The sequence below is a fragment of the Bradyrhizobium sp. HKCCYLRH2047 genome, assembly GCF_051168175.1.
GTDB lineage: Bacteria > Pseudomonadota > Alphaproteobacteria > Rhizobiales > Xanthobacteraceae > Bradyrhizobium.
This window is the reverse complement of record NZ_JBNPUM010000013.1, coordinates 1-169,973: the sequence shown is the minus strand read 5'-3', so window position 1 is coordinate 169,973 and position 169,973 is coordinate 1. Positions and strand designations below refer to the sequence as shown.

Genomic DNA, 169,973 nt, shown 5'->3' with positions numbered 1-169,973 from the left:
GCTCAAGACCGCAGAAGAATCCACGCCATGCACCATGTCCAGTCTGTCTGAACCGGACAGCCGTGGGTCAAGCCCGGCCATCCACGTCGTCCGGCATGCTGAGAACGACGTGGATGCCCGGGACGGAGCCCGGGCATGACGATGTGGAGACGGTTTCGCGACACACTCAGAGTGGCCATATGCGATAGCCCTGCGCTTGCGGGGGAGGGCTGGGGTGGGGGCGCCACAGCGGCAGTCTTTCCAGAGCATCCCCCGCCCGCATCGCATCTGACGATGCGATGCGACCTCCCCCGCAAGCGGGGGAGGCGCAGACCGACCACGTCGCTAAAGATTTCGGCAAACCATTGCACTCGACCGGTGCGCTACTTCCCGGCACCCGCCTTATGGGGGAGGCTCAGTCATTGGCGCCCGCGGTAATGTTCGCCGTGCCGTCAGCTCACCGCCACCGCTCACGCATCCGCGCGCCGAGATCGATGCGCGGCCCCTGGCTCGCCACCGCCGCGCCCCTCTGCACCCGCGGCCAGCTGGTACGCTCGAACAGCGGCACCAGCGCTTCGGGAATGAACCGCGTGCGGGAGGCATAGACATGACGATCGCCGCGCACCGGCTGGCCGTGGACGAAGAAGCGCTGCGGCACCAGCAGATGCAGATCGTCCTTGGCGCGGGTCATTGCGACATAGAGCAGCCGGCGTTCCTCCTCCAATTCGGCGCTGGAGCCGGCGCCGAGATCGGATGGCATGCAGCCGTCGACGACGTTGAGGACGTGTACGGAATTCCACTCCATCCCCTTGGCGGAATGGATGGTGGAGAGGATCAGATAGTCCTCGTCGAGCAGGGGCACGCCGGCCTGATCGGAGGTGGCGTCGGGCGGGTCGAGCGTCAGCTCGGTGAGGAAGCGCTCGCGCGAGGGATAGCCGCTCGCGATCTGCTCGAGCTGCAGCAAATCGGCGGTGCGGACCTCGGCGTCGTCGTGGACGCGCTCGAGATGCGGCTGATACCAGTGCCTGACGCGCTCGATATCTCCAGGCCATTGCGAGACGCGCAACTGCTCCAGCGTGCGCACGAACGCGGTCCAGTCCTCGCCGGCGCGCGCCGGCGTTGGCTGCTCGCACAGCCGCGCGATCGGGTCGGCGCTTTCACTCACGGCATCAAGCAGGCGCTGCGCCGACGCCGGGCCGATGCCCGGGATCAGATGCAGCACGCGGAAGCCGGCGATGCGGTCGCGTGGGTTGGCAACGAAGCGCAGGCAGGCCAGCACGTCTTTCACGTGAGCGGCATCGAGGAACTTCAGCCCGCCGAACTTCACGAACGGGATGTTGCGGCGCGTGAGCTCGAACTCCAGGGGACCGCTGTGCGACGACGTGCGGAACAGCACGGCCTGCTGTTTCAGCACGATGCCTTCCTCGCGCTTCGCCAGCACCTGCTCGACGATGTAGCGCGCCTGGTCGGTCTCGTCGCCGACGGTCACGAGCTGCGGCTTGCGCGAGCTCGTGCGGTCGGTCCACAGATTCTTGGTAAAGCGCTCGCGCGCCAGCCCGATCACGCCATTGGCCGCCGTGAGGATCGGCTGGGTCGAGCGGTAGTTGCGGTCGAGCGTGACGATGTCGGCGCGCGGGCTGAACTGATCGGGAAAGTCCAGGATGTTGCGCACCGTGGCGGCGCGGAAGGCGTAGATCGACTGCGCATCGTCGCCGACCACGGTGAGGCCCGCCCCAGTCGGCTTCAAGCCGAGCAGGATCTGCGACTGCAGCCGGTTCGTGTCCTGATATTCGTCGACCAGCACGTGATCGAATCGATCGCCGATCTCCCGCGCGATCGTGTCGTCCGCCATCATCTGCGCCCAGTACAGCAGCAGATCGTCGTAGTCGAGCACGGCATTGGCCTGCTTGGCCTCGACGTAAGCGGCGAACAGGCCCTTCAGCTCGCCGGCCCATTCCGCGCACCACGGAAAATGCCGCACCAGCGCTTCCTCCAGCGGCATGTCGGCGTTGACGCAACGCGAGTAGATCGCAAGGCAAGTGCCTTTGGTCGGGAAGCGCCGCTGCGTGTTGGACAGGCCGCGCTCATGCCGCACCAAATTCATCAGGTCGGCGGAATCCTCGCGATCATGGATCGTGAACACAGGGTCGAGGCCGACGCGCTCGGCGTAGTCGCGCAGCATCCGCGCGCCGAGGCCATGAAACGTGCCGGCCCAGGTCAGGCCCGCGGTAACGGCCTCGGCCTGGCCGCCCAGCACCTTGCGGGCGATGCGCTCGACCCTGCGGCTCATTTCGCTCGCCGCGCGGCGCGAGAACGTCATCAGCAGGATGCGGCGCGGATCGGCGCCATTGACGAGCAGATGCGCGACGCGATGCGCGAGCGTGTTGGTCTTGCCCGAGCCCGCGCCGGCAATGATCAGCAGCGGCGGGCCCGGCACGGCGCAGGCACCGCCATGCTCGACGGCGCGGCGCTGCTCCGGATTGAGATCGTCGAGATATGTCGCAGCCGTGGCCTGCACGAATCGTCCCTCAGCCTGCAAGAATCAGTGATTTGCGCCGCATGTGCAACGCGATGGCCCGGTCGCGGCAGCGTTTTACATGATTCGCAACCGGTCTTTTTTGCCACGGTTGCCCACAGAGCGTCCGCCAGCCGCTTGCGCTGGCGCGCGTGCACTCCTATCCAATCAGCCCCGTCACGAATCTCGGAAGAACACCGTGTCGAATTTTGCCTCCATCATTGCCGCTGAGCTCGCCGTCAGGGATGCCCAGGTCCAGGCCGCGATCGACCTGCTCGACGGCGGCGCGACCGTGCCGTTCATCGCGCGCTACCGCAAGGAGGCGACCGGCATGCTGGACGACACGCAGTTGCGCACCTTGGAGGAACGGCTGCGATATCTGCGCGAGATGGATGCACGGCGCACCGCGATCATCGAGAGCATCAAGTCGCAGGGCAAGATGACGCCGGAGATCGAGCTGGCGCTCGCGACCGCCGACACCAAGGCCCGGCTCGAGGACATCTATCTGCCGTTCAAGGAGAAGCGCCGCACCAAGGCGCAGATCGCGAAGGAAGCCGGGCTCGAGCCGCTTGCCGACATGCTGATCGGCGATCCCATGAAGAATCCGGAAGACGAAGCGAAGGCATTCATCAAGAAGGACGGCGACAATCCGGTCAAGGACGTCAAGGCCGCGCTCGACGGCGCCCGCGCGATCCTGGTCGAACGCTTCGCCGAGCATGCCGACCTCGTCGGCTCGCTGCGCGAGGAGATGTGGACTCGCGGCGCTGTGAAATCGTCCGTGCGGCACGGCAAGAAGACCGAGGGCGCCAAGTTCGCCGACTACTTCGATTTCGCCGAGCCCTTCACCAAGCTGCCGTCGCACCGCATCCTGGCGATGCTGCGCGGCGAGAAGGAAGAGGTGCTGCAGCTCGATTTCGGCGATGGGGAGCCGGAGGATTCGAAGGATCCGTCGCTGTACGAGAACCGCATCGCGGTGACGTTCGGCATCTCGCGCCAGGGCCGCCCCGCCGATCAGTTCCTGTCGGACTCCGTGCGCTGGGCCTGGCGCACCCGCATCAAGACCTCGCTGGCGCTCGATATCCGCATGCGTCTTTGGCAGGAGGCGGAGAAGGAGGCGGTGCGCGTGTTCGCGGCGAACCTGCGCGATCTGCTGCTCGCCGCCCCCGCCGGCGGCCGCGCCACGCTCGGGCTCGATCCCGGCTTCCGCACCGGCGTCAAGGTCGCGGTCATCGACCGCACCGGCAAGTTCGTCGATCACGCCACGATCTATCCGCACGAGCCGCAGCGGCAGTGGAACGAGAGCATGCTGACGTTGGCGCAGCTCTGCATCAAGCATCGCATCGATCTCGTCGCCATCGGCAACGGCACCGCGTCGCGCGAGACGGAGAAGCTGGTCAACGATTTGATGAAGCTGAAGCCGGATCTCAAGCTGACCAAGGCGATCGTGTCGGAAGCCGGCGCGTCGGTCTATTCGGCCTCGGAGTTCGCCGCCAAGGAATTCCCCAATCTCGACGTCTCGATCCGCGGCGCGGTCTCGATCGCGCGCCGCCTGCAGGATCCGCTCGGCGAACTCGTCAAGGTGCCGCCGGCCTCGATCGGCGTCGGCCAGTATCAGCACGATCTCAACCAGTATGAGCTGGCCCGCGCGCTCGATGCCACCGTCGAGGACTGCGTGAACGCCGTCGGCGTCGATCTCAACACCGCCTCGGCGCCGCTGCTGGCGCGGGTGTCGGGCATCGGCGAGAGCCTGGCGCAGAACATCGTCGCGCATCGCGATGCCAACGGTCCGTTCCCGACCCGCGACAAGCTTAAGGAGGTGCCGCGGTTGGGTCCGAAGGCGTTCGAGCAGTGCGCCGGCTTTTTGCGCATCCGCGACGGTGACAACCCGCTCGATGCCTCCGGCGTGCACCCGGAATCCTATCCGGTCGTGAAGAAGATCCTGGAGACGACAAAGAGCGACATCAAGGTGCTGATCGGCGACACCAAGACCTTGAAGACGCTCAATCCGGCGAAGTTCGCCGACGAGCGCTTCGGCGTGCCGACGGTCACCGACATCATCAAGGAGCTGGAGAAGCCGGGCCGCGATCCGCGTCCGGAGTTCAAGACCGCGACCTTCCAGGAGGGCGTCGAGAAGATCACCCATCTCAAGCCGGGCATGATCCTGGAGGCGACCATCACCAACGTCGCGGCTTTCGGCGCCTTTGCCGATATCGGCGTGCACCAGGACGGCCTGATCCACATCTCGGCGATGTCCGAGAAGCGCATCAACGATCCGCGCGAGGTGGTGAAGCCGGGGCAGGTCGTGAAGGTCAAGGTGCTCGACGTCGACGTGCCGCGCAACCGCATCTCGCTGACGCTTCGGCTGTCCGATCCGCTGCCGGCCAAGGGCGAGAAGCGGACCAGCGCACGGCCGCCTGCGGGGCGCATGACCACGCGTGAGGAGAAGCCGTCCGGCGGCGGCGCGTTCGCCGCGGCGATGGCCAAGGCCGCGGAGCGGCGCAAGGGCGCCTGAGGCGGATGGTGACGAGGCGCCGCGGAGGACAAGTCCCTTCCGTGGCGTCGTGCCTGCGGCGCCATGGCATTCGGCGTCGGGTCGTTGCCGTCTTCCCCATCTCCGCGGCTGCGCTTACCTTGGTCGGCGGGCTGTGAGTGGGGACCGCGCATGACGAACCGAACCGTGATCATTGCAGGCGCGACCGGGCTGGTGGGACGGGAACTGCTTCGCGGTCTGCTTGCCGACCCGACCGTGGGTCATGTGCACGTCGTCGGCCGCCGCGCGCCCCCTGACGTTTCACCCAAGCTGACGGCCCATGTCGTGGATTTCACCGCGCTGCCGTCCCTGCCGCCGGCCGACGAGCTCTATCTGGCTCTGGGGACCACGATCAAGGTGGCCGGGAGCCAGGCCGCCTTCCGCGCCATCGATCACGACGCCAACCTCGCCGTCGCCAAGGCCGCGCTCGCGAGCGGCACCAGGCGGGTTGGTCTGGTCAGCGCGATGGGGGCCGACAGCAGGTCGCGCGTCTTCTACAGTCGCGTGAAGGGTGAGCTCGAGGATGAGCTCACCGCGCTGCCCTTCGAGGGGCTGGTGATCGCGCGGCCCTCGCTGCTGGTCGGCGCGCGGACGGAGCTGGGACAGCCGAGCCGGCCGGGCGAGGAATGGGGCAACAGGCTGAACAACATCATCGGCTTCCTGATCCCGGCGAACTACAAGCCCATCGCCGCGGCGGACGTCGCCAACGCGCTGCTCATGGCTGTTCCTACAGTTGCCGGCAAGCGAGTGATGCTGTCAGGGGCCATGCGCCGATGATCGAGCCTGCCGCTCTTGCGTAGCGGCCTGGTCTCGCCATTTATGAAAAATCGAATTCGATTGGTGGGTTCGGCGATCTCCGTAGTTATACGGCTCATCGCCTGCGACTGTCGGGGTCTTAACATCTTAACCATATCTGGCTGTTAGTTGTGCATCGAGGAAAAACGAGCCCGGTGTTTCATGCGCAGACAGCTGCTTGAATTTTGTTTCTTGGCATTGGTGGGAACCCTGCTCGGATCCCAAGCGGCGACGGCGTCTCCGCGAATGGTGTCGCTGGTCTTCAACTCGCAGGTTCAGAATCCGCAGCAGGTCGGGTCGGACGAATTTCGCGTGAAGCTGCAGGCGCTGGCCGGCAAGCGGCTCATCATCGATGAGCGTGCGGGCAACGCATTCGGCAGCGAGGCGGCGGTGCTGGCTGCAACCCGGAGCGGCGCGGTGGACGTGGCCGTGGTGTCCGGCGGCATCGCCAGCGCGGTGGTGCCCGAGCTCGGCGTCTTCGACATCCCGTTCCTGTTTCGTGACACCGCGCATGCCAAGGCGGTTGCGCAAGGGCCTGTCGCCGCCGCGATCGGCGCCAAGTTCGCCGACAAGGGACTGGTGCTGCTGGCGCTCGGCAAGCAGGGCTTTCGCAATCTCACCAACTCAAAGCGTCCGGTCCGTACCGTCGATGACGTCAAGGGCCTCAAGATCCGCGTCATCCCCAATCCGGTCTACCAGATGACCTTCAAGGCGCTGGGCGCCGACGTGATGCCGATGGATTTCCCACTGGTCTATGCCGCGCTCAAGGACGGCCGGCTCGACGGTCAGGAAAATCCGGTCGCCACCATCGCGGCCAATCGCTTCGACGAGGTGCAGAAATATCTGACGCTCACCGGGCATTTCTTCGCGCCGATCGCTTTCGTCGCCAACCGCGCGATGTTCGACCATCTCGATGCGGCGGACCGTGATGCGCTGGTTGCCGCCGCCAAGGCGGCTGCGGAGGTCACCTGGCAGGCCCAGCTCGATGCGCAGAAGCTCGATGAGTTGCGCAAGGCCGGCATGGAGGTGATCGAGACGTTCGACCGCAAGACCTTCGTCGACGCGGTCAAGCCGCTCGATGCCGACTTCGAGAAGCGCTTCGGCAAGGAGCTGCTCGCCACCATCAGGTCCACTCCGTGAAACAGCCGGGCAAATCGATGAAACTGTCTTCTCTGATGTCTTGGATCGGTGTCCGCCCGCGAATCTTCGGCGGCTTCGCCCTAATCCTGAGCTTCCTGGTGTTGCTCGGCGTTTTCGCCATGATCCAGGTCGGGCGCATCGGCGGCACCGTGGATGAGCTCGTCACCAGCGCGGCCGGGGACGCCGGCATGTCGCAGGTGCGGGCCGCGCTGCTCGGTGCCAACGGCGCGGTCGAGAGATTCATCCGCACTTGGAACGTCGGTGACAAGGATGCGGCCAGCAAGGCGATCGACGCCGTCGGCGGTCTCGCCGATCAGGTCGAGAAGCAGTCCGGCCGTCTGAAGGTGCTGGCTGACGGCGTGGGACCGGTGCGAAGCGCGCTGGCCGCCTATCGCGCATCGTTCGTTGCCGCGGCCGAGGCCGTGGACCGGCTGCGCGCGGCGACCACCAAGACCGACGCATTGGGCGCCGTTGCCGGCATCAACATCGGCGGCATCCAGGTGGCCCTCGCCAATCGCGCTGGCAGCGAGCCGCTGATGAATCCGTTGCGTCTGGCCAGCGTCGTCGACGCGGTTCGCATCGCGGTGATGCGCTATACCAACACGTTGTCGAATGGCGATGCCGACGATGCCAGGCTCACCTTCGTCTATGCGAAGCTCGCGATTGCCGATACGGAAGCCGAGATCGCGGGTGTCGATGATGCCAAGCTGAAGGCGCTGGTTGCTGCGCTGAAAGAGGCTCTGACGGCCGATGCCGCTGCGCTCGAGGAGGTGATCAAGGTGGCCGCGGACCTGCGCGCCAAGCAGGCGGAACTCGCCAAGGCGAGCGCCTCGATCGATACCCAGGTCAGCCAGATCAACCGGCAGCTTGGGACCGCGCGTGCAGAGCAGGCCGCGAGGACCGGCGTCGCGGTCGAAGATACCAAGCAGACCGTCGTCGTGACGGCAGCCGCAGCGGTGATATTCGGAGCGGTGCTGGCCTGGCTGATCGGCGCCAGCGTGTCGGCGCCGATCCGCGGCATGACCGACCGCATGCAGTCGCTGGCGGCCGGCGAATTGGATCAGCCGATTCCCGGTGGTGAACAGCGCGACGAGATCGGCCGGATGGCGCGCGCCGTGGAGATTTTCCGTGACAATGCGCTTGCTGTCCGCCGCATGGAGCAGGAGGCCGCGGCACAGCGTGAAGCTGCGGAGGCCGAGCGCGCCCGCATGATGTCCGATCTGGCTGGCCGGTTCGAGCAGGGCATGCAGGGTGTCATCACCGGCGTCGGCGGGCGTGCGACCGAGATGGGCGAGAGCGCCAGCGAGCTGGCACGCGTCGCCGAACGCGGCCGCGGCCTGGCGGAAGCGGTCGCCAGCCGGGCCGAGCAGGCGTCCGTCAATGTGCAGACCGTGGCCTCGGCGACCCAGGAGCTCGCGGCCTCGATCAGGGAGATATCCTCCCAGGTGCAGCGCTCGGTCACGGTGTCGACCCGGGCGACGCACGAGACCCAGCGGACGTCCGAACTGATCGACGGGCTGTCCAGCGCGGCGGAGAGGATCGGCACCATCGTGCAACTGATTCAGGCGATCGCGAGCCAGACCAACCTGCTGGCGCTCAACGCCACCATCGAGGCGGCGCGTGCCGGCGAGGCCGGCCGCGGCTTTGCGATCGTCGCGAGCGAGGTGAAGAATTTGGCGTCGCAGACCGCGCAGGCGACGGAGCAGATCTCGAGCCAGATTGCGACCATCCAGAGCGCGACGCAGGAGACGGTCGGCGCGATCGCCCAGTTCGGAACGACGGTGCGGGAGATCGCCGAGATCTCCAATGCCATCGCCGCCGCGGTGGAGCAGCAGGGGGCCGCAACCAGCGAGATCGCCCGCAACGTCGAACAGGCGGCCAGCGGCACGGCGGCGGTGACGCAGGAGATCGGCGACGTGCGCAACGTGGCCGGGCAGACCGATGCCGGCGCTGAAGCTGCGCTGGCGGCGGCCGCCGCGCTGCAGCAGCAGGCCGCTTCGCTGAGGAGCAATGTCGCCGACTTCCTGCAGACGATCCGGACCGCGGCCTGAGCCGCAAAGCCGGTGGTCACTGGAGTTGACGCAGGGGACGCCGGCTCGCACTCTGGGGCATGACCGAGCACCAGCCGCGCTCCCTTGCGCTTCCCGTCGACGGCGCGGGCGTCGTGTCCGCGCTGTTCATGGCCCCGCCTCGGCCGCGCGCCTGTTTCGTGTTCGCCCACGGCGCGGGCGCCGGCATGAGCCACGTCTTCATGAGCCAGACCGCCGCAAGCCTTGCCGCACGCGGCATCGCGACGCTGCGCTTTCAGTTTCCCTACATGGAGAAGGGAAGCAAGCGCCCTGATCCGCCCGTGCTCGCCCACGCCGCGGTGCGGGCGGCCGTGGCGGAGGCCGCGCGGCTCTGTCCGGGGCTGCCGCTCGTCGCGGGCGGCAAGTCGTTCGGGGCGCGCATGACGTCGCAGGCGCAGAGTGCAGCGCCGCTGCCGGGCGTGGCCGGGCTCGCCTTTCTCGGCTTTCCACTTCACCCCGCCGGCAAGCCCTCCATTGCGCGCGCCGATCATCTCGACGCGATCGAGGTCCCGATGCTGTTCCTGCAGGGGACGCGCGACAAGCTTGCGGAGATGGAGCTGCTCGCGCCCGTCGTGAGGCGGCTGGGACCGCGCGCGACCTTGCATTGGCTCGATCAGGCCGACCACGCCTTCCACGTGCCTGCGCGCTCCGGCCGGAATGATCAGGCCGTCATGGACGAATTGACGGGGGCATTTGCGGTGTGGCTTCAGGCGCTCGAAGCCCGTGCCGGCTGACGCCCCGCAGCGGCCGTTTCTGAAAAAGTGATATGAGAACAAAAATAGAACTTCCATGTCGTCAGAGGTTGAGGCATAGTCGTACTCAAGGGCATGGGAGGGGAGTCCGATGAAGTCAGCGGTGTTGGCAGTGTCGGTGTGTGCGCTCGGCGTGCTGATGCAATCTGCAACTCCATCGTTCGCCGATGCCCGGTTGACCGCCATGGTGACCGTGAAGGGAACTTGCCAGAAGCTCATCGTCGCTGGAAAGGATCGCAGCTCGGAATGCAAGGGCGCGCTGCTCAATACCGACTATGACGATCAGCGCACCGGCTTCTACTTCACCTTGCTCGACGGCAGCATCGTCACGTTCTCGAATCGTGGCGATCTGCAGGAGCAACCTGGCCCCGACAAGTTCGTCACACCGGTCGACATGATGATCTTTGGCCAAAGTCGGACGGCGATCAACAGGGTGATGGCCAAGGGGCAGTGCCGCCACGGCAATCCATTCAAGGGACCCGACCTGATCGAATGCGCGGCCGACAGCGAGATCGGCCGCTTTGAAGGGCTGTTTCTGTCCAATGGCGAGAAGCCGGTGATGCAGACGTTCTGAGGCCGTCACCCTGTGCACAAGCAGGATGAACCAGCGGGAGGCTTCGTCGCGACGTCGCCCATCGTCATTCGGCCACCGTGTGGTACTCGCGGCAAAGGACCGGACCGCCGACTGCAAGGGTGCCTTGCTCAATACGCGCTACAGTGATGGACGAGCCGGCTTCTATTTCGTGATGCTCGACGGAGGGATGATGACCGTCTCGAGCCCCGGCGATGTCGAACAACGGCAGCCCGCGAACGCGCGCGCCTATCCCGTCGATATGATCATCTTCAAGGTGGATGGTGACATCCGCAAGCTCACGGCCAAGGGGATGTGCCGCGCGAAAAATATGGCCGGCGCTCTGTCGGGCTTGACCTGTCGGGCGGGCAGTGAAGCTGGGCGGTTCGAAGATGGGTTTTCCGCTGAGACCAAGGCAGTCGAGACCACGCCAACCGAGTCCAAGGCAGCCGGCACCAAGGCGGCTGGGAGCAAGATGCCCGGCCTCTGAGGCTGCGATCCCCTGAAAATTTGGCGCGACATCAGGCTCGAAATATTGCAACAAGTCGGCGTCATCGTTGGGCCGGGTGTGCGGGTCGCCAGATCTTGGAGAGTGTGATGTTCCGATGCGTTGGCTTCGTCCTGGGGCTGCTCTGGAGCCTCGTAGCAATCGGCACTGCGCTGGCCGACGACGCCAAGCTCCGGATCGGCGTTCTCCGGCTATCCTCGTCCGCGCCGGTGTTCATCGCGCTGGACAAAGGCTACTTCCGCGAAGCCGGCCTCGATGTCGAGCTGAAGTTTTTCGATGCAGCGCAACCGATCGCCGTGGCGACGGCCACCGGCGACGTCGATGTCGGGGTGACCGCCTTCACCGCGGGATTGTATAACCTCGCAGGCAAGGGCGCTTTGAAGATCATCGCCGGCATGAGCCGCGACCGCCCGGGCTTTCCGCTGATCGGCTACTTTGCCAGCAACAAGGCCTATGAGGCAGGTCTCAGGACGCCGAAGGACATTGCCGGCAAGCGCGTGGCGATGACCCAGGTCGGGTCGAGCTTTCACTACTCGGTGGGGCTGCTGGCCGACAAATACGGCTTCAAGCTCGCCGACGTGAAGATCGTGCCGCTTCAGTCGATGTCCAACATGTCGGCCGCGATCAAGGGCGAGACCGTCGACGCGGCGCTGATGCCGGTTTCCGTCGCGCGCAAGCTGATGGAGGAGGGTGCCGTCAAGCATCTCGGCTGGGTCGGCGACGAGACGCCGTGGCAGGTCTCCGGCGTGTTCGCGGGGCCGAAGACACTGGCCAACTCCGCCCTGGTCGGCAAGTTGCTCGCATCGCTTCAGCGCGCCGAGCGCGAATATCATGATGTCGTGCTCGCCTCGGTCAAGGACGGTACTGCCGCCATCGACGACAAGACCAGGCCGTTGCTGGAGATCATCGGCAAATACACCAACCTGCCGGTCGAGCAGGTGGTGGGCAATTGCGCCTATATCGATCCCGACGGCAAGCTCGACGTGAAGAACATCGACAGCCAGATCAAATGGCTTCAGGCGCAGGGTTTCGCAGACCAGGGCTATGATGCGGCTGCGATCATCGCCAAAGACCTCGTGAAGCCGGATTGATGAGGGCAGGCGCGGTGCGGACCTGCAGCGGGATCATCTGACATGGACCTGATCGCCGAGGCCATCAGCCACCGTTTCGACGCGCTCGAAGTGCTCGATGGCGTGTCGTTCACGGTGGGAGCCGGCGAGGTGGTGGCCATCGTTGGACCGTCCGGCTGCGGCAAGAGCACGCTGCTGTCGATCCTCGGCGGGTTGTTGCAGCCGAGCAAGGGGCAGGCGCTGCTGCGCGGAGCCCCGCCGCCCGGCAGCCTCAATCCCTTGACGTTCGTGTTCCAGGACTTCGCGCTGCTGCCGTGGGCGAGCGTCGCCGATAACGTCGCGTTTCCGCTCCTCCATACATCGCTGTCGACGCAGCAGCGCGCCGCCGCCGTCGACGATGCGTTGCAGCGGACCGGGCTGGCCGACTTCCGGACCGTCTATCCCAAGCAGTTGTCGGGCGGCATGCGCCAGCGGGTCGGCATTGCCCGGGCGCTGGCGGTCCGCCCGGCGATCCTGCTGATGGATGAGCCGTTGTCGGCGCTGGACTCGCAGACCCGCGAACTCTTGATGGAGGATTTCGTCGATCTGCTCGCGGACGGCACCATGGGGGCGATCTATGTCACGCATAATCTCGAGGAGGCGGTGCGGCTCGCCGATCGCATCGTCGTGCTGTCGCGCCGTCCTGGCCGCATCCGGAGGGTCGTCAGCGTCCCGGCGACGCGGCGCAGCCGCGGTGATGCCGGAGTGCGCGCGCAACTGCTGGACCTGCAGAACGAGCTCTGGGGGCTGATCCGGAGCGAGGCGATCGATGCCGAGCGCGAGGTCCAGAATGCTTGAACGGTCCCCGGCCGAACCGCCCGAGGTCGCCGGCAAGCAGGGCAAGAAGGTGCCGTTCCGCGGCGGCGGCTTCACGCCGGCCGCAAGCCGCTGGGCCGGCTGGCTGGCGCTCGCGGCGGTTCTCGGCCTGTGGCAACTGGTCGGCAGCCTCGGGCTGGTCAATCCCCTGTTCCTGCCGGCGCCGCTGACGATCCTGGGCGCGCTGTATCGATTGGCCGAAAGCGGCGCGCTCTGGCAGCATGTCTCGGCGTCGTTCGTGCGCATCGTATCCGGCTGGGCGCTCGGCACCGCCACAGGCATCGTCGTCGGCTTCGCGATCGGCCTCTGGCGCATCGCGCGCAGCATCGGCATCACGTTCGTCTCTGCGCTGTTTCCGATTCCGAAGATCGCCGTGCTGCCGCTGCTGATTCTCTGGCTCGGCATCGGCGAGGAGCCGAAGATCGCGACGATCGCGCTGGGCGTGTTCTTCTCGACCACGATCTCGGTCTATAGCGGCGTCGATGCGGTGCCGCGCAATTTGATCCGCATGGCGCAGAGCTTCGACGTGCCGTTCCCGACCATCGTCCGCCGCGTGATCTGGCCCGGGGCGCTGCCATCGATCCTCGCCGGTTTCCGCATCACCGCGTCGGTGGCGCTGATGCTGGTGGTTTCGGCGGAGATGATCGGCGCCGAGACCGGCATCGGCACTTTCGTGCTGCAGGCCGGCAATCTGATGCAGACCGATCAGCTGATGGCGGGGATCCTGATCCTGTCGCTGTTCGGTCTCGCCGTCGGCCGGTTGATCAGCATGCTCGAAGCGCGGCTGCTGCGCTGGCGGTGACGGACCGGCGTCACGCGTTGCCGCGATCCTCGCGGAACAGGTCGAGCTTCTGCTGCACCGGGCGATCCGAGAACGAGAACAGCACCGCATCCTCGTCCGGCTCGTGGCTGACCCATTGCCAGCTCGGAACGACGAACAGATCGCGCGGGCCCCATTCGAAGGTCTGGTCGCCGATGCGGCTGCGGCCCTTGCCCTCGATCGCGGTGAACACGGTCGCGTCGGTCGAGCGATAGCGCGCGGTCTTGAAGCCCTTCGGCAGCAGCTGGATGAAGGTGCCGATCGTCGGCATCGCGAAATCGCCGGTCTCGGGATTTGAGAATTTCAGCTTCAGCCCGTGGCAGGCATCCCATTCCTCGCTGCGCTTCGCGTTCTCCAGCGCCTCGCGCGTATAGACGTAGGGATAGTTGAAGATCGGTGATGTCCTGGATCTGCGCTTGGCGTCGACAGGCAGGAGGTTATGTCCGTAGCGCGCGAAGCTGTCGCCCGCGGGGCGCGCGACCTTCTGCTGGTCCTCCTGCGCGCCCTGCGCGAACGATGCGTCGAGAAACTGCACCAGCGGAATGTCGAGGCCGTCCAGCCAGAACATCGGCTCGGTGGTCTCATTGCCGTGATCGTGCCAGGTCATCGACGGGGTGATGATGAAGTCGCCCGGCTCCATCAGGGTGCGCTCGCCCTCGACGGTCGTGAAGGCGCCCTTGCCTTCCAGCACGAAGCGCAATGCGGACTGGCTGTGCCGATGGGCGGGGGCGACGTCGCCCGGGATCACCATCTGAACGCCGGCATAGAGCGAGGTGGTGATCTTGGATTGCCCGCGCAACCCGGGATTCTCCAGGATGAGCACGCGCCGCTCGGCCTCCTTCGCCGTGATCAGCCGCCCGGCCTCGATCATATAGTCGCGGATCGCCGCGAACTGCCACAGATGCGGGCGACAGGCGCTCTTCGGCTCGGGCGTGATGAGATCGCTCATCACCGTCCACAGCGCCGTCATGTTTTCGCCGTCGATCTTCTTGTAGAACGCCTCGCGCTCTGGTGTCGAAACCGCGGCCATGCGTCCCTCCCATGATCAGATGTCGTTCTTAATTGACAGTATACTGCCAATTTGATTACCGTCAAATACAACCAGAGCCATCGCATCGGGAGGACTGCCATGATGAAGCTGCACGGCTATTTCCGCAGCAGCGCATCCTATCGAGTCAGGATCGCGCTCAACCTCAAGGGTCTCACGGCCGAGCATCTGCCGCATCACCTCCGCAAGGGCGAGCAGCGCGCGCCCGCCTATCTCGCGCTCAACCCGCAGGGGTTGGTCCCCGCGCTCGAGGACGACAGCGGCGTCGCGTTGATCCAGTCGCTTGCGATCATCGAATGGCTCGACGAGACCCATCCTGAGCCACCGCTGCTGCCGAAGGATCCGTTGCGGCGCGCCCAGGTCCGCGCCTTCGCGCAGGTGCTCGCCTGCGACACCCATCCGGTGCAGAACCTGAAGGTGCTGGCGCGGCTCCGGGAGCTCGGCCTGCCCGAGGACAAGGTCACGGCCTGGGCCGGCTGGGCCAATCGCGAGGGGCTCGCTGCCTGCGAAGCGCTGATCAAGCATGAGCCCGGACTATTCTGCTTCGGTGCCGCGCCGACCCTGGCGGATCTGTGTCTCGTGCCGCAGCTCGGCAATGCACGCCGCTTCGGCGTCGATGTCGCAGCGTTCCCGCGCCTGCTGCAGGCCGAAGCCGCGGCGAAGGCGCTGCCGGCCTTCGCCGATGCTGCTCCGGAGCGTCAGCCCGATGCCGAGTAGGCCGCCCGACATCACGATGGACGCAGTCTACACCAAGCCGGGCTATCTGTTCCGGCGGATGCAGCAGATTGCGGTGTCGATCTTCGTCGAGGAGTGTCGGGAGTTCGACCTGACGCCGGTGCAATACGCAGCGCTGGTCGCGATCCAGACGCACCCGGGCATCGATGCCACCCGGTTGTCGGCGGTGATCGCCTTCGACCGTTCGACGCTCGGCAGCGTGATCGAGCGGTTGGAGAGCAAGGGCCATATCGAGCGCAAACCGTCGGCCGAGGACAAGCGCGTCAAGCTCCTTTACCTGACCAGAACGGGTGGCGCACTGCTCCGTGCGATCATGCCGGCGGTTGATCGCGCCCAGGCCCGCATGCTGGCGCCGCTGAAGGCCGCGGATCGCAAGATGCTGATGGCCCTGCTGGCGCAACTCGTCGATCTCAACAACGGGGTCTCGCGGGTGCCGCTGCGCGCCGAGGATGCACTGGAGCATCTTGGCAAGGCCGGCTGATCGCGGAGTTCCGCGGCTCTCGGGCGGACGGCGTCGATTCACAGCCGCATCACCGCCTGGCGATCGATCTTGCCCGTGCCCGTCTTCGGCAACTCGTCGAGGAACACGATCTCGCGCGGATATTTGTAAGGCAGCAGCTTCGTTTTCACGTAATCCTGCAGCGCCTTGACGGTTGCGGGCTCGTCCCTGGATCTGCCGTTGGTGACCACCACGGCCTTCAGGCTCATGCGACGATCCGGCAACTCGTGCGCAAACACGGCGCACTCCCGGATATCGGGATGCTCGGCGAGGCAGAGCTCGACTTCGAGCGGATAGACCCATTGTCCGGAGATCTTGACCAGATCGTCGGCGCGGCCGCGGAAGAAATGGAAGCCGTCGGCATCACGCACGAAGCGGTCGCCGGTGTAGATCCAGCCGCCATCGCGGATCGTCTCCGCGGTCTTGTCCGGACGGTTCCAGTAGAGCGGCGTGTTCGAGTCGCCGCGTACCCAGAGAATGCCCTCTTCGCCGGTGACGACCTCGCGTCCTTCGCCGTCGCGCAGCGCGATCTCGTAGCCGGGGACGCGCAGGCCCGCGGCGCCGAGCTTCTTGCGGTCCTCGCGGTTCGAGAGATAGACGTGCAGCACCTCGGTCGAGCCGAGGCCTTCGACGATCTCCAGGCCGGTCAGGCTCTTCCAGCCGTTGAAGACCTCGGCCGAGAGCACCTCGGCCGCGGAGACCGCGAGCCGCAGTGACGAGAAGTCCGCCTCCTTCGCACCCTCGGCCTTGGTGAGCGCGGTGTAGAGCGTCGGCAGGCCGAAGAACACGGTGGGACGGAAGCGGCTGATCGCATCGAAGATGGCGGCGGGTTTCGGCTGGCCGGGCAGCAGCAGCGTCGTCGCTCCGGCCGAGAATGGAAAGGTGATCGTGTTGCCGAAACCGTAGGCGAAAAAGATCTTGGGCACCGAGAAGCAGATGTCGTCCGACGTCAGCCGCAGCACGTTGCGCGCGAACGCCTGCTCGCTATAGGCCATGTCGTGCTGCAGATGGACGATGCCCTTGGGGCGACCGGTGGAGCCGGAAGAGTACATCCAGAACGCCATCTCGTCGCGGTGGGTGTCGGCCTCCGCCAGCTCATCGGTGAAGTCGGGCAGCCAGGCATCGGCCGCGACCGTCGTCGCGACGGCGGTGGCCGGCGCCTCGCCATTGACGACGATCAGCGTGCGCAGCGCGGTCTCGGCGCAGGCCTGGGCGTCGAACCGTGCGGCAAACTCGGCGTCGGCGACCGCGACCTTGGCGCCGGAATCAGCCAGATAGAATTGCAGCAGATCCGGCGGCGTCAGCGTGTTGATCAGCAGCGGCACGAAGCCGGCGCGGACTGCGCCGAAGAACGCGGCCGGATAGGCTGGTGTATCGTCGAGGAACAGCAGGACACGGTCACCGCGGCTGAGTCCGAGCGCGGTGAAGCCGTTGCCCCAACGGCAGGCGTCGGCACACAGCTCGGCATAGCTGCGCTGGCCGGCGGGACCGATCAGCGCAGCCTTGTCGGCGTTGCCTCTGGCGAGATTGTCGAACAGCACACGGCTGGCATTGTAGCGGGCTGGAATCGCGAAGCCGATCTCGCGCGCGCCGGCGCTGTCGCGCGGAACCTTGTCGGCGATCTCGTTCGTCATCCGTGCGCTCCCGTGCGCCGAGCTGCCTCGTAGCGGGCCATGAATTGCGGGGCCATCGCCCGCAGCCTGGAATCATCGATGCGCCCGGACCGGGTGATATAGCTGTAGGCGAAATCCAACAGGCCGAGCGTCATGTGGGCCGGGAAGGATTCATACCAGTCGCTACTGGTCCGGGCCGCCGTCACCAGCTTCTTCACGATTGGCTGCCGCTCGGCCTGATAGCGGGCGAGGCCGTCGGAGAGACTCCTCTCGGCATCGAGCGCCTTGGCGAGCGCGATCGCGTCCTCGATCGCCAGCCGCGTCCCGGAGCCGATCGAGAAGTGCGCGGTATGCAGCGCGTCGCCGATCAGCACCATGTTCCGGTGCCACCAGTGCTCGTTCCAGACCCAGGGGAAATTGCGCCATACCGATCGGTTGGAGACCAGCGCGTGACCATCGAGCGTGGCGGCAAACACCTGCTCGCAGACGCGCCGGGATTCATCGACCGACATCTCGGCGAAGCCATAAGCGTGCCAGGTGGCGCGATCGCATTCCACCAGGAACGTGCTCATGTCCGGCGCATAGCGATAATGGTGCGCGTTGAAGCTGCCGTGGTCGGTCGCGACGAAGGTCTGCGACAGCGTCGCGAATGTCTTCGACGTGCCGTACCAGGCGAACTTGTTGCTGGAGTAGGACACGGAGAAGCCGAAATCGCCTTCGAAGCTGCGGCGGACCAGCGAGTTCAGCCCGTCGGCCGCGACGATGAGGTCGTAGCCTGCGAGCTGGTCGAGCGACTGGACGGTCGTGCCGTAGCGGGCGACGACGCCGACGCTCTCCGCGCGGGCCTGCAGCAGCTTCAATAGCTCGAGCCGGCCGATCGCGGAAAAGCCGACGCCGTCGATCTCGACGGTCTCGCCGCGCAGATTGAGCGTGATGTTGCGCCAGCTCTCCATGCGCGGCGCGATCGCGTCCACGGTGTCGGGATCGTCGGCGCGCAGGAATTCAAGCGCCTGGTCGGAGAACACGACGCCAAAGCCCCAGGTCGCTCCAGCCGGATTCTGCTCGAACAGATCGACCACGGCGGCGGGGTGCCGCTTCTTCCAGAGATAGGCGAAATACAGCCCGCCAGGGCCGCCGCCGAGCACGGCGATGCGCAAGGACGTCCTCCATATTGACAGTATACTGTTTATTTTGGACCGGAGACTAATCCCTCATCCTGATCGAGGCCAGAGAAATCTTATTGCTGGAGATCGGGCCGCCGGCCGCGCGTCATTTCGGTGGGCCTCTGCCGAAGATGGTGTCGAGCGCGGCGAAATAAGTGCTCTCGACCAGCTCCGGCGCATGCCGGCCGAGCGCCTCCATCTTCACGCCCGAATTGATTTCGAGCACCTGCCAGCGTCCATCGGCCAGCACGAGGTCGACCGATGCGTAGCGGATGCCGATGACGCGCGCCGCCGCGGTGGCGAGCGCAGCACAGAGGTCCCGTTGCGCGCCGGGTTCGAGCAGCTCGGGTTGAGCCCCGAATTCGAGATTGTGGCGCCAGCTCAGCAGGCGCTGCTCGCCACGCGGCACGACGGCGCGCAGCGCAGACGCGTCGAATTCCGCGTCGAGGCGCCGCAGGAGTTGCGCGTGTCCCGCGGCCGGAGTGGCCGCCAGCGCGAGGTCGCGGAGCGACTTGACGCCATCGCCCATCACGATGGGGCGCTGCTTGCGATAGACGATCATGGCTGCGTCATCGAGCTGCACGACCCGGACTTCGTCGATGATGTCCATGAGCGGCGCGATCGCGACGTTCGCGTCGGTCTCGAAGATGCCGTTCACTGCGCGCAGCAGGTCATCCTTCGCCGTGACGCGGACCACCGACCGCCCCGAGGTGCCCTCGTTGGGCTTGACCACCAGCCCGCGCGGATGCGTTTCGAGCAGCGCCAGCACGGCCTCGGCCGTCTGGCCGGACTGGCCGCCAAGGACCGGCGCCAGAAAGAATGCGTGTGGAACCGCGGCAATCCCGTCGGCTCTCAGCAGCGCCGAGGTCGCCGCCTTGTCACAGGCCAGCCTGTGCGCCACCGCACTGTTCAGGCCGAGATCATAGCCGAAGATCAGGTGACGCCGGGTGGCATCCTCGAGCACCAGCAACCAGCCGTCCTCCCGCACGTCGAGCGCGATGCCTCGTTCGGCGCAATAGCGGGTGATGGCGGCGAGCTGGGTCTGCGGATGGTTAATCATTGCTCAAGGATTGGGCCGGAGGTGCGGAATTAAAGTGCTGGAAAATCGGAATCTCGGCAAGTAAATTACCCATATCGTTTGTGTACGAATGAACGGCCGATCGAGGCGATTCCGGGCATCAGCCGGCATGCATTTGATCGTGATCAATGGTGCGTCCACGCGGGTTGATTATTCGCTGTTTTCACGTACATCAGGCGCCGAAATCGCTGGATCTATAGGGTTTTTGCGGTCCTGCCTCCGTCACGACTTGTTTCTTCCAACTTCAGCCCACGTGAAAAAACAAACGACATGAGCGCGTTCTATAAAGAGAAAGTTCTTTCCGTTCACCACTGGACGGACACCCTGTTCTCCTTCCGAGCCACCCGCGATGCGGGCTTCCGCTTCCAGAATGGTCAGTTCGCGATGATCGGCCTTGAGGTCGAGGGCCGCCCGCTGCTGCGCGCCTACAGCATGGCGAGCGCCAATCACGAGGAGGAACTCGAGTTCTTCAGCATCAAGGTGCAGGACGGTCCGCTGACCTCCCGGCTGCAGAAGATCAAGGAAGGCGACACCATCCTGGTCGGCCGCAAGGCGACCGGGACGCTGATCCCCGACAACCTGCTGCCCGGCAGCCGGCTGCTGCTGCTGTCGACCGGCACCGGCCTTGCCCCGTTCGCCAGCCTGATCAAGGATCCCGACGTCTACGAGCGTTTCGAGAGCATCGTGCTGGTCCACGGCTGCCGCCAGGTCGCCGAGCTCGCCTATGGCGAGAGCGTCGTCGCCAAGCTGCGCGAGGACGAGCTGTTCGGAGAGCTGCTCGACGGCAAGCTGCAGTATTATCCGACCGTCACCCGCGAGCCGTTCCGCAACCGCGGCCGCATCACCGACCTGATCTCGTCGCAGCAGCTGTTCAACGATATCGGCCAGCATGAGCTCGATATCGCCAAGGACCGCATCATGATGTGCGGCAGCCCGGCGATGCTGGAGGAGCTCAAGACCATGTTCGAATCCCGCGGCTTCCTCGAAGGCAGCGGCAACGAACCCGGCCATTTCGTGATCGAGAAAGCGTTCGTCGAGCGCTGAGCCGCCAAGCTTCCGACTTTGACACTTTCGAAAGAGCGCCTCGACGCAATCGGGGCGCTCTTTTCGTTGGCAATATCCTCCTTGCGCGTTTCGAAGCGGCCGTGCGATTTTCGGCAGCAAGACCGGACCTGCAGACGTCCGGCGCGACACAGGGAGGGGACTTGGATTGCCCGAGCGGCGGCCATCCCCGATACAATGAGGGGTACGGCCATGGATTCCATCGTTCGCAGACAGACGCTCGGTGACCTCCTGCGGCGGAGCGCGGCGCGCACGCCAGGCAAGACGGCGGTGATCTGCGGCGATACGCGTTGGACCTACGCCGAGTTCAACGCCATCGTCGACCGCCTCGCGGCCGGCCTCGCCGCGCGCGGCGTCGGCAAGGGCGAGCGGGTCGCCATCCTCGCGCGCAACTCTCATGCCTTTGCCGCCCTGCGCTTCGCGCTGGCGCGGCTCGGCGCTGTCCTGGTGCCGATCAATTTCATGCTCAAGCCGGAGGAGGTCGCCTACATCCTCAAGCATGCGGGCGCGCGGCTGCTCGCGACCGACAGCGGCTTTGCCGGCGTGGCACGTGCTGCCAAGGCGCTGGTGCCGGCGGTCGAGCAATTGATCTGGCTGCCGTCGGAAGGTTCGAGCGAGCGGCAGGCCGACATGATCGATTTTGCCGAGCTCGCGGCCTCGACGGCGACGGTGCCTGCCGTCGAGATCGCCGGAGGCGACGTCGCGCAGATCGTCTACACTTCCGGCACGGAGTCGCTGCCGAAGGGCGCGATGCTGACCCATGACGCCGTCATTTGGCAGTATGTCAGCTGTATCGTCGATGCCGGCATTTCCGCCGACGATGTCACCCTCCACGCGCTGCCGCTGTATCACTGCGCGCAGCTCGACGTGTTCTTCGGGCCGTCGATCTATGTCGGCGCCACCAACATCATCACCGCGTTTCCGACGCCGGACAATCTGCTGCCGCTGATCGCGAAATATCGCATCACCTCGTTCTTCGCGCCGCCGACGGTGTGGATCTCGATTCTGCGCTCGCCGCTGTTCGAGACCACCGACTTGTCCACTTTGCGCAAGGGCTATTACGGCGCCTCGATCATGCCGGTCGAGGTGCTGCGCGAGCTGGCGCAGCGGCTGCCGAAGGTGCGTCTGTGGAACCTGTATGGCCAGACCGAGATCGCGCCGCTGGCGACGATGCTCGGACCCGACGATCAATTGCGCAAGCCGGGCAGTTGCGGCCGCGCCGTGCTCAACGTCGAGACCCGGATCGTCGATGACGACATGAATGATGTCGCCCCGGGCGAGGTCGGCGAGGTCGTACACCGCTCGCCGCATCTGATGCTCGGCTACTTCCATGACGACGAGCGCACTGCCGCCGCCTTCCACGGCGACTGGTTTCATTCCGGCGATCTCGCGACCATCGACGACGAAGGCTACATCACCATCGTCGACCGCAAGAAGGACATGATCAAGACCGGCGGTGAGAACGTCGCCAGCCGCGAGGTCGAGGAGGCGCTGTATCTGATTCCGGAAGTGTCGGAGGTCGCCGTCGTCGGCCTGCCGCATCCACGCTGGGTCGAGGCGGTCGTGGCGATGGTCGTGGTCAAGTCCGGCTGCGAGCTGACCGAGGAGGTGGTGCTCAAGCAGGCCTCGGCACGGCTCGCCACCTTCAAGACGCCGAAACGGATCGTGTTTGTCGATGCGCTGCCCAAGAATCCCAGCGGCAAGCTCTTGAAGCGTCAGTTGCGCGAGGCGCATTCGGGGCTGTTTGCGGAGGGGTAAGCAGCTGCCTTTGGCGATCGCGTGTCTCGGCGGGGAGGCGCCGAGGCCGCTACGGCGCTGCGGACCGATCTCGCAGTGCCGCAGCCGATAGCCTAGGGCTATCGACGTTGTGATATCATCGATGGCCGATTGCGCGCGCTTGTGTAACGATTGCTTCGCGATATCAGTACTATCGTGACACCGGATCTTCCACGAGCTGCCCCGAGGCCTCCCATGGATACGCTGCTGCTCCCGTTTTCGCCGCGCTTCATCGTGCTGACGATCTGCGCCACGGCGACCGCCCTGCTGCTGATCCTCGGTATCTACGACCGCAAGATCTTCGATCTCGTCCTGATCCCGCTGCTGATCTTCGGTGCGCTCACCCTGCTCGGCATCCGCGATCTCGTGCAGAAGAGCCACGCAGTGCTGCGCAATTATCCGATCTCGGCGCATATGCGGTTCTTGCTCGAAGAGATCCGGCCCGAGATGCGGCAGTATTTCTTCGAGAGCGAAAAGGACGGCATGCCGTTCTCGCGCGACACCCGCGCGGTGGTCTATCAGCGCGCCAAGATGGAGCTCGACAAGCGCCCGTTCGGCACCCAGGAGGACGTCTACCGCGAGGGCTACGAATGGATGCACCATTCGATCGCGCCCAAGCCGCATGCGGAGGAGAAGTTCCGCATCACCATTGGTGGTCCGGATTGCACCAAGCCGTATTCGGCCTCGGTGTTCAACATCTCCGCCATGAGCTTCGGCGCGCTGAGCCCGAATGCGGTGCGTGCCCTCAATGGCGGGGCGAAGAAGGGCGGCTTCGCCCACGACACCGGCGAAGGTGGCTTCAGTCCCTATCACGCCGAAATGGGCGGCGACATCATCTGGGAGATCGGCTCCGGCTATTTCGGCTGCCGGCGTCATGATGGCACGTTCGATCCCGAGGCGTTCACGCGGGTCGCGAGCCACGACCAGATCAAGATGGTGGAGCTCAAGATCAGCCAGGGCGCCAAGCCCGGCCATGGCGGGGTGCTGCCGGCCGCCAAGGTGTCCGAGGAGATCTCGAAGATCCGCGGCGTCTCGATGGGCGAGGATTGCATCTCGCCGCCGGCGCATCGCGCGTTCTCGACGCCCATCGGCATGATGCAGTTCATCAGCGAGATGCGGCGACTGTCGGGCGGCAAGCCGGCCGGCTTCAAGCTGTGCATCGGCCACCCCTGGGAATTCCTCGCGATCTGCAAGGCCATGCTGGAGACCGGCATCTATCCCGACTTCATCGTGGTCGACGGCAATGAAGGCGGCACCGGTGCCGCGCCGCTCGAGTTCATGGACCATCTGGGCATGCCGATGCGCGAGGGCGTCAGCTTCGTGCACAATGCGCTGGTCGGCCTTGGCATCCGCGACCGCATCAAGATCGGCGCCTCCGGCAAAATCGCCACCGCGTTCGACATGGCGCGCGCGATGTCGATCGGCGCCGACTGGTGCAACGCGGCGCGCGGCTTCATGTTCTCGCTCGGCTGCATCCAGTCCTTGAGCTGCCATACCGACAGATGCCCGACCGGTGTCGCCACCCAGGATCCGACGCGCGCTCGCGCGCTGGTCGTCCCGCACAAGCTCGACCGCGTCTACAACTATCATCACGCGACCCTGCATGCGCTGGCCGAGCTGCTCGCCGCCGCCGGTCTCGAACATCCGCAGGACCTGCGGCCGATCCACTTCTCACAGCGGACGTCGACCACTGAGGTGTCCTCGTTTGCCAAGCTGTATCCGGCGCTGCGTCCTGGCGAGCTGCTCGACGGCACCCAGGACGTCCGCTTCCGCGACGCCTGGGCGATGGCGCGAGCCGATACGTTCGCGGCGGTGCAGTAAAACGCCTTGCGTGATTGTTTTTGGGAACCTTCCGGCTCCAATTCCATCTAAGCCACGCGTGCTCAGCTTGGATGATCGACAATGCCTTGGACCACAGCGACCACAGTCTCCGCGGCGACGAGCGGCGAGGATGACCTGATCCGACGGGCAAAAGCCCGGGACGAGACCGCCATCCGGGCCATCCTCCAGGCCAACAACCGTCGCCTGTTCCGGATCGCCCGCGGCATCCTGTGCAATGACAGTGAGGCGGAGGACGTCGTGCAGGAGACCTATGTCCGGGCGCTCACCCATCTCGACGAGTTTCGCGGCCAGTCCAGCCTGTCGACCTGGTTGGTCCGCATCGCAATGAACGAGGCGATGGGACGCCTGCGCGGACAACGGCCCGCACTGCAACTGGATGTGCAGCACCAAGACAGGCCAGGGGCCGAGGTGATCCAATTTCCCGCCACGTCGAGCGATCCGGAGAAGTCTGTGGCGCAGCGCCAGATCCAGGCCGTCGTCGAACGGGCGATCGATGACCTGTCCGAGCCGTTTCGCCTGGTGTTCATCGCCCGCGTGATCGAGGAGATGAGCATCGACGAGACGGCGGACTTGCTCGGATTGAAGCCCGAGACCGTGAAGACGCGCTTGCATCGCGCCCGCGGCATGTTGCGCGAGAACGTCGAAAAGGAGATCGGTCCCGTCCTTCTGGACGCGTTTCCCTTCGCCGGCCCGCGTTGCGAGCGGCTGACCGACGCCGTGCTCGATCGTCTTCGACGTCCGGCGTGAAGATTCCCGGGAACGTCGGCTCCCGCTTTTCATCCAATCCCTGTGCAGCCATTCACCCGCCGGCCACGAGGTCCGGCGCCACAGGAGATGAGAACCATGTTCAAGCATATCGGCACGATCGCCGTCGCGCTCTGCGTCACGAGCAGCGCCGCCCTGTCGCAGGGCGCCAAGCTCAGCGATCCGCAGATCGCGCATATCGCCTACACAGCCGGCGAAATCGACATCAAGGCGGCGAAGCAGGCCTTGGACAAATCCGGGAGCAAGGAAGTCAAGGAGTTCGCCCAAGGCATGGTGCGTGACCACGAGGCGGTCAACAAGCAGGCCCTCGCCCTCGTCAAGAAGTTGAAAGTCACGCCTGAGGATAACGACACCAGCCGCGCACTGTCGAAGCAGGCGAGCGAGAAGCTCGACGAGCTCGGCAAGCTCAAGGGCGCGGCCTTCGACAAGGCCTATATCGCCAACGAGGTCGCCTACCACAAGACGGTGAACGGCGCGCTGGAGACGCAGCTCATTCCGTCCGCAACCAACGCCGAGCTGAAGGAGTTGCTGCAGACCGGCCTGAAGCTGTTCCAGGGCCACGAGCAGCACGCCGAGCATGTCGCGGCGGATCTGAAGTAGGACGATCCGATGCTGTCGGGACGCATCACTCTCGTGAGCATGGTTGTGCTCGCCGCCGTGAGCGTTCCGGCGCGCGCGGCCACGATCCGGATCGTGGTGGACAAGCTCGAATTCTCGCCGGCCGCGGCTTCGGCCAAGGTCGGCGACACCGTCGAATGGGTCAACACGGATGCGCTGGCTCATACGGCGACGGCGCGGGATGGCGCATTCGATGTCATTTTGCCGCCGAGCAAGACGGTGAGCTCGGTCCTCAAGAAGGCGGGCACGGTCGACTACTACTGCCGCTTTCACCCCAACATGAAGGCGACCCTGACCATCGCGCCGTGACGCCGCTGGCCTCAGTGCGGGTTTTCCAGGCTGAAGGTTTCCGACTGCTCGTCGTAGGCGAACAGCTCGGCATAGCGGCCCCATGACACGATGGTGTGCAGCGTCTCGTCGGCATAGTGCTCGGACATGTAGTCTTCGAGCTCGATGCGGAAGCGCGCCGCCGGGGCGGCATGCGACGGGCGGTCGTCGAGCACCCGGCGGATCAGCCCCATCAGCGGCACGTTCTCCATCAGATGCTGTGCGAACAGCTTCTTGCGCTCGTCGGTCTCTTGATGCGCGAACCGCCGTCCGGCCTCGGTCAGGGTCAGATCGCCTTCGCTGAGCTGGGCGAAGCGCAGGAGCTGCAGCGCCTCGGCCAAGGGAAAGATCTCGTCGACCTCGAGCTGCAGATGGCCCGCCAGCACCGGCAGGTCGGCATGCCCATTATAAGGTTCGCCGGCGAGCGTCTCGATCAGGCCCGAGATCGAGTTCGACGACACGTGGCTGAGCACCATGCCGACGCCGGCGCTGGCGGTGCTCGGCAGCTTCGGCTCGGGCCGCTGCGTCATGCGGGCATAGAGACTGTCGACGAGCTGGCGGAACGCCGGATCGAGCCGGTTGCGCGGATGCGGCAGGTCGACCTTGAACTCGGCGGCGACGCGGCCGGGATTGGACGAGAACACCAGGATGCGGTCGCACATCAGCACCGCTTCCTCGATGTTGTGCGTCACCATCAGCACCGACTTGATCGGCAGCCGCCCGTCGGTCCAGAGATCGACGAGGTCGGTACGAAGTGTCTCGGCGGTCAGCACGTCCAGGGCCGAAAACGGCTCGTCCATCAGCAGCAGGTCGGGATGCACCACCAGCGCGCGGGCGAAGCCGACGCGCTGGCGCATGCCGCCGGAGAGCTCCTTTGGAAAAGCGGATTCGAAACCGTCGAGACCGATCAGGTCGATCGCGGCCAGCGCGCGCTTGCGCCGCTCGGCGCTGTCGACACCGAGCGCCTCGAGGCCGAGCTCGACGTTCTGCAGCACGGTCAGCCAGGGAAACAGTGCGAACGACTGGAACACCATGGCGACACCAACGGGCGGGCCGGCGATGATCTCGCCGCGGCAGCGCGCTTCGCCCGAGGATGGCGACACCAGGCCGGCGATGATCCGCAGAAGCGTCGACTTGCCGGAGCCGGAGCGTCCGAGCAGGCCGACGATCTCGCCGGCGCGGATCGTGAGGTCAACCTTCTCCAGCACGACGAGATCCTCGCCGCTGCCCTTGGGAAACAGCCGGCTGACGCTCTTGATCTCGATCAGCGATGAGTCCTTGACCTGGTCGCGCATGACAATTCTCCCGGTCAGCCGAGCCGCAGCCGGCGTTCGCCGAAGGCATAGAGCGGCCGCCACAGCAGCCGGTTGAACAGAGTGACGAGAATGCACATCACGGCAATGCCGAGCACGACGCGCGGAAAGTCGCCGTGCTCGGTGGCCGCAGCGATGTAGGCGCCGAGCCCGCTTGCGGTGAGATGGGTATCACCCCAGCTCGCGACCTCGGCGACGATCGCCGCGTTCCACGAGCCGCCGGAGGCGGTAATGGCGCCGGTGATGTAATAGGGGAAGATTCCGGGCAGCACGACCTTGAACCACCAGCGCCAGCCGGTGAGATGCAGGCTCGCGGCGGCCTCGCGCAGGTCGGTCGGGAAGGCGCTGGCCCCGGCGATGACGTTGAACAGGATGTACCACTGCGTGCCCAGGATCATCAGCGGGCTCAACCAGACATTGGCGTCGAGGCGAAAGCGCACGATGAGCACGACGAACACCGGGAAGGCGAGGTTGGCCGGGAAGGCGGCGAGGAATTGCGCCAGCGGCTGGATGCGCTCGGCGAGCTTCGGCCGCAGCCCGATCCAGACGCCGACGGGCACCCACATCAGCGACGCCAGCGCGATCAGCACCGCGACGCGGATCAGCGTGATCAGGCCGTAGCCGATCGCGGTGAGGACGTCGGTGAGCGCCAGCGTCGCCGAGAGATAGAGATAGGTCTTCCAGCCGGCATAGACGCAGCCGAGGATGACCACGGCAAGCCAGAGACCGTCGACCATCTGCGACGGCGGCGCGTGGCGCACGGGGCCGCTCCAGGCTTTCGGCCAGTTGATCCGCAGGTTCGAGAAGGTGCGGTTGAGCGCAGCGAACGGCATCGACAGCGAGCGCAGGGCGCGGGTGCGCCGGAACAGATCGAGCATCCAGGAGGTGGGCGGATTGCCGGAGGCGGTCTGCTCGAAGCGGAATTTGTCGGCCCAGGCCACGATCGGGCGGAACAGCAGCTGGTCATAGGCGGTGATGACGAGCAGCATGGTCAGCAGCGCGGCGCCGATCGCCGCCAGATCCTTCTGCTGAATGGCGAGCGCGACATAGGAGCCGATGCCGGGCAGGGTGACGGTGGTGTTGCCGACCGTGATCGCCTCCGACGCCACGACGAAGAACCAGCCGCCGGACATCGACATCATCGCATTCCAGATCAGGCCGGGCATCGCATAGGGCACGTCGAGCCGCCAGAAGCGCTGCCAGCCGGAGAGGTGGAAGCTGCGCGTCGCCTCCTCCAGGTCCTTCGGCACGTTGCGCATCGATTGGTACATGCTGAAGGTCATGTTCCAGGCCTGGCTGGTGAAGATCGCGAACACGCAGGCGAGCTCGGCGCCCAGCACCTGGCCCGGAAACAGGTTCATGAAGAACACGACGGTGAAGGTCAGGAAGCCGAGGATCGGTACCGACTGCAGGATGTCGAGCAGCGGGATCAGCACGATCTCGGCGCGCCGGCTCTTGGCCGCGAGCGCCGCATAGACGAAGGTGAAGACGAGCGAGCACGCGATGGCGAGCAGCATGCGCAAGGTGGTGCGCAGCGCGTAGAGCGGCAGGTTGGACGGATCGAGCGAGACAGGGGCGGTGTCGAGCGCGGACAAGGGCTGGGTGGTCTGCTCGCCGCCATAGACGATCAGCACCATCGCGCCGACCACGATGATCAGCGCGACGACGTCCCAGATATTGGGGCGCACGGTTTCGCGCAGCACGGTCGTCCTGATGTCCCGGAGCAGCATCGGCATGTCTCGTCTGGTCGGCCGCAACCATCGGCGGAGGCTGCGGACGTGGCCGTGTCATGGCTTGAGGGCTGGTCGGCCGGACAGTGCCGGCCGAATCCGCACCCTAAGTGCCCTGTGTGATGGTTTGATATCAAGCGGAGCGGTCGGGATCCGGCCTCTCGGTCCGGCCTATCAAAGGATACGCAGGCAGCCTCTTCACGTTCCCGCGACGAGGCTAGTCGAACGCAGATGCGGCTTGGCTTGGGGCTCCATCGGTACGGAGACGCCGGGTCACATCTGTCGCGCCGACGACGGTCAGCGCCTCCCCCGCTTGCGGGGGAGGTCGCATCGCATCGTCAGGTGCGATGCGGGTAGGGAATGCTCCGGGAGCGACTGCCGCTGTGGCGCCCCCACCCCAACCCTCCCCCGCAAGCGGGAGAGGGAGCGCACTGGTCGGGCCGCAGCAGTGGGGCTCAATCACCCCACGTTCGGCTCGCCGCCGTCCGGCGCGAGCCTCGTCGCCAGGATCTTGTCGATGCGGCGGCCGTCGAGGTCGATGATCTCGAAGCGCCAGCCTTGCAGCTCGAAGCTCTGGCCGACCTCGGGCACGCTGCCGAAGTGCTGCAGCACGAGGCCTGCGACGGTGTGATAGCCGCGATGCGGCGGCACCTCGATCGCCAGCACGTCGGCGAACTCGTCGAGTTGCATCCAGCCGGAGACCAGCAGCGAGCCGTCGTCACGGCGGACGCAGGCCGGCTCGGGCGGGCCCTCCTCGGAGGAGAACGCGCCAACGATCGACTCCAGGATATCCGCCGCGGTCACCACGCCTTCGAACGCGCCGTATTCGTCGTGCACCAGCCCCATATGCACGGGCGCCACCTTCAGGATGGCGATCACGTCGCGCGCATCGACGGTGGACGGAATGATCGGCACCTCGCGCACCAGGCTGCGCAGGTCCGGCGTCTCATCGCGCAGATACGCCGCCAGCAGGTCCTTGGCCTGCAGCACGCCGATCGGACGGTCGCGCTCGCCGTCCGACACCGGCAGGCGCGAATGCGGGCTCTTGGCGAGCAGTTCGCGAATGGCCTTGGGGTCGTCGTTGAGGTCGACGACGTCGACCTCGGGCCGCGGCGTCATGATGGCGCCGACCGGACGGTCGCCGAGCCGCATCACGCCGGCGATCATCTCCTTCTCGCCTGGCTCGAGCACGCCGGCGGTCTCGGCCTCGCGCACCAGATGATGGATCTCTTCCTCCGACACTTTCTCCTCGGCCTCGCCGGAGCGGCCGAGCAGCGTCAGGATCAGCTTGCCGGAAAGGTCGAGCAGCACCACCAGCGGCAGCGACACCTTGGCGAGCAACTGCATGGCCGGCGCGACGCGGACGGCGATCGCCTCGGGATCACGCAGCGCGAGCTGTTTCGGCACCAACTCGCCGACGATCAGCGTGGCATAGGTGATAATGGTGACGACGAGGCCGACGCCGACGATGTCGGCGACGGAAGCCGACAGGCCGAGCTCCAGCAGCGACTGCGTCAGGCGCTGGCCGAGCGTGGCGCCGGAGAATGCGCCGGAGAGCACCCCGACCAGGGTGATGCCGATTTGCACCGTCGAGAGGAACCGGCCGGGATCGGACGCCAGCGCGAGCGCCCGACGGGCGCCGGAAACGCCCTTTTCCGCCAGCAGCGCCAGCCGCGCGGGACGCGACGACACGATCGCGAGTTCGGACATGGATAACAGTCCGTTGACGACGATGAGGACGACGATGATGGCGAGTTCGACGGAGAGCATTTCGACCTTGTCTGGCGCCCGGAGGGGCAGGATGGGGACAGGTCCTAGCATATGGGGACGGCAAGCGCCCAATGCCGGTGTGCGGAGGTGGCGTGCATGGGAGGGCTGAAAGTGGGAGGCTGGTTCGCTTGAGGCACGGGCAGCTCCTGAACCTCCGGTGTGGTCCCGGCGAACGCCGGGACCCATACCGCGCGATCTATCGAAGGCACTCGGAACGGCGACGAATTGCCGCCACCACGGGCGCTGACGATCAGGCAGGACAACTGCCAGCGAGGTCCCTCGATGGCGTCCGCGGTATGGGTCCCGGCGTTCGCCGGGACGACACCTTTTGTGGAGCGCCAGTTTCGGCTCTCACTGGCGTCAGGCCGCAGGGCGCAACGCCTGCGCGACCGCTCCTCAGAAATCCCCGTGCAAGCGCCCCGAGAAGATCGACACCGGGCCGCGGTCGGCGTTGTAGGCGGGGTTGTTGACGAACTGGTAGTCGGCGGTGAAGGTCAGGTATTTGTTGATGGAATAGGCGTAGTAGGCCTCGATGATGCTCTCGCGCCGGTAGTTCAGCGCGCCGTCGCCGATCAAGGGGCCGAGGCCGCCGGCGGCGAGGAAGGCGCGGTGGTCGCGCGACAGGCCGTTGGTCACGCCGGCGAGGCCGATCGTGTCGTCGGGACGGCCCCAGCGGGTGCCCTTGATCGAAGTGCCCAGCGACAGGCTGTTGTCGATGTCGGTGAACGCCATGATCTCGGTCTTGCCGTTGTTCCAGCTCCAGCGCCCGAACAGGCCGACATCGTCCGTCAACGCCTGGTCGAAGCTGACGACATAGCCGTATTTGCTGCGGCCGCGCCGCGTCTGGCTGATGTCGAGATTGAGCGCAGCATCGTCGAGCGTCTCGCGATAGCTGCCGGAGAACACGCTGTTGAACCAGCCAATGGTGCGTAGGTGACCTGGCTGCGAGAACAACTGGTAGCGCGTTTCCAATTCGACGACGTAGCTGCCGCGGCGGAAGACGTTCATGTCGAAATTGTTCGAGTTCGATACGGCGTCCATGAGGAAATAACCGGTGCGCAGCGCCCAGCTCTTCTGGTTGAGCTCGGCTGTCGCGCCGTAGGTCAGTCCGAGCTTGTCGGCGGCGTAGTCGAAGGCGCCGGGCGCCCACACCGACCAGTTCATGAAGTCCTTGCGCGCATCCTTGGCGTAGGCGTTGCCGTCGAACACGTCGAGCACGGGGAATTTGCCAATCTGAAACGTCAGACGCGAGATGTCCTGCTTGCCGGAGAGCTGCAACTGGCCGCTGCCGAGCTGCTCCTGCTCGCCGCCGAAGCCGAAGGTCTGGCGCAGGAACAGGCGCGAGGTGTTGTAATGCGGATAGGGGAAGTCCGACTTCTGCGCCTCGCCGTTGGAGAAGCCGGCAAGGCCGACGGTGTTGCTGAGGCCGAAGCCCTGCAGCAGCTCGGGATTGTAGTAGACCTCGCCGCCGTCCCACAGCCGCGCATTGATGAACAGGCTGTTGCTCCAGGTCTCCTGGAACTGGCGCGCGGGTGTCAGGCTGTTGGCGCCGGTGTAGGCGGCGCGGAATGCGGGATAGCCCTGGCCGATCACGGTCGCCTGGCCGTGGATCTCCCAGCGTTCGGATTCGGGATCGGACGGATCGCTCTTGAGCTTGAGCTCGGGACCGCCGGCGAAGTCGAGCTTGCGGTTGAGCCCGACCCGCAGGGTCTGGAAGTCGAGCTGCGAATTGTAGCTGGCGCCGTTGGAAAAGCGGACGCCACCGTTCTCGAAATGGCTGTAGAGATATTCGAGGCGCCAGCTCCAATGCGGCGCAAAGCTGCGTTCGATGCCGGCGCCGGCGGCCCAGCCGAGCCGCGTCGTCAGCAGCTTCTCGGTGTCGCCGGCTGCGTTGGTGTTGATGAAGCGGCCGCCGGTCCAGGCCAGGCCGCCGGTGGCATAGACCAGCCAGTCGCCCCCGATGTAGCCGACGCGGCCGCGAGCGGTGGCGACATAGTCCCAGAGCTCCGAGACGTTCGAGCCGGGCGTGCCCAGCATCGCGACGGTGTGGTTGGAGGTGAGATAGTTCGGAAAGCTGAAATCGCCCTCGAGCCCGAGCAGCAGGCCGGAGCGGGTGACCCAATTGTAGCCGGCCTGTACGCCGCCGGTGAGGCCGCTGAACGGGCTGCCGGCGTTGGCCGTCCCGCTCGGGTCGGTCAGGGTCGCCCGGGCATGGTCACGGGTATAGCCGGCATGGACGCCGACATAGAGGCCGGTCCAGTCGAACACCGTCTGTGCCATCCGGGCCTTGACCGGCAGGTCGGCGGCAGCGGCGGAGGCGGTGAGCGAAGCGATCATGGCGCCGGCCGCGATCATCTCCCTGGTGCAGTTCGAACGGATCATGGCGGCAGATTCCCAAGGCGAGGCACACGACGACACAGGCAACGTCACAACTGATTGCCCGCGCACAGTCACGAGAAGATTACGGAGTCGACGATGTTCGATCGGAAGTGTGGACGGTACGCGGCAATTTGTGGATGATTTATGTTGCGATTAATTCGCAACAGCAAGCGCAGGGCTGGTTCATTCGGTTTCTGATTGCGGGTGTGGCGCCTGCGCAACAAAAAACCCGCCCGGGGCGGCCGGGCGGGTTGTCGAGATCGCGGATCGGGGCAGGTGGAAGCCCGGCCGTGGCGGATGGGTGAGGCGGGCCTTGGCCGTGATTGGGCGGGGCGAGGCGAACGCCCAGCATCAATAGCCGCAGGCCCTGACGCGGCCGACATACTGGCCGTAGACGTTGTACTGCGGCACCCAGCGGCAGTACCGATAGCCACCGCCGTAATAGTAGCCGTCGTTGCTGGCGGCGATGGCGCTGCCGACGACGGCGGCTCCGACGAGGCCGGCACCGACGCCCCAGCCCCAGTGATGATGGTGGAAGCCGTTGGCCGCAGCGGGCGTCGACGTCGCCGCGATGCTGCCGGTGACGGCGAGCGCGGTCAGTGCGAGGGCGGCAATCTTGGTCTTGATCGACATGGTCGAAGGCTCCTGTTTGCTATTGGGGCGGCCGGCGTCGGCCGCTTGCCAAATTGGACGGAGCCTTTTCGAAACCGGTTCGAATCGCCGGATGAGGTGCCCGGCGCCCTGAAAATTCGTTCGTTGATACAGGGGCTTGGCCTCGGTTCAGCAGCCCGGCAACGGGCCGCGGCGAAGCGTGTTCACGTCGAAGTTATCGACGTCCTCCAGCAGCGCGCAGAACGCCCGCGCGCCGTGGTCCAGCACGCGCTCGCCCTTCTCCGCCGACGCCTGCGTGGCATCGCCGACCGCACCGCTCGCATTCAGGTCCTGCGTCTGCCAGGCCATCGGCGCCGGCCGCTGCGTCGAGAGCACCTTGCAGGTGGTTTCCATTTCAGCGCCGCGCGAGGGGAAAGCGGCGATGGCATCGGTGCGCACCAGCGTGGGATGGCAGGCCAGCATGATCGAGGTCTCGACGGCGCCGCCGTGGATGCCGTGCCGCAGCTCATCGGCCGAGAACAACCCATCGGGCGCACCGAAGCGCGACCATGACGTCGTCACCACCAGCATGCGGTGATCAGCGCGCAGATCCTGCGCGACCAGGGTCATCGCAGCGCTGTTGCCGCCATGGCTGGTGACGATCACGAGCTTCCTGAGTCCAGCGCGCGCGACGCTGTCGCCGAGAGCACGCCAGCTCCGCAGCGCGACCTCCGTCGGCACGGTCAGCGTGCCCGGATAGTCGATATGCTCGGTCGAGATCCCCACGGGCTGCACCGGCAGCACCGTCACCGGCAGCGCCGGCGGCAGCAGCGCGCGGACGCGCGCGAGATAAGCCTCGGCAATGTAGACGTCAGTGCCGAGAGGCAGGTGCGGCCCATGCTGCTCGGTGGCGGCGAGCGGCAGCACCGCGATCCAGCGCGCGGTCTCGGGCGTTCCCGAGTCGGGCGCTCCAAAATCCGGCCAGTGCAGCTCGGTCCAGTCGCGGGGCGGCACGGTCATCGCGCGGGCCATTTCCTTCGTCCGTCGGGCAGGGTAGTTATCACCGATTGATCTTAGCATGTTCAGCCAGAAAGAACCGGGGAGACCAGACATGGCGCAGGCGCTTCTGTCGCGAACGTTAATGGCGGCATCGCTGGTCGTAGCCGGACTGATGTCGGCGGCTCAGGCCCAGATGCTGGACAAGGTCTCGTTCGGCACCAACTGGGTTGCCGAGGCCGAGCATGGCGGCTTCTTCCAGGCGGTCGCCGACGGCACCTACAAGCGCTACGGACTGGACGTGACGATCGTGCCGGGCGGTCCGAACGAGAACAACCGCATGCTGCTGATCTCCGGCAAGATCGAGTTCTTCATGGCCGCAAATACGCTGATGTCGTTCGACGCCGTCGCCAACAACGTGCCGGTGGTGTCGATCGCGGCGATGTTCCAGAAGGATCCGCAGGTGTTCCTGACCCATCCGGAGTCCAGGATCACCAAGCTCGAGGAGCTGAAGCCGCTGACCCTGTTCGTCTCCAAGGAAGGCATCTCCAGCTACTATCAATGGCTGAAATCGGAATACGGCTTCTCCGAGAAGAATGTCCGCCCCTACACGTTCAATCCGCAGCCCTTCATCGCTACGCCGCAGAGCGCAATGCAGGGGTATGTCACCTCGGAGCCGTTCGCGGTCGAGCGCGCCGCCGGCTTCAAGCCCGGCGTGATCCTGCTCGCGGACAACGGCTTCAACACCTATTCGACCCTGATCGAGACGCGGCGCGACCTCATCGAGAGCAAGCCGGACCTGGTGCAGCGTTTCGTCGATGCTTCGATCATCGGCTGGTACAATTACATCTACGGCGACAATTCCGCGGGCAACGCGCTGATCAAGAAGATGAACCCGGAGATGACCGATGATCTCCTTGCCTATTCGGTCGCCAAGATGAAGGAGTACGGCATCGTCGATTCCGGCGACAGCGTGGAGAAGGGCATCGGCGCCATGACGGACGAGCGCGTCGCCAGCTTCTTCGACAAGATGGTGCGGGCCGGCGTCGTCAAGTCGACGATCGACTATCGCAAGTCGTATACGCTGCGTTTCGTCAACAAGGGCGTCGGCATCGATCTCCGGCCGAAGAAGTAGGACGCTCGAGCGGCGCTTTTCAGCAAATGAGCTCACCCCCTTCGTCCGAGCGCGCCGTTGCGACCGCGGTATGCCTGCGCGGCGTCACCAAGGTGTACGAGTCCGGCGTCGCCGCGCTGGGGCCGATCGATCTGACCATCGCCAAAGGCGAATTCGTCTCGCTGCTCGGCCCCTCCGGCTGTGGCAAGTCGACGGCGCTGCGCCTGATTGCGGGTCTGGTGGCGCCAAGCGCCGGGACGGTGGATGTCGCCGCCTCGTCAGAGGCGCATCCCGGCGATCGCGTCGGCTTCGTGTTCCAGGAGCCGACCCTGATGCCCTGGACCAGCGTGCGCGACAATGTCGGCCTGCCGTTGAAGCTTGCGCGGGTGCCGGCGAGCCAGGCGCGTCCAAGGATCGATGCGGCGCTCGAGCAGGTCGGTCTCGCTGATTTTGCCGACGCCTTTCCGCGCGAACTATCCGGCGGCATGAAGATGCGCGCCTCGCTGGCGCGCGCGCTCGTCACGCACCCCGGCATCCTGCTGATGGACGAGCCGTTCGCTGCCCTCGACGAGATCACGCGCTTCCGCCTCAACAATGATCTGCTGGAGCTGTGGCGCAGGCTGAACATGACGGTCGTGTTCGTCACCCATTCGGTGTTCGAGTCGGTCTATCTGTCGCAGCGCGTGCTGGTGATGACGGCGCGACCCGGCCGGCTCAGTGCCGAGATCAGGATCGACGCTGACCAGCGCGATGATGCGTTCCGTGCCTCGCCGGCTTATGCCGATGATTGCCGCCGGGTCTCTGACGCGCTCGCACCGGCCTATACCGGAGTGCATGCGCTGTGAGCATGCAGGGTCGAGAATCGTCCCTCTCGGGCGCGCGGCTTGCGAGCCTCGCCTTTCCCGCGATCGTGTTCGTCGCTGCGATGACGGCGTGGGAGCTGGTTGTGCGCCTCAACGGCATCCAGCCCTATGTGTTGCCCGGGCCGCTGCTGGTGCTGAAGACGCTTGTCGCCGATTGGGACATTCTCGCGCAATCGCTGCTGACGACCCTGATCACGACATTCGAAGGCTTCATCGCCGCAGCGCTCGGCGGCATCGCGCTGGCGCTGTTGTTCAACCAGTCGAAATGGCTGGAATGGGCGTTGTTTCCCTATGCCGTCGTGCTGCAGGTGACACCGGTCATCGCGATTGCGCCGATGCTCCTGATCTATCTGCCGCAGCAGACGGCGGTGGTCGTGTGCGCCTGGATCGTCGGCTTCTTCCCGGTGCTGTCCAACACCGCGCTTGGCCTCAACTCGGTCGATCGCAATCTCGCCGGGCTGTTCCAGCTCTATGGCGCCTCGCGCTGGCAGACCTTGCGCTATCTGAAGCTGCCGGCGGCGCTGCCTTACATTCTCGGCGGCCTGCGCATCGCCGGCGGCCTGTCGCTGATCGGCGCGGTCGTCGCCGAGATCGCGGCGGGCAGCGCTGGTGCCGGATCCGGTCTCGCCTATCGCATCGCGGAATCCGGCTATCGTCTCAACATACCCCGCATGTTCGCAGCGCTGGTGCTGCTGTCGGTCGCCGGGATTGTCATTTATGGCTTGCTGGCGCTAGTTTCGCACCTCGTTTTACGGCGCTGGCATGAGAGCGCGCTTGGAAAGGACAACTGATGGCGGCGACTTCGTCTGACAAGATCGATGTTCTGGTCTATGGGCCGCTGCGGCCGATCCTGGAAAAAGGATTCCCGGACAGCTTCAACGTGCACCATGCGACGACGCAGGCCGATCTCGAAGCGCTGCCGGCGGACGTGAAGGGCCGGATCCGCGGCATCGCCGTGACCTTCCACACCGTGAAGACCGACGCCGCCGTGATGGCGATGCTGCCGAAGCTCGAGATGATCGCAAGCTTCGGCGTCGGCTACGACCACATCGCAGCCGCGCACGCCGGACAGCACGGCATCATCGTCACCAACACACCGGACGTGCTGACCGAGGAGGTCGCCGACGTGGCGCTCGGGCTCCTGATCGCGACGTGCCGCGAATTCATCAAGGCCGATCGCTTCGTTCGTTCGGGGGAGTGGAGCGAGAAGCCCTATCCGCTCAGCGTCGGCTCGCTGCGCGACCGCACCGTTGGCATGGTCGGCATGGGCCGCATCGGCCAGGCGATCGCGCGCCGGCTCGAAGCGTCGCTCGTCCCCGTCGTCTATCACTCGCGCAACCCGGCGGCGGGCGTCGCCAACAAACACTATCCCGACCTGCTCGCGATGGCCAAGGACGTCGACACGCTGGTCGTCATCGTGCCTGGCGGTGCCGGCACCAACAAAATCGTCAACGCCGAGGTGCTGAAGGCACTCGGACCGCGCGGCGTCGTCGTCAACGTCGCCCGCGGCTCGGTCATCGACGAGCAGGCTCTGGTCGAAGCGCTGAAGTCCGGCACGATTCTCGCCGCCGGCCTCGACGTGTTCGAGAAGGAGCCAGCGGTGCCGGACGCGCTCAAGGCGATGGACAATGTCGTGCTGCTGCCACACATCGGCTCGGCTGCCATCGTAACCCGCAACGCAATGGATCAGCTGGTGGTCGACAACCTCAAGGTCTGGTTTGCCGGCAAGCCGCCGCTGACGCCCGTTCCGGAAACGCCGGTGAAAGGTCGCCGATGAAACGTCTGCTCCCATTGCTGATCGCGCTGCTGTCGGTGGCGGGCGTCCCTGTCGTCGCACAAGACGCCGCCAGCCTGAAGAAGGCGATGATCGGGCAGTGGGAGCTCGCGACCACCGAGCGCAGCAAGACCTGCGTCGTGACCCTGAAGCCGGACGTCGCGCCGCGCGGGCAGAAGCTCGAGCTGGAGCCGAGCTGCGCCACGGCGCTGCCCTTCACCAAGGACATCGCCGGCTGGAACGTGAAGGGCCTCGACATCGTCAGCCTCCAGGCCGCCAATGGCGAGGCGGTGATCGATTTCACCGAGGTCGAGGCCGGCATCTTCGAAGGCCTGCGTCAGGGCGAGGGCGTCTACATCCTGCAGAACCTGGCGGCGGCGCGGTCGCTGGCGAAATCCATGGACCAGATGATCGGCGACTGGGCCATGGTCCGCGGCAACGGCGCCACGATCTGCAGCCTGGTGCTGACCAACAACGACGCCGGCAATGATAATTTCCAGGTGTTCGTGAAGCCGAAATGCGATCCCGCCGTCGCGGCGTTCGCACCGAGCCAATGGCGGCTCGAGCATGGCCAGATGATGCTGATGTCGGACCGTGGCGAGACCTGGCGGTTCGAAGCGGACGACAATGCGCAGTGGCGGCTCGTGCCCGACAGCGCCAATCCGCTGATCATGCTCAGGCAGTAGACGACACGCGCGCTGCTGAGCGTCCCTGCCCCGCGGCAGTCAGGCCTCGTCCGGCATCGGACTTGGTTAACGATTGGTTGCGTGCCTGTTCCACCAATCGGAACTTGTTGTTTACGCATCTTGCGTCTGATGGTTGCGCTTCATCGAGGGAGCCCGCCATGCGTGAGCTATTGCGCCGGTTCAACAGGTCGCTGCCGTCGTTCAGCCTGAACGACAAGATCTCGGCGGCTGCGGCCGCATTCGCCGTCCTGGTGATGCTGTCCACTTTGGGCGCGCTGTCGGCGCTGCGCGAGCAGCGCCTGTTCTACGACCGACTCGAAGCGCTTGCCGCGGCGTCCCGCAACACCGAGCGGACCAACGCGCTGATCTACGCAGTCGTGATGGAATCGCGCGGCATCTACATGTCGGCGGACCGCACCGTCGCGCGGCGCTATGCCGATGCGCAGCTCGTGAAGCTGGCGCAGCTGAGCAAGGTGGTGGAGGAGTGGGAAGCCCAGGTCGCCGACGGTGACGCCGCGCTGTTCGCCCCATTCAAGAAGCGGATCGAACAATTCGTCGCATTCCGCACCGAGATGGCGCGGCAGACGATTTCGGTCGGATCGTCCGCGGCGCGCGAGCTCGGCGACAATGACGAGAATCGCGCGGTGCGCACCGCGCTCAACGAGGACCTCGAGAAATTGTCGCGGCTCTATGCCGACCGCACCCGCGAGCTCGGCGAGACGGCCGATGCGCGCGGCATGGCCGCGTTCTATCTGGGGGCGCTCGGAGCGGTGATCATCACGCTGATCGCGGCCGCGGCGCTGGCGCTGCGCCGGGGCGTGCTGATGCCGCTGCTCGACATCGCCCGCGTCACCGACCGCATCGCCGCCGGCCGCATCAAGCTCAAGATTCCGCACGCGCGGCGCCATGACGAGATCGGACGGGTCGCGCAGGCCGTCGCGACCTATCAGGACGGTGCATTCCGCCTGCATGAGCTCGAGCAGCACGAGGTCGAGATCGAGCGCCAGTACACCGACATCCTGCGCCAGCACGAGCAGCTCGAGCAGGGCGCGATCAGCAGCCAGCAGCGGCTCGATGCGGCGGTCGCCAACATGGCCCAGGGCCTGATCATGCTCGACAGCTTCGGCTACGTGCTGATGGTCAACGACCAGTTCCGCAGGCTATACAACGTTCCAGCTTCGATCGCAAAACCCGGTGCACATGTGCGCGAGATCCTCGCGCATCGCGCCAAGGTCGGTCTGCTGCGGGAGAAGCCGTCGGAATATCTCGCCGCGCTCCGCGAGCGCATGAAGGAGCGCCGGGCCGAGATCTTCGAGGTCGAGCTCGCCGACGGCCGCATCATCCGCATCTCGGAACGCCCTGTGGATGGCGGCGGCTGGATCGCCACGCACGAGGACTTCACCGCGCAGCGCCGGGCCGAGCGCAAGCTCGCGCGCGCCGAATACTTCCTCGCCGCACTGCTCGAGAACATCCCGCAGGCGGTGCTGGCCAAGGAGGCGCAGTCGCTGCGTTACATGTTCGTCAATCGCGCCGCCGAGCGTCTGTTCGGCGTGCCACGCACGGACATCATCGGCCGCACGCCGGCCGAGCTGTTCTCCCCGCCGACCGGCGCGATCCTCGAGGAAGCCGCCCGCGAACAGCTCGCAGGGCGCGGCGACGATGAGCCGCGAGCCCATAGCATTCTCACGCCCGGAAACGGTCCGCGCGACATCGTCGTGCGCCGGCTGCCAGTCTCGATCGGTGAGGGCGAGCCGAAATATCTGCTCAGCATCATCGAGGACCGCACGCAGGATCAGCGCGCGGCAGCATGATGCGTCACTGGCAACGTCCGGGATTCCCCCGCCTTGACGTCGCCTTGATCTGCATCAAGAACGGCCTCGCCGGGTGGAATAGCGTGCCCGAAACGGAGACCTGTTCATGATCCGACGTCTGGGGATTCCTTTCGCCACCCGCCTTGGCGCTGCCGCGCTGCTCATGCTTTCGGTCGCAGCGCCGCTGCATCAAGCTGCCGCGCAGGACGCGCTGGGTGGCGCCATCCTCGGCGGCGCCGGCGGCGCGATTCTGGGCGGCGCGATCGGCGGCGGCCGTGGTGCTGCGATCGGCGCGGTGATCGGGGCCGGCACCGGAGCTGCCATCGCGGCCGACGGCGAGCGCCGTCGTGGCGGTTATTATTCCTATCGCAACGGCTGCTATCTGCAACGCGGCGACGGCTCCTGGGTTCGCGCGCATCCGCGCTACTGCTACTAAGCCTTATCCGTCGGCCGAATTGGCCGCTTGGCCGCGCGATGAACGCGCGGCCGGCGACTTGGTTGCGCGCTCCAGCACCTGGATGACGCGCGGATCCTCGCAATGCGCGACGTTGAAGCGCATCATCGTCGCGGCGGATTGCGCCGCGCTGAAGACGTCGCCGGGCGCGAGCACCACGTGTTCGTCGAGCGCGGCCTGGGCCACCTCGATCGCCGTACGGCCGTCCGGCAACCTGCACCACAGATGAAAGCCGCCGCGTGGCATCAGCCATGGAGCGATGCCGATGCGCTGCAGCCGTGCCGCCACGCGCGGTCGCGCTCGCGCAAGCCGTGCGCGCAGCTCCTCGACGTGCTTGCGGTAGCTGCCGCTGGTCAGCACCTGGGTCAACGTCTCCGCGGCGAATTGTCCGGGACCGCCGAAGCCGGTCGCGATCTGCAGGTCGATCAGCGGTTCGATCCAGTCCGCGCGCGCCGCGATGTAGCCGCAGCGCACCGAGGCCGACAGCGTCTTGGAGAAGCTGCCGACCAGGATCACCCGCGCAAGCCCGTCGAGCGCGGCGAGCCGCGGTGACGGCGCGGGTTCGAAATCGCCGTAGATGTCGTCCTCGACGATGATGGTGTCATGCGCTGACGCGGCGTTGAGCAGCCGATGCGCCGTCTGCAGCGACAGCGTCGCCCCGGTCGGATTGTGCAGACCGGAATTGGTGATGTAGAGCCGCGGGCGCTCGGCCGCGAGCACTGCCTCGAACCGGGCGATGTCGGGGCCGCCCGGCGTCATCGGCACGCTGACGATCCGCGCCTGATGCGCGCGCAGCAGGGCGAGGAAGTTGAAGTAGCAGGGATCGTCGACCAGCACGGCGTCGCCGGGACGCAGCAGCATGCGGCAGATCAGGTCGATCGCCTGCGTGCCGGACGAGGTCAGCACCAGTTGCTCGCTGAACGCGTCGATGCCGATAGTGGCAAGGCGGCCCTGCAGCAGCCGCCGTAGCGCCGCCGATCCGCGCGCCGCGCCGTAGTCGCTCAGCACCGGCCCGCCGCCGCGCGCCAGCGCGCGGACCGCGCGCCGCAGCGCGTCCTGTGGCATCCACTCGGCCGGCAGCCAGCCGCAGCCGGGCGTCAGCGTTCCCGGCCCGGCGTCGAGCGACTGCCGCGACACCCAGAACGGGTCGACCCCGCGCGGACGGCGCGGCTCGCGATCGCCGAGGGCCAGCGGCGGCAGCGCCGTATCGGCGACATAGAAGCCGGAGCCGCGCCGGGCGCGGATCACGCCTTCCGCGGCAAGTCGGTCATAGGCCTCGACGACCGTGGCTGGCGAGACCCCCATCGCCGCGGCGAAGGCGCGGATCGAGGGCAGACGCTGGCCGGCGCTGAGCGCGCGCGTCGCCAAGCGCTGCCGGATCGCATCGACCACGGCGATGGTCCGCGTGCCGCCCCGGCGGGAATCGCGCGTCACTTCTCCCAAGTGTGTCGCCCTTTGCACCAATACAGATTGTGGAAATTGTATCGGTCTGTCGCTGCCGCAACAAGCCTGGTCGGGCTATGGGATCTGCGAGGAGGAGCCGTGCATGAAGGGATCGATCGAAGGCTGGGGGAACGGCATCGTCGGCATGACGATCTTCAGCGGCTCGCTGCCGGCGACGCGGGCGGCACTGGAGGGTTTTTCGCCGCTGTTCCTGACCGGCGCACGCGCGACGCTCGCGGCCGTGCTGGCCGCGCTTTGTCTCATGCTGCTGCGTCAGCCGCTCCCCGGCCGGCGCGATCTGGTGTCGCTGGCAGTCGTGTCGCTCGGTGTCGTCATCGGCTTTCCGCTGCTCACCGCTCTGGCGCTCCAGCACATCACCTCGGCCCATGCGATCGTGTTCGTTGGTCTGCTGCCGTTGTCGACCGCCTTGTTCGGCGTGCTGCGCGGCGGCGAGCGGCCGCGGCCGTTGTTCTGGCTGTTCGCTGCGCTCGGGGCTGCGGCGGTCTCGGGCTTCGCCCTGTCGCAGGATGGCGTCGCGTCGCCGATCGGCGATCTCGCGATGATCGCCGCGATCATCGTCTGCGGCCTGGGCTATGCCGAGGGCGCCATGCTCACGCGCCGGCTCGGCGGCTGGCAGGTGATCTCGTGGGCGCTGCTGCTGTCCGCGCCGCTGATGCTGCTGATGGCGGTGCTGACGCTGCCCGCCGCATCCCGTGACATCACGGCCGCGGCGTGGCTGGGCCTCGCCTATGTCTCCGTCTTCAGCATGTTCGTCGGCTTCGCCTTCTGGTACCGCGGGCTCGCCCGTGGCGGCACTGCGACGGTGGGCCAACTGCAACTGCTGCAGCCCTTCCTTGGCCTCGGTTTCGCGAGCCTGCTGCTGCATGAGCCGGTGTCGGCAACGATGATTGCCGCAGCCGGAATCGTCGTCGTCTGCGTGGCGATGGCGCGCCGCTGGGCGTAAGCCGTCGGCGGCTATTTGCGATGATAGAGTCCGGTGAAGCTGACGCCGGCGCCGCCGCAATCATTGTTGTCCTCGACCAGCAGAAGCGCGCCGATTCGCTGCAGGCGCACGCGGCACTCGTCGCCGGCATTCGGCCGCTCGAACGGCGTGCTGCCGTCGTCGACAAAGGCAATGAGGCCGCCCTTCGGCTCTGCCGTGGCGCCGAGCGATCCATTGCGCAACTCGCGCCCGGCCGGCAGCACCTGATCGCCTTCGATCCGGAGCCGGTTGCCGGCCTCTTTCCTGATCGTCAGCCCCCCTCCAGGGTGCTCCCAGCTTCCGGTCCAGTCGGCCGTCGCCGGCGCGGCCATCGGCTCGACGGCGGTGAGGGCCGCGCGCGGCAACCAGCCGGTGGTCCAGATCTGTGCCTTCGCATGCGGCTGCTGGTAGCTGACGCAGACGAAAGCGCCGCGGGTCCTGCCGACCAGCACGAGGTCGTCGCGGACGAGGTAAGCCTTCTTCCGGCAGGCGTCGGTCGCAGCGGGACAGCTGGCGGCCTTGAAGTCGTCGTCATAGGGGCTCTTGACGAAGTTCACCCGCGGCTGGCCGCTCACTTTGGCCACGACGAGCGGCCGCGCATCATCCCAGCCGACGCCATTGCAATTGGCGGGATCGTTGGCGTCGTAGGCGGCGGCCGCCGTGAGGGGCAGGACGCCCAGGATCAGTCCGATGAAGGCCGCGCGCATCCGTCGTTCCTCTCCACGCTTCGCCAGCATTAGCCGGCGCGGGAAGACGGCCGGTTCAAACCGGCCCGACGTTTCGTCTATCCCGCTCGTCTATCCCGCGGCGATCTTGGCGGCTTCGCTCGCCGCGCGCTGCATGCTGTTCGACATCTCGGTCGTCACCGTGCTCTGCTCCTCGACGGCTGCCGCCGTCGAGGTCACATACTCGCTCACATTGTGAATGGCCTGCTTGATCTCGCCGAGCGCCAGCACCACCTCGCCCGAGATGTTGTTGAGACCTTCGATCTCCTGCCCGATCTTGTCGGTGGCGTGCTTGGCCTGATTGGCGAGGCTCTTCACCTCGGAGGCCACGACGGCGAAGCCGCGTCCGGCCTCGCCGGCGCGGGCGGATTCGATCGTCGCGTTCAGTGCCAGCAGATTGATCTGCCCGGTGATGTTGTCGATCATCTCGACGATGCCGCTCATCGCTTGCGTCGCGGCGGAGAGATGCTGCGCCTGGGTGTCCGCCGCCCCGACGCGATCGACTGCGCCCATCGCGGTTTCCCGCGACTTGGTCATGGCCTCGGAGATCTCGCGCACGGAGGCGTTGAGCTCCTCGGCGCCGGCCGCAACCGATTCCATCATGCCGCGCACGCGCTCGTTGCCCATTCGCACCAGAACCTGCTTCGTGACGTCGGTCGCGTATTTGACGACCTTGAACGGCCTGCCGTTCAGATCGAGGATCGGATTGTACGACGCCTGGATGTAGACCTCCCTGCCGCCCTTTCCGATCCGCTTGTATTCGCCGGCCTGATATTCGCCTCGGTTGAGCTTGGCCCAGAAGTCGCGATAGCCGGCGCCGTCGCGCTCGATTGGCTCGACGAACATGCTGTGGTGCTTGCCGCTGATTTCGCCGAGTGCATAGCCGAGCGCGGCCAGGAAATTGTCGTTCGCCGTGATCACCGTGCCGTCCATGTTGAACTCGATCACCGCCTGCGACTTTCCGATCGCCGCAATCTGGCCGGCCAGATCGGCGGTCTTCAGCTTCGCGGCCGTGACGTCGGTCGCGAACTTGACCACCGCGAACGGCTTGCCCCGCTCGTCGAGGATCGGATTGTAGGACGCGAGAATCCGGACCTCCTTGCCGTTCTTGCCGAGCCGCTTGTACTCGGCCGCCTGGTATTCGCCGCGATTGAGCTTGGCCCAGAAGTCGCGATAGGCCGCGCTGTCGCGCTCGGCGGGCTCGACGAACATGCTGTGGTGCTTGCCCTGGATTTCCCGCAACTCATAACCCATGACCTTCAGGAAGTTTTCGTTGGCCGTGGTGACCGTGCCGTCCATGTTGAACTCGATCACGGCCTGAGAGAAGTCGAGCGCGGCGATCTTGCCACTGTCCTTGAGGTGGGCGATCTTCTTGGCCGTGATGTCGATGGCGATCTTGACGATCTTGCAGGGCTTGCCCTTGGCGTCGAGAACCGGATTGTACGAGGCTTCGATCCAAACCTCGCGGCCGCCCTTGCCGATCCGCTTGAATTCCGCAGCCTGGAAGTCTCCCTTGTTCAACGCGGCCCAGAACGCGCGATAGTCCGCGCTCTCGCGCTGATCCGCGGGCACGAACATCGAATGATGCTTGCCCTGAATCTCCTCGAGACGGTAGCCAAGTGCGTCGAGAAAGTTCTTGTTCGCCGTTCGGATAGTGCCGTCCATGTCGAATTCGATCATGGCTTGGGAGCGGCTGATGGCAGCGAGTTGAGCCTCTGCGCCTCCAGCGGTCTTGCGAGCGAACATCGAGCGGAGTCCTTCCAGATGGGAGCGAATTCGATGATGGTATTTGCGGGTTGTTAGCTGTACGCATCTACCGGCGGCAGAGAAGGGGACGGCTCGAACGAACGACCTGCCGTCGAACCTTCCGGCACACTGAACTAATTCAGCCGACAGCATCTCGGCTCTTAGCAGGGGAGATTCGCGTCGTTCGCGAGCCAGCTAACATCGACGAAAGTGGCGAAATCTTCTTAAGATTTGCGCTTCGGCGTTTAACGAATGTTATGCACTTGTGCTCGGGATCGTTCCTGATTTAATGCTGCCGTGATGCGCACAGAGAAGCGCCCCTGATGGGGAGACAGGACATCGGACCGCCGACGAGATGTGCCTCTTGTCCTGCCAGCGACAAGGGATTTTGCGGAGCTATCTTTGCGTCGTGCGGCGATCGAGCGGCTTTCAAGGAGCTGGATCAACGCTTCTTCACGGTCGCGGCCGGCCATCCCGTAGGAACCGACTCGGACATCATCGTCCTCTGCAGTGGATGGGCGTTCCGCTATCTGCCGTTCAGCGACGGCAGGCGGCAGATCGTGAAGTTCCTGTTCACGGGAGATTTTGCGTCCGTCCGGATGATCTTCTCGAACGTGCCGTCGCGCGCGGATTTTTCCGTCAAGTCGCTCTCGGATGTCCAAGTTTGCGCTTTCCACGCCGGCGCCTTGCGCAGGAAGTGCCTGACTGATCCCTCCCTGGTGGCGCTCGGGTTCGAGCTGCTCTTGCAGGAGAGGTCGGACGCGTATGAGCTCGCGAGCGTTCTGGGACAGCGCCCCGCCGAAGGCCGGATCGCCTTTCTCATTCTCAGCCTGATGAGACGGGCTAACGCGGGCCGGCTCGATCAATCTCGAAGATATTCGCTGCCGCTGCGCCAGCAGCACATCGCCGACACGGTCGGCCTTACCACCGTTCACGTCAGCCGCATCCTGGCGCAGTTTCGCGATCGTGGCATGCTGACGATCAGCGAGGGCAGCATCATCGTGCACGACCTGCCGGCGCTCGAGGACGCGGGTGCGCTGACATAGCCTGAGCCGCCTTCGCCGTACGAGGCATCGCAAATGCCGCTCGGAGCTGCGCCGCCGTCGGGCAGGAGGTCATCGCATCCGCGTAGCCTTCACATCACCCCGATGCTCTTCAGGCTGGTGTGGCCGTTCTTGCCGACGATGATGTGGTCGTGAACCGTGATTCCCAGCGGCTTGGCGATCTCCACGATCGTCTTGGTCATCCGGATGTCGGCCTGTGACGGCGTCGGATCGCCCGAGGGATGGTTGTGCACCAGGATGATCGCGGTGGCCGACAATTCGAGCGCCCGCTTGATCACCTCGCGTGGATAGACCGGCGTATGATCGACGGTGCCGGTCTGCTGCACCTCGTCGGCGATCAGCTGATTGCGCTTGTCGAGAAACAACAGCCTGAACTGCTCCTTGTCGGCGAACGCCATGCTGGTGCGGCAATAGGTGATGACGTCCTGCCAGGACGCCAGCGCGTGCTTCTGCCGCACCTCGCCCCTGGCGATGCGGTGCGCGGCGGCGGCGATCAGCTTGAGCTGGGTGATCGAGGCGTCGCCGACGCCGTCGATCTCGCGCAGCCGCGGCTCCGGCGCGTGGATCACCTCGGCGAACGATCCGAACGTCTTCAGCAGCGCCTTCGCCAGCGGCTTGACGTCGCGCCGCGGCAGCGCGGCGAACAGCACCATCTCCAGCAGCTCGTAGTCGTTGAGCGCGTCGGGGCCGGCGCTGTGAAAGCGCTCGCGCAGCCGCTGCCGGTGGCCGTGATAGTGCGGCGTGTCCGGCGGCGTATCGTTGGGAGGAGGGGCTTTCTCGGGCATCGGCGTCAGCATGCCGTGATGCCGCATTTTTGCAACCTCGAAGTGCTCGCGCGCCATGGGGCGCGCCTTGCTAGGCCGCGCGTCCCGTCAGCACGACGGCGAGGCCGACGATGAGCGAAAACGCTGTGGGATAGAAGGTGAGCGCAAAGCCGAAGGCGCGGCCCGCCGCGCCCCAGGCATAGCCGAGCCAGAACAGCAGCCGCCCGAGGCCGAACAGGATCACGAGCGTGAGCAGCAGCGGCGCGGGATGAGGCAGCGTCGCCGCCAGGCCGAGATGCACCGTGACCGCGAGCGCGGCCTGCTCCAGCGTGTTCTGCAGGATCGCATTTCCCCTGCGGACCGCATCGCTCGCGACCGTGGTCGCGCTGCCGGCGATGTCCTGGGCCGAGAAGAAGCGCAGCCGGGCGACATTGCCGATCGCGGCGAGCAGCCAGACGATCACGAACAGATCGAGCCGCAGCGCGATGGCGAGGCGCTCTGCGGCGGGCTCCGCAGGGCCGTCGCCTCGCCACAGCGCGACGCCGATGGCCGCGATCGCGATCAGCGCGGCTGCGGCCATGCCGGCGGCGACCTGGGTCTGCTCGCGATGGAATGCTGCATCCTCGGCCATCGCGATCGAGTCCTCCTGGGGCACCGGACGACGTCCATTTTGCCAGTCCGGCGATCCTGCTTACAATGGCAGACCGCGGAGGAAGGCTTCGATGCTGGCGAGGACGGGCCTCTGGTCGCCGGCGAACATCCAATGGTCGGCGCCGTCGAGCTCGACGAAACGTGCGTGGCGGATCTGGCCGGCGAGATGCCGCCCGGCCCCGACGACCACTGCGCGATCGTGGCGACGGTGCAGCACCAGGGTCGGTGCGGATATCCGTGCGAGCAGGTGGCGCACGTCCATATCGCTGAAGGCTTCGAGCAGGCCCTTGATGGCGCCGGGGCTGGATGCTGCGCGAAGCAGTCCGGCCCACCAGGCGCGCGCCTGGGGATCGCCGGCCAGGCTCGGCGCGAACGTCTCGATGCCGGCCGGTCCGCCCCATCCGGCCACGAGCTGCCGCAGCCAGATGCCGTACTGGCCGGCCTGCAGCGCATGCGGATAGTCGGCCGCAGCGCTGCCCTTGGCGAGCGAGGCGAACAGGATCAGCCCGGCGACACGTTCGGGATGGTCGGCCGCGAAGGTGATGCAGGCCGGTCCGCCTTCGGAGGCGCCGAGCAGCACCGTGCGCCGGCTGCCGGCGGCGTCGAGCACGGTCGCGATGTCGCGCGCGGTCGCCTCGACGCTCGGGCTGAAACCGACCCGGTCGGAGAGCCCGATGCCGCGGCGGTCGAACAGGATCAGACGGCCGATTCTGGCGAGCGCGGACAGCAAGGCCCGGCAGCGCGGCTCCTCCCAGATCCGTTCGACATGCGAGACGAAGCCGGGCAGCAGCAGAATGTCCAGCGGACCGGCGCCGTAGGTCTGATAGGCGAGATGAACGCCGTCGCCGAGGACATAGCGCGTCGGCGGCGCGCTTTCGCCGTGGGCCGCGACGCCCTGCGCCAGCAGCGCCAGCGTCTCCGCCTCGGGGGGCACGCCGAGCTCGTCGCGCAGCCGCTGTGTCAGGGCGCCGAGATGGCGCTCGGCGGCGGCGCGGTCGCCGGCCAGCAGCAGGCTGCGGATCAGGGCGCGGCCATAGACCTCGCTGAGCGGATCGAACGCGACGAGGCGTGCGGCATGGACCGTGGCGGCGCCATGATCACCGGCCGCGCTTCGGTCCTGCACCACGCGCTCCAGCGCCTGGACTGCCCGGCCGCGCAGGGCTTCACGCCGGAAGAACGCCCATTCCTCGAACTGCGGACAGTCGCCGGGCGTGAAGCCGTCCAGGAAGTCGCCGGAATAGAGGCGGCAGGCCAGCTCGAATTCGCCGCGGTCGCAGGCCGTTTCGAACAACCCCGAGTCGACCTCCAGCTCGACCGCGGCGGCCCATCGAACCGTCGCGCGATCGATGGTGAGGCAGCCGTCGCCGAGCGTGAGCTGGAGCCGGTGCAGCAGGCGGCGCAGCCTTGCGCGCGCCACCTCTTCCGAACTCTCGGGCCAGAGCATCGTCGCCAGCACGTCCCGCGCGACGGGGCCTTTGGCTTCCGCCAGATAGACCAGCAGGGCGAGGCCCTTGCGCAGCGCCAGCGGGCATGGCTGACCGTCGCGATGCAGCTCGGGGAAGCCAAATGTCCGGACGCGGAACTGAACCATCGGGATGCGACCTGCATGGCTGCGTCCAGGGGACGCTCGGGGGACGGTCGATTGGTAAGGGCTCAGGCTCGCACGAGACGTGACCGATCCCAGGATCGGGCGTCTCGATCACGGCCATGCCGTCCTCGATGCAACAAGGAAACATTCATGTCCGGACGCCTCCTCATCATGCTCTACGCCATCACGAGCTATGCCGTCTTTCTTGGGTCGTTCGTATGGGCGGTCGGTTTCGTCGGCAATTACAACTATCTCACGGCCAAGTCGATCGACGTCGGCGTGTCCAGCGCCGTGACCGAGGCCGTCGTCGTCGACGTGCTACTGCTCGCGCTGTTCGCGATCCAGCACAGCGTGATGGCGCGGCCGGCCTTCAAGCGCGCATTGACGCGCATCATTCCGGCGGCCGCCGAGCGCAGCACCTATGTGCTGCTGTCCAGCCTGATCCTGCTGCTGCTGTTCTGGCAATGGCGTCCGATCCCGAATCCGGTCTGGCACGTCGAGGGTGCCGCCGCGGGCGTGCTGACCGGCCTCCACTGGCTCGGCTGGATCATCGCGCTGTCCTCGACCTACATGATCGATCATTTCGACCTGTTCGGCCTGCGCCAGGCCGTGCTCGCCCTCCGCGGCAGCGCCGGGACAGCGCAGCCTTTCAGAACGCCGCTGCTGTATCGGCTGGTGCGCCACCCGCTGATGCTGGGCTTCCTGCTCGCCTTCTGGGCCACGCCGGAGATGTCGGTCGGCCACCTGCTATTCGCCGCCCTCAGCACGGCCTACATCCTGGTCGGGCTGCAGCTCGAGGAGCGCGATCTGGTCGCCCAGTTCGGTGACACCTACCAGCGCTATCGCCGGCAGGTGCCGATGCTGCTGCCGCGGCTGATCGGCGGCCGGCGGACCGCGGAGACCGAGACGGAGGCGCACGGCGCGCAGTAGCCGGCGCGGGCTCGACGTCGCCAGGGCCTCGTCGAGCGCGCTCGCCTTTGATTGCGGACTTGCTCGATGCAGCGCCCACGCAGACGTGAATTGGAGCGGGGGACCTCAGCACCTATGTCGGGCTTGAATGCTGCGATGCAAAATCGCAGATCGACAGCCTCCGTTCTCATCGGGCCCTATGGCCTGCCGTTCCTCCCCGAGAGAGATCCACGTTGACCACCATCACGTCCGATTCCGGCGACTCGCTGTCGGCTTGGATCACGCTGCTATTGGCCTTTTCCTGCGGGCTGATCGTCGCCAACATCTATTACGCGCAGCCGCTGATCGGGCCGATCAGCGCCGACCTCGGGCTGCGGCCGCAGCTCGCGGGACTGCTGGTGACGATGAGCCAGATCGGCTACGGCGCGGGTCTGTTGTTCGTGGTGCCGCTCGGCGACCTCATCGAGAACCGCAAGCTCGTCATCACGACCATCATCGTCGGCGCGGCCGCGCTCGGCTGTGCGGCGCTGGCGACGAGCCCGTCGACGTTCCTGCTCTCGGCGCTGCTGATCGGCTTCGGCTCGGTCGCGGTGCAGATCCTGATCCCCTATGCCGGCCACATGGCGCCGGAGGCGATCCGCGGCCGCACCGTCGGCAACGTCACCACCGGCCTGATGCTCGGCATCATGCTGGCGCGGCCGCTGGCGAGCTTCGTCGCGGCGCATGCCTCCTGGCACGTCATCTATGCGGCCTCGGCGCTCGCCATGCTGATCCTGGCCGTCGTGCTGCGCCTCGCGCTGCCGCCGCGCGAGCCGCAGGCGCGGCTGAGCTACGGCCAGCTGCTCGGCTCGATGGTCGAGCTCTATCGCGGCACGCCGGCACTGCGCCGCCGCGCGCTGTACCAGGCCGCGCTGTTCGGCGGCTTCAGCGTGTTCTGGACCACGTCCCCGCTGCTGCTGGCCGGGCCCGATTTCCGGATGTCGCAGACCGGCATCGCACTGTTCGCGCTGGCCGGCGTCGCCGGCGCGATCATGGCGCCGGTCGCGGGCCGCATCGCCGACCGCGGCTGGACCCGGCCGGCGACGATCGCCTCGATGCTGATGTGCGCGCTCGGCTTCGCGCTGACATTGGCGGCACCGCTCGGAACCCATTGGTCGCTGGCGACTTTGGTGATCGCCGCCATCGCGATCGACTGCGGCGCGCAGCTCAGCCTGATCCTCGGCTATCGCGTGCTGTTCGTGCTCGGCGCCGGCCAGCGCAGCCGGCTGAACGGGCTCTATATGACCACCTTCTTCGTCGCCGGCGCCGCCGGCTCCGGTCTCGGTGCCTGGGCATACGCCTATGGCGGCTGGACAGCCGCCGCCGCGCTCGGCACGGCGCTGCCGCTCGCCGCTTTGGCCTATCAGTTCACCGAGCCGAAATGATCAGAACGGGCTGCGCTTGAGCCCGGGCACCAGCGCCGCGAGCCGGTCCTTGATCCATGGCGCCGGCGGCAGCTTTCCGGTGGGCATCTCGACCGCGGCGGCCGGGTTGCGGCTCACGGCGAGCGTCAGGGTCGCGAGATAATGGTCGCGCTCCTCCTTCACCGCGCAATGCGCGCGGTGTTCGGGATCGGCTTCGGTCGCGACGCGGTCATTGGCATTGATGACGAGCCTCTGCTTTGGCCGTCCGGTATAGTCGGGCACGTTGGTGTAGATGAACTCGTTCAGCGCCTCGGGAAAGAACGTCTGTCCGGTCAGCACCGTGGTCTCGTCGACAAACACCCTGAAGTGGATGTGGGTGGCGCGGCCGGCATACCAGCCGGGATAAATCGTCCTGAAGCCGGCCCAGCCGGCGGCATCGGCCATCTGGGTGCCGCGCAGATACGTCTTGCCGCTCTGGTCGAGCTTGTGGGTGTCGCTCTGGCCGGGATAGCCCGAATAGATCCCGCGGGCGTCGCAGTGCCAGATGTCGACGCGCGCGCCTGGTACCGGCGCGCAGGTGCCGGCCTCGATGACGCGAAGGCGCAGCCTGAGCGGCACGCCCGGCCGGTCCTCGGCGATCTCGGCACGCACCAGCTTGGGATCGAGATAATAGGGACCGGATTCCGACTGCGGCGTCAGGAAGCAGGCCTCGTCGGCATTCGCCGACGCGGGAGCCGTCTCCGACGCTGCGCGGGCCGGCGGCGTCAGCAGCGCTGCGCCCGCCGAGAGCAGGCCGAGAACGCCACGGCGTGTTGCGTTGGTCAGAGCAGCCTCCCGCGGTCGCATGCGATGGAAGCGGCAGTCGATCAGCCCGGCATGGCAACAATCGGACGCCCGGTGACCATTGGGCCAGGCAGCCCGCTCACACCTGCGTCAGCGGCTTCTCGCCATGGCGCTCCGAGAGCGTGAATATCTCGACGCCGTCATTGGTGACGCCGACCGAGTGCTCGAACTGTGCCGACAGCGAGCGGTCGCGCGTGACGGCGGTCCAGCCGTCGGACAGGATCTTCACATGCGGCTTGCCGAGATTGATCATCGGCTCGATGGTGAAGAACATGCCGGGCTTGAGCAGCACGCCCTCGCCGGGACGGCCGACATGGATGATGTTCGGCTCGTCGTGGAACAGCCGGCCGAGGCCGTGGCCGCAGAAGTCGCGCACCACGCTCATGCCCTGCGGCTCGACGAAGCTCTGGATCGCATGGCCGATATCGCCGGTGGTGGCGCCGGGCTTCACCGCGGCGATGCCGCGCATCATCGATTCGTAGGTCACCTCGATCAGCCGCTCGGCCTTGCGCGCGATCGGCCCGATCGCATACATGCGGCTCGAATCGCCGTACCAGCCGTCGACGATGAAGGTGACGTCGACATTGATGATGTCGCCTTCCTTCAGCGGCCGGTCGTTCGGCATGCCGTGGCAGACCACGTGGTTGATCGACGTGCAGGTCGAGTAGCGATAGCCCCGATACATCAGCGTCGCCGGATAGGCGCCATGGCTGAAGGCGAAGTCACGGACGAAATCGTCGATTCGCGAGGTCGGCACGCCCGGCTTGACGATGTCGGTGAGCGCATCGAGGCACTTCGACACCAGCGCGCCGGCCTTGCGCATGCCGGCAAAGCCGCTCGGGCCGTGCAGCTTGATCTGGCCGTTCTTGCGCGCAGCGGCGTCGGTCGCTTCGATATAGTTCATGGGCCTGTTTCGTTCTCGAACATGTCGCGGGGTGATCGTCTAATTTAATGATCGTGCCGCCCGGTGCAAGCCGGGTCTGTACGGTTGAATCTGCCGCCCTAGCCGGTCGGCACCTCGAGCGTGGTCTCGACCGGCAGCGCGCCGCCGCGAACGCGAAGCTCTCGCACCGGATACGGCACCCTGATGCCCTCGCGCTTGAAGGCCTCCCACAGCGCCAGCATCACCTCGCTCTTGACGCTGTCCATGTAGCTGGGATCGGCGATCCATGTGGTCAGCGAGAACTTCATGCCGGCCTCGGTGAACTCGGTCAGCAGGCAGTTCGGCGCCTTCGATTTCAAGGTGCGCGGCGTCTCGGCCGCGATCTCGGTGGCGAGTTTGCAGACGACGCGGGGATCGGCGTCGTAGTTGGTGCCGAAATTGACCTTCACCAGCGTGTTCTTGTCGGTGTAGGTCCAGTTGGTCACCTTCTGGGTGACAAGATCCTCGTTCGGGATCAGGAACTCGCGGCCGTCGCCGGCGGCGACAGAGATGTAGCGCGTGTTCATCGCGCTGATGCGCCCCGAGCTGTCGCCGATGGTGACGAGATCGCCCGGCTTCACCGATTTGTCAGCCAGCAGGATGATGCCCGCGACGAAATTGGCGACGATGCGCTGCAGGCCGAGGCCGATACCGACACCGGCGGCGCCGGAGAAGATCGCGAGCGCCGACAGGTTGATGCCGACCGCACTGATCGCAATCGCAACGCCGAGGATCATCAGGCCCATGCGGACCATCTTGATCAGGAGCACCTGGATCGACGGTGTCAGGTCGGTCGAACGCGTGATACGGCTCTCGACGAAATTGCTGGCGACGTTGGTCAGCCACAGCACCGCGAGCAGCAGCACGCCGAGCTTGATCACCAGCAGCGGCGTCAACCTGAGGCCGCCGAGCACGACCGAGATGGAATCGAGCGCGTCGACCACATTGTCGAGCTGGCCGATGATGCTGAGCGCCGCGACCAGCCAGGCCGAGATCGACACGATCTGCACGATGAAGGTGCTGCGGATCACCGAAGTGATCAGCCGGATCACCAGCCAGGCCAGCGCCAGCTTGAGCGCGACGGCGAGCAGGTAGCTGCGGCTCGGCCAGGTCCACAGCAACATGCCGGTGCGGGCGATCCGCATCAGGATCACGAACACGACCGTGGTGACGCTCTCCAGCAGCACCCGCAGCAGCTGCCGCAGCGGGCCCGGCCAGCCCATCGCCAGCGAGGTCATGTCGATGCGAGCGCGCACGGCAGCGCTGGCGGCAAAGGCGATGCCGGCGCCGCTCAGCACCAGCCCGAGCTGAAGATAGAACCACGGCGAAGTGACCTCGGCGCCGATCGAGCGGCCAACGGTCTGCAGGAATTCGAGAACGTCTTTCAGGTCGAGGTCCATCAGCGGGGTCTCGGAGGGGAACAGGGGCGCGGGTTGGCCGGATCAGCGGGATTTAGTTCGTTTTCGTCACGGGCGATTGCCGCGAAATATACCCCGAACGCGGGCAAGGATGGAAAAATGGGCATATCGCCGCGATAAGAGCAAATCCGGTTGGCGTGCAAGTGTGGCGACGATAAGGATGTAAAACTCGGATTCATCAACGTTTTTTCATGACATCCCTCGACGCCGTCAGCATTGCAATCCTCCTCGGTGCGGTCCTCGTCATGGCCGGCATCCTGTCGAGCCTGCTGGCGCTGCGCTTTGGCGCACCGCTGCTGCTGGTGTTCCTGGTGATCGGCATGCTGGCGGGCGATTCCGGCCCTGGTCATATCGAGTTTCAGGACGTTCGTACCACCTATCTGGTGGGATCCGTCGCGCTGGCGCTGATCCTGTTCGACGGCGGCCTGCGCACGCGTTTCCAGAGCATCCGCACCGTGCTGGCGCCCTCGATGGTGCTTGCGACCGTCGGCGTGCTGATGACCGCCTTCATCACCGCACCGGTGGCGAAATATGCCCTCGACCTCGGCTGGACCGAGGCGACGCTGGTCGGCGCCGTCATCGCCTCAACGGATGCGGCGGCCGTGTTCCTGCTGGTCCACGCCCAGGGCCTGCGGCTGCGCCCGCGCGTCGGCGCCACGCTGGAGGCGGAGTCCGGCAGCAACGATCCGTTCGCCGTGTTCCTCACCCTGATGCTGGTCGAGCTGATCTCGGTCGGTCACGGCAGTATCGGACATTTCGTGTTCGAGCTGGTCCGCGAGGCCGTGCTCGGCACGCTGTTCGGCATCGTCGGCGGCCGCCTCGTCGTCATCGGCCTCAACCGGGTCTCGCTGCCGCAGGGCCTGCACGCGCCGTTCGTGACCACCGCTGCGCTGGTCATCTTCGGCATGGCGCAGATCGCGCACGGCTCCGGCTTCCTCGCGGTCTATCTCGCCGGCCTGATCGTCGGCAACCGGCCGACGCGGGCGCACAACTCTGTCGTCACCTTCCTCGATGCCGCGACCTGGCTTGCCCAGATCGTGATGTTCGTGCTGCTCGGGCTGCTGGTGTCGCCGCAGCGGCTGCTCGACAGCCTGCTGCCGGCGATTGCCGTCGCGCTGATGCTGATGCTGGTGGCGCGACCCGTCGCGGTGTTTCTCTGCCTCTATCCGTTCCGGTTCAACTGGCGGGAGAAGGCGTTCATCGCCTGGACCGGCCTGCGCGGCGCGGTCGCGATCTTCCTGGCCTCGATCCCGCTGCTGGTCGGCCTGTCCAACGCCTATCTTTATTTCGACGTCGCGTTCGTGGTGGTGATCATCTCGCTGCTGGCGCAGGGCTGGACGCTCGGCATTGCCGCGCGCAAGCTGCACGTGGCGCTGCCGCGCACCGATCGCGGCCCGCGCCGCATCGAGCTCGATCTGCCCGGCCAGCTCGAGCAGCAATTGGTCGGCTATTCGATCCGCTCCAAGAGCCTGTACTTCCGCCGCGGCCTGATCCCGTCCTGGTCGAAGCCGACCCTGGTGATCCGCAACCAGCAGATCCTGTCGCCGCCCGAGGCCGAGCCGATCGCGCCGGGTGACTACCTCTATCTGCTGGCGCCGCCGGAAAAGGCCGAGTCGCTCGACCGCTTCTTCGTCGACATGCCGCCGTCGGCGGCGCCCGACCCGCATCTGCTCGGCGACTTCATGGTCTCGGCCGAGCATACGCTCGACGAGGTCGCCGGCATCTATGGCGTCAAGCTCGGCGAGGGCGAGGACAAGCTGACGCTGGCCGACTATTTCGACATCCACCTCGACAACGCGCCGAAGGAAGGCGCGACCGTGGCGCTCGACACCATCGTGCTGGTCGCCCGCTCGATCTCCGGCGGCCGCGTCAACGTGGTCGGCCTGCGCCTGCCGGAGGACGAAGAAGAGGTGCCGGTGCTGACGCGCAAAGAGCGGATGAAGCGCAGACTGGCCGAAGTCTGGTCGTCGGTTGCGGGAGTGTGAGCGTCACTCTGCCGCGGGCAGGACCGCGATCGAAATCGCATTGTCCGGCGCGCCGCTGACCTGCAACACCAGGGGATGCGGTCCCAGCTCGTACTTCAGGGTCTTGCGGATGCCGTCGCAATCGGTGGCGCCGCTGAAGCCGGCGGGTTTGAGGATCTTGCCGTCCTGCACGACGTCGATCCAGGCCGCGGCCGACAGGCTGATCGTGTACACGCCGGCCTTGGGCGCTGCGGTGATCCGCGTGAGGCCGGCGAAGGTGCCGTCCTTGGGCGCGCGTTCCGGTGGCATCGCCAGCCTGGCCTCGGCCGTCGGACGCAGCTCCAGCACCATACCGGTGGCCGGGATGGCGGCGATCTCGGCGCCCGATACCAGCTTCTCGCGGTTGGCCGCGGTCAGAGCGGCACGCTCGCGCGCGATGTCCCATTTGAATTTGTCGCAGCCGCTCGGTTCGGCGGCAACCGCAGCCGAGCTCGCGGCCAGCGTGAGGAGGAAGGCAGTCGTGGCGGGACGGATCAGGATCATGACGGACTCGCGACTGTTGCGCCGCGCAGCGGCGCGCGGCATTTCGATACCGCGATAACAGGAGGTGGAGGGACCGTCATCCCCTTCGATCGTCGCGCTCACGGCGCGAACGATGTCATCCTAAAGCAATCCAGCCTTACTGCGATTCAGCCTTACTGCGATTCCTGCGCCGCGTCAGCCGTCGCTGAATCAATTCTTGGCGTCCGGCGCATGCAGCACCGCTCGGCAGCCAGGCGGCAGTTGCGCCATCGTAATCGGTTGCGGCGGCTTGGGTGGCTCTTTCGGCGGCAGCGGATGCAGCACCGCGTCCGAGAACCAATAGTCGAGGTCGCCGCAGCCATCGCCGCCCTCCTGGTTGGTCTGGCCGTGGCAGTCCGGGTTGCCCGGCGGGCACACCATGCGGATGTGGAAGTGATAGTCGTGGCCCCACCACGGCCGCACCTTGGTGAGCCAGCTGCGGTCGCCCCTGGCGTCCCGGCACAGCGCCTTCTTGATCGCGGCGTTGACGAAGATGCGCTGCACCGACGGCTCCTGGGCGGCGGCCCGGATCACGGCGAGGTGGCCCTTCGTGAACACGCGCGGATCGACATCGAGGCGATCGGGCCGAACCATCATGACCGCCGACATCTCCTCGCGCTCGTTGCGCGACAGCCTGTGGTCGGGCATCGGCGTCAGCCAGATGTCGGCGTCGAGCCCGATCTGATGGCTGGCATGGCCGCTCAGCGCCGGACCGCCGCGCGGCTGGCCGATATCGCCGACCAGGATGCCGGGCCAGCCAGCATCCTTGTGCGCGCGGGTCGCCAGCCGCTTCAGCAGCGCGATCAGGTTGGGATGGCCGAAATTGCGGTTGCGCGACAGCCGCATCACCTGCCAGCCCTCGCCATTGATCGGCATTCGCTCGGCGCCGGCGATGCAGCCGCGATTGTAGGTTCCAATCACCTTGGTCGGTTGCGCCGACGGCAGGATCCTGCGAGCGAACAGCTCCTTGGCCGGCGTATTCGGATCGTCCGGATGCGCCAATGGCGGCAGGGCCTTTGGCTCGACGCTGCCCTTGTCCTGGGCATGGGCCGGGGTCGCCGCGGCAATGACGGCCGAACTGATGATGGCGACCAGAATCAGGCGGACATGCATGAAGCCAGTGTAGCGTTTGCCGACCGGCCGAGTTGCCCAATTCTACGTCAACAGCAGGTCATTCAAGCTATTTTAACCTGGCTCTAACCCTGCTGCCGGATTGGCGGAACTGGCTGAACTCGGTTCAATTGCGTGAGTTCGTTCGGTAAATGAACAATAAGCGCAAGGCCACTGCACGGTATGCGGGTCTTTTCTGGCCGGTGGCAACCGACGTCACATATCGCTGGTTGTACCGCAGCCCTTGGTTGATCCTCGGCGCAAGGCTCAACTCTCCAAATACGCGAGTGCATCTCCCTATTCCCGTAACCAATGGCTGTCGTGTTCTGCATCAAGATACCATTTTTTCAGAAACGTGGCTGAAAACTGCCTTTTGAGAAGGAGAGTGAGGCACGCGATGCGGCCCGTTCGGCCACCCACGGCAAAAAAGCGCAATCGCGTGCCAAGCGCCCGCGATGCAGTTCACCCGGTCAAGCCAAGCCCCAAATTGCGGCGGCACAACCTGCGCAAGCTTGGCCCTGGCGATGGGAGCAAGTGCGCCGAAATGGCGATGGCGGAGGCGAAGAAGGCGCATGATCGGCTGATCGAAGCGATCGACCTTCTTCCCGAGGGGATCGTGTTCCTCGACGCCGACGGCCGTTACATCCTCTGGAACAAGAAATACGCCGAAATCTACAACCGCAGCTCGGACCTGTTCGAATCCGGCGCCCGGCTGCAGGACACGATCCGGATCGGCGTCGCCCGCGGCGACTATCCGGAAGCCGCCGGCCGCGAGGAGGCGTGGATCGCCGAACGGCTCGAAAAGCTGTTTCATCCGAGCGGCCGCCACGAGCAGAAGCTGTCGGACGGCCGCACCATCCTGATCGAGGAGCGTCTGACCGGCGATGGCGGCATCGTTGGCCTGCGCGTCGACATTACCGAATTGAAGCAGCGCGAGGAGTCGTTCCGCCTGCTGTTCGACGGCAATCCAGTGCCGATGATCGTCTGCGCGACCGATGACGGGCGCGTGCTCGGCGTCAACGAAGCGGCGGCCCAGCATTACGGCTATAGTCGTAGCGCCTTCGAGCGGCTCAGCATCCGCAGCCTGCAGGCCTATGACAGCGAGCCGCCCTGGGCCGGCGAGCAGTCCAGCGAGGAGCAGGCGGCGCGCACCTGGAAGCATGTCCGCGCCGATGGCGCCCTGATCGATCTCGCGATCTATTCACGCCATCTCGTCCACAACGCCCAGCCCGCGGTGCTGCTGGCGCTGATGGACATCACCGAGCGCAAGCGCGCCGAGGCGCGGCTCGCCTTCCTGGCCCAGCACGACGCGCTGACCGGCCTGCCGAGCCGCAACCTGCTGCGCCAGAAGATCGATGACAAGCTCGCCCAGATGCGGCGCGGCTCCGAGAAGATCGCCGTGCTGGTGCTCGGCCTCGATAGTTTCAAGTCGATCAACGACACCCTCGGCCACGCGGTCGGCGACCGGCTGTTGCGCGGGGTCGGCAAGCGGCTGCGCTCGGTCCTGCGCCAGGAGGACATCGTCGCGCGGCTGAACTCCGACGAGTTCGCGGTGGTGCAGGGCGGGCAGGCGCGGCCGGAGGATGCGGCCCAGCTCTGCCGCCGGCTGCTGGAGGCGATCGCCGATCCCTATCTCATCGACGGCAGCTCGGTGACGATCGGCGCCACGATCGGGATCGCCATGGCGCCGAACGACGGCGACGACGCCGAGAAGCTGCTCAAGAATGCCGACATGGCGCTGTCGCGCGCCAAGAACGAGACGCGCGGCACCTTCAGCTATTTCGAACCCGGCATGGATGCGCGGGCGCAGAGCCGGCGCAAGATCGAATCCGAGCTGCGCGACGCCATCCAGCGCGACGTGCTACAGCCGCATTATCAGCCCCTGATCGACCTCTCGACCGGACGCATCACCGGCTTCGAGGCGCTGGCGCGCTGGCCGCATCCCGAGCGCGGCATGATCCCGCCGTCGGAGTTCATCCCGGTCGCCGAGGAGACCGGCCTGATCTCGGCGCTCGGCCGCGCGATGTTGCGCCAGGCCTGCAACGACGCGGCGAAATGGCCGGACGACGTCCGTGTCGCCGTGAACATGTCGCCGCTGCAGTTCCGCGTCGGCAACGTGCTGTCGCTGGTGATGGACGTGCTCAAGCAGTCGGGCCTGCCGGCGAGCCGGCTCGAGCTCGAGATCACCGAGACGCTGGTGCTGGAGAAGAGCGGCCAGGTGCTGGCCACCCTGCATGCGTTGCGCGCGCTGGGCGTCCGCATTTCGATGGACGATTTCGGCACCGGCTATTCCAGCCTGAGCTATCTGCGCAGCTTTCCGTTCGACAAGATCAAGGTCGATCAGTCCTTCATCCGCGGTCTCGCCGCCAATCGCGAGGCGCAGGCGATCGTCCGCTCGATCGTCAGCCTCGGCAAGGGGCTCGGCGTGACGATCACGGCCGAGGGTGTCGAGACGGAGGCGGAGCTGCGCTGTCTGCGCGCCGAGGGCTGCCATGAAGGGCAGGGCTATCTGTTCAGCCGGCCCCGGCCCGATGCCGACATCGTCCGGCTGTTGCAGGCGCAGCGGGATGCCATGGACGGCGCCTCACCCGGCAACGCGCTGGTGGCTTGAGCGCGCGACGCCCGCCGCTGTTGGACGCGCCTCGAAGCGCCGCCGATAAGCCGCGGGTGATGTTCCGACGATGCGCCGGAAAGCGACGCGAAAGGTTTCGAGCGACCGGTAGCCGCACTGCGCGGAGATGTCCGCCAGGGAGAGCGTCGCATTCTCCAGCAGCTCTCGCGCCCGCGTCATGCGCTCCTGCTGCAGCCAGGCCGCAGGGCTCGCGCCCGTGCTGTCCCTGAACGACCGCAGCAAGGTCCGCTCGCTCATTCCGGCGCGTTTGGCCATCGCGCTGATCGCGATCGGCTGCGCCAGTCGCGCGCGTGCCCAATCCATGACGTCGCCGATCGTCCGTCCCGGGCGGATCTGGACCGGTGCGACGACGTACTGCGCCTGCCCGCCGTCCCGGTGCGGCGGCATCACCAGGCGCCGGGCAACGCTGTTCGCAACCTTGCTGCCGAAGTCACGCCGGACCAGATGCAGGCAGGCGTCGATGCCCGCCGCACTGCCGGCCGAGGTGACGACATTGCCCTCGTCGACGTAGAGCGTGTCCTCCTCGACGCGAATATTCGGATAGAGCCGCTTGAGGTCGGGGATGTGCCGCCAATGCGTGGTGGCGCGCCTGCCGTCGAGCAGCCCTGCCGCCGCCAGAACGAACACGCCCGAGCAGATCGACAGGCACCGCGCCCCGCGCGCCGCCGCCTGCGCGATGGCGCGCAGCAGGCGCTCCGGCGGCCGCTCATTGCGATCGCGCCACCCCGGCACGATGATCGTGCTGGCATCCTTCAGGCGCACAAGCGGCGCGCCGGCCTCCACCACGATGCCGCCGATGGCGCGTGACCTTCGTCCCTCGGCCGAAACCACCTTGAACCGGTACCACGGGAAATCGAACTCCGGTCGTGGCAGCCCGAAGACTTCGACCGCGATGCCGAACTCGAACGTGCACAGCCCGTCATAGGCGATGACGGCGACGAGGCCGGGATCGTGCGGAGGGCTGCTGGCTGCGGCTGACGGCATTGGCGGAAACTTACCGGACTTTGTCCGATCCGTCACTTGGGTCGCCCGGCGCAGCGCGCGAGATTGGAGCTCGCGCAACGTCGCAGGAGAGAGACGATGACGACCCATGTCACCGAGGTGCCCGCAGCCCCGTCAGCCCAGGCGCTCGCCCATTTCGAGGCGATGCTCTCATTCGAGACCGATTGCTGGGACGTGCACGAGAGTCTGCATGCAACAGCTCCGGACTTCATCCTGGTGGATGTCAGGGGCCCGGCCTCGTTTGCCAGGGGGCATATCGCCGGCGCCATCAATATCCCGCACCGGACCATGACCGCGGAGCGGATGGCCGAGTACGCGAAGGACAGGCTGTTCGTGGTCTACTGCGCCGGCCCGCACTGCAACGGCGCCAACCGCGCCGCGATCCGGCTTGCGCGGCTCGGGCTTCCCGTGAAGATGATGATCGGCGGCATCACCGGCTGGCTGGACGAGGGCTTTGCGCTCACGACCGGCGATCGAACTTGAGCACCCGGTTCTTACGCCATCCTCCGTCTCGTCCCGGCGAACGCCGGGATCCATACCGCGGGAACTATCGAGGGACGGGGGCTGGCAGTTGTCTGCCTCACGCCAGCCGGTGGCTATGGATCCCGGCTCAAGGGGCCGGGACGACACCGGTTTTCGGAGGCGCAGCGTCGGCAACTATCACTACGCCGCCTTGCGCAAGCCCGCGAGGAAGGTGTCGACGCTCTTGAACAGGTCGTTCGCACGCTTGCCGAGGTCGCGCGTGGCGACCATGACGTGATCGGCGAGCTGGCGTGACTGCTCGGCGGCGTCGCTGGCGCCGACGACGTTCTGCGACACCTCGTTGGTGCCGGACGCCGCCTGCTGGACGCTGCGCGCGATCTCGCGCGTCGCCGAGCTCTGCTGCTCGACGGCGGCGGCGATGGTCGCGGCAATGCCGCTGATCTCCTGGATCGTGCCGCTGATGCCACCGATGGCGGTGACGCAGTCGGACGTCGCGGCCTGGATCGAGGTGACCTGGCCGGCGATCTCCTCGGTCGCCTTGGCGGTCTGGCCCGCCAGCTCCTTGACCTCGGCAGCGACGACCGCGAAGCCGCGGCCCGCCTCGCCGGCGCGCGCCGCCTCGATGGTGGCGTTGAGCGCGAGCAGGTTGGTCTGGCTCGCGATCGCGTCGATCAGGCGCAGCACGTCGCCGATCCGCTCGGCGGCGGCGGCGAGGCTCTCGACCATCGCGGTGGTCTGCCGCGCCTTGACGACCGCGGCATCGGCCACCTTGCTGGAATGCGCGACCTGGCGGCCGATCTCGGTCACCGAGGAGGCGAGCTCCTCCGAGGCCGCGGCGACGGTCGATACGCCGCTCGAGGCTTCCTCGGACGCCGCCGCGGCGGCCGCCGTGCGTTGCGAGGTGCCGTTGACGCTGATCGTGATCTCGTGGACGACGCGCTCCATGTCCGCCGTCGCCTTGGCGACCGAGGACACCACGCCCTTGACGTCGGCCTCGAACCGGTCGGCCATCTGTCGCTGTAGCGCCTGCTTCTCCTGCTCGGCGCGGTGTTGCGTCGCCTCCTGCGACTCGCGCAGGCTGGCCGTCTCGATCATGTTGCGGCGGAACACGTCGACCGCCTGCGCCATCGTGCCGAGCTCATCCTTGCGCTGGCCGCCGGGGATCGCGACCTCGGTGTCGCCGCTCGACAGCCGGTGCATGACGGCAGTGATCGCGACCAGCGGACGCGAGATGCCGCGGGCGACGAACAGCGCGACGATGACGGCGAGCAGCAGGATCACGACCGTGCCGATGATCAGCTGCTGCTGCGCGCTGGCGGCGGCGGCCTCGTAAGCCGTGGTGTCCTTGATCAGCTCGAGCACGGCGATCGGGTCGCCGGCGTAGTTCCTGATCTGGCCGGCATAGACGGCCGCGGGCTTGCCGGCCAGGGTGGCATCGCGCAGCAGCGCCGTGCCCTTGAACACTGCGAGCACCTCGTCCGGGGTGGCGACGGTCTCGTCGCCGAACGTCGAGGACAGCCGCTTCGGCTGGCCGTCGTTGATCCAGTAGACGGCGAGATCGATGCCGAAGCGCTGCTTGGCGCGCTCGACGAATTCCTTGCCGAAGGCGGCACCGACGTCCACGGTCGCGATCACCTTGCCGTCGCGCACGATCGGGGTCATGCCGAAGATGCCGAGCGACAGCCGGCTCTGCTCGACGCCGGCGATCAGGCGGCCGGTCTGGTTGGCCTGCACCACCGTGATGCGGCGCTTCGAGGTGTCGTCGCCGAACACCTTCGGCTCATGCACGCGATAGAAATTGGTGGCTGGCGGCGCCCACACGTTCACCAGCGGGATGCCTTGCGCCTTCAGCGACGTCATGGCGCCGCCGAGCAGGGCGCCGAGCGCGTCGCGGTCACCCTTGAGGTAGGCGTCGGCGATCGGCGGCAGCGCCGCCAGGGTGGAGCTGACCGCCAGCGCGGCGCGGCCTTCATAGTCGATGCCGGCCGACACGCTGTCGAACTGCAGCTTGAGCTGCTGCTCCAGCGCCAGCCGGGTCAGCGCGCGCTGCTGGATGACGGAGAAGGTGCCGAGCACGGCACAGGCGATGGCGACGGTGAGCGACAGCGCGATGATCAGGCGGGCGGAGATCGACCGGAGACGGGACATTCGGGGCATTCCTTGCTTTGCAGCAAGGGTCCCAGAATACCATTAAGGAACAGATACCGTAGTTGCACGGGAGCGCTGGTTCCGCTTTGGAATCCGGTTTTTCTTCAGCCTATGGTGCTGATGAAACCAGGACAGGGGGCGGACCCGCGCCTCAGCTATCCACCTTGAGCGCGGCGATGAAGGCTTCCTGCGGGATGTCGACCTTGCCGAACTGCCGCATCTTCTTCTTGCCTTCCTTCTGCTTCTCCAGAAGCTTTCTTTTGCGGGTGATGTCGCCGCCGTAGCACTTGGCGGTGACGTCCTTGCGCAGCGCGCGCACGGTCTCGCGCGCGATCACCTTGCCGCCGATCGCCGCCTGGATCGGGATCTGGAACATGTGCGGCGGGATCAGGTCCTTCATCTTCTCGACCATGGCGCGTCCCCGGCCTTCGGCGCGGGTCCGGTGCACCAGCATCGACAGCGCATCGACCGGCTCGTTGTTGACGAGGATCTGCATCTTGACGAGGTCGGCCGGCTTGTAGTCGGTCAAATGATAGTCGAACGAGGCGTAGCCCTTGGAGACCGATTTCAGCCGGTCGTAGAAGTCGAACACGACCTCGTTCAGCGGCAGGTCGTATTTGACCATCGCACGGGCGCCCACGTAGGTGAGCTCCTTCTGATTGCCGCGGCGGTCCTGGCACAGCTTCAGCACGCTGCCGAGATATTCGTCCGGGGTCAGGATCGTGGCCTCGATCCAGGGCTCCTGGATCTCGGCGATCTTGACCACGTCGGGCATGTCCACGGGGTTGTGGATCTCGATCTCCTCGCCGTCGGTCAGCTTCATCTTGTAGATGACGGAGGGCGCGGTCGCGATCAGGTTGAGATCGAACTCGCGCGACAGCCGCTCCTGGATGATCTCGAGGTGCAACAGGCCAAGGAAGCCGCAGCGGAAGCCGAAGCCGAGCGCGGCGGATGTCTCCATCTCGAACGAGAAGCTGGCGTCGTTGAGCCGTAGCTTGCCCATCGCTGCGCGAAGCGTCTCGAAATCGTCGGCGTCGACCGGGAACAGGCCGCAGAATACGACCGGGATGGCCGGCTTGAAGCCCGGCAGCATCTCCGAGACCGGCTTGCGGTCGTCGGTGATGGTGTCGCCGACACGGGTGTCGGCCACCTCCTTGATCGCGGCGGTGATGAAGCCAATCTCGCCGGGCCCAAGCTCATCGACCTGCTGCATCTTTGGCGTGAAGAAGCCGACGCGCTCGACGTCATAGGCGGCCCCGGTGCCCATCATCCGGACGCGCTGGCCCTTTTTCATGACGCCGTCGACGATGCGCACGAGAACGACGACGCCGAGATAGACGTCGTACCAGCTGTCGACCAAGAGCGCCTTCAGGGTCGCCTCGCGGTCGCCCTTGGGCGGCGGCAGGCGGGTGACGATCGCCTCCAGCACATCGGGAATGCCGAGGCCGGTCTTGGCGGAGATCATCACCGCGTCGGAGGCGTCGATGCCGATCACGTCCTCGATCTGCTGCTTGATCTTCTCGGGCTCGGCGGCCGGCAGGTCGATCTTGTTGAGGACCGGAACGATCTCGTGGTTGTTGTCGAGCGCCTGGTAGACATTGGCGAGCGTCTGCGCCTCGACGCCCTGGCTGGCGTCGACCACCAGCAGCGAGCCTTCGCAGGCGGCGAGCGACCGCGACACCTCGTAGGCGAAGTCGACGTGGCCGGGCGTGTCCATCAGGTTGAAGATGTAGTCCTTGCCGTCCTTGGCGCGGTACTGCAGGCGCACGGTCTGCGCCTTGATGGTGATGCCGCGCTCGCGCTCGATATCCATCGAATCGAGCACCTGTTCCTTGCCCGCCATCTCGCGGTCCGACAGGCCGCCCGTCATCTGGATCAGGCGGTCGGCGAGCGTGGACTTTCCATGGTCGATATGGGCGACGATGGAGAAGTTGCGGATGTTGGGAATGGGGACGGTCGTCATGGGTCGCGCAGATAGCATCCCGAGCCCCCAACCAGCAACCATATTGCTGAATTTCCAGGGCCTTTCTTCACGCCAAGCTGATTCCCCGTGGCCCGAAAACAGGCTACCGAGGGCGGATGTCGAGTACCTCTCTTCCGCCTCTCGCGGCGCGCATGCGCGGCCGTCTCGGACCGCGGCGAATCTCCGCCTGGCTGGTGGCGCGCGCCACGGCGCCTGCAACGTCGGCCTGGGTGGTCATCGCCTTCGTGGTCGTCCATGCCGTGCTGTGGACCGCGATCCTGACCAATCTGAAGGCGGCGCAGGACGTCCACATGGACGTTGCCGAGGCCTATGCCTGGGGCAGCCGCTTCCTGTTCGGTTACGGCAAGCATCCGCCACTGTCGGGCTGGATCGCCGGGCTGTGGTTCGCGGTGTTTCCGGTCAAGGACTGGGCGACCTATGCGCTGGCGATGGCCGTGAACGGCAGCGGCCTCGTCATCGTCTGGCTCGCCAGCCTCAAGGTGGTCGACCGCCGCCGCGCCTTCTTCGTCATGGTGATGGTCGCGCTGTACCCGATCTTCAATTTCAAGGGCTTCAAGTACAACGCCGACCTGGTGCAGCTGCTGACCCTGCCGCTGCTGGTGCTGGCCTATCTCAACGCGTTCGAAAAGCGCAGCGCCGCCTCCGGCCTGTGGCTCGGCCTCGCCGGCGCGGCGGCGCTGATGACCAAATATTGGGTGCTGACCATGATCGGCGCCATCGGCCTTGCCGCGCTGCTGCACCCGGAACGGCTGCGCTTCCTGGCGTCGCCCGCGCCGTGGGTCGCGATCGTCGCCATGCTGGTGGCGATGATCCCGCATCTGGTGTGGCTGTGGCGGGTCGATTTCGTCGCCATCACCTATGCCGGGGATGTCTATACGCTGTCGGACCGCGGCCGGGCCGCCGAGCTCGTGCTCGGCTATGTCGGCCACAATCTGGCGCTGCTGGCTTTGCCGTTGGCGCTGGCGGCGCTGGTGATGGCCTGGCCGCCGCGCTTCGCCTTCCGCAACTGGCGCGGCGGTCCCAATCCCGGCGTGAATGTGAGCCAGGCGATCAATGTCTGGCTGGTGCAGGCGATCGTTGCCGTCGGGCCGCCGCTCGGCGGCCTCGCTTTCACGATCTACATGAAGACCGATTGGGGCATCTCGCTGTTCTTCCTGGTGCCGCTGGCGCTGGTCGCGATTCCCGCGCTGCGGCTGCGATCGGTCATGCTGCCGCGGCTGGCCGCCGTCTGGCTGGTGCTGTCCCTGCTCACGCTGATCGCCTCGCCCTGGATTGCCCGGCGCGAGATGGCTGCCAATCCGAACGGCGCCACCGGCTACGGCGCCCGCTCGGAGCTGGCGCGGGAGCTGACCAAGGCCTGGCACGCCCGATTCGGGACGCCGTGGCCGCTGGTGGCCGGCTTTTCCGAGATGAACACGCCGATGACCTTCTACAGCCCGGACCACCCGCGGCCGTTCACCGTGCCCTACACGGCGGAGGAGACCTGGAGTTCCGGCCTGAGCACGCTGGAAGACCTCGAGCGCGAGGGGTTCATCGGCATCTGCGACACCACCGACAACCGGATCGCGGCCTGCGAGGCCTGGATGGCCAAGGAGGCACCCCAGGCCGAGCCCCTGGTCATGACCACGCAGCGCTTCTTCCACGGCCAGGCGGGCCCTGCAATCGTTTGGAAGGTGTATATTCAGGGACCGGGCAGGTAACCCAGAGGACGTCATTCCGGGGCGCGCGAAGCGCGAACCCGGAATGACGATCCTAGGTGGTCACACGCCTTCTTCGTGGAACTTGTCGTTCACCAGGTCGGTGATCGCCTGCAGCGCGGCTTCGGCCTCAGGGCCGGTGGCGGAAACCAGGATCTTGGTTCCCGGCGCCGCCGCCAGCATCATCAGGCCCATGATCGAGCGGCCGCCGACGGTCTCGCCGCCGCGCGTCACCCAGACCTCGGCCTGGAACTTCTCGACCATCTGCACGAATTTCGCCGAGGCCCGCGCATGCAGGCCGCGCTTGTTGGTGATCAGCAGCTCTCGCGAGAGGGCCCCGGCAGGGACGGCCGGACCGGCGACGTTGTCCTGCGGAGCATCCTCGTCGCTCATTTGCCGGCGAGCACGCGGCTGGCGATGGTGACGTATTTGCGCCCCGCCTCCTGCGCCATCGCGATGGCGTCGGGCAGCGAGCGCTCCTCGCGCACCTTGGCGAGCTTGACCAGCATGGGCAGGTTGATGCCCGCGAGCACCTCGACCTTGGGCCGGCTCATGCAGGAAATCGCAAGGTTCGACGGCGTGCCGCCGAACATGTCGGTGAGGATGGCGACGCCGTCGCCGGTGTCGACGCGGTTCACGGCTTCGATGATGTCGCTGCGACAGAGATCGGAATCATCGTCGGCGCCAATCGTGACCGCTTCGATTTGTTTTTGAGGACCCATGACGTGTTCCAGCGCCGCCCTGAACTCGTCGGCGAGGCGCCCATGGGTCACCAGTACCAGGCCAATCATCGGATACTCCTCGCGGGCGCCTTGGGTGCACCGCACGAACGCGCCACTTTGACCATCCGGAGCCCCCGCGCAAGAGGGCATATTCGCGAGTCTCCCGGATTCTGGCATACAGAATGGGAGGGGGCGGCGGTCTCATCGGTCGCGATAGTGGGGCTGATATGGTTACCAATTTGCTCCACACAATCGGCCGAAAGATTACCGGAACATGAAAGTCTGGGTGGTAATAAGTGCCGCCACAACCATCGGGAAGGGTGAAAAGCCGGGCCCGACGGGTATCCGTGGCAATTCGATACCGGTGAGGTGAACCCGAAGCGATTCGGCGTTCGGCAGGCGGGCAGCGTCCTCAGCCATCAGGTCAACCACAAGCCCAAGTTTCGCCTCCGACACATGGTCGCAGGCGCGGATTCCGAGGCCGCGGATCTCGATCAGCCCGGCCAGGGCGGGCGCGGGGCTCACCCACATTTCCCCGCCGCGTGTGGCGAGATGAACACGGTCGTCGCCCACCAGAACCGTTGCCGGCAGCTGTCCTGCGCGTCCGGCGAGGATCAGATCGAAGGCGAGTCGGGATTTGCCGGAACCGGAGGGACCCCGGATCAGGACGGCCTGCTCCCCCACCTGGACGGCAGATGCATGGATGCTGGCCGTTTCGTTCGTCACGACGCCGGCAGCCGGACGATGAAGCGGGCCCCGGCCGAGGTCGGATGTCCGTCGGCATCGACAGGGCCGGGCCGGTTCTCGGCCCAGATCCGCCCGCCATGGGCGTCGATGATCTGCTTGGAGATCGACAGGCCCAGGCCGGAATTCTGGCCGAAGCCCTGGTGCGGCCGGTCCGTATAGAACCGCTCGAAGATGCGCTGCAGGGCGTCCTCGCGAATGCCGGGACCGTCATCATCGACGGTGATCTCGATCTCCGAGCGCACGCGCCGGCAGGTGATGCGCACCTTGCCGCCGGCGGCGGAGAACGATTGTGCATTCGACAGAAGGTTGGAGATCACTTGGCCGAGCCGCGAATCATGACCGGGCACCGAGAACGTGTCGTTGGCGCCGCGGCCCTCGAAGCGGACCTCGACGGTGACGTCGGTGCCGAGCTTGGTCTCGTTGGCGACCGAGGTCAGCGTGTTCAGCAGCCGGCGCAGATCGACCAGCGTCATGTCCTGGCGCTGCAGCTCCGCATCGAGCCGGCTGGCGTCGGAAATGTCGGAGATCAGCCGGTCGAGCCGCTTCACGTCGTGCTCGATGACGGCGAGCAGGCGGGCGCGGCTGTTGTCGTTGCGGGCCAGCGGCAGGGTCTCGACCGCCGAGCGCAGCGAGGTCAGCGGGTTCTTGAGCTCGTGGGCGACGTCGGCGGCGAACATCTCGATCGCCTCGATGCGGTTGTAGAGCGCGTCCGTCATGTCGCGCAGCGCGCCGGAGAGATGGCCGATCTCGTCGCGGCGGCGGGTGAAGTCCGGGATCTCGACGCGGGTCTTGATGCGGCGGCGGACCCGCTCGGCGCTGTCGGCGAGCCGGCGCACCGGACCGGCGATCGTGCTGGCGAGCAAGAGCGACAGCACGATCATGACCGCGGAGGCAACGCCGCCGACCTTCAGAATGGCAAGACGTTCGGCGGTGACCATCTGGTCGATGTCGTCGCCCTGCGTCGACAGCATCAGGGCGCCGTGGATGGTGCGCGAGCGCTGCACCGATACCGCGACCGAGACGATCACTTCGCCGCGCGAGTTGACCCTGACCATGCTGCGCTTCTGGCCCTTGAGCGCGTCGGCGACTTCCTCGTAGCCGTTGCCGTTCTCGGGGCCGTATTCGCGGTACAGCGGCAGGTCGCCGCGATTGAGCCAGGTGCGCACCGAGATCAGCGCGCGCTCGACGAAGCCGGGCTTCTCGCTCGACGGCGGCGGCAGGTCGAAGCGCAGGACGTTCTCGAGGTTGCGGCTGTCGAGCAGAAGGCCGCCATTCGGATCGTAGATGCGCGCCCGCGTCTTGGTCGGAGAGATCAGCGTGCGTAGCACCGGCGCGACGCGTTCCGGATTGATCGGGAAGTCGAGCGGCGAATATTCGTCCGGCGCGCCGTAGCTCTCGCCGGGCTTGAGATCGAGCAGGCGCTCGGGATCGATGGTGATGGTGTTGGTCTGCACCGTTGCCGAGGCGGCGATGGCGCCGGCGATGATCTCGGCCTGCACCAGCAGGCTCTGCGCGCGCGCGTCGATCAGGCCGGCGCGGAACTGCGACAGATACAGAATGCTTGCAACCAGTGCGAGCAGACCGGCGATGTTCAGCGAGACGATGCGGCGGGTGAGGCTCGAGAACGACAGCGCGAACAGGAACTGTCCGGCGCGGCGCAGCCAGCTCAGCGGACGCTGCCAGCCGGAGACCTTCGGGGTCTCTTCCGCCGCGTCGGACGCGATCGTTGCCGCGGCGTCGTGGCCATTCACGGCTGGGTCAAGCTGCGTGCGATCGAGCAATGTGAGTGCTCCGATTCCGAATTTCGTAGGGAGTGTGCGGCGAATTCCCGTGAGAACTCGACTTGCCGCACCCGAATTCGCCGCAACAATGGCCCCGTTCCGGCAGCTGCGCTCGGACAAACGCGCAGGAGGCGTAGCCTATCCAATCGAGACCGCGACGTCAGCGCGCAATTTCGCATGACGTCGCGCAAGGCAATGCTTTCAGGTCCCTGCTTCAGGGACTTGGCGTCAGGTTTCCTTGAAGCGGTAGCCGACGCCGTAGAGGGTCTCGATCATCTCGAACTCCTCGTCGACCATCTTGAACTTCTTGCGCAGCCGCTTGATGTGGCTGTCGATGGTGCGGTCGTCGACATAGACCTGGTCGTCATAGGCCGCGTCCATCAGCGCATTGCGGCTCTTGACCACGCCCGGACGCTGCGCCAGCGCCTGCAGGATCAGGAACTCGGTGACGGTCAGCGTGACCGGCTCGTTCTTCCAGGTGCAGGTGTGACGCTCCGGATCCATGCGCAGCAGGCCGCGATCGAGCGCCTTGGCGTCGTTCTCCTTCGGCAGCGCCGTCGGATCCTTCGGCTGCGAGCGGCGCAGCACGGCCTTGACGCGCTCCACCAGCAGGCGCTGCGAGAACGGTTTGCGGATGAAGTCGTCCGCGCCCATCTTCAGGCCGAACAGCTCGTCGATCTCCTCGTCCTTGGAGGTGAGGAAGATCACCGGCAGGTCGGACTTCTGGCGCAGCCGGCGCAGGGTCTCCATGCCGTCCATGCGCGGCATCTTGATGTCGAGGATGGCGAGATCAGGCTGGCTGGTCCGAAAACCGTCGAGCGCCGACGCACCATCGGTATAGGTCATGATCCGATAACCCTCGGCCTCGAGCGCGATGGAGACGGATGTCAGAATGTTGCGGTCGTCATCGACCAAGGCGATTGTGGGCATGAGCCTGCTTTCAGAGTCTGGTTACGCCGAGACTTCGAGAATCAAGATAAGGGCCGCGTATTTGGGCTTCGAACATGGTCAACGAGCAATGCAAGCTGGGCTGAAGTGTGACCGAGTTCCACAAATACCATGGCAAAGTCTTGTGCCGTGCCCAGGTTTGTGGCCCGTTTAGCCGAAAAAAGGCCTTCATTGCAACTGGATGGACGAGGGAAAGACGATGTCTGCGAGCTTTAACCCTAACCGCGTCACGCATTCCCTGCTGCGCCGAAGCCGGCAGGGCGCCCTTGCGACCTTGATGGTTGGTTCTGGCGATCCCTACTGCTCCCTCGTCAACGTCGCCACCGCGTCCGATGGTGCTCCGATCATCCTGATTTCGCGATTAGCTGTGCACACCAGAAATCTACTTGCCGATTCGCGCGTGTCGCTGATGCTCGATGAACGCGCGCCGGGCGATCCGCTCGAGGGATCTCGCATCATGCTGTCGGGCAAGGCCGAGCAGGCCGCCGACGACAATCGCGAGGTGCTGCGCCGTCGGTATCTCAATGCGCATCCGTCCGCTGCGGACTATGCTGAATTCGCCGACTTCTCGTTCTTCGTGATTCGTCCGTCAGGCGCGCATCTCGTCGCCGGATTCGGCCGCATCGTCGATCTCAAGCCGGAGCAGTTTCTCACGGATATATCCGTTGCTGACGAACTGATTCTGGCAGAGCAGGGCGCCGTCGATCACATGAACGAAGATCACCGCGAGGCGCTCGCCCTCTACGCGACGAAGCTGCTCGGCGCCGAAGCAGCGGAGTGGCGGTGTAGCGGCTGTGACCCGGAGGGATTGGATCTGATGGCCGACGGCAGGACGCTGCGGCTCGAGTTTCCCGAGCGCGTGACCACGCCCGGGGCGTTGCGCAAGATGCTGGTGCGGCTTGCTGACGAGGCCCGCGCGAAGTGAGGTGTAGTTCGAGCCCACTTTGATGACTGTGCTCATCTCCCGTGACGGAAGACGGCGAAGTTCACGCATGAAGGCAGCTTGTGGTGAATCTCGATGTGCGCGCTCCATGTCCTGCAGAGGGGTGAGCGTCGCGCAAACTTCGTGGCGTGGGCGCGAGTGAGCTCGTTGACGTCGCGGCCGGGAGAATCGGACGATGTGATCCCGCAGGCGCGAGGCCATCGTGAAGGGAAGCTGGCTGATCGGGTGTGGCGACGACACGGCCGATCACCGGCACATTCCGTCGGCTCGGGCGGCCTCCCTTGATCGGTTTCCGCGAGGCGCTGCGACAGCCGCTGCCGGATGCTCGGTCGTCGCTTGGTCTTCGTTTGCCTGCGCGAATCCGTCGATTCGAGCGTCGTTCATCGTTCCTTGTGAAACCCAACCGCGCTGATATATCTGTTGCGTTGCAGCATCTCAGCGCAGCGCGGGTGGCTGCTGCTGGAATGTGCATGACGCGGCAAAAGATGAGCTACGTGCATCACGAATTGCCAATAACCAATTAGGCCGGATCGTCTTGGCAAGACCAGCGTTGATCAGTATTAGGTCGGCGACCGCGCTTCGATAAGGCGATGTAACGGCAACGGTCACCGCGCAACGCGCGCGACTGCGCGCAACAGATGCGGGCTCTCAGGAGGGATCTTCGTGCAAGAGACGGGTATTCGCAACGGCGCCTTCGGTGCCGACAAGTTCGGCTTAAAGAACCTCAAGCAGGTGCACTGGAATCTCGGCGCTCCCCAGCTCTATCAGTATTCGCTGGCGGCGGGCGAGGCGGTGCTGTCGGCCGACGGGGCGCTTTGCGCGGATACTGGCGAGTTCACCGGTCGCAGCCCGAAGGACAAGTTCACGGTGCGCGACGCCTCCACCGAAAAAATGTGGTGGGCGGGCAACCAGGCGATCACGCCCGAGCAGTTCGAGGCGCTGCATCAGGATTTCATCAAGCACGCCGAAGGCAAGACCCTGTTCGCGCAGGATCTCTATGGCGGCGCCGACCCCACCTTCCGCATCAAGACGCGCGTTTTCACCGAGCTCGCCTGGCACTCGCTTTTCATCCGCACGCTTCTGATCCGCCCCGAAAAGATCGAGCTCGACACCTTCGTGCCGGAGCTCACGATCATCGATATGCCGAGCTTCCGCGCCGACCCGAAACGTCACGGCGTGCGCTCGCAGAACGTCGTCGCGATCGATTTCGCCCGCAAGATCGTCCTGATCGGCGGGTCTTATTATGCCGGCGAGATGAAGAAGAGCGTGTTCACGACGCTCAACTACTATCTGCCCGCGCGCGGCGTGATGCCGATGCACTGCTCGGCCAATGTCGGGCCGAAGGGCGACACCGCGATCTTCTTCGGCCTGTCCGGCACCGGCAAGACCACGCTGTCGGCCGATCCGAACCGCACCCTGATCGGCGACGACGAGCACGGCTGGGGCCCGTCCGGCGTGTTCAACTTCGAGGGCGGCTGCTACGCCAAGTGCATCAAGCTGTCGAAGGAAGCCGAGCCGCAGATCTTCGCGGCCTCGACCCGTTTCGGCGCCGTGCTCGAGAACGTGGTGCTCGACGAGGACACCCGCGTTGCCGATTTCGACGACGGCTCCAAGACCGAGAACACCCGCTCCGCCTATCCGCTCGACTTCATTCCGAACGCTTCGCGCACGGGCCGCGCGCCGCATCCGAAGAACGTCGTGATGCTCGCCGCCGACGCCTTCGGCGTGCTGCCGCCGATCGCAAAGCTCTCGCCGGCGCAGGCGATGTATCACTTCCTGTCCGGCTACACCGCCAAGGTCGCCGGCACCGAGCGCGGCCTCGGCAACGAGCCGCAGCCGGAATTCTCGACCTGCTTCGGCTCGCCGTTCCTGCCGCTCGATCCGTCGGTCTACGGCAACATGCTGCGGCAGCTGATCGCCGAGCACAATGTCGACTGCTGGCTGGTCAACACCGGCTGGACCGGCGGCAAGTACGGCACGGGCTCGCGCATGCCCATCAAGGTGACGCGTGCGCTGCTGACGGCGGCGCTCGACGGCTCCTTGCGCAACGTCGAGTTCCGCACCGACAAATATTTCGGCTTCGCGGTGCCGACCGCGCTGCCGGGCGTGCCGAGCGAGATTCTCGACCCGGTCAACACCTGGAAGGACAAGGCCGAGTTCGACAAGACCGCGCGCGCGCTGGTCGGCATGTTCCAGAAGAATTTTGCCAAGTTCGAAGCCCAGGTTGACGCCGACGTCCGCGCTGCGGCGCCGGATCTGAAGCTGGCGGCGGAGTAGGGCTGCAAATGCGAATGGGCCAGCCGCATTGCGGCTGGCTCTTACTATTTTCCCGCTCCCTCTGCTGATGCACGAGAGGGGCGAACTCAAGCCCCATCCACCGCCGTCGTCCCGGCGAACGCCGGGACCCATAACCACAGGGCGGTGTGATGCGGCATGCTGGCCGCTCCAGCCTTCGCCAAATTGCCGACGGTGGTTATGGGTCCCGGCTCAAGGCCGGGACGACACCGTTCATTTGGCCGGCGTCCAGGCTCACGCCTTGAAATACGCGATCTGCGTCGTCGTCGCGAGCAGCCGGCCGGACGGCGACCACAGCTCGCCATGCTGGTCCTGGTAGCTCCTGTTGAACACCTTGGCGTCTGCGGTCGCGAGCACATGCGTGATGTCCTCGGCGGCCAGTTCCTCGCGGCTGACGTGGAAGTAGGTGGTCAGCGACACCGTGCCGAACGGAATCAACTCGCCGCGGACGTGGAACGCGCGGCCGAAGAAGGCGTCCGACATCGACAGCAGCGACAGGCAATCCAGCTTGCGCGGCTTGCGGTCGGAGATCCACAGCCGCGAATAGGCGCTGCGCGGTTCGTCTGAACGGTTGCCGAAGTCCGGCCGTCCCTCCACGAAACGGAAGTCGTATTGTTTGGTCCAGGACATTCCCGCATCAGGATAGCGCCTGACCTGATCGAACGGCGGCGCGTCGGGCTTGACGGCCGGCTGGTGCGACCACGATGGCCGGCGCTCGGCGAAGACAGCGGTCGCCAGCGTGGCCGCGTCGGCATCGCCCTGGCTCAGCTCGACGCACCAATGCTGCGACGACCGGTTGGCCTTCACCAGCCGGACGTCGAGATCGAACGGCCCTTCCGCGATCGGCGCGCAGTAGTTGACCGTCAGCGCCAGCGGATCGCCGGCGATTTGCGGATGCTGGATCAAGGCGCGCAGCACGGTCGCCGCCGTGACGCCGCCAAACGGGCCGACGAAAGCCCAGTAATCCGGGCTGGTCCTTCCCTGCCAGCGGCTGTCGCCGGCGGTGACGCGGGTGGCGTCGTCGAACAGGTGAGCTGGCGGTTCGGTCATGCATTCCTCCCGACGGTCATCGTATGATGGCCGTCAGGTGAAACGCAATGGAACGCCTCTGCAATGACGTCATGGGTCATTGCTGAAGGCGAGGGGAAGGGCCCGTCACGCCCGCTGCGCGTGCACCGGTGCCATCACCGGGCCGACCGGCACGTTCCAGATGTCGTCGGCATATTCGCGGATGGTGCGGTCGGAGGAGAACCACGCCATGCGCGCGACGTTGAGGATCGAGGCGCGGGTCCAGGCCGGCACGGTCTGCCAGCGTGCATCGATGCCGCGCTGGGCCTCGTAGTAGGAATCGAAATCGGCCGAGACCATGTAGTGGTCGAGATGGCGCAGCGCATGTGCGATGGGCTCGAACCGGCCGGGCTCGTCCGGCGAGAACGCGCCGGTCGCGATCGCATCGATCGCGCGCGCCAGCCGCGGTGACCGGTGGATCACGTCGGTCGCGTCCAGCCCCTGCTTGCGGCGGAGCATGACCTCGTCGGCCTCCATGCCGAAGATCGCGATGTTGTCGGCGCCGACATTGTCACGGATCTCGATATTGGCGCCGTCCAGCGTGCCGATGGTAAGCGCGCCGTTCAGCGCCAGCTTCATGTTGCCGGTGCCGGAGGCCTCCATGCCGGCGGTCGAGATCTGCTCGGAGAGATCCGCCGCGGGAATGATCGCTTCGGCCAGGCTGACATTGTAGTCCGCCATGAACACGACCTTCAGCTTGCCGCCGATCGCGGGATCGTTGTTGACGACCTCGGCGACGTCGTTGATCAGCTTGATGATCAGCTTGGCGTAGCGGTAGCTCGCCGCGGCCTTGCCGGCGAAGATCTTCACCCGCGGAACCCAGTCGCGCTGCGGATCATCTTTCATGTCCTGGTACAGGGCGACCGCTTCCAGGATGTTCAGGAGCTGGCGCTTGTATTCGTGAATGCGCTTGATCTGCACGTCGAACAGCGCGCCCGGATCGAGGCGCACGTTCATGCGCTCGCCGATCAGGCGCGCCAGCAGCACCTTGTTGTGGTGCTTCACGCTGCGGAACTTCTGGTGGAAGCCGGCGTCGGCGACGTAGCTCTCGAGGCTCGAGAGCAAGGTCGGATCGTCGACGACGGCGTCGCCGCAGGCCTCGCACAACAGGTTCGTCAGCTTGGGATTGGCCAGGGTCAGCCAGCGGCGGAAGGTGATGCCGTTGGTCTTGTTGGTGATGCGGCCGGGATAGAGATGATTGAGATCGTGGAACACGGTCTCCTTCATCAGGTCGGAATGCATCGCCGAGACGCCGTTGATGCGGTGCGAGCCGACGAAGGCGAGCTGGCCCATGCGCACGCGGCGGCCGCTCTTCTCGTCGATCAGGGACACCGAGGCGCGGTAGTCGATGTCACCCGGTGCGCGCTGCTCGGCGAGCGCGAGATGCTGCGCATTGATGCGGTAGATGATCTCGAGATGCCGCGGCAGCAGCCGCTCGAACAGCTCGACCGGCCAGGTCTCGAGCGCCTCCGGCAGCAGCGTGTGGTTGGTGTAGGACAAGGTCGCGATGGTGATCTTCCACGCCTCGTCCCAGCGGAAATTGTGCAGGTCGACCAGGATCCGCATCAGCTCGGCGACCGCGAGCGAAGGATGCGTGTCGTTGAGCTGCACCGCGGCCTTCTGCGCCAGGCTGCGCAGCTGGCCGTCGGAGCCGAGATGGCGCTTGACGAGGTCCTGCAGCGAGGCCGAGACGAAAAAGTATTCCTGGCGCAGCCGCAGCTCGCGGCCCGCCGGGCTCTCGTCGTTCGGATACAGGAACTTGCAGATCGCCTCGGCGCGCGCCTCTTCGGCGGAGGCGCCGAGATAGTCGCCGGAGTTGAACACGTCGAGCTTCAGCGGGTCGGGCGAGCGCGCCGACCACAGCCTGAGCGCATTCACATGCTGGCCGCGCCAGCCGACGATCGGCGTGTCATAGGCGACCGCCTGCACGGTTTCGCCGGGATGCCAGATCGCGCGGTCGCGGCCCTTGTCGTCGACATGCTCGACGCCGCCGCCGAAATGGACGTGATAGACCACCTCGGGGCGCTGGAACTCCCAGGGATTGCCGAACGACAGCCAGACGTCGGGATATTCGTGCTGCCAGCCGTCGACGATGACCTGGCGGAACAGGCCGAAATCATAGCGGATGCCGTAGCCGATCGCCGGGATCTGCAACGTCGACATGCTCTCCATGAAGCAGGCCGCCAGTCGTCCCAGGCCGCCATTGCCGAGCGCGGCATCCGGCTCGCATTTGCGCAGGTCCATCAGGCCGACGCCGAGATCGCCGAGCGCGGTCTCGAACACCTTCATCAGGCCCATGTTGTTGAGCGCGTCGGTGAACAGACGGCCGATCAGGAATTCGAGGCTGAGATAATAGACCCGCTTGCGCCCGGCATCGTAGCTCTCCTTGTCCGCGGTCAGCCAGCGATGCACGATGCGGTCGCGCAAGGTCAGCGCCGCGGCGTGATACCAGTCCTGTTGCGTCGCCTGGCTCGCCTCCTTGCCGATGGCGAGGCGAAGCTTGGCCAGGATGTCGCTCTTGATCTCAGCGACCGCCAATTCGTCGACGGGCTGGCCGGTGCTTACGAAGCTGCGCTGGGACGGCTGATCTGTCACCTTGGAAACCTGTGATGCTACGAGGAACCGGTAAAAGCATACGATGGTTGCGCGCGGTCCGAAACCCGGGGAAAGGCTGGTCCGCACAGCAAGGTGATGGAAAATGATGCAAAGTTCAGGCCGGGTTCCGGGCAGGGAACGCGGAAGGCTGTTGCTGCGGGTGCGTGGGAGAGATGGATCGAGGTCTCTCGACCGTCGTCATCCCGGCGAAAGCCGGGATCCAGACTCACCGGCCTACGATCAGGCCCGACAAGTCACTCCAATCAGGGTTGTCCGTCTCAATCAGCTCGACCTTCCAGTCGCGATGCCAATTCTTGAGCTGCTTCTCGCGGGCGATCGCCTCTAGCGGGCGCGCGAAACGTTCGACATAGACAAGCCGAAAAACCTTGTACCTGCTGACGAACTTGGACCCTCGCCCGGCACGGTGGTCTTCAAGGCGCTTCCTGACATCGTTGGTCACCCCGATGTACAGCGTGCCGTGGTGGCCGCTGGCAAGAATGTAGACCGTCCATGCGGCCTCAGTGCTCATAGCGCGTGCCAAGCAATCGGCTGCGGTGGGTCTGGGTCCCGGCTCGGGGGCCGGGACGACGACAATTGACTTCCTTTTTCAAATAGAACAAATTAAGAACAATTTAGCAAGCGATCGTTATCCCTACAGCGATTCGATCCGCCAGCCCCCGGCATCAGTGCATCCCGCGAGCACACCCATGTCCAATATCGCCTTCGATCCTCTGGCCCTGACCCGCATTGCCGACTTCGCGCGCAGTCTGACGCGGCTGCACAAGACCGCGCGGCGGCGGGCCGTCGACGACGACCAGATCGACCGCGCGTTCAACGCGGTGTGCATGTCGGTCTGGGGCTACACCACCGACGACATTTCCGACGACCTGTTCTCGGCCACCGACCACACCTTCCTCGATGGCCTCGACGAGGCGCGGGCGCGCATCTTTGCCGCCGAGCAAGGCTACGATCTGGTCGACGACGAAGGCATGCTGTCGGACTGGTGGGGCTTCTGCTGGATGATCCTCGCCGAGAAGCGCGGCCTGCTGACGCCGGACAACCGCGCCGCCGCGCGGGCGGCGATCGAGGAAAAGTACCTGGAAGCGCCGAACGTCATCGGCGTGATCGTGGGACGCTAGGTCAGCGTTCCGTCATTGCGAGCGCAGCGACGTGTCCGCCGAAGCCCGCAGGGCGAAGGCGGAAGCATCCAGGGTGGAGTGCGAGACTCTGGATTGCTGCGCTGCGCTCGCAATGACGAGGACTAAAATTCAATCCACGTCCGCGCGTTTGGCGCGGCCCGTGGCCGGCTTCGGCGCGATTGCCATCGGCGGCGCGACGCTGACATTGCCGGCATTGGCCTCGGGCGGCGGCATGGCGGCGAGCGCATCGGCCGCCAGCATCTCGGCGCGCACCGGCGCCACCTTCATCTCGCTCAGCTTGGCCCGCGTGTCCGAGGTCAGCCCGGGATAGGAGGCGACCGGCTTGAAGTCGGCCGGCTGGCCGCCGCTGCCGCGCGTGCCCGAATAGGCGACGAGGCCGTCGCTGGTGGCGACCACGTCGCCGGGACGCAGCGAGGTGTCGAGCGACAGGTCGACCGGCGCCAGCCCGGCCGGATCGCGGCCGTTGCAGGTGCAGTCGGCGCGCAGCGCCTGCCGATAGGCGAACGCGGTCTCGCTGTCGGCATAGCGCTCGCCATTGCTGGCGGTCGCGTAGTCGATGTTGGAGCCGTAATAGATCCTGGTCGGGCTCGCCGGGCAGAACGCCTGGCACATCTGCGCCGGCGAGGCGAGGCCGCGCGTCAGCGGAAAATAGCGGCCGTCACAGGTGCGCACGCAGAACGCCGCGCCTGATCCAGACGCCACGCGCGGCTGTGGGGCGGCCTGCGGGTTGGTGCCGAACGGATCGAAGGAGCTGCCCTGCGCTGGCCGCTGCGATTGCGGCTTGTTGAAGCCGCCGAACAGGAAGTCGAACAGGCCCTGGGCCGACGCCATCCGCGGCGCCAGCGCGCCGGCGGCGACGAGGCCGACCGTCGCCGCGACAGCGACGTGGCGGGACCTCCGCCGAAACGACAACACGCTACGCAACGCCCGCTCCATCGCCAGGATCTTCACCGCAAAGCCACGCCGTGACGCGGCAACCCACGTCGCCCGATCATGTGCGATCGAACGCGCCATGCCCAAGGCACGGCGCCATCAGCTTTGCGGTAACCTTAACGGGCGTTGGTAAATGAGCGGTATGCGCGGGCAGTGAATTGCGCCGCGCGCCAGGCGCCTCAGAGGAATTCGCGCGCCTTGTAGAGCGCCTGGAACGGCAGGCCGGCCTGGGCGAAGGTCTCGGCGGCGCCTTCCTCGCGATCGACCATGGTGAACACCAGCGCCACCTCGGCGCCGGCCTCGCGCAGGGCTTCCACCGCCTTCATCGCCGAGCCGCCGGTGGTGGTGACGTCCTCGACCACGACGATGCGTTTGCCCGCCAGGGTCTCGTCCCGGGCGAGGCCCTCGATCGCCAGCCTGGCGCCGTGCTCCTTCGGCTTCTTGCGCACGAAGAAGGCCGCGATCGGATGGCCCTTGATCCAGGAGATCTGGGCGATGGCGCCGGCCAGCGGCACCGCGCCCATCTCCAGGCCGCCGATATAATCGAAGCCTTCGTCCTTCAGCGCCTCATAGGTGAGCTCGGCGAGCAACGTGGCGCCCTCCGGGTCCATCATGGTCGGCTTCAGGTTGAAATAGAAGTCGCTCTTGCGGCCGGAGGCCAGCGTGATCTCGCCACGGCCGAACGAGCGCCTGCGGATGATCTCGAGGAGGCGGGCGCGGGAGGCGGATTTGGACACGGCGTTTCCCCTGAGGGTGGATTCTTGGGTGGCGCAATCTATCGGGGGCGGGCGGCGGAGACCAGCCGCCACGATGTCCCATCAACAACGCTACGTTTGAAGCCGGATGCAGTTTCGAGCTAATGGGAGCCCGCGACCAAGCAAGGACGATTGGGAAGGATGCCCGTATGACGATCGAGCTGTACACCTGGAACACCCCGAACGGGCGCAAAATCTCGGTCGCGCTGGAGGAGATGGCGCTGCCCTACCGCGTCATTCCGGTCGACATCACCAAGGGCGCCCAGATGGCGCCGGAGTTCCTGGCGATCAGCCCCAACAACAAGATCCCGGCGATCGTCGATCCCGACGGCCCGGATGGCAAGCCGGTCAGCGTGTTCGAGTCCGGCGCCATCCTGCTCTATCTGGCCGAGAAGACCGGCCAGTTCCTGCCGAGATCCGTCGCCGAGCGGATCCCGGTCTATGAATGGCTGATGTGGCAGATGGGCGGTTTCGGCCCGATGCCCGGCCAGGTGCACCATTTCATCGCGTTGACCGACGAACAGGACCGCGCCTACGGCCTCAAGCGCTACATGGCCGAGACGGTCCGGCTCTATGGCGTGCTCGACCGCCGGCTGGCGCAGCACGAGTTCGTCGCAGGCGCGCTCTCGATCGCCGACTTCGCCATTCTCGGCTGGGCCTGGCGCCACCCGCGCCACAAGGTCGATCTGGCCGACTTCCCCCACGTCAAGCGCTGGTACGATACCCTGATGGCCCGCCCCGCCGTGAAGCGCGGCATGGAGGCGAAGCTGGATTGATGGCCGCTGCTCTGTCGCTGGGGGGCGATGCTGTCTTCCGCGCCGGCGGTGCGCTCCCTCTCCCGCTTGCGGGGGAGGGCCGGGGAGGGGGAGCCACGCGGGCGGTATCGCTCTAGCGCGAACATGCCCGCCCCGTCGCATGCCGGCGCCGAGCCGGCCTCTTCCACATCCCCCGTCGCTAAAGGGAGCTTCGGCGGACAGGACGGAGGAGCCGATGGAAATCACCCGCGCCGCGCCTCCAGCGCCATCCGCACCGCAAGTCCCGCGAGCACCGTGCCCATCAGATAGCGCTGTACCAGCGCCCAGCTCGGCCGTGTCGCCAGGAACAGCGCGATCGATCCCGCCGCCATGGCGATCATGGCGTTGACGCTGACGCTGATCACGATCTGGATCGCGCCCAGCACCACCGACTGCGTCAGCACGCTGCCGACAGCGGGATCGATGAACTGCGGCAGCAGCGCCAGATACAGCATCGCGATCTTCGGGTTCAGCAGGTTGGTGGCGAGCCCCATCAGGAACAGCCGACGCGGGCTGTCGATGGCGAGCTTCCTCACCTGGAATGGCGAGCGTCCGCCCGGCTTCACCGCCTGCCAGGCCAGATAAAGCAGGTAGGCCGCGCCGGCGAGGCGCAGCGCGTCATAGGCGAACGGCACGGCAAACAGCAGCGCCGTAATGCCGAACGCCGCGGCCAGCATGTAGGCCAGAAAGCCTGTGGCGACGCCGCCGAGCGAGATCAGGCCGGCGGCGTGGCCCTGCGTGATCGAGCGCGAGATCAGATAGATCATGTTCGGCCCGGGCGTCAGCACCATGCCGAGCGAGACGAGCGCGAAGGCGAGCAGGGACGATGTGTGCGGCATGACTGGCTCGATGATCGGGATCTCTGCCGCCTGCTTTAGCGCGGACGATCGCGCATCGTCATCCGATCGATTGCACCGAGAGCAATCAGCCCGCCGGCGGCGGCGCGGCGTTCAGCGCCGGCAGCCGTCTGCCGGAGCGGTCGAACACACCGGCGATGCTCAATGCCAGCAGCACCAGCAGAATGGCCGCCGCGAGCGGCACGGAGTGCCCGATCATGGCGAGCAGGCAGGCCCCCAGCGCGATCACCACGCCGATCTCCAGCGGCGCGATCGGCTCTCCGGCGTCGCTCCGCGCCTTCCAGTGGATCGCGATCCCCGCCGCCACCATCGGCATGTCATAGATCATCGCATAGGGCGTGGCGATGATGCTGCCGACCGCGACCAGCGCGATCGCCTGCTGCGTTGAGCCGCGTCGCCACGCATCCCAGACCATCACGACGATGGAGCAGGACAACAGCAGCTGAACCAGGTAGCCGATCGGCGGCGGCGCGCCGAGCGTGTGCAGGCCCGCGATGACCGTCGGCATCATGTGATCGAGGCTGGGCTGGTTGGCCTGCAATTGCGCCTGATAGCTCGGAAACTTCACGATCCATTCGAGCCAGATCCACGGATCGAGCGCAGCGCTGGTAACGACCGCGACGATCACGGTCGTGGCGATGGCCGACAGGATGGCGCGCCAGTTGCGCGACGCCAGCAGCACGACCGGCATCAACAGCACGAATTGCGGCTTGTAGGCGAGCAGGCCGAGCAGGACGCCGGCAATGACGGGATGGCGCGCGAGCAGGCGCAGTCCGCCGATCAGCAAGGCCGCCGAGAGAAAACCGTTCTGGCCGGTGATCGCGTTGATCAGCGTCGTCGGCGCGGCGAGCAGCGCAAGGCCCGACAGCGAGCGCCAGTCGCGGCCGAGCGTCGCCAGGCCATGCAGCGCGAACGTCACCGAGATCCACGAGACATAGGCGACAGGCAGCGCCAGCATCCCCAGTGGGATCAACGCCAGCAGGAAGGTCGGCGGGTAAGGATAGGGAAATCCGCCGCCGCCGAGGGCGGGATCCAGCGTCTGCTGGTAGCGCGCGAGCGCGACAGGATCGTAGATGCCGGCGCCAGATAGCGCGGCATACTTGCCGAACGACCACAGGCCGAAGAAGTCACCGAACGCCGGCTGCGGCGAGGACAGCGCCCAGCTGACGAGATAGGCGCCATTGTAGAGCACGAGCGCGACCAGCACGATCAGCAGCGCGCGCCGGTCGCGCATCTCGGGGTGGGCTGCGGATGAGATCGCGGTCATGGGAGCCTGTCGAGGCCAGGGTGTTCGGCGCCATCGGCGCAGTCGTGGCGTAGGGTTGGTCGATGCCGTCACGCGATCACGCGCACGCGGTGCCCCTCCAACTCTGCCAGGGCACGCTGCACGCCGTGTTACCGGTCGTCCGGATGACCAGGCGCGATCTCATCGTGCCTAACGACAGGTAAAATCGCCGCGGGGGCCGAGTGACCTCGGTTGGAGGCCGGCGTCGCCGCCGCATCAAGCAACGTTCTCGCCCCAAAACTTTCTTGTTGCTATTTTTCCGAAATCATGGTTTGATCCGTGCATCCCGTCCTCATGCAGAGGGGCGTACGCGTCGTCACGATACGTAGAGGCGGGGAGCGGTGGCCGCGGGCCTGTCAGGTGCTGATGCGCTGGACGATTGGCAGCTCGCGGACGTTCAAGCCGTGTGGTCCTGGCGCCCCGAAGCTGGCGCCAAGCCTGCGTGACATCACGTGTCGCGCTGGTGACGGGGGCAAACAAGCCGGTCCCCGGGGAGAGCGCGGAGCAGACGTTCAACCCATCGCGCAGGGAGGGCCGGGTCTGTCCGGCTGAACCTGTGGTACCTGCCGCCTGCATTTTTTTGAGCAGGCGGGCCACGGGCCTCAGTCGGGGCCCGGCCTTCCCTGCGCCCTTTGCGCCGTTGCAAAAGGGCCGACTGATCGCAAGCCTCGGGCACGATGTGCCGCGAGAATGCAAAGCCTTGTCCTTATTCTGTCGTCAGTTGTTTGAAACGTGAATGCGTCTTCTCGCCCCGCTGTCGTCCCGGACAAGCCGTGACGCGCGCTAGCGCGGCACGGCGCCGATCCGGGACCCATACGCCGCGGCGGTCGTGTCGGGCAAAGGGCCAATGACCAGTGCGCCTCAAACCATTCCCTGGGGGTATGGATCCCGGCTCAAGGCCGGGACGACAGAAGGGGGCGGCGATACAGCGAGGCCTCCACCAACCATCGATGATGCAGGAGGGCGCCGTGTTATCAGCTCAATGCGCCTCGTCCCAATTGTCGGCCGCGCGCGCGTCGACGTGCAACGGGACCGACAGCAGCACGGCCGGGAACGGGGCGTCCTGCATGACGTGCTGCACGACTGGCAGAGTTGCCGCGACCTCGTCGTCCGGGACCTCGAAGATCAGTTCGTCATGCACCTGCAGCAGCATCTGAGCCGACAGCTTCTTTTGCGCCAGCGCCTCTTCCACCCGCGTCATGGCGCGGCGGATGATGTCCGCAGCCGTGCCCTGCAGCCGCGCGTTGATCGCGGCGCGCTCGTTGAAGGCGCGGACCGAGGCGTTCGACGCCTTGATCTCCGGGTAATGGCACTTGCGGCCGAACAGCGTGACGACATAGCCGTTCTTACGGCAGAACTCGCGGGTCTCGTCCATATAGTCGCGGATGCCCGGGAAGCGCTCGAAATAGCGCTTGATGTAGGCCGAGGCCTCCTCGCGGGCGATGCCGAGCTGGTTGGCGAGGCCGAAGGCGGAGATGCCGTAGATGATGCCGAAATTGATCGCCTTGGCGCGGCGGCGGACCTCGCTCGGCATGTCCTTGATCGGCACGCCGAACATCTCCGACGCCGTCATCGCGTGGATGTCGAGCCCGTCCTTGAACGCCTGCTTCAGCACGGGAATGTCGGCGATCTCCGCCAGCAGCCGCAGCTCGATCTGCGAGTAGTCGGCCGACACCAGCTTGTGGCCGGGTGCGGCGATGAAGGCGCGGCGGATCTTGCGGCCGTCCTCGGTCCGGACCGGGATGTTCTGCAAATTCGGCTCGTTCGACGACAGCCGCCCCGTCGTGGTCGCCGCCAGCGCGTAGGTGGTGTGCACGCGATGCGTCTGCGGGTTGACATAGGTCGGCAGCGCATCGGTGTAGGTCGATTTCAGCTTCGAGACCTGGCGCCATTCCAGGATCTTGCGCGCGAAATCGTTGCCTTGCTCGGCGAGGTCATCGAGGATCGAAGCGGAGGTCGACCAGGCGCCGGTCTTGGTCTTGGTGCCGCCCGAAAGCCCCATCTTGCCGAACAGGATGTCGCCGATCTGCTTGGGGCTACCGACATTGATCGGCTCGCCGGCCAGCTCCTGCAGCTCGGCCTCGACGCGCGCCGCCGTCTGGGCAAAGTCGCCGGAGAGGCGCGACAGCACCTGCCGGTCGATCGAGATGCCGCGCCGCTCCATGCGTGCGAGCACGGAGATCAGCGGCCGCTCCAAGGTCTCGTAGACGGCGGTCATGCGCTCGGCCGTGAGGCGCGGCTTCAGCACGCGCCAGACCCGATGGATGACATCGGCGGCTTCCGCGGAATGCGCGGTGGCGCGATCGATTGCGACCTGCTCGAAGGTCAGCTTGTTCCGGCCGCTGCCGATCAGCTCGCTCTCGCTGAGGAGGGCGTGGGCGAGCACGTGCTCGGCCAGCGAGTCGAGCTTGTGCGAGCCGCGCCCGGCGTCGAGCGCGTAGCTCATCAGCAGGATGTCATCGACATTCGCAAGGATGATGCCGTGTTGCGCCAGCAGCACGGCGAGGAACTTGATGTTGTAGCCGATCTTCAGCAACCCGGCCGATTCGAGGATCGGCTTCAGCGCCGCAAGCGCATCGCTCTCCTTGATCTGGTCGGGCGCGAGCCCGGCATCGAACAACCCGCCGCCATCGCCGGCCTGGCGATGCGCCAGCGGGATGTAGCAGGCCTCGTTCGGCGCCAGCGCCAGCGAAAGGCCGCACAGGCTCGCCTGCATCGGATCGATCGAGCTGGCCTTCACATCGATCGTGACGCGGCCGAGATCGTGCACGCGCGCCAGCCAGGCGTTCAGCTCGGGCAGGCTGCGGACAGTCTGATACTTGTCGCGATCGATCCGCGCGCTCTTGGCCGCCTCCGCCCTGGTCTCGGCGAGACCAGCGGGCGTGCCCTTGCTCATTGCGGACTTGTCTATCCGCGGATCTCCGGTGCGAGGGCTCCCTCCCCCCTTGTGGGGGAGGGTTGGGGAGGGGGGTGCTCCGGAGGGACCGCTCGTGGAGCGCCCCCCTCCCTGACCCTCCCCCACAAGGGGGGAGGGAACGGAGGGAGCAGTGCCTGCGCCACTTTTCAACTGCTCATCCGCCGTCACATCCGCCGGATCGATCTGCGAATACTCCGCGACGCGTCGCGTCAGCGTCGAGAACTCCATCGCCTTGAGGAAGGCGATCAGCTTGCGCGGATCGGGCTCGTGGACGGCCAGATCGTCCAGCGGCACCTCGAGCGCGACCTTGTCGTCGAGCAGCACCAGCTGGCGCGAGATCCGCGCCTTCTCGGCGTTCTCGATCAAAGCCTCGCGTCGCTTCGGCTGCTTGATCTCGACCGCGCGCGTCAGCAGGCCTTCGAGGTCGCCATAGTCGGTGATCAACTGCGCCGCGGTCTTGATGCCGATGCCGGGCACGCCCGGCACGTTGTCGGTGGAATCGCCGGCCAGCGCCTGCACCTCGACCACCTTCTCCGGCGGCACGCCGAACTTCTCGATCACCTCGGCGACGCCGATGCGTCGGTCCTTCATCGTGTCGTACATCGTGACGCAGTCGTTGACGAGCTGCATCAGGTCCTTGTCGGAGGACACGATGGTGGTGGTGGCGCCGCGCTCGCAGGCGAGCCGCGCATAGGTCGCGATCAGGTCGTCGGCCTCGAAGCCCGACTGCTCCAGGCACGGCAGGTCGAAGGCGCGGACCGCCTCGCGGATCAGCGCGAATTGCGGGATCAGGTCGTCGGGCGCCGGCGGCCGGTGCGCCTTGTAGTCGGCATAGATCTTGTTGCGGAACGTGACCTCGGACTTGTCGAACACGATCGCCAGATGCGTCGGCCGGTCGGTCTCGGGCATGTCGCGCAGCAGCTTCCACAGCATGTTGCAGAAGCCGAGCACGGCATTGAGATTCAGACCGTCGGATTTGCGGTTGAGCGGCGGCAGCGCGTGATAGGCGCGGAAGATGTAGGACGAGCCGTCGACCAGGAACACATGATCGCCTTTGGCCGCGCCCTTCGCCAAATTCTTGGCGGCGGCAGGCACAGGGGCGGCGGGTGTGGCGGCGGCTTTCTGGGGAGCTTTGGGCATGGCCGCAATGTAGGGAATTTGGCCGGGATTGACACCCTCGGAACGGCAGAATCCGGCGCGTTCCCCACGCAAATCGGCGCCGGCTGCGAGCCGTGCTCGCGCCAAAAACTCCGCTGTCGTCCCAGGCAAGCCCCGACGGCGCGAAGCGCTGGCGGGGCGCCGACCCGGGACCTACACTCCCAGGCGGTGATGAGGCGGCATGCTGGAGCCACAGCGTGCCTCACATGGAGGACGGCGGTTATGGGTCCCGGGTCTTCGCCCGGGACGACACCATGGATGTGGCTACTCCGCCGGCTGCAACACAGCCTTCGGCTTCGGCGGCGCGATCCAGAACGCGATCGGGCGTTCGAACAGGAAGCGGGCGCCGGTACGCAGCGCGAGGCGCCAGATCGCGAGCGCGCCGAGCACGCCGGCGATGGTGACGAGCAGCGAGATCGTTCCGATGTCCGTGATGATCCCGGTCTTCAGCAGCACCGTACGCGTCGCCGCCATCGGCAGGAAGAAGGCGAGATAGATCACGATCGAATGCTCGCCGCAGAACCGCAATGCGTTGAGGAGCTGCGCGCGCGCCAGCAGCGTGCCGGCGATGATGATGGCGACGGCGCCGGCATAGCCGAGCATGAGGGAGACAGCCGGCCACTCGCTGACGCCGAGGTTCACCAGCGACTGGTTGATGACAGCCCAGGCGAGCAGGCCGATGATCGCGAGCATGGGCTGCGCGCGGGCCCGGTCCGACACTGCGAAGATGGTGGTCGCGAACAGATAGCCCGAATAGATGTAGACGAAGCGGGCGCAGAATTCGTCGATCACGGTCCAGCCGGTAACGATGTGCGCCATTTCGAGGCCGGCCGCGATGCCCCAGATCACCGGCGCCGGCAGCCTCCGTGTCAGTTTGATGACGACGAAGAAGATCGGCAGCAGATAGATGAACCACAGCGTGCCGAACGGCTCGATGAAGGATTCCAGATACATATAGCCGGCGTGCGGCCAGCCGGACGCGGCGGCGAAGCCGGGCGCCTTGAAGCCGAACTGGATGGTCACCCACAGCACGTAGAAATAGGCGAAATGCACGACCTTGCGGTCGAGATAGGTGCGCCAGTCGCGGTTGATGACCAGTGGCAGAAACAGGCCGGAAATCAGGAAGAAGTCGGGCATCCGGAACGGCTTGGCGAAGGCGACGACGGCGTGCATGAAGCCGGTCTCGCCGGCGGCGAGCTCGACGCCCAGCACCGAATGCATCATCACCACCATGATGATGCAGATACCCTTGGCGTAGTCCACCCAGTCGATGCGCGTCTCGGTTCCGGCCGTTTTCGGCGTACCATTCGCGGTCATGCTGTCCCTCTTTGGCGCGGAGCTGCCGCATTGTCGGGCAGAGCCGTTAATACTCCTCTCTGTCATCCAAACGTCATGCCGTTTTCTAAATTCCCCTTGAACCGCAAATGGTTTAAGACGCGAAAGTATTAACCTTGAAGGATGGGTTTCGATGCGAATTGCGATGATCGGCACGGGCTATGTGGGTCTGGTGTCCGGTGCCTGCTTCGCCGATTTCGGTCACCAGGTGACCTGCGTGGACAAGGACGAGAGCAAGATCGCCGCGCTGCATCGCGGAGAAATCCCGATCTTCGAGCCCGGGCTGGATGCGCTGGTCGCGGCCAACGTGAAGGCCAAGCGGCTCGATTTCACCACCGATCTCAAGCAGCCGGTCGCGGAAGCCGACGCCGTGTTCATCGCGGTCGGTACGCCGTCGCGGCGCGGCGACGGTCACGCCGACCTCACCTACGTCTATGCCGCGGCGCGCGAGATCGCCGCGTCGCTGACGGGCTTCACGGTCGTCGTGACCAAATCGACCGTGCCGGTCGGCACCGGCGACGAGGTCGAGCGCATCATCCGCGAGACCAATCCGGCGGCCGATGTCGTGGTTGCCTCCAATCCGGAATTCCTGCGCGAGGGTGCGGCGATCCGCGATTTCAAATGGCCCGATCGTATCGTGGTCGGTACCGACGATGAGCGCGGCCGCAAGGTGCTCGGCGACATCTACCGGCCGCTGTCGCTGAACCAGGCGCCGGTCATGTACACGGCGCGGCGCACCGCCGAGCTGATCAAATACGCCGCCAACGCGTTTCTCGCCACCAAGATCACCTTCATCAACGAGGTCGCCGATCTCGCGGAGAAGGTCGGCGCCGACGTGCAGGAGGTGGCGCGCGGCATCGGTCTCGACAACCGCATCGGCGCCAAGTTCCTGCATGCCGGTCCGGGCTTCGGCGGCTCGTGCTTCCCGAAGGACACGCGCGCGCTGATCAAGATCGCGCAGGACTACGATACGCAGTTGCGCATCGTCGAATCCGTCCTGGCCGTCAACGACAACCGCAAGCGTGCGATGGCGCGCAAGGTGGCGCATGCCGTCGGCGGCAATCTGCGCGGCAAGACAGTCGCTGTGCTCGGCCTCACCTTCAAGCCGGAGACCGACGACATGCGCGAGGCGCCGTCGATCCCGCTGGTGACCGGACTGCTCGACATGGGCGCCAAGGTGCGCGCGCATGATCCCGTCGGCATCGAGCAGGCCAAGAAGGAGCTGCCGGAGATCGCCTATTACGATGATCCCTATGCGTGCGCGACGGGCGCCGATGCGATCGTGCTGGTGACCGAATGGGTGCAGTACCGCGCCATGGACCTCGATCGCCTCAAGGAGGTGATGGCCAGTCCTGTCGTCGTCGACCTGCGCAACGTCTACCGCCCGGACGAGATGGCGGCGCACGGCTTCGTCTACGAGAGCGTGGGCCGGCCGTCGGTGAAGGGCGCGTGATGCGGCGTGCGTGACATGGCGTTGTCATACCCCGCGAGGGCGGGGTATCCAGTACGCCCGATCTTCGTCATCTGCGAGATCTGCGTTTACTGGATGGCCCGCCTTCGCGGGCAATGACGGGTTCGACGATTGCCGCTTCGCTTCGATACACCGCTGCCCATCGATGCCGTGCTGGACGAACTGTCCGGCACGCTCGCACGCAGCAGCACCGCCGTGCTGGTGGCGCCGCCTGGTGCCGGCAAGACGACCCGGGTGCCGCTGGCGCTGCGCGATGCGCCGTGGGTCGGGACCAACAAGATCATCGTGCTGGAGCCGCGCCGGATCGCCGCCCGCGCCAGCGCCGAGCGGATGGCGAAGTCGCTCGGCGAGCGTGCCGGCGAGACCGTCGGCTATCGCGTACGATTCGGCTCGAAGGTCTCGCGCGCGACCCGCATCGAGGTCGTCACCGAAGGCATCTTCACCCGGCAGATCCTCGACGATCCCGAGCTCACCGGCGTCGCCGCCGTGCTGTTCGACGAATTCCACGAGCGCTCGCTCGATGCCGATCTGGGCCTCGCTTTGGCACGCGATGCGCAGCAGGGCTTGCGCGAGGATCTCCGCATCCTCGTGATGTCGGCGACGCTCGACGGCGCCCGCGTCGCCAGCCTGCTCGGCAATGCGCCGGTGGTCGAGAGCGAAGGCCGCGCCTATCCGGTCGAGACGCGCTATGTCGGCCGCAAGCCGGATGCGCCGGTCGAACGCCAGATGGCTGAGACCATCGCGGCCGCGCTGCGCGCCGACGCGGGCTCGGTGCTGGCGTTCCTGCCGGGGGCCGCCGAAATCCGGCGCACCCAGACCATGCTGGCCGAGCGCGTCCACGATGCCAGCGTCGAGATCGTGCCGCTGTTCGGCGCGCTCGATTCCGCCGTGCAGGACCGCGCCATCTCGCCCGCCCCGAAGGGGCAGCGCAAGGTGGTGCTGGCGACCTCGATTGCCGAGACCTCGCTGACCATCGAGGGCGTGCGCATCGTGGTCGATTCCGGCCTCGCCCGGGTGCCGCGCTACGAGCCGGACATCGGCCTGACCAGGCTGGAGACGGTGCGGGCTTCGCGCGCCGCCGTGGATCAGCGCCGCGGCCGCGCCGGCCGCACCGAGCCTGGCGTCTGCTACCGGTTATGGGACGAGCCGCAGACGGCCTCGCTGGCGGCCTATACGCAGCCGGAAATTCTCAGCGCCGACCTGTCCTCGCTGGTCCTCGATCTAGCGCAATGGGGTGTCAGTGACCCCTCCACGCTGAGCTTCCTCGATCCGCCGCCGCAACCGGCTTGGAAGGAGGCGAGGGACCTGCTGCGCGAGCTCGATGCGCTCGATGCCGATGGCAGGCTGACCGACGAGGGCCGGCGGCTGCGGGCGCTGGCGCTGCCGCCGCGGCTGGCGCGGATGATCGTCGATGCCGCCGACCACGGCGCGGCGGCGCAGGCCGCCGACATCGCCGCCATCCTGACCGAGCGCGGGCTGGGCGGCGACAGCGTTGATCTCGAGGTGCGGCTCGATCAGTTCCGCCGCGACCGCTCGCCGCGCGCGCAAAGTGCCCGCGACCTGGCGCGGCGGTGGGCGCAGCAGGTGTCGTCCGCGTCCGCCCCCGCCGGAGAAGCGGATATCTCCACCGGCCTGATGCTCGCCTTCGCCTTTCCCGACCGGGTCGCGCGCAATCGCGGCAATGGCAGTTTCGTGCTCGCCAACGGCCGCGGCGCCGCCGTCGACCCAACCTCGTCGCTGGCGCGCGTGCCCTATATCGCGGTCGGTGAGCTGACGGGAACGGCGGCCAGCGGCCGTATCCTGCTGGCGGCCCCGCTGGCGATCGAGGACATCGAGCGCCACTTCGCTGCGCATATCGAAGCCAAGGACGAGGTCAGCTTCGATCAAAACGCGATGGCGTTGCGGGCGCGCCGCCGGCGCAAGCTGCATGCAATCACCATGGCCGATGCGCCGGTCGCGCTGACGCCGTCGGAGGAGACCGCGCGCATCTTCGCGGAAGGGATCTGTGCGGCCGGGCTCGACCGGCTGCCGTGGTCGAAGGCCGCCAGGCAGTGGCGTGACCGCGTCACCTTCCTGCGCAAGGCGGAAGGCGACAGTTGGCCTGACCTCTCGGATGCGGGCCTCGCCGAGCGGCGCGAGGACTGGCTGGTGCCGCTGCTGGCCGACAAGACCGCGCTCAAGGACATATCGCCCGGCGACGTCTCCGATGCCGTGATGGCGCTGCTGCCCTGGGATCTCCGCGCCCGGCTCGACCGGGAGGCGCCGACCCATTTCGAGGCGCCGACCGGCACGATGCTGGCGATCGACTACGAGGCCGAGCAGGGGCCCACCATCGCGGTGCGGCTGCAGGAGCTGTTCGGCCTGAACGTCCATCCCTCGATCGCGCGCGGCGCGGTGCCGCTGGTGCTGGAGCTGCTGTCGCCGGCGCAGCGGCCGGTGCAGGTGACGCGCGATCTGCCCGGCTTCTGGCGCGGCTCCTATGCCGCGGTCCGCACCGATCTGCGCGGCCGCTATCCGCGCCATCCCTGGCCCGACGATCCCGCCCATGCCGAGCCGACCCGGCGGGCCAAGCCGCGGGGGACATAGCTCATGCAAATTGTACCGCCGCCGTCGTTGTCGTTAACGCTTCACTCATCGTTTTCGCCAAAATGGCGGCGGCAGCCGGTCGCTCGCAGTCGCCCGTCAGCGGCTTTGATGGTCAAATCGGTTGCGGGGTAAAGTCGGGCGTTTGCGTCATGCGTAACATAATGATCTTCGCGGCCGTTCTCGTCGGTCTCGGCACCTTCATGGCGCAACTGGCCGATCGCCTGACCCCCGCGTCGGCATCCGCGACACCGTCCGCGCGGGTTGCCACGGTGGAATCCTCTGCCGCGGGCCAGCGCAGCCTCAGCATTCCGACCGACCGTCGCGGTCACTTCCGCGCCGACGGCCGCATCGACGGCCAGCGCATCAGCTTCATGGTGGATACCGGCGCCTCGATGGTCGCGCTGAACGAGAGCTCCGCGGCCCGCTTCGGCCTCCGCCCTGCGCGCGGCGACTACACCGCCACCGTGACCACGGCCAACGGCACCGTGAAGGCGGCCCGCGCCAGGCTCGCGATGGTCGAGCTCGGCGAGCTCACCGTGCGCGACGTCGATGCCCTGGTGCTGCCCGATACCGCGCTGTCGGAGAACCTGCTTGGCCTGTCCTTCCTGTCCAAGCTGAAGCGCTTCGCCTACGCCAACGGCCAGATGGTGCTGGAGCAGTAGGCTGCGCCTTCACCGCATCTTGGTGCATGCAGTGACGGCCCCCATATACCGGCAGGCGGATTGGTTCAGCGGACGGGGCGGTCCCGCCTGATTGTTGCCTGCATTCATCTGCCTTCTGCCATTGTCGTCCGACGTCGTATCAGGCACGACTGCATTCTTCCGTTGATGTGATTTCCCGAGGCCGTCTCCTGATGTTTCCGAAACCCAAGCCCGTCCTGGTTCCCAATACCTACGCCTTCGAATCCGAGCCGATGGTGAAGCCGACGGGCTTCCGCGAATATGACGCGCGCTGGCTGTTCAACAAGGAAATCAACCTGATGGGGGTGCAGGCGCTCGGCATGGGGCTGGGCGCGCTGATCGCCGAACGCGGCGTCAAGCGGGAGATCGTGACCGGGCACGATTTCCGCGGCTACTCCGCCTCGATCAAATACGCCTTGATCTCGGGCCTGATGGCCGCCGGCTGCAAGGTGCACGACATCGGCCTTGCCGTGACGCCGATGGCCTATTTCGCCCAGTTCGATCTCGACGTGCCCTGCGTCGCCATGGTGACCGCCTCGCACAACGACAATGGCTGGACCGGCGTGAAGATGGGCGCCAACCGGCCGCTGACCTTCGGCCCCGAAGAGATGACCCGGCTGAAGGAGATCGTGCTCAACGCCGAGTTCAAGAACGCCGGCGGCGGCTCCTATCAGTTCCACGAGAATTTCCCTGCGCGCTACATCGCCGATCTCACCAGCAGGCCGAAGCTGAAGCGCAGGCTCAAGGTCGTTGCGGCCTGCGGCAACGGCACCGCCGGCGCGTTCGCGCCTGACGTGCTCGAGGCGATCGGCTGCGAGGTCATTCCGCTCGACACCGAGCTCGATCACACCTTCCCGAAATACAATCCCAATCCCGAAGACATGGAGATGCTGCACGCCATCCGCGATGCCGTGCTCGCGCATAAGGCCGATGTCGGCCTCGGCTTCGATGGCGACGGCGATCGCTGCGGCGTAGTCGACAACACCGGCGAGGAGATCTTCGCGGACAAGGTCGGCGTGATGCTGGCGCGCGACATGTCGGCGATCCACAAGGACGCGCAGTTTGTCGTCGACGTGAAGTCAACCGGCCTGTTCATGACCGATCCCGTGCTGCAGGCGCAGGGCGCGAAGACGGCGTATTGGAAGACAGGCCATTCCTACATGAAGCGCCGCACCAACGAGCTCGGTGCGCTTGCCGGCTTCGAGAAGTCGGGCCACTTCTTCTTCAACCGCCCGTTCGGGCGGGGCTATGACGACGGTCTGGTCTCGGCGATCGCGATCTGCGAGATGCTCGATCGGGCGCCGGGCAAGTCGATGGCCGACCTGAAGGACGCGCTGCCAAAGACCTGGTCGTCGCCGACCATGTCGCCGCATTGTGGCGACGAGGTCAAATACGGCGTCGCCGACGCCGTCGTGAAGCACTTCCAGGCACTGCAGCGGCAGGGCGGCAAGGTGGCGGGGCAGCAGATCCGCGATCTCGTCACCGTCAACGGCGTCCGCGTCACGGTCGAGGACGGCAGCTGGGGTCTGGTGCGGGCCTCATCGAACAAGCCGGAACTCGTGGTGGTGGTCGAAAGCCCGGTGTCCGAGCGGCGCATGCACGACATGTTCGAGGCGGTCAACGAGGTGCTGCGGACGCATCCCGAAGTCGGCGCCTACAACCAGACGATCTGAGGCCGCGTTATATCCAGCTAGCTGGGGCCGATGCTCGCGCTGATCCCATCCTGTTCGATGGGATCAAGCGGCCCTCAGGGAGTTCAGGAACTGATCGACCTCGGATTTGAGCCGGGTCGATTGCGAGGTGAGTCCGGTCGCGGACTCCAGCAGGCGCGAGGCGGCGCTGCCGGTCTCGTCGGAGGCGTGGGTCACGCTGCCCATGCTTTGGCTGACCAGCCGCGTGCCTTCGGCCGCCTGCTGCACGTTGCCGGAAATCTCTTCGGTGGCGAGGCCCTGCTGCTCGACCGCGGTGGCGATCTCCTTGGAGATTTCGTCGATCTCGGCAATCGTTCCCCCGATCGCCTGGATGGCATTGACCGCGTCGCCCGTGGCGCTCTGGATGCTCTGCACCTGGCTGGAAATTTCCTCGGTGGCCTTCGCGGTCTGGTTGGCGAGCGCCTTGACCTCGCTTGCCACGACGGCAAAGCCCTTGCCGTGCTCGCCGGCGCGCGCCGCCTCGATGGTGGCGTTCAGCGCCAGCAGGTTGGTCTGGCTGGCGATCGTCTGGATCAGCGTCACCACCTCGCCGATCTTCTGGGTGCCGGCAGCCAGGCTCTCGACAACCGTGTTGGTGCGCCGTGCCTCGTCCGCCGCTTTCGCGGCGATCTCAGCCGACCGCGTCACCTGCTGTGAGATATTGTTGATCGACGCAGTCAGCTCTTCCGTTGCGGCAGCGACCGTCTCGACATTGGTCGACGCCTGTTGCGAGGCGCCGGCCGCGGCCGACGTCTGGCGCGAAGATTCCGCGCTGCTCCGGCTCATCGACGAGGACAGGCTCTGCATCTCGCTGGCGGCGACGGCCACCGCCTCGACGATGCCGCCGATCTTGCGCTCGAAGCCTTCTGCGAGCTCGCGACGGGCAAGATCGGCCTGCTGCTTGACGCGTTGCTCGGCCTCGAACCGCTCGGCGTTGGCGCGCGCCTCGGCAGCGATCGCCGATTCGGCTTCCGCGGTCTTGCGCGCGCTGGTTTCGAACAACTGCGTCAGCTTGAGCGCAAGGGCGATGAGAACACCGGCCTCGATCAGCAGGATGACCGCATGCAGCACAACGCGGCCGAAATCAGCGCCGCCCGGGTAGATCGCCGCAGGAAACACGAAGTTCAGGACCAGATGATGAAGCGCGACGGCGACCGTGCCGGCCAGGATCGGCCGGTAGTCGCAATATGCGACCAGACAGGCGAGCGCGGCGAAAAAATACATGTGCATGTCGATCTGCCAGGCATGTCCGGACATCTGGTAGACGAGCACGGAGACGCTGCCCATGACGGCGACCGCGACGGTGAGCTGGGTCGACAAGGCGTCGCCGGCGCTGCGCCAGGAAAGGGTTGCCACCACTGCCATGACGATCATGAGCATGGTCGGCATCAGCCAGTCGCCGCGCGACAGCCCGATGATGAGGGAGAGCGGAACGTGAACCCAGAGCATCGCCAGCAGAAGCTTGCTGGTCGTGTGCCGGAGGGTTGCCAGATCGCTGGTCTCGACGTTCATTTCCGATTCCCCCAAAGAGATCATTTTGCAAAGCAGGCAGAGACCGCCTGCGGATCAATGATGAGCCAGGCTCCAGCCTCGCGCAGCCGCGCCGCGCCGTCGTGTTCGCCGGGACGAACGACGAGCAGCGATGAAATGGCCGTTGTGCGCACGAGCGCGGCGTCGGCCGAGGCCGCAGCGAGCATCGCGTGTTGCGCGCTCCACCAAGGTGGGAAAGCGACGGCCACGACTTCGCTCCCCGCGCGCACTTGGAGTGACAGCGCTGCGACCGCGACGAAGCTCGCGATCAGAAGCGCCGTGGCATTGAGCCACGGGCGCGAAGATTGAGGTATGGTTGCACCGGACGTCATCGCACCCAAGAATAGAGGGATGGGAATAACTTCCGGTAAACGTTCGTTAGGGATGACGACTGAGGACGGGAACGCCAGCGCTGCAACGCCCAGGCGCCCCGGAATGCTCGGCTCAGACCGGTGGCACCGGCAGCGCCGTGACCGACTTGATCTTCTCCATGGCGAAGCGCGAGGTGACGTTCTTGAGGGGCACCGCGCTGATCAGCTTCTTGTAGAAGACGTCGTAGCTCTGCATGTCCGCAACGACGACGCGCAGCATGTAGTCGACGTCGCCGGCCATCCGGTAGAACTCCATCACCTCCGGCATCGAGCTGACCGCCTCGGCGAATTTGCGCAGCCAGGCCTCGGAATGGTCGGCGCTCTCCACCGACACGAACACGGAGATGCCAAGCCCGATCTTGTTCTGATCGACCAGGGCCACCCGGCGCAGAATCACGCCATCGGCCTCGAGCCGCTGGATGCGCTTCCAGCACGGTGTCGACGACAGTCCGACCCGATCCCCGATCTCGGCGACGGATAGCGACGCGTCCTCCTGCAGGACCATCAGAATCTTGCGGTCGATGGCATCGAGCCGGCGATTGGCTTCGGAGCCTTGGGCGGCGACATCGGTCATGGAGAAACTTGTTCCATAGGAAGGCTATAAAACCCTCATATAGAGAAAATCGTTCCAAGGCAAGGATCGGCCGTTCAGCCCTTTCCTGTCCGGTCCGGCGGTTTCCGCGGAATGGCGGGCGGGCTGGTCTCTTGTTACCGCTCGTCGTTCTCCTTGAGCCAGCGGCCGACCAGATGATGAGCAATGGCGAACGGATGCGGTCCCGCCAAGCCATCCGGATGCTGCCGCAGCAGCATCTGCCGGGCCTCGTCGCGGCTGAACCAGCGCACGTCCTCGAGCTCGGTACGGTCGATGACGATGTCTTCGTTGAGCGCCCGGGCGCTGCAGCCGATCATCAACGACGACGGGTAGGGCCAAGGCTGGGTCATGTAGTAGGTCACGTCGGTGCAGCGAATGCCGGATTCTTCGAACACCTCGCGCCGGACGGCGTCCTCGATCGTCTCGGCCGCCTCGACGAAGCCGGCGAGGCAGGAATACATGCCGGTCGGAAACTGCTTCTGCCGCCCGAGCAGGCACTTGTCGCCGGAGGCGACCAGTGAGATCACGACCGGATCGGTGCGTGGGAAATGCTCCGTCTTGCAGCTCGGGCATTCGCGCTTCCAGCCGCCCTCGCGCATCGCGGTCTTGGCGCCGCAATTGGCGCAGAATCCGTGGCGCTGATGCCAGGACACCAGGGACTTGGCCATCGCGATGGTGGCGAGCTGGTCGACCGGGATCGCGCCCTGCATCGCCATGCCGCGCAGCTCGGTCACGGACACGTCCTCGCGCCCGGCGAGCTTCTCGACCGCGGCCGGCGCGATGCCCATGCCGAACACGGCCGCGCCGTCCTGCAGGCCGAGGAAGATCGTTCCCGGATTGGCACCGAACTTCAGCGCCTCGTCGATCGACAGCAGCGCGCGCAGCTGGTCGCCCTCGCGCTTCAGCACCAGCGAATCGCGATGCACGACATAGGCCCGCGTCGACGGCTGGCTCTCGAAGGCAATCAGCTTGTCATCATGGAAGCGCAGATGGGCGGCGCGATCGATCGGATGGCCGACGAAGGCCGGCTTGCCCAGCGGAAACAAGTCGAATGGCGACATCTCTCACCCTAGCCAGATCTTGCGCCTGATAGCGCTGATGAACTGCTGCACCTCCTGCGCATCGTGGGGCACAGGCGGCGCGGCGCCCCACACCGGTCGCGGCCAGGCCACGTCACTTGTGCGTCGCGCGATGATGTGGACGTGCAACTGCGGCACCATGTTGCCGAGCGCGGCGACGTTGAGTTTGTCGCATTTGGTGATCTCTTTGAGCGCGCGTGACGCCCGCGTGATCTCGGTCATCAGCTGCGCCTGCGCGACCTCGTCGAGATCGATGATCTCGACCGCGCCCTCGCGCCGCGGCACCAGCAGCAGCCAGGGATAGTTCGCGTCCTTGATCACCAGCACGCGGGACAGCGGCAGGTCGCCAATGTCGATCGTATCCTTCGCAAGTTGCGGATGCAGCGACCAGGCTGATTCGGGCATGCGGCGGTTCCTGGCGGATGGTCAGGCGGGGGCTCGACGGCACCTAAGGCCTTTCCGAGCTGCGGCACAAGCCCGCGGGGCGGTAGACGAGGCCGGCGAAGCTCGCGCTTGCTTTCCGGACCGTTTGGCCCCAAATAGGCAGCGGGAGATTGGCGGTGGACGAGCCACTCGCCAACCGGGTCAGGTCCGGAAGGAAGCAGCCCTAACGAGGTCCGGATCGGGTCGCTCGTCAGTCTCCTACCTGTTTTCTCGAGCGAATCGCGCAAAGATGGCGGGGACCCCGCGCAGGGCGGGCGCTCGACCGCGCACCGGCTGATTGCGTCGAGGCTGATTGCGTCGACGATCGCGATCGATGTCGGCCTGGAATGCTCACTTGCGGATCGCTCGATGACCGACGCTGGCGCCCCACCTGTTCCGCCTGACAGCGCCGACGCTCCCGCCAAGCCCTACCGGGTGCTGGCGCGCAAATACCGCCCCTCCAGCTTCGCGGATCTGATCGGCCAGGAGGCCGTGGTGCGCACCGTCTCGAACGCGTTCGAGACCGGCCGGATTCCGCAGGCCTGGATCCTGACCGGCGTCCGCGGCGTCGGCAAGACCACCACCGCCCGCATCCTCGCCCGCGCCCTGAACTACGAGCTGCCCGACGGCTCGGTGAAGGGCCCGACCATCCACATGCCGGTGCTCGGCACCCATTGCCAGGCGATCATGGAAAGCCGGCACATGGACATCCTGGAAATGGACGCGGCGTCGCATACCGGCGTCGACGATGTCCGCCAGATCAATGACAGCGTGCGCTATGCGCCGGCCAGCGCGCGCTACAAGGTCTATATCATCGACGAAGTCCACATGCTGTCGACGGCGGCGTTCAACGCCTTCCTGAAGACCTTGGAGGAGCCGCCGGAGCACGCCAAGTTCGTGTTCGCCACCACCGAGATCCGGAAAGTCCCGGTCACGGTGCTGTCGCGCTGCCAGCGCTTCGATCTGCGCCGGGTCGAGGCCGACGTGCTGATGAAGCATCTTGCTGGCATCGCGACCAAGGAAGGCGTCACGATCGAGCCCGAGGCGCTCGGCATCATCGCCCGCGCCGCAGAAGGCTCGGTGCGCGATTCGCTGTCGCTGCTCGATCAGGCGATCGCGCATAGCGCCGGCGAGGTCCGCGCCGACGATGTCCGGCAGATGCTCGGCCTCGCCGACCGCACCCGCGTCATCGATCTGTTCCACCATCTCGCCAGCGGCGACATCGCCGCCGCCTTCAAGGAATTCCGCGAGCAGTACGACGTCGGCGCCGACCCCGTGGTCGTGCTGTCCGACCTCGCCGAGTTCGTCAACTTCGTGACCCGGGTGAAGGTCGTGCCGGCGACCGCTGACAATGTCGCCTTCAGCGAGACCGAGCGGCTGCGCGCACGCGACTTCGCCACCAAGCTGTCGATGCGCGTGCTGTCGCGGATGTGGCAGATGCTGCTCAAGGGCATCGCCGAGACTCAAGGCGCGACGCGGCCTGCGGCTGCGGCGGAAATGGTTCTGGTCCGCATCGCCTATGCCGCCGATCTGCCGACGCCTGACGAAGCCATTCGGATGATCGACCAGAACGGTGGCGGCTCGCCAATCGTCACGAACGGCGGCGGGGCGCGCCCTGCGCCGGCATCCACCATGAGCGCGGGAACGCCGCCTGTGATGGCGCCGGCGCCGATGCAGGCGCCGCGCGCGCAAGGCCCGACGCTCGCCGCGGTCGGCGGTTCGATGCGACCGCAGGCGATGGCATCGCAGCCGTCACCGGCATCGCAGGACCAGCCCGCGCTGCGCCTAGCGAGCTTCCAGGAACTCGTCGCGCTGGCCGGCAAGAATCGTGACCTGATCACCAAGAGCGCGCTCGAGATGGACGTGCGGCTGGTCCGCTTCGAGGAGGGACGGCTGGAGATCGCGCTGGAACGGACGGCGCAGCGCTCGCTTGTCTCCGACCTCGGCCGCAAGCTGGAGGACTGGACCGGCCGGCGTTGGACGGTGATCGTGTCCAACGAGCCGGGCCAGGCGACCTTGCGCGAGCAGAACCTGCGCGCCAAAAGCGAACGCGAGGCGGCGGCAGAGGCCGATCCGCGCGTGCAGGAGATCCTGGCGCGGTTCCCCGGCACCAAGGTGGTCGAGGTGCGTCGGCTCGCCCCCGAGCCGCCCGAATCGGACGCCAGTGCTGTCGAGCCGCCCGACGAGTCCGACGATGACGATTTCTAGAGCATGATCCGGAACAGTGAAAACCGGTTTTCCTCGCGACAAACGCCAAAGGCGTTTGCGCGGAGATCATGCTCAACCAGAAGGCTGATGATGAGGTGCTCCGATGGCTGACTTTCTCGGCATGATGAAGCAGGCGGCACAGCTGCAGACGAAGATGCAGGAGATGCAGGAAGAGCTCGGCAATGTCGAGGTCGAGGGCATCTCGGGCGGCGGGCTGGTCGCCGTGCGCATGACCGCCAAGATGGACGTGAAGAGCATCAAGATCGATCCGTCGCTGCTGAAGCCGGAGGAGGCCGAGATCCTGGAGGACCTGCTGGTCACCGCGCATGGCGATGCGCGGCGCAAGGCGGAAGCCGCGATGCAGGAGAAGATGCAGGCCATCACCGGCAAGCTCGGCCTGCCGCCGGGCTTCGGCTTCGGTTAGTTCGCTCGATGATCGTCGTGAACTGATGGCCGTCGCCGGTCCTGAGATCGAACGCCTGATCCAGCTGCTCGCGCGCCTGCCCGGCCTCGGGCCGCGCTCGGCGCGGCGTGCCGCGCTGCATCTGATCAAGAAGCGCGAGGCGCTGATGGTGCCGCTTGCCTCGGCGTTGCAGGTCGCGATCGACCGCATCCAGGTGTGCAAGACCTGCGGCAACATCGATACCCAGAATCCCTGCACGGTGTGCACCGATCCGCGGCGCGATCCCGCGATGATCGTCGTCGTCGCCGATGTCGCCGATCTCTGGGCGCTGGAGCGCGCCAAGGCCTCGAACGGCCGCTATCACGTGCTCGGCGGCACCTTGTCGCCGCTCGACGGCGTCGGTCCGCAGGATCTCACCATCGACGCGCTGGTGCAGCGCGCCCATGCGCCGGAGGTGCAGGAGATCATCCTCGCATTGAACGCGACGGTCGACGGCCAGACCACCGCCCACTACATCACCGACCTCCTGCAGGAGGCGAATGTCAAGGTCACGCGGCTGGCGCATGGCGTGCCGGTCGGCGGCGAGCTCGACTATCTCGACGAAGGCACGCTCTCGGCCGCGATGCGGCAGCGGACCTTGTTCTAGGCACAGACGAAAGTGGAATGATGACGAAACGCGGATTCGGCAAACGGCTGGCTTTGGGCGCGATTCTGGCGGTACTCTCGGCGCCGTCGGTGCTGGCGCAGCAGAGCGAGGCATCGCAGAAGGCGGGGCGTCCGCTCAATGCCGGTGACGTGCTGTCGGGCGAGCTGACGGCGCTGAAGCTGAAAGGCGCCAAGCCGGGCCAGCCCTCCGCGGCCTATCAGATCACCAGCGAGCCGCGCCGTCTGCCGCCGCCGAGCGGGTTGTGCAATCTCGAGACCGGCCCGGAGACGTTCCAGCTCGTCACCGCGAACACGGCTCAGGCGTCTCAGCTCAAGGGGCTGCTCGGCAAGCAGATCGCGGTCAAGGTCGACGAGATCGCCTGCGCCCAGGATGCGGGACAGATGAGCGAGGCGGTCGTGACCAAGTGGAGCTTGGTGAAGCGTTGAGGCCGCTGGGAGCATTCACGCGAAAGCAGCGCCACGATTTCCGCTGTCATCGCCTGGCTTTGACCGGGCGATCCAGCACGCCGCGGCCTCGCGGTTGATCGCCGACGTCTCTGCAATCCCGGATCACCCGCCTTCGCGGATGATGACAGTCTAACCCCAGGCGGCAGCTAGACCTTCACTGGCCCCAATTCATCGAAATGGCCGCGCCTCTGCAGCCAAGCAAGCAGCACGAGGCTCGGGATCGCGACGAGTGCGCAGATGACGAAGAATGTAGGCCAGCCGGTCGCTTTCGCCACATAGCCCGCGCCCGATGACAGGTAGGTTCGTCCAACCGCGGCGAGCGCGGTGAGCAGCGCATATTGGGTCGCGGTGTGCAGCGGGTTCTGGCACAGCGCAGAGAGATAGGCGACGAAGATCACGGTGCCGATCGCGCTGGTGAAGTTCTCCGCAGAGATCGCCAGCGCCAGCGCCCATTGATTGACGCCGACGATGGCGAGCCATGAGAACGACAGGTTGGCCAGCGCCTGCACGATGCCGCCGATCCACAGGCTGGTGGCGAGCGAATAGCGCCGCGCGACGAAGCCGCCGGCAAAGCCGCCGGCGAGCGTGGCGGCGAGGCCGACGCCTTTCACGATCGCTGCGTAGTCGACCTTGCTGAAGCCGAGATCGATCACGAACGGCGCGGTCATCGTGCCGGAGAAGGCGTCGGTGAACTTGAACAGCACGACGAAGGCGAGCGCCGTGAGCGCATCACGTCGGCTGAGGAACTCGACGAAGGCTCCGGCGGCCGCATGCATCACGCGGGTGAGCGCGGTGTCCGCGCCCATCGCGGCCTCCGCCTGCTGCGACTGTGCCGGCTCGGTCGCCGCGAGGGCCGTGATCGTGCCAATCAGCACCATTCCGGCCATCGCGACATAGCCCCACATCCAGGACGACGGACGCGTCAACCCCGAGTTCTCGAATGCACTGACCACCACCAGCGCGCCGGCGGTCGAGACCAGCATGCCGATGCGGTAGGCGGCGACATACGCCGCCATGCCCGCGGCTTGCTCGCTCTCCGGAAGGCTCTCGACGCGGAAGGCATCGACCACGATGTCCTGGGTCGCCGACATCGCGGCGACCAGCAGCGCGGCCAGCGCGACCATGAACGGCGCATGCGCCGGGTCAGTCACGGCCAGCAGCAGGATGGCCGCGATCAGCAGCAATTGCGCGAACACCAGCCAGCCGCGCCGCCGCCCGAAGGCGCGCGTCAGCAGCGGCACGTGCAGCGCGTCGACCAGCGGCGCCCAAAGGAATTTCAGCGTGTAGGGCGTGCCGACCAGCGCGAACAGCCCGATGGTCCCGAGATCGACGCCGAGCTCGCGCATCCAGATCTGAAGCGTCGAGCCGGACAGCGCCAGCGGCAGACCTGAGGAGAAGCCGAGGAACAGCACCACGAGCACGCGCGGCTGCAGGTAGACGGCCATGCTCTCGCGCCAGGTGGGGGCGGGCTTGGCCTCAGGCTTTGCAGCGGTTGCTCTGATGTCGGAGGCGGCGTCAGGTGCGGTCATCGGTGGGTGGTAGCAGATCTGGACAGCTTTCGCGACGCCGCGGTCATTCCCCCGCCTGCATCCGCCCCGCCAGCGGAAACAGGTCCGGCGTCGCGCCCGCGCCCGGCGCAATGCGCGGAGAGTCCGCCGGCGCATCCGGCTTGCTGAAATCGAGCTCCTCGATCCGCGCGGCGCGCTTTTCGATCTTGTCGGCGGAGATGAGGATCTGGCGGATGTCCTCGCCGACATCGCCAAAATGCTTCTGCAGCTTGAGCACGCGCTCGCGCAGGCGGCCGAGGTCGTCGCCGAGATGGATGACCTCGTTGCGGATCTGGTCGGCGGCGTCGCGGATGCGCGCGTCCTTCATGATCTGCTGCATGACCTGGATCGCGAGCATCAGCAGCGACGGCGACACCAGCACGACACGGGCGCGATAGGCTCTCTGGATGACATCGTCGAAGCCGTCATGGATCTCGGCGTAGACCGATTCCGACGGCACGAACATCAGCGCCGTGTCCTGCGTCTCGCCGACCACGAGGTACTTCTCGGCGATGTCGTTGACGTGGCGCAGCACGTCGGTGCGCAGCCGCTGCGCGGCGGCGCGCTTCTCCTCTTCGGTTTCGGCATCATGCAACGCGGTCACGGCTTCCAGCGGAAACTTCGCGTCGATGCACAGCGGCCTGGTGTCGGGCAGGAACACGACGCAGTCCGGCCGCTTGCCGCTGACGAGCGTGTACTGGAAGGCGTAGCTGCCCTTCGGCAGCCCGTCCTGGACGATCGCCTCCATGCGCGCCTGGCCGAATGCGCCGCGCGACTGCTTGTTGGCGAGCACGTCGCGCAAGGTCGTGACCTGTGTCGTGAGCTCGCTGAGATCGCGATGCGCGTTGTCGATGATGCCGAGCCGCTCGTGCAGCACGCGCAAGGAATCCATGGTGTGGCGCGTGGTCTGCTCCATCGATTGGCCGACGCGATGGGTGACGGCGTCGAGCCGCTCGTTGACGCTGCGCGCCAGGTCCACCTGCCGCCCGGCAAGCAGCTGCGCCATCGCGTCGACCCGGCCGGAGGCCTCGCTCTGCACCCGGATCATCTCGCCGAACCGCTGTTCGATCTCATCGGCGCGCATCGCCTGCTGGGCCGCGAGCTCGGCGCCGCGCCGGCCGGAGCGCACCACGGCCGCGACGATCATCAGCAGCAGGAGCAGAACCAGCACGCCAAACCCGATCAGCGCGTCGCTGGCGCGCACCGGCAGATCGCCGATCATGACGACGACAGGATTGAGGGACTGGCTGGCGGTCATCACCCCCGTCTATCCGATTCGCAAGAGTTCGCGAACGAAGAGAGAACATTTATGGTTAAGGCCGGGTAAAGAATCATGGTTAGCGAGACATTGAAATTCATGGTTAGCGAAGTCTTAACTGCGAGCCATCACATTGACCGCGCCGGTTCCGCGGCTTAAATCGCGCGCCATGTCCCTAAGAGAAATCATCATCCTGCCGGACCGGCAGTTGCGGCTGGTGTCCAAGCCGGTCGAGAAGGTCACGCCGGAGATCCGGCAGCTGGTCGACGACATGTTTCAGACCATGTACGACGCGCCAGGCATCGGGCTCGCAGCGATTCAGGTCGCGCAGCCGCTGCGCGTCATCACCATGGATCTGGCCAAGCCCGACGCGAACGGGGAAGGCAAGCGCGAGCCGCGCGTCTTCATCAATCCGGAGATCGTTGCCAAGTCGGACGAGCTGTCGGTCTACGAGGAAGGCTGCCTGTCGATCCCCGAATATTACGAGGAGGTCGAGCGGCCGGCGCGTGTGCGCGTGCGCTTCACCGATCTCGACGGGCTGGTCCGCGAGGAGGATGCGGAGGGGCTCTACGCCACCTGCATCCAGCACGAGATCGACCATCTCAACGGCGTGCTGTTCATCGACTATCTGTCGAAGCTCAAGCGCGACCGCGTGATGAAGAAGTTCACCAAGGCCGCCAAGCGCGCCGGCGAGTAACGATCAACTCTCTCCCCCGTCATGCCCGGGCTTGACCCGGGCATCCACGTCTTGCCTCTCGCGTTGGCATTGCGACGTGGATGGCCGGGACGAGCCCGGCCAATGACGGCAGGATGAAGCCTTGAGGGGCGCACCAGATGCCGCTTCGCCTGATCTTCATGGGCACGCCGGATTTCGCCGTGCCGACCCTGCTCGAGCTCGCCGGCCACGGCCACGAGATCGTGGCCGTCTACACGCGCGCGCCGAAGCCCGGTGGCCGCCGTGGCTTGGCCTTGGTCCCGACTCCGATCGAGACCGAGGCGCGGCGGCTCGGCATTCCCGTGCTCACGCCGAAGACGCTGAAGACCGAGGACGCGCTGGCTGCGTTCTGCGCCCACCAGGCCGACGCCGCCGTCGTCGTCGCCTATGGCATGATCCTGCCGCAGGCGATTCTCGATGCACCAAAACTCGGCTGCTACAACCTCCACGCCTCGCTGCTGCCGCGCTGGCGCGGCGCCGCGCCGATCAACCGTGCCATCATGGCAGGGGACGCCGAAAGCGGCGTGATGGTCATGAAGATGGATGTCGGTCTCGACACCGGCGACGTCGCGATGGCCGAGCGTCTGCCCATCACTGACGCGATGACGGCGTCCGACCTGCACGATCGCCTGTCGCGCATCGGCGCCGACCTGATGGTGCGGGCGATGGCCGCGCTGGAGCGCGGCGGGCTGACGTTGACGAAGCAGGCCGAGGGCGGCGTGACCTATGCGGCCAAGATCGAGAAGGCCGAGGCGCGGATCGACTGGACGAAGCCGGCGCATACGGTGCTGCGTCACATCCACGGCCTGTCGCCGTTCCCCGGCGCCTGGAGCGAGGTCATGCTCGATGGCGAGGCGGCGCGTTTGAAGATCCTGCGCTGCGCGCTCGCCGACGGCCGGGGCGAGCCGGGCGCCGTGCTCGACGAGCAGCTCACCATCGCCTGCGCCGACGGCGCCATCCGCGTGACCGAGCTGCAGCGCGCCGGCAAGGGCCCGATGAAAGCCGCGGATTTCCTGCGCGGCACGCCCGTCGCGCCGGGCCGGCGCTTCGGCTGACCAATTCAGCTCGTCATGCGCGGGCTTGACCCGCGCATCCATCTCGCGAACAAGCTTCGTCCATGGATGGATTGCCGGGTCAAGCCCGGCAATGACGGCCAAACGCGATCGAGGCGATGCCCCGCTACAAGCTCACCATCGAATATGACGGCGCGCCGTTCTGCGGCTGGCAGCTGCAGGCGACCTTGCCGTCGGTGCAGGGCGCGCTGGAAGCGGCGGTGCAGGCGACCTGCGGCGTGCCGACGCGCGTGCACGGTTCTGGCCGTACCGACGCCGGCGTCCACGCCATGGGGCAGGTCGCGCATTGCGACATCGCCAAGGAGTTCCGCCCCGACAAGCTGCGCGACGCACTCAACGCGCATCTGCGGCCGAACCCGGTTGCGGTGCTCCATGCCGAGATCGTGCCCGACAGCTTCGAAGCGCGGTTCTCCGCGCGGAAGCGGCACTACCGCTATCGCATCGTCAATCGCCGCTCCAATCTTGCGCTCGAGGTCGGCCGCGTCTGGCGCGTGCCGCAGCGGCTGGATTCGGAGGCGATGCATGCGGCGGCGCAGCGGCTGCTCGGCAGGCATGATTTCACGACCTTCCGCGATACGGAATGTCAGGCGAAGTCGCCGGAGAAGACGCTCGATCAACTCGATGTCGTGAGGGACGGCGATGCGATCACCATCCTCACCTCCGCGCGCTCCTATCTGCATAGCCAGGTGCGCTCGATGGTCGGCTCGCTGGTGTGGGTCGGGCAGGGCCGCTGGACCGCAGATGATCTCGCCGCCGCGCTCGCCGCGCGCAATCGCGCCGCCTGTGGCGTCGTCGCGCCACCGGAAGGGCTCTATCTCGTGAAGGTCGACTATTGAGGTCGTTCCCGCGTGGAACCCGGCCCGTCGCGTACCGCGACGAGAGGCTGTCCTAATTAGTTGCTGCTTCGAGTTGCGCGATAGGCCTCATTAACTTCAAATTGAATCCCTCCCTGCTATCCGGACCTCAGGCTGCTCTCCAGCGAGGTCGATCGTGCGCATTCGTCAAGTCTTCCTGCTCTCTCTGCTGCTCGGGGCCGTCATCGGCCTGCTCGCCACCGTGCTGTTCGCCTGGCAGCAGCTGACCTCGCTGCAAGCGGCCCGGACCGCGGGCGCCGATGCGCAACTGCTGGCCGCCATGCTGCGGCTCCCGGAAAAGCTCAATGTGGAGCGCGCCTGGATCAATCCGCGACTGGCATCGGCCAACCCGGCGACGGCGGAGGAGCTCGCGGGGCTCAAGAAGATCACCGGCGGCTCCGATGAGGCGCTCGCCAAGGCGCGCAGCCTGGCGCAGCTTCGCGAGGACGTCGCAGCGCTCGATTCGATCGAGCAGAAGCTGCGCACGCTGCGCGGCGCGGCGCTCGATGCCGTGGCCGAGCCCAAGGCGTCCCGGTCGGAGGCCGTCGTCCGCGACTACGTGCCGCAGATGTTCACGGTCCAGGAAGCCACCGGCAGCCATGTCGAGGTGATCGTGCGCCGGATCAATGCGGCCAACCCCGCGGTCGGCCAGGCCGCGCGGCTCGCCGTGATCGGATGGGATCTGCGCGACTGGGCCGGCCGCGCCACCACGACGCTCATCCGCATGATCGCGACCAAGCAGCCGATGGCCGGCGAGCCGGCCGAGGCGCTCGCCGCGTTCAAGGGACGCATTGAGCGGATCTGGGCGACGGCTAAGCTTGCCGCTGCCGAGATCGATCAGAAGCCGATCTTCGCAGCGATGACCGGGGTGGAAAACGGCTATTGGGCGCGCGGCGGCGAGCTGTATACGTCGCAGGTGGCGCCGAATCGCGGCAAGGTGCTCGAGCTCGACCCCGATCAATTCCTGCGGTCGCTGTTTCCGATCCTCGACACCATCCTGCCGCTGCGTGATGCCGCGCTGACCGAGGCGCTGCGCCAGAGCGAGGCCGCGCTCGGCGACGCCCAGCTCCGCTTCGTGCTGGCGCTCATTCTGCTCGTCGTCAACATTGCCGCCGCTGCGCTCGGAACACTCTGGTTCAACGCTCGGGTCATCAAGCCTCTGTCCAACCTGACCGAGCTGATCGGGCGCATCGCCAGCGGCGCGCGCGATGTGGAAATCGCCTACCGCGACCGCACCGACGAGGTCGGTACGCTCGCCCACGCCATCGGCGTTCTGCAGGAGAAGTCGGCCGAGGCCGATCGGCTGGCGTTGCAGGGTGCCGATGCCGAGGCGCGGCGCGATGCGCGGCGGCAAAAGATCGAGGCGCTCACCCGCCGCTTCGGCGACGTCATCGACACGCTTTGCGGCCGGTTGAGCGACGCCGCCAGTGGCCTGAAACTCTCGGCCGAGACCCTCGACGGCTCCGCCAGCACCACGGCGTCACGTGCCACCGCCGTGGCCGATGCGGCGGCGCAGGCAACCTCCGGCGTCAACACAGTCGCGGCGGCCTCCGAGGAGCTCGACGCCTCGATGAAGGAGATCACCCGGCAGATCGCGGAAGCCGCGTCGGAATCCTCCAACGCGACCAGCCAGGCGCTCGACACCACCGACAAGGTCCGCACGCTGGCCGGCAGCGCGACACGCATCGGCGACGTCGTCCAGCTCATCCGCGCCATCGCCTCGCAGACCAATCTGCTGGCGCTCAATGCCACGATCGAGTCGGCGCGCGCAGGCGAGGCCGGCAAGGGTTTTGCCGTCGTCGCATCCGAGGTGAAGAGCCTGGCGTCGCAGACCAGCAAGGCTACCGAAGAGATCGAGAGCCAGATCGCCGCGATTCAGGACGAGACCGGCAGCACGGTCGCCGCAATCGAGAAGATCGCAGCCGTGGTGAATACGATCAGCGGCGTCACGGGAGCTGTCGCGACGGCCGTGGCCGAGCAGAGCGCTACGACACGTGAGATCGCCCGCAGCGTGCAGCAGACGGCGAGCGGTACCAACGACGTCTCGTCGTCGATTGCGCTGGTCAGCGCGGCCGCAGCCGAAACCCGCGGCTCGGCGCGCTCACTGCTCGATTCTGCTGCCAGCCTAGCCGGCCAGGCGACGGATTTGCGCCGCGAGGTCGATCAGTTCCTGGCGGAGGTGAAGGCCGCCTGATCGGAGCGGCACGCCGCTCACGCGAAGTAGCGATCGAGAATGCCGCGATAGATATTCGTCAGGGTGGCGATGTCGGCGACCGAGGCGCGCTCGTCGATCTGGTGCATGGTCTGGCCGACCAGGCCGAACTCGATCACCGGGCAGTAGCTCGAGATGAAGCGCGCGTCCGAGGTGCCGCCGGTGGTCGATAGCTCGGGCTTGCGGCCCGTCACGCTCTCGATCGCGGCAACCGCGAGGTCGGTGAACGGTCCGGGCTTGGTCAGGAACACGTTGGAGTTCGACGGCATCCAGTCGATGCGGGCGCGGATGCGGTTGCCGCAAGCCTTGGCCAGCCGCTGCTCGACCAGCGCGCGCAGCGACTCCTGCGTATGGCAGTCGTTGTAGCGGATGTTGAACTTCGCCCGCGCCAGTCCCGCGATGACATTGGTCGCGGTGTTGCCGACGTCGACCGTGGTGAATTCGAGGTTCGACGGCTGGAATTGCGCGCTGCCATGGTCGAGCGGCTCGTCCGAAAGCGCGACGATCAGGCGCGAGATATCCGGGACCGGGTTGGAGGCGCGGTGCGGGTAGGCGACGTGGCCCTGCTTGCCCTCGACGATCAGGGTGCCGGACTGCGAGCCGCGGCGGCCGATCTTGATGCAGTCGCCCATGACTTCTTGATTCGACGGCTCGCCGAGCACGCAATGGTCGAAGCGCTCGCCGCGCTCGGCCGCCCATTTCAACAGCTTGATGGTGCCGTTGATCGAGACGTCCTCCTCGTCGCCGGTGATCAGGAACGAGATCGAGCCCTTCGGCCGTCCACCATTGTCGCGCAGATAGTCGAGTGCAGCCGCCACGCTGCAGGCGATGCCGCCTTTCATGTCGACGGCGCCACGGCCATAGATGTAGCCGTCCTTGACCTCGCCGGAGAATGCGCCAAGGCTCCACGCAGCCTCGTCGCCGGGCGGCACCACGTCGGTGTGGCCGGCGAACGTGATGTGCGGCCCCTCGGTGCCGATCCGGGCGTAGAGATTGTCGACGTCGGCGGTGCCCGCTTCCGAGAAGGTCACGCGATGGGTCTGGAAGCCGGCTTGCTTCAGCAGGTCCTCGAGCACGCCGAGCGCCCCGGCATCGGCGGGGGTCACGGAGGGACAGCGGATCAGGTCGCGGGTGATGGTGAGGGCATCGGTCATGCCCTCGCTTAACATGGGCGTTCGGGCGGCGGCTAGTGCGGCCGCCCGGACGTGGACGATCAGTCGCGCAGCAGCTCGTTGATCGAGGTCTTGGAGCGGGTGCGCTCGTCGACGCGCTTGACGATGACGGCGCAGGCGGTGGAGGGGCCGATCTGGCCGTTCTTCATCGGCTTGCCCGGCAGCGCGCCCGGCACCACGACGGCATATTCCGGCACCTCGCCGACGAAAACCTCGCCGGTCTCGCGGTCGACGATCTTGGTCGACGCGCCCAGGAACACGCCCATCGACAGCACCGCGCCCTTGCGCACGACCACGCCCTCGGCAACCTCGGAGCGCGCGCCGATGAAGCAGTCATCCTCGATGATCACGGGACCGGCCTGCAGCGGCTCCAGCACGCCGCCGATGCCGACGCCGCCGGAAATGTGCACGCGCTTGCCGATCTGGGCGCAGGAGCCGACCGTCGACCAGGTGTCGACCATGGTCGCCTCGTCGACATAGGCGCCGAGATTGACGAAGGACGGCATCAGCACGACGTTCTTGGCGATGAAGGCCGAGCGGCGCACGATCGCGCCGGGCACGGCGCGGAAGCCGGCGTCACGGAAACGGTTCTCGCCCCAGCCCTCGAACTTCGACGGCACCTTGTCCCACCACGACGCCTGGCCGGGGCCGCCGGGGATCACGCTCATGTCGTTGAGGCGGAACGACAGCAGCACCGCCTTCTTGAGCCACTGGTTGACGCTCCACTTGCCGTCCGTGCCCCGCTCGGCGACCCGGGCCTCGCCCTTGTCGAGCAGCTCCAGCGCGCTCTCCACGGCGTCGCGGACCTCGCCCTTGGTCGTGGTCGAGACGCCATCACGGGCATCGAAGGCGCTGTTGATGGTGGATTCCAGGGCGGACAGTGACATCGGTCGATCCTCGCTTGGTCCCGGGCCGACCGGGATAGACTTGTAGAAGCTGGGGGCAGGGCGGCTTTTTCCGGGTTTGGGGTAAGGGAGTCAAGGCACCCACCGGCGTCGTCCCGGACAAGCGGAGCGCCCGGCTGTCGCTATTGAGACGACTTTATATCGCGAGCGCCGATCCGGGACCCATAACCACAGGGAGACGTGTTGGGCACATCCTTAGCCACTTGCGTGCCCACACATCCGCCGGTGGTTATGGGTCCCGGGTCAAGCCCGGGACGACACTGAGTTTGTCGGACGCCCATCGCACCTCAGGACCGCCGGCGGCTTCGCTTGTCCGGACGACAGCGAGGGTTAGGCCTTCACCAGCCGCTGCAAGAACCCGGTCAGATCGTCCGTCACATGATCCACATGCGGATCATCGCGGCCCGACAGCTCCCAATCCTCGCGCACCACCTCCTTGGTGCCGTCCGGTACGACGAGCACCGTGGTCATGCCGAGGTCGTGCGGGACGACGAGGTTGCGGGAGAGGTCCTCGAACATTGCGGAGCGCGTCGGATCGACATCGTGCAGCCGGACGAATTTGTCATAGGTCTCGCGCGCGGGCTTCGGTGTCAATTCGGCGGCGATGATGTCGAACACGCCGTGGAAATGGTCTGCGATGCCGAGCCGGCTCAGCACCGCGCCGACATGGTCCACCGAGCCGTTGGTGAGGATCAGCTTGCGTCCAGGCAGTCGCTCGATCGCCGCGCCCATCGCCGAGTTCGGCTCCAGCGGCGAATGGTCGATCTTGTGCACGTAGGCCAGGAAGTCGTCGGCATGCACGCCGTGCTCGGTCATCATGCCGCGCATCGTGGTGCCGTAGCGGCGGTAGTAGTCCTTCTGGATGCGGCGCGCTTCGTCCGCATCGACCTTGAGCCAGTTGGACACGAATTCGCCGATCCTGGCATCGACCTGCTGCCACAGATTGACGTGATGCGGATACAGCGTGTTGTCGAGATCGAACACCCAGGTGTCGACGTGATCGAAGGCGCGGGGGGACTTTGTCATGTGTGCCTCGGTCCATCATGCGTGGGTTCATTCGGCCACAGTGGCGCGGCATATTCCGCTGTCGTCCCGGCGAACGCCGGGACCCATACCGCGTGATCTGTCTTGAGGCAGGATGGCTGACGCTGGCGGCCCAAACCACGGCCGGTGGCTATGGATCCCGGCGTTCGCCGGGATGACGGCGGAATTTGTTGCGGTATCCCGGGACTCATCGATGCGTCCATCACGGCAACGCAAACCGCAGCGTCTTGCCGCCGCGGGTGATGTCGACCGAAGTGAAGCCGGTGGCCGCGAAGCCGCGGCTCGGGCAGTCGCCCTGCTCGGAGGTCTCGAACTTGTTCTCGCGGGTGCAGAGCTGCACCAGGCCGCCCCAGTTCAGCGGCTTGTTCTTCAGCTTGATGGTGCGGTTCTCATCGTCGACCGCCTCGGCGAAGCTGTAGACCTTCTTCGGCTGTCCGGTGATGTCGGGATGCAGGCACTTGCCGGCATCGATCCGGTACCAGCCGCGGCTCACCACGGTGCGGCCGTCGTCGGTGCCGACCGCCGCCATGACCTTGTGCGGTGTGTCGTTGCACCAGGTCAGTCCCACCGGGGATGGTGTCTGCACCGCATCGACCATCGTGGCGAAGAAGCTCGGCTGCGACACGACATCAGAAGACAAGCCGCGGCTTTTCAGGAACGCCGCGAGCGCGGCCTGCGTCTTCGGTCCGTCGACGCCGTCGATCGGTGAGGCGTCATAGCCGGCGATGCCGAGCAGCCGCTGGATGCCGGCGAGCCGCGCCTGCTCGTCGTCATATTCGGCGCTCTCGGCGAGATAGGCGATCAGGGTGCCGTCATCGGTCTTGCTCGGCGTGACCTGTGTGAAGGCCGCCGGCGTCTGCCCGGTGCGGCACTGCCGGGCGGCGGCGATGACGAAATTGTCAGGCGCCACGCACAGCTGGTCGTTGCCGTTCTCGGCGAGCGGCGACGCGCCGTAGAGGCTGAGCGCACGCGCATGCAAGAGAATGCGGTCGGCGGTCAGCGTCCCCTGCAGCACCACGCGGCAGGTCGCCGGATCGAGCCGGAACCAACCGCGCGTCGCGGTCGCCGCCTTCTCGTCGATGCCGATTGCGGCCTCCACAACGTAGCTCATGCGATTGCAGAGCTTGAGGTCGGCGCGGGCAGGGGTGGTGAAGGCGAGGAGCGGAAGGAGGACCGTTAGGGCAAGTAAAGCGCGCGCCAGGATGGACTTCGCTCGTCCACCCTCTCCGCCGTCATGGCCGGGCTTGACCCGGCCATCCATCTTTTTGCGAGCACCAGAGAGTAAGGCGTGGATGCCCGGGCCTTCGCCGCGCCGAAGCGGCTTCGGCCGCGCAGGCGGGTCAAGCCCGGGCATGACGACCTTTAATGTGGTGGCGGCCGTATCCATCACTTGTGGATCAGCGTGCCCGTGCCCTGGTTGGTGAACAGCTCGAGCAGCACCGCGTGCGACACCTTGCCGTCGAGGATGACGACGCCCTGCACGCCCTGCTCGAGCGCGTAGATGCAGGTCTCGACCTTGGGGATCATACCGCCGGAGATGGTGCCGTCGGCGATCAGCTTGCGCGCGTCCTTGATCGAGATTTCCGGGATCAGCTTCTTCGACTTGTCGAGCACGCCGGGCACGTCGGTCAGCAGCAGCAGCCGCTTGGCCTTCAGCGCGCCGGCGACGGCGCCGGCGAAGGTGTCGGCATTGACGTTGAAGGTCTGGCCCTCCTTCGAGGTCGCGAGCGGCGCCAGCACCGGGATCAGCTCGTAGCCGATCAGCTGGTTCAGCAGCGTGAGATCGACCTTGTCCGGCTCGCCGACGAAGCCGAGATCGACCACCTTCTCGATGTGGCTGTCGGGATCGACCATGGTGCGGGTCGCCTTGACGGCGCGCACCATGTTGCCGTCCTTGCCGCACAGCCCGACGGCCTTGCCGCCAGCCTCGTTGATGTAACCGACCAGCTGCTTGTTGATCGAGCCGGCCAGCACCATCTCGACGATCTCGATGGTCGCGGCATCGGTGATGCGCAGGCCGGCCGCGAATTCCGAGACGATGCCGAGGCGCTTGAGCATGGTCGCGATCTGCGGCCCGCCGCCATGCACCACCACCGGGTTGATCGCGGTCTGCTCGAGCAGCACGATGTCGCGCGCAAACGCCTTCGCGGTGTCCTCGTCACCCATGGCGTGGCCGCCATATTTGATGACGATGGTTTCGTCGTCATACTCCTGCATGTGCGGGAGTGCTTCGGACAGGATGCGGGCCTGATCGAGCGGGCTGATGGTGGTCGCGTCGGTCATGTCTGGGAGGTCTCGGCTGTCAGGGGCGTCGCGCCGCGTTCTAGCCGATTGGAGCCCGCGGCGCAAAGCGCCGGATCAGGCCCGCCGCGGCCACAGCGCGCAGACCGCGAGTGCGAGCCAGCTCGCGATCTGCAGGCTGCCGCCGATCGGTGCTGCGAACGGAAACAGCCGGTCGCCGGTGAACTGGCGCATCAGGAGGTCGCCCGCGAACAGGGCTGGGCCGAGCACGAAGCCGATCGCCGTGGCCAGGCCGATGCGCCTCGCGACGACGCCGCGTTCGGCCAGCGCGATGGTGCCGAGCAGGGCGCAGGCATGGAACAGCAGCATGGTCGAGGCGGTCGCGAGCCGGGATGCATCGGGATCGTGCGCGGCCTTGGCCGCCAGCGCGACGCCGGCGGCGCCCATCAGCCCGGCCATTGCGACCAGGATTCGCCACGGCGTCATCATGTGCTCCGCTCTTCCAGCAGCCGCACCATGGCGGCGCGCAGCTCCGGCATGCCGGTGCCGGATCGTGACGACGTCGCCAGCACCTGCGGGAACGCCGCCGGATGCTTGGCGAGCGCGGCCTCGGTCTCGGCGATCCGGCTTGCGAGCTCGGCCGGCTTGATCTGATCGGCCTTGGTCAGGACGAGCTGATAGCTGACGGCGGACCGGTCCAGCGTCTTGAGGATCTCCTGATCGACTTCCTTCAGCCCATGACGGGCATCGATCAGCACATAGACGCGGGCGAGCGAGGCGCGGCCGAGCAGGAATTTGTGGATCAGCTCGGTCCAGGACGCGACCTTGGTCTTCGCCGCGGCGGCATAGCCATAGCCGGGCATGTCGACCAGCCGCAGCGGCGCATGCTCGGGCCCCTCGAAGAAGATCAGCTCCTGGGTGCGGCCCGGCGTATGCGAGGTGCGCGCCAGCGCGTTCTGGCCGGTCAGCGCGTTGATCAGGCTGGACTTGCCGACATTGGAGCGGCCGGCGAAGGCGACCTCGATCGCCCCCATCGGCGGTAGGCTTTCGATCGACGGCGATGCGTGCGTGAAGCGCCACGCCTGCGCAAACAGCTTGCGGCCTTTCTCGATTAGGCGGTCGTCTGCATCGGCGCTGGTGGTCATGACAAGCCTTCGCTCTTCGTCATGCCCGGGCTTGACCCGCCTGCGGGGCCGAAGCCCCTTCGGCGCGGCGAAGGCCCGGGCATCCACGCCCATTGCGCGGGATATCAAAACGTGGATGGCCGGGACAAGCCCGGCCATCACGGTAGATGGTTCGTTGCGTCAGCGGCTCACACCGCCTTGGTCGTCACGCCGCTTTTCTTCGGAACGTGCCGCGGATGTTGTCGAACAGCTCCACCTTGACGCCGTTGCGGCGCATGATGAAGCCCTGCTGCAGCACCGACAGCGTGTTGTTCCATGCCCAGTAGATCACGAGACCGGCCGGGAAGCCTGCGAGCATGAAGGTGAAGATCAGCGGCATCCAGTTGAAGATCATCGCCTGGGTCGGATCGGGCGGCGTGGGGTTCAGCTTCATCTGGAACCACATCGTGATGCCCATGATGATCGGCCAGATGCCGAGCGCGAGGTAATGCCCGAACAGCGGCAGCTGGGTCGGATCGAAATGCAGGAGCCCGAACAGCGTGAACAGATTGGTCGGATCCGGCGACGAGAGGTCCTTGATCCAGCCATAGAACGGCGCGTGTCGCATCTCGATGGTGACGAACAGCACCTTGTAGAGCGAGAAGAACACCGGGATCTGCAGCACGACCGGCAGACAGCCGGCGACCGGGTTGATCTTCTCCTTCTTGTAGATCTCCATCATCTCCTGCTGCTGCTTCATCCGGTCGTCCGGATAGCGCTCCTTGAGCGCCTGGAGCTGCGGCTGGATCGCCTTCATCTTGGCCATCGAGGCGTAGGACTTGTTGGCGAGCGGGAAGAACAGGAGCTTCACCAGCACCGTCACCAGCAGGATCGAGATGCCGAAATTGCCGAAGAAACGGAAGAAGAAGTCGAGCGCCAGGAACATCGGCTTGGTCAGGAAGTAGAACCAGCCCCAGTCGATCAGGAGATCGAAATGGTTCAGCCCGAGCTTCTGGTTGTAGCCGCCGAGGCCGCCGATCGGGAAGTTGATGCCGACGACGCCGGCCTCCTTGGCGCCGGCGAACAGCCGCGTGGAGACGCTGGTCGAGCCGCCGGCCGGCACCGTCTGCGGGGTCTCGACATAGTCCGTCTGGTAGCGATGCTGGTTGTCGACCAGCTTCGACGAATAGTTCGCCTGCAGGCGGGCATCCGTCATCGGCAGCAGCGCCGCCGCCCAATATTTGTCGGTGATGCCGAGCCAGCCATTGGTGACGTCGAACTTCGCCGCCTTCTCGTCGTCCATCTTCTTGTAGGTGAATTCCTGCAGGCCCTTCTCGCCGAGATAGCCGATCAGGCCTTCGTGCAGGATGTAGTAGCCGGACACGTGCGGCGTGCCGTGGCGCGAGATCAGGCCGTAGGGATACAGCGTCACCGGCGCGTTGCCGGCATTGGTGACGTCATCCTTGATGGTGAAGAGATAGTGGTCGTCGACGGAAATGGTGCGCTGGAAAGTCAGGCCGTCGCCGTTGGTGGTGGTCAGCTTCACCGGGGTCGACGGCGTCAGCGCATTCGAGCCGTCCTGCTGCCAGACCGTGTTCTGGTCGGGCACCTGCACCTTGGCGCCGGCGGCGTTCACCCAGCCGAACTCGGCGTAATAGGGTTCGGCGGTGTTGGACGGCGAGAACAGCACGATCGCCGGCGATTTCGGATCGACCGTCTCGCGGTACTGCACGAAGGCCAGATCGTCGATCCGCGCGCCCTTGAGCGAGATGCTGCCGGTCAGCCGCGGCGTGTCGATCTTGACGCGCGGCGTGGCGGCGATGGCGGTGTCGCGCGGCAGCACGCCGGTGCTGGTCACGGCGCCGCCCGGCGCGCTCGGGCTGCCGGTCGCGGTCGCGCCCGGCTGCGGGGTGGCTGACGGCGCGGCGCTGTCGGGCTGGGTTGCCGGCGCCTGCTTCTTGGCGAGCTCGGCCTGCATCTGCGCCTGCGCGCGCTGCTTCTCCATCTGCGGGCCGTTGTAGAAGACCTGCCACAGGATCAGCACGAGGCCGGATAGAATGACGGCGAGGATGGTGTTGCGATTGTCGGTCATCGTTTTCTTATCGTCTCGTCGTTCAATCCGGTTTGCGGGAATGCGCGTCCGGAGCGGAAGCGTTCTGCTGGTTCAACTTGCGCGGCTGCGGCTTGGCCTGCGGCCGGTCGAGGCGGCGGAGCGTCGCCTGGAGGTCGGCGAGCATGGTCTGGAAATCGCGTGACAGGGCATCCCGCCGGCCGACCAGCACGTAGTCACTGTGCGGCCGCATCGACAAGGGATCGAGCCGTTTCACAAGCTCGCGCAACCGCCGACGGATGCGATTACGCTCCGTGGCGGTGCCATTCTTCTTGGTGACGGTAAAGCCGATCCGGACCGGGCCCTGGTCCGGCCGTTCCCGGCGCTGGACCACGAAGGCAGGGCTGTTCGCCCGCACGCCATCGGCAACGGCGAGGAAGTCCGCCCGCTGCCGTAGCCGATCCATGATGGAAATCTCCGGGACAGACGCCCTGGCTTCAGGCGCTGAGACGCTTGCGGCCCCGGGCGCGACGCGCGGCAAGGACCTTGCGGCCGCCGGTGGTGGCGAGACGGGCGCGGAAGCCGTGACGGCGCTTGCGCACCAGTTTGCTGGGTTGATAAGTCCGCTTCACGGGTCGTTCTCCGCTGACGGGCAATTTGCCAGTTGACAACTTGCCTGCTTGAAATGTCGATTGATGTCCGGTGATGCTTCCGGGCCCGAAATGGACCGCTGCCGGCCCTGAAATCGAGCCGCTCCCGGGCGAGCCGGGTCATCGCGGACGGTTGGCGCGGCTTATAAGGGAGCGTCCCGCCTTCGTCAATCGCGGCAAGGCGTCATAGGCGGTGCAGGGATCGACGACGCCGAGATCTCGTAAAGACCTTCGTCACCAGCCGCGGCGTCGCGAACGACACGAGGCAGGACGAGAACGCAAGACCCTGCGCACAAGACGAAGGCAAGAATAGCCTCGGCGCGGCGGGGTTGAAGATGTCAGAGATCGTGCAGTTTTGGGTTCCATTATGAACGATTTGGAAACCGGAACATGAGCGATCCGTAATTTGACCGGACTCCGGTGCAGTCCCATCTTGCGGTCCCGTAAGGGTGGGGGTGTCTCTTACAAGGGCGATACGTGACCGAGAGCGACAACCAGCCAATCCTGGAGCGTCTGCGACCGAAACGGTCGCGCCGGCTCGGCTTGTCTGGAAAGCTGCTGCTGTTGACCATTCCGCTGGTGATGATCGCGGAAGTGCTGATCTACGTGCCGGCGATCGCCAATTTCTGGACCAACCGGCTCAACGACCGCCTGGCGGCCGCCAATACCGCTGCGCTGGTGCTCGACGCCGCACCGTCCGGCATGGTGCCGGATTCGCTGGCGCGGCAGATCCTCACCTCCATCAACGCGCGCGGCGTCGCCATCAAGATGGGCCAGCAGCGCCGTCTGCTCGCGAGCGCCGACCTGCCCGCCTCGATCGACCACGACTTCGACATGCGCGACATGACGGCGTGGTCGTCGATCGTGAATTCGCTGACGATGATGACGGAGACCGGCGATCACACCATGCGGGTGATCGGGCCGGCGCCGGGCCGGGCCCAGTTCATCGAGGTGGTCACCGACGAGAAGCCGCTGCGCAAGGCGATGTACCGGTTCTCGCGCAACCTGCTCGGCGTGTCGCTGCTGCTGGCGGTGCTGACCGCGGCGCTGGTCTATCTTGCTCTGCATTTCCTGTTCGTGCGGCCGATGCGGCGCCTCACCGCGAGCCTCGTCGGCTTCCACGAAAATCCGGAGAGCGTGGCGCGAATCATCGTGCCGAGCCAGCGTTCCGACGAGATCGGCGTCGCCGAGCGCGAGCTCGCCGACATGCAGCGCGACCTCGTCTCGATGCTGCATCAGAAGAGCCGGCTCGCCGCGCTCGGCCTCGCCGTGTCCAAGATCAACCACGACCTGCGCAACCTCCTGGCCTCGTCGCAGCTGCTGTCGGACCAGCTCGCCAGCGTGCCCGATCCGCGGGTGCAGCGCTTCGCGCCGAAGCTGATGCGCTCGCTGGAGCGCGCCATCGCGTTCTGCCAGTCGACCTTGTCCTACGGCAAGGTGCAGGAGCCGGCGCCGGACCGCCGCATGGTGGTGGTCGAGCCCGTCGTCGCGGAGGTGCGGGAGACCGCCGGCCTGTCGCCGGATGCCTCGATCACCTGGATCGCGGCGATCGAGCGCGGGCTGAAGATCGATGCCGATCCCGACCAGTTGTTCCGCGTGCTGCTCAACCTGGTGCGCAATGCCGCCCAGGCCCTGGACAGTCTCGCGGCGGATGCCGGCGTGCGCCAGATCCGCATCACTGGCCGCCGCGAGGGCGGGGTGGCGATCCTGGAGGTCTCGGACACGGGTCCCGGTGTCCCGGCGAAGGTGCGAGAGCACCTGTTCGAGGCCTTCCGCGGTGCCGGTCGTCCGGGCGGCTCGGGGCTGGGCCTTGCGATCGCGGCCGAATTGGTCCGGGCCCATGATGGCGACATCCAACTGGTCGAAGGGACCCTGGGGGCCACCTTCCGAATCACGATCCCTGACCGCCCTGTCGAGCTGCAGACCTTCTGGACCGAGCGCGCCAGCGCCTGAACCGGACCGGCCCACCTGCCATTCCGGCGGGCGATGCCGCAGGCGTCGAGCCCGGAACTCCCGTTGTGTCGGAACGAAGCCCGTCCGCTCCGGCCATGCCGAACCGCGCCGGCGCGTCTGCGGAAAAATGGTCGCAAAATGTCCCGCTCCAGCCTTGCCAAGCGGTCTCCGAGCCGTTAGTCAGAGGCCCTTCGCGAGGCCTGCCGGCGTTTGCCGCTCCGGCCTTCCGGGATCCGGCCCCTGGCCCGGAGCCTGCCAAATGCGAAAAACGCGCCCGTAGCTCAGCTGGATAGAGCATCAGACTACGAATCTGAGGGTCGGACGTTCGAATCGTTCCGGGCGCGCCATTTGCCGATGATCCACACCACGTTCAGTTCGCACGTCCATCGCTTCCGATCGATGCGTCGATCGGCGGGACTCGGGTGCGCAGGAGAACAATCGTGAGTCGCTTCTGGTCAGAGCTCGTTCATGGGCTGTCGCCCTATGTGCCCGGCGAGCAGCCGCAGATCCCGGGCTTGGTCAAGCTCAACACCAATGAGAGCCCGTTCGGGCCCTCGCCCAAGGCGATCGAGGCCATACGGGCGGCCGCTGCCGACACCTTGCGGCTCTATCCGGATCCGCAGGCAACGCAGCTGCGCGATGCGCTCGCGGCCTATCACAAGGTCTCACCGGAGCAGGTGTTCGTCGGCAACGGCTCGGACGAGGTGCTCGCGCACACCTTCGCGGCGCTCCTGAAGCAACCCGCGCCGCTGCTGTTCCCCGACGTGACCTACAGCTTCTATCCCGTGTATTGTCGCCTGCTCGGCATCGACTACACGACCGTTCCGCTCAATGCCGAGATGCGCGTGCGTATCGACGATTATGTCGGTCGCCCCGGCCCGGTGATCATCGCCAATCCGAACGCACCGACGGGCATCGCGCTGCCGAGCGCCGAGATCGCGCGACTCGCGGCGGCGCGCCGCGACGCGGCCGTCGTCATCGACGAGGCCTATGTCGATTTCGGCGCCGAGACCGCGATTCCCTTGATCCGTGACTACCCCAACCTGCTGGTGGTGCAGACGATGTCGAAATCGCGCGCGCTCGCAGGACTCCGCGTCGGCTACGCGATCGGCGATGCCGCGCTGATCGAGGGCCTGACGCGGGTCAAGGACAGCTTCAACTCCTACCCGCTCGGCCGGCCCGCCCAGGCCGGCGCGATCGCCGCGATCGAGGACGAGGCGCACTTCCAGCAGGCGCGCTCGGTCATCATGAAGAACCGCGCCGACCTCACCGCTGCGCTGGTTCGTCTCGGCTTCGAGGTGCTGCCGTCCAGCGCCAATTTCGTCTTCGCCCGGCATCCGGACCATTCCGGCCAGGCGCTGTCCGCAGCCTTGCGCCAGCGCGCAGTGCTCGTCCGCCATTTCACCGCCCCGCGGATCGCGAACTATCTGCGCATCACGATCGGCTCGGAGACGGAGCTTGCGCGGCTGACGGACGCGCTGCGCGAGGTGCTGGCGAAGAACGATTGAGCCGTTTGCAGAGGCGCGTGCGAACGTCTCAGACACTTGCCAACAGTCGCTCGATGCGAGCCACCACCGTGCTCTCCAACTCCTCGGGAGAGCCGATCATCACTCCGCTGCCGTAGTAGCGGTCGACGGGGTGGCCGATTCCGATCGCCGCGATCCGAATGTCACCTGCAGCCTCGATCCGGCGGATCTGCTCGGGCAGGTGATGATGAAGATAGCGCTCGCCGTTCTCCATCAGCGTGGAGTCGTCCATCGGCGCGCCGTCGGACAGCACGATCAAATATTTGTACCGCTCCGCGCGTTGTCGCAGGCGCGCGGACGCCCAGGCGATGGCTTCGCCGTCGATGTTTTCCTTGAGAAGTCCTGGGATCAGCATCGCCGCGGCGTGTCGCGCGGTCAATGTCTCGTCGGCGCTGCAATAGACGATATGCAACAGGTCGTTCAGCCGCCCTGGATAAGGCGGCCGCCCGTCCTTCAGCCATTTCTCCCGGCTCCGGCCGCCCTTCCAGCGGGCGGTGGTGAAGCCGAGCACCTCGTGTTTGGCGCCGATGCGCTTCAGCAGATCGGAGGCGACCAGCGCGGCGCGGGCCGCGAACAGAATGGGAGCTCCGCGCATCGATCCGGAATGATCGATCAGTAGCGTCACCAAGGTATCGTCTGCCTCGCCCGACGCAGGCGGCTCGCCGTCCGTCGCGGCTCGCGCGGCCAACTCATTTTCGAGCGCGAACAACGGCGTTGGATCCACCTCGGGATAGCGCTTCGACCAGCTTCGATCTGGATCGCCGAGCGCGGCCAGGAAACCGTCGAGCTCCTCGGCGCTGATCTCGACGTCGAACTCCCGGGTGTAGACTTGGTACCCTCGCGAGGGATCGAATGGCACCGATTGTCGCTTCGCCTTGCGGCGCGGCGGCAGGACAATCCAGATCGTCAGCGCAATCAGCGCGCTCAGGAACATCGTCAGGGAGACGTCACGCCACACCGGGGCGGTCTCCAGCGCGCGTCGTCACGGCTCGTCTCCTCGCGCGCTCGTCGACATCAGGCGCGTCATGCGGAGCCTACTCACACATAGTCGACGCTCACGCGGTAGTCGCCGCCGATCACGAGGTATTCGCCTTCGCCCTTCAGCGCATGTGACGACAGCAGGCCGTTGAAGAACACGATCTTGCTGACGGGAATCCTCGCGGTGAGAATCATATCGCCGAAGCAGCCCGCAGTGTCGCGGTCGGAGGAGAACGAGACGAGGTTGTTGAGCCGGACCACCGCCTCGCGCCGTGTCGTTTGCTCCACGATCCAATGCTCGTCGAACGAATTGACGCCGCGATGCAGCGTCAGATGCGTCTCGTCCGGAAAGGCGAAGCGGCGGATCGCCCATTGGCAGAATTCGAACAGCAGATCGAGTTGCACCCAGATTGCATTGTTGTGGAAGCGGCTCGACATCTTCTCTTGGACATAGGTCGTCCAGGCCCGGCTTGCCACGCGTTCGATGATCTCCTTGTGGTAGGACGGACCGAGGCCGAACCGGCTCTCGACCCAGCCCTTGAGCACGGCGCCTTCCGGGCCGTTGCTGTCGAAGCCCCAGCCCTGGATCAGCCGCAGGAAGGACGAGCGGAAACGCCGCTGGCCGCCGGACGTCGTGGCGCGTTGCTCAGGATCGAGGCCGAACATCGCCATCATGTAGGTGGTGAAGGCTTCGCCGGCTTCGGCGAGATGTTCGGCCTGGTCGAGCATCGTGAACAGGCTGGGGTTCATCTCCGTGACGCCCCAGATGTGCAGCGGCACCGCGCTGTCGTTGAAGGCACAGCTCGCCAGCCACGCGGAGGGACGCCCGACGAGATTGGTCGAATGGCCGATGCCGCGGTGGGCGCGCTGTGCTGCGTCGTTCATGGCCGGCATGATGCCGTGTGGCAGGCCGAGAGCGCAATCCTCGTGGAGTCGTCGAGGAGCATCAGCCAGATGACCAGCAATCCGCCGGCCAAACCGACCACGGGCAGGACCGCATAGCGCCCGAGTTGCAGGATGCAGATGAGAACCAGGCGCTTCATTCACACGCCCGAGACGCCGTCCTCCGGCCGCACCAGCTTGATGTCCTGTGCTGCGGCCCACGACCAGATGTCCTGGCGCTTCAGCGCGGTTGCCATCAACTCCGGAAACTGGTGCGGCGTGCAGGCGAACACCGGGCAGCCGAGCGAGGCCAGGATTGCGGCATGCTTGCCGTCATAGGCCGGACGGCCGTCGTCGTTGAGCGCCAGCAGCACGATCAGGTTCACGCCCGACGAGACCAGCGCCTTGGCGCGGGCCAGCATCTGCTCGGCGATGCCGCCCTCGATGAGATCGCTGATCAGCACCATGTGCGTCCGCGCCGGCTCGCGGACCAGGCGCTCGCAATAGGCCAGCGCCTGATTGATGTCGGTGCCGCCGCCGAGCTGCACCGAGAACAGCACCTCGACCGGATCGGCCAGCTCCTCGGTGAGGTCGATGATGTTGGTGTCGAACACCACGAGCTTCATCGCGATCGCCGGGATCGAGGCCAGCACCGCGGCGAAGATCGAGGAGTAGACGACGGAGGTGCCCATCGAGCCTGACTGGTCGACGCAGAGGATCACCTCCTCCAGATTGGTCCGGCGCGCGGCGCGCGCGTGCCCGATCAATGTCTCCGGCACGATGGTGCGATGCTCGGCCTGCCAGTGGCGCAGATTCCTGCCGATCGTGCGCGGCCAGTCGATGTCGCCGGCGCGCGGCCGGCGGGTGCGGCGGCGGCGGTCAACCGCGCCCCGGATCGTCTCGGTGGTGCGGGCGTCGAGCTTGTCCATCAGCTCCTTCACCACCTTGGCGACGACCTGGCGCGCCGTCGCCTTGGTCTTCTCCGGCATCACCGCGCGCAGCGCCATCAGGTCGGCGACGAGATGCACGTCGGCTTCGAGGGCGGCGAGGAACTCCGGCTGCAGCAGCATCTCCTTCAGGCCGAGCCGCTCGAACGCGTCCTTCTGGATCACCTGCACGACCGGCGCGGGAAAGAACTCCCTGATGTCGCCGAGCCAGCTCGCCACGCGCGGCGCCGAGCCGCCGAGGCCGCCACGTCGGCCCCCGCCGCGCTTGCCGCCGGAGCCGGCGTCATAGAGTCCGGCCAGCGCCGCATCGAGCCGCCGATCGCGATCGGACAGGCCGGCCTGGTCGTCGCCGCCGAGCACGAGGCGCCAGCGGCGGTTGCGCTCGGCAGCAGCGTCGTCGCTCATCGATTAGCCTCCTTGATCGGCCGGTCGGCGCCCAGGATGGTCAACAGCAAGGGCAGAGCCGCATCGAAGCCGGCAGCGCTGGCCGACAGCGCTGCGAGCGGCTGCAGCGGACTCGCATCTGAAGTTGAAGCGACGGCCAGCGGCCGCTGCCTGGCCAGCTCGTCGAGCAGGCGCCGCCGCTCGTTGCGGTCGAAGCTCGCGAAGGCACGGCGCATCACCGGCAGCAGGTTGTTGAACGCCTCGTCGTCGATCGCAGCCAGCCAGCCGTCGATGATCCGGCGCAGCATCTGGTCGTGCAGCAGCACCTGGCCGCTCTGGCCGAGAAACCCGTCGAGCCAGTCGCCGGCCTCCAGGGTCGGCACGCTGTGGGACAGCGCGCGCGACAGTGCCAGCGCGGCCTGCTCCGGTGAGACGATGCCCTGATCGTACAGCAGGCGGCCCGCCAGGCCCTTCACCAGCGGATGCGCTGCCGCATCGGCGGCGACATGCAGCAGCGCGCGGCTCCAGCCGTCGCGCAGGCCGCGATCCTCGATCAGCCCGATCGCGACGTCGAGCCGCGCCAGCCTGCCACGCAGATCGGCGGCGACGTCGGCCTGCAGGTTGCGGCAGGCATAGACGAGGCCGGCACAGATCGCCTCGACGAGGCCGGTCACCAGCAGGCGCAGCGCCTCGGTCGGCAGCGCCCGCGCGGTGCCGTAGCGCAGGATCTCGGCGAGCGGCGGCACGGCCTCGGTGAGGTCGGCAACGTCGCTGGTCGCAGCCGAGCGCTGCTGCAGCAGCGCGATCGTCGTCTCGGCCGCCTCGCTCAGACCCGCTTCGAGACAGCCGCGCACGATGTCCGCGACGGTGTTCAACGAGGTCGCCGCCTGCGCGTGGGTGACGGCGGCGTTGCCTGCGGCCTGCGCGACGGTCGTGCCGTGCACTAGCGCCTCGACCAGACGAACCGAGAATTCCGGCTCCCAGCGCAGCCGCCAGTTCTCGCGGAAGGTGCCGCGGCTCTGTCCGGATCCCTGCAACCGTCCCCACGGCAGCTGGATCAGGGCGAGGCGATGCAGGAGCTGCGACTTGGCGAGCCCCGCCTCGCTGCGCAGGTCGAGCGCGATGTCGCTGTCGAGTGCCTCCGGCTTCAGCTTCAGCTTGCGCTGCCAGCGCGCGAGATCGGCGGCGAGCGGCATCTGCGGCACGCTGTCGTCGATCTCGCCGACCCGTTGACCGATGATGAGCTGCTGCTCGATCAGGCGGAACGGAGCCGTCTCGCCCTCGCACAGCGTGGCAAGGCTCGCCTCGCGCATCTCGGCCAGTCCCGGCAAGGCGACGTCGCGCAACGCGGCCAGCGTGATCGCGAGCCGGGACGCTTCGATGACGGACGCCGTCGATGCCGGACGGCCGTTCCGCCGCAGCAGCTCCGCAACCCGCGCCTGCCAGCGCGTCGTGAAGTCGGTGGCGTCGAGCGCGGCGGCCTGGCCGTGTTGCAGTCCCTGCCACAGATGCGCGTACCAGCCGGGCGAGATCACGCCGGCGCCATAGCCGGACGAAGCGGCGAGGCGTGTCTCCGTCCACGGCACCCAGGTCGCGGTGACCTTGATCTGCGGCAGCCCCTTCAGCAGCGCGCGATCGTCCTTCAGCGCGACCTTCTTGCGCAGCGCCGGCACGTGCCAGGCGCCGCAGACGACGGCTACCGTGCCGTCCTGCGCGCTCAGCGCCGCCGCGATTTCGAGGCGCATGTGCGCTTCGCGGCGCAGCTCGCGCTGGGCTTCATCCGCCGGCTGATAGGGCAGGGGATCGATCGTCTCGCGCAACGCCGCGATGGCAGCTTCCAGCGCCGCAAAGATCTCCGGTCCATGCGTGCCCTGCTCGACGATCGCGTTCCACCAGGACTCGCTGTCGTCATAGCCGGCGAGCGTCGCGAGATAGGCCAGCGGATCGCGCCGGATCTGTGCCAGCTCCGGATCGGTGGCCTCGGGCTGCTCCTGCGCAGCCGCGTTGGCGTCCTCCGGCGTGGCCTTGCCTTCATCGCTCTCCGGCTTCGCCGCCTTGGCCCGTTCGGCCAGCCGATGCGATGCCGGCAGATCGATGAAGCGGACCGGTCGCTGCTTCGCCAGCGCCCAGCGGATCGCCTGCCATTCCGGCGAGAACACCGCGAACGGAAAGAAGCTGGCGTTGCTCGCATCGTCCTGCGCATGCACCAGCAAGGCGATGGGCGGCACCATCGCCGGCGAGGCGGCGAAGGAGATCAGCTCATCGGCATCCGGCGGTCCCTCGACCAGCACGACCGCGGGATCGGCGGCGTCGAGCGCCGCCAGCACGGCGCGCGCCGAGCCCGGCCCGTGATGCCGGATGCCCAGGAGGTGCAGGCGATCGGGCGAAGCTGCGGCCACGTCACATCACTTCGCGCATAGCGCCGTAGAGATCGGCCCAGGGCTTGCGCTCGCGCACCACTGTTTCAAGATATTCCTGCAGCACGACCTTGTCCTGCACCGGGTCCTTGACGATCGCGCCGACCAGGTTGGCGGCCATGCTCTGCGCATCGATCACGCCGGAGCCGAAATGGCCGGCCTCCGCCCAGGCGCCGATCGTCACCGCGATGGCCTCCGCCGTCGAGAGCGAGCCGGACGGCGACTTCAGCTTGAGCCGGCCGTCGAGCGTCTGGCCGTCGCGCAGCTCGCGGAACACCGTGACGATGCGCATGATCTCCTGGTCGGCCGGCGCGATTGTCGGCAGCTCCAGCCCGCCGCCGATCTCGCCGACCCGCTTGGTGACGATCTTCACCTCCTCATCCAGGTCGGCGGGCAGCGGCAGCACCACGACATTGAAGCGCCGCTTCAGCGCCGAGGACAATTCATTGACGCCCTTGTCGCGCGCATTCGCCGTCGCGATCATGTTGAAGCCGCGCCGGGCGTGCACGGCGTCGTTGATCTCCGCGATCGGCATCAGCTTCTCCGACAGCACCGTGATCAGCGTGTCCTGCACGTCCGACGGCATGCGCGTCAGCTCCTCGAAGCGCACGATACGTCCCGCCTCCATCGCGCGCATCAGGGGCGTCGCCACCATGGCTTCGCGCGACGGGCCCTTGGCGAGCAGCAACGCGTAGTTCCAGCCGTAGCGGATCTGGTTCTCGTCGGTGCCGGCCGTGCATTGCACGATCAGCTCGGACGAGCCGGAGATCGCGGCGGCGAGATGTTCGGAGACCCACGATTTCGCGGTGCCGGGCACGCCCAGGATCAGCAGCGCGCGATCGGTCGCGAGCGTCGCCACGGCGGTCTCGATCAGCCGGCGGTTGCCGATATATTTCGGCGTGATCTCGACCCCTGATTTGGTGCGGCCGCCCATCAGATAGGTCACGACCGCCTGCGGCGACAGCCGCCACTGTGCCGGCCGCGCCCGCGTGTCCTCTTGCGCCAGCGCCTCGAGCTCGTGGGCATGCAATGCTTCCGCGGAGCGGCGCAACTGGCCGTCGGTCGGGCTCGCATCGGCATTTGTCATGGGTGTGCTCCCGGACATTTTGATTGCGCGTTACGTCGGCAACGCGAGAACGAGGTCGGCGAAATCCTTGGCCGCCCGCGCGGTGGCGGGGGACAGCGGCGTGAGCGTGGCGATGAAGGTGGGCATCGTCGCGCGCGGCATCAGCGCAGCCATGAGCACCAGCCGGCCGTCGTCCTTCTGCGCCGCCGGCGTCGTCGCGTCGGCGAGGTCCTGGATCGCCTTCTGCCAGACTTGCGACCCAAGCACGCGTTCGGCGACCTCCGCTGCGAGCGGCTGGCGTGCCTTCGCCGCGAGCGACATCAGCGCATATCCGTGCAGCGCGTCGCCGCCGCAGAGGCGCGCGCCGATGATGCGCAGCACGGTGTTGTCGTCGCCCTCGGCTGCGGCGGCATCCGTCAACAGCATGAGCACGCGGTGCTCGGATGGCGGCAGTGCGGCGATCAGCGCCTCGGGCGACACGCCGACCGCCCCGGCGAGAGCGGTCAGTTGCAGTCCGCCGAACAGCCGCTCGCGCAACGCCTCGGCCTCCTGCCATTTCAGGCCGTCGGCCGGCAGCTTGAAGGTCACTGTCGATGCCGAGCCGAGGCCGATCTTGGCGAGGAACGAGCCCGCGCGCTGGAAGCACTGCGCGGCCTCGGTCAGCCGGGTGCCGCGCTGGGCGCGTTCGGCGATGCGCGTGAGGAGCTGTGCGGCGATCTGCTTGATGCTGTCGGCGCGATCGGCACTCAGGCTCTCCAGAAACGGCTGGTCGTCGGGGCCGAGGCCGACCATCAGCGCATCGAGCAGCGCAGCGCGGACCGGCGCGGGCTCGCTCTTCCACACCGATTCGATCAGCGCGCGGCCGTCGGCAGGATTGTTGCGGCGCTGCTCCGCGACGAAGGCGCGGCGCTGCGCCTTTGGGAAGGTGGTCCAGTTCTCCAGGGTGATGCGTTCGAAGAACAGGCCCTTCGTCGCATCGTCATCGGCGTCGGAGGCGATCAGCGCCAGATAGGCGCGCTCGGCGAGGCCCTGGTCCTCGGCGTTGGCCTTGATGTGCGGCACGAGATCCGGCAAATCGAACGGATGCGGCCGGCAGCCCGCGGCCTGGATCCGGCGCAGCGCGAGCGGCAACGCGCTCGGCGCGAGCGACTTCTCGACGCTGCGCGTCAAGGCCTTGAGCGCGCGCCGCGCCGGTTCGGGCAGGATGGGCCGCGCGTCCTGGTGCAGCCGCAGGGCGGCATCCGCCAGGGGATCGGCGACAGGCGCCGTCGCGCCGGCAAAGCGCTGCCATTGCGCCGCCAGCGCCAGCAGCGGCAGCGCCGGCTCGCGTCCTTGCGGCAACAGCTCGGCGATCGCAGGCGGGGTCGTCAAGGGCTGCCGCGCCAGGCCAAGCAGGAAGGATTGGCGCAGGCGGGCATGGCTCTGGGGATCGATTGCGCTCGCCATCGTCAGCCCTCTTGATGCCAGCGGCCGAGCGCCGTTTCGGCGGCGAGCACCTGCGCAACGCGGCCGTCCCACAGACACAGCAGCGACAGGTCGTCGAGGCCGAGCAGCGGGGTCAGCTGGTCGAACTGGCTGCGTTCCACCGCGATCGCATCTCCGGCCTTGTCGGTGATGGCGAGCGCGCCCTTGCCGGCGGTGTGGAGCGTGACGCCCGCAAGCAGCAGCGGCCAGCGATCGAGCCACGGCAGGGCGGCGAGCCGCGCGGTGTAGTCCTGCAGCGCTGGTGCGAGCCCCGGCAGCGGCCGCGGCCAGGTCGCGGTCGCCGCCGTCTTGCGGCTCGCCAGCAGCCCGCGCAACGGCGCGGCGGACGGATAGAACACGACCTCGCCGTCGATGGTCTCCCCGGGCGCGAACGGAAATCCGGCGCCGCCGCCGGACACCGGCACGAAATCGACCAGCACCGCGGCGCGCGGCTGGCTGAGGTCATCGCCAGTGTTGACGAGCCATGTCTCGAGCCTGCGCAGCTTGTCCGGCTGCACCTCGGACAGGTTGGCGGCAACGATCCACACGCTGCTTGCGCGCGGCGCCGCGGCGTCCGCCAGCAGCTCCTCGCGGCGCGGCGACCAGCCGACCGCGCGTCGGACATCCTCGCGCAGCGGCGCCGGCAGGCGGTCCTGATGCCGGTAGGCCGAGGCGATCAAGGTCATCGTGCCGAGCTGCTCGATGGCGAGATCGGCGCGGCGATCCTCGCGGACACGAAACAGTTCGGACGAGAGCTGATCGAGCCGCGCAGCGAGGCCGCCGGCCTTGGCATCGACCAGCCGTGTCGACAGCGTGCGCGCGGCGGATGCGGCGCGGGTAGCGAAATCGGCAAGCCCCTGGTTGAGCTGATCCGCGATCCAGCGCTCCAGTTCGTCGAGCCCGGCGAGGATCGCGGCCTCGCGCTCGGCCCTGATGCGCTGGCGTTGCGCCTCGGCGCGCGCGGCAGCCTTTGGATCGGCGGGAGCAATCGTCGCGGTCTCTGCCAGCGCAGCATCGAGCGAAGGCGGCGCGCCCGCATCATCGCCCTCCGGCTTCGGCTTGCCCGGCGCGCGGCCGCTCGAGCCGCGCCGCCGCGCGCTCCAGTCGTCGACCCATTGCGGCGGGCTGGTGGTCTCGAACCGCTCCGGCTTGTCGACCCGCAGCCACAGCACCGCCAGCACATGTTTGCAGGGAAACTTGCGGCTGGGGCAGGTGCATTTGTAGCCGCTGCCTTCGGCTGCCGTGACCACGCGATACGGTGTCGCGCCGGAGCCCTGGCATTCGCCCCACAGCACCTCGGCATCGCTGCTCGCGGCGAGCACCGGCCAGTTCGCCGGCTTCACCAGCTTCAGCGCTGCGGCGAGTGAGGCCTGATCAGGCGCCAGCTCTTCGATTCGTTCGCGTGTCAGAGACACCCACTCTCCCAACCGGCTGATCGCGCGATGCCGCACTCCCTAGCAGATGGCGACGGAGCCACACAACAATTCAAGCGCGACGCCTGCCGATTTCCTTTCGCGTCGCACGGAACTGGGCGAACTGTGCAACGCTCGGCTTGTCACGCGCACGTCGGCGGAATTGCGCAATTTCCTGGGCGCGCATGCGGCGGACGTCGATGCTTCCGACGCTGTAGCTCAAACGGAACGACATCGCCGCTGCGCAGGCGAAACAGTTGGCGTGTGAAGGGCAGTAGCGCGCTGCCTGGCTCGTCGTCGTCCATCACGTCGAAGCCGGCTGTTCAAACGCGCGGGAATTGTTCCCGGTCATGCACTGATGAGATGCCCGGATCGTCTGCGTCGGACTGTAATCCTGCGGTAAGGCGCGTGACGCTAACTCCGAAGCGTCCTTACGACCGACATCACATCGGTTTCGCCATCGACAGCGGGTCATGATGAGCCAATGCTCGCCGTCTCTCGATGTGATGCCCGATCGGAAAGACATTGGAGCGGCGTCGCAGCCTTGAAGCCCGACCAGATCAGGTCGGCTCCGTCCCGCCTGCGGCACCTTCCATCATGAGCTGGCGCCGCATGGCTTCGAACGTCGTCGGAGTCCAGTGAGTGGGCCGTTCGGTTTGTGTCCCAGCCCCACACGTCCGAACGGCCTGCCATGATGGACCTGGCGTCACGCTCGCGCTCACACTCTCGCTGCGCCGTTTGTAATGATGCTGTAAGCCGCAGCCACGAGTCTCCCGCAACGACGGCTGAGCCGATCGCAAGGAGAACCCAATGAAACGAATTTGCGCGCTCATGATCGGGGCCTCGACCATCGCGGGCACGATCGCCACGCCGGCCAACGCCGGCGGAAATCGCGGAGCGGCGGTCGCCGCCGGCGTCGTCGGCGGTCTGGCGATCGGAGCCCTGATCGGGTCTGCGGCAACCGCCCGTTCCGCGCCGACCTATGTCGACAGCTACGAGGACTATCCGCCGCCGCGGGTCGTCTATCGTGGTCACCGCGTCTATGAGTATGACGCGGACGACGGCAACTATGGCGACGGCTATCTGTCCGGCTACCGCGACGGCTATTCCGACGGCTCCTGGGACAACGACTGAGACCGCCGCCCGAGCATACGATGCGAGGCCCCGCCGATGCGGGGCCTTGCTTTTTATCTGTATGCTCGGATCCGTCGACGCTGTTGCGCGTCCTGCGTTGCGTCAGCCCTATGGTTCGCTCGGCCGTGTCACCAGGAAGGCCACCACCGTTCGTGTGCAACCCGTCCAGCCGAGCAGCCGCGCCTGCACCGTGAACTCACGCCTGACGTAGTTGCCGGATCGGGCGGCCGCCGCTTCCGCGGCGCCGATACAATCCGCCTGGTCGCGAAAGCACAGCGAAATCCAGCCTTCGCTGCCAGAGTCCGCACCGGTCTTGTGGGCTGAGATGGGCAGACCGTAAGCGGGATGATCAGCGCTGTAGAAGGCGGTCGCGAGCGCAAGGCTCTCGGTGCCGCCGACATGCGCGAGCGGTGTCCCCGTCAGCTCCCGCCATAGCCGCGTCGCTTCCTGCGCGGTCTGCTGGTAGAAGGTGCGGCCTTCCTCATAGCCGTGCCGGTTGCGGTAGAAGGCGTGTAGCGGCGCCGCCACGATCGCGGCCAGCACGGCGATTCCGGCCGTCAGCACCGCGATGTTGACGGTGTGGAAGCGGGCGATCGGATAGCTGGCGCCGCCGACGATCACCACGACGAACAGGAACAGTCCCTGCAGCGCCCATAGCGACGGCAGGTCGGTGCCCATGAGCAGCGCGTTGATGACGGGCAAGGCGACGGTGCCGATGGCGATGTACGACAACAGCCGGAGGCCGTCGTTCAGCGTCGTCATCTCCGTGGTGAAGGACCTGATCCTGGCGCCGGCGACGATCAGCCAGGTCATGGCGGGCACGGCCATCGCGGCCGCGAGCCCCAAGATGAAGAACAGCGCATCGCGCGACGATGTCGCCAGGGTGGAGCGCGTGTGCATCAGCGCATGCTGGATGGGCGCGGTGCCATGCCCGGCCAGCCAGTCGAGATGCATCGACAGCGCGGCGATGCCGACGACCGTGGAGATCCATGGCGATGCCGAGGTGAAGTAGGCGCGCCGCTGCGGATGCGCCATGGCGGCGAAGAAAAAACTCATCACCAGGAAGATCGAGTAGTACTTACCGAGCACGGCGAGTGCGGTCGTCAGGCCCGCGGCGGCAGCCCAGGGCATCGTTCGCGTTTCAAACGCACGCAGGAAGCAGTAGGTAGCGAGCGGCCACGTCGCCAGTTGCACCGAGTTGGCGTTGAAGCGCTGCGCGTGGAACTGATAGGCCGGCGTCAGCATCAGCAGCAGCAGCACGATCACCCGCTTGTCGCCGGTGACGAAGCGGCGCGAGACGAGATCGACGAACCAGAGCGCCAGCGCCGCATTGGTCATCGCCATCAGGTGGAACGACCAGTCGGAAAGCGGGAAGACGGCGGTCCAGGCGCCGGCGATCCAGCCCATCAGCGGCGGATGCTTGTCGTAGCCCCAGGCGAACGTCCGCCCGAACGTCCAGGTCTCGATCACGTCAGGATGCAGGCCGGCGCCGGCATAGGCGATCGAAAGATAGACCGTCCACACGGCCACGAAGCACGCCAGCAACAGCGGCACGGCCCAGCCGGCCTCGATGCCGTCCAGCCAGCGCAGGAATGGACGACGCCAGGCCGCCGGATGACAGTCCGACCGTTCGGCAACGGTCGAGAACGCAAAGTCATGGAACATGTCGATGTCGATCAATGATGAGGCAAAGGATGTGACGCGCGATCGGCGGCCGCGGCCGACCAGGAACGGCGGATCGCCCGGTATGTCCGGTCGATCATGCGGCAGGCGTCATGCGGGCGAATCCTCGGCGCGTGTTTGAGCGCGCCAGTCTCGGCCAAGACGATTACGAAAGGCTGACGTTACCCGCCTGCCGGCTGATGGAAAATCGGATGTCCGCGGCGTGGCCCGTCATGCGACTGCAATAGCGCCGGCCGAGAAACCTTTCAGCTTGCAATCTGAGATGTCGCGACAGGCGCGCGATCGGCCTTGTCAGAACCAGTCAACTTCGACTGAGCGATGAAAAACAACGGTACTAGAACGCCGTCACGTAATCCTATTGTAATCCGTCCGTAATGATAGGAACAGCCGATTGTCGATGTTGCGGGAGGATGGCGTGCGCGTTCTGGTCGTTGAGGATGATCCGCAGCTCGGGCTCTGGCTGCGGGATGCACTCGCGACGGCGTTCGGCTCGTCGGACATCGTCACGACGCTCGACGAGGCGCGGGCGGCGATCGCGGTGCGCAATTTCGAGCTCGTGGTGATCGACCGCGGTCTTCCGGACGGCGACGGGCTGGCGCTCTTGCCGGACCTGCGGCAGCAGAAGCCGAGCCCCGCGACCGTGGTGCTGACGGCGCTCGACGATCCCGCCGACATCGCACGCGCGCTCGACGAAGGTGCGGACGACTACGTCGCCAAGCCATTCGAACCCATTGAACTAGTGGCACGGGCGCGGGCGGTGCTGCGCCGTCTGTTTCTCGACCGCGGCGCGATGGTCTCGATCGCCAATCTGGGCTTCGACATCGTCAACCGTGCGGTCTGCGTCGACGAGGCGCCGATCGTGGTGCCCAGGCGCGAACTTGCGATCCTCGAGGCGCTGGTTCGCCGCAGCGGGCGGGTGGTGCTGCGCGAGACATTGGAGACCGCAGCCTACGGCTTCGAGGACGAGATCCAGTCGAACGCGATCGAAGCCCATGTGTCGCGGCTGCGGCGCCGCCTGCGCGAGGCCAATTGCAAGGCCACGATCAGGCCGGTGCGCGGCCTCGGCTATCTCCTCAGCGGCGAGTGACGCAGATGAGGTGGCAGAAGCTCAGCCGCATCCGGCGCTCGATCACGCTGCTCTCCGCGACCCTGATCGCGGTCGTCACCACGATCATGCTGATCTGCGCCGCCGCCTTGCTGATCCGCTTCGGCGGCGACGATGACGGCACCTGGGGTGCGGCCGACGTCGCCGACGCGCTGAAGGAGGCCGTGGCCCGCGATGCCGGCGGCCGGCTGCTCGTCAAGCAGACGCCCCGCCTCGACACGATCATGCAGGAATTCCCGACGTTCTGGTATGTCGTCTCCGACAAGAGCGGCGAGGTGAGCTATGGGCCGATTCCGAAATGGCGGCCGCACAAGGGGCCGTCCTCGCAGGACGGCACCAGCTTCCTGGCCTATGCGATCGACGGCGAGACGAGGCGCCTGAAACGGATGACGGCGGTCCGGAATACGCCGGTCGGCGAGGTCTGGATCGAGACCGGCGGCGTCGCCTACACGTCGACGCAACTGATGATGGGCACCCTGACCGACGCGACGATCGTTGCGCTCCCGATCATCCTGGTCCTGGTCGCGACGGTGCTGGCGGCGCTGCTGTTCGTGCCGACGCTGATCGCGCGTCCGGTCCGAGCGGTCGCGCGCGCGGCCGAGATGATCGACGGCGTGCCCGACGGCCGAAGGCTGCCCGAGCGCGACGCGCCCGCCGAACTGCTGCCGCTGGTCACCGCCTTCAATCGTGCCCTGACGCGCATCGATCACGCCGCCGAGGCGCAGCGCAACTTCCTGTCCAACGCGGCCCATGAGCTGCGCACGCCGCTGACCAACGCGCGCACCATGCTGGAGGCGGTGCCGGATGCCGGCCTGCGCGCGAAGCTCGTCGGCGAGAACCAGAAGCTGTCGTCGATCGTCACCATGCTGCTGCAACTGGCGCGGATCTCGATGGAGCCGGACGAGCCTGGCGAGATCGACCTGGTCGCGCTGGCGCGGCGCGTCACCGCCGAGCACGTGCCGATGGCGCTGCAGGCCGGGCTCGAAATCGGCTTCGCCGGCTGCGATGCGCCGGTCCGGATCCGCGGCTCGGAGCCCGCGATCGCGGTCGCGCTCTCGAACCTGATCAGGAACGCGGTCGCGCATGCCGGCGCCGGCGGTCCCATCCTGGTCGAGGTCGACGCCGCCGCCCGCCTGCGCGTGATCGATTCGGGGCCCGGCCTGCAATCGGATCAGCCCGAACGGCTGCTGCAACCATTCGAGCGCGGCCACGCCCGCGGCGACGGCATGGGGCTCGGGCTCTCGATCGTGTCGCAGGTCATGGCGACGCATCAGGGCGGCGTCGCGCTGCGCGAGACGCCGGGCGGCGGCACCACCGTCGAGCTCAGCTTCGCGCGCGCCGTTCCTCAGCACTGCGACGCTGCGGATGCGGCGCTGCCGGCCGTCCGGCGCACGGCGGAGGAGGCGGGATTGCTGCCGCGCGCTTGACGCCGGAACGTCGCTTCCGGCGGTTCGATACTCAGCGCGGCTCCCTGCTGCGCTGCCACTTCAGGAAGTCGCTATAAAGTCTCGCGGCCTCGTCCGGCGACATCCGCGCCTGCGCCTTGCGCTCGTCGAGAAACTTGCGGAATTCGGCCGGGTTGGCATCCTGGCCCGGCGACTGCATCGCGCGGGCGCCGTCGAGCCATTCCTGCGCCGCCTTGAAGCGGATCATGCCCTGCACCGGCGCCGACAGCACGGTGTCGCGCCATTTCGGATGCCGCGGCGGCGACTGCAGCACCTGGATCTTGCCGAACAGCGCGTCGACGAACCGCGCGGTGCGGCGATAGCGTTCGCTGTTCTCCGGCCAGTTGTAGACCATGAGCACGGTGGAGGCCGCGACGGCGTCGACCTTCGTGCCCGGCGGCACCAGGTTGGGATATTCCTCCGACGAGAACGTCGTCGGCAGATAGATGTCCTGCAGCACGCGGTCATAGGGGACCGGCAGCAGATGCAGCCGGCCGCCCTCGTTCTTGATGCCCTTGATGATCGGCGCGTCCTTCGACACCGAGGCGATCCAGGCATCGCCCTGGCCGTCGATCAGCTTCTGCAGCCCGCCGGTCGGGTCGGTCTGCGAATCGATGTCGGCCTGGATGCCGAGCCGCCGGAAGATCGTGCGCGCCGCCGGGAGGCCGATCGAGCGCTCGGCGAACACGCGCTTGCCGTTGAGATCAGCGAGCGAGCGGATCTCGCGCCGCGCGATGATGTGAACGTCGTTGTGGAACAGCTTCGCAATGTAGCGCACGCGCTGGGCAATGTCTGGAATGTTGTATTCCGTCTTGACGAATTCCAGCGCGTCGGTGGCGACGAAGCCCATGTCGATGTTCTTCAGCATGACGATGTCGATGAGGTTCTGCGCCGAGCCCTTGCCGAGGATCGGCAGCACGCGCAGGCTCTCGCCATCATCCAGCACCGCCGCCATGTCGGAGCCCATCACCGACATCGGCCCGCCGATCGGCGCGGTGATCACGGTGACGGTGCCGGAGTTCAGCGCCTCGCGGTCCGGCAGCGTGCCCACCGGGGCGCCGGCCGGCGCGCGCTGCGGTGATTGCTGCGCCCGGGCGCTGCCGGTCGGCGCCACGAGGGATGACAGAACCGATGCAAATACGAATGCGCCAACAGCTACGCGCGCGACACGATTCACCGAACGCTTCCTCGATACATTCTAAATTAGAGGTGGACTTAGCAGTTCGATCCCGGCCGAAGTTTGGCCGCGAGGTGACGATCGGCGAAATGCTGCAAAGTCGCCCGGCCCGCTGCACGGCTGTGCTGAAAATGCGGTGCAGGAGCGTGATGCCGTGCGAGGACAGCTGCTGGCGGCGCCCTGTCCTCGATCACAGGCCGAGTTCAGTGGAGAACGATCGTCCTGCGTGCGTGTCGAAACGCCGCACGCTTGATTGAATGATGGCGCTGTCCGTGTGCGCTCACGCGCTCGCCGCATCGAGCCGCGCGACCTGGTCCGCGGTCAGCGCGAGCGACGTCGCCGCGACAAGGGTATCGACGTGTTCGGGCCTGGTGGCGCTGGCGATCGGCGCCGTCACCGACGGCTTGGCCAGCAGCCACGCCAGTGCGATCGAGGCCTGCTGCGCCCCGGTCTCCCTCGCGACCGAATCCAGCGCGGCGAGGATGCGCATGCCGCGCTCGTTCAAGTATTTCGGTATGCTGCGCTGGCCGCGCGGGCTCTTGCCGAAATCGGCCTCCGAGCGGTACTTGCCGGTGAGGAAGCCGGCGGCCAGCGAGAAGAAGGTGATGACGCCGACGCCGTTGTCCTCGCAGACGCGCTGCAGCGCGCCTTCGTAGGATGCGCGCTCGGCGAGGCTGTATTCCGGCTGCAGGCTCTCATAGCGCGGCAGGCTGTTCGCCTTGGAGATGTCGAGCGCGGCCTGCAGCCGCTCCGCCGAGAAGTTCGAGGCGCCGATGACCCGCACCTTGCCGGCCTTGATCAGCCTGTCATAGGCCGCCAGCGTCTCCTCCTGCGGCGTCGCCTCGTCGTCCTTGTGCGACTGATAGAGATCGATCACGTCGGTCTGCAGCCGGCGCAAGCTATCCTCCACCGCGCGCGCGATGTAGTCGTCCTTCAGCCCGACCTTGCCGTCGCCCATGTCCATGCCGACCTTGGTGGCGAGGATGACGCGATCGCGGTTGCCGCGCAGCTTCATCCATTTGCCGATGATGGTCTCGGACTCGCCGCCGGTGTGGCCGGGCACCCAGCGCGAATAGACGTCCGCCGTGTCGAGGAAGTTGAGCCCGGACTCCAGCACCTTGTCGAGCAGGCGGAACGAGGCTGCCTCGTCCACCGTCCAGCCGAACACGTTGCAGCCGAAGCAGAGGGGCGGAACGTTGAGGCCGGACCGGCCGAGCGGGCGCATCTTCATGGGGAGGCTCTCGATGATGATGTTGGATCGATCTGTGGCGGACGCCTGCCGCAGATTGCCGTCATTCGCCGCGCGTGACCAGCGCGGCAGGAGCATGGCGGGGCTTCCCGGCCGCATCCAAACCATGGCGCGGCTGCCCCGAAGAGGGTCCGGCCGCGTCAGACTTTTCACTCACTTGCCGATGATGGTCGCGGCTTGCGAACGCCTCGCAGCTGGAGACGCGGGGGTCATGATCGAGGAGTCCGTCTGATGAACACGCTGACCTATGACCAGCTCGGACTGAGCTCGGAGGGCCTGATGATGCCGGACCCGGCCGCGGCGGCGAAGACCACGACCATCAATACGGCCGCGGCCGCCTCGCCGTTCGTGCTGCCGCCCGGCGCGGTGTCGGATCCGGTGGTGCATGCCGACGGCTCCGAGACGGTGGCGGTTCACACCGGCGGTCTGACCTTCAACCTCACCTTCGATGCCGCCGCGGCGGCTGCGCCCGAAAGCTTCCGCGCCGGCGTCGAACAGGCGGCGGCGATCCTGTCCTCGGCGATCACCGATCAGGCCACGGTGAACCTCGCGATCGATTTCGCCGGCACCGGCGGCGGCGCCGGCGCCAATGTCAGCAACGGCGTGCTCGCCAACTATACGCAGCTCCGAACCGATCTGCAGGATCACGCGGCGGCCGGGGACACCGTGTTCGACAATCTGCCGACGACCAGGGCGGTGCAGGGCCATTCCCAGGTGTTCGTCGCCAACGCGCAGGCCAAGGTGCTCGGGCTGATCGATCCAAACAGCACGACGACGGAGGACGGCTTCGCCATCTTCAACACCGACATCCCGACTCAGTCCCTGGTCGGCGTCGCGCTGCACGAATTGTCGCATGCGCTCGGGCGCGTACCGTCGCCGGGCAATCTCGACATCTTCGACCTGTTCGATTTCACCAAGCCGGGACAGCATCTGATCAACAACAACATCGCCGCCGGCCCTCCCGCCTATTTCTCGCTCGACGGCGGCGTGACCAAGATCGCCGATTATGGCCAGATGTCCGACCCGGCCGACTTCCTCAACACCGGCATCCAGGGCGCGCGCGATCCCTTGAACGAGTTCTACAACCCGACCACGTCGCAGACGCTGTCGCCGATCGACCTCGTCGTGCTGGAGACGCTTGGCTACAACATCAAGGCTCCCGACACGCAGGCGCTGCTGGCCCAGATCCCGCAGGCCGCAGGCGTCGCCGCGCCGGTGCAGACGCCGGCGCAGGCCGCCGCCATCGCCTCGGCGGTGGCGGCCGAGACCGCCGCCAGCCTGGCCAAGCTCGGTGACGCCCCAGGCGCCGCGCAGGTGCTGGCGAACGCGCAGGCCGATGCGGCCGACGCCAATGCCGGTTCTAGCGCCCATGCCAGCGGCCTGATGCAGGAAGCAGCGGTCCACGACTCCTATGCCGGCAACTCCCACTACGACGCCATGATGGCCCTGCACCTGCACAGCATCACCGCGAACTGAGAGGTCCCGACACAAGTGCGGCGCAGGCGATCGCTCCGAGACGTCAGGGCACGGACGCCGCCTTGGCCGGGCGCAGGGTGACGACGACGGGAATGGCGATCGCGTAGATGGCGACGACCGACAGCCAGATCGCCCCGGGCCATTGCTCCCTGACGGCGAAGTACAGGCTCGAGAAGCCGAGCGGCGCAACGATCGAGGCGAGGCTGACGGTGGCGGCGAGCACGCCCTGGAACTGGCCCTGTAAATTCTCGTCGACCTGCCGGGTGGCGAGCGACTGCAGGGCCGGCATGCCCATGCCGCCGAGCGCGAACAGCGGCATGGCGCCAAACACCATCCAGCTCTGCCTGGCGAACGCCATGGCCGTGAGAGCCGTGCAGACACAGGTCACCCCGGTCAGGATGGCGCCGCGCTCGCTCAGCAATCTCACCGCCGGACCGGGAAGGAATATCTGGGCCAGCATCTGGCACACGCCGAAGGCGCCGAGCGACAGGCCGATCCAAAGACCACTCCAGTGGAAGGTGTCGCCACCCCACAGCGCCCAGCAGACGCCATAGGCCTCGCCGGTCGCGCTGAACAGGAAGAAGAGGAGAACCACCGGCAGCAGGCTCTTGACGGCGAGCACCCAGCGCAATGGCCGCAGCGGGTTGAGGACCGCGATCTCGATCCTGCCAGGGTCCGGTGGTCGCGTCTCCGGCAGCATCAGCAACGCCAGCACGACGTTGCATCCGTTCAATACCGCCGCCGCGACGAACGGCAGCCGCAGCCAATGGTCGCCGAGCGCGCCGCCGAGCACGGGCCCGATGATGAATCCCATGCCGAACATCGCATTGAGGAGTCCGAAGCGGCGGGCTCGCTCCTCCTCGGCAGAGATGTCAGTGATGTAGGCCGTGGCCACCGAGACGTTTGCGCTGGTGACGCCGGCGATGGCGCGGCCGAGCAGGAGCATCCAGAGATCGGACGCCGCGGCCAGGAACAGGTAGTTGACGATGGCGCCGGTCAGCGAGACCAGCAGCAGCGGGCGCCGGCCGAGCCGATCGCTCAGCGAGCCCAGCACCGGCGCGCAGATGAACTGCATCGCGGCGTAGAGCGCCGTCATGACGCCGAGAAGGGACGCCACGTTGTCGGCGTGCGTCACGTCGTGCAGCAGCGACGGCAGGATCGGAAAGATCAGCCCGATGCCGGCGGCATCGAGCACGATGGTCAGATAGATGACGGCAACAGCCCTGGTCATGGCGCGCTCCGGTCCACGCGAGCCGATGGCGCAGATACGCGCGACCGCTCGCTGGAGCCTGACGATCGGTCAGGCGATTGATGTGTGGGAGACGCTGGGCCGGTCCATGCCAGAACGGCAGATGGACGGCTTGTACTCGGCCGCAGGCAACGGCCGCTTTTCGCGACAGGCGCCATCTACACGCGGCGATCGGGTAGCGCAAGCCGCTTTTTTCCGAACGCCGATCGGCGCGTTCGATGCATGGTCGAGCGCCGGTCAGTGAGCGCTCCGCCGCAGCAGGTACTAAGCGGTCGCTTGACGATGTATCATCAACTGATACATATCCGCCATGATCAGAAGCTTCCGGGGCAAATCACCGAAGCCGTGTTCCAATGGCGAAAGCACGAAAGGCTTTCCGTCCGATTTGGTCAAGGTGGCTCGTCGGAAGCTGCGCTACCTCAACGCCGCGGCCGATCTCGGCGACTTGAAATCGCCTCCCGGCAATCGCCTCGAGGCGCTCGTTGGAGATCGCCACGGACAGCATTCGATCCGCATCAACGATCAGTTCCGGGTGTGCTTCGTCTGGACGGCAGAAGGCCCCGCGGAGGTGGAAGTCGTGGACTATCACGAGAAGGGACGCTGCGATGACCAAGAAACTCAAGCCCATGCACCCCGGGGAGGTTCTGCGCGAGGAATTCCTCATTCCGCTCAAGATGTCCGCCGGTGCCCTCGCCAAAGTGTGCGGCCTGCCGCGGACACGGATCGAGCGCATTGCCAGCGAGCAGACCGGCATCACGGCCGACACCGCGCTCCGGCTCGCCAAGGCGCTCGACACGACGCCGGAGCTCTGGCTCAATCTGCAGACCGACTACGACGTCCAGATCGCGAAGCGCGATCTCGGCAAGATTCTCGATCGTATCGCGACGGTGAACAAGCCGCGGGCGGCTTGAGCGGACGGGTCGGGCGATGGCAGGCAGACGTCGATGGGCTGTCCCGGGGCGTCTCGTGCTCCGCCCCAGCAATGCGCCGTATCTTCACTGCACGGCCGGCCGGTCGTCGAGAGCCCCCGTCCAGCCATGCGGTTGCGCATCGCTGCGCGTGCCCGGCGGCTGGACGTCGCGTTGGATCAAGGGCGTGAGCAGGTGCTCGGCGAGATAGAGCGATGCAAGCGGGCGCAGGTGCGCGTTGTCGAAGCTCACGAGACCCTCGCGCCGGTTGCGATCGAGATAGATGAGGCAGCCTTCTCGGTTGCAGAAGAAGTCGTGAAGACTCTGGTACTCGAACGGTTCGTTGGCCTGGAGCTCGTTTCGAAATGCCTTGTCGATGCCGAGCGCATGCTGGTCGAGGTGCGTCGAGATTCGCGCCGGTGTGAACTGCCAATAATGCTGCATGACCACCTTGAAGAGGAACGGCTCCCAATGAGGCGCCAGTCCGAGCACGATCACCCGTTTCACGCCGATCCGTTTGATGTCCCGTGATGCTTCGCGCAGGTACTCCGTATCGAAGGAATTGTTGAACGAGATGACCACGACATCAGGAACGACCTTCTTGATCGTCGACAGCGCAAACGAGTTGGACGTCTCGCAGTAGTCGGTCGTCAGTTTGGCCAGGTCGATCGGGTGTGGACGGCAACCCGACGCATAGACGAGCAGCAGGGACGTATCGGCTGGAAGCGTCTTTCGTAAGCCGTAGAAGAGATGGGCCGAATGAGAGTCGCCCCAGAGCAGCACCGTTCTGCGGGAGTGGCTGGTGTAGCAGTCCGGGCTGATGCCGTCCCGCGGGACGCGCGTGGGAAGGGGGCTCTCGAAGTTGTAGAAGTTGCATTGGTTCTGGTTGATCTCCACCAGCTCTTCCCGGGCCGGCGACACGCCCGTGCGGAACGAATCGAAATAGGCTGCGTAGCTGTTCAGATCGCCCGGCTGAAAGGTCCAGCCGTAGGTCATGACCAGGGCGCCGATTCCAGCGAGCGTCGCCAGGGCACCGCCGAGCAGCGGGACCGAGCGCAAGGGCGATTGCCCGAACCGGATTGGACGTTCGAGAAATCGATAGGTGATCCAGGCCAGACCGGCGCTCAGCGCGACGACGCCGCAGCGCAGCGGCGCGGAGCCCGCCTCGCCCATCCAGGCCCGGGTCAGGACGAGCAGGGGCCAGTGCCAGAGATAGAGCGGGTAGCTGATCAGCCCGATTCCGACCAGGACAGGATGCGAAAGAATCCGGCGGGCGACCCAGCTAGACGGTCCGGCGCCGACGAGCATGCAGGTCGCTGCGACAGGCAGCAGTGCCGCCCACCCGGGAAATGGCGTATTTCTCGAAATCAGGATCAGGCTCGCCGCCAACAGAGCTATTCCCGACGCCGCGAGCCGATCGGAAACGACCGATCGATGTCCCGTGTCAGGGACGGCGCCGAGGAGCGGCCTGGTGTATGGCGACGATGCGATCGCCAGCAGACCGCCTGCAAACAGCTCCCATGCGCGCGTGAGCGGGGAGTAGAATGCCTCGGTCGGGCTCGTGCCCATGGCTCTGATGTTCAGCAGAAATGACCCGACGAGCAGCAGCCCCACGAGGTACGGCAAGGCGCGCTTCCTTGTCCGCCAGCACAGCCACAGCAGCAGCGGCCAGAGGATGTAATATTGCTCTTCGATGCCGAGCGACCACAGGTGAAGCAGCGGCTTCGTTTCCGCGGCCAGGTCGAAATAGTTGGCCTCCTTCCAGAACAGCAGGTTCGCGGCAAATCCGGCGCTCGCCGCGACCTGCTTGCCGAGCTCCTTGTATTCGTCGGTGTACAGAAGAATGCACCCGAGCAGGAGGACGGCCAAGAGAACCACGATGAGCGCAGGGAAGATGCGCTTGACACGGCGCGCGTAGAAGGTCCGCAGACGAAATGATCCGTTCGCCAGATCCGCAACGATGATCGAGGTGATCAGGAACCCGGATATGACGAAGAAGATGTCGACTCCGATGAAGCCGCCGCGAAGCACATGGGGAAAGGCGTGGAACACGACGACGGACATCACTGCGACAGCTCTCAGTCCGTCGATCTCCGGCCTGTAGGCCGTGCCGACCACGGGAACCGGTTTCGAGCCGGCCGCTGGCGCATGCATGTGCGCTCTCTCCCCAAAAGAACGTTCGGCTTCCAATCGGCTTGGCTGCCGTCAATTGCGCGAAAATTTCTATTTCACAATTATGACGGATAGAGCGGGCCAGACGCAATCATGAATGACTTCGTGAGGAGGTCGTCGCCGGGTCGGTCGAGAAGGTCGAAGCCGCCCGCGGTGACCCCGCGCGGGCCCATGATGCCGCGTGGCTATTGTCTGTCTCCAGCGAACCGACGTATGTGAAGCCGGTGGCACGATGATCGCTCGGGGCGATGCGATCGAGCGCAGGGGGATGGACGATGGGGATCAAGGCAGCTCTGCCTGCGGCAGCGATCGCCGTTCTGATGGCCGGTGGATGTGCGATGTCGCCGGAGGGACTCGACTCGCGCGACGTCGCCGACAGCAGAAGCTTTTCCGAAAGCTACGAGGAAATCTATCGCCGCCTGATGGAGACCGGCAAAAGCTGTAATCCGCCCGTCCGGGTGTTTGGCAATCCGGCCAACCCGGGCGGGGGACAGATCGAAGCCGAAGGCGAGCTGCACCGCGACCGCGGCTTTGCGGAGTTTCGCCTGGTCGCGGGCAGCTATGGGGCCCGGATGAACTACTTCGCCTCGGCGCGCATCGAAAAGTCCGGCTCCGGATCGCGCGTGAGCATCAAGGTCAGCAATCCGCTGGGAGCAGGCCCCCTGAGCAGCCGGATCTATCGATGGGCCAGTGGGGATTCGAGCTGTTAGCGACTGCGAGAGGCGCTGCAATGACTAATACGACCCGTCAGCACGGCGGGCAATTCCCGCATCCCCCTCATGCGCAAACTGCCCGTCGAGCCAGTTTGTCGCATGCTGCGCGCCTTGTGTCGTCGGGCAAATCAAGTGGATGCTCTCGGCCATCCCGTTCGCGATGAAGAGGGGCGTTTCGGCCGATCGTCACGGAGCGTAGCAAGCGGGGAGCGGTGGACGTGTCGGGCTCGGGGCTTTCGCGCAAGCGGGCCGGCGAATGAGCCCGGGACGTACGGTCAAGTCGCTTGGTCCTGGCCTCCCGACGCTGAGGTCAAGCTGGTCGATGATGCGGAGACGCGTCTCGGCGGTGATGGGGGCAAACAAGCCCGGTCCCCAGGGAGATCGCGAAGCAGCCGTTAAAGCCAGCGCGCGGGGAAGGCCGGGTCGTCCGGCTGGACCTGTGGTACCTGCCGCCTGCATTTTTTTCTGCAGGCGGGCCACGGGCCTCAGTCGAGGTCCGGTCTTCCCCGCGCCCTCTCATTGTCGAGGGCGATGTCGGCAGCATCACCTGGGCGCGGATGGCGTCGCGGGAGTGCGGTGGGCTGTTCGGAAAAAGCGTGGAGTGGATGTGGTGGCGGGAACGGGCGCGGATGCGTCACAGACGCCGGCGCTTCCGGTGCGCATGCGTTGGCGAGATGCCGGGACGACAGCGGAGAACGAGGCGGGTGCGTGCCCATGCCATCAAGCTTGGCGCGCGCTCGACAACTACTTCCTGATCTTCACGCCCTTGGTCGTGAACCGCTGCGGCCGCGGTTCGGGTCGCACCGGCCGCCGCGTGACGGCCGCCTTTCCTGTCCCCGGCGGCTGATGCGCGGGCACCAGCTGATCCGGGCGGGAGCCGATCAGGTCGGCGCGGCCCATGGCGCGCAGCGCGTCGCGCAGCACCGGCCAGTTGTCCGGATCGTGATAGCGCAGGAACGCCTTGTGCAGGCGTCGCTGCTTCAGGCCCTTGATCGCCTCGACCTTGTCGCTGCCGCCATGGCGGACGCCGCGCAGCGGGTTGACGCCGGTGTGGTACATCGCGGTGGCCGTGGCCATCGGCGACGGCAGGAAGGTCTGGACCTGGTCGGCACGGTAGCGGTTCTTCTTCAGCCACAGCGCGAGGTTCATCATGTCCTCGTCGCTGGTGCCGGGATGGGCGGCGATGAAATACGGGATCAGATAGTACTTCTTCCCCGCTTGCGCCGCGGCGGCATCGAACATCTGCTTGAAGCGGTGATAGGTGCCGATGCCCGGCTTCATCATCTTGTCGAGCGGCCCGCGCTCGGTATGTTCAGGCGCGATCTTCAGGTAGCCGCCGACGTGATGCGTGACGAGCTCCTTGATATAGGCCGGGCTCTCGACCGCGAGGTCGTAGCGTACGCCGGACGCCACCATCACCCGCTTGACGCCCTTGACCTCGCGCACCTTGCGATAGAGCCGGATCAGATCGTCATGCGAGGTGTTGAGGTTCGGGCAGATCTCCGGGAAGACGCAGGACGGCCGGCGGCACGCGGCTTCGACCTTGGGGTCCTTGCACGCCATCCGGTACATGTTGGCGGTCGGGCCGCCGATGTCGGAGATCACGCCGGTGAAGCCCGGCGTCTTGTCCCGGATGCGCTCGATCTCCTGCAGGATCGAGCCTTCCGAGCGGCTCTGGATGATGCGGCCCTCGTGCTCGGTGATCGAGCAGAAGGTGCAGCCGCCGAAGCAGCCGCGCATGATCGTCACCGAGAACTTGATCATGTCCCAGGCCGGGATCTTGGCGTCGCCATAGGACGGATGCGGCGCGCGGGCGTAGGGCAGATCGTAGACGCTATCCATCTCCGCCATGGTCAGCGGGATCGGCGGCGGGTTGAGCCAGAGGTCGCGGTCGCCATGACGCTGCACCAGGGGACGTGCATTGCCCGGATTGCTTTCCCGGTGCAGCACGCGCGAGGCGCGCGCATAGGCCTCCTTGTCGGCCTCGACCTGCTCGCAGGACGGCAGCCGGACCACGACGTCGCCCTTCTCGCGCGCCGCGCCTTCATCGGCGGAGTCGAGATCGTCGGCGTGCAGCTCGATGTAGGTCTCGGGCACTTTCCGGAACAGCGCGGTGCCGCGCACCGACTGGATGTCCTTCGGCGCTTCGCCGCTGGCGATGCGGTGCGCGACCTCGATCACGGCGCGCTCGGCATTGCCGTAGATCAGGATGTCGGCCTTGGCGTCGGCCAGCACCGAGCGGCGCACCTTGTCGGACCAGTAGTCGTAATGCGCGATGCGGCGCAGCGAGGCCTCGATGCCGCCGAGCACGACCGGCACGTCCTTGAACGCCTCGCGGCAGCGCTGCGCATAGACCAGCGTGCAGCGGTCCGGCCGCCTGCCGCCTTCGCCGTTCGGCGTGTAGGCGTCGTCGCTGCGGATGCGGCGGTCGGCGGTGTAGCGGTTGACCATGGAGTCCATGTTGCCGCCGGTGACGCCGAAGAACACGCGCGGGCGTCCCAGCGCCTTGAACGGCTCGGCCGAATGCCAGTCGGGCTGGGAGATGATGCCGACGCGAAACCCCTGGGCCTCGAGCAGCCGGCCGATGATTGCCATGCCGAAGGAGGGGTGGTCGACGTAGGCGTCGCCGGTCACCAGCACGATGTCGCAGACGTCCCAGCCGAGCGCGTCCATCTCCTTGCGGCTCATCGGCAGGAACGGCGCAGGCTTGAGGTCGGCGCGGTGGCGCGGCCAGGAACTCAACGGGGGGGCGGTGAGGGCGATGTTCATCGCCCACGCATAGAGCCGCGGCGCTGCGAGTTCAACCAAAGCCCCGGTCGCAGGCGAGGGCCGGTGGTCAAATTGTCCGGAATGGTTCCCGCGGCTTTGCGCGGCCGACCAGCCGTCTCAGTTGAGGTGATGCGACGCGCCGTTGCGGCGCTTGAGCCAGCCATGGCCGAAATAGGCCAGCAGCGCGGCTGCGGCGAGCATGATCCAGATCGAGGGCATCTTCGAGCGCGGGCTGCCGCCGGCCTCGCCGACCGTGACCGGCCCGGTGCCGGGCTCGGTCATCGACACCAGCCGCAGGCCGGCAGCGTCGGTCGCGCGCCGCATGTCGGCGATGGCGGAATGGGGCAGCGGGTCGGCGGCGAACGGCCGACCAGTCGCCGGCGCGGGCTCGTCGGACGCGGCGAGGTCGCCCGGCGGCGGCTCCATCGCGGATTGCGCGGCGTGGCTGCCGGCGGGCAGCTGGGCGAAGGAGTTCAGGTTCGCCGGCCGATGCGGCTTCGGCCCATGCTGCGCCATCCGGTCCGGCTTCTCGGCCTTGTCCATCTTTTTCGGCGTCATGCTCTGCGGCACCGCGACCCGCACCTGCGGCCGCGAATAGGACGCGGGCTGGGTGACGGCCAGCATGCGGTCGGACCAGGCCATATAGGCCTTGCAGAGATCGTTGCAGTATTGGCCGTTGACCATGTCGGCGGATCCGGCCTGCGCGGCGCCGGGCGCGGCAACACAGATGATCGAGACCAGCGCGGCGGCCGCTCCGAGCCTCGACGATGTCAAAACAGGCAATGCGCTCAACTGGCCGATCATCGCAATTTCCCCCGTCGCGGTTTCACGCCGTTTGAGGAATAACGACAGCCGGTCTGGTCGAGAGTTGGATCAGATCGCGTCAACATCCGGATGAGTTGAGGTCAATTTGCTGATGCGAGGCGTTATCAATAAGCGGCGGGCTTTGCTATTCGACATCGACGGCACGCTCGCCGATACCGACGCGCTGCACCTGCAGGCCTTCAACGCGGTGTTCGGGCCGTATGGCCATGTGTTCGACCGCGCGCGGGCGGCACGCGAACTGCTCGGCCGATCCAATTTGTCGATCTCCGCCCAATTTCTGCCCGATGAGCCGCCCGAGCGGCGCGCGGCGGTCATGGCGCAGAAGGAGGAGGTGTTTCGCAGCCTCGCCGCCGGCGCGGTGCAGCCGCTGCCGGGCCTGATGGCGTTGCTCGATCGGGCCGCGGCGGCGGCGATTCCGGTGGCGGCCGTCACCAACGCGCCGCGCGCCAATGCCGAGCTGATCCTGCACGGGCTCGGGCTGATGGACCGGTTTCGCGCCGTGATCATCGGCGACGAACTGCCGCACGGCAAGCCGCACCCGCTGCCCTATCTGGAAGGCCTGCGCGCGATCGACGCCGTGCCGGAATGGTCGGTCGCCTTCGAGGATTCCCGCGCCGGCATCGCGGCGGCGACGGCGGCTGGCATCGCCACCATCGGCATGCGCACCAATCTCGCTCATGACGAGCTGATCGCGGCGGGCGCGGCGCTGACCGCGGCGGCGTTCGATGACGCCGACGTGCTCGATCTGGTGATGGCGCGGCTGGGAGAGCGACTGTGAGCGACGCCGCGGAGCTGACATGTCGCTGACATCAGGCAACAGCTTGCGGTCACCGCGCTTGCGCGATGGTCTCGACCAACGCGGCCGCTCGCTTGGCCGTCACGAGATCAAGGTGAGACGCATGCGCAAGTTGTTGATCGCGGCCGGCCCCTCGGAACAGCCGTTCCGGCTGATGTTGCAGGTCGATGACGAGGGATCAGCATTCAATCAGCGCGGCCGTCGCGGCAGTGGAGCCGGGCGAGCCAAGCGCGGCCGCGCCAAGCGTTCGGCCCGGCCGTTTCGCTGGGCGCAGCCGTCGCGCGCAATGGCCGCCATCCTTCGCGGCTTGCGGGCGACGCTGCTGGCTCTCTCTCCCGTGGAGATCCGGAACGATGTGAGCGTACGGCAGGAGGTCTTGCGGGACACGTCGCCGGTCGTGCCACGGCTTCGCGCCGTCAGCGGCTGCGGAGGAGCGCGCGAGGCCGCCGCCGTGCCGGCCGGCGCGCCCAACGCGGTCTTCTGCGCTGCGGCCACGCCGCGCCATCACGTCCGGTCGATGGAATCGCCACGCGCCCAGCGCCGGCGGCTGCGGTCGCGCTGATCGCATCACCGCATGGGTGCCCTGCATGCTCCGTCCGTCGCCCCTTGCTTGTCCGCAGCCCGATGCCGTGATTGAAACGGACGGTGCGCGCCAGGCTCGCTGGGCTCGCCTCGCAGGAGGACGGATCGATCATGTTCGTGGCGCGTGTCGTGCCGATCGCCGTCGCCTTTTTCTGCGCGACCGCCGCCCTCGCGGCCGACAAGCCCGGCGAGACCAAAGGCACGGTGCTGGAGCCGTCGCCCGCCAATCTGGCGCTGACGTGGAGCGGGGCCAACCTGGTGTTGCCGGCGACGCTCGCCGGCGGACGGCGCTGGGAGGGCCGTGCGGAGGACGCGCCCGACGTGATCGGGATCGCGCCGCTCGCGATCGTGATGCACGGGTCAAGCGGCGTGGCGCCGGCCGTGAAGGAGTTCCAGGCCTGGCTCGCCGACGAGCTCGGCGTGGCGTCGGTGGCGCCCGACAGCCTCGCGATTCCCGACCGGCTGACCTACACCTCGCCGGTCGACGTCGCGACCTATGAGCGTGTCCACGCCCTGCGGCTGGCCGAGCTCGAGAACGCGCTGAAGGCGTCGCGCGACTGGAGCTGGGTCGACCGGCTGCGGATCGTGCTGGCGGGCACCAGCGAGGGTGCGGTGGCGGTCGGCCGCTACGCCGGCAAGGACGTGGCGGCGCGGCTGATCTATTCGTGGTCGTGCGAGGACAACTACTTCGTCAGCGCGCCCCGGCTCGGCATCGGTCCGAACGAGCCGGTGCTGAACGCGATTTCCGCGCGCGATCCGTATTTCACGGCCGCCAATCCCTGGAACAAGGACCGCGCCGTCACCGGCTCCTGCGCCGCCGCGCTCAAGGACGACGCCAAGGCGGAGGTGATGGTGATCGATGCCGACGTCCATACGATCCTGAACCGGCCGGAGGTGCACGAGCGGAGCGCGCGATTCCTGCGCGGCGTGTTGGAGCCATGATCGGCCGGGCGGAGGATTGACGACGTGCTGAGACTGCTCGTGCTCGAAGGCAATTCGCTGGACGGAAGGCGCCGCTGGGCCGAGATCGCAGGTGCCACGCCGTCGGAGAGCTACGCCGACGTGCTCCGCGCGCTCGCGCCAGAGGCGGCGATCGACATCGCCACGCCCGCCGATGCCGATGCGCGCCTGCCGCAGCCGATCGAGGCCTATCAGGGCATCGTCATCACGGGATCGGCGCTCAACATCTATCAGCGCGAGCCGGAATCGCTGCGCCAGATCGAGCTGGTGCACACGGTCTTCGCGCGGGGCGTGCCGATGTTCGGCTCATGCTGGGGACTTCAGCTCGCCAGCGTTGCGGCCGGCGGCGAGGTGTCGCTCAATCCGGCCGGCCGCGAGGTCGGCTTCGCGCGCAAGATCGCGCTGACGGAGGCGGGCCGCGATCATCCGATGCATGCAGCGCGGGGCGCCGTGTTCGATGCACCGGCGATCCACAGCGACATCGTCACTAGGCTGCCGCCGGATGCGACGGTCACCGCGCGCAATGCAATGAGCGAGGTGCAGGCCGCGGAGATCCGCAGCGGCCGCGGCCGGTTCTGGGGCGTGCAGTATCATCCCGAATTCAGCCTGCAGGACGTCGCCTGGGTGATCCGCCGCATCGGCCGGCCGCTGGTCGAGGAGGGCTTCTTCGCCGATCCGGCGGAGCTCGAGCGCTACGCCGCCGATCTCGCGACCCTGCATCATGACCGCGCCCGGCGCGACATTCTGTGGCGGCTCGGGCTCGACCAGGACGTCGCGAATGACGGGCTGCGGCAGGCCGAGATCAGCAACTGGATCGTCTCGCTCGGGCGGGGCTGAGCGCTCTACCGCATGAACTGAATGATGAGCGGCGCCAGCGCCACGTTCATCAGCCCGACCAGCACCATCACGAGGCCGGCGACCGCGCCTTCCTCGCGGCCGATCTGGTGGGCGCGTGCGGTGCCCGCGCCATGCGCGCCGACCCCGAACAGGGCGCCCTTGGCCAGCGTCGAGCGCAGCGGCAGCCGTGCGAGCACGACGTCGCCGACGGCCGCGCCGATGATGCCGGTGAGCACGACGAACACGGCGGTGAGATCGGGGATGCCGCCGATCTCGCCGGAGACTTCCATCGCAAACGGCGTGCTCATCGAGCGCGGCAGCAGGCTGAGCCGCAACTCGCCGTCGATGCCGAGCACATAGGCCAGCGCCCAGCTGGTCGCCACCGCGGTGAGGCTGCCCGCGACCATGCCGGCCAGCAGCAGCGGCCAGCGGCGGCGGATCAGAGCCCGCTGCTCGTAGATCGGCACGGCGAAGGCGACGGTGGCCGGCCCGAGCAGCGCCACCAGCCAATGCGTGCCGCGGATGTAATCGCGGTAGGAGACGTTGAGCGCGAGCGCCGCGATCATCAGCAGGGCCGGCGCCACCGCGAGCGGCATCAGCCACCAGCGCGGCCAGCGCCGGTGCACGCGCTTGGCGAGCAGATAGAGCAGGATCGTCGCGAGCGACCAGACCGCCGCCTGGATCAGCGGCTCACGCCACAGCGCGGCGAGGGTCATGATGCTCGGTCCAACGGTAGCAGAGGTCGATCGTGAGCGCGGTCACGCACATCACGGCGGTGGTGCTGACGACGATCAAGGCAAAGATCTTCAGGCCGAGCAGGCCAAATAGCTCACGATGGTCGAGCAGCGCCAGCACCGCCGGCACGAAGAACAGCAGCATCTCCGCCAGCATCCAGTTCGCGCCGCGCTTGATGCTCGCGACCTTCAGTCCGCCGGCCAGGATCAGGACGAGCGCCAGCGCCATGCCGATGATGCCGCCGGGCAATGGCAGGCCGGTCGTCCGGACCAGCGCCTCGCCGACGGCCCAGAACAGGCCGAGCAGACCGATCTGCGCCAGCCGGTTGCGGCGGATCAGGCGATGAACCCCAATGGAAATGCTGCGATGCATCATGCGGTGGCGTCCGAAAAGTGATTGCGCTTGCAATGTATGCCGCATCGCAGCATGTAGAAAGCGAATTGAATGAATGATAATAAGTCGAATATGGAATATTTTGCCTGATTATGGAACTTCGTACCCTCAGGACCTTCGTCGAGGTCGTCCGCCAAGGCGGCTTCTCCCAGGCCGCCAAGGTGGTGTTCGCGACCCAGTCGACCGTGAGCAAGGCCGTCAAGCAGCTCGAGGACGAGCTGGGATTGCCGCTCTTGGACCGGCTCGGCCACAAGAGCCGCATGACCGCTGCCGGCGAGATCGTCTATCGCCGTGCCATTCGTCTGCTGGCGGAGCGCGATGATCTGCAGGCGGAGCTCGCCGAGCTGCGCGGCTTGAAGCGCGGCGTGCTGCGTCTCGGCCTGCCGCCGATCGGATCGAGCACGCTGTTCGCGCCGTTGTTCGCGCTCTACCGCCAGCTCTATCCGGAGATCGAGATCCGGCTGGTCGAGCACGGCAGCGACCGGCTCAGCGAATTGCTGGCTGCAGGCGACATCGATTTCGCCGGCCTGCTGCCGCCGATCGCCGATGAGTTTGCCGCGCAGATCGTGCGCCGCGAGCCGCTGATGGCGCTGGTCGCGGTCGATCATCCGCTGGCCCGCCGCGAGACGATCACGCTCGCGGAGCTGCGCGAGACACCGTTCGTGCTGTTCGAGGCCGGCTTCGCGCTCAACCGAATCCTTCGCGAGGCGTGCCGCCGCAACGGCTTCGAACCTGTCGTGGCTGCGCGCAGCACCCAGATCGATTTCATCGCCGAGCTCGCCGGCGCCGGTCTCGGCGTCGCCTTCCTGCCGCGCATGATCGCGACCCAGCGCACGCAGGTGCCGATCAGCCTCGTCCTGCTCGATGAGCCCGGCACCGAATGGACATTGGCGATGGCCTGGCGCCGCGGCGCCTATCTGTCGCCTGCGGCCGCGGCGTGGTTGAGGCTGGTGCGCGAGCGCGGCGAGGCTTGAGCAATCACTGCGACGATGTCGCTTCAACGGTGAGGGACGTGCGGCAAGGGATCCCAGTCCTACGGCCTGACTCACAGCGCGCGACTCGCAGCGCGGAACCAGCTCTGCTCCGAAGGCGTTTCCGCATGATCCGAAAAGAACGTGACACGTTTTTGCGTGCCTCGAGCTCATTCATTGAACCGGAGGGCAAGGATGTGCCGTTGGATCGCCTATCGCGGAGAAACGACCGCCTTCGAGCATTATGTGACCGAGCCGGAACATTCCCTGGTGACGCAGAGCATCCGCGCGCTGGAATCGACCGCGGGCACCAATGGTGACGGCTTCGGTCTCGGTTGGTACGGCGATCATCCAGAGCCGGGGCTTTATCGCGAGACGCGGCCGGCCTGGTCGGATGAGAATCTCCGCTATCTCAGCCGGCATCTGCGCTCGCATCTGTTCTTCGCTCATGTCCGCGCCGCGACCGGCACGGCGGTCACTCGCCAGAACTGCCATCCCTTCGCCTGCGGCCGCTGGCTGTTCATGCACAACGGCTTCGTCGGCAGCTGGAACAGGCTGCGGCGCAAGGTCGAGGCTCTGATCCCGGACGCGCTGTATCCGTCACGGCTCGGCACGACCGACTCCGAAGCCGTGTTCCTCGCCATTGTCGGTGCCGGCATTGATCCGGACCCGATCGGCGCGACGCGCAAGGTGCTGCGATCACTCTGTGAGCTCGTCAATGAGGATGGTCTGCGTGAGCATCTGCGCTTCACCTCGGCGCTGTCCAACGGCCACGATCTCTATGCGTTTCGCTTCGCCGAGAATGACCGCGCCAATTCGCTGTATTTCCGCGAAGACGGCAATCAGGTGATCGCGGTCTCCGAGCCGTATGACAAGGAGCCTGACTGGATCGAGGTGCCGCCGGACCACGTGCTGGTCGCGCGCGCGGCAAAGCCCGCCGAAATTGTTCCGCTATTCGCCGCAGGGACTGCTGATTTTGCCGCGGAACGCAAGCGATCACAACGGGTTGTCGGAGGTACTTAGAACAGCAGGAACTGAAAGATCCCGCGATGTGCGGCATTTGTGGCGAAATCAGCTTTTCCGGAAGGCCCTCATTGTCCACGCTCGGCCGCATCAACGATGCGATGCAGGCGCGTGGTCCTGATGCGGCCGGCCTCTACGTGCAGGGCGGGCTTGCGCTCGGCCATCGCCGCCTGAGCATTCTCGATCTCTCGGCTGCGGCACAGCAGCCGATGATCGACGCGGCGCTAGGTCTCGGCCTGGCATTCAACGGCTGCATCTACAATTTCCGTGAACTTCGCGACGAGCTGAAGGCGAAGGGCTATCGCTTCTTTTCCGACGGCGACACCGAGGTCATCCTCAAGGCCTACCATGCCTGGGGCAAATCCTGCGTGCAGCGCTTCAAGGGGATGTTCGCCTTTGCGCTGTGGGAACGCGACAGCGGGCGCGTTCTGCTGGCGCGCGACCGTCTCGGCATCAAGCCGCTCTACTACACCGATGGTCCTCACGGCTTTCGCTTTGCGTCGTCATTGCCGGCGCTGCTGGCGGGCGGCGAGGTCGATACGGCGCTCGATCCGATCGCCTTGCATCACTTCTTCAGCTTCCACGCCGCCGTTCCGGCGCCGCGCACGATATTGCGCGGCGTGAAGAAGCTCGAGCCTGCCACTCTGCTCACGATCGAGCCCGACGGCACGCAGCATCGCGAGCGCTACTGGCATTTCTCGGTCGGCGAGCAGCGTCCGACCGATCGCGCCATGAGCCAGCAGGAGTGGTCGGAGGCGCTGCTCGAGGCGATGACGACAGCGGTCGACCGCCGGCGCGTGGCCGACGTGCCGGTGGGCGTGCTGCTGTCCGGCGGCCTCGATTCGTCGCTGCTGGTCGCGCTGCTGTCGAAGCTCGGACACGACGACATCCGCACCTTTTCGATCGGGTTCGATGCGGTGGGCGCGCATTCCGGCGACGAGTTTCGTTACTCGGATATCATCGCGCGGACGTTCGGGACCAATCACGAGCAGATCAGGATCGGCGGCGACCGGGCGCTGCAGGCGCTGCCCGGCGCCATTGCTGCCATGTCGGAGCCGATGGTCAGCCATGACGCCGTCGCGTTCTATCTGCTGTCATCTGAGGTCGCCAAGCGCGTCAAGGTGGTGCAGAGCGGACAGGGAGCCGATGAAGTATTCGGCGGCTACAGCTGGTATCCGGGCTTCCTCTCGGCTAATGATCCCGTTCAGCAATACCAGAACGCCTATTTCGACTGGACGCATTCCGACCTGCAGCGGCTGCTGGCACCGGAGATGCTTGGCGACGACGTCAGCCTAGCCTTCGTGGAGCGCTTCTTCGCCGACCACGCGGGCGCCTCCGCGATCGACAAGGTTCTGCAGATCGACACCGAGATCATGCTGGTCGACGACCCCGTGAAGCGGGTGGACAACATGACGATGGCGTTCGGGCTGGAAGCGCGGGTACCGTTCCTGGATCACGAGGTCGTCGAGCTGGCCGCGCGCATGCCCGCCGAGCTGAAGGTGAAGAACGGCGGCAAGCACATTCTCAAGGAGGCGGCGCGCCGCTGCGTGCCGGCGGAGGTGATCGACCGCCCCAAGGGATACTTTCCGGTGCCTTCGCTGCGCTATCTGCGCGGCCCGTTTCTCGACTACGTCCGCCACCTGCTCAATGACGAGAAGGCGCGTGCACGCGGTCTCTACCGACGCGATTTCATCGACCACATGTTGCAGCACCCCGAGGCCGAGATGAGCCCCAAGGGACATTCGCGGCTGTGGCAGGCGGCCCTGCTGGAGGCATGGCTGCAGACTCACGGCATTTGACGTCTGACAGGATTGATCACATGGGATTGGATCCACGCATCCTGGAGAAGCTGCGGCTCGGCCTGAGCGATGACGAGCGGCGTCTGGTGATCCGCTCGGCCACCGGCAGCGAGGAGGTCACGGAATATTCGTTCGGCATCGAGGAGGAATACTTTCTCGTCGACGCGCAGACGCGCGATGTCGCGATCCGGACGCCGGACGACCTGTTCGAGGCCGCCAACTGGTCGACCGGCGGACAGGCGATGCGCGAGATGCTGCAGGCCCAGCTCGAGGTCGCCACCAACGTCCATGTCGATGTCGGCGATGCGCGCGAGGAGCTGAAATTCCTGCGGCGCGAGGTTGCCAGCGTGGCGAGCCAGTATGGCCTGACCATCCTGGCCTGCTCCACGCATCCGACCGCGACGTGGCGCAGCTCACTGCCGAGTCCCAAGCCGCGCTACGCGGAGATGATGGAAGACCTGCGGATCGTCGGCCAGCGCAACATGCTGTGCGGCATGCATGTGCATGTGCAGTTGCCGGACCCGGACCTGCGCTTCGCGGTGATGCGGGCGATGCTCCCCTACATCCCGGTGTTCATCGCGCTCTCGGCGTCCTCGCCATTCTGGAATTCGCGCGAGACGGGCCTGAAGGGCTATCGGCTCGCCGCCTACGACGAGCTGCCGCGCAGTGGCCTGCCCGAGCTGTTCACCTCGAAGCAGCAATATGATCGCTATGTGGCGGCGCTGACGAAGTCCGGCGTGATGCCGGACGAGAGCCATGTCTGGTGGGCGATGCGGCCGTCGCTGCGGCATCCGACGCTGGAGCTGCGTGCCCCCGACGTCTGCACCGCGGTCGACGACGCCGTCGCGATTGCCTCGCTCTATCGCGCCTTGGCGCGCCATCTGTACCTGAATCCCGATCTTGCCGAGGCCGTCGGCAACGTCGAGCGTGCGATCGCGGTCGAAAACAAGTGGCGGGCGCAGCGCTATGGCACCGACTGTCTGTTCGTGACCGAGGACGGTCCGGTGACGGGCCAGGAGATCCTGAACCGCATGATCGCGGACGTCGCGCCGCATGCGGAGGCGCTGGGATGTCTCGCCGAGGTCGAGCACTGCCGCATCATCATGCAGTTCGGCAGCTCGGCCGACTATCAGCTGCAGGCCTATCGCGAGTCCGGCGGGCAGTTGTCGGCGGTGACGCGCTGGATCGAGGCCGCCACCGTGTCGCGCGCCGAGCCACCGCGCCGGCAGGCACCGGTCGAGCCAGCCCAATGACGCCGGCCTAGATCGGTTGCCTGATCACACGGCCGTCGCGCGCCACGAGGCGGCCGTCCTTGTAGACCGAGCGGCCCTTTGGCACGGCGACGACGGCCTGCGGAACGTGCTCGGCATCGAGGGTGACAAAGTCGGCCCGCGCGCCAGCGCGCAGGCCGTAATCGGCAAGCCTCAAGACCTTGGCGCCGGCCTCGGTGACGAGGTCGAAGGCCATCCGCAACTCGTCATCGACATAGAACCCGGAGCGGTAGCCGACCATCATGGCGCGGTTCAACAGATCGCCGTCGCCATAGGGCCACCAGGAGTCGCGGATGTTGTCGTTGCCGCTGAACACGGTGACGCCGGCCGCGCGCAGCAGCGCCACCGGCGGGAAGGGCCGCGCACCCGGTGCATTGGTCATGATGGCAACGCCAGACGCCGCCAGGACATCGGCAATCTTCTTCAGCGGGTCAGCAGGCAGGTCGCCGAGCGCATAGGCGTGACTGACCGCGACGTGGCCCTGCATGCCGAGGGCGCGCGTGCGCGCCGCGATCTGCTCCAGCTCGAACAGCCCGAGCATGCCCGGATCGTGCAGATGGATATCGACGTCGACGCCGTGTTTCTGGGCTGTGCCGAACACGACGTCGAGATGCTTCTCGACGTCGCGGTCGAAGCTCGCGGGATCGAGCCCGCCGACGAGGTTGGCACCGAGCCGGATGGCCTCGTCGAGCAGCTCGGGCGTGCCCGGGCTCTTGAGGATGCCGCTCTGCGGAAAGGCGACGAGCTGGATCTCGATCAGCTCGCGATACTCCTCGCGTACGCGCAGGATCGTTTCCAGCGATGTGAGGCCGACGGAGCCGTCGACCATGACGTGGCTGCGCATCCGCGTGGTGCCGTGGCCGATGCAGAGATCGAGCTGGTTGCGGGCGCGCACGTCCATCGGCGCGGCCGCGGCCATGTTCTGGGCCTGGAACGTGACGCGCTCATGCACGTCGAAGCCGTTGGTGCAGGGTTTGTGCGGCTTCCACGCATCGCCATAGAAGCTGGTGTCGAGATGGATGTGGCCCTCGACGAAGCCGGGCACGACCAGCGCGCCGCCGAGATCGACCACCTCGCGCGCCTCGGGGCGCTCGGTCTCGGCGAGAAGGCCGCTGATGCGGCCGCCGTCGACCGTGATCGCATGGCGCGCGCCGCGGTCGAGCCGCGCATTGATGAACAGCTTGTCGACGGCCATGCCCAAGATCCTTCCCATCCATCCGCCAGCATCGGAGCCGCGCGAGGGCGATCCGATGCGTGATGAGACGACATTCTTGGTCAGGAGCGGCCGGAGCCGCAAGCATCTTCAGGCGGCAATCGCCTGCGGCAGTCCGGCGATCCAGTCGCGCGCCAGTGCGATGTCCGCCTGCGACAGCTGGTGACCCGCCGGCAGCGTCGTGTGGGTGACGTCAGCGCCGGCCTCGGTGAGCTCAGTGCACAGCTTCGCCGAATTGCTGGCGGGCACGATCGGATCGGCCAGCCCCGACAGCATCAGCACCGGCTGACGCGTCAGCTTGACCGCCGGCGGCTGGCTCAGTGGCACCATGGCTCGGAACAGCACCGCGCCCGCCAGCGTCTCAGGCTGCAACAGCAGCAAGGCAGCGGCGATGTTGGCGCCGTTGGAGTAGCCGACCGCGACCGGCGCTCCGATCCCGTAATGCCGACGCGCCTCGCCGACGAACGCGCCGAGCTCCCGCGCGCGGCGGCGGACGTCGTCCTCGTCGAATACACCTTCCGCCAGGCGGCGGAAGAAGCGCGGCATGCCGTGCTCGAGCACCTGCCCGCGTGGCGAGAGGAGAGCCGCGCCGGGCGAGAGCGTGGCGCCGAGCGGCAAGAGATCGTTCTCGTCGCCGCCGGTGCCGTGCAGGAGCAGCAGCGGCGCTGCGCCGGCCGCGCTTGCGGGCTGGAAGCGGTGGGTGAAGGACAATGTGGCGGTCATGATGCGGCCTCCTCGAGGTTGGGCAGCACGCCCTCGATCTGCTTGCGATGCGATTCGAGGAAAGCGGGCAGCTTCAGGTTTTGTCCGAGCTCGGCGACCGGCTCGTCGACCGCGAAGCCCGGGATGTCGGTCGCGATCTCGAACAGCACGCCGCCCGGCTCGCGGAAGTAGATCGAGCGGAAGTAGTTGCGGTCCTTCTGCTCGGTCGGATGCAGGCCGTGGCGATCGACCAGCCGCTGCGCCATCACGCCCTGTTCGGCGTCGTCGGCGGCGCGGAAGGCGATGTGGTGGACGGAGCCCGCGCCCTGCGCGCCGCGTAGAAAGCCCTTGGCCTCGTAGATGTCGACCACGCTGCCTTGCGCATCGCCCGGCGCCTTGAACCGGATCACCGAGCCTTCGCGGCCCGTCTCGGCAAAGCCGAACACGTCGGTCAGCACGGCTGCGGTCTTCTCGGCGGAGTCGAGCAGCAGGGTGACGCCGTGGAAGCCGCGGATGGCGTGCTCGGCCGGGATGTCGCCGTTGCTGTATCCGGGCTCGTTCTCCGCGCCGGGGATGCCGACCAGCGCGAGCGCCATGCCGTCCGGATCGGTGAACGGCAGCACGGATTCACCGAAGCGCTTCTCCAGCGCCTCATAGGCGATGCCCTTCTCGGTCAGGCGCTGCGTCCAGTAGCCGAGCGAGCGCTGCGGCACGCGGAACGCGGTCTGGTGGGTCTCGCCGACGCCGCGACGGCCCGGCCGCACGCCGGCCCAGGGGAAGAAGGTCAGGATGGTGCCGGGGCGGCCGGTCTCGTCGCCGTAATAGAAGTGATAGGTGCCGGGATCGTCGAAATTGACCGTCTTCTTGACGAAGCGCAGCCCGAGGTCGCGGGTGTAGAAGCCGAAATTGCGGATCGGGTCGCCGGCGATGGCGGTGACGTGGTGAAGTCCGGGCATGTGAATCTCCTGTCGGTAGGCCCAAAAGGGCCGCTTGAATTCCTGGACGCCATATTGGTCTGCTTTGATTTGGAGACAATCCGTGCTCTTGTGACGTCTCTGTCTACGATTTGGCGACAATGACGGCCCGGAGACCCTATGGACAAGCTGAGCAGCCTGCGGGCCTTCGTGAAGGTGGTCGAGAGCGGCAGCTTCGCCGAAGCCGGCCGGCAGCTTCGGCTGTCGCGCTCGGCAATCTCGAAATATATCGGCGAGCTCGAGCAGAGCCTCGGTGCGCAGTTGATCGTCCGCACCACCCGCCATGCCAGCCCGACCGAGACCGGACAGCTCTATTTCGAGCGCGCAGTCTCGATCCTCGCCGAGCTCGACGCCGCCGATCAGGCCGTCAGCCAGTCGCAGGCCGCGCCGCGTGGGCTGTTGCGCGTCAATGCGCCGATGTCGTTCGGCACCATGCGGCTCGGGCCGGTCGTGGCCGATTTCATGGCCCGCTATCCCGAGCTGCAGTTGCAGATCGTGCTCAGCGACGACCTGCTCGATCCGGTGCAGGACGGCTTCGACGTGACGTTGCGTATCGCCGAGCTGGAATCGTCGAGCCTGGTGGCGCGGCGGATCATGCCGGTCGAGCGCGTCATCTGCGCCGCGCCGGCCTATCTGGCGCGGCACGGCACGCCAGAGAGCCCGGAGGAGCTCCGCCGCCACACCGCGCTGACCTACGGCTTCCTGCTGACCGGCAATCAGTGGAAGCTCACCGGCAGCGACGGCGACCACTGGATCCAGCCGGCATGGTCGTTGTGCGTCAACAATGCCGAGGTGCTGCGCGATGTCGCCATCAAGGGGCAGGGCATTGCGCTGATCCCGCGCTTCATCGCCGCTGACGCGCTCGAGAGCGGCGCGCTGACCGCGATCCTCGCCGACTACGCCGCGCCGCCGCTCGCGCTCTATGCGATCTATCCGCCGACTCGGCACCTCTCGGTCAAGGTGCGGCTGTTCATCGACTTCCTGGTTGAGCGCTTCGGCAGGGAGCGCGACGTGACCAGCCCATAGGCTGCAACTGAACGGCAAATCGCCTCGAACCTTTAACCGGGCGCTGATAGGGTTCCGAGCCGGCAGCAGAGAGGAAACGATGCATGGGGCGGCTGAGCACGCATATTCTGGATACGGTCAGGGGCAAGCCCGCGGCCGGTGTCGCGATCGATCTCGATGTCCTCGAACCGGACGGCTCCTGGCGCCGCGTCAAGCAGGTGCGGAGCAATGCGGACGGGCGGACCGATCAGCCGATGCTGGCGGATGATGACTTCGCCACCGGCACCTACATGCTGACCTTCCATATGGGCGCCTATTTCAGGACCCACGGCCTCGCCTCGGGCGACCCGCTGTTTCTCGACCTGATCCCGCTCCGCTTCTCCGTCGCCGATGCCGGCGCGCACTACCATGTGCCGCTGCTGGCGACGCCCTGGAGCTACCAGACCTATCGCGGGAGCTGAGCCGGATGAGTGCTGACGTCTATCCGCGCGACATGGTCGGCTACGGCCGCACGCCGCCGCATCCGCGCTGGCCCGGCGATGCCCGCATCGCGGTGCAGTTCGTGATCAACTACGAGGAGGGCGGCGAGAACAACATCCTCCACGGTGACGCTGCCTCCGAAGCCTTCCTGTCCGAGATCGTGGGCGCCCAGCCGTGGCCGGGCCAGCGCCACATGAACATGGAGTCGATCTACGAGTTCGGCTCGCGCGCCGGCTTCTGGCGGCTGTGGCGGATGTTCACCGCCCGCAAGCTGCCGGTCACGGTATTCGCCATCGCCACCGCGATGGCCCGCAATCCAGATGCCGTGGCGGCGATGAAGGAGGCCGGCTGGGAGATCGCCTCCCACGGCCTGAAATGGATCGACTACCGCGATGTCCCCGAGGCCGACGAGCGCGCCGATATCGAGCAGGCGATCCGCCTCCATGCCGAGCTGACGGGCGAGCGGCCGCTCGGCTTCTACCAGGGCCGCACGTCGGAGCGCACGCTCGACATCGTCCTCAACCAGCAGGGCTTCGTCTACAGCGCCGATTCCTATGCCGACGAATTGCCGTACTGGATCGCGGGGCCGCACGGCCCGCAACTGATCGTGCCCTATACGCTCGATGCCAACGACATGCGCTTCGCCACCCCGCAGGGCTTCAACTCCGGCGACCAGTTCTTCGCCTATCTGAAGGACAGCTTTGATACGCTCTACGCAGAGGGCGCGGAGAGCCCGCGCATGATGTCGGTCGGACTGCACTGCCGGCTGGTCGGCCGCCCCGGGCGCGCGGCCGCGCTGGCGCGCTTCCTCGACTACATCACGGGTCATGACAAGGTCTGGGTCGCGACCCGGCTGGACATCGCCCGGCACTGGATCCGGACGCATCCGCCGGCTGGCGTATGGCGGCCGTCGCAGATGTCGCGCGTGCTGTTCGTCGAGCGCTATGGCGACATCTTCGAGCACTCCCCGGAGATTGCCGACCGCGCCTATCGTGCCGGCCTGTCCGCCTTCGACGACGCCGCGGATGCGCTGCATACGACGCTCATGAACGTCGTCCGCGCCATGAGCCGCGACGAGAAGCTGAAGCTGATCCGCGCCCATCCGGAGCTCGCCGGCCGCGAGGCGCTGGCGGGTGAGATGACGAACGACTCGATCGGCGAGCAGGGTCGGCTCGGCTTCACCGCGCTCTCGCGCGCCGAGTTCGAGCGCGTCGCCGACATCAACCGCCGCTACCGCGACAAGTTCGGCATGCCGCTGATCGTCGCTCTGGCGCTGCACGCCGACCGTCCCTCGGTCATCGCCGAGATGGAACGCCGCATCGGCAACGATATGGATACCGAGATCGCCAACGCGATCGACCAGATCGGCCACATCACGCGGGCGAGATTGGCGAAGAAGTTCGAGCAGGGGTGAGCAGGCGGGCTGGTGTCGTCGCCTGTTAGTTGGTTCGGTGCGCGCGCCTCGCAGCCGGTGGGCTCCCTCTCCCCGTTCTTACGGGGAGAGGGTTGGGGTGAGGGGCAGCCGCCATTGGCGCTAACTTACCAAATTAACGCTTGGTATTCTCGTTTTCTTGGCGGCTCTTGGAGATGGCGTTGAATGTTCCGCGCAGCGGCCTGCAACGTTTGCACGTCGGGTTTGGGGATGACGGCGTCGACGAGGGCCTCGACGATCAAGCGCAATAGGCGCCAGACGCCGTTCTTCACGCGGCCTCCCGGCGGGGAGAGTCACCGAGATGTTCCGCGATGAGCGGCTCGGTCAGCAGCGCCAGCAGAAGATGACAGAGGATGTGCGCTCTCGCACTCCTGGGATCCTCGCCCGGTGGTCGCGCGAGGCCGATACTGCTCTTGAGATGCTTGAAGGCGATCTCGATGCGCCACCGCAATCGATAGAGGCTGCTGATTGCTGGAAGTGGATATTCATCGCGATCGAGCGAGGTGATGATGATGACCCATTCGGCCGCGACCAACGTCTCGGGCTGCAGCTTGCGGCCCATGTCTCGTGCCCGGCGCGTGATCTTTTCGATCGTGGCATCGCGCGCCTGCTTCGGCTTTCGGATCGCCACCAGACGTAATGCGATAGGCTCTTTCGCCGAAGCCTTGATCCAGACGGGCCGATCAACCAGTCCCTTGCCACGCGACTTTTTTAGCAGAGCAATGAGATCGAGACGGTTCGCGTCGGCGTCGAGCCAACGAGCGCCATTCCATTTGGCGCGCACTACGATATCAGCGCTTTCAGCAAGCACCTTGGCGACCCGATCGGGCTGCAGATAGGCACGATCGCCGACGCGAATTTCGCCCGGCACGACACCGGCGCGATCGATGACCTCGCCCTCGCTCTCATCCGTCAGTTCGAAGGCGGTAAAGCGTTCGCTCGCCAGATCGAA

146 protein-coding genes, 1 tRNA gene, 1 other RNA gene and 1 pseudogene are annotated in these 169,973 nt (G+C 66.5%); 72 read left to right on the top strand and 77 right to left on the bottom strand.

The features are described 5' to 3' along the window. Nucleotides 1-436: 436 nt before the first annotated feature. Nucleotides 437-2,497 carry an ATP-dependent helicase gene (locus ACQR1D_RS27005; RefSeq protein ID WP_434838453.1) on the bottom strand — a complete coding sequence of 687 codons (2,061 nt, stop codon included), beginning with the start codon at nucleotides 2,495-2,497 and terminating at the stop codon, nucleotides 437-439. 196 nt (nucleotides 2,498-2,693) lie between these two features. Between ACQR1D_RS27005 and ACQR1D_RS27000 the strand changes: the two genes are divergently transcribed. The 10 genes from ACQR1D_RS27000 to ACQR1D_RS26955 all read left to right on the top strand — a co-directional run bounded on the left by ACQR1D_RS27000 (nucleotide 2,694) and on the right by ACQR1D_RS26955 (nucleotide 13,586). Next, complete coding sequence (locus ACQR1D_RS27000) at nucleotides 2,694-5,006, top strand: Tex family protein (RefSeq protein WP_434838454.1); 2,313 nt, start codon at nucleotides 2,694-2,696, stop codon at nucleotides 5,004-5,006. 150 nt (nucleotides 5,007-5,156) lie between these two features. Next, nucleotides 5,157-5,801: a nucleoside-diphosphate sugar epimerase gene (locus ACQR1D_RS26995; protein WP_434838455.1), complete on the top strand. Its 645-nt coding sequence runs from the start codon at nucleotides 5,157-5,159 to the stop codon at nucleotides 5,799-5,801. 264 nt (nucleotides 5,802-6,065) lie between these two features. Further along, entirely contained in the window at nucleotides 6,066-6,959 is an 894-nt protein-coding gene (locus tag ACQR1D_RS26990; protein WP_316216804.1) for a TRAP transporter substrate-binding protein, read from the top strand. 35 nt (nucleotides 6,960-6,994) lie between these two features. Then, entirely contained in the window at nucleotides 6,995-9,010 is a 2,016-nt protein-coding gene (locus ACQR1D_RS26985) for a methyl-accepting chemotaxis protein (protein ID WP_316183164.1), read from the top strand. A gap of 59 nt (nucleotides 9,011-9,069) precedes the next feature. Further along, entirely contained in the window at nucleotides 9,070-9,762 is a 693-nt protein-coding gene (locus ACQR1D_RS26980; protein ID WP_316183157.1) for an alpha/beta hydrolase family protein, read from the top strand. Nucleotides 9,763-9,871: 109 nt separating this feature from the next. Continuing rightward, entirely contained in the window at nucleotides 9,872-10,354 is a 483-nt protein-coding gene (locus ACQR1D_RS26975) for a hypothetical protein (RefSeq protein ID WP_316183156.1), read from the top strand. 25 nt (nucleotides 10,355-10,379) lie between these two features. Then, the gene (locus ACQR1D_RS26970; RefSeq protein WP_316183155.1) at nucleotides 10,380-10,841 is read left to right on the top strand and encodes a hypothetical protein; all 462 of its coding nucleotides are present in this window, start codon (nucleotides 10,380-10,382) and stop codon (nucleotides 10,839-10,841) included. 107 nt (nucleotides 10,842-10,948) lie between these two features. After that, on the top strand, nucleotides 10,949-11,950 hold the full coding sequence (locus ACQR1D_RS26965; protein WP_434838456.1) for an ABC transporter substrate-binding protein: 1,002 nt from the start codon (nucleotides 10,949-10,951) through the stop codon (nucleotides 11,948-11,950). Nucleotides 11,951-11,992: 42 nt separating this feature from the next. Beyond that, nucleotides 11,993-12,766 carry an ABC transporter ATP-binding protein gene (locus tag ACQR1D_RS26960; RefSeq protein WP_316183153.1) on the top strand — a complete coding sequence of 258 codons (774 nt, stop codon included), beginning with the start codon at nucleotides 11,993-11,995 and terminating at the stop codon, nucleotides 12,764-12,766. Next, the gene (locus tag ACQR1D_RS26955) at nucleotides 12,759-13,586 is read left to right on the top strand and encodes an ABC transporter permease (RefSeq protein WP_434838457.1); all 828 of its coding nucleotides are present in this window, start codon (nucleotides 12,759-12,761) and stop codon (nucleotides 13,584-13,586) included. The genes ACQR1D_RS26960 and ACQR1D_RS26955 overlap by 8 nt, the downstream gene beginning before the upstream one ends. A 10-nt stretch (nucleotides 13,587-13,596) precedes the next feature. Here ACQR1D_RS26955 and gtdA read toward each other — a convergent pair whose 3' ends face one another. Further along, nucleotides 13,597-14,634 carry a gentisate 1,2-dioxygenase gene (gtdA, locus tag ACQR1D_RS26950; protein ID WP_316239349.1) on the bottom strand — a complete coding sequence of 346 codons (1,038 nt, stop codon included), beginning with the start codon at nucleotides 14,632-14,634 and terminating at the stop codon, nucleotides 13,597-13,599. A gap of 102 nt (nucleotides 14,635-14,736) precedes the next feature. Here gtdA and maiA point away from each other — a divergent pair, with 102 nt between their 5' ends. After that, nucleotides 14,737-15,369 (top strand): maleylacetoacetate isomerase, encoded by a 633-nt coding sequence (gene maiA / locus ACQR1D_RS26945; RefSeq protein ID WP_434838666.1) that lies wholly within the window; start codon nucleotides 14,737-14,739, stop codon nucleotides 15,367-15,369. Further along, complete coding sequence (locus ACQR1D_RS26940) at nucleotides 15,359-15,868, top strand: MarR family winged helix-turn-helix transcriptional regulator (protein ID WP_434894160.1); 510 nt, start codon at nucleotides 15,359-15,361, stop codon at nucleotides 15,866-15,868. The genes maiA and ACQR1D_RS26940 overlap by 11 nt, the downstream gene beginning before the upstream one ends. 38 nt (nucleotides 15,869-15,906) lie before the next feature. Here ACQR1D_RS26940 and ACQR1D_RS26935 read toward each other — a convergent pair whose 3' ends face one another. The 3 genes from ACQR1D_RS26935 to ACQR1D_RS26925 all read right to left on the bottom strand — a co-directional run bounded on the left by ACQR1D_RS26935 (nucleotide 15,907) and on the right by ACQR1D_RS26925 (nucleotide 19,722). After that, nucleotides 15,907-17,520 carry a benzoate-CoA ligase family protein gene (locus ACQR1D_RS26935; protein WP_434838459.1) on the bottom strand — a complete coding sequence of 538 codons (1,614 nt, stop codon included), beginning with the start codon at nucleotides 17,518-17,520 and terminating at the stop codon, nucleotides 15,907-15,909. Then, nucleotides 17,517-18,656: an FAD-dependent monooxygenase gene (locus ACQR1D_RS26930; RefSeq protein ID WP_315800538.1), complete on the bottom strand. Its 1,140-nt coding sequence runs from the start codon at nucleotides 18,654-18,656 to the stop codon at nucleotides 17,517-17,519. The genes ACQR1D_RS26935 and ACQR1D_RS26930 overlap by 4 nt, the downstream gene beginning before the upstream one ends. A gap of 112 nt (nucleotides 18,657-18,768) precedes the next feature. Continuing rightward, nucleotides 18,769-19,722, bottom strand: coding sequence for an ATP-grasp domain-containing protein (locus ACQR1D_RS26925; RefSeq protein WP_316183148.1), 954 nt, complete (start codon nucleotides 19,720-19,722; stop codon nucleotides 18,769-18,771). 288 nt (nucleotides 19,723-20,010) lie between these two features. Here ACQR1D_RS26925 and ACQR1D_RS26920 point away from each other — a divergent pair, with 288 nt between their 5' ends. The 6 genes from ACQR1D_RS26920 (at nucleotide 20,011) to ACQR1D_RS26895 (ending at nucleotide 26,112) form a co-directional block, all read left to right on the top strand. Further along, nucleotides 20,011-20,784 (top strand): ferredoxin--NADP reductase, encoded by a 774-nt coding sequence (locus tag ACQR1D_RS26920; protein ID WP_315715287.1) that lies wholly within the window; start codon nucleotides 20,011-20,013, stop codon nucleotides 20,782-20,784. Nucleotides 20,785-20,994: 210 nt separating this feature from the next. Then, the gene (locus tag ACQR1D_RS26915) at nucleotides 20,995-22,560 is read left to right on the top strand and encodes an acyl-CoA synthetase (protein ID WP_316239345.1); all 1,566 of its coding nucleotides are present in this window, start codon (nucleotides 20,995-20,997) and stop codon (nucleotides 22,558-22,560) included. Nucleotides 22,561-22,773: 213 nt separating this feature from the next. Next, nucleotides 22,774-24,399 carry an FMN-binding glutamate synthase family protein gene (locus ACQR1D_RS26910; RefSeq protein ID WP_316216793.1) on the top strand — a complete coding sequence of 542 codons (1,626 nt, stop codon included), beginning with the start codon at nucleotides 22,774-22,776 and terminating at the stop codon, nucleotides 24,397-24,399. Nucleotides 24,400-24,480: 81 nt separating this feature from the next. Beyond that, nucleotides 24,481-25,167 (top strand): RNA polymerase sigma factor, encoded by a 687-nt coding sequence (locus ACQR1D_RS26905; RefSeq protein ID WP_316239344.1) that lies wholly within the window; start codon nucleotides 24,481-24,483, stop codon nucleotides 25,165-25,167. Between the two features lie 96 nt (nucleotides 25,168-25,263). Next, nucleotides 25,264-25,785, top strand: coding sequence for a DUF4142 domain-containing protein (locus tag ACQR1D_RS26900; RefSeq protein WP_315800533.1), 522 nt, complete (start codon nucleotides 25,264-25,266; stop codon nucleotides 25,783-25,785). Nucleotides 25,786-25,794: 9 nt separating this feature from the next. Beyond that, nucleotides 25,795-26,112 carry a cupredoxin domain-containing protein gene (locus ACQR1D_RS26895; protein WP_434873441.1) on the top strand — a complete coding sequence of 106 codons (318 nt, stop codon included), beginning with the start codon at nucleotides 25,795-25,797 and terminating at the stop codon, nucleotides 26,110-26,112. An 11-nt stretch (nucleotides 26,113-26,123) separates the two neighbouring features. Here ACQR1D_RS26895 and ACQR1D_RS26890 read toward each other — a convergent pair whose 3' ends face one another. The 6 genes from ACQR1D_RS26890 to ACQR1D_RS26865 form a co-directional block, all read right to left on the bottom strand. After that, nucleotides 26,124-27,425: an ABC transporter ATP-binding protein gene (locus tag ACQR1D_RS26890; protein WP_316183142.1), complete on the bottom strand. Its 1,302-nt coding sequence runs from the start codon at nucleotides 27,423-27,425 to the stop codon at nucleotides 26,124-26,126. A gap of 14 nt (nucleotides 27,426-27,439) precedes the next feature. Beyond that, on the bottom strand, nucleotides 27,440-29,173 hold the full coding sequence (locus tag ACQR1D_RS26885) for an ABC transporter permease (protein WP_315800909.1): 1,734 nt from the start codon (nucleotides 29,171-29,173) through the stop codon (nucleotides 27,440-27,442). A 459-nt stretch (nucleotides 29,174-29,632) separates the two neighbouring features. Further along, nucleotides 29,633-30,943: a hemolysin family protein gene (locus tag ACQR1D_RS26880; RefSeq protein WP_315800530.1), complete on the bottom strand. Its 1,311-nt coding sequence runs from the start codon at nucleotides 30,941-30,943 to the stop codon at nucleotides 29,633-29,635. A gap of 396 nt (nucleotides 30,944-31,339) precedes the next feature. Then, complete coding sequence (locus ACQR1D_RS26875; protein ID WP_434894161.1) at nucleotides 31,340-33,325, bottom strand: carbohydrate porin; 1,986 nt, start codon at nucleotides 33,323-33,325, stop codon at nucleotides 31,340-31,342. Between the two features lie 348 nt (nucleotides 33,326-33,673). Then, the gene (locus tag ACQR1D_RS26870; protein WP_315752260.1) at nucleotides 33,674-33,955 is read right to left on the bottom strand and encodes a hypothetical protein; all 282 of its coding nucleotides are present in this window, start codon (nucleotides 33,953-33,955) and stop codon (nucleotides 33,674-33,676) included. A gap of 147 nt (nucleotides 33,956-34,102) precedes the next feature. Further along, nucleotides 34,103-34,945 (bottom strand): creatininase family protein, encoded by an 843-nt coding sequence (locus tag ACQR1D_RS26865; RefSeq protein ID WP_410053196.1) that lies wholly within the window; start codon nucleotides 34,943-34,945, stop codon nucleotides 34,103-34,105. A 109-nt stretch (nucleotides 34,946-35,054) separates the two neighbouring features. On the opposite strand from ACQR1D_RS26865, the gene ACQR1D_RS26860 reads away from it, so the two are divergent. The 7 genes from ACQR1D_RS26860 (at nucleotide 35,055) to ACQR1D_RS26830 (ending at nucleotide 41,593) form a co-directional block, all read left to right on the top strand. Next, nucleotides 35,055-36,044: an ABC transporter substrate-binding protein gene (locus ACQR1D_RS26860; protein WP_434890490.1), complete on the top strand. Its 990-nt coding sequence runs from the start codon at nucleotides 35,055-35,057 to the stop codon at nucleotides 36,042-36,044. A gap of 26 nt (nucleotides 36,045-36,070) precedes the next feature. Continuing rightward, nucleotides 36,071-36,868 carry an ABC transporter ATP-binding protein gene (locus ACQR1D_RS26855; RefSeq protein ID WP_315800528.1) on the top strand — a complete coding sequence of 266 codons (798 nt, stop codon included), beginning with the start codon at nucleotides 36,071-36,073 and terminating at the stop codon, nucleotides 36,866-36,868. A gap of 2 nt (nucleotides 36,869-36,870) precedes the next feature. Then, nucleotides 36,871-37,677, top strand: coding sequence for an ABC transporter permease (locus ACQR1D_RS26850; protein ID WP_315800527.1), 807 nt, complete (start codon nucleotides 36,871-36,873; stop codon nucleotides 37,675-37,677). Further along, on the top strand, nucleotides 37,677-38,663 hold the full coding sequence (locus ACQR1D_RS26845) for a 2-hydroxyacid dehydrogenase (protein WP_315800526.1): 987 nt from the start codon (nucleotides 37,677-37,679) through the stop codon (nucleotides 38,661-38,663). The genes ACQR1D_RS26850 and ACQR1D_RS26845 overlap by 1 nt, the downstream gene beginning before the upstream one ends. An 86-nt stretch (nucleotides 38,664-38,749) precedes the next feature. After that, a complete protein-coding gene (locus ACQR1D_RS26840; RefSeq protein ID WP_315800906.1) occupies nucleotides 38,750-39,346 on the top strand; it encodes an AprI/Inh family metalloprotease inhibitor in 597 nt (198 codons plus the stop codon). Between the two features lie 158 nt (nucleotides 39,347-39,504). Further along, entirely contained in the window at nucleotides 39,505-41,157 is a 1,653-nt protein-coding gene (locus tag ACQR1D_RS26835; RefSeq protein ID WP_434838462.1) for a PAS-domain containing protein, read from the top strand. 106 nt (nucleotides 41,158-41,263) lie between these two features. Then, the gene (locus ACQR1D_RS26830) at nucleotides 41,264-41,593 is read left to right on the top strand and encodes a hypothetical protein (protein WP_316183137.1); all 330 of its coding nucleotides are present in this window, start codon (nucleotides 41,264-41,266) and stop codon (nucleotides 41,591-41,593) included. A gap of 3 nt (nucleotides 41,594-41,596) precedes the next feature. Here the strand turns inward: ACQR1D_RS26830 and ACQR1D_RS26825 are convergent, their stop codons facing one another. Then, nucleotides 41,597-43,045 (bottom strand): PLP-dependent aminotransferase family protein, encoded by a 1,449-nt coding sequence (locus ACQR1D_RS26825; RefSeq protein ID WP_434838463.1) that lies wholly within the window; start codon nucleotides 43,043-43,045, stop codon nucleotides 41,597-41,599. 112 nt (nucleotides 43,046-43,157) lie between these two features. On the opposite strand from ACQR1D_RS26825, the gene ACQR1D_RS26820 reads away from it, so the two are divergent. After that, on the top strand, nucleotides 43,158-44,018 hold the full coding sequence (locus ACQR1D_RS26820) for a DMT family transporter (RefSeq protein ID WP_434838464.1): 861 nt from the start codon (nucleotides 43,158-43,160) through the stop codon (nucleotides 44,016-44,018). Nucleotides 44,019-44,029: 11 nt separating this feature from the next. Here the strand turns inward: ACQR1D_RS26820 and ACQR1D_RS26815 are convergent, their stop codons facing one another. Together ACQR1D_RS26815 and ACQR1D_RS26810 are read right to left on the bottom strand one after the other, a co-directional pair. Beyond that, nucleotides 44,030-44,743 carry a hypothetical protein gene (locus ACQR1D_RS26815; RefSeq protein WP_434838465.1) on the bottom strand — a complete coding sequence of 238 codons (714 nt, stop codon included), beginning with the start codon at nucleotides 44,741-44,743 and terminating at the stop codon, nucleotides 44,030-44,032. Nucleotides 44,744-44,833: 90 nt separating this feature from the next. Beyond that, nucleotides 44,834-46,507, bottom strand: a complete 1,674-nt coding sequence (locus ACQR1D_RS26810; RefSeq protein ID WP_434894162.1) for a PAS domain-containing protein — start codon at nucleotides 46,505-46,507, stop codon at nucleotides 44,834-44,836. A 560-nt stretch (nucleotides 46,508-47,067) separates the two neighbouring features. Between ACQR1D_RS26810 and ACQR1D_RS26805 the strand changes: the two genes are divergently transcribed. Next, on the top strand, nucleotides 47,068-47,553 hold the full coding sequence (locus ACQR1D_RS26805) for a Crp/Fnr family transcriptional regulator (protein WP_316183133.1): 486 nt from the start codon (nucleotides 47,068-47,070) through the stop codon (nucleotides 47,551-47,553). An 89-nt stretch (nucleotides 47,554-47,642) separates the two neighbouring features. Here ACQR1D_RS26805 and radC read toward each other — a convergent pair whose 3' ends face one another. From radC to ACQR1D_RS26790, 3 genes are all read right to left on the bottom strand, one after another. After that, nucleotides 47,643-48,356: a RadC family protein gene (gene radC / locus ACQR1D_RS26800; RefSeq protein ID WP_434838667.1), complete on the bottom strand. Its 714-nt coding sequence runs from the start codon at nucleotides 48,354-48,356 to the stop codon at nucleotides 47,643-47,645. A gap of 70 nt (nucleotides 48,357-48,426) precedes the next feature. Continuing rightward, on the bottom strand, nucleotides 48,427-48,990 hold the full coding sequence (locus tag ACQR1D_RS26795) for an MAPEG family protein (protein WP_434838467.1): 564 nt from the start codon (nucleotides 48,988-48,990) through the stop codon (nucleotides 48,427-48,429). Between the two features lie 36 nt (nucleotides 48,991-49,026). After that, nucleotides 49,027-50,577 carry an alpha/beta fold hydrolase gene (locus ACQR1D_RS26790; RefSeq protein ID WP_315800518.1) on the bottom strand — a complete coding sequence of 517 codons (1,551 nt, stop codon included), beginning with the start codon at nucleotides 50,575-50,577 and terminating at the stop codon, nucleotides 49,027-49,029. Between the two features lie 147 nt (nucleotides 50,578-50,724). Between ACQR1D_RS26790 and mddA the strand changes: the two genes are divergently transcribed. Together mddA and ACQR1D_RS26780 are read left to right on the top strand one after the other, a co-directional pair. Beyond that, complete coding sequence (gene mddA, locus ACQR1D_RS26785; RefSeq protein WP_316183131.1) at nucleotides 50,725-51,504, top strand: methanethiol S-methyltransferase; 780 nt, start codon at nucleotides 50,725-50,727, stop codon at nucleotides 51,502-51,504. A 212-nt stretch (nucleotides 51,505-51,716) separates the two neighbouring features. After that, complete coding sequence (locus tag ACQR1D_RS26780; protein ID WP_434838468.1) at nucleotides 51,717-52,907, top strand: MFS transporter; 1,191 nt, start codon at nucleotides 51,717-51,719, stop codon at nucleotides 52,905-52,907. Here ACQR1D_RS26780 and ACQR1D_RS26775 read toward each other — a convergent pair whose 3' ends face one another. The 3 genes from ACQR1D_RS26775 to ACQR1D_RS26765 form a co-directional block, all read right to left on the bottom strand. Then, nucleotides 52,908-53,711 (bottom strand): intradiol ring-cleavage dioxygenase, encoded by an 804-nt coding sequence (locus tag ACQR1D_RS26775; protein WP_316239356.1) that lies wholly within the window; start codon nucleotides 53,709-53,711, stop codon nucleotides 52,908-52,910. Between the two features lie 97 nt (nucleotides 53,712-53,808). Beyond that, the gene (gene map / locus ACQR1D_RS26770) at nucleotides 53,809-54,633 is read right to left on the bottom strand and encodes a type I methionyl aminopeptidase (RefSeq protein WP_315800515.1); all 825 of its coding nucleotides are present in this window, start codon (nucleotides 54,631-54,633) and stop codon (nucleotides 53,809-53,811) included. 98 nt (nucleotides 54,634-54,731) lie between these two features. After that, entirely contained in the window at nucleotides 54,732-56,051 is a 1,320-nt protein-coding gene (locus ACQR1D_RS26765) for a mechanosensitive ion channel family protein (protein ID WP_315800514.1), read from the bottom strand. A gap of 209 nt (nucleotides 56,052-56,260) precedes the next feature. Between ACQR1D_RS26765 and ACQR1D_RS26760 the strand changes: the two genes are divergently transcribed. Then, nucleotides 56,261-58,054: a potassium/proton antiporter gene (locus ACQR1D_RS26760; RefSeq protein ID WP_316183128.1), complete on the top strand. Its 1,794-nt coding sequence runs from the start codon at nucleotides 56,261-56,263 to the stop codon at nucleotides 58,052-58,054. Between the two features lie 3 nt (nucleotides 58,055-58,057). Here the strand turns inward: ACQR1D_RS26760 and ACQR1D_RS26755 are convergent, their stop codons facing one another. Both ACQR1D_RS26755 and mepA read right to left on the bottom strand, forming a co-directional pair. Beyond that, nucleotides 58,058-58,576 (bottom strand): hypothetical protein, encoded by a 519-nt coding sequence (locus ACQR1D_RS26755; protein WP_316239334.1) that lies wholly within the window; start codon nucleotides 58,574-58,576, stop codon nucleotides 58,058-58,060. Nucleotides 58,577-58,765: 189 nt separating this feature from the next. Continuing rightward, the gene (gene mepA / locus ACQR1D_RS26750; RefSeq protein WP_316216777.1) at nucleotides 58,766-59,707 is read right to left on the bottom strand and encodes a penicillin-insensitive murein endopeptidase; all 942 of its coding nucleotides are present in this window, start codon (nucleotides 59,705-59,707) and stop codon (nucleotides 58,766-58,768) included. A 394-nt stretch (nucleotides 59,708-60,101) separates the two neighbouring features. On the opposite strand from mepA, the gene ACQR1D_RS26745 reads away from it, so the two are divergent. Next, nucleotides 60,102-62,315, top strand: a complete 2,214-nt coding sequence (locus ACQR1D_RS26745) for a putative bifunctional diguanylate cyclase/phosphodiesterase (protein ID WP_434838469.1) — start codon at nucleotides 60,102-60,104, stop codon at nucleotides 62,313-62,315. Here ACQR1D_RS26745 and ftrA read toward each other — a convergent pair. Then, entirely contained in the window at nucleotides 62,289-63,320 is a 1,032-nt protein-coding gene (gene ftrA, locus ACQR1D_RS26740) for a transcriptional regulator FtrA (protein WP_434838470.1), read from the bottom strand. The two genes, ACQR1D_RS26745 and ftrA, sit on opposite strands and share 27 nt — an antisense overlap. A 96-nt stretch (nucleotides 63,321-63,416) precedes the next feature. On the opposite strand from ftrA, the gene ACQR1D_RS26735 reads away from it, so the two are divergent. Further along, complete coding sequence (locus tag ACQR1D_RS26735; RefSeq protein WP_434838471.1) at nucleotides 63,417-63,821, top strand: rhodanese-like domain-containing protein; 405 nt, start codon at nucleotides 63,417-63,419, stop codon at nucleotides 63,819-63,821. Nucleotides 63,822-64,001: 180 nt separating this feature from the next. Here the strand turns inward: ACQR1D_RS26735 and ACQR1D_RS26730 are convergent, their stop codons facing one another. Both ACQR1D_RS26730 and lepA read right to left on the bottom strand, forming a co-directional pair. After that, nucleotides 64,002-65,969 carry a methyl-accepting chemotaxis protein gene (locus ACQR1D_RS26730; protein WP_434838472.1) on the bottom strand — a complete coding sequence of 656 codons (1,968 nt, stop codon included), beginning with the start codon at nucleotides 65,967-65,969 and terminating at the stop codon, nucleotides 64,002-64,004. 151 nt (nucleotides 65,970-66,120) lie between these two features. Then, nucleotides 66,121-67,932, bottom strand: coding sequence for a translation elongation factor 4 (gene lepA / locus ACQR1D_RS26725; protein WP_434838473.1), 1,812 nt, complete (start codon nucleotides 67,930-67,932; stop codon nucleotides 66,121-66,123). Nucleotides 67,933-68,048: 116 nt separating this feature from the next. Between lepA and ACQR1D_RS26720 the strand changes: the two genes are divergently transcribed. Beyond that, nucleotides 68,049-69,653, top strand: a complete 1,605-nt coding sequence (locus ACQR1D_RS26720) for a glycosyltransferase family 39 protein (RefSeq protein ID WP_434838474.1) — start codon at nucleotides 68,049-68,051, stop codon at nucleotides 69,651-69,653. Between the two features lie 60 nt (nucleotides 69,654-69,713). Here ACQR1D_RS26720 and ACQR1D_RS26715 read toward each other — a convergent pair whose 3' ends face one another. The 5 genes from ACQR1D_RS26715 to ACQR1D_RS26695 form a co-directional block, all read right to left on the bottom strand. Next, the gene (locus ACQR1D_RS26715; protein WP_315734997.1) at nucleotides 69,714-70,043 is read right to left on the bottom strand and encodes an HPr family phosphocarrier protein; all 330 of its coding nucleotides are present in this window, start codon (nucleotides 70,041-70,043) and stop codon (nucleotides 69,714-69,716) included. Continuing rightward, nucleotides 70,040-70,441, bottom strand: coding sequence for a PTS sugar transporter subunit IIA (locus tag ACQR1D_RS26710; RefSeq protein ID WP_006611446.1), 402 nt, complete (start codon nucleotides 70,439-70,441; stop codon nucleotides 70,040-70,042). The genes ACQR1D_RS26715 and ACQR1D_RS26710 overlap by 4 nt, the downstream gene beginning before the upstream one ends. Nucleotides 70,442-70,636: 195 nt before the next feature. After that, complete coding sequence (locus ACQR1D_RS26705; protein WP_434838475.1) at nucleotides 70,637-71,098, bottom strand: HPr kinase/phosphorylase; 462 nt, start codon at nucleotides 71,096-71,098, stop codon at nucleotides 70,637-70,639. After that, nucleotides 71,095-72,900, bottom strand: coding sequence for a stimulus-sensing domain-containing protein (locus ACQR1D_RS26700; protein ID WP_434838476.1), 1,806 nt, complete (start codon nucleotides 72,898-72,900; stop codon nucleotides 71,095-71,097). Before ACQR1D_RS26700 ends, ACQR1D_RS26705 begins: the two co-directional genes overlap by 4 nt. 228 nt (nucleotides 72,901-73,128) lie before the next feature. Continuing rightward, entirely contained in the window at nucleotides 73,129-73,830 is a 702-nt protein-coding gene (locus tag ACQR1D_RS26695) for a response regulator transcription factor (protein ID WP_006611449.1), read from the bottom strand. Between the two features lie 217 nt (nucleotides 73,831-74,047). Between ACQR1D_RS26695 and ACQR1D_RS26690 the strand changes: the two genes are divergently transcribed. Together ACQR1D_RS26690 and ACQR1D_RS26685 are read left to right on the top strand one after the other, a co-directional pair. Beyond that, nucleotides 74,048-74,773 carry a HugZ family protein gene (locus tag ACQR1D_RS26690; protein WP_316183117.1) on the top strand — a complete coding sequence of 242 codons (726 nt, stop codon included), beginning with the start codon at nucleotides 74,048-74,050 and terminating at the stop codon, nucleotides 74,771-74,773. A 681-nt stretch (nucleotides 74,774-75,454) separates the two neighbouring features. Beyond that, the gene (locus ACQR1D_RS26685) at nucleotides 75,455-77,068 is read left to right on the top strand and encodes a phosphoenolpyruvate carboxykinase (RefSeq protein WP_434838477.1); all 1,614 of its coding nucleotides are present in this window, start codon (nucleotides 75,455-75,457) and stop codon (nucleotides 77,066-77,068) included. A 252-nt stretch (nucleotides 77,069-77,320) separates the two neighbouring features. Here ACQR1D_RS26685 and ACQR1D_RS26680 read toward each other — a convergent pair whose 3' ends face one another. The 3 genes from ACQR1D_RS26680 to ACQR1D_RS26670 form a co-directional block, all read right to left on the bottom strand. Continuing rightward, the gene (locus tag ACQR1D_RS26680; RefSeq protein WP_434838478.1) at nucleotides 77,321-78,136 is read right to left on the bottom strand and encodes an acyl-CoA thioesterase; all 816 of its coding nucleotides are present in this window, start codon (nucleotides 78,134-78,136) and stop codon (nucleotides 77,321-77,323) included. A 105-nt stretch (nucleotides 78,137-78,241) separates the two neighbouring features. Next, nucleotides 78,242-80,749, bottom strand: a complete 2,508-nt coding sequence (locus tag ACQR1D_RS26675) for a glycogen/starch/alpha-glucan phosphorylase (RefSeq protein ID WP_315800499.1) — start codon at nucleotides 80,747-80,749, stop codon at nucleotides 78,242-78,244. A 226-nt stretch (nucleotides 80,750-80,975) separates the two neighbouring features. Beyond that, a complete protein-coding gene (locus ACQR1D_RS26670; protein WP_434838479.1) occupies nucleotides 80,976-81,278 on the bottom strand; it encodes a GIY-YIG nuclease family protein in 303 nt (100 codons plus the stop codon). Between the two features lie 178 nt (nucleotides 81,279-81,456). On the opposite strand from ACQR1D_RS26670, the gene ACQR1D_RS26665 reads away from it, so the two are divergent. Beyond that, a complete protein-coding gene (locus ACQR1D_RS26665) occupies nucleotides 81,457-81,888 on the top strand; it encodes a hypothetical protein (protein WP_315800497.1) in 432 nt (143 codons plus the stop codon). A gap of 129 nt (nucleotides 81,889-82,017) precedes the next feature. Here the strand turns inward: ACQR1D_RS26665 and ACQR1D_RS26660 are convergent, their stop codons facing one another. After that, nucleotides 82,018-82,833, bottom strand: coding sequence for a DUF2865 domain-containing protein (locus tag ACQR1D_RS26660; RefSeq protein WP_315800900.1), 816 nt, complete (start codon nucleotides 82,831-82,833; stop codon nucleotides 82,018-82,020). 188 nt (nucleotides 82,834-83,021) lie between these two features. Further along, complete coding sequence (pyrE, locus tag ACQR1D_RS26655) at nucleotides 83,022-83,579, bottom strand: orotate phosphoribosyltransferase (RefSeq protein ID WP_316183115.1); 558 nt, start codon at nucleotides 83,577-83,579, stop codon at nucleotides 83,022-83,024. Nucleotides 83,580-83,746: 167 nt separating this feature from the next. Here pyrE and ACQR1D_RS26650 point away from each other — a divergent pair, with 167 nt between their 5' ends. After that, nucleotides 83,747-84,373, top strand: a complete 627-nt coding sequence (locus tag ACQR1D_RS26650; RefSeq protein WP_316183114.1) for a glutathione S-transferase family protein — start codon at nucleotides 83,747-83,749, stop codon at nucleotides 84,371-84,373. Between the two features lie 221 nt (nucleotides 84,374-84,594). Here ACQR1D_RS26650 and ACQR1D_RS26645 read toward each other — a convergent pair whose 3' ends face one another. The 4 genes from ACQR1D_RS26645 to ACQR1D_RS26630 form a co-directional block, all read right to left on the bottom strand. Further along, nucleotides 84,595-85,230 (bottom strand): LysE family translocator, encoded by a 636-nt coding sequence (locus ACQR1D_RS26645; RefSeq protein ID WP_315800494.1) that lies wholly within the window; start codon nucleotides 85,228-85,230, stop codon nucleotides 84,595-84,597. An 85-nt stretch (nucleotides 85,231-85,315) separates the two neighbouring features. Next, entirely contained in the window at nucleotides 85,316-86,515 is a 1,200-nt protein-coding gene (locus ACQR1D_RS26640) for a glycosyltransferase family 87 protein (RefSeq protein ID WP_434838480.1), read from the bottom strand. Between the two features lie 997 nt (nucleotides 86,516-87,512). Then, a complete protein-coding gene (polA, locus tag ACQR1D_RS26635) occupies nucleotides 87,513-90,590 on the bottom strand; it encodes a DNA polymerase I (protein WP_434838481.1) in 3,078 nt (1,025 codons plus the stop codon). Between the two features lie 282 nt (nucleotides 90,591-90,872). Continuing rightward, nucleotides 90,873-91,925, bottom strand: a complete 1,053-nt coding sequence (locus ACQR1D_RS26630; RefSeq protein WP_316183295.1) for an acyltransferase family protein — start codon at nucleotides 91,923-91,925, stop codon at nucleotides 90,873-90,875. A 151-nt stretch (nucleotides 91,926-92,076) separates the two neighbouring features. Between ACQR1D_RS26630 and ACQR1D_RS26625 the strand changes: the two genes are divergently transcribed. The 4 genes from ACQR1D_RS26625 to ACQR1D_RS26610 all read left to right on the top strand — a co-directional run bounded on the left by ACQR1D_RS26625 (nucleotide 92,077) and on the right by ACQR1D_RS26610 (nucleotide 98,353). After that, nucleotides 92,077-93,396, top strand: a complete 1,320-nt coding sequence (locus ACQR1D_RS26625; RefSeq protein ID WP_434838482.1) for a UDP-glucose dehydrogenase family protein — start codon at nucleotides 92,077-92,079, stop codon at nucleotides 93,394-93,396. Nucleotides 93,397-93,525: 129 nt separating this feature from the next. Beyond that, nucleotides 93,526-96,000, top strand: a complete 2,475-nt coding sequence (gene hrpB / locus ACQR1D_RS26620) for an ATP-dependent helicase HrpB (protein WP_434838483.1) — start codon at nucleotides 93,526-93,528, stop codon at nucleotides 95,998-96,000. 161 nt (nucleotides 96,001-96,161) lie between these two features. Beyond that, complete coding sequence (locus tag ACQR1D_RS26615) at nucleotides 96,162-96,662, top strand: TIGR02281 family clan AA aspartic protease (protein WP_316183297.1); 501 nt, start codon at nucleotides 96,162-96,164, stop codon at nucleotides 96,660-96,662. A gap of 191 nt (nucleotides 96,663-96,853) precedes the next feature. Continuing rightward, nucleotides 96,854-98,353, top strand: a complete 1,500-nt coding sequence (locus ACQR1D_RS26610) for a phosphomannomutase/phosphoglucomutase (RefSeq protein ID WP_434838484.1) — start codon at nucleotides 96,854-96,856, stop codon at nucleotides 98,351-98,353. A 63-nt stretch (nucleotides 98,354-98,416) separates the two neighbouring features. Here the strand turns inward: ACQR1D_RS26610 and ACQR1D_RS26605 are convergent, their stop codons facing one another. From ACQR1D_RS26605 to ACQR1D_RS26585, 5 genes are all read right to left on the bottom strand, one after another. After that, complete coding sequence (locus ACQR1D_RS26605; protein WP_434838485.1) at nucleotides 98,417-99,883, bottom strand: methyl-accepting chemotaxis protein; 1,467 nt, start codon at nucleotides 99,881-99,883, stop codon at nucleotides 98,417-98,419. 20 nt (nucleotides 99,884-99,903) lie between these two features. Continuing rightward, on the bottom strand, nucleotides 99,904-100,233 hold the full coding sequence (locus ACQR1D_RS26600) for a hypothetical protein (RefSeq protein ID WP_434838486.1): 330 nt from the start codon (nucleotides 100,231-100,233) through the stop codon (nucleotides 99,904-99,906). 112 nt (nucleotides 100,234-100,345) lie between these two features. Next, complete coding sequence (locus tag ACQR1D_RS26595) at nucleotides 100,346-100,846, bottom strand: Lrp/AsnC family transcriptional regulator (RefSeq protein ID WP_315715344.1); 501 nt, start codon at nucleotides 100,844-100,846, stop codon at nucleotides 100,346-100,348. 134 nt (nucleotides 100,847-100,980) lie between these two features. After that, nucleotides 100,981-101,925: an NAD(+) diphosphatase gene (nudC, locus tag ACQR1D_RS26590; protein ID WP_434838487.1), complete on the bottom strand. Its 945-nt coding sequence runs from the start codon at nucleotides 101,923-101,925 to the stop codon at nucleotides 100,981-100,983. A 3-nt stretch (nucleotides 101,926-101,928) separates the two neighbouring features. Further along, nucleotides 101,929-102,348 (bottom strand): HIT family protein, encoded by a 420-nt coding sequence (locus ACQR1D_RS26585; protein WP_315715346.1) that lies wholly within the window; start codon nucleotides 102,346-102,348, stop codon nucleotides 101,929-101,931. 144 nt (nucleotides 102,349-102,492) lie between these two features. Here ACQR1D_RS26585 and ffs point away from each other — a divergent pair. The 5 genes from ffs to ACQR1D_RS26560 all read left to right on the top strand — a co-directional run bounded on the left by ffs (nucleotide 102,493) and on the right by ACQR1D_RS26560 (nucleotide 106,069). Continuing rightward, nucleotides 102,493-102,589: signal recognition particle sRNA small type (gene ffs / locus ACQR1D_RS26580), an RNA gene on the top strand. 146 nt (nucleotides 102,590-102,735) lie between these two features. Further along, nucleotides 102,736-104,574: a DNA polymerase III subunit gamma/tau gene (locus ACQR1D_RS26575; protein WP_434838488.1), complete on the top strand. Its 1,839-nt coding sequence runs from the start codon at nucleotides 102,736-102,738 to the stop codon at nucleotides 104,572-104,574. Between the two features lie 103 nt (nucleotides 104,575-104,677). Beyond that, nucleotides 104,678-104,998, top strand: a complete 321-nt coding sequence (locus ACQR1D_RS26570) for a YbaB/EbfC family nucleoid-associated protein (protein ID WP_315715348.1) — start codon at nucleotides 104,678-104,680, stop codon at nucleotides 104,996-104,998. A 25-nt stretch (nucleotides 104,999-105,023) separates the two neighbouring features. After that, nucleotides 105,024-105,623, top strand: a complete 600-nt coding sequence (recR, locus tag ACQR1D_RS26565) for a recombination mediator RecR (RefSeq protein ID WP_315715349.1) — start codon at nucleotides 105,024-105,026, stop codon at nucleotides 105,621-105,623. 20 nt (nucleotides 105,624-105,643) lie between these two features. Continuing rightward, the gene (locus ACQR1D_RS26560; RefSeq protein ID WP_434838668.1) at nucleotides 105,644-106,069 is read left to right on the top strand and encodes a hypothetical protein; all 426 of its coding nucleotides are present in this window, start codon (nucleotides 105,644-105,646) and stop codon (nucleotides 106,067-106,069) included. 167 nt (nucleotides 106,070-106,236) lie between these two features. Here the strand turns inward: ACQR1D_RS26560 and ACQR1D_RS26555 are convergent, their stop codons facing one another. Beyond that, on the bottom strand, nucleotides 106,237-107,619 hold the full coding sequence (locus tag ACQR1D_RS26555; protein WP_315800482.1) for an AmpG family muropeptide MFS transporter: 1,383 nt from the start codon (nucleotides 107,617-107,619) through the stop codon (nucleotides 106,237-106,239). 43 nt (nucleotides 107,620-107,662) lie between these two features. Further along, on the bottom strand, nucleotides 107,663-108,895 hold the full coding sequence (locus tag ACQR1D_RS26550; protein ID WP_434838489.1) for a DNA recombination protein RmuC: 1,233 nt from the start codon (nucleotides 108,893-108,895) through the stop codon (nucleotides 107,663-107,665). A gap of 169 nt (nucleotides 108,896-109,064) precedes the next feature. On the opposite strand from ACQR1D_RS26550, the gene def reads away from it, so the two are divergent. The 4 genes from def to ACQR1D_RS26530 all read left to right on the top strand — a co-directional run bounded on the left by def (nucleotide 109,065) and on the right by ACQR1D_RS26530 (nucleotide 113,731). Further along, nucleotides 109,065-109,592 carry a peptide deformylase gene (gene def / locus ACQR1D_RS26545; RefSeq protein ID WP_315800481.1) on the top strand — a complete coding sequence of 176 codons (528 nt, stop codon included), beginning with the start codon at nucleotides 109,065-109,067 and terminating at the stop codon, nucleotides 109,590-109,592. 137 nt (nucleotides 109,593-109,729) lie between these two features. Then, on the top strand, nucleotides 109,730-110,665 hold the full coding sequence (gene fmt, locus ACQR1D_RS26540; protein ID WP_316239314.1) for a methionyl-tRNA formyltransferase: 936 nt from the start codon (nucleotides 109,730-109,732) through the stop codon (nucleotides 110,663-110,665). Between the two features lie 116 nt (nucleotides 110,666-110,781). Next, nucleotides 110,782-111,519, top strand: coding sequence for a tRNA pseudouridine(38-40) synthase TruA (gene truA, locus ACQR1D_RS26535; protein WP_434838490.1), 738 nt, complete (start codon nucleotides 110,782-110,784; stop codon nucleotides 111,517-111,519). A gap of 154 nt (nucleotides 111,520-111,673) precedes the next feature. Next, a complete protein-coding gene (locus ACQR1D_RS26530; protein ID WP_434881935.1) occupies nucleotides 111,674-113,731 on the top strand; it encodes a methyl-accepting chemotaxis protein in 2,058 nt (685 codons plus the stop codon). Between the two features lie 17 nt (nucleotides 113,732-113,748). Here ACQR1D_RS26530 and dapE read toward each other — a convergent pair whose 3' ends face one another. The 10 genes from dapE to rpmH form a co-directional block, all read right to left on the bottom strand. After that, the gene (dapE, locus tag ACQR1D_RS26525) at nucleotides 113,749-114,903 is read right to left on the bottom strand and encodes a succinyl-diaminopimelate desuccinylase (protein ID WP_434881934.1); all 1,155 of its coding nucleotides are present in this window, start codon (nucleotides 114,901-114,903) and stop codon (nucleotides 113,749-113,751) included. Nucleotides 114,904-114,962: 59 nt separating this feature from the next. Beyond that, on the bottom strand, nucleotides 114,963-115,808 hold the full coding sequence (dapD, locus tag ACQR1D_RS26520) for a 2,3,4,5-tetrahydropyridine-2,6-dicarboxylate N-succinyltransferase (RefSeq protein ID WP_315800476.1): 846 nt from the start codon (nucleotides 115,806-115,808) through the stop codon (nucleotides 114,963-114,965). Between the two features lie 348 nt (nucleotides 115,809-116,156). Then, complete coding sequence (locus ACQR1D_RS26515) at nucleotides 116,157-116,852, bottom strand: pyrimidine 5'-nucleotidase (RefSeq protein ID WP_315800475.1); 696 nt, start codon at nucleotides 116,850-116,852, stop codon at nucleotides 116,157-116,159. Between the two features lie 220 nt (nucleotides 116,853-117,072). Further along, nucleotides 117,073-118,131 (bottom strand): DUF1036 domain-containing protein, encoded by a 1,059-nt coding sequence (locus tag ACQR1D_RS26510; RefSeq protein WP_316239487.1) that lies wholly within the window; start codon nucleotides 118,129-118,131, stop codon nucleotides 117,073-117,075. A 125-nt stretch (nucleotides 118,132-118,256) separates the two neighbouring features. Further along, on the bottom strand, nucleotides 118,257-119,153 hold the full coding sequence (gene argB / locus ACQR1D_RS26505) for an acetylglutamate kinase (protein ID WP_315800474.1): 897 nt from the start codon (nucleotides 119,151-119,153) through the stop codon (nucleotides 118,257-118,259). A 75-nt stretch (nucleotides 119,154-119,228) separates the two neighbouring features. Beyond that, nucleotides 119,229-119,600, bottom strand: a complete 372-nt coding sequence (locus tag ACQR1D_RS26500; protein ID WP_316183285.1) for a DUF423 domain-containing protein — start codon at nucleotides 119,598-119,600, stop codon at nucleotides 119,229-119,231. Further along, the gene (gene yihA / locus ACQR1D_RS26495; protein WP_315800472.1) at nucleotides 119,597-120,256 is read right to left on the bottom strand and encodes a ribosome biogenesis GTP-binding protein YihA/YsxC; all 660 of its coding nucleotides are present in this window, start codon (nucleotides 120,254-120,256) and stop codon (nucleotides 119,597-119,599) included. Before yihA ends, ACQR1D_RS26500 begins: the two co-directional genes overlap by 4 nt. 184 nt (nucleotides 120,257-120,440) lie before the next feature. Beyond that, the gene (yidC, locus tag ACQR1D_RS26490; RefSeq protein ID WP_434894163.1) at nucleotides 120,441-122,306 is read right to left on the bottom strand and encodes a membrane protein insertase YidC; all 1,866 of its coding nucleotides are present in this window, start codon (nucleotides 122,304-122,306) and stop codon (nucleotides 120,441-120,443) included. A 22-nt stretch (nucleotides 122,307-122,328) separates the two neighbouring features. After that, nucleotides 122,329-122,730: a ribonuclease P protein component gene (gene rnpA, locus ACQR1D_RS26485; RefSeq protein WP_315800470.1), complete on the bottom strand. Its 402-nt coding sequence runs from the start codon at nucleotides 122,728-122,730 to the stop codon at nucleotides 122,329-122,331. A gap of 31 nt (nucleotides 122,731-122,761) precedes the next feature. After that, nucleotides 122,762-122,896 (bottom strand): 50S ribosomal protein L34, encoded by a 135-nt coding sequence (gene rpmH / locus ACQR1D_RS26480; protein ID WP_006609582.1) that lies wholly within the window; start codon nucleotides 122,894-122,896, stop codon nucleotides 122,762-122,764. 495 nt (nucleotides 122,897-123,391) lie between these two features. On the opposite strand from rpmH, the gene ACQR1D_RS26475 reads away from it, so the two are divergent. The 3 genes from ACQR1D_RS26475 (at nucleotide 123,392) to hisC (ending at nucleotide 126,375) form a co-directional block, all read left to right on the top strand. Continuing rightward, complete coding sequence (locus ACQR1D_RS26475) at nucleotides 123,392-124,867, top strand: sensor histidine kinase (RefSeq protein WP_315715364.1); 1,476 nt, start codon at nucleotides 123,392-123,394, stop codon at nucleotides 124,865-124,867. Nucleotides 124,868-125,137: 270 nt separating this feature from the next. Then, nucleotides 125,138-125,214: transfer RNA gene (locus ACQR1D_RS26470), tRNA-Arg, on the top strand. A gap of 93 nt (nucleotides 125,215-125,307) precedes the next feature. Continuing rightward, nucleotides 125,308-126,375: a histidinol-phosphate transaminase gene (hisC, locus tag ACQR1D_RS26465; protein WP_434838495.1), complete on the top strand. Its 1,068-nt coding sequence runs from the start codon at nucleotides 125,308-125,310 to the stop codon at nucleotides 126,373-126,375. A 28-nt stretch (nucleotides 126,376-126,403) separates the two neighbouring features. Here hisC and ACQR1D_RS26460 read toward each other — a convergent pair whose 3' ends face one another. The 8 genes from ACQR1D_RS26460 to ACQR1D_RS26425 all read right to left on the bottom strand — a co-directional run bounded on the left by ACQR1D_RS26460 (nucleotide 126,404) and on the right by ACQR1D_RS26425 (nucleotide 135,946). Next, nucleotides 126,404-127,327: a cobaltochelatase CobT-related protein gene (locus tag ACQR1D_RS26460; RefSeq protein WP_434838496.1), complete on the bottom strand. Its 924-nt coding sequence runs from the start codon at nucleotides 127,325-127,327 to the stop codon at nucleotides 126,404-126,406. A 104-nt stretch (nucleotides 127,328-127,431) separates the two neighbouring features. Next, nucleotides 127,432-128,256 carry an NAD(+)--dinitrogen-reductase ADP-D-ribosyltransferase gene (locus ACQR1D_RS26455; RefSeq protein ID WP_410051421.1) on the bottom strand — a complete coding sequence of 275 codons (825 nt, stop codon included), beginning with the start codon at nucleotides 128,254-128,256 and terminating at the stop codon, nucleotides 127,432-127,434. Beyond that, complete coding sequence (locus ACQR1D_RS26450) at nucleotides 128,253-128,414, bottom strand: hypothetical protein (protein WP_315800467.1); 162 nt, start codon at nucleotides 128,412-128,414, stop codon at nucleotides 128,253-128,255. The genes ACQR1D_RS26455 and ACQR1D_RS26450 overlap by 4 nt, the downstream gene beginning before the upstream one ends. Further along, a complete protein-coding gene (locus tag ACQR1D_RS26445; protein WP_434838497.1) occupies nucleotides 128,415-129,605 on the bottom strand; it encodes a vWA domain-containing protein in 1,191 nt (396 codons plus the stop codon). Next, a complete protein-coding gene (locus tag ACQR1D_RS26440; RefSeq protein ID WP_434838498.1) occupies nucleotides 129,602-131,983 on the bottom strand; it encodes a DUF5682 family protein in 2,382 nt (793 codons plus the stop codon). The genes ACQR1D_RS26445 and ACQR1D_RS26440 overlap by 4 nt, the downstream gene beginning before the upstream one ends. Nucleotide 131,984: 1 nt before the next feature. After that, nucleotides 131,985-133,088, bottom strand: coding sequence for an ATP-binding protein (locus ACQR1D_RS26435; protein ID WP_434838499.1), 1,104 nt, complete (start codon nucleotides 133,086-133,088; stop codon nucleotides 131,985-131,987). Between the two features lie 30 nt (nucleotides 133,089-133,118). Next, nucleotides 133,119-134,513: a DUF5691 domain-containing protein gene (locus ACQR1D_RS26430; RefSeq protein WP_434838500.1), complete on the bottom strand. Its 1,395-nt coding sequence runs from the start codon at nucleotides 134,511-134,513 to the stop codon at nucleotides 133,119-133,121. A 2-nt stretch (nucleotides 134,514-134,515) separates the two neighbouring features. Continuing rightward, nucleotides 134,516-135,946 carry an SWIM zinc finger family protein gene (locus ACQR1D_RS26425; protein WP_434838501.1) on the bottom strand — a complete coding sequence of 477 codons (1,431 nt, stop codon included), beginning with the start codon at nucleotides 135,944-135,946 and terminating at the stop codon, nucleotides 134,516-134,518. An 807-nt stretch (nucleotides 135,947-136,753) separates the two neighbouring features. Here ACQR1D_RS26425 and ACQR1D_RS26420 point away from each other — a divergent pair. Then, on the top strand, nucleotides 136,754-137,077 hold the full coding sequence (locus ACQR1D_RS26420; RefSeq protein WP_434838502.1) for a hypothetical protein: 324 nt from the start codon (nucleotides 136,754-136,756) through the stop codon (nucleotides 137,075-137,077). A 108-nt stretch (nucleotides 137,078-137,185) separates the two neighbouring features. On the opposite strand, the gene ACQR1D_RS26415 is transcribed toward ACQR1D_RS26420, so the two are convergent. Then, on the bottom strand, nucleotides 137,186-138,742 hold the full coding sequence (locus ACQR1D_RS26415; RefSeq protein ID WP_434838503.1) for a glycosyltransferase family 39 protein: 1,557 nt from the start codon (nucleotides 138,740-138,742) through the stop codon (nucleotides 137,186-137,188). 433 nt (nucleotides 138,743-139,175) lie between these two features. On the opposite strand from ACQR1D_RS26415, the gene ACQR1D_RS26410 reads away from it, so the two are divergent. After that, a complete protein-coding gene (locus ACQR1D_RS26410) occupies nucleotides 139,176-139,847 on the top strand; it encodes a response regulator transcription factor (RefSeq protein WP_315800459.1) in 672 nt (223 codons plus the stop codon). A gap of 5 nt (nucleotides 139,848-139,852) precedes the next feature. Further along, on the top strand, nucleotides 139,853-141,292 hold the full coding sequence (locus tag ACQR1D_RS26405) for a sensor histidine kinase (RefSeq protein WP_434838504.1): 1,440 nt from the start codon (nucleotides 139,853-139,855) through the stop codon (nucleotides 141,290-141,292). A 31-nt stretch (nucleotides 141,293-141,323) separates the two neighbouring features. Here the strand turns inward: ACQR1D_RS26405 and ACQR1D_RS26400 are convergent, their stop codons facing one another. Together ACQR1D_RS26400 and ACQR1D_RS26395 are read right to left on the bottom strand one after the other, a co-directional pair. Further along, on the bottom strand, nucleotides 141,324-142,487 hold the full coding sequence (locus ACQR1D_RS26400; protein WP_315800457.1) for a TAXI family TRAP transporter solute-binding subunit: 1,164 nt from the start codon (nucleotides 142,485-142,487) through the stop codon (nucleotides 141,324-141,326). A 280-nt stretch (nucleotides 142,488-142,767) separates the two neighbouring features. Next, nucleotides 142,768-143,718 (bottom strand): aldo/keto reductase, encoded by a 951-nt coding sequence (locus ACQR1D_RS26395; protein WP_434838669.1) that lies wholly within the window; start codon nucleotides 143,716-143,718, stop codon nucleotides 142,768-142,770. A 249-nt stretch (nucleotides 143,719-143,967) separates the two neighbouring features. On the opposite strand from ACQR1D_RS26395, the gene ACQR1D_RS26390 reads away from it, so the two are divergent. Next, nucleotides 143,968-145,212: an NF038122 family metalloprotease gene (locus tag ACQR1D_RS26390; RefSeq protein ID WP_434838505.1), complete on the top strand. Its 1,245-nt coding sequence runs from the start codon at nucleotides 143,968-143,970 to the stop codon at nucleotides 145,210-145,212. 43 nt (nucleotides 145,213-145,255) lie between these two features. Here the strand turns inward: ACQR1D_RS26390 and ACQR1D_RS26385 are convergent, their stop codons facing one another. Beyond that, on the bottom strand, nucleotides 145,256-146,443 hold the full coding sequence (locus ACQR1D_RS26385; RefSeq protein ID WP_434838506.1) for a TCR/Tet family MFS transporter: 1,188 nt from the start codon (nucleotides 146,441-146,443) through the stop codon (nucleotides 145,256-145,258). Between ACQR1D_RS26385 and ACQR1D_RS26380 the strand changes: the two genes are divergently transcribed. The 3 genes and pseudogenes from ACQR1D_RS26380 to ACQR1D_RS26370 all read left to right on the top strand — a co-directional run bounded on the left by ACQR1D_RS26380 (nucleotide 146,421) and on the right by ACQR1D_RS26370 (nucleotide 147,372). After that, nucleotides 146,421-146,705: a hypothetical protein gene (locus ACQR1D_RS26380; protein WP_315800454.1), complete on the top strand. Its 285-nt coding sequence runs from the start codon at nucleotides 146,421-146,423 to the stop codon at nucleotides 146,703-146,705. The genes ACQR1D_RS26385 and ACQR1D_RS26380 overlap by 23 nt on opposite strands. A gap of 66 nt (nucleotides 146,706-146,771) precedes the next feature. Then, a pseudogene (locus ACQR1D_RS26375) lies at nucleotides 146,772-147,050 on the top strand (type II toxin-antitoxin system RelE/ParE family toxin); the annotation flags it as partial. 16 nt (nucleotides 147,051-147,066) lie between these two features. After that, on the top strand, nucleotides 147,067-147,372 hold the full coding sequence (locus ACQR1D_RS26370) for a HigA family addiction module antitoxin (RefSeq protein WP_316216715.1): 306 nt from the start codon (nucleotides 147,067-147,069) through the stop codon (nucleotides 147,370-147,372). A gap of 84 nt (nucleotides 147,373-147,456) precedes the next feature. Here ACQR1D_RS26370 and ACQR1D_RS26365 read toward each other — a convergent pair whose 3' ends face one another. Then, entirely contained in the window at nucleotides 147,457-149,523 is a 2,067-nt protein-coding gene (locus ACQR1D_RS26365; protein WP_434838670.1) for an acyltransferase family protein, read from the bottom strand. Between the two features lie 293 nt (nucleotides 149,524-149,816). Between ACQR1D_RS26365 and ACQR1D_RS26360 the strand changes: the two genes are divergently transcribed. Continuing rightward, nucleotides 149,817-150,251 carry a hypothetical protein gene (locus ACQR1D_RS26360; RefSeq protein ID WP_434838507.1) on the top strand — a complete coding sequence of 145 codons (435 nt, stop codon included), beginning with the start codon at nucleotides 149,817-149,819 and terminating at the stop codon, nucleotides 150,249-150,251. A 747-nt stretch (nucleotides 150,252-150,998) separates the two neighbouring features. On the opposite strand, the gene ACQR1D_RS26355 is transcribed toward ACQR1D_RS26360, so the two are convergent. Beyond that, complete coding sequence (locus ACQR1D_RS26355) at nucleotides 150,999-153,023, bottom strand: YgiQ family radical SAM protein (RefSeq protein ID WP_434838508.1); 2,025 nt, start codon at nucleotides 153,021-153,023, stop codon at nucleotides 150,999-151,001. Between the two features lie 117 nt (nucleotides 153,024-153,140). Next, on the bottom strand, nucleotides 153,141-153,827 hold the full coding sequence (locus ACQR1D_RS26350) for a hypothetical protein (RefSeq protein WP_315805265.1): 687 nt from the start codon (nucleotides 153,825-153,827) through the stop codon (nucleotides 153,141-153,143). Nucleotides 153,828-153,933: 106 nt separating this feature from the next. Here ACQR1D_RS26350 and ACQR1D_RS26345 point away from each other — a divergent pair, with 106 nt between their 5' ends. The 4 genes from ACQR1D_RS26345 to ACQR1D_RS26330 all read left to right on the top strand — a co-directional run bounded on the left by ACQR1D_RS26345 (nucleotide 153,934) and on the right by ACQR1D_RS26330 (nucleotide 157,023). Beyond that, nucleotides 153,934-154,626 carry an HAD family hydrolase gene (locus ACQR1D_RS26345; RefSeq protein ID WP_434838509.1) on the top strand — a complete coding sequence of 231 codons (693 nt, stop codon included), beginning with the start codon at nucleotides 153,934-153,936 and terminating at the stop codon, nucleotides 154,624-154,626. Between the two features lie 121 nt (nucleotides 154,627-154,747). Continuing rightward, nucleotides 154,748-155,206, top strand: coding sequence for a hypothetical protein (locus ACQR1D_RS26340; RefSeq protein ID WP_434838510.1), 459 nt, complete (start codon nucleotides 154,748-154,750; stop codon nucleotides 155,204-155,206). A gap of 131 nt (nucleotides 155,207-155,337) precedes the next feature. Continuing rightward, complete coding sequence (locus ACQR1D_RS26335) at nucleotides 155,338-156,168, top strand: hypothetical protein (RefSeq protein ID WP_316182876.1); 831 nt, start codon at nucleotides 155,338-155,340, stop codon at nucleotides 156,166-156,168. Nucleotides 156,169-156,192: 24 nt separating this feature from the next. Further along, nucleotides 156,193-157,023: a type 1 glutamine amidotransferase gene (locus ACQR1D_RS26330; RefSeq protein WP_434838511.1), complete on the top strand. Its 831-nt coding sequence runs from the start codon at nucleotides 156,193-156,195 to the stop codon at nucleotides 157,021-157,023. Between the two features lie 5 nt (nucleotides 157,024-157,028). Here ACQR1D_RS26330 and ACQR1D_RS26325 read toward each other — a convergent pair whose 3' ends face one another. Together ACQR1D_RS26325 and ACQR1D_RS26320 are read right to left on the bottom strand one after the other, a co-directional pair. Next, nucleotides 157,029-157,739 carry an LrgB family protein gene (locus ACQR1D_RS26325; RefSeq protein ID WP_315805261.1) on the bottom strand — a complete coding sequence of 237 codons (711 nt, stop codon included), beginning with the start codon at nucleotides 157,737-157,739 and terminating at the stop codon, nucleotides 157,029-157,031. After that, the gene (locus tag ACQR1D_RS26320; RefSeq protein WP_434838512.1) at nucleotides 157,714-158,133 is read right to left on the bottom strand and encodes a CidA/LrgA family protein; all 420 of its coding nucleotides are present in this window, start codon (nucleotides 158,131-158,133) and stop codon (nucleotides 157,714-157,716) included. Before ACQR1D_RS26320 ends, ACQR1D_RS26325 begins: the two co-directional genes overlap by 26 nt. A 110-nt stretch (nucleotides 158,134-158,243) precedes the next feature. On the opposite strand from ACQR1D_RS26320, the gene ACQR1D_RS26315 reads away from it, so the two are divergent. From ACQR1D_RS26315 to ACQR1D_RS26300, 4 genes are all read left to right on the top strand, one after another. Then, complete coding sequence (locus tag ACQR1D_RS26315; RefSeq protein WP_315805259.1) at nucleotides 158,244-159,125, top strand: LysR family transcriptional regulator; 882 nt, start codon at nucleotides 158,244-158,246, stop codon at nucleotides 159,123-159,125. A 192-nt stretch (nucleotides 159,126-159,317) separates the two neighbouring features. Then, on the top strand, nucleotides 159,318-160,145 hold the full coding sequence (locus ACQR1D_RS26310; RefSeq protein ID WP_315805258.1) for a class II glutamine amidotransferase: 828 nt from the start codon (nucleotides 159,318-159,320) through the stop codon (nucleotides 160,143-160,145). 26 nt (nucleotides 160,146-160,171) lie between these two features. Continuing rightward, complete coding sequence (locus ACQR1D_RS26305; protein WP_434894164.1) at nucleotides 160,172-161,944, top strand: N-acetylglutaminylglutamine amidotransferase; 1,773 nt, start codon at nucleotides 160,172-160,174, stop codon at nucleotides 161,942-161,944. A gap of 20 nt (nucleotides 161,945-161,964) precedes the next feature. Further along, nucleotides 161,965-163,197, top strand: a complete 1,233-nt coding sequence (locus tag ACQR1D_RS26300; RefSeq protein ID WP_315805256.1) for a carboxylate-amine ligase — start codon at nucleotides 161,965-161,967, stop codon at nucleotides 163,195-163,197. Between the two features lie 7 nt (nucleotides 163,198-163,204). Here ACQR1D_RS26300 and ACQR1D_RS26295 read toward each other — a convergent pair whose 3' ends face one another. The 3 genes from ACQR1D_RS26295 to ACQR1D_RS26285 all read right to left on the bottom strand — a co-directional run bounded on the left by ACQR1D_RS26295 (nucleotide 163,205) and on the right by ACQR1D_RS26285 (nucleotide 166,086). Continuing rightward, nucleotides 163,205-164,410, bottom strand: coding sequence for an amidohydrolase family protein (locus ACQR1D_RS26295; protein WP_434894165.1), 1,206 nt, complete (start codon nucleotides 164,408-164,410; stop codon nucleotides 163,205-163,207). A gap of 108 nt (nucleotides 164,411-164,518) precedes the next feature. Continuing rightward, the gene (locus tag ACQR1D_RS26290) at nucleotides 164,519-165,151 is read right to left on the bottom strand and encodes an alpha/beta hydrolase (protein WP_434894166.1); all 633 of its coding nucleotides are present in this window, start codon (nucleotides 165,149-165,151) and stop codon (nucleotides 164,519-164,521) included. Continuing rightward, nucleotides 165,148-166,086 carry a ring-cleaving dioxygenase gene (locus ACQR1D_RS26285; protein WP_315805253.1) on the bottom strand — a complete coding sequence of 313 codons (939 nt, stop codon included), beginning with the start codon at nucleotides 166,084-166,086 and terminating at the stop codon, nucleotides 165,148-165,150. The genes ACQR1D_RS26290 and ACQR1D_RS26285 overlap by 4 nt, the downstream gene beginning before the upstream one ends. Nucleotides 166,087-166,224: 138 nt before the next feature. Between ACQR1D_RS26285 and ACQR1D_RS26280 the strand changes: the two genes are divergently transcribed. The 3 genes from ACQR1D_RS26280 to puuE all read left to right on the top strand — a co-directional run bounded on the left by ACQR1D_RS26280 (nucleotide 166,225) and on the right by puuE (nucleotide 169,003). After that, nucleotides 166,225-167,130, top strand: coding sequence for a LysR substrate-binding domain-containing protein (locus ACQR1D_RS26280; RefSeq protein WP_434894167.1), 906 nt, complete (start codon nucleotides 166,225-166,227; stop codon nucleotides 167,128-167,130). A gap of 83 nt (nucleotides 167,131-167,213) precedes the next feature. Further along, complete coding sequence (gene uraH, locus ACQR1D_RS26275) at nucleotides 167,214-167,570, top strand: hydroxyisourate hydrolase (RefSeq protein WP_315783850.1); 357 nt, start codon at nucleotides 167,214-167,216, stop codon at nucleotides 167,568-167,570. 5 nt (nucleotides 167,571-167,575) lie between these two features. Next, entirely contained in the window at nucleotides 167,576-169,003 is a 1,428-nt protein-coding gene (puuE, locus tag ACQR1D_RS26270) for an allantoinase PuuE (RefSeq protein ID WP_434894168.1), read from the top strand. A gap of 286 nt (nucleotides 169,004-169,289) precedes the next feature. On the opposite strand, the gene ACQR1D_RS26265 is transcribed toward puuE, so the two are convergent. Next, nucleotides 169,290-169,973: transposase (locus ACQR1D_RS26265; RefSeq protein ID WP_434896500.1), on the bottom strand; the 684-nt coding region annotated here is incomplete at its 5' end.

Bases quoted from the DNA above. Each gene is read 5' to 3' on its own strand.
- ACQR1D_RS26845 (WP_315800526.1), top strand. From the start codon at position 37,677: ATGGCGGCGACTTCGTCTGACAAGATCGATGTTCTGGTCTATGGGCCG.
- ACQR1D_RS26965 (WP_434838456.1), top strand. From the start codon at position 10,949: ATGTTCCGATGCGTTGGCTTCGTCCTGGGGCTGCTCTGGAGCCTCGTA.
- ACQR1D_RS26835 (WP_434838462.1), top strand. From the start codon at position 39,505: ATGCGTGAGCTATTGCGCCGGTTCAACAGGTCGCTGCCGTCGTTCAGC.
- ftrA (WP_434838470.1), bottom strand. From the start codon at position 63,320: ATGCCGTCAGCCGCAGCCAGCAGCCCTCCGCACGATCCCGGCCTCGTC.
- ACQR1D_RS26715 (WP_315734997.1), bottom strand. From the start codon at position 70,043: ATGAGCGACGAGGATGCTCCGCAGGACAACGTCGCCGGTCCGGCCGTC.
- ACQR1D_RS26515 (WP_315800475.1), bottom strand. From the start codon at position 116,852: ATGACAAAGTCCCCCCGCGCCTTCGATCACGTCGACACCTGGGTGTTC.
- ACQR1D_RS26640 (WP_434838480.1), bottom strand. From the start codon at position 86,515: ATGACCGCGATCTCATCCGCAGCCCACCCCGAGATGCGCGACCGGCGC.
- ACQR1D_RS26760 (WP_316183128.1), top strand. From the start codon at position 56,261: ATGACATCCCTCGACGCCGTCAGCATTGCAATCCTCCTCGGTGCGGTC.
- ACQR1D_RS26650 (WP_316183114.1), top strand. From the start codon at position 83,747: ATGACGATCGAGCTGTACACCTGGAACACCCCGAACGGGCGCAAAATC.
- ACQR1D_RS26305 (WP_434894164.1), top strand. From the start codon at position 160,172: ATGTGCGGCATTTGTGGCGAAATCAGCTTTTCCGGAAGGCCCTCATTG.
- mddA (WP_316183131.1), top strand. From the start codon at position 50,725: ATGTCCGGACGCCTCCTCATCATGCTCTACGCCATCACGAGCTATGCC.
- ACQR1D_RS26820 (WP_434838464.1), top strand. From the start codon at position 43,158: ATGAAGGGATCGATCGAAGGCTGGGGGAACGGCATCGTCGGCATGACG.
- ACQR1D_RS26915 (WP_316239345.1), top strand. From the start codon at position 20,995: ATGGATTCCATCGTTCGCAGACAGACGCTCGGTGACCTCCTGCGGCGG.
- radC (WP_434838667.1), bottom strand. From the start codon at position 48,356: ATGCCCGAGAAAGCCCCTCCTCCCAACGATACGCCGCCGGACACGCCG.
- argB (WP_315800474.1), bottom strand. From the start codon at position 119,153: ATGACCGACGCGACCACCATCAGCCCGCTCGATCAGGCCCGCATCCTG.
- ACQR1D_RS26985 (WP_316183164.1), top strand. From the start codon at position 6,995: ATGTCTTGGATCGGTGTCCGCCCGCGAATCTTCGGCGGCTTCGCCCTA.
- ACQR1D_RS26605 (WP_434838485.1), bottom strand. From the start codon at position 99,883: ATGAACGTCGAGACCAGCGATCTGGCAACCCTCCGGCACACGACCAGC.
- ACQR1D_RS26335 (WP_316182876.1), top strand. From the start codon at position 155,338: ATGTTCGTGGCGCGTGTCGTGCCGATCGCCGTCGCCTTTTTCTGCGCG.
- ACQR1D_RS26925 (WP_316183148.1), bottom strand. From the start codon at position 19,722: ATGATTAACCATCCGCAGACCCAGCTCGCCGCCATCACCCGCTATTGC.
- ACQR1D_RS26900 (WP_315800533.1), top strand. From the start codon at position 25,264: ATGTTCAAGCATATCGGCACGATCGCCGTCGCGCTCTGCGTCACGAGC.
- ACQR1D_RS26710 (WP_006611446.1), bottom strand. From the start codon at position 70,441: ATGATTGGCCTGGTACTGGTGACCCATGGGCGCCTCGCCGACGAGTTC.
- ACQR1D_RS26365 (WP_434838670.1), bottom strand. From the start codon at position 149,523: ATGCATGCGCCAGCGGCCGGCTCGAAACCGGTTCCCGTGGTCGGCACG.
- ACQR1D_RS26460 (WP_434838496.1), bottom strand. From the start codon at position 127,327: ATGTTCCTGAGCGCGCTGATTGCGCTGACGATCTGGATTGTCCTGCCG.
- ACQR1D_RS26905 (WP_316239344.1), top strand. From the start codon at position 24,481: ATGCCTTGGACCACAGCGACCACAGTCTCCGCGGCGACGAGCGGCGAG.
- mepA (WP_316216777.1), bottom strand. From the start codon at position 59,707: ATGCATGTCCGCCTGATTCTGGTCGCCATCATCAGTTCGGCCGTCATT.
- ACQR1D_RS26970 (WP_316183155.1), top strand. From the start codon at position 10,380: ATGAACCAGCGGGAGGCTTCGTCGCGACGTCGCCCATCGTCATTCGGC.
- ACQR1D_RS26995 (WP_434838455.1), top strand. From the start codon at position 5,157: ATGACGAACCGAACCGTGATCATTGCAGGCGCGACCGGGCTGGTGGGA.
- ACQR1D_RS26315 (WP_315805259.1), top strand. From the start codon at position 158,244: ATGGAACTTCGTACCCTCAGGACCTTCGTCGAGGTCGTCCGCCAAGGC.
- ACQR1D_RS26890 (WP_316183142.1), bottom strand. From the start codon at position 27,425: ATGCGCGACCAGGTCAAGGACTCATCGCTGATCGAGATCAAGAGCGTC.
- ACQR1D_RS26920 (WP_315715287.1), top strand. From the start codon at position 20,011: ATGAGCGCGTTCTATAAAGAGAAAGTTCTTTCCGTTCACCACTGGACG.
- ACQR1D_RS26500 (WP_316183285.1), bottom strand. From the start codon at position 119,600: ATGATGACGCCGTGGCGAATCCTGGTCGCAATGGCCGGGCTGATGGGC.
- ACQR1D_RS26595 (WP_315715344.1), bottom strand. From the start codon at position 100,846: ATGACCGATGTCGCCGCCCAAGGCTCCGAAGCCAATCGCCGGCTCGAT.
- ACQR1D_RS26870 (WP_315752260.1), bottom strand. From the start codon at position 33,955: ATGTCGATCAAGACCAAGATTGCCGCCCTCGCACTGACCGCGCTCGCC.
- ACQR1D_RS26990 (WP_316216804.1), top strand. From the start codon at position 6,066: ATGGTGTCGCTGGTCTTCAACTCGCAGGTTCAGAATCCGCAGCAGGTC.
- ACQR1D_RS26435 (WP_434838499.1), bottom strand. From the start codon at position 133,088: ATGACAAATGCCGATGCGAGCCCGACCGACGGCCAGTTGCGCCGCTCC.
- ACQR1D_RS26325 (WP_315805261.1), bottom strand. From the start codon at position 157,739: ATGACCCTCGCCGCGCTGTGGCGTGAGCCGCTGATCCAGGCGGCGGTC.
- ACQR1D_RS26455 (WP_410051421.1), bottom strand. From the start codon at position 128,256: ATGAACGACGCAGCACAGCGCGCCCACCGCGGCATCGGCCATTCGACC.
- map (WP_315800515.1), bottom strand. From the start codon at position 54,633: ATGAACTATATCGAAGCGACCGACGCCGCTGCGCGCAAGAACGGCCAG.
- ACQR1D_RS26855 (WP_315800528.1), top strand. From the start codon at position 36,071: ATGAGCTCACCCCCTTCGTCCGAGCGCGCCGTTGCGACCGCGGTATGC.
- ACQR1D_RS26380 (WP_315800454.1), top strand. From the start codon at position 146,421: ATGACGGCAACAGCCCTGGTCATGGCGCGCTCCGGTCCACGCGAGCCG.
- ACQR1D_RS26645 (WP_315800494.1), bottom strand. From the start codon at position 85,230: ATGCCGCACACATCGTCCCTGCTCGCCTTCGCGCTCGTCTCGCTCGGC.
- ACQR1D_RS26875 (WP_434894161.1), bottom strand. From the start codon at position 33,325: ATGATCCGTTCGAACTGCACCAGGGAGATGATCGCGGCCGGCGCCATG.
- ACQR1D_RS26390 (WP_434838505.1), top strand. From the start codon at position 143,968: ATGAACACGCTGACCTATGACCAGCTCGGACTGAGCTCGGAGGGCCTG.
- ACQR1D_RS26980 (WP_316183157.1), top strand. From the start codon at position 9,070: ATGACCGAGCACCAGCCGCGCTCCCTTGCGCTTCCCGTCGACGGCGCG.
- ACQR1D_RS26940 (WP_434894160.1), top strand. From the start codon at position 15,359: ATGCCGAGTAGGCCGCCCGACATCACGATGGACGCAGTCTACACCAAG.
- ACQR1D_RS26695 (WP_006611449.1), bottom strand. From the start codon at position 73,830: ATGCCCACAATCGCCTTGGTCGATGACGACCGCAACATTCTGACATCC.
- ACQR1D_RS26755 (WP_316239334.1), bottom strand. From the start codon at position 58,576: ATGATCCTGATCCGTCCCGCCACGACTGCCTTCCTCCTCACGCTGGCC.
- ACQR1D_RS26285 (WP_315805253.1), bottom strand. From the start codon at position 166,086: ATGCCCGGACTTCACCACGTCACCGCCATCGCCGGCGACCCGATCCGC.
- ACQR1D_RS26560 (WP_434838668.1), top strand. From the start codon at position 105,644: ATGACGAAACGCGGATTCGGCAAACGGCTGGCTTTGGGCGCGATTCTG.
- ACQR1D_RS26320 (WP_434838512.1), bottom strand. From the start codon at position 158,133: ATGATGCATCGCAGCATTTCCATTGGGGTTCATCGCCTGATCCGCCGC.
- ACQR1D_RS26850 (WP_315800527.1), top strand. From the start codon at position 36,871: ATGCAGGGTCGAGAATCGTCCCTCTCGGGCGCGCGGCTTGCGAGCCTC.
- ACQR1D_RS26810 (WP_434894162.1), bottom strand. From the start codon at position 46,507: ATGTTCGCTCGCAAGACCGCTGGAGGCGCAGAGGCTCAACTCGCTGCC.
- ACQR1D_RS26310 (WP_315805258.1), top strand. From the start codon at position 159,318: ATGTGCCGTTGGATCGCCTATCGCGGAGAAACGACCGCCTTCGAGCAT.
- ACQR1D_RS26670 (WP_434838479.1), bottom strand. From the start codon at position 81,278: ATGAGCACTGAGGCCGCATGGACGGTCTACATTCTTGCCAGCGGCCAC.
- ACQR1D_RS26615 (WP_316183297.1), top strand. From the start codon at position 96,162: ATGATCTTCGCGGCCGTTCTCGTCGGTCTCGGCACCTTCATGGCGCAA.
- ACQR1D_RS26935 (WP_434838459.1), bottom strand. From the start codon at position 17,520: ATGACGAACGAGATCGCCGACAAGGTTCCGCGCGACAGCGCCGGCGCG.
- ACQR1D_RS26295 (WP_434894165.1), bottom strand. From the start codon at position 164,410: ATGGCCGTCGACAAGCTGTTCATCAATGCGCGGCTCGACCGCGGCGCG.
- ACQR1D_RS26430 (WP_434838500.1), bottom strand. From the start codon at position 134,513: ATGGCGAGCGCAATCGATCCCCAGAGCCATGCCCGCCTGCGCCAATCC.
- puuE (WP_434894168.1), top strand. From the start codon at position 167,576: ATGAGTGCTGACGTCTATCCGCGCGACATGGTCGGCTACGGCCGCACG.
- uraH (WP_315783850.1), top strand. From the start codon at position 167,214: ATGGGGCGGCTGAGCACGCATATTCTGGATACGGTCAGGGGCAAGCCC.
- ACQR1D_RS26735 (WP_434838471.1), top strand. From the start codon at position 63,417: ATGACGACCCATGTCACCGAGGTGCCCGCAGCCCCGTCAGCCCAGGCG.
- ACQR1D_RS26385 (WP_434838506.1), bottom strand. From the start codon at position 146,443: ATGACCAGGGCTGTTGCCGTCATCTATCTGACCATCGTGCTCGATGCC.
- ACQR1D_RS26450 (WP_315800467.1), bottom strand. From the start codon at position 128,414: ATGAAGCGCCTGGTTCTCATCTGCATCCTGCAACTCGGGCGCTATGCG.
- ACQR1D_RS26360 (WP_434838507.1), top strand. From the start codon at position 149,817: ATGGGGATCAAGGCAGCTCTGCCTGCGGCAGCGATCGCCGTTCTGATG.
- ACQR1D_RS26895 (WP_434873441.1), top strand. From the start codon at position 25,795: ATGCTGTCGGGACGCATCACTCTCGTGAGCATGGTTGTGCTCGCCGCC.
- ACQR1D_RS26955 (WP_434838457.1), top strand. From the start codon at position 12,759: ATGCTTGAACGGTCCCCGGCCGAACCGCCCGAGGTCGCCGGCAAGCAG.
- ACQR1D_RS26625 (WP_434838482.1), top strand. From the start codon at position 92,077: ATGCGAATTGCGATGATCGGCACGGGCTATGTGGGTCTGGTGTCCGGT.
- ACQR1D_RS26290 (WP_434894166.1), bottom strand. From the start codon at position 165,151: ATGACCGCCACATTGTCCTTCACCCACCGCTTCCAGCCCGCAAGCGCG.
- ACQR1D_RS26585 (WP_315715346.1), bottom strand. From the start codon at position 102,348: ATGCCCGAATCAGCCTGGTCGCTGCATCCGCAACTTGCGAAGGATACG.
- maiA (WP_434838666.1), top strand. From the start codon at position 14,737: ATGAAGCTGCACGGCTATTTCCGCAGCAGCGCATCCTATCGAGTCAGG.
- ACQR1D_RS26830 (WP_316183137.1), top strand. From the start codon at position 41,264: ATGATCCGACGTCTGGGGATTCCTTTCGCCACCCGCCTTGGCGCTGCC.
- ACQR1D_RS26445 (WP_434838497.1), bottom strand. From the start codon at position 129,605: ATGAGCGACGACGCTGCTGCCGAGCGCAACCGCCGCTGGCGCCTCGTG.
- truA (WP_434838490.1), top strand. From the start codon at position 110,782: ATGCCCCGCTACAAGCTCACCATCGAATATGACGGCGCGCCGTTCTGC.
- ACQR1D_RS26280 (WP_434894167.1), top strand. From the start codon at position 166,225: ATGGACAAGCTGAGCAGCCTGCGGGCCTTCGTGAAGGTGGTCGAGAGC.
- ACQR1D_RS26340 (WP_434838510.1), top strand. From the start codon at position 154,748: ATGCGCAAGTTGTTGATCGCGGCCGGCCCCTCGGAACAGCCGTTCCGG.
- ACQR1D_RS26860 (WP_434890490.1), top strand. From the start codon at position 35,055: ATGGCGGCATCGCTGGTCGTAGCCGGACTGATGTCGGCGGCTCAGGCC.
- ACQR1D_RS26555 (WP_315800482.1), bottom strand. From the start codon at position 107,619: ATGACCGCACCTGACGCCGCCTCCGACATCAGAGCAACCGCTGCAAAG.
- dapD (WP_315800476.1), bottom strand. From the start codon at position 115,808: ATGTCACTGTCCGCCCTGGAATCCACCATCAACAGCGCCTTCGATGCC.
- ACQR1D_RS26960 (WP_316183153.1), top strand. From the start codon at position 11,993: ATGGACCTGATCGCCGAGGCCATCAGCCACCGTTTCGACGCGCTCGAA.
- fmt (WP_316239314.1), top strand. From the start codon at position 109,730: ATGCCGCTTCGCCTGATCTTCATGGGCACGCCGGATTTCGCCGTGCCG.
- ACQR1D_RS26630 (WP_316183295.1), bottom strand. From the start codon at position 91,925: ATGACCGCGAATGGTACGCCGAAAACGGCCGGAACCGAGACGCGCATC.
- yihA (WP_315800472.1), bottom strand. From the start codon at position 120,256: ATGACCACCAGCGCCGATGCAGACGACCGCCTAATCGAGAAAGGCCGC.
- ACQR1D_RS26840 (WP_315800906.1), top strand. From the start codon at position 38,750: ATGATCGGGCAGTGGGAGCTCGCGACCACCGAGCGCAGCAAGACCTGC.
- ACQR1D_RS26790 (WP_315800518.1), bottom strand. From the start codon at position 50,577: ATGGTTCAGTTCCGCGTCCGGACATTTGGCTTCCCCGAGCTGCATCGC.
- ACQR1D_RS26610 (WP_434838484.1), top strand. From the start codon at position 96,854: ATGTTTCCGAAACCCAAGCCCGTCCTGGTTCCCAATACCTACGCCTTC.
- ACQR1D_RS26745 (WP_434838469.1), top strand. From the start codon at position 60,102: ATGCGGCCCGTTCGGCCACCCACGGCAAAAAAGCGCAATCGCGTGCCA.
- ACQR1D_RS26815 (WP_434838465.1), bottom strand. From the start codon at position 44,743: ATGCGCGCGGCCTTCATCGGACTGATCCTGGGCGTCCTGCCCCTCACG.
- yidC (WP_434894163.1), bottom strand. From the start codon at position 122,306: ATGACCGACAATCGCAACACCATCCTCGCCGTCATTCTATCCGGCCTC.
- gtdA (WP_316239349.1), bottom strand. From the start codon at position 14,634: ATGGCCGCGGTTTCGACACCAGAGCGCGAGGCGTTCTACAAGAAGATC.
- ACQR1D_RS26370 (WP_316216715.1), top strand. From the start codon at position 147,067: ATGACCAAGAAACTCAAGCCCATGCACCCCGGGGAGGTTCTGCGCGAG.
- ACQR1D_RS26300 (WP_315805256.1), top strand. From the start codon at position 161,965: ATGGGATTGGATCCACGCATCCTGGAGAAGCTGCGGCTCGGCCTGAGC.
- ACQR1D_RS26570 (WP_315715348.1), top strand. From the start codon at position 104,678: ATGGCTGACTTTCTCGGCATGATGAAGCAGGCGGCACAGCTGCAGACG.
- ACQR1D_RS26550 (WP_434838489.1), bottom strand. From the start codon at position 108,895: ATGACCGCCAGCCAGTCCCTCAATCCTGTCGTCGTCATGATCGGCGAT.
- ACQR1D_RS26665 (WP_315800497.1), top strand. From the start codon at position 81,457: ATGTCCAATATCGCCTTCGATCCTCTGGCCCTGACCCGCATTGCCGAC.
- ACQR1D_RS26910 (WP_316216793.1), top strand. From the start codon at position 22,774: ATGGATACGCTGCTGCTCCCGTTTTCGCCGCGCTTCATCGTGCTGACG.
- ACQR1D_RS26880 (WP_315800530.1), bottom strand. From the start codon at position 30,943: ATGCTCTCCGTCGAACTCGCCATCATCGTCGTCCTCATCGTCGTCAAC.
- ACQR1D_RS26415 (WP_434838503.1), bottom strand. From the start codon at position 138,742: ATGTTCCATGACTTTGCGTTCTCGACCGTTGCCGAACGGTCGGACTGT.
- ACQR1D_RS26405 (WP_434838504.1), top strand. From the start codon at position 139,853: ATGAGGTGGCAGAAGCTCAGCCGCATCCGGCGCTCGATCACGCTGCTC.
- ACQR1D_RS26575 (WP_434838488.1), top strand. From the start codon at position 102,736: ATGACCGACGCTGGCGCCCCACCTGTTCCGCCTGACAGCGCCGACGCT.
- ACQR1D_RS26355 (WP_434838508.1), bottom strand. From the start codon at position 153,023: ATGAACATCGCCCTCACCGCCCCCCCGTTGAGTTCCTGGCCGCGCCAC.
- dapE (WP_434881934.1), bottom strand. From the start codon at position 114,903: ATGACCGATGCCCTCACCATCACCCGCGACCTGATCCGCTGTCCCTCC.
- ACQR1D_RS26765 (WP_315800514.1), bottom strand. From the start codon at position 56,051: ATGGACCTCGACCTGAAAGACGTTCTCGAATTCCTGCAGACCGTTGGC.
- ACQR1D_RS26730 (WP_434838472.1), bottom strand. From the start codon at position 65,969: ATGTCCCGTCTCCGGTCGATCTCCGCCCGCCTGATCATCGCGCTGTCG.
- ACQR1D_RS26680 (WP_434838478.1), bottom strand. From the start codon at position 78,136: ATGACCGAACCGCCAGCTCACCTGTTCGACGACGCCACCCGCGTCACC.
- recR (WP_315715349.1), top strand. From the start codon at position 105,024: ATGGCCGTCGCCGGTCCTGAGATCGAACGCCTGATCCAGCTGCTCGCG.
- nudC (WP_434838487.1), bottom strand. From the start codon at position 101,925: ATGTCGCCATTCGACTTGTTTCCGCTGGGCAAGCCGGCCTTCGTCGGC.
- def (WP_315800481.1), top strand. From the start codon at position 109,065: ATGTCCCTAAGAGAAATCATCATCCTGCCGGACCGGCAGTTGCGGCTG.
- ACQR1D_RS26885 (WP_315800909.1), bottom strand. From the start codon at position 29,173: ATGCTGCTCCGGGACATCAGGACGACCGTGCTGCGCGAAACCGTGCGC.
- ACQR1D_RS26350 (WP_315805265.1), bottom strand. From the start codon at position 153,827: ATGATCGGCCAGTTGAGCGCATTGCCTGTTTTGACATCGTCGAGGCTC.
- ACQR1D_RS26420 (WP_434838502.1), top strand. From the start codon at position 136,754: ATGAAACGAATTTGCGCGCTCATGATCGGGGCCTCGACCATCGCGGGC.
- ACQR1D_RS26510 (WP_316239487.1), bottom strand. From the start codon at position 118,131: ATGGATGGCCGGGTCAAGCCCGGCCATGACGGCGGAGAGGGTGGACGA.
- ACQR1D_RS26720 (WP_434838474.1), top strand. From the start codon at position 68,049: ATGTCGAGTACCTCTCTTCCGCCTCTCGCGGCGCGCATGCGCGGCCGT.
- ACQR1D_RS26865 (WP_410053196.1), bottom strand. From the start codon at position 34,945: ATGGCCCGCGCGATGACCGTGCCGCCCCGCGACTGGACCGAGCTGCAC.
- rnpA (WP_315800470.1), bottom strand. From the start codon at position 122,730: ATGGATCGGCTACGGCAGCGGGCGGACTTCCTCGCCGTTGCCGATGGC.
- ACQR1D_RS26600 (WP_434838486.1), bottom strand. From the start codon at position 100,233: ATGACGTCCGGTGCAACCATACCTCAATCTTCGCGCCCGTGGCTCAAT.
- ACQR1D_RS26975 (WP_316183156.1), top strand. From the start codon at position 9,872: ATGAAGTCAGCGGTGTTGGCAGTGTCGGTGTGTGCGCTCGGCGTGCTG.
- polA (WP_434838481.1), bottom strand. From the start codon at position 90,590: ATGCCCAAAGCTCCCCAGAAAGCCGCCGCCACACCCGCCGCCCCTGTG.
- ACQR1D_RS26690 (WP_316183117.1), top strand. From the start codon at position 74,048: ATGTCTGCGAGCTTTAACCCTAACCGCGTCACGCATTCCCTGCTGCGC.
- ACQR1D_RS26395 (WP_434838669.1), bottom strand. From the start codon at position 143,718: ATGAAGATGCGCCCGCTCGGCCGGTCCGGCCTCAACGTTCCGCCCCTC.
- lepA (WP_434838473.1), bottom strand. From the start codon at position 67,932: ATGACGACCGTCCCCATTCCCAACATCCGCAACTTCTCCATCGTCGCC.